Below are 225,827 nucleotides of genomic sequence, written 5' to 3' on the forward strand. Positions count from 1 at the left end.
CGATCTTCTTCACCGACGCCGACGTGGTCGACTACGACAGCGCCCGCACCCAGCAGGTGCCGGCCTTCAAGGCGTTCTTCCACGCGATGCTCGCGGCCGGGGTCTACCTGCCGCCGAGCGCTTTCGAGTCGTGGTTCGTGTCGGCGGCGCTGGACGACGCCGCGCTGGAGCAGATCGCCGCCGCGCTGCCGGGTGCGGCCGCCGCGGCGGCGTCGGCGGGTCTCGGGGGGTAGCGGTGAGTACGACGGTGGTCCACGTGCTGCGGCACGGCGAGGTGCACAACCCGGACAAGATCCTCTACGGCCGGCTGCCCGGCTTCCGGCTCTCCGAACTCGGCGTGCAGATGGCCAAGGCGGCGGCGCAGGGACTGGCCGAACGGGAGATCGTGCACGTGGTGGCGAGCCCGCTGGAGCGCGCCCAGCAGACCGCCGAGCCGATCGCCGCGCAGTTCGGGCTGCCGGTCGGTGTGGACGAGCGGCTGATCGAGAGCGCCAACTGGTTCGAGGGCAAGAAGGTCTCCCCCGGTGACGGCTCGTTCCGCGACCCGCGCAACTGGTGGGTGCTGCGTGACCCGGTCACCCCGTCCTGGGGTGAGGCGTACCGGGCCATCGCCGAGCGGATGTTCGCCGCCCTGCACGCCGCCCGGGTGGCCGCCGAGGGACGCGAGGCGGTGCTGGTCTCGCACCAGCTGCCGATCTGGACCCTGCGCCGCCACATCGAGCGCAAGCGGCTCTGGCACGACCCGCGCAAGCGGCAGTGCGGGCTGGCCAGCCTCACCTCCTTCCACTTCGAGGGCGCCAAGGTGGTCGGCATCGGCTACTCCGAGCCGGCCGCCCACCTGATCGCGATGTCGCCGACCGCCCGGACAGCCAAGGGGGCCTGATGAACCTCCGGAGGTGGACCGCCGGTCTGCTCGCCGCCGTCACCGCGGTGGCCGTGGCCGCCTGCTCGCCAGCCGGCGGCGAGGAGGCCTGCGCCAACCGGGACGGCATCATCGAGTGCGCGCCCGACCAGCGGTCCGCCGCCCCGAAGCTCGCCGGTGAACTGCTCACCGGCGGCAGCTACGACGTCGCCACCGCCCGCGGCCAGGTCGTGGTGGTCAACTTCTGGGGCTCGTGGTGCGCGCCCTGCCGGGCCGAGGCGGACGACCTGGAGGCCACCTACCAGGCCACCAAGGATTCCGGGGTGACCTTCCTCGGCATCAACGTGCAGGACCAGCGGGACAAGGCGAAGGCCTTCGAGGAGGGCCGGGTCAGCTACCCGAGCCTGTTCGACCCGCCGAGCCGGCTCGCGCTCGCCCTGGACATCCCGCCGAACACCATCCCGGCGACCGTGGTGCTGGACCGGGAGGGGCGGATCGCCGCGGTGATCCGGGCGGCGGTCAAGCAGGAGGGCCTGCAGCCCATCGTCGAGCGGATCGCCGCCGAGTCGCCGGCGCCGACCGGTCAACGCTGATGGGCGAGACGTTCCGGGAACTGGCGCAGAGCGGCCCGCTGCTGCTCGCCATCGGCGCGGCCGCGCTGGCCGGGCTGGTCAGCTTCCTCTCGCCGTGCGTGCTCCCGCTGATGCCCGGCTACCTGTCGTACGTGACCGGGCTGGCCGGGGCCGACCTGGAGGGCCGCCCGACCCGGCCCGGCCCGCCCGCCGGGGCGGACCCGGACGCCTCGGGCGCCGGGGTGGCCGTCGCCGCCCGGCCGTTGGCCAGGACCGCGGTCAAGGGTCGGGTGCTGGCCGGGACGCTGCTCTTCGTCGCCGGCTTCACCGTCGTCTTCACCGCCACCGCGATCCTCTTCGCCGGGTTCGGGCGGATCTTCTTCGACCACGAGCGGACGCTGGAGATCGTCATCGGCGCGCTGGTGGTGCTGCTCGGCCTGGGCTACCTCGGGCTGGTGCCGGGGATGCAGCGGGAGTTCCGGATCCACCGGCTGCCCGCCGCCGGGCTGCTCGGCGCGCCGGTGCTCGGCGCGGTCTTCGCGCTCAGTTGGGTGCCCTGCGTCGGCCCGACGCTGGGCGCGGTGCTCGGCATGGCCGCCATCGAGGGGCAGACCGACCGGGCAGTGGTGCTCGCCGTGGCGTACTGCCTCGGGTTGGGGATACCGTTCGTCGTCTTCGGGCTGGGCTTCCAGCGCCTGCTCGGGGTGTTCCGCGCCGTGCGGCGCAACAGCCGCTGGGTCACCCGGATCGGCGGCGCCCTGCTGATCCTGATCGGCCTCGCGCTGGTCACCGGTGGGTGGACCAACTTCGTGATCTGGTTGCAGACCACCGTCGGGGTGGGCGAGGTGAGCATCTGATGACCGTCGTGGACGACCGGCCGGCGTCCCCGGCCGAGGCTCCCCGCCGCCGGCCCAACCCGGTGCTGGCCCTGCTCCGCAACTCCTGGCGGCAGTTGACCAGCATGCGTACCGCGCTGGTGCTGCTCTTCCTGCTCGCCGTCGCCGCCATCCCCGGTTCGGTGCTGCCCCAGCGCGGGGTCAACCCGGAGGACGTCCAGGACTACTTCGTCGCGCACCCTGATCTGGCGCCCGTGCTGGACCGGATCGGCGCCTTCGAGGCGTTCGGTTCGGTCTGGTTCTCCGCGATCTACCTGCTGCTGTTCACCTCGCTGATCGGCTGCATCACGCCCCGGCTGCGTGACCACGTCCGGGCGCTGCGGGCGAAGCCGCCGGTCGCGCCGAAGCGGCTGGACCGGCTGCCGCAGCACGCGGTGCTGGCCGCGCCGGCCGGCGGCGCGGCGGCGATCGCCGAGGTGCTGCGCCGGCGGCGCTGGCGGGTGGTGGTCCGTGGTGACGAGGTCTCCGCCGAGAAGGGCTACCTCAAGGAGACCGGCAACCTGCTCTTCCACACCTCGATGGTGGTGGTGCTGATCGGGGTCGCGCTCGGCTCCTGGTACGGCTGGAGCGGCAACCGGCTGCTGGTGGCCGGAGCGGACAACGCGTTCTGCAACACCCAGCAGCAGTACGCCGAGACGAAGTTCGGCCCCCGGGTGGACAGCGCCGACCTGCCCGGGTTCTGCCTGCGGCTGGACGACTTCGAGGCGGAGTTCCTGGCGGACAACGGCCAGCCGAAGTCCTTCAACGCCAAGGTGACCGTCAACGAGGAGGGCCGGGGGGCGCGCCCGGCCGAGTTCTCGGTGAACTCGCCGCTGCGGGTGGACGGCGCGAACGTCTACCTGCTCGGCCACGGGTACGCCCCGGTGGTCCGCTACACCGACCGGTTCGGCCGCAGCCAGACCAGCACCACGCCGTTCCTCACCACCGGCGACATCGGGATCACCGGCGAGGGCGTGGCCACCTTCCCGGACGCGAACGTCGACCCGGCGACCGGGCGGCGCGACCCCGACCTCCAGATGGCCTTCACCGGGCTGTACCTGCCGACCGCCCCGCAGCAGGGTCCGTTCGTCCGGTCGGAGTTCCCGACCGAGCGCAACCCGCTGCTCAACCTCGTCGCGTACCGGGGCAACCTCGGCCTGGACGCGGGCATCCCCGGGTCGGTCTACGAGTTGGACCAGCGGCAGGTGCGGACCGGCAAGGTCAAGGAGGTCGGCACCAAGCTGCTCAAGGTCGGCGAGACCTGGACCCTGGACGACGGCACCAAGCTGGAGTTCCTGGGGACGGAGCCGTACATCGTGCTGTCCGTCCGGTACGACCCGGGCTCGACGCTGCTGCTGGTGAGCGCCGCGACGCTGCTGGCCGGCCTGATGGGCTCGCTCTTCGTCCGACGCCGGCGGGTCTTCTTCCGGGTGCTCCCGGCCGGCGCCGTCGTCCCGGCGGGTGGTTCCGCCTACCCGGCGAGCGGATCTCCGACGGGCGGTAGTAGTTTGGTCGAGGCCGGTGGCTTGCCGCGCACCGACCACCCTGGGTTCGCCGACGAGTTCGCGCAGCTGGTCGCCGCGGTCAGCGGTGACGAGCGGGCGGACGAGCGGGCTGGTGCGGATCGCGATGGAGGCGAGCCGGCCGGAGCGCGAGAAGGAGCCGAGTGATGTCCGCACTCTCCGACCAGCTGGTGTCGTTCGCGATCCTGGCGTACCTGGTCGCCATGATCAGCCATGCGGTCGAGTACGCGCTCGGCAACGCCCGTGCCCGGGTCGCCGCGCCCGCGCGGGAACTGGTCGGTGCCGGTGTCGGCGCGGCCGGTGGCAGCGTTTCGGCGGACCCGGTCGTGGCCGAGCCGACCGCCGCCGGGCGCAGTGCGCACCGGGCCCGGCTGGCCGGTCGGATCGCGGTCGGCGTCACCGCGCTCGGCGCGCTGCTGCACCTCGCGGCGCTGGTCACCCGCGGCATCGCGGCCGACCGGATGCCGTGGGGCAACATGTACGAGTTCGTGCTCACGGTCTCGTTCATCGGCGTCGCCGCCTGGCTGGTGGTGCTCTGGAAGCGGCCGTCGCTGCGCCGCCTCGGGCTCTTCCTGACCCTGGTGATGGTGCTGCTGGTGGCCACCGCCGAGCTGGTGCTCTACGTGCCGGTGGTGCCGCTGGTGCCGGCGCTCAACTCGTACTGGTTCGTCATCCACGTCTCGACCGTCGTGTTCAGCTCCGGCATCTTCCTGCTCGGCGTGGTGCCGGCGGTGGCATACCTGATGCGGTCCGGTTACGAGCGCGGCAAGCGCAGCTTCCCGTACACCCTGGCCAGGCGGCTGCCGGCGGCGGCCGCGCTGGAGCGGCTGACCTTCGTGCTGCACGCCTTCGCGTTCCCGATCTTCACCTTCGCGGTGATCGCCGGGGCGATCTGGGCCGAGGCCGCCTGGGGCCGGCCCTGGGGCTGGGACCCGAAGGAGACCTGGTCGTTCATCTCCTGGGTGATCTATGCCGGCTACCTGCACGCCCGGGCCACCCCGAGCGTGCGGCGGAACGTGGCCACCTGGCTGGCCGTGGTCGGCTTCTGCACCATGCTGATGAACCTGTTCGGCGTGAACATCTTCTTCGAGGGCCTGCACTCCTACGGCGGCCTCGACTGAGGTCCGGACGCACCCTGCCCCCGCGCGCAAGCGCCGGGCCAGCACCGGTGAGATTTCTCGCCGACGGGCCGATCCTGCCGGCGGTCCGGCCGATGCTCCCGGCCGGCCGGCCCGCGGGGGCCGTCCGGCGGCAACCGGTCAGCCGCCGAACCAGCCGGGCACGTCGAGGCGGAACCAGTTGGCCGGGGTGACCACGCGCAGGTCGTCCTCCAGCGCGGCCACCCGGTTCGCGCCCAGGGTTTCCGCCCAGCGTTGCCGGAGCTGGTCGAAGACCACCGCTGAGCGGCGCAGCCCGTCGTGCCCGCGCGGGGTCATCCGGACCAGCTTCCGCCGGGCGTCGCGGGGATCGTCGGCGCGTTCCAGGTAGCCGAGGGCGACCAGCCGGTCGACCGTCTTGCCGGCCGCCTGCTTGGAGATGCCCAGCCGCTGACCCAGCTCGGTCGCGGTGGTGCCGCCGGCGCCGACCGCCTGGAGCACGAAGCCGTGCAGCGGGCGCAGCTCGGGATGCCCCTGCCGGGCCAGCTCGGCGTGCAGTTCGTCGATGAGCGTACGGAAGCCGGCCAGCAGCAGCAGGGGCAGCAGGAAGCCGGGCCGGTCGGGGTCAGTTGCCATGTTCGACAACCAGGTTTACGATTCGGACAACCACGTTGACGATCGTACGTCACGGCCGGCGCCGGTCCGCGCGCCGGCGACCCCGCCCTGCGAAAGGTTCGCCCGTGCCCGTCTTCACCTGCCACACCCCGGACACCGCGCCGGCCGCCGCCCGCCCCACCGTCGAGGGCGTACGCCGCAAGCTCGGCCACCTGCCCGCCGCGGTCGGCCTGATGGCCGAGTCCCCGGAGCTGCTCAGGGGATTCCTGACCGTCAACGGCATCTTCGAGAGCTGCGGCCTCGACCCGGTGGAGCGGGAGGTCGTCGTGCTGACCGTCGCCACCCGCAACAGGTGCCACCTCTGTGTGGCCATGCACACCGCCACGCTGACCCGGCAGGACGCCGCACCCGAGCTGATCGGGGCGCTGCGCGCCGGCGCGCCACTGCCCGACGACCGGCTCGAGGCGCTGCGGCGCTTCACCCGCGCCGTGCTCGACCACCGGGGTGCGGTGCCCGAGGCGGAGCTGTCCGCGTTCCTGGCGGCCGGCTACCAGCCCCGGCACGCGCTGGACGTGGTGCTCGGCGTCGGCACGTACACCATCTCCACCTTCGCCAACCGGCTCACCGCCGCGCCGGTCGACCCGCCGCTGGCCCGGTACGCCTGGCAGCCCGCCGCCTGACCGTGGCCGGCGACCCGCTGGCGCCCGGTCAGCCGGGCGCCGACCGTCCGGCGGCGGCCCGGCGGGCGGCCCGCTGCGGCCCTCAGCGTTCGGCGGCGACTCGGTCGAGCCACTCGCCGAGCAGCGCGTCGAAGAGCCCGGGCTGCTCGATCTGCAGGTTGTGGCCGGCCACGTCGAGCACCGCGAACGTCGCCCGGGGGTAGTGCGGCAGCAGCGCGAACTGGTCGACGGTGGCGTGGTCCTGCCGCCCGGTGAGGACCAGTGTCGGCCGGGTGAACGAGGCGCCGCCCTCCGGGTCCTCGGTGAGGGTCCACCGCTGCCGGATCCGGGCCGTCGCCGCGGCGTCGGCGGCGTCCAGCCCGGTCATGATCTCCTCGCGGAACCGGCGCAGCGTCTCGGGCGTCTGCACGACCGAGATGTCGGCGAACTCCGTGGCGGTGCGCGCGTCGGTCGCGGCGAGCAGGGCCGGGTCGGGACGCAGCACCTGCCGTTCCGGCACCCGGCGGTCCGCGTTCTCCACGGCCGTGCCGATCGGGCAGATCAGCGCCAGGCCGAGCACCTGGTCGGGGCGGGACCGGGCGAGCGCGCGGGCCAGGTAGCCGCCGTACGACTCGCCGACCAGCAGGAACGGCTCGTCGCCGAGCAGGTCGTCGACGAGGTCCTGGACGGTGTCGAGCACGTCGTCGGAGGTGGCGATCTCCGCCGGGGCGGGTGACGCGCCCATCCCGGGCAGGTCCGGGTAGAGCCGCCGGTAGCCGGGGCGGCCGGCGAAGACCGGTTCCAGGCAGCCGAGCATCAGCCGGTGGTCGGGGGTCCAGCCGTGCAGCGCCAGCACCGGGGTGCCCGCACCCCGCTCGACGACGTTCAACGACACGGACGTGCGGCGCGGCATCCCGGCTCCCCTCGTACTCCTGCGGCGGCCCGGGGTGGTGCCACCCGGCGCCGACATTCCGGCCCCGTCCGGGCGGCCGGTGTGCTGGAGCGCACACCGCCGGCGGCCGCATCCTGCCCACCCGGCGTGGGCGGCCCGCCGACCGGTGCGGGAGACTGGCTGGCATGGCGGCTCGTGGCTTCCCGTACAACGATCTGAAGGACTTCCTCGCGGCGCTGGAGCGCGCGGGGGAGCTGCGGCGGGTGAGCGCGCCGGTCGACCCCACCCTGGAGATCAGCGAGATCGTCACCCGGACGGTCCGGGCCGGCGGCCCGGCGCTGCTCTTCGAGCGGCCGACCCGCGGCGAGATGCCGGTGGCGATCAACCTCTTCGGCACCGAGAAGCGGATGGCGATGGCGCTCGGGGTGGAGCACCTCGACGAGATCGGCGAGCGGATCGGCAACATGCTCAAGCCGGAGCTGCCGATGGGCCTCTCCGGGATGATGGACGGCCTCGGCAAGGTCATGCAGCTCAAGTCGATGCCGCCGAAGAAGGTCCGGACCGCCCCCTGCCAGCAGGTGGTCTACCGCGGCGACGACGTCGACCTGAACCGGCTGCCGGGGCTGCAGGTGTGGCCGGGCGACGGCGGGATCTTCCACAACTTCGGGCTGACCCACACCAAGCATCCGGAGACCGGCAAGCGCAACCTCGGGCTCTACCGGCTCCAGCAGCACTCGCACAACACCATCGGCATGCACTGGCAGATCCACAAGAACTCCACGGCGCACCACGCGGTGGCCGAACGGCTCGGGCAGCGGCTGCCGGTGGCGATCGCCATCGGCGCCGACCCCGCGGTCGCCTACGCGGCCAGCGCGCCGCTCCCCGCCGACATCGACGAGTACCTGTTCGCCGGGTACCTGCGGGGCGAGCGGGTGGAGATGGTGGACTGCCTGACCGTCCCGTTGCAGGTGCCGGCGCACGCGCAGATTGTCCTGGAGGGCTACATCGAGCCGGGCGAGCGGCTGCCGGAGGGCCCGTTCGGCGACCACACCGGCTTCTACACGCCGGTGGAGCCGTTCCCGGTGATGCACCTCGAGTGCATGACCATGCAGCGCAACCCGGTCTACCACTCGATCGTCACGTCCCAGCCGCCGCAGGAGGACCACGGTCTCGGCAAGGCCACCGAGCGGATCTTCGCGCCGCTGCTGCGCTTCCTGATCCCGGACATCGTCGATTACGACCTGCCCGCCGCCGGGGTCTTCCACAACTGCGCGATCGTGTCGATCCGCAAGCGCTACCCGAAGCACGCGCAGAAGGTGATGAACGCGATCTGGGGCGCGCACATGATGTCGCTGACCAAGCTGATCGTCGTCGTCGACGAGGACTGCGACGTGCACGACTACAACGAGGTCGCCTTCCGCGCCTTCGGCAACGTCGACTACGCCCGGGATCTGCTGCTCACCGAGGGCCCGGTGGACCACCTGGACCACGCGTCGTACCAGCAGTTCTGGGGCGGCAAGGCGGGCGTTGACGCGACCCGCAAGCTGCCCGAGGAGGGCTACACCCGGGGCTGGCCGGAGGAGATGCGGATGTCGCCCGAGGTGGTCTCGCTGGTCGACAAGCGCTGGAAGGAGTACGGGATCTGATGGCGGCCGTCGTGGACGCGCCGGTCGAGCGGCCGGGCCGGGTCAAGTCCTTCCTCAGGTTGGTCGCGATCGAGCACTCGGTGTTCGCGCTGCCGTTCGCGTACCTGTCGGCGCTGACCGCGATGCAGGTCAACGGCGGGCGGGTGCGCTGGCTCGACCTGCTGCTGATCACCGTGGCGATGGTCGGGGCGCGGACGTTCGCGATGGCCGCCAACCGGATCCTCGACCGGCGGATCGACGCGCGGAACCCGCGTACCGCCTCGCGCGAGCTGGTCACCGGGGCGGTGAGCGTGCGGACGGCCTGGACCGGCGCGGCCGTCGCGCTGGTGGTCTTCCTGGCCGCCGCCGCCCTGCTCAACCCGCTCTGCCTGGCGCTCGCGCCGCTGGCCGTGGTGCCGCTGGTCGGCTACCCGTACGGCAAGCGGTTCACCAACTGGCCGCACGCCATCCTCGCGATCGCCCAGGCGGTCGGGCCGGTCGGCGCCTGGCTGGCGGTCACCGGCACCCTCGACGGCTCCGGGCCGGCCTGGCTGCTCGGCGCGGCCGTCGGGCTCTGGATCGGCGGGTTCGACCTGATCTACGCCTGCCAGGACGCCGAGGTCGACCGGCGGATCGGCGTGCACAGCGTGCCGGCCCGGTACGGGCTGCGGTTCGCCCTGCACGCGTCGACCGTCGCGCACGTGGTAACCTTCGCGCTCTTCGTCTGGTTCGGCGCGCTGGTCGGGTTCGGCTGGCTCTGGTGGATCGGCCTGGCGCTGACCGCCGTCGCCTTCGGCTACCAGCACCTGGTGGTCAGCCCGACCGACCTGAGCCGGGTCAACCGGGCGTTCTTCACCGCCAACGGCTTCGTCGGTATCGCGCTGTTCGCGTTCGCCCTGCTCGACCTGGTGGTCCGGCTCGGCCTGCGACCCTGACCGGCGGCCCGCCGCCCGGGGGCCGGGCGGTCCGGGCCGGCCCGTGGTCCGGTGCGCGGCGCGGCGGGCGGCGGATCCGGGGGCGGTCGACGGCCGGCGGCGGCGACCAGGCAGGCTGGAGGGCATGCGCGAGCCATGGGTGGTCGGGGTGTCCGGGGCGTCCGGCACGCCGTACGCGGCGGCCGTCGTCCGGGCGCTGCTCGACGCCGGGCAGCCGGTGGACCTGATCGTCTCCCGGGCGGCCCGGCTGACCCTGCTGGACGAGACCGGGCGGCCGTTCCGGGACGGGCACTGGGCCGAGGACCTCGCCGCCTGGCTGGGCCGGGACCTGGCCGGCGCCGACCTGCGGCACTGGCCGGCCGGTGACCTGGCGGCCGGGCCGAGCAGCGGCTCCTACCCGGTGCGTGGGATGGCGGTGGTGCCGGCCAGTACGGCGGCCTGCGCCGGCATCGCGATCGGCCTCTCCAAGGATCTGCTGCAACGGGCGGCCGAGGTCAACCTCAAGGAGCGGCGGCCGATGGTGGTGGTGCCGCGGGAGACCCCGGTGACCCGTAGCCACCTCGAACACCTCATCGCGCTGCACGACGCCGGTGCGGTGGTGCTCCCGGCGAGCCCGGGCTTCTACGGCGCGGGTGCGGCGGCCTCCGCCGCGCAGCTGGTGGACTTCGTGGCCGGCAAGGTGCTGGACGCGCTGGGCGTGCCGCACACCCTGTTCCGGCGCTGGTCGGGCGAGTTGGGTGCGGCCCGGGACTGAACGCCGGTCAGGACGCGGACCGGACCCCGCGTCCGGTCCGCGTGCCGATTCTCAATACATTCCGGCGTTCGCCGGACCGGGCCCGGTCGAGGCGGCGGGGCCCACATTGCGTGGCTTGCCCACGTCCTCCGCCTCGTCCAGCATGCCCTCCCCTTCCAGCAGGGCGCGCACCTCGGATTCCCGAAACCGGCGATGCCCGCCTGGAGTCCGGATGCTTCCTATCCGGCCCGCCGCCGCCCATCTCGTCACAGTCTTCGGGTCAACCCGAAACAGTGCGGCGACCTCTCCCGGTGTCAGCAGGCGATCTCCAGTGTCCACAGCCCCCTCCTCGCGTCGACGAAGCCCCCGGCTGAACACACTGCCCCCGGCCGGTGCGAGCCCAGAGCCGTCATGAGGGACGTATGGCAATTACAGCACCAGCGACCTGGCCTGTCCGCCAAACGCGAAAAACGCACTGAGTGGGAAGTTAGTAAATGGTACCGGCGTTGCTCTCCCGTCACCGTCGGTCTGCGAACAGTCACCTGCTGTTATATGCAACGGATACCGAACGCCCGGCGTTACGCCCGTGCGACTAGGGTCTACATTCCGTGGACGCCATCGATCTGAGCCTCGTGGAGCTGTTGCGCGGCAACGCCCGCCTGTCCTACGCCGAGTTGGCCCGACAGGTCGGCCTCTCCGCCCCCGCCGTGCACGAACGGGTCGGCAAGCTGGAGGCCGGCGGCGTGATCCGGGCGTACCGGGCGGAGATCGAGCCCGAGGCGGTCGGGCTCGGCGTGACCGCCCTGATCGGCATCATCGAGGATTCCGGCGCGGACACCGACGACGTGCTGGAGGCGTTCCGGGCGATACCCGAGATCGAGTCCTGCTACTTCATGGCCGGGGTCGAGTCCTTCCTGCTCAAGGCGCGGGTGACCACCATCGCCGAGCTGGAGCGGCTGATCGTGCGGCTGAACCGGACGCCCGGGGTGGCCTCCACCCGTACCGGCATCGCGCTGTCGACCAAGTGGGAGAACCGCCCGCAACCGGTCACCCCGCCCCCCGCCTAATGGGAGCTGTCGGGTGAGCCGTTGGCAGACTCGACACCGGTAGCCGCGGGTGGGTGAGCACTCCCCTCGCCTGGACTTGGAAGTCCTGGGGTCAGAGCGTGCCCCCGCTCGTGGTCGGGAGAGGAACGGCTGATGGGGTGTCGTGCCCGCCGCTGCGCGTGAGCACTGGTCCATTAGGCCGCCGGGCTCTTCCGTGGGCTGCCGAGAGTGGTCGGTGTGGTGAAGCGGAGGCGGGTGTGCTGTTCGTCGGGGACGACTGGGCAGAAGATCATCACGATGTAGAGGTGCAGGACGAGCGCGGCCGGACGTTGCGGGCCGTGCGGCTGCCCGAGGGTGTGGACGGCGTGGCTCGTTTCCATGACCTGGTGGCCGGGTTCTTGCCGGAGGATGCCTCGCCGGCGCAGGTGCTGGTGTGTATCGAGACCGACCGTGGCCCGTGGGTGCGGGCGCTGGTCGCGGCCGGCTATCAGGTCTACGGGGTCAACCCGAAGCAGGCCGCCCGGCATCGGGAGCTGATGTCGATCTCGGGCGCCAAGAGCGACAAGGCCGACGCGCGCACCCTGGCGGACATGGTGCGGACCCGCCGGCACCAGCTGCGGCAGGTCGCCGCGGACTCCGACATCGCCGAGGCGGTCAAGGTCGTCGCCCGGGCCCACCAGACGCTGATCTGGGAACGCACCCGGCACACGCTGCGGCTGCGGGCCGCGCTGCGGGAGTACTTCCCCGCCGCGCTGCAGGCATACGAGGTCCTGACGCTCACCGGTTCGGACACCCTGGAACTGCTGGCCAAGGCCCCGACACCGGCTGCGGCGGCCAAGCTGACCGTGGCGCAGATCAGCGCCGCACTCAAACGGGCCCGCCGACGCGACATCCCCACCAAGGCGGCAGCGATCCGGCAGGCACTGCGCACCGCGCACCTGGGCCAGTCCGAGATCGTCACCGGCGCATACGCGGCGACCGTCCGGGCCACAGTGGCAATCCTGCAGACCCTCAACACCGAGATCCGCACCATGGAAGGCCAGGTCGAGGCCCATTTTGGCCAGCACCCGGACGCTGAGGTCTACCTCAGCCAGCCCGGCATCGGCGCCATCCTCGGCGCCCGGGTGCTCGCAGAATTCGGTGACGCTCCCGGCCGCTACACCGACGCCAGATCCCGCAAGAACTACGCCGGCACCGCACCCATCACCCGCCAATCCGGCAAAACCAAAACCGTCCACGCCCGGTTCGTGCACAACGACCGACTCGTCGACGCCCTGCACATGCAGGCCGGCGCCGCGATCCTGCACGACACCGCCGTCCGTGCCTACTACGACGAACTCCGCGCCCGCGACGTCAGCCACCCCGCCGCCCTACGCCAGATCGGCAACCGCCTCGTCGGCATCCTCCACGGCTGCCTCAAGACCAACACCCATTACGACCAAGCCACCGCTTGGTCACACCGAACCGCCCTACCCACCGCTGCTTGACACCTCAGCTCCTGGGGTGTCTGAGCCGACCGGCCGCTGCTGTCCCGCGCCTGCGCCGCGGCTCGCCCGGGTGCCCGGCGCGGTCCGCCCGGGACCCCGGCCGGCCTGTGCGGGCCCCGGACGGTCCGCTCGGCCGCTGGCGCCGTCCGGGGCGGCGGCGGTAGCGTGCGCCGATGACCAAGCCCGCGCCCGGAGCCGCCGTGGTGACCGGTGCCGCGGGCGGCCTCGGCCGGGCGCTCGCCGCCGCGCTGCACGCCGATGGCTGGCCGGTGCTCCTCACCGACCTCGACGCCGCCGCGGTCGCCGCGGCCGCAGCCCCGCTCGGCGGCTGGTCCCGCCCGCTCGACGTACGCGACGAGGGAGCCTGCGCGGCGGTGGCCGCCGAGGCGGCCAACCGGGGCGGCCTCGGGCTCTGGGTGAACAACGCCGGGATCCTGGTCACCGGGCCGTCCTGGGCGCACGACGCGGCGACCCGGCGGCGGGTCGTCGAGGTGAACACCCTCGGCGCGATGAACGGCACGCTGGCCGCGCTGGCGGTGATGCGTGCCCAGGGCCACGGTCACGTGCTCAACGTCGTCTCGCTGGCCGGGCTGATCGCCGCCCCCGGCGAGACCGTCTACGCGGCCAGCAAGCACGCCCTGCTCGCGTTCAGCCTGGGCACCCTGGCCGACCTGCGGGCGGCCGGGCATCGGGGCGTACACGTGTCGTGCCTGTGCCCGGACGGGATCTGGACGCCGATGCTGCACGACCGGCTGGACGACCCCGGCGCGGCGGTCTCCTTCACCGGCACCCTGCTCACCCCGGAGCGGGTGGCGGCGCGGGCGGTCCGGCTGGCCCGGCGACCCCGGCCGGTGGTCAGCCTGCCGCGTTGGCGCGGCGCGCAGGTGCGGCTGCTGGACACGCTGCCCCGGCTCGCCGTCGGGCTGACCCCGGTGATCGGGGCGGTCGGCCGGGCCGGCCAGCGCCGGCAGCGCCGCCGGGGCGGCGCGGAGCGGACCTGACCGGCCTTGTTAGGTTTCCGGCGTGACTCATCTCGACCGGTGCGACGAGGCCAGCCGGGCGTGGGTGACCGAGGCGATCGCCACCGTGGAGGCCGACGCCAACCGGTCCGCCGACACCCACCTGCTGCCCTTCCCGCTGCCCAGGGAGTGGGGCATCGACCTCTACCTGAAGGACGAGTCGGTGCATCCCACCGGCTCGCTGAAGCACCGGCTGGCCCGGTCGCTCTTCCTGTACGGGCTCTGCAACGGCTGGATCGGCCCGGAGACCACCATCGTGGAGGCCTCGTCCGGCTCGACGGCGGTCAGTGAGGCGTACTTCGCCCGGATGCTCGGGCTGCCGTTCATCGCGGTGATGCCGGCCTCCACCTCGCCGGAGAAGATCGCCCAGATCGAGTTCCAGGGCGGCCGCTGCCACCTCGTCGACGACCCGGCGCGGGTGGTCGTGGAGGCCCGCTGGCTGGCCGAGGACACCGGCGGGCACTTCATGGACCAGTTCACCTACGCCGAGCGGGCCACCGACTGGCGGGGCAACAACAACATCGCCGAGTCGATCTACGCGCAACTCGCCCTGGAGCGCCACCCGGTGCCGGCCTGGATCGTGGTGGGCGCGGGCACCGGCGGCACCAGCGCCACCATCGGCCGGTACGCCCGGTACCGCCGGCTGCCCACCAAGCTCTGCGTGGTCGACCCGGAGAACTCCGCGTTCTACGCCGCCTGGCAGGCGGCCGACTGGTCGATCCGCACCGGCCGGGGTTCCCGGATCGAGGGGATCGGCCGGCCGAGCGTGGAGCCGTCCTTCCTGCCCTCGGTGGTGGACCGGATGGTCCAGGTGCCGGACGCCGCGTCGCTGGCCGCCATGCGGGCCGCCTCGGCGGTGCTCGGCCGGCGGGTGGGCGGCTCGACCGGCACCAACCTCTGGGGCGCGTTCGGGCTGATCGCCGGAATGCTCGCCGACGGCCGGCGGGGCTCGGTGGTCACCCTGATCTGCGACGCCGGTGACCGGTACGCGGACACCTACTACGCCGACTCCTGGGTGGCCGCCCAGGGCCTCGACCTGGACCCCCACCTGGCCACCGTCGAGCGCTTCCTGACCACCGGCGCCTGGCCCGCCTGACCCACCCGCCCTCGGCGCCGCCCCGCCGCCGGGGGGGGGCCGCACGAACAGAGAAAGAGTGGCCATTCCGCGGAAAATGGCCACTCTTTCAGTGAACGAGCGGGTCGGTGAACGAGCGGGGTCGTGGGCGGCGCGGGCGGGTGGTCAGGGTTCGGTGGGGCGCTGGGCCAGGCCGGGGTAGCGCAGCACGTAGCCGTCGGCGTCCAGCTCCAGGTCGGCGGTGAAGGTGTCGCTGGCGAAGCGGACCCGGCCCGGGCCGAGCGCGGTGTAGACCTGCTCGGCCGGGACCACCTGCAGACTCGGCACCAGCACCCAGGCGACGGTGATCCGCCGCGCCGTGTCCGGCGGCGCGGCGGTCAGCCCGAGCCGGCGTACCGGCAGGACGTTGAAGAGCGCCGAACCGCCGAGGTCGATGTCGAGCGCGTCGGCCAGCCGGTCCGGATCGTCGGTGCCGGGCAGACCGGCCGGCGGGTGGCCGGCGGCGGTCAACGCGCCGTCCAGGTCACCCTGCTCGGCGGTGGTCACCCGCCACCGGTCGGCCGCCCGCTCCAGCCGTACGCTGCGCAGCCAGCCGGCCCCCTCGACCTCGATCTCCAGCCGGGTGCTCGCCCACCCCTCGTCGGTGGTCAGCTGGTAGCGGCAGGTGTAGGGGAGCGGGTCGACGGCCAGTTGGGTGCCCCGCGCGGTCAGCCCCCGGGTGTCGTCGAACCGGGCGTGCTCGGCGCCGGCGGTGTCCGTCCGGGTCCAGAAGAGCGACTTCGGCATGGTCGGCATGAGCCGGACGTTACGCGACCCGACCCACGTCGGCAGGGCATGCGGAAACGCCGCCGCGAGGTCGGAGCTTCACGGCGGCGTTCCCGTTCGTACGGGTCAGTGGGTACGCGCCGGCGGCCGACCGCCCTGGCCGCGCCGGTCGTCGCGCGGCCGGTCGTCCCGACCCCGGCCCTCCGGCCGGAAGCCGCCCCGGTCGCCGAAGCGCCGCTCACCCTGCGGCCGCTCACCGTGCCCCCGGCCGTCGGTCGGGCGGTCGCCGTAGCGGCGCTCGCCGTGCGGGCGGTCGGCGAACCGGCGCTCGCCCCGGTCGTCGTAGCCGCGGCCGTCGCTCGGCCGGTTCCCGAAGCGGCGCTCGCTCCGCTCGCCGTGGCCGTCGGTGGGGCGGTCGCCGTAGCGGCGCTCGCCCCGGTCGTCGAAGCCACGGGTGCCGTAACCGCGGCTGTCAGCCGGTCGGGCGCCATGGCGCCGGCCGTCGCGCTCGCCGTAGCTACGGCCGTCGGCCGGCCGGTCCGGGAAGCGCCGCTCGGCCCGCTCGCCCTGCGGCCGGTCGCCGTAGCGGCGCTCGCCGAAGCCGCGCTCCGGCCGGCCGTCGCGGTCGCCGAAGCGGCGCGGGCCGCCGGGGCGGTCGCCGTGCCGGCGCGGCTGCTCGGGCTCGTTGCGCACCGGTACGCCGCTCGGCTCGCGGGCGCCGGTCAGCTCGGCGAGCGCCGGGTCGCCGGCCCGCACCCGGGTCTGCGCCGGCTCCACGCCGGCCTTCTCCAGCATGGCGAGGGTCGTCCGGCGCTGCTTGGGCAGGACCAGGGTGGCCACCGCGCCCGACTCGCCGGCCCGCGCGGTGCGCCCGGCCCGGTGCAGGTAGTCCTTCGGGTCCTTCGGCGGGTCGACGTGCAGCACCAGCGACACCCCGTCCACGTGGATGCCCCGGGCCGCCACGTCCGTGGCGACCAGGACGTTCATCCGGCCCTCGCGGAACTCGGCCAGGGTGCGGGTGCGCATCCGCTGGGTCTTGCCGCCGTGCAGCCCGCCGGCCCGTACGCCCACCGCGGCCAACTGCTCGACCAGCCGGTCCACGCCGAGCTGGGTCCGGGCGAAGACCATGGTCCGGCCCTCCCGGGCCGCGATCGACGCCGCCACCGGGAACTTGTCGTGCGGCGGGATCAGCAGCAGGTGGTGGTCCATGGTGGAGACGGCGGCGGTCGGCGGTGCGGTGGAGTGCGTGACCGGGTCGGTCATGAACCGCTTGACCAGCGCGTCGACATCACCGTCCAGAGTGGCCGAGAAGAGCAGCCGCTGAGCGCCGGCCGGGGTCTTGGCCAGCAGCTCGGTGACCTCCGGAAGGAAGCCCATGTCGGCCATCTGGTCGGCCTCGTCGAGCACGGTGACCTCGACGTCGTCGAGGTGGCAGACGCCCCGCTCGATCAGGTCGCCGAGTCGCCCGGGGGTGGCCACGACGATCTCCACGCCGCGCCGCAGGGCATCGATCTGCCGGTCGTACGGCACGCCGCCGACGGCGGTCTTGAGGAACACCCCGACCGCCTTGCCGAGCGGCAGCAGCGCGTCGTTGACCTGCATGGCCAGTTCCCGGGTCGGCACCAGGACCAGGGCCCGCGGGTGCAGCGGCCGGGCCCGCTCTCCGGCGGCGACCCGGGCGAGCACCGGCAGGCCGAAGGCGAGGGTCTTGCCGGAGCCGGTCTGGCCCCGGCCGAGGACGTCCCGGCCGGCGAGCGCGTCCGGCACGGTGGCGCGCTGGATCTCGAACGGGGTGGTGATGCCCTGCCGGGCGAGCGCGCGGACCAGCGGCTGGGGCAGCCCCAGCGCGGCGAAGTCGGGGGCCGGCGGGGTGTCGGCCGGCTCGGCGGCGGTCACCGCGACGGCCTGCTCGGCGGGGTCTCCGGTGGAGGCGTCGAAGGCGGACGGAAACGTGCTGGGATCAGCAAAGGTGGTCAAGAAATGCCTTTCGAGCGGGGCGCATCTTCGCGATGGCCGGTCGCGGCTCACCGCCGTCGAATCGCTCGCAAGATCGCCCATGGGCGCGCAGGACGCGCGCCGGGTCAATGATCTCCACCAGTGTACGGCGGAGCAACCGGCCCGCCAGGGTGACGCGGAGCCGTAGTGGGCGGGCTCACCATCGCCCCGGCAGCGCGGATCAGTTGGTCAGGATGCCGCCCACCAGCCCGTCCATGGTGTCGTTGGCGAGCAGCACGACCAGCACGCTGATCGCCACGAGCAGACCCAGCGAGGCCGCCAGGACGATCACCACCCGGGTGGTGCTGGACCGTTCGGCGGCCGGCGAGTCGGCCCAGCCCTGGGCCAGGATGTGTCCGGTCAGCGAGCCGGAGTTCTCCAGCGGGCTGCCGGCGGGGAAGGAGACCGTGGTGAATCCCGGCCCGTCGGTGCCGGCGCCGTAGACCGTGCTGGCCAGGTCCGGCCCGCCGTCGTACCGGCCGGGCTGCCCGGTGGCCGGGGCGCTGACCGGGCTGGTGGCTGACCAGGCGCTGGTGCCGGCGCCGGCGGGCGCCGCCGGCTCCGGCCCGCCGGCCCGGTCGCCCCGGCGATCGGCGGGGGCGGTCGGCGGCGGCCAGGCCGGCAGCGCCGGCGCGGGCACCACGGGCGGCACCGGTGCCGCGGCGGGCGGCCCGGAGACCGACGGCGAGGCCGGTGAGCCGAGGGCCGGCGGAGCGGACACCGACGGCGGCGTGGCGGGCGGGCCGTAGGGCGGCGCGGAGGTGACCGGCGCGGCGGCCGGCGGTACGGGCGGGTTCGGCACCGGTACCGGTGGCGCGGAGGTGGGCCCGGTGGCGGCCGGTGCCACGGAGCCGGGTGCCGCCGGGACGCGGGCGGCACCGCGCGGGGCCGGCCCGGCGACCGGTGCGCTCGCCCGCGCGGTGAAGACCGGCGACTGCCCCGGTGCGGCGGCGGTGGCCGGTGGTGGCGGGAACGGCGGGGCCGGCATCGGACCGGGTGGCGGCGGGGGCGGCGGCACCGGCGGGCCGGGCGGTGGCGCCGGCGGGCCGGGCGGTGGCGCCGGCGGGCCGGGCGGTGGCAGGGGACCGGGCGGGGTCGGTCCCGGCTTCGGCGGCACCGGGCCGGGCGGGTAGGGCCCGGGGGTCGGCGGCGTCGGGTGCGGCACGGGCGGGGCCGGTGAAGGCGGGGTCGGCCCGGGCACCGGCGGCACGGGTGCGGGCGCCGGTTCCGGCTCGGGGGTGGGTGGCTTCGGCGGCTGGGCCGGCTCCGGCGGCTGGGCGGGTTCCGGCGGTTCCGGGTTGACCGGCGCGGCCTGGTAGACCTTCGCCGTGCCGGCGCGAGCACCGGCCGCCAGTCCCGCCTCGCCGGCCGCGATCCGGCTGGCCCCGGGGACGGCCGCGCTGGCCCGGGCCGGGGCACCGGCGCGCTGGCCCGGGACGGCGGACGCGGCCGGGGTGACCGACGCGGTGGCCCGGTAGGTGCCGGCGGCCCTCACGCCGTCGGCCGCTGCGCCGCCCTCCGGCGGTGCCACGGCACCCGCGACGCTCACCCGCGCGCTCGCCCGCACGGCACCGCCGTCGACGGCCTCCGGCTCGGCGTCAGCGGCGGTGGCTGGCGCATCCTCCTCAGCGGTCGGCTCGACGTCTTCGGCGCTGGTCGGTTCGGCGCGGTCAGCCGCGGCCGGCTCGGAGTCCGCGGCGTCGGCGGGGTCGGCCTGGTCAGCGGTAGCCGGAGCGCCGCCGCCGGCGGCCTGCTCGGCGCTGGCCGATTGCTCGTCGGCCTCACGCTGGGCGGGTACCCCGCCGTCGACGGTGGCCGGATCGGGCTCGGCGGCCTGGACGGCGGCGGACTTGTCGGTGCCGGACGGCCCGGCCGGCTTCCGCGCCGTCACCTCGGCCCGGTCGGCCGGGGCGTCGTCGACCGGCTCCGCCGGAACCTGCTGATCGGCCATGTGCCCGCCCTCCGCGCCACGCTCGCGCCCGGATCCGTGGCGAGGGGTCCGGGCGTGCCTGAGTGTCACCGTGCCACATTCCGCCCCGACCGCACAGCCGGAGCCCGTTCCGGGCCGGTACGCGCCCGAGTCGTCCGCCGGGTCGCCGGCGGAGCGTTGGCTCAGTTACCCGCGCTCGGGCTCGCCGAACCGCTCGTCGTGCTGCCGCTGGGCTCCGCCGCGCCGCTGGGCTCCGCATCACCGCTGGACGAGGCGCTGGCCGGAGCCGAGGTGGTGGTGTCGTCGGCGGGGGTGGACTCCGTCGGCGAGCCGGTGGCGCTCGGCGAGGTGCTGCCGGTGGGCGACGGGTTGGTCGTCGGTCGCGGCGGAAGCGTCGGCTCGGCGATCTTCGGGGGCTTCGACTGGGTCGGCTGCGGCTCCGGGGTGGCCGGCTTGCTCGGGGTCGGGCTCGGGGAGGTGGTCGGCGCGGGCACCGCACCGATCACCCGGGTGGCCGCGTACAGGCGGGACCAGCGGACCGTAGAGATCTTGACGACGTCGCCGGTGGTCGGGGCGTGCACCATCTTGCCGCCACCGATGTACATGCCCACGTGGTGGATGCTCGTCCAACTGCTGCCGGAGGCGAAGAAGAGCAGGTCGCCGGGGAGCAGTGCGGTACGGGCCACGGTGCGGGAGCGGGTCGCGTAGTACTGGTCGCGGGAGACCCGCGGCAGGGCCCGGTAGCCCGCCGAGCGGTACGCGGCCCACATCAGCCCGGAGCAGTCGAACCGGTCCGGCCCCTCGGCCGCCCAGAGGTAGGGGTCGCCGAGCTGCGCCTTGGCGTACGCCACCGCGGCCAGCGCCATCGGGTGCGCGGCCAGCCCGTCGACCGTCTCGTTGGCGAGGTAGCCCGCGCCGAGCCGCTGCTCGGCCGCTTCCTGCTGCCGCTCCAGCTCGATCAGCTGCGCGGCGTTGTCCTTGCGCAGCTTGAGCAGCTTGGCCTCTTCGGCGCGGAGGGCCTGCTCGGTGGTGGTGAACTCCTGCTGGGCGCCGCGGGCCCGGGAGTCGGCGGCCAGCCAGGCCTGGTAGGCGACCTGCTCGCCGGTGCGCGCCCGGGACAGCTCGCCGGCTGCGGCGGTGGTGCCGCCCTCGGCCTTCTCGCCCCGGGTGATCCGGGAAAGCCGGTTCAGGTCGTGCAGGTCGCCGGCGAATCCGCCGGGCGGCAGGGCCGCGGCGGCCTTGAACGCGTCGGCCGCGGCGGCGTCCGCGCCCTGCTGGGCCCGGGCGAGCGCGTCCCGGGCGAGGTCGAGATCCCGCTTGGCCGTGGCCAGCTGGGTGTCCGCCTCGGTGCGCTTCTGCCGCAGCAGCAGCAACTGGTCGCCGAGCTGGCCGATCCGCGCCTCGGCGGCGTAGATCTGGCTGGCGAGCGGACCGGTGCCCAGGTTGGACACCGGCGCGCCGGGAGCGCCGGGCAGGCCGGGAACGGGCGCGCCGCCGGGCAGCCGCAGCGCGCCGGTGTACGTCGGGCGGGCGCCGCTGTCCGGGACGGTGGTGGGCAGCCCCGGCTCCGCGTAGGACGGGCTGGCCAGGACCGCGGCGGCGACGGCACCGAGCAGGGCCGACCAGAGCGCCGGCCGGAGCACCGGTGAGATCACCGGGCGCCGCCGTCGTCCGTGTCGCCGCCCGCGCCCGCTGTCGACCATTCCGCTCCCCGTCCGGTGCTGTCCCCGCGCTCGGTGGGCGCGGCCGTGCGGACGCTACCAGTGTGTGTCGCGTCCCAATCTGTCTTACCGCACGGAGACAGCGATGTCGATGCGTGGCCAGGTAACGGCCGGCTGAGAGTTCGGTGAGCGGCGGCACCCGGCGCCGACCGTGCCGGCGGTGCCCGGCGCGGGCGACGTAGGCTCGGTCCCGGACCGTAGGTGGAAGGGGACGTGGCTGTCGATGGACGCCGGACTCAAGCGTGAGCTCGAAGCGAAGGTGTACGCCGGGGAGCGGCTGACCCGGGAGGACGGCATCGCCCTCTACGACTGCGACGACCTGACCTGGCTGGGGCGGCTGGCGCACCACCGGCGTACCGAGCTGAACGGCGACCGGGTGATGTTCAACGTCAACCGGCACCTGAACCTGACCAACGTCTGCTCCGCCTCCTGCGCGTACTGCTCGTTCCAGCGCAAGCCGGGCGAGAAGGACGCGTACACGATGCGCATCGACGAGGCGGTCCGCAAGGCCAAGGAGATGGAGGACGAGCAGCTCACCGAGCTGCACATCGTCAACGGCCTGCACCCGACGCTGCCCTGGCGCTACTACCCCAAGGTGCTGCGCGAGCTGAAGGCCGCGCTGCCCGACGTCAAGCTGAAGGCGTTCACGGCGACCGAGGTGCAGTGGTTCGAGAAGATCAGCGGGCTGAGCGCGGACGAGATCCTCGACGAGCTGATGGACGCCGGCCTGGAGTCGCTGACCGGCGGCGGCGCGGAGATCTTCGACTGGGAGGTCCGGCAGCACATCGTCGACCACGCCTGCCACTGGGAGGACTGGTCGCGGATCCACCGGCTGGCCCACTCCAAGGGCATGAAGACCCCGTCGACCATGCTCTACGGGCACATCGAGGAGCCCCGGCACCGGGTCGACCACGTGCTGCGGCTGCGGGAGCTCCAGGACTCCACCGGCGGCTTCGTGGTCTTCATCCCGCTGCGCTACCAGCACGACTTCGTCGATTCGGCGGACGGCAAGATCCGCAACCGGATCCAGGACCGGACCACGATGGCCTCGCCGGCCGAGTCGCTGAAGACCTTCGCGGTCTCCCGGCTGCTGTTCGACAACGTCCCGCACGTGAAGTGCTTCTGGGTGATGCACGGGCTGTCGGTCGCCCAGCTCTCGCTCAACTTCGGCGCGGACGACCTGGACGGCTCGGTGGTCGAATACAAGATCACCCACGACGCGGACTCGTACGGCACCCCGAACACCATGCACCGGGATGACCTGCTGCACCTGATCTGGGACGCCGGGTTCCGGCCGGTGGAGCGGAACACCCGCTACGAGGTGGTCCGCGAGTACGACGCCGCGCCGTCGCTGGCGCAGCGCCGCGCCGAACCGCAGCGGGTCTGGGCCTGAGCCGGCACGTACCCTCGTAGGCGATGACCGAGCAGCAGAGCGGCTTCCCCCGGCGCGACGCCGAGGGCCGCATCCGTACCCTGGGTGACCTGCTCGGGGTGAGCCTGGCCGGCCTGGTCATCGGCGTGCTGGCGCTGGTGCTCTTCGACTGGACGTTCGCCCTGGTGGGCAGCGGCGACTTCGGCCGGGCCAACGGCTGGCTGGCGGTGATCCTGCCGGCCTGGCTGTTCTGGGACGATTTCCGGGCCTGGGAGTTCGGCGGGGCCCGGGTGGTGGCGGCGCTGCTGGCCGCAGCGGTCGGGGTGGTCGCCGGGCTGGTGGTGGCCGGCCTGGTCGCCGGCCTGCCGCCGCTGGCGTCGGGCGCGCTGGCCGCGACGGCGTTCACCCTCGGCTACGCGGTGGTGTGGTTCCCGGGCGTGCGCTGGCTGGCCCGCCGGACGGGCTGAGGCTTCCGCCGGTGATCCCGGTGACGATGAATGGAGTGGGACAGTGAGTGCGGCGGTCAAGTACACGCTGGGCCGGATCGGCCTGTTCGTGCTCGTGCTGGCGGCGCTCTGGCCGGTCGACATGAACGTCTTCCTGAAGCTGATGCTGGCGCTCGCCTTCTCCGCCGCGGCCTCCTTCTTCCTGCTGCGCGGCTGGCGTGACGAGATGGCCGAGGAGATGGCCGCCGCCGCCGAGCGCCGCCGCGCCGAGAAGGAACGCCTCCGCTCGGCCCTCGCCGGCGAGGACCAGCCCGGGTCCGACGACTCCGGCGACCGCCCCGACTCGAAGTGACCGGGAGGTTCGCGCCGCCCGGACGGACCGGGACGACGCGAACCTCCTGATCGACGGGCGGAAGCCCGCCGGGGTCGAGTCAGGTCACCAGTTGGTGGACCCGGCGACCGTGGGCCAGGGGAGACGTTCCGGCTTGATCAGGTAGACCACGCCGCCGGATCCGCCGGACACCCCGCCGCTGGCGTTGATCCGCTTGGTGCGCAGCCAGATCTGCTCGAACTGCTTCCGGGAGTACACGTTGCGGACCACGTCGTTGCTGGACGACGCGGGGTCGTTGACGATCACGTCGCCGTCGGCGGTGAAGCCGACCACCACGAAGAGGTGACCCGAGGTGCCGTAGTTCGCCCCGTCCAGCTCGCTGGCGAGGAAGGACTGGCTGGTCACCACCGGGATACCGGCGGCGATGAAGCGCTCCAGCTCGTCCAGCGAGTGCAGCCGGGTGACCCGCCCCTCCAGGCCGGGGAAGCTGGCCGCGTACGCGGTGTTGAACGGCCAGTTGCCGGCGCCGTCGTAGGCGTAGTCGTAGACCATCCGGGCGGCGTGGTTGACCGTCGGATCCGGGTAGGTCGGGTCGACCCAGGCGGTGTCCTCCTCGGACGCCTTCCGGCCCCAGTACTCGATCACCATCGTGGTGGAGGTGGGGGAGCACCAGGCCTGGCCGCCGCCGTCGTACTCCGGGTAGTGGCCGGTGTGGACGTTCTGCGAGTAGCGCGGCACCGGCAGCTCGATGCCCCAGGCGATCCCGCCGGCGCTGGGTTCGACGGTGAACCGGTCCGGCACGGTGGAGCTCATCGCGCCCAGCGTGCGCACCATCGGCGCGGCGTGCTGGCCGGGCGCCCGGTAGAGGGTGACCCGCAGCTGGTACGCCCGCAGCAGCACCCCGGCCTCGGCGTCGTCGATGCTGAAGGTGTCGGTCCAGATGGTCGACCAGGGGTCGCCCTGCCGGTTGACGCTGGTGCGCTTGATGTCGGCGTCGCCCTCGGCCCACCGGCCCATCACGTACCACGGGGTCTGGCCGCCGGTGTTGTACGTGCCCTGCAGCTCGACCTGGATCCAGGTGCCGGCCGGGGTGTCCGCGTTCCACGAGGCGATCAGCTCGGTGGCGTCGAACCCGACCTGGGTCAGCGGCGAGGTCCAGGTGGCGTACTCCCAGCTCCGGGTGGTGCCGGTGTGCGGGTCGGTGTAGTCGGTGGTGCCGGCCGGCCGGGCCATAGTGAGGCCCGGGTGGGCGCCGGGCACGGCCCGGGTGCCGGCGTGGGTGCCCCGACGCCAGTCGGGATACCGCGACCACTCGTGGAAGGTGATCTGCTCGTCGTGCACCACCGGCCGGCCGGCCGGGGCCGCGACCGGCGCGGCGCCGACGGGTGCCGTCGTGCCGAGGAGGGCGAGCGCGGTGACCCCGGCGAGGGTGGCCGCGCGTAGACGTCTTCTGGGCATCGCTACTCCACAGGGAAGGAGGTGGGGCATCGTTGCCGGTCAGTGTCCCGCCTGCAAGGAAGTTTCGCCATAGGTCGAGAGATGGAAAATCCTTGCCGGTGTGAGGATCCGGTTGGCATGGACCAAACAGCGATGAATATTGATATGACCATGTGACCGGTGGTGGAGTGTCCCCCACCGAGCGGGATCTCCCGCCCTCCGAGGAGGTTGTCCATGGCCTTCCGCACCACAACCCCGCGCCGCCGGCTGGCGCTCGCCGTCGCCGTCGGGTTCGGACTGCTCACCGTCGCCGCCGCACCGGCCTCCGCCCGGCCGGAGCCGGACCGCGACACCGGATCCGCCGCCACGGCCTACCGGGTGCTCGGCCCGCGTACCGTGGCGGACCGCACCGCGGTCGCCGGCACCGGCGCCGCGATCGACTACGTCGAGCACGGCGTGCTCAACGTCTCGGCCACCCCGGCCGAGGCGGCCGCCATCACCCGGCTCGGCTTCCGGCTGGAGGCGGTCCCGACTCCGTCCGCCGACGGCCACAGCCACGCCGAGGGGGACGTCGGCACGGCGGCCTTCCCGCCGGCCGACTCGAACTACCACGACTACGCCGAGCTGACCGCGGTGGTGAACCAGGTGGTCGCCGACCACCCGGCCATCGCCCGGAAGATCAGCATCGGCAGCTCGTACGAGGGCCGGGACCTGATGGCGGTGAAGATCTCCGACAACGTCGGCACCGACGAGAGCGAGCCGGAGATCCTGTTCAACGCGCAGCAGCACGCCCGCGAGCACCTCACCGTGGAGATGGCGATCTACCTGCTGAACCTCTTCACCGACAGCTACGGTTCGGACTCCCGGGTGACCGGCATCGTCAACAGCCGGGAGATCTGGATCGTGCCGACGGTGAACCCGGACGGCAGCGAGTACGACATCGCCACCGGCTCCTACCGCTCCTGGCGGAAGAACCGGCAGCCGAACAGCGGCTCGTCCTACGTGGGCACCGACCTGAACCGCAACTGGTCCTACCAGTGGGGCTGCTGCGGCGGGTCGTCCGGCTCCACCTCGTCGGAGACCTACCGCGGCCCGTCGGCGTTCTCCGCCCCGGAGACCCGGGCGCTGCGTGACTTCGTCAACAGCCGGGTGATCGGCGGGGTGCAGCAGATCAAGGCCAACATCGACTTCCACACCTACTCCGAGCTGGTGCTCTGGCCGTTCGGCTACACGTACAGCAACACCACCACCGGGATGACCGCCGACCAGTACAACACCTTCGCCACGCTGGGCCAGCAGATGGCGAACACCAACGGCTACACCCCGCAGCAGTCCAGCGACCTCTACATCACCGACGGCGACAGCATCGACTGGATGTGGGGCGCCCACGGCATCTGGGCGTACACCTTCGAGATGTACCCGGGCTCGGCGTTCGGGGGCGGCTTCTACCCGCCGGACGAGGTGATCCCGGCCCAGACCTCGCGCAACCGGGAGGCGGTGCTGCTGCTCAGCGAGTACGCGGACTGCCCGTACCGGGTGATCGGCAAGCAGGCGCAGTACTGCGGCGGTGGCGGCGGCACCACGGTCTGGTCGGACACCTTCGAGACCGCGACCGGGTGGACCATCAACCCGAACGGCACCGACACCGCGACCACCGGGGCCTGGGAGCGGGGTGCCGCCCAGGCGACCTCCTCCAGCGGCGCCAAGCAACTCACCCCGTACGCCGGCAGCAACGACCTGGTCACCGGCCGGCTGGCCGGGACCGGGGCGGGTGCCTACGACATCGACGGCGGAGTGACCAGCGCCCGGTCGCCGGCGGTGACCCTGCCGTCCACCGGCACCCTGACCCTCTCGCTGGCCTGGTACCTGGCGCACGGGTCGAACGCCTCGTCGGCCGACTACTTCCGGGTCAGCGTGCTGCACAACGGCGGCACCACGGCCCTGTTCACCCAGTCCGGGGCGGCCACCAACCGCAACGGCTCCTGGGCGGTGGCGAACCTGAACCTCACCCCGTACGTCGGGCAGTCGGTGCGGATCCTGGTCGAGGCCGCGGACGCCTCCGGCGCGAGCCTGGTCGAGGCGGCTGTGGACAACGTCACCATCACCAGCTCCTGACCGGTGGGGCCCCGTTCCGCCCCCGGCGGGGCCCCACCGGTCAGCCCGATCCAGGACATATCGCCGCCGGACGGCCGCCGGTGACCCGCCGCAGCGCGGGTCGACGGCCGTCCGGCGGCGATCGTCCGTAGGGCACGTCGGGACGGTGCGCTACCGTCTTACCGACCATCCCGCAGCGAAGCCGGTGCGAAACCGGCGCTGTCCCGCAACTGTGATGCCCCGCGCGGCGTCACCGGCCCCGGCCGGTGCCCGACGCGCGGTGGACGAGCCAGGTCGCCTGCGGGTGGTCGCGATCCGCGCTCTCGAGGAAGGGCGCCTCGCGGACGGGCGCACGGGGTCCCTGTCGGCGAAGCACCACGCTCCTCGACCGACAGGAGGACAGATGTCCAGACGTATCCCCCGGCTGTTCGCCGCGACCCTCGCGGTCGCCGCGCTCGCCCTCGGCGCCTGCGCCGAGAAGACCTCCGACACCCCCGCCGCCGGCGGCAGCAGCGGCGCCGCGGCCGCCGCCTTCCCGGTAACGGTCGGCGACCTGACCCTGGAGAAGCGGCCCGAGAAGATCGTGTCGCTCTCCGCCGCGGCCACCGAGATGCTCTTCGCGATCGGCGCCGGCCCACAGGTCACCGCCGTCGACGACAACTCGAACTATCCGCCGGACGCGCCGAAGACCGAGCTGTCCGGCTTCTCGCCGAACGCCGAGGCGATCGCCGGCAAGAGCCCCGACCTGGTGGTGCTCTCGGACGACCGCAACAAGATCGTCGAGCAGCTCGGCACGCTGAAGATCCCGGTGTACGTCACCCCGGCGGCGACCACGCTGGACGACTCGTACCGGCAGCTCACCGACCTGGGCGCGCTCACCGGCCACCCGGGCGAGGCGGCCGACGTCACCAAGCGGATGAAGGACGACATCGCCAAGCTGGTCGCCGGCCTGCCGCAGCGCGCCGAGAAGCTGACCTACTACCACGAGCTCGGTCCGGAGCTGTACACCGTGACCAGCAGGACCTTCATCGGCTCGCTCTACGCGATGGCCGGCCTGGAGAACATCGCCGACCCGGCCGACGCGGACGGCAAGAACGGCGGTTACCCGCAGCTGTCCCAGGAGGTGATCGTCAAGGCCGACCCGGACTTCGTCTTCCTCGCCGACACCAAGTGCTGCCAGCAGAGCCCCGAGACGGTCAAGGCCCGCGCCGGCTGGGCCGGAATCACCGCGGTCAAGAACAACCAGGTCGTCGCGCTGGACGACGACATCGCCTCGCGCTGGGGCCCGCGGGTGGTGGACCTGCTCCGGACCATCGTCGACGCGGTCGCCAAGGCGTCGGCGTGACCTCCCGATGACCAGGTCCGCCGTGCTGCCGCCGGTCACCCGGCGGGCCGGGACGCCCCGCGCGTCCCGGCCCGCCGGGCTGCGGCCGCGCTGGCTCGTCGCCGGACTGGTCGCGGTGCTGGTCGCCCTGGTCGCCGGGGTGTCGCTCGGCCCGGTCAGCCTGCCCCCGGGCAGCGTCGCCGCCGAGCTGCTCAACCTCGTTCCCGGGGTACGCATCGACAGCGGGCTGACCGAGCGTGAGATCGCCATCGTCACCGAGCTGCGGCTGCCCCGGGTGGTGCTCGGCCTGCTGGTCGGCGGGCTGCTCGCCCTGGCCGGCGCCGCCTACCAGGGGGTCTTCCGCAATCCGCTGGCCGACCCGTACCTGCTCGGGGTGGCGGCCGGGGCCGGCCTGGCGGTCACCGCCGCGATCACCCTCGGGGTGGGCGCGGGCGGCGCGCTGACCGGGCTGCCCGCGACCATCCCGCTCGCCGCGTTCGTCGGCTCGATCGGCGCGGTCGCGATGACCTACCTGCTCGGCGCGGCCGGGGGCCGCGGGCGCTCGCCGGCCACCCTGATCCTGGCCGGCGTGGCCGTCTCCGCGTTCCTCTCCGCCGGGCAGACGTACCTGCTGCAACGCAACTCCGACAGCATCCAGCAGGTCTACTCCTGGCTGCTCGGCCGGCTGGCCACCGCCGGCTGGCACGACGTCCGGCTGGTGCTGCCGTACTTCCTGCTCACCGCCGTGGTGGTGCTGCTGCACCGGCGCGAGCTGGACGTGCTCTCCGTCGGCGACGACGAGGCGACCAGCCTGGGCCTGCACCCGCAGCGTTCCCGCTACCTGCTGATCGCCGCCGCCTCGCTGGGCACCGCCGCCGCGGTCTCCGCCTCCGGCCTGATCGGCTTCGTCGGGATCATCGTGCCGCACACCGTACGGCTGCTCGCCGGGTCGAGCTACCGGGTGATCCTGCCGCTCTCGCTGCTCTTCGGCGGCGCCTTCCTGGCACTGACCGACGTGGTGGCCCGCACCGCGGCGGCCCCCGCCGAGGTACCGATCGGCGTGGTCACCGCGCTGCTCGGCGGCCCGTTCTTCGTGCTCGTGCTGCGCACCACCCGGCGGGTGATCGGATGAGCACGCCCGCGGTCGAGGTGCGCGACCTGCGCGTCCGCCTGGACGGCGCGCCGATCCTGGCCGGCGTCGACCTGACCGTCGCCGCCGGCGAGTGGGTCACCGTGATCGGTCCGAACGGCGCCGGGAAGTCGACCCTGCTGCGCGCCGTCGGCGGCCTGCTGCCCGCGCCGGGCGCCATCTCCCTCTTCGGTACGCCGAGCGAGTCGCTGCGCCGCCGGGAGCGGGCCCGGGTGGTGGCCACCGTGGCGCAGTCCCCGGTCGTGCCGCCCGGCATGGCGGTGCTGGACTACGTGCTGCTCGGCCGCACCCCCTACATCCCGCCGCTGGGCCGGGAGTCCGCCGCCGACCTGGCCGCCGCGTACGGCGTGCTGGACCGGCTGGACCTCGCCGGCTTCCACGACCGCGAGCTGGCCACCCTCTCCGGCGGTGAGCGGCAGCGCGTCTTCCTGGCCCGGGCGCTGGCCCAGGGTGCCACCCTGCTGCTGCTCGACGAGCCGACCAGCGCGCTGGACATCGGTCACCAGCAGGAGGTGCTGGAACTGGTCGACCAGTTGCGCCGGGCGCACGGGCTGACCGTGCTGGCCACGATGCACGACCTCTCCGTCGCCGGCGAGTACGCCGACCGGCTGGTGCTGCTCGCCGACGGCCGGGTGGTGGCCAGCGGCGCGCCCCGCGAGGTGCTCACCGAGCGGCTGCTCGCCGAGCACTACCGGGCGAGCGTGCGGGTGGTGGACGGCGAGCACGGGCCGCTGGTGGTGCCGGTGCGGCCGGAGCCGCGGACGGTCAGGGCGGAGTAGTCCCCAGGATCGAGAAGAACGCCCCCTGCGGGTCGGTGAGCACGGCGAACCGCCCGCGCGGCAGGTCGGTCGGCTGGACGGCGAGCGCCCCGCCCAGCCGGAGCGCCTCGGCGGCGACGGTGTCGGTGTCGGTGACCGCGAAGTAGACCATCCAGTGCGTCGGAAGATCGCCCCAGGCCTCGCCGATCATCGGCATCATCCCGGCGACCGGGCTGCCGTCCAGCTGCCAGGTGGTGTAGGTGGTCTCGCCCATCGGCTGGTCGTCCGCCGTCCAGCCGAACACCGCCCGGTAGAACTCCTTCGCCCGGTCCCACTCCCGCGTGGTCAGCTCGGCCCAGGTCAGCGAGCCGGGCACGTCGAACACCTCGGCCCCCGGCTGGCCGAGCGACTGCCACACCCCGAACGACGCCCCGGCCGGGTCGGCGCAGAGCGCCGTCCGCCGGGAGCCGGTGACGTCGGACGGCCCGGTCAGGACCCGACCACCGGCGACGGTCACCCGCTGGGCGACCTCGTCGACGTCGTCGGTCGCCAGGTACGGCGTCCAGGCCGGCGGCCGTTGCGGTCCCGCCCCCAGCCCGGCGCCGGCCACCGGTCTGCCCTGCTGGTGGAAGACGAGGTGACCGTCGGCCGGCGGTTGCCGGTCCGCCCCGGCGACGGCCCAGCCGAACAGGGGTGCGTAGAAGCGCGCCGCGCCGGCGAGGTCGGTGGTGACCAGGTCGACCCAGGCGGGTGCCCCGGGTGGAATGTCCGTCATGGCTTCGGGTCGGCTTCCTCTGCTCGTGGGCGGTGCTCGTGGGCGGTTCTGCGCGGCGGGTCGGCGAGCGCCATGGCCGTCAGCCGGGGCCGGCGAGGGCGATGACGTTGAACAGCGCGCCCTGCGGGTCGCGGAGGGCGGCGTAGCGGCCGGCCGGGATGTCCTGGGGCGGGACCAGGATGGTGCCGCCCAGCTCGGCGGCTCGGGCGGCCGCCGCGTCCGCGTCGGCCACCGCGAAGTACACCGACCAGTAGGCGGGTGAGTCGGCCGGGAACCCGTCGCCGAGCGGCGGCATCATCCCCGCCACGATCTGCGCGCCGAGCCGCCAGCCGGTGTAGGTGACCGATCCCTTCGGCTGGTCCTCCGGGCGCCAGCCGAAGACCAGCTCGTAGAAGACCTTGGCGCCGTCCGGGTCGGGGGTGACCAGCTCGTTCCAGCTCATCGCGCCGGGTACGCCGAGCACCTCGGCGCCCGGCATCGCCATCGGCTGCCACACGCTGAACGCGGCACCGGACGGGTCGGTGAAGACCGCCATCCGCCCCCGGTCGAAGACCGCGAACGGCGGCACCACCACCTGCCCACCGGCCCGTTCGACCCGCCCGGCCACCAGGTCGGCGTCGTCGGTCGCGACGTACGTCGACCAGATCGGCACCTGCTCCGGGATGGCCGGGGGCCCGGCCCCGGCCACCGCCCGCCCGTCGAGCTGGAAGACGGTGTAGCCGGACGCCTCGGGTTCCGGCGCGATCCGCCCGGTCCAGCCGAACAGCTGCGGGTAGAAGCGCCGCGCGTCGGCGAGATCCGGGGTGGCCAGGTCGGCCCAGCAGGGCGTACCCGGCGGCACGGTGCTCACGTCGACCCCCCTCGGCTGCGGGCGGCCAACGCCGGCACGCCCTGCCGGCATCGTGGCACCGTTCGCACACAGTACGGGGCGGATCGGGCGAATCGTCAGCTGAACCGTCGACCCTCGTCCCGCCGGTACGCCCACCCGGCCAGCGCCGCCAGCGCCACCACCCAGACCCCGAGCATGGCCATCGACAGCGGGTTCAGCGGGTAGTCGCCGACCGCTGCCCACATCAGCTCCACCGCGCCCCGGGTCGGCAGGTACGGCGCGATCGCCTCGATGAAGGCGGGCGCCTGGTCCGGGGCGGTGAGCAGGCCGCCGCCGAAGGCGAGCGGGAAGAAGACCACCTGCGCCACCACGATCGCCGCCTTGCTGGGCAGCGAGTAGCCGATGGCGAGCCCCATCAGCGTGAACGGCACCGACGCCAGCGCGACGGTGACCAGGGCGAGCAGGAACGCCGGCGCGGTGATCCGGGCCTCGGTGAGCGTCGCGCCGATCACCACCACCGGCACCAGCGACAGGTAGGTGAGCACCAGGCCGGCCAGCACCCGGCCGGCGAAACGCGGGGCCGGCCCCGCCGGCAGGGTCCGGGTGTACGGGTTCCACGGCTGGTCGCGGTCCTCGGCGACGCCGACCCCGTACTGGAAGATGTTGGCGCTCATCACCGAGAAGGTGACCATCGAGGCGGTCGCGAAGGTGGCCGCGTCCGGGTCCTTCCCGGCGAACGGCACCACGAAGAAGAGCATCGCGGCGGCCGGGAAGAACGCGCTGCCGAACACCGCCACCGGGATCCGCATGGTCTCCAGCAGCTGGTAGCGGGCGTGGATCAGGGCGAGCTGCACTCCGGTCGCCTCCTCAGACGGTGGTGGTCGGTCGGGCGGCGGGGGCGTCGGCGGGCCGGTCCTCGGTGCCGGCCTGGTCGCCGTCGGCCGGCCGCTCGCCCTCGGTGGCGGTGATGGCGAGGAACGCCTCCTCCAGCGAGGTGGGCCGGACCTCCAGGTCGGCGAAGGGCACCCCGGCGGTGACCAGGTCCCGTACCAACTGGTCGGCGTCGGTGGTGAGCAGGTGGGTGCGCCCGTCGACCTGTTCGGTGCGGACCACGCCGGGCAGCGCGGGCAGCGCGGCGGCGACCAGGCTGACCCGGCGTACGCCGACGATGCCGCGGATCGCGGCGACCGTGTCGTCGGCGAGCACCCGGCCCTGCCCGATCACCACCACCCGGTGCGCCAGCGCCTCGACCTCCTCCAGGTAGTGGCTGGTCAGCAGGACAGTGCCGCCATCGTCGTGGAACGCCCGGATCGCGTCCCAGAGGGTGTGCCGGGCGGCCACGTCCAGGCCGGTGGTCGGTTCGTCCAGCAGCACCAGCCGGGGCCGGCCGACGAAGGCGAGCGCGACCGCGAGCCGCCGCCGCTGCCCGCCGGAGAGGCCGCCGGTCTGCCGCTTCACCAGGTCGGTGAGGCCGAACCGGTCGAGCAGTTCACCGCGCGGGACCGGGTCGGGATAGTGGGCGGCGACGAAGTCGACCACCTCGCCGACGCGCAGCGTGCCGGGCAGGCCGGTCTCCTGCGGGGTGACCCCGATCTGCCGCCGGCTCGCCGGGTCCCGGGGGTCACCGCCGAAGAGCTCCACCCGCCCGGAGGTCGGCCGGCGCAGCCCGACCAGCAGGTTCAGCAGGGTGCTCTTGCCGGCGCCGTTCGGCCCGAGCAGACCGACCAGCTCACCGGCGGGCACGTCGAGGTCGACCCGGTCCAGGGCGAGGACGTCGCCGTAGCGGCGGCTGGCCTGGACGGCCCGGGCGAGGATCATGGCGGCTCCCTGTCGGCACCGTGGACGGTCGGGTACGGCTCAGGTGTACTCCCTCCCCGCAACCGCCGACCACCGGAGGCGGCTCCGCTCCGGCCGTCCCGCCCCGGCGCTCTACCGGACCGATCTGTCGAGTTCGCCGAGCAACCGGGTCATGTCCGCCGCAGTTGCTGGCCTGACCCGCCCCGGCCGCCGGGCTCACGCCAGCTCGGCGGGGAGCGGCGCGGCGTGCAGCACCGACAACCGGGACACCGCCCGGGTGAGCACCACGTAGAGCCGGTGCAGGCCGCGCGGCTCGGCGGCCACTATCGCGGCCGGTTCGACGACGATGACGTGGTCGTACTCCAGGCCCTTCACCAGCGTCGCCGGCACCACGGTGACCCGCGCGCCGGCGGCCGGGTCGTCGGCCGTGGCGGCGTGGACCCCGGCGGCGGCCAGCGCCGCGCGTAGCTCGTCGACCGCGTCGTCCGCGGCGATCACCGCGATCGAACCCTCGTGCGCCAGCGCCGCCCGCACCTCGACCACCGTCGCGGCGGTCAGATCCTCGACGGTACGCACGGCCAGCTCGCCGTCGCGGCGCAGCGACTCCGCCGGGGGCACGTCGACGGCGAGCGCCGGCAGCAGCCGGTTGGCGAACGCGACCACGGCGGCGGGCACCCGGAAGCCGACCGTCAGCGGGACCACCGTCGCCTCCGGCTTGCCCAGGTGGGCCAGGGATTCGCGCCAGTCGGTGGCGGCCCACGGGGCGGTGCCCTGGGCGAGGTCCCCGAGCAGGGTGATCGACCCGTGCTCGCTGCGCCGGGCGATCACCCGGCACTGCATCGGGGAGAGGTCCTGCGCCTCGTCGACCACCACGTGCCCGAAGCCGGCCGGGCGCTCGATCAGCCCGGCCGCCTCGTCGATCAGCACCGCGTCGGCGGCGGTCCACTTCGCGGCCTTGGCGGTGCGCGCCGGCTTCGCCCAGGTCAGCAGCGCCTGCTCGGCCGGGGTGAGCAGGCCGTCCGCCACCGTGGCCAGCCGCGCCGGGTCGGCGAACAGGGCGTGCACCAGCCCTTCCGGGGTGAGCGCCGGCCAGACCGCGTCGAGGAAGTCGAGCACCGGCCGGCAGCGGCCCATCCGGCGCAGCCAGGCGTCGCTCGGCGACTCGGCCCGCCGCGCCTCGGCCTGCCGTTGCAGCAGGCTGACGACCCGGGCCCGGACCCGTTCCCGGCCGACCGCGTACGGCAGGTTCTCCCGGCGGGTCTCCTGGACCACCCGGTGCAGCGGGTCCAGGCCGATCCGCCAGCGGTACGAGCCGTCGGAGACGGTGATCGGCTCGGTCGGCTCGCCGATCTGCCCGTGCACCGCCCGGCGGAGCAGTTCGGCCATCCGGACGTCGTGCTTGACGACAGCGGCCGCCGGGTCGTCGACCGTCCGCACCGGCACCCGGTCGAGAAGGTCCTCCACGGTGGCCTGGGCGACCTCAACCTCGCCGAGCGCCGGCAGCACCGCCGCGATGTACGCCAGGAAGGCCCGGTTCGGCCCGACGATCAGCACGCCGGCCCGGCGCAGCCGTTCCCGGTGCAGGTAGAGCAGGTACGCGGCCCGGTGCAGGCCGACCGCGGTCTTCCCGGTGCCCGGCGCCCCCTGTACGCAGATCGAGGCGGCCAGTTCGGCCCGGACCAGTTCGTCCTGCTCGGGCTGGATGGTGGCCACGATGTCGCGCATCGGCCCGACCCGGGGCCGCTCGATCTCGGCGGTCAGGATCCGGCTGGCCGTGCCGAGTTCCTCGCCCCGGTCGAGGTGCTCGTCCTCGAAGCTGGTCAGCACGCCGTTGTTGAAGCCGAACCGGCGCCGGACCGCCAGGCCCTGCGGATCCCGGGCGCTGGCCCGGTAGAAGGCCCGGGAGACCGGGGCCCGCCAGTCCAGCACCAGCGGCTCGCCCCGCTCGTCGGTCACGTGCCGCCGACCCACGTGGTACCGGCGTCCGGCGTGGTCCAGATCCCCCTCACCACCGGGTGCCTCGCCGGCAGCCGGGGCGGAGTCGCCGGCCGGGCTGGCGGCCTCGGCGAAGTCGAGGCGGCCGAAGAAGAGCGGTGTGGTCGGGTCGTCGGCGAGTTCGGCGACCCGGCGGGCCAGCGTACGGCCCAGCGTCTCGGCCGCGTACGCGTCGCCGGCCACCTGGTCACCGGTGGCGAAGAGGGCCTCGGCGCGTTCCCGCATCCGTTTCAGGGCGGCACGGGAGGCGGCGAGGTGCTCGCGCTCCGCGGCGAGGTCGGTGTCGAGGTCGAGGTCGAGTGCGGTCACGCTGATTTCCCCTCGAGGTCATCTGCTGATCGCTCGCGTGTCCGGCAGGCGGATGGCCGGCCTCCGGCGCGGGACGTCCGTTCCGGTGCCCACCGCACCCTGGCCGTCGAAGCGACCTGACAGCCTACGCGCCCCCCAACCACCCCTCCACCGAATTTCCGCCGCGCCGCCGCTGTGCCCGGGCAGATCGGACGGCTGCGGCGTCGGGAGGCGATGGCGTGCCCGATGCTGTCCGCCGGTTGTGCAGCACGTACCGTGGGCGGGGATCATGAGGGGATGACCGAGCCGCGTGCCGAGCGTAGTCGGGTGACGATCAGCGACCCGCGGGTGATGCGGGCGCTGGCCCATCCGGCCCGACTCGCGATCACCGAGTACCTCAGTGGGTTGGAGGGTGGGGCGACCGCCACCGAGTGCGCGGAGATCGCCGGTCTCTCCCCGAGCGCCACCAGCTACCACCTGCGGGAACTGGCCAAGGCCGGGCTGGTGGAGCAGGCGCCCAGCCGGGGCGACGCGCGGGAGCGGGTCTGGCGGACGGTCAGCCCGAGCTGGACGGTCGACGCCGGGCGGGCCACCGAGCCGGAGGCGCAGGCCGCCGAGCGCGCGCTGGTCGAGGCGTGGCTGGCCCGCGACCTGGAGCGCAGCCGGGACTGGTTGCGGCGCGCGGCCGAGGAGCCGCCCGAGTGGTACGCGGCCAGCCGCCTCGCCGACAGCCAACTGCTGCTCACCGCGGCGGAGTTGACCGAGCTCAACGACGCGGTGGACCGCCTGCTGGAGCCGTACCGGAAGCGGTCCCGGGTGAACCCGCCGGCGGGGGCACGCACCGTCGCCATCCACTACAAGGCGGTGCCGCTGGACTGACCGAGGGTTGAGTCGATCAGGTGTGAAGGATTATTTTCGAAGTATGGCCTTCACATCTGCCCGCTCGCGCTGGTCCGACGTCTGGCTCGCCACCGCCGCGCGGGGCATCGCCAGCTGCGGCGACTTCCTGGTCGCCAGCGCGCTGACCCTGGCCCTGCAGTCCGCCGGGGCCGGCGGGCTCGCCGTCTCCGGGGTGCTCCTCGCGGCGACCCTGCCGCTGGTGGTGCTCGCGCCCCTGACCGGGCGGCTCGCCGACCGGGTGGACAGCCGCACGATCCTGGTGGCCGCCGGGCTGGCCCAGGCCGGCATCTGTCTCGCGCTCGCGTACGCCGGGCACCCGGTGCTGGTGGTCGTCCTGGTGGCGCTGCTGGCGGCGGGCCTCGCCGCCACCCAGCCGGTGATCTCCGCGCTGGTGCCGGTGATGGTCCGGGCCGCGGACCTGCCCCGGGCCAGCGCGCTCAACCAGTCGGCCGGCACGCTCGGCGCGCTCGCCGGTCCCGCCCTGGCCGGGCTGCTGGTGGGCCAGTTCGGCGCCCGCCCGCCGCTGCTCCTGGCCGCCGGCAGCTACCTGGCGCTGGTGGTGGCCGGGCTGTTGATCCGTACCCGCCGGGGCGGCCGACGGCGCGTGGACCCGGCGCTGCCCGGCGGCGCGGGGACCGCGACCGGCTGGCGGCTGCGCCACGACCCGCTGCTGGTCGCGATGGTGACCACCGTCGCGGGAGTGATCGGCGCGGTCGGCGCTATCAACGTGGTGGAGGTCTTCTTCATCCGCGAGACGCTGGGCAGCTCCACCACCATGTACGGCCTGGTGACCGGCTCCTGGACGCTCGGCATCCTGGCCGGCGGCTGGCTGTTCGCGCGGGTGGTCCGGCGGCTCGACCGGGACGCCACGCTGGTCCGCGCGGGGGTGGTGCTGCTCGGCGGCTGCTGCCTGATGGTGCTGGCCTCGGCGGCGGTGCCGACCGCCCTGCTGCTGGTGCCGATCTGGCTGGTCGGCGGCGTCTTCAACGGCGGCAACAACGTCTTCAACACCGTGCTGATGGCCCGCCGGGTGCCGGAGGCCGCGCGGGGGCATGCCTTCGCCTTCTTCGGCGCGTCCGCTCAGGGCGCGGCGATGGGTGGCTACCTGGTCGGCGGCCTGCTGCTGGAGGTGGCCGCGCCGCGGCCGCTGGTCGCCGCCTGCGGGGTGGCCGGGCTGCTGGTGGTCGCCGCCGTCGCGCTGCCCCTGCGCCGAGCGGTCCGCGCGGCAACTCCGGCCGTCCTCGACCCGGCGGCCGCCGGCCCGCCGTCCGGCGGTGGCCCGGCGGGTGCGGAATTGGCCACTCCGGGACCGGCCCGCTGAGCCCCGTCCCGCCAGCCGGGATACGGTCGGGCCATGGTCGAGCACGTCGCGCGCCCCCGGGTCGGGCACATCCAGTTCCTGAACTGCCTGCCGATCTACTGGGGTCTGATGCGCTCCGGCGCGCTGATCGACGTCGACCTGCACAAGGACTCGCCGGACCGGCTGAGCGCGGCACTGGTCGCCGGCGACCTGGACATCGGTCCGATCTCGCAGGTGGAGTACCTGCGGCACGCCGACGAGCTGCTGCTCCTGCCGGACCTGGCGGTCGGCAGCGACGGACCGGTGCTCTCGGTGAACGTCGTCTCCACCCGGCCGCTGGCCGAGCTGGACGGGGCCCGGGTCGCGCTCGGCTCGACCTCGCGGACCGGGGTCCTCCTGGCCCAGCTGCTGCTCGCCGAGCGGTACGGCGTCCGGCCGGAGTACTTCCGCTGCCCGCCCGACCTGACCCAGATGCTGCTGGAGGCCGACGCCGCCGTGCTGATCGGCGACGTGGCGCTGCGCGCGCTCTACGAGGCGCCCAAGCAGGGGTTGGAGGTCACCGACCTCGGGCAGGCGTGGCGGGAGTGGACCGGGCTGCCGATGGTCTTCGCGGTCTGGGCGGTCCGCCGCGACTTCGCCGCCGCGCACCCGGGGCTGGTCAAGGAGGTGCACGAGGCGTTCCTGCGCTCGCGCGACCTCTGCCTCGCCGAACTGGACCAGGTGGCCGAGGCGGGTGCCCGCTGGGAGCCGTTCGACGCGGCCACGCTGGCCTCGTACTTCCGGGCGCTGGACTTCTCACTCGGCGAGCGTCAGGTGGCCGGCCTGCGTGAGTTCGCCCGCCGGGCCGCGGCCCTCGGCGCCACCCCGGCCCTCCCGGCCGGCGGTCCCGCCTTCTTCACCGGCTGACGCCAGAGCCGACTCCGCCGGACGGGTCGGGCGGCCGCCGCAGGTCAGGTGGCGTCGCGAAGGAGGGCTGCGGTGATCTTCTGGCAGTTCTTCATGCCGTAGTCGTAGCCCATGTTGATCGGGTACCGGACCATCACGCCCATCGTCCAGGTGTCGCCGATGGCCAGGCAGTTGATGTGCATCTCCTGCTCCCTGGTCCGGTCGATCCACCCGTTCTTGATGGCGATGGTCTTCCGCTCGGCGGACGGGAAGGCCTTGCGGATGCCGAAGTCGCCGGCGCCGCGTACCAGCCGCATCTCGTTGAGCAGCCACTTGGTCCACTTCGGCCCGGCCGCCCGGCCGTCGGCGATGCAGTTGCCCAGCCGGGCGGTGTCCCGCGGGGACAGCTTGGTCCGGCTCCAGCCGCCGTCGCTGGCGACGCTGCTGTCGGTCAGCTCGCACATCGAGATCAGCCGCTTGATCGACGCGGACCCGCCCAGCGCGTTGTAGAACTGCTGGGCCCGGGTGTTGTCGCTGTCCCGGATGATCTTCGTGGCGTCGGCCAGCTTGGCGTCGCTCGGGGTCTGGTCCTTCTCGTCGGCCCGGCGCAGGTAGTCGGCGACGAGCCAGGATTTGATCATCGAGGCGGTGGTGCTGGTCTCGTCCATGTTGTCCGAGCCGATGATGTCGCCGGTGCGCCGGTCCAGCACGCTCCAGGCGTACCAGCCCTCGATGTCCAGGTCGAGGTCCTTCGCCTCGAACGGCAGCGGCTCCAACGTCTCGGTCGGGCTCGGCGTGGGCGCCGGCCGCGAGCTGCGGTCGGTGGGCGTACCGGTGGAGCGGTCGCCGGGGTCGCCCCACCGTGCGGCCGCCTTGGACTCGAACGGCGAGCCGGGGAGCAGGCGCAGGGACACCAGCACCAGGCCGATCAGGATCGCCGCGACGGCGATCAGCTTCAGCGGCGAGGTCTCCTTGCGCTCGCTCCGGCGGCCGGCCATCAGAGCTTTCCGACCGGCTGCTGCGGCACCTTGAGGGCGGCGCCGGGCTGCGGGGTCACCAGCTGGCTGGCGACGCTGGCGCAGACCTGCGCGCCGTACTTCAGCCCGCTCCTGATCGGGTAGCGCAGCATCACCGCGAGGCTCCACCGGTCCGTCACGGCCAGGCAGTTGACGTGCCAGTTGCCGTCGTAGTTCAGCGGGGTCCAGCCGTTCTTCATGCTGACCGGACCCTGGCTGGTGATCGACTCGGGCAGCCCGTCGATGATCCCCCAGCGACCGCCGCCCTGGCGGGCCTTCTGGTCCTTGGCCGCCGTGGTGCCCCGGACCTTGGCCATCTCGTCCAGCAGGAACTTGGTCCATTTCGGCCCGGCGGCGGTGCCGTCGGCGATGCAGTCGCCGAGGCGTACCGCGTCGCGGGGCGACATCCGGGTGAAGCTCCACCAGCCGACATAGCCCGGCACGTTGCCCGGCTTGGTGTCGGTCAGCTCGCAGGTGCTGGTCATCCGCTTGATGCTCGCGGCGCCGCCGATCGCCCGGTAGAGCCGGTTGGCGGCGTCGTCGTTGCTGTCCCGGATCGCGGTGGTGATGTCCTTCTTGAAGCTGGTCGGCAGGGCCTTGTCGCCGAGCCGGTTCAGGTAGTCGGCCGCGAACCAGGACTTGATCATCGACTCGGTGGAGCTGGTCGAGGCCATGTTCTTCGAGCCGGAGATCTCACCGCTCTCCCGGTCCATCAGGGCCCAGGAGAAGAACTCGCCCGTGAAGTTCACCGCGACCGGTGCCGCCGCGAGGGTCGGCGGGGGCGGTGGTGTCGGGGCGGGCGCCGCGACGCTGCCGCCGCCTCCGCCGCCGGTCTCGCCGCCGCCGGCGAGCCGGGCGTACGCGGCCGGAACCAGCAGGACGCCACCGAGGAGGACCGCCACGACGGCGAGCACCATGGTCACGCGGGAACGCATGAGTGGCTGAGCTCCAGATGTCAGGGCCGGGGGGAACCGGCTGTGTTGCCCGGACGGATCGGCGGATCGCCGAGGCCGGGGGAGACGGCCTCGATGGCTGGCGATCGTCGGCAGCCGATCGGTGTGACGGCGAAAGTCTACGTCCGGATCGGCGGCACGCCAGAACCCCACACCTGGCAACTTGCCATGAAGGCGGGAGATCGGCCCGGTATGCGGTTCTTAGGGGGATTCATCTTTGTCCCGTGAGCCAAGTCATAGCCGTGGCATCCACCGAGAGCGGTCGTCCGGTGACGAAAGGTGTCGCCACAATCCTGTTACACCCTCTGGTTTCTTGAGTCGCCAGCTGTAACACTTGACCTCATGTATGGCAACGACTTCTCCCCCGACGACGCGCCCGGCGGTGGTCTGCTCGGCGAGGTCGAGGCGGCCGAGGCGGCGCTGCGGGAGGCCGCCGAGCGCGGGCGGCGCGGCGGGCCCGCGCCGGACGAGGACCTGGCGGCGTACTTCGCCGCGGTCGTCGACGCCGACCAGAAGATCGAGCCACGCGACTGGATGCCCGAGGCATACCGGAAGACGCTGATCCGGCAGATCGCCCAGCACGCCCACTCCGAGATCATCGGCATGCAGCCGGAGGGGAACTGGATCAGCCGGGCGCCGTCACTCAAGCGCAAGGCGATCCTGCTCGCCAAGGTGCAGGACGAGGCCGGCCACGGCCTCTACCTCTACGCCGCCGCCGAGACCCTCGGGGTGAGCCGGGAGGAACTGGTGCGGCTGCTGCTCGACGGCCGGCAGAAGTACAGCTCGATCTTCAACTACCCGACCCTCACCTGGGCCGACGTGGGCGCAATCGGCTGGCTGGTGGACGGCGCGGCGATCGTCAACCAGGTGCCGCTGTGCCGCTGCTCCTACGGGCCGTACGCGCGGGCGATGATCCGGGTCTGCAAGGAGGAGTCGTTTCACCAGCGGCAGGGCTACGAGATCCTGCACACCCTGGCCCACGGCACCCCGGCGCAGAAGGCGATGGCCCAGGACGCGGTCGACCGCTGGTGGTACCCGTCGCTGGCCATGTTCGGCCCGCCGGACACCGACTCGACCCATTCGGCGCAGTCCATGGCCTGGAAGATCAAGCGCTTCTCCAACGACGAGCTGCGCCAGCGCTTCGTCGACATGTGCGTGCAGCAGGCCGAGGTCCTCGGCCTCACCATCCCCGACCCGGACCTGCGCTGGAACGACGAGCGGCGGTCGTACGACTTCACCCAGCCGGACTACGCCGAGCTGATGCGGGTGATCTCCGGTGACGGGCCGTGCAACCGGCAGCGGATGGCGCACCGGCGGGCCGCGCACAGCGAGGGCGCGTGGGTCCGGGAGGCCGCTTCGGCGTACGCCGCCAAGCGGGCACAGCAGCAGAAGGAGAAGGTGGCCGCGTGAGCGAGCGTCAGCGAGCGAATCATCAACGCAGTGCGGTGGTGCCTCACGGCGGCACGGAGCGAAGCGGAGTGCCGGCATGAGCGAGCGCGGCGAGCGAACCAGTCAGCCGGCGGGCGAGCACCCCGCGCCACTGTGGGAGGTGTTCGTCCGGGCCCGGCGCGGGCTGTCGCACACCCACGTCGGCAGCCTGCACGCGCCCGACGCCGAGCTGGCCCTGCGCAACGCCCGGGACCTCTACACCCGCCGCCAGGAGGGGGTGTCGATCTGGGTGGTCCCGGCCGCCGCGATCACCGCGTCCAGCCCGGACGAGAAGGACGCCTTCTTCGACCCGGCCGCGGACAAGGTCTACCGCCACCCCACCTTCTACGAGGTGCCGGACGGGGTGGCCCACCTGTGAACGGCCCGTTCGACTTCACCCTCGCCCTCGGCGACGACGCGCTGATCGCGGCGCAGCGGCTCGCCGAGTGGACCACCCGCGCGCCGGAGATGGAAGAGGACATCGCGCTGGCCAACATCGCCCTCGACCAGCTCGGCGCCGCCCGGCTGCTGCTCACGTACGCGGGCGAGCTGGAGGGCGCCGGCCGGGACGAGGACGCGCTGGCGTTCCTCCGCGACGACCGTGAGTTCCGCAACTGCCTGCTGGTCGAGCTGCCCAACGGCGACTTCGCGGTGACCATGGCGAAGCTGCTCTTCCTGTCGGCCTACCAGCTGCCGCTCTACACCGCGCTGGCCGGCTGCGTCGACGAGCGGCTGGCCGCGATCGGCGCCAAGGCCCGCAAGGAGTCGGCCTACCACCTGGACCACAGCTCGCTCTGGGTGAAACGGCTCGGCGACGGCACCGCGGAGTCGCACCGCCGGATGCAGGAGGCGGTGGACCAGGTCTGGCCGTACGTGCACGAGCTGTTCGCCCCCGACCCGGCCGCGCCGGTCGACCCGGCCACCCTGCGGGCCGACTTCGACGCCGCCGTCTCCGCCGTGCTCGCCGAGGCCACGCTGACCCGGCCGGAGAGCGGCTGGGCGCCGGCCGGAGGGCGCGACGGCGTGCACACCGAGCACCTGTCGTATTTGCTCGCCGAGATGCAGGTGCTGCACCGCGCCCATCCGGGGGCGAAGTGGTGAGTCCCAGGGAGGCCGTGGCGGCGGTGGTGGACCCGGAGATCCGGGTGGTCACGATCGACGAGCTGGGCATCCTGCGGGCGGTCGACGAGGACCCGGCCACCGGCCGGGTGGTCGTCACCATCACCCCCACCTACACCGGCTGCCCGGCGATGGACGTCATCCGGGCCGACATCCGCCGGGCGCTGGCCGCCGCCGGCCACCCGGACGCCGAGGTCCGCACGACCTACAGTCCGGCGTGGAGCACCGACTGGATCTCCGAGAGCGGGCGGGCCAAGCTCGCCGCCGCCGGCATCGCCCCGCCGGCCCCGGTGCGCGCGGCCGGCGTCGTGCCGCTCACTTTGGCGGTGCGCTGCCCGCGCTGCGGATCCCCGGAGACCGAACAGGTCAGCCGGTTCGGCTCCACCGCCTGCAAGGCGCTCTGGCGCTGCCGCTCCTGCTCCGAACCCTTCGACCACCTGAAGGCGCTGTGACAGTCACCATTACCCGCCCGGTCCGCCGCCGGCCCGTCTTCCACCCGCTGCCGGTCGCCGCCGTCGACCGGCTCACCGACGACGCCGTGGCGATCACGTTCGCCGTGCCGGCGGAACTCCGGGAGACCTTCGCGTTCCGGGCCGGCCAGCACCTGACCGTACGCCGCACCGGAGCGACCGGCGAGGACGTGCGCCGGTCGTACTCGATCTGCTCCACCCCGGACGACCTGGCCCGGCACGGCCGGCTGCGGATCGGGGTGCGGGAGATCCCCGGCGGCGCCTTCTCCGCGTTCGCCTGCGGCGCGCTGCGCGGCGGCGACACGGTCGAGGTGCTCCCGCCGCTCGGGCACTTCACCACGGCGTTCGACCCGGGCCGGGTCCGCCACTACGGCGCGGTCGTCGCCGGCTCCGGGATCACGCCGGTGCTCGCGCTGGTCGCGACCGCGCTCGCCGTCGAGCCGGCCAGCACCTTCACCCTGGTGTACGGCAACCGCACGGCGAACACGGTGATGTTCGCCGAGGAGCTGGCCGACCTGAAGGACCGCTACCCGACCCGGCTGCACCTGGTGCACGTGCTCTCCCGGGAGCAGGGCGAGTCGCCGCTGCTCTCCGGCCGGATCGACGCCGACCGGCTGGGCCGGCTGCTGGACACCGTGGTGCCGGGCGAGGCCATCGAGGAGTGGTTCCTCTGCGGCCCGTACGGCATGGTGGTGGACGCGAAGGCGGTGCTGACCGGGCGTGGGCTGCCGGAGGCGGCGGTGCGCACCGAGCTGTTCCACGTCGACGCGCCGCCGGAGCCACCGCGCCGAGCCGACGACGGGCCGGGCACCGGCACCGAGGTGACCATCCTGCTGGACGGCCGCTCGTCGAGCTTCACCATGGGCCGCCACGAGCGGGTGCTGGACGCGGCGCTGAAGGTGCGCGGTGAGCTGCCGTACGCCTGCAAGGGCGGGGTCTGCTCGACCTGCAAGGCGAAGGTCGTCGACGGCGAGGTGACGATGGCCCGCAACTACGCCCTGGAGCCGGACGAGGTGGCCGCCGGCTTCGTCCTGACCTGCCAGTCCACCCCCACCACCGACACCCTCACCATCGACTACGACACCTAACCCCCTCCTCCCTCCCTCTCCCGCGATCTTGCAGTTGTTGCCCTGACATTTGCCGCTATCCGGGCAGAACTAGGGCTGAAAGTGCAAGATCGCGGCGAGTGGGGGCGTGGGGTGGGTGACAGGGGGCGGGGCACCGTGGGCGAGGGGTGTGTGGGGGGACGTAGGCTCGGGGCGTGACGGTGAGCCGGGAGATCGACGACATCCTGCAGCGCGGCGCGGACGGCGGGCGGATCACGCCCGAGGAGGCCCTGCTGCTCTACACCGAGGCGCCCTTCCACGCCCTGGGCGAGGCGGCCGACGCGGTACGTCGGCGGCGCTACCCGGACAACATCGTCACGTACCTGATCGACCGCAACATCAACTACACCAACGTCTGCGTGACCGCGTGCAAGTTCTGCGCGTTCTACCGGGCGCCGAAGCACAAGGAGGGGTGGACCCACCCCACCGAGGAGATCCTGCGTCGCTGCGGCGAGGCGGTCGAGCTGGGCGCCACCCAGGTCATGCTCCAGGGCGGGCATCACCCGGACTACGGCGTGGAGTACTACGAGGAGCTCTTCTCCTCGGTCAAGCGGGCGTACCCGCAGCTCGCCATCCACTCGATCGGCCCGAGCGAGATCCTGCACATGGCCAAGGTCTCCGGCGTCAGCCTGGACGAGGCGATCGCCCGGATCAAGGCGGCCGGTCTGGACTCGATCGCCGGCGCCGGCGCGGAGATGCTGCCCGAGCGGCCGCGCAAGGCGATCGCCCCGCTCAAGGAGTCCGGCGAGCGCTGGCTGGAGGTCATGGAGCTGGCCCACCGGCAGGGCCTGGAGTCGACCGCGACCATGATGATGGGCACCGGCGAGACGAACGCCGAGCGGATCGAGCACCTGCGCATGATCCGCGACGTGCAGGACCGCACCGGCGGCTTCCGGGCGTTCATCCCGTGGACGTACCAGCCGGAGAACAACCACCTCAAGGGCCGGACCCAGGCCACCACCCTGGAGTACCTGCGGCTGGTCGCGGTGTCCCGGCTCTTCTTCGAGACCGTGCCGCACCTGCAGGCGTCCTGGCTGACCACCGGCAAGGACGTCGGCCAGCTCGCCCTGCACATGGGCGTGGACGACCTGGGCTCGATCATGCTGGAGGAGAACGTCATCTCCTCCGCCGGCGCCCGGCACCGGTCCAACCTGCACGAGCTGATCGGCATGATCCGGGCGGCGGACCGGATCCCGGCCCAGCGGGACACCCTCTACAACCGGCTCGCCGTGCACTGGACCCCGGCCGACGACCCGACCGACGAGCGGGTGGTCTCGCACTTCTCCTCGATCGCCCTGCCGGGCGGCGGGGCCGGCCGGCAGTTGCCGCTGGTCGACGCCCGCTGACGGGCGTTCCGCCGTCCTCCGTCGGTTCACGAGGGCCGTTCACATATGAGGTACGGCGGTGGGGGCGGGACGGGTGACCATCCCGCCCCCACCGTTCGTCCGTCCGGACACCCCTGGCCGCGACTCGTACGGAGACGCTGGCGCACGCCGCTCGATCTCCGATAGCGTCCGCTCGGTTCCGCAACCATCAGGATTTCTTCCCTAACCCCGGGGGATCGATGACACCGTTCCACCGTTCCGCGCTGGCCCGCGCGGGCGTCGCGGCCCTGCTCGCGGTCGGCGGCGTGACCGTCGCGGCTGCCCCGGCCCACGCCGCCGACACCGCTGAGCTCCAGCTGATCCCGCTCAGCTACGAGCTGGCCAAGGGCGTCAAGGAGGCCAAGGCCAAGCCGTTCAAGTTCCAGGTCGCCAACACCGGCACGGTGGACGCCAAGGACGTCCGCGTCCTGGTGGACACCACGGGCCTCAACCCCAGGAAGCCCAAGGTCGGCGTGGTGGTTCCCGAGGGCTGTGAGGTCGAGGGCACCACGTTCAGCTGCCTGCTGGGCGACCTGACGGCCGGCACCACCGAGGACTTCGGCATCCCGATCTTCTCCACCGGTGGGCGCGGCGCCGCCGGCACGTTGAAGGTCACCATCAGCGCGGCCAACGCCAAGGGCGACAGCGTCGACCACGACATCACCGTCGCCAAGCCCGGCTACGACCTCACCACCTGGGTGCAGGACGTCTACGCCGACGTGCAGGTGGACGGCGACGAGGCCGGCGAGACCGGGCTCAAGCCGGTCCGGCCGGGCGACACCGCGCCGCTGGACTGGGCGGTCTTCAACGACGGCAGCCGCAAGGCGACCGGGATCGCGTACGGCGTCACGCTGCCGGCCGGTGTGACCTTCGCCGAGCTGCCGGAGGGCTGCGTCGAGCAGACGCTGGGCGGCCTCGCCCAGGCGTACTGCGAGGACTCCGGCGTGGTGCTGAAGCCGGGCCAGTACTACACCGCGGACGTGCGGGTCACGGTCGGCGCGGACGTGACCGAGCCGGTGCTGCGCCCCGGCTTCCTCTTCGCGTCCGGTCTGGACGCCGCCGAGGGAGCGCCGGAGGAGGCGCCGCGGATCGCCAGCGGGACGCAGCGCAAGGCCTTCACCGAGACCGACCAGGGTGACAACATCGCCCAGTTCGACGTGTTCGTCGACCTGACGGTGCAGCCGACGCCGACGCCGACGCCGACCGACGGGCCGACGGCCTCCCCGACGCCGGGCACCGGTGGCGGCGGCGGTGGCCTGCCGGTGACCGGTGTGCAGGCCGGCCTGATCGGCGGGATCGGCGCGGCCGTCCTGCTGGCCGGTGGCGCGCTGCTGCTGATCTCCCGGCGGCGCCGGGTGGTCCTGGTGGCCCCGGGCGACGAGAAGTCGACCGACTGACGGGTGACACGCGACGGGCGGGGTGGGTGACCACCCCGCCCGTTCGCGTCTCCGGGGAGGCCGGCCGGCCGGACGGCGACCGGGGGACGGGCGACCCTGCGGCCGGCGGCGGCCGCCCGGCTGGCAGAGTGGAGGGGTGAGCCGTACCCCCCAGGGCCAGCGCGCCAGCCTGGACAAGCAGCCGCACGAGGTCGCCGCGATGTTCGACGGCGTGGCGGCTCGTTACGACCTGACCAACACGGTGATGACGGCCGGCCGGGACCGGGCCTGGCGCCGGGCCACCCGGGAGGCGCTCGGGTTGCGCCCCGGCGAGCGGGTGCTCGACGTGGGCGCGGGCACCGGCGTCTCCACCGAGGAACTGGCCAGGTCCGGGGCGTACGCGGTCGGCGCCGACCTGTCGCTGGGCATGCTGTACGCCGGCAAGCGCACCCGTCCGACGGTCCCGCTGCTGGCCGGTGACGCGCTCCGGCTGCCCTTCGCGGACGGCGTCTTCGACGCGGTCACCATCTCGTTCGCGCTGCGCAACGTCGTCGACACCGAGGCCGCGCTGCGGGAGTTCGCCCGGGTCACCCGGCCCGGCGGTCGGCTGGTGATCTGCGAACTGAGCCACCCCGCCAATTCCGTCTTCCGCACCGCCTACCTGTCGTACCTGATGCGGTGGCTGCCGGCGGCGGCGCGGGTGGTCTCCAGCAACCCCGACGCCTACGTATACCTGATCGAGTCGATCCGGGCGTGGCCGGACCAGGCCGCGCTGGCGCAGCGGATCCAGGTGGCGGGCTGGGGCTCGGTTGCCTGGCGAAACCTGACCGGCGGCCTGGCGGCACTGCACCGGGCGGTCCGCGACTAGGGGCCGCACCGCGGATTTTTCGACGCCCAGCCGGCGGGACGGTGTCCCGCGGCGACGGGCGCGGCACGTCCGTTCGATGGGACCGTCCGGCTATTTCGTGAATATCCATCTTTAGTCCATTTTGTTCCGTACGCTCTGCGGCATGAGACCCGAGCGGCCGGACGAGGTGGCGGCCACCGACGAGGACGCGGCCGAACTCATCGCGCAGCTCAAGGAGTTGGCCGGCGCGGATCCCGCCGACGTCCGCCAGGTGGTGGCCGAGGTGCTGGCCGCGCTCGACCGCGCCGCCGGCGGCGCCCTGCGCGAGCACCTGCCGGAGACGATCCGGCACGACGCCGGCCTGGACCCGGCCAGCCCCGCCCGGCGCTGACGCCGTACCGCGCGGCCCGGATCGGCAGCCGCTCCGCCCCTGGTGAGCGCCCGTCAACCGGGTTTCCGGCAAGTTAGGTACCCCTCAGCGGGCGTCGGTGTTACCCCGGTCATAGACTCGCTCCCGACTGGCTTGTGAAGGAATTCACGAGCATGCGGGAGGAGGCGCGGATGGCCGCGGTGGAGCACGACGCCGACGTCATCGTCGTGGGCGCCGGTCCCGGTGGGTCGGCGACCGCGTACCACCTGGCTCGGCACGGCGTACGGGTGCTACTGCTGGAGAAGACCGAGTTCCCCCGCGAGAAGGTCTGCGGAGACGGGCTGACGCCGCGCGCGGTGCGGCAGTTGGTCCGGATGGGCGTGGACACCTCGGAGGAGGCCGGCTGGCTGCACAACCGGGGGCTGCGGGTGATCGGCGGCGGCGTCCGGCTGGAGCTGGACTGGCCCGACCTGGCGAGCTTCCCCAACTACGGGCTGGTGCGCACCCGGCTCGACTTCGACGACCTGCTCGCCCAGCGGGCGGTGGCCGCCGGCGCCAAGCTGCGTACCAGCGTGAACGTCACCGGCCCGGTGCTCGACCCGGACGGCCGGGTGATCGGCGTCGAGGCGGAGGTGGGCCCGGACAAGGCCCCCACGACCTTCCACGCGCCGCTGGTGGTCGCGGCCGACGGCGTCTCCGGCCGGTTCCCGCTCGCCCTCGGGCTGGCCAAGCGGGAGGACCGGCCGATCGGGGTCGCCGTGCGGCGCTACTACCGCTGCCCGGCAAAGCACGACGACAACTACCTCGAGTCCTGGCTGGAGCTGCGCAGCAAGGACAGCGGCGACAACCTGCTGCCCGGGTACGGCTGGATCTTCGGCCTCGGTGACGGCCGGGTCAACGTCGGCCTCGGCGTGCTCAACTCCTCGTCCGCCTTCGGCAAGACCAACTACCGGCGGCTGCTGACCGACTGGCTGGCCAACACCCCGGCAGACTGGGGCATGACCGACGAGTCCAACGCGGAGGGTCCGATCCTCGGCGCGGCGCTGCCGATGGGCTTCAACCGGGTGCCGCACTACACCCGCGGGGTGATGCTGGTCGGCGACTCCGGCGGCATGGTCAACCCGTTCAACGGCGAGGGCATCGCGTACGCGATGGAGTCCGGCGAGCTGGCCGCGGAGATCGCGGTGCAGGCCCTGGCCCGGCCGGCGGGCGCCGAGCGGGAGCGGGCGCTGACCGCGTACCCGACCGAGCTCAAGGCGCGGTTCGGCGGCTACTACCGGCTCGGCGGCATCTTCGTGAAGCTGATCGGCCGTCCGGAGATCATGCGGATGGCCACCCGGCACGGCATGCCGCACCCGATGCTGATGCGCTTCGTCCTCAAGCTGCTGGCCAACCTGACCGACCCGCGCGGCGGGGACGCGATGGACCGGGTCATCAACGCGATGACGAAGGTGGCACCGGCCGTGTGACCGTCGGATCCACGGTCCGTGACGAACGCGGGCCCGGAACCCAGAGATCGGCCCCCGGCGCAGGTCGCCGAATGGGACGTGAATAGTGTGATTTTTGTCAAGCACCGAGGGCAGGGAAGGACGAGCAGGAGATAACGATGACGCTCTCCCCTTACGCACCGATCATCGGGCTGTTCGCCATCGCCGCGGCGTTCGCGCTGTTCTCCGTGGCGGCCGCCCGCTTCGCCGGCCCCCGGCGCTACAACAAGGCCAAGCTCGAGGCGTACGAGTGCGGCATCGAGCCCAGCCCCCAGCCGGTCGGCGGCGGGCGGTTCCCGATCAAGTTCTACCTGACGGCGATGCTCTTCATCGTCTTCGACATCGAGATCATCTTCCTCTACCCCTGGGCGGTCTCGTTCGACGCCCTGCCGATCTTCGGCTTCGTGGAGATGGTCCTGTTCATCGTCGCGGTCTTCGTCGCGTACGCCTACGTGTGGCGGCGCGGCGGCCTGGACTGGGACTGAGGGAGGAACCTCAGATGGGTATCGAGGAGAAGCTCCCCGCCGGTGTCCTGCTCACCTCGGTGGAGAAGCTGGTCAACTGGTCGCGGAAGTCGTCGGTCTGGGGCGCCACCTTCGGCCTGGCGTGCTGCGCGATCGAGATGATGGCGGCCGGCGGCCCGCACTACGACATGGGCCGCTGGGGCATGGAGGTCTTCCGGGCCTCGCCCCGGCAGGCGGACCTGATGATCGTGGCCGGCCGGGTGAGCCAGAAGATGGCCCCGGTGCTGCGCCAGATCTACGACCAGATGGCCGAGCCCCGCTGGGTCATCTCCATGGGCGTCTGCGCCAGCAGCGGCGGCATGTTCAACAACTACGCCATCGTGCAGGGCGTCGACCACATCGTCCCGGTCGACATGTACCTCCCCGGTTGCCCGCCCCGGCCCGAGATGCTCATCGACGCGGTGCTGAAGCTGCGCGAGAAGATCATGCACGAGCCGCTCGGCCCGAACGGCCGCAAGATGCTCGAGGCGCGCAAGGCCCGCGGTGACGTCCCGGTCGTTCCCTACGGCTCGATGCCCTCGTCGTACCGCAGCGACAAGGCCCGGCGGGCCGAGTGGACGCAGGCCGTCCGCGAGGGCCGCGAGGAGCAGCTGCGGATCGAGAACTGGATGAAGGCCCAGAACCACCTGCACAGCCACGGGGGTGTCCAGAAGTGACCGCACCCAACGACAGGATCGACGGCGGCGGCGTACCGGTGCCGGTCACGCCGGCCGGCGCCAGCAGCGGGGCGCCGGCGGAGTATCCGCCGGCCAGCCCGGCCGGTCGCGGCATGTTCGGCAACCAGGGCAGCGGCGACGTCTCCGGCTACGGCGGCCTGGTCCGCCCGCGCCGCACGGTGGAGGACTCTCCCCGGCCGTACGGCGGCTACTTCGACGAGGTGTGCGACGCGCTGGAGGAGGCGTACCCGGCCTTCGCCGACGCGATCGAGAAGGTCGTGGTCGACCGGGGCGAGCTGACCCTGCACGTACGCCCCGAGCGGATCGCCGAGGTCTGTCAGGTGATGCGCGACGACCTCGCGCTCCGCTTCGAGCTCTGCTCGTCGGTGTCCGGGGTGGACTACCTCGGCGCCGACGCCCGCCGGCTGCACGTCGTCTACCAGCTCACCTCGATGACCTACCGCCGCACCGTGCGGCTGGAGGCAGCGGTTTCCGCCGAGGACCCGCACCTGCCCAGCGTCACGTCGGTCTACCCGACCGCGGACTGGCAGGAGCGCGAGACGTACGACATGTTCGGCGTCGTCTTCGACGGTCATCCCAGCCTTACCCGGATCCTGATGCCGGACGACTGGGAGGGGCACCCGCAGCGCAAGGACTACCCGCTCGGCGGTGTGCCGGTGGAGTACAAGGGCGCCGAGATCCCGCCGCCGGACAAGCGGAGGTCGTACCAGTGAGCGCGAGGAGTGAGCTTGCGAGCCCCGCAGTCGTGAACGGAGGGCCGGCACTGTGAGCACGTCCAACTACGCGACCGAGCGGGAGACCGCCGAGGGCAAGGTCTTCACCGTCACCGGTGGGGACTGGGACAACGTGGTCTCCGGCACCGACCCGATCAACGACGAGCGGATCGTCGTCAACATGGGTCCGCAGCACCCGTCGACGCACGGCGTGCTCCGGCTGATCCTCGAACTCGAGGGTGAGACGGTCCGCGAGGCCCGCTCGGTGGTCGGTTACCTGCACACCGGCATCGAGAAGAACCTCGAGTACCGCAACTGGGTTCAGGGCAGCACCTTCGTGACCCGGATGGACTACCTCTCCCCGCTGTTCAACGAGACGGCGTACGCGCTGGCGGTGGAGAAGCTGCTCGGCATCACCGACCAGGTGACGGAGCGGGCGACCACCATCCGGGTGCTGATGATGGAGCTGAACCGGATCTCCTCGCACCTGGTCTGGCTGGCCACCACCGCCATGGAGCTGGGCGCGATCAACATGATGCTCTACGGCTTCCGCGAGCGTGAGTACATCCTGGAGATCTTCGAGATCGTCACCGGCCTGCGGATGAACCACGCGTACGTCCGGCCGGGCGGCGTGGCCCAGGACGTGCCGGACGAGGCGGTCGTGAAGATCCGCGAGTTCCTGAAGCTGATGCCGAAGAAGCTCAAGGAGTACGAGAACCTCCTCTCCGGCCAGCCCATCTGGCTCGAGCGGACGAAGAACGTCGCGGTGCTCGACGTGACCGGCTGCCTCGCGCTCGGCGTGACCGGCCCGGTGCTGCGCTCCGCCGGCCTGGCCTGGGACCTGCGCAAGACCATGCCGTACTGCGGCTACGAGACGTACGAGTTCGACGTGCCGACGCACACCGACGGCGACGTGTGGGGCCGCTACCTGGTCCGGCTCGCCGAGATCCGGGAGTCGCTCAAGCTCGTCGAGCAGGCGCTGGACCGGCTCAAGCCGGGCCCGGTGATGGTGGCCGACAAGAAGATCGCCTGGCCGGCGCAGCTGGCCATCGGCGTCGACGGCATGGGCAACTCGCTGGAGCACGTGGCGAAGATCATGGGCCAGTCCATGGAGTCGCTGATCCACCACTTCAAGCTCGTCACCGAGGGCTTCCGGGTGCCGCCGGGCCAGGTCTACGTGGGCATCGAGTCGCCCCGTGGCGAGCTGGGCGTGCACGCGGTCTCCGACGGTGGCACCCGGCCGTACCGGGTGCACTACCGGGAGCCGAGCTTCGTCAACCTCCAGGCCCTCCCGGCGATGGCCGAGGGCGGCCTGATCGCCGACGTGATCGCCGGCGGCGCCTCGCTGGACCCCGTGATGGGGGGTTGCGACCGGTGAGCGCGAGGAGTGAGCTTGCGGGCCCCAGCCGCGCGCGCGAGGAGCGAGCGGAGCGAGCCCCGCAGTCGCGGGCAGAGATCTGCGCAGTCGCGAACGGAAGGCGGCTCTGATGACGACGACTTTCACCGAAGAGACCCGGGCCCGGGCGCGGGAGATCATCGCCCGTTACCCGGCGGACCGGTCCCGCTCGGCGCTGCTGCCGCTGCTGCACCTGGTGCAGTCCGAGGAGGGCTACGTCTCCCCGGCCGGCGTGGAGTTCTGCGCCGAGGTGCTCGGCCTGAACAAGGCCCAGGTCGGCGCGGTGGCCACCTTCTACACCATGTACAAGCGCCGGCCGACCGGCGACTACCTGGTGAGCGTCTGCACCAACACGATGTGCAACGTGCTCGGCGGCCAGGAGGTCTACGACACGCTGGCTGAGCACCTCGGCGTCGGGCATGACGAGACCACCGCCGACGGGAAGATCACCCTGGAGCACGCCGAGTGCCTGGCGGCCTGCGACTACGGCCCGGTGATGACCGTCAACTACGACTTCTTCGACAACGTCGACCCGCAGGCGGCGGTCGGGGTGGTCGACGAGCTGCGCGCCGGCGGCCGGCCGATGCCGACCCGGGGCGCCCGGCTCTGCACGCTCAAGGAGATGGCCGTGCAGCTCGCCGGCTTCGCCGACGAGCGGGACGGCGCGGTCGCCGACGGCGGGCCGGGCGAGCCGACCCTGCGTGGCCTGCGGCTGGCGCAGGAGCACGGCATCTCGGTGCCGGGCTTCGACCCGAACACCCCGATCCGGAGCAAGGCGGAGGCCGACGCGGCCGCGGCGAAGGTGAAGGCCGAGGCGGCCAAGGCCGCCGCGACCGGCAGCACCACCCGCGACGTGAAGGCGCCGGACGACAAGAACCCGCAGGTGCGGACGGCGGAGACCCGCCAGCCGGACGCGCGGACCGCGGTCCCCGACGCCCCCGGCACCAAGGTCCCCACGGACGGTGTGCCGCCGTCGCCGCGGGACGCCCAGGCGGCGGAGGCGGCCGGCACGGCGGCCAACCCGCCCGCCGGGGACGGCAAGCCCGCCGGCGACGAGGCCGGGGCGCAGGAGCGCAACCTCAAGGAGGCTCAGAAGTGACGACGCCTCGACGGGAGACGCTGGCCAAGCTCACTCCCGTGCTCAGCAAGCGCTGGCTGTCGCCGGACGCCTGGCGGATCGGCACCTACGAGAAGCTGGACGGCTACGCGGCGCTGCGCAAGGCGCTCAAGGCCCACCCGGACGACCTGATCCAGTTGGTCAAGGACTCCGGCCTGCGCGGTCGCGGCGGCGCCGGCTTCCCCACCGGTCTCAAGTGGGGGTTCATCCCGCAGGGCGACGGCAAGCCGCACTACCTGGTGGTGAACGCCGACGAGGGCGAGCCGGGCACCTGCAAGGACCTGCCGCTCATGACGCACGACCCGCACTCGCTGGTCGAGGGCGTGATCATCGCGTCGTACGCGATCCGAGCCAACCGCGCCTACATCTACATCAGGGGTGAGGCGGTGCACGCCGCGCGCCGGCTGCGCAACGCGGTCCAGGAGGCGTACGCCAAGGGCTACCTCGGCAGGAACATCCTCGGCTCGAAGTTCGACCTGGAGCTGGTGGTGCACTCCGGCGCCGGGGCGTACATCTGCGGCGAGGAGACGGCGCTGCTGGACTCGCTGGAGGGCTTCCGCGGCCAGCCCCGGCTGCGCCCGCCCTTCCCGGCCACCCACGGCCTGTACGCCAGCCCGACGGTGGTGAACAACGTCGGCACCATCGCCAGCGTGCCGTACATCGTGCTGGGCGGCGCCGACTGGTGGAAGAGCATGGGCACGGAGAAGTCCTCCGGGCCGATGATCTACTCGCTCTCCGGCCGGATCGCCAACCCGGGCCAGTACGAGTGCTCGATGGGCATCACCCTGCGCGAGCTGCTGGAGCTGGCCGGCGGGATGCAGCCCGGGCACAACCTGCGGTTCTGGACCCCGGGCGGCTCGTCGACGCCGCTGCTCACCGCCGAGCACCTGGACGTGCCGCTGGACTTCGAGTCGGTGGCGGCGGCCGGGTCGATCCTCGGCACCACGGCCACCCAGATCTTCTCCGACCAGGACTGCCCGGTCTACGCGACCTACCGGTGGCTGGAGTTCTACCACCACGAGTCGTGCGGCAAGTGCACCCCGTGCCGCGAGGGCAACTACTGGATGGTCCGGGTCTACCGGCGGATCCTCTCCGGTCAGGGCACCTACGAGGACCTGGACACCCTGCTGGACACCTGCGACAACATCCTCGGCCGCTCGTTCTGCGGCCTGGGTGACGGCGCGACCAGCTCGGTGACCTCGTCGCTGAAGTACTTCAAGCAGGACTACCTCGACTACATCGAGGGTCGTACCGCGCCGAAGCTGTCGGACAAGCAGCTGGTGGGAGCCCACTAATGACCGACGTAGCCAAGCAGACCGAGACCGTCACGCTCACCATCGACGGGGTCGAGGTCACCGCCCCCAAGGGCGCGCTGCTGATCCGCGTCGCGGAGCAGATGGGGACCGAGATCCCCCGGTTCTGCGACCACCCGCTGCTGGCCCCGGCCGGCGCGTGCCGGCAGTGCCTGGTCGAGGTGGAGGGGCAGCGCAAGCCGGTCGCCTCCTGCACCCAGACCGTCGCCGACGGCATGGTGGTCCGCACCCAGCTCACCTCACCGGTCGCCAAGAAGGCGCAGGAGGGGGTCATGGAGCTGCTGCTGCTCAACCACCCGCTCGACTGCCCGATGTGCGACAAGGGCGGCGAGTGCCCGCTGCAGAACCAGGCGATGTCCACCGGCCGCACCGACTCCCGGTTCCACGAGCACAAGCGGGAGTACGAGAAGCCGCTGGAGATCAGCACCCAGGTTCTGCTGGACCGGGAGCGCTGCGTGCTCTGCCAGCGGTGCACCCGGTTCTCCGAGGAGATCGCCGGCGACAAGTTCATCGACCTGATGAACCGGTCGTCCGCCGAGGAGATCAACATCTACCGGGACGACGCGTACGGCGCGGAGGACGGGGACGGCGACGTGCCGTTCAACTCCTACTTCTCCGGCAACACCGTGCAGATCTGCCCGGTCGGCGCGCTGACCGGTGCCCAGTACCGGTTCCGGGCCCGCCCGTTCGACCTGGTCTCCACCCCGAGCGTGTGCGAGCACTGCTCGGCCGGCTGCGCGCAGCGCACCGACTGGCGGCGGGGCAAGGTGCTGCGCCGGCTGGCCGGCGACGACCCGGCGGTGAACGAGGAGTGGAACTGCGACAAGGGGCGGTGGGGCTTCCAGTACACCCGCGCCTTCGACCGGCTCACCACCCCGCTGGTGCGCGACCAGCGCACCGGTGAGCTGCGCGAGGCGTCCTGGAGCGAGGCGCTCACCGTCGCCGCCGAGGGGCTGCGCGCCGCCCGGGACGGCGGTCAGGGCACCGCGGTGCTCACCGGCGGACGGCTGACCGTCGAGGACGCCTACGCGTACGCGAAGTTCGCCCGGGTGGCGCTGAACACCAACGACATCGACTTCCGGGCCCGGCCGGTCTCCCGCGAGGAGGCCGACTTCCTGGCCAGCTCGGTCGCCGGGGTCACCGACGTCACCTACGCCGACGTGGAGAACGCGCCGGCCGTGGTGCTGGTCGGCCTGGAGCCGGAGGAGGAGTGCCCGATCCTCTTCCTGCGGCTGCGCAAGGCGTACCTGAAGAAGAAGCTGACGGTGTACGCGATCGCGCCGTTCGCGACGCGCGGCCTGGAGAAGCTCGGCGCCAAGCTGGCCCGGGTGGTGCCGGGCGAGGAGGCCAGCGTGCTCGCCGAGCACGCCACGGTCGCCGAGGCGCTGAGCACCGAGGGCGCCATCCTGATCGTCGGCGAGCGGCTCGCCGAGGTGCCGGGCGGCCTCTCCGCGGCGGCCGACGTGGCCCGGCGTACCGGAGCCCGGTTGGCCTGGGTGCCGCGGCGCGCGGGTGACCGCGGCGCGGTCGACGCGGGCTGCCTGCCCAACCTGCTCCCCGGTGGCCGCCTGGTCACCGAGCCGGCCGCCCGGGCCGAGCTGGGCGAGGCGTGGGACATCGCGGCGGGGGTGATCCCCAGCCAGGCCGGCCGGGACACCGACGGCATCATCGAGGCGGCCGCCAACGGCCAGCTCGGCGCGCTGGTGGTGGCCGGCGTCGACCCGGCCGACCTGGCCGACCCGCGGCTGGCCGAGCAGGCGCTGGACACGGTGCCGTTCCTGGTCAGCCTGGAACTGCGCAACAGCGCGGTGGCCCGGCGGGCCGACGTGGTCTTCCCGGTCGCCCCGGTGGACGAGAAGGCCGGCAGCTTCCTGGACTGGGAGGGCCGGCTGCGCACCTTCGAGGCGGTGCTGCAGACCGCCGCGATGAACGACGGCCGGGTGCTGGACGCGCTGGCCGCACAGCTCGACGTGCGGCTGGGCACCGGCGACGTGCTCAGCGTCCGGCGCGAGCTGGGCGGGCTGCCGCCGACCCGGCTGGAGCGGCCGGCCGCCCCGGCGGTGGAGCCGGCCGCGGTGCCGACGCCCGGCGTCGGCGAGGCGGTGCTGGCCACCTGGCACCAGCTGATCGACCTCGGCAGCCTCACCGACGGCGACGAGCACCTCGCCGGCACCGCCCGCCCGCCGGTGGTTCGGCTGGGCAAGGGCACCGCCGAGGCGCTCGGCGTCGCCGACGGCGACCCGGTGACGGTGGGCACCGACCGGGGGGCGCTGACCCTGCCGGCGGCGATCACCGAGATGCCGGACGGTGTGGTCTGGCTGCCCACCAACTCGCCCGGCTCGACCGTGCGGCGCAGCCTCGGCGCGACGTCCGGAGCGGTCGTGCGGGTCTCCGCCGCCGCAGTGGCCGCGGACGCCGCCGGCCGTCCCGGCCCGCTCCTCAACGCAGGGGGTGTACAGCAGTGAACGCGGTCTACCTGGCGCAGGACCCGACGCTGGCCGACTTCGGCCGGGACACGTGGTGGCTCGTCCTCGGCAAGATCCTCTTCGCCTTCGTCTTCGCCGTGCTCGCCACGCTGCTCGGCGTCTGGTTCGAACGGCGGGTCGTGGGCCGGATGGCGGTGCGGCCCGGTCCCAACCAGGTCGGCCCGTTCGGCCTGCTGCAGACCCTCGCCGACGGCCTGAAGATGGCCTTCAAGGAGGACATCCTGCCGAAGGCGGCCGACAAGGTCGTCTACTTCTTCGCCCCGGTCATCTCGGTGGTCTGCGCGGTCACCGCGCTGTCGGTGATCCCGTTCGGCCCGATGGTCAGCATCTTCGGCCACCGGACGCCGCTGCAGGTCACCGACGTTTCGGTGGCGGTGCTGGTGGTGCTGGCCTGCTCCTCGCTGGCGGTGTACGGCGTGGTGCTCGGCGGCTGGGCCTCCGGCTCGACGTACCCGCTGCTCGGCGGCCTGCGATCGACCGCCCAGATGATCTCCTACGAGGTGGCGCTGGGGCTGAGCATCGTGGCCGTCTTCATGACCGCCGGCACGATGTCGACCAGCGAGATCGTCGCCAAGCAGGGCGACGCCACCCGGCTGACCCTCTTCGGCACCGAGCTGCCGGCGCCCGGCTGGTACGCGATCCTGCTGCTGCCGAGCTTCGTCATCTTCTTCATCGCCGCCGTCGGTGAGACCAACCGGGCGCCGTTCGACCTGCCCGAGGCCGAGTCCGAGCTGGTGGCCGGCTTCATGACCGAGTACAGCTCGCTGAAGTTCGCGCTCTTCATGCTCAGCGAGTACGTCGCCATGGTGACCATGTCCGCGGTCACCGTGACGCTGTTCCTCGGCGGCTGGCACGCGCCGTGGCCGATCACCCTCTGGGCGGGGGCCAACTCCGGCTGGTGGCCGATGCTGTGGTTCTTCGGCAAGGTGATCGCGCTGGTCTTCGTCTTCGTCTGGCTGCGGGGCACGCTGCCGCGGCTGCGTTACGACCAGTTCATGCGGTTCGGCTGGAAGGTGCTGCTGCCGATCAACCTGGTCTGGATCCTGGTGCTCGCCGGGCTGCGCTCGATCGAGGACTGGGAAACCCAGGGCAAGCTGATCGCGGTCGGCATCCCGGCCGGTCTGCTGCTGGTCGCCACGCTGCTGTGGCCGAGCCGCAAGCCGCAGCCGAAGCCGACGCTCCAGGAACAGGTCAACAACCGGCCGCACGGCAGCTTCCCGCTGCCCCCGATGGACCTGCAGGTACCACCGAGCCCGCGCACCAGGCGCGTGGTCGCCGAGCGGGAGCCGGCCAACATCGCCGCCGGCCCGGACTCCAGGGAGGTGTGACGTGGGCGCGATCACCGGAACGTTCAAGGGCTTCGGGGTCACCTTCTCGCACATGTTCAGGAAGGTCGTCACCACCGACTACCCGTTCAAGCCGCCGGTCTCGGCGCCGCGCTACCACGGGCGGCACATCCTCAACCGGCACCCGGACGGGCTGGAGAAGTGCATCGGCTGCGAGCTGTGCGCCTGGGCCTGCCCGGCGGACGCGATCTACGTCGAGGGTGGCGACAACACCGACGAGCAGCGTTTCTCGCCGGGTGAGCGGTACGCCAGCGTCTACCAGATCAACTACGCCCGGTGCATCTTCTGTGGCCTGTGCATCGAGGCCTGCCCGACCCGTTCGCTCACCATGAGCAACGAGTACGAGCTGGCCCGGGACAGCCGGCAGGACCTGATCTTCACCAAGGAGCAGTTGCTCGCGCCGCTGCTGCCGGGGATGGAGCAGCCGCCGCACCCGATGCGGCTGGGCGACAGCGAGAAGGACTACTACGTCGGCGCGCTGGAGAACCCGGGCACCTCGGCCGGGGCCGAGCGCTCCCCGATGGGCCCCGGGCGGTACCAGGTGGAGGAGCACCCCGGCGTGCCCTTCCCCGGCGCCGAGCAGCACGCCCAGCGGGCCGCCGCGGGCAAGGGAGACGGAGCATGACCACGCAGACGGTGCTCGCCGCGGCGGGCTCGGTTTCCAGTGGCGAGGCGGTCACCTTCTGGATCCTCGCCCCGCTGGCGCTGCTCGGCGGGATCGGGATGGTCGCCGCGCGCAACGCCGTGCACTCGGCGCTCTGGCTGGTGCTGACCATGCTCTGCCTCGGCGTGTTCTACGTGCTCCAGGCCGGGCCGTTCATCGGCATGGTGCAGATCATCGTCTACACCGGCGCGATCATGATGCTGTTCCTGTTCGTGCTGATGCTGGTCGGCCGGGACGCGTCGGACTCGCTGATCGAGACGCTGCGCGGGCAGCGGACCGCGGCGCTGCTGCTGGCGCTCGGCTTCGCCGGGCTGGTCGGCACCGGCCTCTACCGGGGGCTGGACGGGGTCACCGCGGTCGGCCTAACCGAGCCGAACGCCGAGGGGAACGTGCAGGGCATCGCCCGGCTGCTGTTCACCAAGTACGTCTTCGCCTTCGAGCTCACCTCGGCCCTGCTGATCACGGCGGCGGTCGGCGCGATGGTGCTGGCCCACGTCGAGCGGCGCAAGCAGGACCGGCTCGACCAGCCGGCGACCATGCGGGCCCGCTTCCGGCCGGGCAACTACCCCGGCCCGAAGCCCGGCCCCGGCGTCTTCGCCACCTCCTCCTCGGTGGCCACCCCGGCCCGGCTGCCGGACGGCCGGCTGACCGAGCGGAGCACCCCGGAGATCCTGCCGGTGCGCGAGCTGACCGCCGAGGAGACCGCGCTGAAGGGGACGGACCGGTGAGCGCGAGGAGTGAGCTTGCGAGCCCAGCAGTCGCGAACGAAAGGTGGGCCCGGTAATGGACGAGTTCTTCTCGGTCGAGCCGAACTACTACCTGGTCCTCGCCGCGGTGCTGTTCACCATCGGCGCGGCCGGGGTGCTGATCCGGCGCAACGCGATCGTGCTGTTCATGTGCGTCGAGTTGATGCTCAACGCGGCCAACCTGACGCTGGTCACCTTCAGCCGGATCAACGGTGACCTCAACGGCCAGATCATGGCGTTCTTCGTGATGGTGGTGGCGGCCGCCGAGGTCGTGGTCGGGCTCGCGATCATCATGTCGATCTTCCGGACCCGGCGCTCCGCGAGCGTCGACGACGCCAACCTGCTGAAGTACTGAGGGGCCTGCGGTGGTGGAGATTCTTGCGAACGCCCCGGCCGAGCCGGCCGGCGCCGTCACCTATGCGGCGGCGGACGGGCTGCTGGGCAGCGTCTGGCTGCTGGTGGCCATCCCGCTGGTCAGCGCGGCGGTCCTGCTGCTGCTCGGCCGGCGGGCGGACCGCTGGGGGCACTGGCTGGGCGTGGCGGCCATCGGCGCCGCCTTCCTGCTCGGCCTGACCTACTTCTTCCAGCTGCGCGGCCTGGAGAACAAGTCGGTCGAGCTGAGCCTCTGGGACTTCATCACGGTCGGCGGCCTGCGGGTGGACTTCGGTCTGCTCTTCGACCCGCTGGCCGCGGTCTTCGTCCTGCTGATCACCGGGGTGGGCTTCCTGATCCACCTCTACGCGGTCGAGTACCTGGCCCACGACGCGGGCCGGCGGCGCTTCTTCGGGTACTTCAACCTGTTCGTCGCCGCGATGCTGCTGCTGGTGCTCGGCAACAACTACGTGATGCTCTACTTCGGCTGGGAGGGCGTCGGCCTGGCGTCGTACCTGCTGATCTCCTTCTGGTACGAGCGGCCGAGCGCGGCCACCGCCGGCAAGAAGGCGTTCCTGATGAACCGGGTCGGCGACGCCGGCCTGGCGATCGGCATCTTCATCATGTTCGCCACCCTCGGCACCACCCAGTACGACGAGGTGTTCAACGGGGTCGGCTCGCTGACCGCGACCACCGTGCTGGTGCTGGGCCTGCTGCTGCTGCTCGGCGCGACCGGTAAGTCCGGCCAGTTCCCGCTGCAGGCGTGGCTGCCGGACGCGATGGAGGGCCCGACCCCGGTGTCGGCGCTCATCCACGCCGCCACCATGGTCACCGCCGGCGTCTACCTGATCGCCCGGTCCAACCCGATCTTCTCGGCCAACTCGACGCTCCAACTGGTGGTGGTCAGCGTCGGTGCGCTGACCCTGCTGATCGGCTGCGTCATCGGCGCGGCCAAGGACGACATCAAGCGGGTGCTGGCCTGGTCGACGGTCAGCCAGATCGGCTACATGTTCCTCGGCGTCGGGCTCGGTGGCGCGGCGTACGCGCTGGCCATCGTGCACCTGCTGGCGCACGGCTTCTTCAAGGCCAACATGTTCCTCGGCGCCGGCTCGGTCATGCACGGGATGAACGACCAGGTCGACATCCGCCGCTTCGGCGGGCTGTCGAAGCACATGAAGGTCACCTGGATCACCTTCATGATGGGCTGGCTCGCCATCATCGGCATGTTTCCGTTCTCCGGCTTCTTCTCCAAGGAGCCGATCATCGTGGCCGCGTTCGAGCGGGACGACTGGACGGCCTGGCTCTTCGGCATGGCCGCGCTGCTCGGCGCCGGGCTGACCGCGTTCTACATGACCCGGCTCTTCGTGCTCACCTTCCACGGGCCGAAGCGCTGGACCGAGGACATCGAGCACCCGCACGAGTCGCCGAAGCTGATGACCATCCCGCTGATCCTGCTCGCCGCGGGCTCGGTCGGGGCCGGCTTCCTGCTGAAGAGTTCCGTGCCGGACTGGCTGGAGGCCACCGCCGGCCTCGGCGGCGCGCACGGAGAACACGCTCCGGTCCTCTCGCACACCGTGATCACCGTGCTCTCGCTGCTGGTCACCGTGCTGGGCGCCGGGCTCGCCTGGTTCCTGTTCCGGGCCGGCACGGCCACCGAGCCGCAGCCGGCCGGGGTGCTGGTCACCGCCGCCCGGCGCAACCTCTACACCGACGCCTTCAATGAGGCGGTCTTCGAGAAGCCGGGCATCTTCCTCACCCGGGCGCTGGTCTACCTCGACAACCGGGGCGTGGACGGGCTGGTCAACGGCCTCGCCGCGGCGGTCGGCGGCGGCTCCGGTCGGCTCCGGCGGCTGCAGACCGGCTTCGTCCGGTCGTACGCCACCTCGATCCTGACCGGCGCGCTGCTGGTGCTGGCGGCGTTCCTGGCCGTCGAGGCGGGGTGGCTGGCGTGATCGACCTCTTCCAGGCGGCCGTCACCGGCGGACCGCGCAGTGACGACGGAGGTAAGGCCGCATAATGTCCGACTTCCCGTTCCTCTCGGTGCTCACCGTGGCGCCGCTGGTCGGCGCCCTGGTGGTGGCCCTGCTGCCGCGCTCGCGGCCGGAGCTGGCCAAGCAGGTCGCGCTCGGCTGGTCGGTGCTGGTGCTGGCGCTGTCGGTGGTCATGTGGGTCACCTTCCAGGTCGGCGGTGAGCGGTTCCAGTTCCGCGAGTCCTACCCGTGGATCCCGAACTGGGGCGTCAACTTCACCTTCGCCGCCGACGGCATCGCGCTGGTGATGCTGATGCTCATCGCGGTGCTGGTGCCGCTGGTGATCCTGGCGTCCTGGCACGACGCGGAGTCGTCGAAGCGGTCGGTGCCGGTCTACTTCGCGCTGCTGCTCGTCCTCGAGTGCACGATGATCGGCGTCTTCGCCGCCGCCGACGTCTTCCTGTTCTACGTGTTCTTCGAGGTCATGCTGGTGCCGATGTACTTCCTGATCGGCAGCTACGGCGGCCACCAGCGGCAGTACGCGGCGGTGAAGTTCTTCCTCTACTCGCTCGTCGGCGGTCTGTTCATGCTCGCCGCGGTGATCGGCCTCTGGGTGGTCGGCGGGAAGACCTTCGACTGGCAGGCGCTGTCCCAGGTGGACATCTCCACCGGCACCGAGCGCTGGCTCTTCCTCGGCTTCTTCCTCGCGTTCGCGATCAAGGCGCCGTTCTTCCCGTTCCACACCTGGCTGCCGGACGCCGGTGGGGCGGCGCCCGCGGGCGCGGCCGCGCTGCTGGTCGGCGTGCTCGACAAGGTCGGCACGTTCGGCATCCTGCGCTACTGCCTGCCGCTCTTCCCGGACGCGGCCAAGTGGTTCGCCCCGTGGGCGCTGGCGCTGGGCCTGATCGGCATCATCTACGCCGCGCTGCTGGCGGTCGGCCAGAACGACCTGAAGCGGCTGGTGTCGTACACCTCGATCGCGCACTTCGGCTTCATCGGGGTGGGCATCTTCGCCTTCACCACCCAGGCGGGCACCGGCGCGGTGCTCTACATGGTCAACCACGGCCTCGCCACCGGCCTGCTCTTCCTGGTGGTGGGCATGTTCGTGGCCCGGCGGGGCTCGGCGCTGGTGAGCGACTTCGGCGGCGCCGGCAAGCTGGTGCCGCTGCTGGCCGGAGTGCTCTTCTTCGCCGGTCTCGCCTCGCTGGCGCTGCCCGGCACCGCGCCGTTCGTCTCCGAGTTCCTGGTGCTGATCGGCACCTTCACGGTGAACAAGCCGGTAGCCGTGATCGCCACGCTCGGCATCATCCTGGCCGCGGCGTACGTGCTCTGGATGGTGCAGCGCACCACGCAGGGCACGCTGAACCCGGCGCTGACGGAGGTCGACGGCATGCGGCGTGACCTCAACCTGCGCGAGAAGGTCGTGGTCGCACCCCTGATCGCGCTGATCGTGCTGCTCGGGTTCTACCCGAAGCCGGTCACCGACGTGATCAACCCCGCCATCCAGGCGACCATGCAGGACGTCGGCAGCACCGACCCTGCGCCCTCGGTCGGCACCGTGCAGGAGGCCGCGAAGTGAACGAGCTCAAACTTCCCTCGATCGACTACGCGGCGCTCGCGCCGAGCCTGATCATGCTGGGTGCCGCGTTGCTCGGCGTGCTGGTCGAGGCGTTCGTGCCCCGGCGGCGGCGGCACGTGGTGCAGCTGTCGCTGGCGCTGCTGGCGGTGCTCGGCGCGCTCACCATGGTGGTGCTGAACGCCGACGACCGGCTGATCACCATCGGCGGGGCGATCGCGGTGGACGGCCCGACACTCTTCCTCCAGGGCGCGATCCTGGTGCTCGCCGCGATGGCGCTGCTGCTCATCGGCGAGCGCTCGGTGGAGCGGGGCGGGGCGTTCGTCGCCCAGGCCGCGTTCCCCGCCGAGTCCGCCGACGACCGGCGGCAGGCCGAGGGCGTGAGCGGCGCCACCGAGGTCTACCCGCTGACCACCTTCGCGATCGGCGGCATGCTGATCTTCGTGGCGGCGAACGACCTGCTGACCATGTTCATCGCGCTCGAGGTCTTCTCGCTGCCGCTCTACCTGCTCTGCGCCCTGGCCCGTCGCCGGCGGCTGCTGAGCCAGGAGGCCGCGCTGAAGTACTTCATGCTCGGCGCGTACGCCTCGGCCTTCTTCCTGTTCGGGGTGGCCCTGGTCTACGGCTTCACCGCGGGTATCCCGAACGGCTCGGCCGGGGTCGACTTCGCCACCATCAACGCCGCCGTGGCCGAGTCGACGGCCAGCCGGCTGCTGCTCTTCGCCGGCATGGCGCTGCTCAGCATCGGCCTGCTGTTCAAGGCGGCGGCCGCCCCGTTCCACGTCTGGACGCCGGACGTCTACCAGGGCGCGCCGACCCCGGTCACCGGCTTCATGGCCGCCTGCACCAAGGTCGCCGCGTTCGGCGCCCTGCTGCGGGTGTTCCACGTCGCCTTCGACGGGGCCCGGTGGGACTTCACTCCGGTGCTCGGCGCGGTCGCGGTGCTGACCATGCTGGTCGGCGCGGTGCTGGCGGTCACCCAGACCGACATCAAGCGGCTGCTCGCCTACTCGTCCATCGCGAACGCCGGGTACCTGCTGGTCGGCGTCCTGGCGCCGAACCGGGAGGGGCTCTCCGGGACCATGTTCTACCTGGTCGCGTACGGCTTCTCGGTGCTCGCCGCGTTCGCCGTGGTGACCCTGGTCCGGGACGCCGACGGCGAGGCCACCCACCTGTCCCGCTGGGCCGGGCTGGGCAAGCGGTCGCCGTTCTACGCCGGGGTGTTCACCTTCATCCTGCTGGCCTTCGCCGGCATCCCGCTGACCAGCGGCTTCACCAGCAAGTTCGCGGTGTTCGGCCCGGCGCTCGACGGAGGGCAGGCGTGGCTGGTGATCGCCGGCGTGCTGACCAGCATGGTGCTGGCCTTCCCGTACCTGCGGGTCGTGGTGATGATGTGGCTCTCCGAGCCGGGCGAGTCCACCCCGACGGTCACCGTGCCGGGCGGCCTCACCTCGGCCGCGCTCATGATCGGCGTGATCGCCACCCTGGTGCTCGGGGTCGCCCCGGCGCCGTTGCTCGACCTCGCCACGGGGGCCGCCGAGTTCGTGCGGTGACCCGTCGTCCGGGCCCACCGGGGCCGGTCCGCCACGGCGGGCCGGCCCCCGCTGCGTATCCCCAGTCCGGAGCAGGTCGAGGGGGTGTGGCATGGTGGATAGCGTGGTGATTCCGGCTGGCGAGCGTTCAGGTGCCACCGGCTCCGGCGGCCGCCGGAGCCGGGTGAGCACGAGTCAGTTCGGCGCGCTCGGCCTCTATCTCGCCGATCCCCGCGTCGAGGCTTCCGTGCTGGGCCTGCTGGAGGCCGTCGAGGTCGAGCTGCGGGCCAGTGTGGCCAGCGCCGACCCGTTTGTCACCGAGGCCGCCCGGCACCTGGTCGAGGCCGGCGGCAAGCGGTTCCGGCCGCTGCTGGTGGCGCTCGGCGCCCAGTTCGGCGATCCGACCGGCGCGCAGGTCGTACCGGCCGCGGTGGTGATGGAGCTCACCCACCTGGCCACGCTCTACCACGACGACGTGATGGACGAGGCCGCCGTACGCCGGGGCGCGCCCAGCGCCAACTCGCGATGGACCAACTCGGTCGCCATCCTGGTCGGGGACTACCTCTTCGCCCGGGCCGCGGACATCGCGGCCGACCTGGGCGCCGAGGCGGTACGCCTGCAGGCGCGCACCTTCGCGCGGCTGGTACACGGCCAGATCGCCGAGACGGTCGGTCCCCGCCCCGGTGACGACCCGGTGGCGCACTACCTCGACGTGATCGCCGGGAAGACCGGCTCGCTGATCGCCACCTCGGCCCGCTTCGGCGGGATGTTCGGCGGTGCCGCGCCGGAGCACATCGAGGCGCTGGCCGGCTACGGCGAGACCATCGGCGTCGCCTTCCAGCTCTCCGACGACCTGCTCGACATCGCCTCCGAGTCGGTGCAGTCGGGCAAGACCCCCGGCACCGACCTGCGCGAGGGCGTACCGACCCTGCCGGTGCTCTACGCGCTGGCCTCCGACGACGCCGACGCCGCCTCGGTGCGGCTGCGGGAGATCCTGGCCACCGGCCCGGTGACCGACGACGACCTGCACGCGGAGGCGCTCGGCCTGCTCCGGGAGAGCCCGGCGCTCAAGCGCGCCCGGGAGACCGTCCGCAGCTACGCCGAGGACGCCCGCGACCAGCTGGCCCTGCTCCCCGACAACCCGGCCCGGCGCGCCCTCGAATCCCTCTGCGACTACATCGCCGACCGCACCAGCTGACCCCGGCCCCCTCCCGCACCGCCCGGCCCCGCCGTTGATCATGAAGTTGTTGCGGCGACACGCCGACGCGGATGGCAACACCCTCATGATCAACGCGCCGAACCGTCAGCGGGGGAGGAGGCGGGTGGCCGTCAGCATGAGGACGGCGGCCAGGAGCATGGCGGTGGCGGCGGCGGCCCACATGGTGGGGTAGCCGGCGTGGGCGGCGACCGTGCCGAGGGCGAGCGGGCCGAGGCAGCCGCCGGCGTACACCCCGGTCTGGGTGATCGAGGTGGCGGCGGCCGGCGCCTGCGGGTGCAGCCGGACCACCGCGAAGTTCATCAGCCCCGGCCAGGCCCAGCCCAGGCCGAAGCCGAGCACCACGCCGACCACCAGCGGCCCGGTGCCGGCCAGCGCGAGCAGGCCGAGCCCACCGGCGCCGACCACCAGCATGCCGGCGATGACGGCCACGTGGCCGCCGGAGCGGCGGTCGGCGAGCCAGCCGGCGCCGACCCGGGCGGCGACGCAGACCGCGCTGCCGAGGGTCAGGGTCAGGCCGGCCGGTCCGGGCGCCAGCCCGCGATCGACCGAGGAGTCGACCAGGAAGGTGCCGAGCGCGTTCGCGGCCGCCGCGGCGAGCGTCGCGGCGACCCCGACGAGCACCAGGGCCCCGGTGGCCCGACTGGCGCGCGCGCTGGCGTCCCGCCGGGCCGGGCGGGGTTCCCGCGCGGGTACGGCCATCCAGGCGGCCAGCGCGGCCGTGGCGGCCGCCACGAACGCCCAGCGCCACCCGGCGGTCAGCGCCACGGTCGGCACCGCCACGCCGGCGAGCAGCGTGGAGACCGGGATGGCCGCCTGCTTCACCCCGAACGACAGGCCCTGCCGCCGCGGTGGCACGTGCCGGGCCAGCGCGGCGTTGCTGCCCATCTGGCCGAGGGCGTTCGCGGTGCCGCTGAGCGCGAGCAGCCCGAGCAGCACCGGAAAGGAGCGGGCCAGCGCCGCCATGGCGAGCAGGCTGCCGGCCGAGATCAGGATGGCGGCCCGGGCGACCAGGGCCGGCCCGTACCGCTCGGCGAGGGCGCCGGAGGGCATCGAGGCCAGCGCGCCCACCCCGAAGTACACCGACACCGCCAGGCCCAGGCCGGCCGGGGAGAAACCGAGGTCCGCGCCCAACTGCACGGCGAGCCCGCCGACCAGGAAGACCGGCAGGACGGAGGCGATGGTGACGGCGACGGCGCCGGCGGCGGCCCGAACGGGTCGGGCCGGCGCGGGAGCCGGGTGCAGCGCGGTGTCGGCCATGATGCGGCAAACCTACGCGAGCCCAGCTCACGGCACGCATCGTGTCGGCTGAAGCACAACTCGTCCATGACGATCTGGCATCCTCCACCCGAACAGGCATTTCGCGCCCGGCCGGTATTTCATATGGTGTAAGTCCCCGGCGGCGGAGGTGGTTGTGCGCGACCCCCTGGCGGAGCCTTCGGATCTGATCCGGAGCGTGTCCCGCGCGCTACGAGTGCTCGAGTCGGTCGGCCGTGCCCCCAAGGGGCTGACCGTGAAGCAGATCGCCCGGCGGTGCGAGCTGACCGTGGCAACGACCTATCACCTGGTCCGCACCCTGGCCTACGAGGGCTACGTGATCCGTCGCGAGGACGGCACGTACATCGTGGGCCTCGAGGTCGCGGACCGCTACCGCGAGCTGGTGACCGCGTTCCGCGGGCCCCCGGCGGTCGGCGAGAGCCTGCGCCGGGTCGCCGCGGATACCGGCTACAGCCACTACCTGGGCCGGTTCGTGGGTGGGCAGGTGGCGCTCACCGCGATGGCCGAGGGGCCGCGTACGCCGTACCTGGAGGACCTGGTCCCGGGATTCGACGAGGGGGCGCACGCCACCGCGCTGGGCAAGGCGCTGCTCGCCACGCTCACCGCCGAACAGCGCTTCCGCTACCTGCGGGAGTACGGCATGCGGCCGTTCACCAGCGCCACGCTGACCAACGTGGAGGCGTTCGAGGCCGACCTGGCCGCCGGTGAGCGGCGCGGCATGCAGCTGGAGCTGGGGCAGTTCCGGCAGGGCGTGGCCTGCGCGGCGGTGCTGGTCGCCCCGGACAAGGACATGGAGCGCCGGGTGGTGCTGGCCTGCGCGCTGCCGGCCAGCGAGATGATGACCTCCGCCCGGGTGGTACGCGCCAAGCTGCTCACCGCCGCCCGGGCCATCGCCGACGGCATCGCCGCCGAGAGCTGAGCCGGGGGCGGTGGCCGGAGGCGGCGGGCCGGCACGGCGGTGCGCCGGTCGGCCCACCGGGCACCGCGAAGAGCGTGATGACGGCACGGGGCCCTCTCCCCGGTTGGGAGAGGGCCCCGCCGGCGGTCCGGCGCCGGGACCGCCCGAGTGACGTCAGCTGCCGACCGGGCCGCCGTCGAGCCGCCAGGTGACCACCACTCCCGGCTTGGCGAAGTCCCCGTCCGGCCAGGTCGAGGCCGGCTTCTGCACGGACGCCCCGGTGATCTCGCCGGGGTGCTGCACGGCCACGAAGACCGAGCGGTTGTCGCCGGTGATGAACGGGCCGCACGCCTCGGCGCCGAGCGGCACGGTCAGGAACTGCTTGAGGTGACCCCGCTCCGGGCCCTCGACGGCGGTGGCGAAGAGGCCGTCATTGCTGCCCAGCGCGTTGCCGTCGGTGGAGATCCAGAGGTTGCCGGTGGCGTCGAAGGCGACGTTGTCCGGGCAGGAGATCGGCGAGACCGTGGTCTTGTCGTACCCGGCGAAGTAGGTCGACGGATCGGCCGGGTCGCCGGCCACGATCGGCACCGACCAGCCGAAGGTCTCGGCCGAGTTGTCGCCCCGGTCCTCGACCAGCTCCAGCACGTGGCCGTGCTTGTTGGCGGTACGCGGGTTGGCCTCGTCCGCCTTCGGGTTGCTGCCGACGCCCCGGTTGGTGTTGTTGGTCAGCGCCACGTACACCTTGCCGGTGAGCTGGCTCGGCTCGACGTCCTCCGGCCGGTCCATCTTGGTCGCGCCGACCTTGTCGCCGGCCAGCCGGGTGAAGGTGAGCACCTCCGCGGCGGTCATCCCATCGACGTACGAGCGGGTGCCGCTGACCAGCTTGATCCACCGGCCGCGGCCGTTGAACGCCCCGTCCGAGGGGAGCCTGCCGGAGCCGTCGATCTCGCCGGCACTGGTTTCGTCGAGCTTGGCGACGTAGAGGGTGCCGGACTCCAGCAGGGTCAGGTTGTGCTTGCGGGCGACCCAGGAGTTGCCCGGCAGGAACTTCTTGTCCGAGACGAACTTGTACAGGTAGTCGAACCGCTCGTCGTCACCCATGTACGCGACCGCGTGCCCGCTCTTCGCGATGATCACGTTCGCGCCCTCGTGCTTGAACCGGCCCAGCGCGGTGTGCTTGCGCGGGCGGCTCTCCGGGTCGAACGGGTCGATCTCGACGATCCAGCCGAACCGGTGCGCCTCGTTCGGGTGCTTCGCCAGGTCGAACCGCTCGTCGGCGCGCTCCCACTTGCGGCTGCCCCTGGGGTAACGGGCGCCGGTGGTGATGCTGTACCGCTCCAGCTTCGGCTTCAGCTCCGCCGGCACGCCGTCGCCGCCGACGAAGTACTGGTTGAAGTTCTCCTCGCCGGAGAGCACCGTGCCCCACGGGGTGACCCCGCCGGCGCAGTTGTTCAGCGTGCCGATCACCGTCCGGCCCTTCGGGTCGGCGGCGGTACGCAGCCAGGCCGAGCCGGCGGCCGGGCCGGTCAGCTCGAACCTGGTGCTGAGCGCGGTGACCCGCCGGTTGTACGGCAGGCGGCCCTTGCCGACCGGCCGCCACTGCCCGGTGCCACCCACCCGCTCCAGCTCCACCACGGACATGCCGTGCGCGGCCATCGCGACCCGCAGCTGCTCCACGGTCAGCGCGTCCTGGCTGGTGAAGCCGGGGAACATCAGGTCCTCGTTGGTGTACTCGTGGTTGACCACGAGCAGCGCGCGCCGGCCCTGCTTGTCCAGCGGCAGCACGCCGACGAAGTCGTTGTTGTAGCCGAACTGCTTGGCCTGCTTGGCCGCGGTCTGCTCGTGCAGGTCGAACTCGGGCGCGCCCGGCAGCACCGGGTCACCCCAGCGGATCACCACCGAGTGGTCGTACCCGTTCGGCACCACCAGGGTGTCGAGCTTGTTCGGCGGGATCGGCTTGAAGGTCAGCGCGCCGCTGCCCACGCCCCGGCCGGGGCGGCCGAATCCGGCGGCCTCGGGCACCACCGGGGTGCCCGGCGCGGCCGCCGCGGGCGCGGCACCGGCCAGCGCGCCGGCCGCGGCGCCACCGAAGCCGAGGACCAGGGCGCCGACCGCGCCGGCCCGGACCACGCCACGGCGGGTCACCTCGGCGCTGACCACATCGCCGAAGTACGTGTTGTCGGAGGTGTTCGGCACCGGGTGGTCGCAGGCGTTGCCGCACCGGTACAGACAGGTCATGGCGTCACGGCCGCCGTGGCGGGTGGCGCCGAGCAGCGGGAGCAGCCGGGGACGGTCGCTCATGGGGAGGTGCCTCCTGAAAGGGGTCGATGCACGCCGGAAGAAGCTGGTGCGTACCCGGCGGACGCTAGGAGGGCGCGGTGAGCGGTCGTCGGCCGCGGCGTGAACCGGGCATGAACACCTCGCCGGGACGTCCGCGATGACCTGCGGCTGAACCGATCGGCGTGACCGCACGTAATACCGAGCGAACGCACCGCCGGACGCGCGCCGGAAGCGAGGAGACAGCCATCAGCGACCACGACGCCCAACTGCTTCGCGCGCTGCACGACGAGCACGCGGAGGCGCTGTACGCGCACGCTCTGCGGCTGGTCAACGGCGACCGGCAGCGGGCCGAGGACCTGGTGCAGGAGACCCTGCTGCGGGCCTGGCGGCATCCGGAGTCCCTCGACCCCCGGCGCGGCTCGGTCCGAGCCTGGCTCTTCACCACCGCGCGGAACCTGGCCATCGACGCCTGGCGGCGCCGGGCCACCCGGGTCGGCGAGGTCTACACCGACGAGCTGCCCGAGCCACCGGAGACCGTCGACGAAGCGGAGCGTGCGGTGGAGGCCTGGACCGTGGCCGAGGCGTTGAACCGGCTCAGCCCGACCCACCGCGAGGTGCTGGTCGAGTGCTTCTACCAGGGGCGCTCGGTGGCCGAGGCGGCCTCCCGGCTGGGCGTGCCGCCCGGCACGGTGAAGTCCCGGACGCACTACGCCCTGCGCTCACTACGGTTGGTCCTGGCCGAGATGGGGGTGACGGGATGACCCGGTGCGAGTTCGCGCACGACGACGGCGCGTACGTGCTGGGTGCGCTGGCTCCCGCCGAGCGGGCGGCCTACGAGCGGCACCTCGCCGGCTGCGCCGCCTGCCAACAGGCGGTCGCCGAGATCGCCGTACTGCCCGGCCTGCTGGGCCGGCTCGACCCGGCCGGGCTGGAACAGTTCCTGCCGCCACCGGCGGAGAGCACCCGGATGCCCGAGCTGCTCGCGGCCGCGCGGGAGCGCCGGCGCCGCGAGCGGTCGGCCATCCGCCGGCGGTACGCGCTGACCGCGCTCGCCGCGGCCGCGCTCGCCCTGGTGGTCGGCGTCGGTACGGCCACCCTGCTGCCCCGTACCGGGCCGGGGCCGGCGGGCGACCCGCAGATGGTCGCCATGCAGCCGGTGGCCGGCACGGTGCCGGTGCACGCGGAGGTCGCGCTGACCGGCACCGAGTGGGGTACCCAGGTGACCATGCGCTGCGGGTACGAGGCGCGGCCCGGCTACGGGAAGGCGTACACCTTCCGGCTGGTGGCGCACGGTCCGGACGGCGCCACCGAGCAGATCGGCTCCTGGCTCGCCGCGCCCGGCGACGACCTGCGGATCAGCGGCGCGACCCGGTTCACCGACGCGGAGCTGGTGCGGCTGGAGCTGCTCCGCGCCGACGGCACCCCCGTGCTCGCCCACGACGTGCGCTGAGCGGCGCGGACCGGCCCGCCGCCGGGCGATCACCGGCGGCGGGTGCGCTCAGCGGGTGGCGGGCGCGGCGGCCGCGGTCGCCCGGCGGGTGGCAGCCTGCGCCGCGCGGGTCCGCCGGGACTGGCGCACCGCGTCGACGGTGAAGATGATCAGCGCGGCCCAGACCAGGGCGAAGCCGGCCAGCCGGGCAGGCGGCATCGGCTCGTGGAAGATCAGTACGCCGCAGCCGAGCTGGAGGATCGGCGCCAGGTACTGGATCATGCCCAGGCTGGTCAGCGGGAGCCGGTTGGCCGCGCCGGCGAAGAGCAGCAGCGGGACGGCGGTGACCGCGCCGGCCAGCATCAGCAGCGCGGTGTGCCCGGCGGAGACGTGGCCGAAGGCGGCGTCCCCGGCCGTGGTGAGCCACCCCAGGTAGGCCAGCGCGGGCAGCGCCAGCACCGCCGACTCGACGAAGAGCCCCTCCGCGGCGGGCAGCCCGAGCCGCTTCTTGACCAGGCCGTACCCGCCGAAGCTCAGGGCCAGGGTCAGCGCCAGGTACGGCAGCCGGCCGTAGTCCACGGTCAGCACGGCCACGGCCAGCCCACCGATGCCCAGCGCCACCCACTGCGCGGGGCGCAGCCGCTCCCGGAGCACGGTGACCCCGAGCAGCACCACGACCAGCGGGTTGATGAAGTAGCCGAGCGCGGTCTCCACCACCCGGCCGGAGTTCACCCCGTAGATGTAGGTGCCCCAGTTGACAGCGATCAGCGCGGCCGCGACGCCGATCCCCGCCACTGCCCGGGGGCGGCGCAGCAGCGCCCGCAGGAACCCGATGTTGCGCAGCGCGGCCAGCAGCAGCGCCACGAAGACCACCGACCAGACGATCCGGTGCGCGAGGATCTCCAGCGGCCCGGCCGGGCGCAGCAGCTTCAGGTAGAGCGGGAAGAACCCCCACAGCAGGTACGCGCCGATGCCGTAGAGGTATCCGAGCCGGAGTGGCGTCACGCCTCCACCGTAAGGGGTGAACCGCCGCTTTGCTCCTTGCCGGTGAGCTGGCTCACCGCCTGGTCGCGCCGGTCGAGCTGCATCCACCGCTGCGGCTCCGGCAGCGGGGTGAAGCCGGCCTTCGCGTACACCCCGTGCGCGTCGTTGGTGGCCAGCAGGATCCGCCGTACGCCGAGGGCGTCCAGGTGGTCGCGGACCGCCTCGGCGAGCCAGCTGCCGAGGCCCCGGCCGCGCTCGTCCCGGTCGACGTAGACGTCGCAGAGCCAGGCGAAGGTGGCCCCGTCGGTGACCGCCCGGGCCACCGCCACCTGTCGCCCGTCACCGGGACGGTAGACGCCGAACGGCAGCGAGCCGGCGAATGCCCGGGTCACCGTCTCCCAACTCCGCCCGATCGCCCAGTACGCGTCGGTGGAGAGCCAGTGGTGCACCCGGTCCAGGTCGATCCGGTCCGGGTCGGTGCTGAGCAGGTAGCCGTCGTCACGGGTCAGGGTGAACACCCTGCGAGGCTAGACCGCCCACCCGCCCGGCACACGGGCCAATTCCCGCCCACTGGTCCACCGCCGCCCGACCCCGGAGTCCCCGCCCGCTCCGAAGAACGTGTCGACGCCCCCGCCCGGAGGGCGCACATTCTCTGAACGTGCGCCCTCGCGCGGCTACCGGGGGTCGGCGGTCAGTCGCGGTCGAGCAGGGCGCCGAGGATCCAGGTCACGATGCCGACGAAGAGCGCGCCGAGCACCGCGGCCGGCCAGAAACCGTCCACGTGGAACGGCAGCCCGGCCTGGTCGGCGATCCAGCTGGTGAGCAGGAAGAGCAGCCCGTTCACCACCAGTGCGATCAGCCCGAGGGTCAGCAGGTAGAAACCGCAACCGACGGTCTTGATGACCGGCTGGAGGACCGCGTTGACCACGCCGAAGATGATCGCCACCAGGATCAGCGTGGTGACCGTCTCGGTCGCCGAGTCGGAATCCAGCGTGATGCCCGGAATGACCAGGGTGGCCAGCCAGAAGGCCAGCGCCGTGACGGCTAGGCGGATCAGCAGACCCTTGAGAAAACCCATGGCGGGGATCGTGCCACGGACGGCGCATCGGCGGAACCCGAGAGATCGACGAATCGGGCCGGCGACGGCGGGACTGCCCGGTCGGCCGCGAGCGGGATGGTCGGGCGGCGGCGGCCCGGCTCAGCGGCGGGAGGGGCGGCCGATGAGGTGCGCCTCGATCGGGGTGGGCGACAGCAGTGCCCACCGCAACGCCCGCCGGTTCACCACCGCCACCATGTCGTCCCGGATCCGGGTCAGCCACTCGGCGGACCCGCCGAGGCCCAGCGCGCTCCCGGCCAGCGCGGCCTCCGGCGGGCTGAGCGGTTGCAGCACCGCCAGGTCGACCCGGCCCAGCGCGTCGGCGTCCGCCGGGGTCAGCTCGTCCCGGACCAGCAGCGTGGCCCGCCAGGGCGGGCCGGGCTCGGACCCGACGGGCAGCGGCGCGTCGACAACCAGCAGTTGCGGGCGCAGCGGAGCTCCGGGCGCGTTGCCGACCGGCCGGCCCGGCGGAAGCAGTGGAATCGCGCCGCCCGGCGTGCCGGCGCCCCGGACGAACGGCTCCCAGCTGAGCGGCCGGGCGGTCTGCACCGCGACCCGGGCGCCGAGCGCCAGCGCGCGCAGCACCACGAGCTGTGCGGCGCGTACCCCGCCGACGAGCATCACCCGGGTGCCCTCCGGCCGGAACAGCCGGACGGTCACCGCACCGCCGTGCCGGTTGCTGCCGATCATCAGCCCCGCCTCGCCGAACGGCAGCTCCGGCGGCTCCGGGACCGGGCCGCCGGGCAACCCGACGCCGACCGCGGCGAGCGGCAGGGTGGCGGCCAGCCCGTCGAGTTGCGCGCCGTCGAGCCGCTGGAGCTCGCCGCCGGCGCCGGCCACCAGCCGGTCGAGGGCCTGGGCGGCCACCGCGAGCTCCGCCGGGGTCGCCGCGGCCAGGCGTACGGTCAGCTCGGTGGGCGCGCCGGCCGGGCCTGCGGCGGCCCACGGCCCGGCGCAGAGCGACACCGTGGCGGCGGTGGCCGGCAACGCGAGCAGCCGGGGCACCAGCCGGCGCCCGGCCTCGACCCGCGGATCGGGCCAGCGGCGCAGCCGGAAGCTGGCCTGTAGCAGGCCGCCGGAGCGCACCACCTGCCAGGACTCCTGCGCCGGACGTCCGTCGTGGTGGGCCAGTTCGGCGAGGACGCGCAGCGCGGCCTGCTCGCCCAGCGGACGTGCGGTGACCGGGCCCAGCCGGCGCACCAGGCGGCGCACGGCACCGGCCAGGGCGCGCCGCAGCTCCGCGTCGGACCAGCCGTCGACCCGGAGCACCCGGACGGCGAGCACGGCGTGCTCACGGGCGGCCAGCCGCCCGTCGGTGAGCTGCCGGTAGGAGGTGGCGACGGCGCCGCCGCCCGCGTCGACGGTCGGTGCGGGTGCCCCGGTGAGCAGCAGTTGCACCCGCACCGGCGGCCCGTCCGGCGAGGCCGCCGTGAGCAGCGATGCCGGCGCGGGCAGCTGCCGCGGGCCGTCGCCGAGCAGGTCGGCCGGGTCGCCGAGTTCCAGGACGGCGACCAGGCCGGTCGCGTCGTCGACCAGCGCGGCCGGCCCGCCGCCCAGTTCCGTCGAGCGCACCACGGCGGCCGGGTCGACCAGGTCGAGCAGCGCCGCCGGGTCGGCCGAACCGGGCAGCCGGCGCCGCCGGGTCAGGTAGCCGAGCGCGGTGGCCAGCCACTCGAAGAGCCAGCGACCGCGGATCCGCAGCCAGGCGGCCGGCACCAGCAGCGCGGCCACCGCCACCGCGGCCACGGCCGGGGCCGGCCCCTGCCCGACGGCGGCGGCGAGCAGCGCCACCGCGACCTGCGTGGCGACGACCTGACCGGCGCGCACGCCGGTGTGTGGCCGGCGCCCGGCGGGGCTCCACTGTGCCGGCGGAGCGGCGCATCGGGCCGACCCGGCCGGGGTCACCCGCTCGGCCGTCGGACCGGGAATCGGCGGGGCCACGATCGGGTCCGGCGGCGAGCCGTCGATCGGAGTGGCCCGGCTCGTGCTGGTGGTCGTGGGCACCCCGCCTCCTACCCGATCACTCGCCGCGACATGGCTGCCGCCGATAGTAACGGCGGGAGCTGACGTCGCGGGGGCCGGGTTGTCCACAGGGGAGTCGGGCGGGGTAGCACGACAGCGATCGGGCCGCTACCGTCAGCGACGAGTTCCGCTGACCCGCGCCCGCCAAGCTCGTGTCCCGGGCGGCGCGAGCGGCGCGTCCTGAGGCGGGCGCGCCGACGGCCAGCCACGACCGATGAGACGAGGTGACGTCCGGGTGTCCCAGACCCAGGCAGAAGCGGCGGTGATGCAGTAGACCGCCGCGAAGTTCGAGCAGGTGGACCAGTCGTTGCAGACCATGCTGAGCAGCCTGATGGCCGAGCTGGAGGTGTTGCAGCAGGCCTGGCGGGGCGCCGGCGGGCGCTCCTTCGAGCAGGTCAAGCAGCAGTGGGCGCAGGACCAGGCCGCCTTGCAGCGGGCGCTGCGGGAGACCGCCTCCGCGATCCGCACCGCCGGCCAGCAGTACGACGTCGCGGACACCGAGGCCGCCGGCCGGGTGTCCACCACCAACCGCGGCGGCATCCAGCTACCGCTGTAGACCGTGAACGGGAGAGGAAGCCATCCGATGGACCACGGTGTGCTGGTCGTCAACTTCGCCGCGCTGCAACAGGCCGGCGCGGACATCCAGAAGGCGTTGAACACGCTCGACTCGCAGCTCGGGCAGCTGGAGCGGGACGCCGCCCCGCTGGTGGCCGGGTGGACCGGTGAGGCTCGGCAGGCGTACGAGCAGCGGCAGGCCCGGTGGCGCTCCGCCTCGCAGGACCTGCAGGCCATGCTGCGTGACATCAAGCTCGCGGTGGACGACTCCGCGGCGGACTACCTCGACACCGAGAAGAAGAACGTCGGCCTGTTCCAGTGATCCCGGCCCGTCGGGTGGCGACCGGCCCGGCCGGCGCCACCCGGCGACACGGCCCTGAACGTCCAGGCCTGCGCCCGCCGACGTGACCGCCGGCAGGCCGGCGCCTGAGTGCCGGGTCAGGCCGGGTCGGCCGGGCGCCACCGCCGGCGGGCACCCCGTGGCACCACCAGGGCGGCCAGCGCCGCCACGGCCACCACCGTAGCGGCGAGCGAGGCGACCAGCAGCGCCCGGTCCTGTGCCGTGGCCCGACGCGCTCGCGCGGCCAGCACCGCCGGATCGGGCCGGTCGTCCGCGAGCGCGGTGGCCGGGCGCGGCCGGGTGGCGACCCCGCCGGCGGTCTCGGTGACCGCCCGGAACGGGTTGAGCACCCCCGCGCCGTACCCGCCGCCCCGGCCGTCGCCGGGCGCCGGGTCGGTGGTGGCGAGGATCCGCTGCGCCACCTCGGCCGCGGTCAACCCGGGTCGGTACTGCCGCAGCAGCGCGGCGGTGGCCGCCACGAAGGGCGCGGCGTAGCTGGTCCCCTCGGCCCGGTGGTGGCCCCGGCCGGGTGCGGCCATCAGCACGCCACTGCCGGGCGCGACCAGGTCGACGTACGGGCCGGTCTGGGAGAAGGCGGAACGCGACCCGTCCACCCCGATCGCGCCCACCCCGAGCACCCCCTCGTACGCCGCCGGGTACGGCCGCGGGTCGCCGCTGTCGTGCAGGTTCCCGGCGGCGGCCACCACGACCACGTCCCGGTCGACCGCGTAGCCGATCGCGGCGCGCACGGCGGGGTTGTCCACGTACAACACGACGGAGAGGTTGAGCACGTCGGCGTCGTGGTCGACGGCCCAGCGGATGGCCCGGGCGAACTCCCCGGCGCTGACCGTACGCCCCGACTCCCGCCCCTCGACGACCTGCTGCTCGCTCACCCGTACCGGCAGGATCCGGGCGCCCGGGGCCAGCCCCCGGAACGCGATCCCGGGCCGCGGGGCGGCGGCGATGATGCTGGCGACGCCGGTGCCGTGGCCGGCGCAGTCGCTGGTGCCGTCACCGCCCGGGTCGAGCAGGTCGGTGCCGTCGAGCACCCGGCCGGCGAGTTGCGGATGCCGCCGGTCCACCCCGGAGTCGACCACCGCCACCGTCACCCCCGCCCCGGTGGCCAGCGGCGTCAGCCGCTCGGGGGCGTACCGCTGCTGGGGCCAGGGTGGCGCGGACACCGGCCGGGCCGGGGCCAGCGGCGTCGCGCAGTCCGGCGCGGCGGCCCGGGCGAGGGTGGTGCCGGCGGTGGCGGAAGCGGCCGGCGCGGTGGTCGCCAGGACGGCCGCGAGGGCCGCCAGGAGTGGGCGCGCGGGGGAGCGGGACATCGACCGCCTCCGTATCGTGTCGACTCCGGAACGGGATGTTAGCGCCTTCTTCCAGAACCGGCGCACCGCCGCCAGCCTGCCATTGTGATCTTGTTACTACCTTGTAGGTTGTACGCGATGCCTATGGCCTGTTCGCGGGAGGAGGGGTGGCCGTGACCGGATGGGAGCCGGCCACCGAGGCCGAGGCCGCGTTGCGGGACGCGTTGCGCGCCAACGACCAGCAGCGATACTTCCGGATCCTGGCCCGTACCGACCTGCTGCTGCCGGTGCCCGAGCCGGCGCTGGGGCAGGCGTCGGGCTGGGGCACCTGGACCACGGCCGGTCGCACCCACGTGCTGGCCTTCACCTCCGCCGCCGCCATGCGCGCCTGCCTGGGCGAACACGCCGGCGCGAGCCGGCTGACCAGCTATCCCGACCTGGCCAGCGGCTGGCCCAACCACGAGTGGTGGCTGGCCGTCAATCCCGGCCTGCCGATCGAGGGTTACCTGCCGGCCTGGTACGTCGCGCAGCTCTCCCGGGGCGACGTCCGGCTGCCCGGCCGCACCATGGGCGCGCGGGCCCGGCTGGAGCGGGCGGAGACGATCGCCCGGGCGCGGGCCGCCGGCGCGGGAAGCCTGCCGGGCGGCTCCCCGACGGCAGCCGTCCGCCCACCGGCCGCCGAGCACGTCGCCCCGCCCCGTCCCGAACCGCCCACCGTGCCGCTGCCACCTCGGGTCGCGACCCCCGCCGGCCCGGTCGGGTCGGCGCGGGACCGTCGCTCGGTCGAGGCGCTCCGCCCACCCGTCCCGCCGCCCTACCCGGCGGACCCGGCCCGGTCGGACCGCTCCGACCTCGGGCGGGTCGCTCGCCCCGCCCCGCCCGCGTCTCCGCCCCCGGGCACCGGCGATCCGGCGACTCACGCCCAGCCCGGCGTCCCGCCATCCGGGCCGGTGGCCGAGCCCCGGCCACCGGCGAACGGCCGGCCCACCGGGGACGCTCCCGCCCGGACCGCCCCACGTTCCTTCTTCGAGCCGGCGTCCGGTCGCGGCTCGGCCTACCGAGACGACCCGGTCCGGCCCGCTGACCGGGCGGTGCCACCGTCCCGCTTCGCGCGGGGCAGCCAGCCGTTCCCCCGCCGTCGCCCCGCCGGGGATCCGGTGCCGGGCGGGCCGACCGAGGCGTTCCCGACCAGCCAGCCGTACACCCCGCCGAGCCGACCCGATCCGGCCCGGGGCTCGGCGCAGTGGCCGCCACCGCCGGACGAGGTGACCCGGGCCATCCCGGTCCCGGCCGAGGGCGCGTACCCGGGCCCGCCGCCGGACGAGGAGACGACCCAGGCGCTGCCGCGTCGCCGACCCGCCCCGGCCGCCGCCGACCCGGCGGACGACCTGCCGCCGTCGGCCGCGGAGCCGGTCTCCGGGCCACCCGCACCGCGACGTGGGTTCACCCCGATCGTCATCGAGGGGACCATCGTCGAGTCCCGCGACCTCACCGAGCCGCTCGACGCCGGGCCACCGGTCTCCGCCGCACCCGTCCCCGGTCCGGTCGGGGCCGACGCCTCCGGTCCACCTGTCCCCAACTCGTCCGACGTCGCGTCGTCGGGAGGACCGGCCGGCGCCGGATCCGCGTCGTCGGGAGGACTGGCCGGCGCCGGAACAGCGCCGCCGGGAGGATCGGCCGGCGCCGGCTCCACCGCATCGGCCGCCGGATCGGCGGCAGCGCCGAGCGCCGGGGTGGCGGGTCCGCCGGCCTGGTCGGCGCGACCGGCGGACAACGGCCTTCCGGGGCCGGAACGCGTGGCCGATCCGCAGGCGGCCGGGAACATCCCGCCCCGGTCCTCGTCGCAAGCGGCGACGGCGGACCGGCGGACCGTCGGTTGGCTCCCGGACCAGGCGGGTGAGCCGCAGGTGGCGGGGACGATCCCGGCCGGGCCGGCTGTCGAGTCGGTGGCGCCGGCCGACCGGCCGAGCGCCGGTTGGGCTGCGAACGAGGCGTCCGACGCGGAGGTGGCGGGGACGGGTTCGGCGTCGGAGTCATCGTCCGGTTCCGGCGAGATCCCGGATCAGCCTGGTGCCTCCGATCGGTCGGGGTGGATTCCGGATCAGCCGGCTCCGGCCGAGCACCCCGCCTGGATCCCGGTCCAGAGCGAGGCGGGGACACCCCAGGCCGGTACCGCGCCCGAGGCGGCGCCGGCGGCCGGGTCGGCGACGGAGAACGCCTCCGATCTCGCGGACACCGGCCCGCTGTGGACCGTGCCCGATCCGGACGCCACCCCGCAGGCCACCGACATGCACACCGTCGACGCCCCGACTGCGGGACCGGACACCGATGCCCCGGCCGCGGACGCCGATCCCCGGGACGCCGGCACCGGCGGGACCGGTCCGGCGGCCGAGCCGTCCCCCGCGCCGGTCGCCGAGTTCCAGCCGGCGAACCCGGTCGAGGAGGACCTGCTCGACGCGGCCGGGACGGGCAGCACCGACACCTTCCTCTCCACGTTGCTGCTGGCCCGGGTCCTGCTGCCGGTGTCCCCGGAGTCCGCGCCGGGCAGCCGGCCGGGCGAGCCCGGCTTCGTCTGGCGTACCGAGGAGCTGGACGGGGAGACGTTCGTCGTGGTCTACACGTCTCCGGAGCGGCTCGCCGACCACACCGACGCGCCGGTCGAGACGGTACGGGTGCGGTTCGTCCAGCTGATCCGGCGCTGGCCGGACGAGGCGTGGTCGTTCGCGGTCAACCCGGGCACCCCGGTCGGCGCCAAGCTGCCCGGTGAGCAGATCGTCGGGCTGGCCAACTGGGCCGCTGAGGTGGGCCTCGGCGACGACGCCGACAGCGAGCCCGAGACGCCGACGGCGCCGGAGGCGGCCGAGCGCCCCCGGTACACCCCGCCGGCCGCCGACCCGGCCCGCCCGGTCGTCATGCAGAAGGCGGTCGCCCCCAGCCAGCTCGGTTACTACCTGGAGCGCGGCTACGACCGGGTCTCCGGGTTCGTGCACCGGGCCAGCGAGCTGGCCCACCTGACCACGCCGGCTCAGCTGTACGAGGCCCTCGGCCTGGGCTATCCCGACTCGCCGTTCGCCCGGAACGCCGAGGAGATCTACGTGCTGCGCTGGCCGGCGTACCGGCCCAGCCTCTACCGGATCCCCTACGGCGGGCAGAACGAGGCCGCCATGCGGGCCATGGAGGGCTGGGTCATCGAACGCGCGCCCTTCCGGGGCAACGGCTTCGCCCCGGGCGAGAGCAGTGACGTGGTCGCGGAGTTCAAGGTGGACAGCGCCCGGCTGCCGCACGGCGCTCAGCTGTGGCGGATCGGCGCGGACGGCACCGAGCGGATGGTCGCCGTGCTGGACACCGACGCGCTGCTCTGGCGCCAGGTGGACGCGCCGTGATCCGGGACGGCTACGTGGCCCGGTGGCGCGGGCGCGAGTACCAGGCCAGCCCGGACGGCGACGACATCCGGCTCTACCAGCCCGAACCGGGTGAGGGTTTCGAGGAGGTGCGCCCCGGCCGGTACGTCCGGGTGCTGCCGGCCACCGAGGTGGAGGACCTGGCGTACGTGCGGACCACCTGCACGTGGCAGGGGCAGCCGTTCATCGTGCTCGGCGAGCACGACGGCTGGCTGCGGGTCGAGTACACCGGCGGGCGCTGGCCGGTCGCCCGGGCGATGGGGCTGGAGGTGTTCGACTTCGGCGTCTACCAGGGCTGGGCGCCCGCCGCCGAGGTCGCCGACCTGCGCGAGCAGCGGGTCTGAGTCAAGACTTCGCCCAGCGCAGGATCTCGCCGAGCACCACCTCCGGCGCCTCCACGTGCGGGAAGTGGCCCACGTCGTCGAGCAGCCGCCACTCGTACGGCGCCACCACGTACCGGCCGGAGCCCTGGGCGGTACGGGGCAGCGAGGCCCGGTCGAGCGCGCCGTGCAGTTGCAGGGTCGGGGTGACCAGCGGCTTCTGCATCAGCCGGACGAACCGGTAGCCGTGCAGGCGCAGCACCGAGCGGAACGCCCAGCGGTAGCCCTCCAGCGCGCAGAAGGCGGCCTGCGGGATGCGCATCGCCTCCCGGCAGCGCTGCGCGTACGCCCCGAAGTCCGGCCCGGACACCCAGCGCGGCCCGCCCCAGCGGCGCAGCATCTCCTCGACCGCCACGGCACCGTCCCGGGTGAGCACGTGCTCGTAGCGGGGCAGCTGGAACTTCAGCGCCGGGGTGGACGCGGCGAACTGCCCGCGCGGGTCGGCGAAGATGGCGGCCCGCAGCCGCAGCGGGTGCGGCGCGCCGAGCACCACCAGCCGCCGGACCAGGGCGGGGTGGAAGGACGCCACGGTCCAGCCGATCAGGCCGCCGGCGCCGGTGCCGACCACGGTGGCCGAGCGTTCGCCGAGCGCGCGGATCAGCCCGGCGATGTCGGCGGCCAGCGTGTAGCCGTCGTACCCCCGGGGTGGCTTGTCGCTGGCGCCGTAGCCACGCAGGTCGACGGCGACGGCGCGGAAGCCGGCGTCGGCGACCGCCGGCAGCAGCTCGTGCCAGGCCCACCAGTGCTCGGGGAAGCCGTGCAGGAAGAGCACCATCGGCCCGGTACCGGCCTCGACCACGTGGAACCGGCTGCCGTTCGCCCCGACGAACCGGTGCGTCCACGGCCCTTCGGTGAGGACGCAGGACTCGTCGACGGACCCGTCGTGCTGCTCGGTCATGGCAGACAGCCTAGGACCCCGGTGCCGGCGGGCCGGTCCGCCGGCACCGGCGGGTGGTCGGGATCGCTCGTTCCCGGTCAGCCGACCGGATCGATCTTGACGATGCTGGCCGGGGTGCCTGGTCCGCAGTCCGCCGCCGGGTCGGCGGGGCCGATGGTCACCCGGACCCAGGTGCCGGTGGCGAAGCTGCCCTTGCCGACGCCGTGCAGCGCGTACTCGCGGCCGTCGTCGGTGACCAGGCCGTAGCAGGGCCCGGCGCCGCCCCGGGTGATCCGACCGGCCACGATGTTCCCCTTGCGCAGGTCGGTGGGCCGGCTGGGGGGTGCGGTCGGCGGACCCATGGTGGGCAGGTCGGTAGTCGTGCGGGAGGGCCGTCCCGAGGGTGCCGCCGCGGTGGGGCCGGTGGGCGGGGTCGCGGCCGCGGAGGTCGGGCCCGGGTCGGCCGGGGAGGCCGAGGGCGTGGGTTCCGTGGGCACGGCACTTCCCTCCTGCGAGCCGGCGCAGCCGACCAGGGCGAGGGCGGCGGCGAGGCTCGCGACGGTGGTACGGGTCGCACGACGCACGCTGATCGGACGCGCCGGCGCAGCGGTGGGTTCCCGACCCGGCGCTTCCGGAAACGCCGCCGAGACGCGTCCGGATCCGCCGCCGGGGCGTCTCCGGACTTCCGGTGCGCCACCTGCCGGGGCGCTGGCCGCATCCGGTGCGCCAGGCGTTGCGCGAGTCCGCCCCCGTGGAAAGGGCGATGCCCGGGCGGGTGGCCCGCCCGGGCATCGCGTGGTGGTGCGGGATCAGCGGATCAGGAGATCCGGATCTTGGTGTAGTTGCCGTTCTCCTGCAGCACGCGGATCTTGACACCGACGGCCGGGAGCTTGACGCCGTGGTTCGGCAGCTCCGCGTACCAGTACTGCTTGGTGTCGTCGAACAGCGGCTGCGCGGCCTGCCCACGGATGTACTGCGGCTGGCTGTTGAGGTGCAGCGTGAAGGAGTCCGCCTTCCGCAGGCCGAACGGCGCGTCGTAGACCTGGACGCGGGCCCGCCAGGCCTGCCCGGTGAGGTTGTAGATCGGCCGCGGGTGCGCGTCGATGTACAGGTTGCGGCCCTCGCCCGGGTGCTCGAAGGTGTCGTTGTCCGCGTACCGGGTGTTCCAGTACGAGATCAGCAGACCCTCCTGGTACGCGTAGTGGTCCACCCAGTCCGGCCGGGTGTTCGTGTAGCCGAAGAAGTACGGACCGGTCTTCAGGTACTTGTCGTACGAGATGTAGTGCCTGGCGCCGGCGATGTAGAAGTTGTCGAACGCCCGGGTGTAGGTCTCCTCGGCGATCTCGAAGCCACCGGCGAGCGTCCAGCCCTCGGCGCCGGTCTCGGCACCGTCGGAGAGGATGGTCTGGCCGTCGGCGGTCACGGTGATGGCGTCACCGTAGAAGCCACCGTCGGAGACACCACCGTCGGTCTGGTAGCGCAGCCGGAACTGCGCGGCCTGGCCGGCCACCGCGTCGAGCGGGACGTTGATGTCGACCCACTGGCCGTCGCTGCTGCCGTCCAGGGCGAAGCGCCCGGGCGAGATCTCCTTGAGCGGCTGGCCGTTGGCCGTGCCGGGCAGCGGGGTCCAGGTCTGACCCCCGTCGACCGACGCCTCGAAGAACAGGTAGTCGAAGTCGGCCTCGATGTTGTAGCGGCCCTTCATGGACAGCGCCGCCGACGACTTCCCGGTCAGGTCGAGCGCCCGGGTCATCGTGCTGTTGAGGTCGTCCTCGTTGCCCGAGAAGAACTGCTTGGTGCCCTCGAACGGCTTGCCGTTGTCGAAGGTGTACTCCCGGTCCGGGAGCACCACCACGACGGCCTGCGCCTCCTTGGAGGTGTACTCCTGCGGGCCGAGGGTCATGGTGCGCTTCTGCCCAGCGACGACCACCTCGTAGTCGAGCCAGCCGAGCTGGAGCTTGTTCCAGGCGCCCAGGTCGCCACCGCGCTCGCCGATGCCGCCGTCGTTCTTGCCGCCGAGCCGGCTCTGGGCCATCAGGGTCCAGTGCTCGTTGTTGTTGTCTCCACCGTTGATGTTGTTGTAGTCGTCCGGCAGACCGAGGTCGTGGCCGTACTCGTGGTAGAAGACGCTGCGGCCGCCGTTCTCCGGCTGGATGGTGTAGTCACCGATCCAGATGCCGGTGTTGCCGATCTGGGTGCCGCCGGCCGGGAAGTTCGGCGGGCCGGTCCGACCCTGGTCGGAGGCGAAGGCGTACCAGCGGTGGCTCCAGATCGCGTCCTCACCCTGGTGCGGGTCACCGTCGGCCTCGTCGCCGCCGGAGTGGACGATCTGGAAGTGGTCGATGTAGCCGTCCGGCTCGTTGAAGTTGCCGTCCGAGTCGTGGTCGTACCGGTCCCACTGGTCCATCGCCTGGACGTCCGCGGCGATCTGCTCGTCGGTGCGGCCGGCCGCCTTCTGGTCGGCGACCCACTGGTTGGCGGCGTCGCGGACCAGCGCCCAGGTGTTGGTGCAGACGTTCGAGGCGCACGGGAAGCCGCCGGAGCGGCCGTACCGGGCCTCGTTGTACTGGACCTTGACCCAGTCGGTCACCGTGCCCTCGACGCTGTAGCGACCCGAGGACTGGGCCTCGTAGTACTGCTTCAGCGACTCGTCACCGGGCGCGGTGCCGAAGTAGAGCTTGCGGTAGTGGTCCGCGTTGTAGTCCGGCTGCCAGACGGTGGAGTTGTCCACCGCCCGGTTGGGCGCCGGGATCTCGTTGTGCAGCGGCCCGTCGAACCGGGTCGGGCCCGGCGTGCCCGGGTCGGTGTCCTGGTCCGGGTAGCTGGGGTGCCGCTCGTTGCCGAACTCGGCCAGGATCACGAAGATCCGGTCGGTCTTCTCCCGGGAGAGCTCGACGTACTGGTCCTCGGTCTGGTCGGCGCCGGCCCGGGCGGAGCGGGCGGTGGCCCCCTCGGCCTGGGTCTTGCCGACCTTGACCACCGTGCTGCCGTTGATCCGCTGTGCCTTGGCCTTGCCGGCGAGGACCTCGCTCAGGCCCTCCTGACGCAGGGCGCGGCGCTTGTCCTCGAGCGGGTTCGGCAGGTCGTGGTCGACATGGGCGGGCTCGGCAACCGACGGAGCGGCCGTCGGCAGCTTCGGCTGCGGCGCGGCGCTGGCCGACGTGGTGAACGCCAGCCCCGACGCTGTCAGCCCAAGCCCGAGCAGACCCACTGCGACTTTGCGCACGTGGTACCTCCGGTGTGAGGGAACCGGCCCAACGGGGGTACGGGCCGGTGGAAATCGATCCCACTAGTGGGACCAATGGTGAACATAGACACTGGTGGGACCAGTGGGAAGACGCGTGCGTCGATTTGTTGCAAGATTTTGTTGGGAACGCTTCCCGCTGTCACATCCCGGACTTTCGCCCTCGGCCGTGAACAGGGTGGACGGACGGCGTCGGGTGCCAAGCGGCACCTTTCGATCAATTCGTCCGCGTACGCAAAAATGGGGCCGGTGGCGTCGCCGCCACCGGCCCCACTCGTGTCGCTGTCGTCAGTTGCTGACCCGGACCACCATGTCGTCGGTCGGGTCGGTGCCCTGCTGGACGATCTCGATGCGGGTGCCGCTACCGGCCACCTTCACCGAGTTCCACGGGTTGCCGCCGCTCCAGTACTTGTTCGGCCCGTTGTCGCTGAACACCGGGTTCGGGTCCAGCGCCGGGACGGTGACCGGCACCCCGTTGACGTGGAACGTCTGGGCCGGCTTGCCGAACTTGCTGAAGGTGGCGTCGTAACCGTTGCGCCGGTTGCTGATCGTGCCCTGGCCGACCTTGATCTGGCCCGGCCGCACGTCCACCGGGAGGTTCAGGCCGTAGCCCGGGTGCTGCGAGGTGTTGTTGTCGCCGTACGCGTAGTTGACGTACCAGACCAGCATGCCCGGGTGGTTCGCGAACCGCTCGACGAAGTTCGGCCGGGTGTTGTTGAAGCCGAAGTTGTAGCCGCCGGTGCGCAGGGTGTCGTCGTACCCGTAGTAGCTGCGGTTCTCCGCGATGTAGAACCGCGGGTACGAGTCGGTGACCGAGCCGGTCATCCGGGTGAAGCCCTTCGCGGTCCACTCCGCCGCCAGCGTCTCGGCGTCGTCGGTCCAGACGGTGGTGCCGTCGGCGACCAGCGAGACGTTGTCCAGGAACGCGCCGGCGAGGTGCACGCCGCCGTCGGTCTGGTAGCGGTAGCGGAACAGCACGCTCTGCCCGGCGTACGCGGACAGGTCGTAGCCGAGGTCGACCCAGTTGCCACCGGTCGAGCCGTCGACCCCGGTCTCACCGGCGTCGATCAGCGAGTTGCTCAGCGGGGTCCAGCTGGACCCGCCGTTGGTGGACACTTCGGCGTAGAGGTAGTCGTAGTCCTCTTCGATGTCGTACCAGGCCTTCGCGGTGATCGACGCGGAGGTCGCACCGGTCAGGTCCAGCTGACGGGTCAGCGTGGTGTTCAGGTCGTCGGCGCTGCCGCCCCACCACTCGTACGACCCGCCGAACGGCGTGTTGTAGCTCGTGGTCTGGGTCTGCGCGGGCAGGTTGACCACGACAGCCTGGGCCTTCGGGCCGTCGCTGTCACCGGCGGGCCCGAGCGTGACCTGGGTGGTGCCGCTGTTCTCCTCGACCACCGTGTAGTTCAGCCAGCCGAGGTAGAGCTTCGACCACGGGTCCATGTAGCCCGGGGTCGACCCGATGTCGTCGGTGCCGTGGCTCAGCCACGAACCCGAGGCCATCAGGCTCCAGAAGCCCACGCCGTTGTCGCCACCGGCGGTGTCGTAGAGGTCCGGCAGACCGAGGTCGTGGCCGTACTCGTGGGCGAACACGCCCAGCCCGCCGTTCTCCGGCTCCGTGGTGTAGTCGCGGATCCAGATGCCGGTGTCGCCGATCTGCACGCCGCCGGCCTTGTTCTCGCCCGGACCGGCGCTGCCCGCGAGATTCGGGAACGCGGCCCAGCGGTGCGACCAGATGGCGTCCTCGCCCTGGGCGCCGCCGCCGGCCTCCTCGCCCTCACCGGCGTGCACCGCCTGGAAGTGGTCGATGTAGCCGTCGGGCTCGTTGAAGTCGCCGTCGCCGTCGAAGTCGTACCGGTCCCAGATGTCGAACTGGGTCAGGTACTGCTTGATCTCCGCGGTGGTCTTGCCGGCGGCGATCTGGGACTCGTACCAGGCGGTGGCGCTGTCCTTGACGAAGTTCCAGTAGCCGTCCGCCTCGGAGATGGCGTTGCTGCCGTACCGGGCCTCGTTGTAGGGGACCTGCACCCAGTCGGTGACGTCGCCGCTGACCGTGTAGCGGCCACCGGACTGCTTCAGGTAGAAGTCCCGCATCGACTCACCCGGACCGTAGAACATGTCCAGGTAGTGGGCCCGGTCGAAGTTCGGCCGCCACAGGGTGCTGTTGTCGTCCGTGGCGCTGCCGTCCCAGTTCCGGTCCGGCTCGGCGATCTGGTTGGCCACCGGGCCGGCAGCTCCACCGGTCCGGGGGTCGATCTGGTCGCCGAAGTTGACCAGCATCGTGAAGATCGGGTCGGTCTTCGGCGCCTGCTGGTACTCGACGAACAGGTCGTCCTTGACCTGGATGACCTTGGAACCGTTGCGCGTCTGCAGCTTGGCCTTGCCGGAGAGCAGGTCGGCGATGGCCTGCTTCCGGACCTCCCGGTGCTGATCCGCCATCGGATCGGGGAGGTTGTCCTTGCCGTGCTTCGCCTTGTCGGAACCGGGGGTCGGGCCCGCGGCCGGAGCGCCGGAGGCCGGCGTCGACACGACTCCCGCCGCCAGCAGCGCGGCCGTGGCGGTGGCCAGGCCGGCTGTGACTCGTCTCCTCAAAGGTCCTCCTCCTTTGTGGATCTGTTACATGACGGGCGCGGCCAGGGCCGTGACTGTCATGTGATGCGTCACTCACCCTTACAGAGGAGTAGCCCGTTGTCACGGGTCAATTGGCGCCTGAGGCGACGATCGCTGGGCGAGATGTCAGGAAAAATGCGGGCCAAAGCGCGCGCCAGGATAGCCGGCGTTCACGTTACGGTTTGGCCACGATCACCCAGAGTGACGGTGGTTATAAAGTCCCATGAGGAGAGCGCCGCCAGCCGGCAAAGTGTCACAACCGGCGGTGCCGCAACGGCCGGACCGGGGGAGAACGGCCAGGCCACCGGCCCGGACGAGCGGGGGCCCGCCCGGAGCATGCGCTCCGGGCGGGCCCCCTGATGCCCCGTCGCCGGGACCGTTCGGGTCAGCTCCCCGCCGGCGTGACGTACACGATGGCGTACGAGTTGTCCTTCGCGGCCTTCTTGATGACGATCGAGACGCCGTAGTTCACGCCCAGGTCACCGGGGTTGCCGGTGCCCAGGACGATGACGCCACCGCCCAGGGTCTGGCCGTAGTACTCCGGCGCCGGCGTGCCGTCCGGGTGGGTCACCCGGGTGGTGTACTGCGCGCTGTCCCGCGAGGGCAGCACCACCGAGGCGTCGCTGTCCCGGGCGTACGCCGCACCGTCGCGGATCTCGATGCCCGGGTACCAGCCCTTGGCGTCGGTGAAGCCCTTCACCGCCGGCTGCGACCCGAACGTGGTGCAGTACTCGCTGTACGGCTCGTCCGCCGCCTCCAGGCACTCCTTGAACGGGTACGTCGGCTTCAGCGAGAACGCCGCGTTCGCCGACTGCGGACGGCTGGGCAGGTTGTCCAGCACCGACGGGTCCTTGACCGCCGCCTCGCCCGTCCGCCGGAACGGGTCGAAGTGCGAGTCGACGATCAGCAGGCCGCCCTTGGCTCCGTAGCTGGGCAGCGCGGTCATCTGCGCGGTGACGTGGTTGACGTCGCCCAGCGCGGTGTCCCGGTACCAGACCAGCATGCCCGGCGCGTTGTACGAGACCCGGTCGACCTTCCACGCGTCGCGCGAGTAGACCGTGTCGTAGGTGTACTTCAGGCCCTTGTCGAAGCCGTCGAAGTTGCGCCACTCGGCCAGGTAGTAGTGCGCCTGCACCGAGGTGCCGCTGTCGATCCGCCAGCCCGGGCCGTTGGTGTCGACGAAGGTGCCGCCGGTCGCGGTCCAGCCGTTGGTGCCGCTCTCGACGTCGTCGCTCCAGGTGGTGGCGCCACCGCCGGTCACCGAGAAGTCGTCGGCGAACCAGCCCCGCTCCAGGAAGGCCGCGTCGGTCGCCTGGCGCAGCCGCAACTGCACCGTCTGTCCGGCATACGCCGACAGGTCGACATAGTCGTGCCGCCAGCCGTGGCTGTCACCGGTGAGGCCGTACTTCTTACCGCCGTACTCGGCCATGTTTCCGTTCGGGTCGGCGTAGTCGTCGTCGGTGGTGACGAGCTTGCCGGTCGAGTCGTAGACCTTCTGCTCGGCCCAGGTGGCGCCGCCGTCGGTCGAGATCTCGACGAAGCCGTAGTCCCAGTCCTGCTCGATGACGTAGTTGTTCCACATCCAGAACTTCGCGTCGGTTGCCGCCGGCACCGCCACCTGACGGGCGATCTTGACGTCCGCCCAGTCCTGGTCCGCGCCGGAGTACCACATGTTCGCGCCGCTGTGCGGCGTGGCCAGCGTGATCACCTTGTCCGGCAGGTCGATCTTGATGCCGTCCTGGGTGCCGACCGGGGTGCGCGAGGTCTGCCCGAGCTTGACGCTGCGCGGGTCGGTGCCGGGGGCCAGGGTGAGCGGGTCCGCCCAGCCGAGCACCCACTTGTCCCACAGACCCATGTGCGTGGGCAGCGCCTGGAAGACCTCGCCGGAGTGCGAGCCCGAGGCCATCAGGTCCCAGAAGTCCACGTCCGAGTCGGCGTTGCCGCTGGTGTCGTAGAGGTCCGGCAGGCCCAGGTCGTGGCCGTACTCGTGGGCGAAGACGCCGACCCCGGCGTCCTCCGGCTGCACGATGTAGTTCGACACCTGCAGGTTGGTGCCGGGAATGGTGTAGCCGCCCGCGATCGAGGAGGAGTGCGCCCAGACCGCGTAGATTCCCTCGGCGCCGCCGCCGCGCGACTTGCCCTGGCCGGCGTGCACCAGCACCAGGTGGTCGATCACGCCGTCCGGCTCGAAGACGTTGCCGTCACCGTCGCGGTCGCCCTGGTCCTCGATGTCGTAGTCGGCCCAGGGGAAGTCCGGGTCCATCGCCGCGAGAGTGTCGATCGCGTCGGTGGCCAGTCGGCCCGCGCCTCGCGGGTTGTCCGGATGGCCGTTCATCGCCTGCTGCCGCCCGGCGACCCAGGTGCCATCCTCGTCCTGGAAGCAGCGCGACGCCGCGTACCAGCCCTCCGAGTGCGGCACGGTGATCCACGGGCTGGCCTGCCCGTCCACCGTGTACGCGCCCTTGGACATCTCCAGGTACATGTTGTGCATGGTGCGACCGCGCAGGTCGATACCCGGCTTGCCGTCCGGGCCCGTCAGGTCCTTGCGGACCCGCTCGGTGATGCCCGTCTTGGTGTAGAGCATCTTGTCGAAGTGCTCCGGCGAGAAGTCCGGCACCCAGAACGAGTTGTTGTCCTTGTGCGGCAGGGTCGCCGGGTTCGGGATGTTGTTGTGCTTCGGGCCGTTCTGCACGGTGCCCGGGACGCAGGTCCGGTCCTCGAACACGGTCCGCGGGACCATGACGTCGGTGAAGTCGTCGTTGGCCTGGTCGTTGAACTCCACCAGCAGGGTCAGCAGCTTCGCCGTCTGGGTGCTCGGCGCCTGCTTGATCTTGCGGGGGCTCTTCCCGGACTTGATCGACTTGGCCTCCAGCCGGGCCAGTTCCCGGGCCGCTACCGGGTTGCCCCGAGCGTACTTGCGGTCGAACGCCCGCGCCTCGTCGGCCGGTGAGGTGTAGATGCCTTCCTTGCCCTTGACCTCGCGGCCGGCGGTGTCCGGCTGCACCTCCGGCTCGGCATAGTTGATGTAGAACTCGTCCGCCCCGATCACCGCCTTCGGTGCGGCGGACGTCTCGGCTGCCGCGCTGCCCGTCACGGTCAGTGACGTGGCCGCGAGGGCGATGGCGGGCAGCGCGACGAGTAGGCGTCGGCGCGGCCCGACTTGCGATCTTCTGTTCATGCCGCTCCATTTCTCGGGCATGGGAGGAGGGAGTCGGCCGGCCTCACTGACAGTGATGTTCATCGAAACCGTCCGACGTGCGTGAACCTAAATCAGAACGGTTCCGAACGACAGGGGGCGGCCGTCGCCTGTGTCCGTTCAGCTTCTCCGCGCTCCACCGACCGACCGATGTGACGCTGGTAGGACGGTCCGGTTCGTACCCGTAAGAAATGACCGAGGGTGGCGGTCCGTCCGGACCGCCACCCTCGGTTGGCGTACGCCTGTGCTCAGTCCTCGTCGGACTTGCCGGCGCCCATGCCGGAGGCGATCAGCTCCATCACCGAGGAATCCTGGAGGGTGGTGACGTCGCCCAGCGACCGGTGCTCCGCGACGTCCCGGAGCAGCCGGCGCATGATCTTCCCGGAGCGGGTCTTCGGCAGCTCGGGCACCAGCATGATCTGCCGCGGCTTGGCGATCGGGCCGAGCGTCTTCGCCACGTGGTTGCGCAGGTCGGCGATGAGTTGCTCGCCCGCGTCGCCGGAGGTGTCGATGCTGCCGCGGGGGATGGCGAAGGCGACGATCGCCTGCCCGGTGGTCGGGTCGGTCGCGCCGACCACCGCCGCCTCGGCCACCGACGGGTGCGAGACCAGCGCCGACTCCACCTCGGTGGTGGAAATGTTGTGGCCGGACACCAGCATCACGTCGTCCACCCGGCCGAGCAGCCAGATGTGCCCGTCGTCGTCCTTCTTCGCCCCGTCCCCGGCGAAGTACATGCCGTCGAACCGCGACCAGTACGTCTCGATGAACCGGTCGTCGTCGCCCCAGATGGTGCGCAGCATGGACGGCCACGGCTCGCGCAGCACCAGGTAGCCGCCGCCGCCGTTGGGCACCGCCTGGCCCTGGTCGTCCACCACGTCGGCGACGATGCCCGGCAGCGGAGTCATGGCGCTGCCCGGCTTCGCGGCGGTGACGCCGGGCAGCGGGGAGATCATGATGGCCCCGGTCTCGGTCTGCCACCAGGTGTCCACGATGGGCAGCTCGCCCCGGCCGACGTGCTGCCGGTACCAGATCCACGCCTCCGGGTTGATCGGCTCGCCGACGCTGCCGAGCAGCCGCAGCGACGACAGGTCGAAGCCGGCGGGGATGTCCTCGCCCCACTTCATCATCGTGCGGATCAGCGTCGGCGCGGTGTAGAGGATGGTCACCTGGTATTTGTCGATGATCTCCCAGAACCGGCCCTTGTGCGGGGTGTCCGGGGTGCCCTCGTACATCACCTGGGTGGCGCCGTTGGAGAGCGGACCGTAGACGATGTAGGAGTGGCCGGTGACCCAGCCGATGTCGGCGGTGCACCAGTAGACGTCGGTCTCCGGCTTCAGGTCGAACACCGCGTGGGTGGTGTACGACGTCTGGGTCAGGTAGCCGCCGGTGGTGTGCAGGATGCCCTTCGGGCGGGCCGTGGTGCCGCTGGTGTAGAGGATGAACAGCGGGTGCTCGGCGTCGAACGGCTGGGCGGCGTGCTCCGGCGAGGCCGTCTCCACCGTCTCGTGCCACCAGTGGTCCTTCTCGGACCAGGCCACGTCCTCACCGGTGCGGCGCACCACCAGCACGTGCTCCACCGACGGGCACTTGGCCACCGCGTCGTCCACGGTCGGCTTCAGCGCCGACGGCTTGCCCCGCCGGAAGCCGCCGTCGGCCGTGATCACCACCTTGGCGGTGGCGTCCTGGATCCGGTTGGTCAGCGCGTCGGCCGAGAAGCCGCCGAAGACCACGCTGTGCGTGGCGCCGATCCGGGCGCAGGCCAGCATCGCGACCGCCGCCTCCGGGATCATCGGCAGGTAGATCGCCACCCGGTCGCCGGCCGTGACGCCGAGATCGGTCAGCGCGTTCGCCGCCTGGCAGGTGAGCCGGTGCAGTTCGGCGTACGTGATGGTCCGGGTGTCGCCCGGCTCGCCCTCCCAGTGGATGGCGACCTTGTCGCCCCGGCCCGCCTCGACGTGCCGGTCCAGACAGTTGTACGCCACGTTGAGCTGGCCGCCGACGAACCACTTCGCGAACGGCGGGTTCGACCAGTCCAGCACCTGGTCCCACTGCTTCGCCCAGGTCAGCCGCCCGGCCTGCCGCTCCCAGAAGGCCAGCCGGTCGGCCTCCGCCTCGGCGTACGCGTCCGCCTTGACGTTGGCGTCGGCGGCGAGTTCGGCCGGCGGCGGGAACTGGCGCGTCTCGTTCAGCAGATTGGCCAATGCCTCGCTCATGCCGTGCTCCCTCGTCGCTCGGGTGACCTGCGTCTCGTTGCAGGAGAGGTTAGTCGGCGCCCCCGGGCGGCGGCGACCGGTCATCGGCCGGATCGCGCCGAGCGGCCCGCGACGCGCGCCGGGCGGCACGCGACGCGCCCCGGCCCGGGGTACGCGCTCCGGCGTCGGTCCGCCGGACATCCGCCGATCGCGCGGAAGGGTGTGCCGCCGGGCCGCCGCGACCGGGGAACGACCCGGACCGGGGCGGCGTGCGTGGACGCCGATTCGCCGGGCGGGCGCCCGCCGGTGGTGGTCGGGATCGCGTTCGGGTCGGGTGCGGCCCGCGACGGGCGGCCGGGTCGCTAGCGTGACGGGGTGACCACCGACCCGCTCGCCCCGCTGCTGGAGCTCGCCGACATCGCCGCCGCCGTCGAGCGGGCCCGCGAGCGCTTCGACCAGGCGCTGCGGCACCGCGCGCTGCGCCGGCACGGCGGCCAGGTCGCGGCCGAGGTCAGCCTCCGCTCCGCGGTGGCCAGCGCGGCCCTCGAGGGGTACGCCCACGACCGGGAGGCCGTCCGGGCCGGCACGGTCACCGAGCCGGTGCTGCAGGGGGCGCTGCGGGTGGCCGGGGCGCTGCCCGGGCTGAGCGAGTTGTGGCCGAAGGCGCCCCGGCAGGCGCTGGCCAAGCTGCACGTGCTCGCCGCCCGGGACGTGGTGGCCGAGGCCGAGCTGGGGCGCCCGGTGACCGACCCGGTGGTTGCCACCCGGCTGGACGGCCTGGCCGCGCTGGCCGCCGGCGGCACCAAGGTCTCCCCGCTGGTGCTGGCCGCCGTCGTGCACGGCGAACTGCTGAACCTGCGCCCGTTCGCCGGACCCTCCGGGCTGGTCGCCCGGGGAGCCGCCCGGCTGGTGCTGCTCTCCAGCGGCCTCGACCCGCGCGGCCTGCTCGCCGTCGACGTCGGCCACCAGCAGCGCGAGCCCGAGTACGTCGGCTCGGCCGGCGCCTTCGCCACCGGCACCCCGGACGGGCTGCGCTCCTGGCTGCGGCACTACATGACGGCCGTCGAGGTCGGCGCGGACCAGCTCACCGCCATCGGCGACGAGATCCTCGCCGCCGCCTGAGCGGGCCGTCGCCGCCTGGGCGGCCTCCTCCGCCCCGCCGCCGTGCTGCGGGCGTCTCGGTCAGGCGGCGGGGGCGGTGCGGGTGCGGCGGTGCCGGCCGTACCAGGCGATGCCGATGGCCACCCCGACGCCGACGCCGAGCGCCGCCGCGGCGACCGGCACGGCGGGACGCTCGCGCAGCCGCCGGCCCAGCGGGATCGGGTGCCGGAACTCCAGCACCGGCCAGGAGTTCTCCGTCGCCAGCTTGCGCAGCTGCCGGTCCGGGTTGACCGCCGTCGGGTGGCCCACGCACTCCAGCAGCGGACGGTCGCTGTACGAGTCGGAGTAGGCGTACGAGTCGGCGAGGTCGTAGCCGCGCGCGGTGGCCAGCTCGCTGACCGCGTCGACCTTGCTCGGCCCGGCGGCGTAGAACTCCACCTCGCCGCTGTAGCGGCCGTCCACCACGCCCATCCGGGTGGCGATCACGTCGGTGACCCCGAGCAGCGCGCCGATCGGCCGGACCATCTCCTCGCCGGAGGCGGAGACCAGCACGACGTCCCGGCCGGCCGCCTGGTGCTCCTCGATGAGGGCGGCGGCCTCGGCGTAGACGTATGGGTTGATCAGCTCGTGCAGTGTCTCCGCGACGATCTGGCGGACCTGCTCCACCGGCCAGCCCTTGCAGAGCGTGGCGAGGTAGTCCCTGGTCCGAGCCATGGTCTGCTCGTCGGTGCCGCCCAGCCGGAACATCAGCTGCGCGTACGCCGACTTGACCACGTCACGCCGGGTGATCAGGCCGTCCCGGTAGAACGGCCGTCCGAACGCCAGGGCACTCGACTTGGCGATGACGGTCTTGTCCAGATCGAAAAAAGCGGCGCTTCGGCCCACGGCGCGAAAGTCTAGCCCGATGGTCTATGGTCGGCGGGTGCCCGGGGTTCCGATGCCCCCTCAGACCCACGGGCCGGCCCCACCACCTCCGCGCATCGTGACGGCGGTCACACTCTGCGAACAGGATTTCGCAGGGAGTGGAGGCGACACCACTCGACGTGAGCAGGTCTGCTCAGGCAGACTTGTCGGCACAACGAGAACTCATATCTCGGACAACGCCCAGACCCTCGGCGGTTGCACCCCCCGTGACCGCTGAGTGGGTTCGGCTCGACCCCCCCGGAGCCGAACCTCACGACGACCCCCGTCTCCCCCCGACGGGGGTCGTCCCTTTCCGGATCAGATTCCGCCGCAGGTCACAGCCCGTTCCGCTGCTTGATCGGGCTGCCGTCCGAGGCCGTCCCCCGGGTCGGCGGCAGCACGCGGACGGCCGGGCTCTCGCAGGCGGCCAGGACGCGGGCTGCATAAGCGTCCGGGCGTCTGTACAACGATTGAGCGTCGTTGCCCGCCCTGCGCGGGCCCGTGACCCACCGGCGAAGGTGTATTCCCGGCCGGGCCGGTCGATGGCATCCCGGTTGGTGGTACGGCGATCAATGCTCCGGCTGCTCGCCGCCTTCGCTCCAGCTCTCCTGGTCGGCGAGTCCCCACCGCCACAGTTCCAGCAGCACGGGCCGCAGCGACTGTCCTCGCTGCGTCAGCGCGTAGCTGACGTGTTCGCCAGCGGTGGTCCTGTCGACGATGTCGTAGTCCCGGAGCGTTCGCAGCCGCTCGGCGAGCGTCTTCGCACTGATCGGGCCGACTGCCGCACGGATCTGCGAGAACCGCCGTGGTCCGCCGAGCAGCGCTCGAATGATCATGGCGTTCCATTTCCCGCCGACGATGTCGAGCGTCCTCGACAGCGGGCACGCGCCGGCGACGAGGTCCGGCGACGTCCAGTGCATCTCGACTCCTCCGGTTACTTGAAAGAAACCGACGCCGGTGGGCGAGTATGCCGGCGGCCCGACCGCGGCCAAGGAGAGGAGCCGGCGACATGGACAGCATGGTGCAGGTGACGTCGATCGGGGGACCGACGGTGCTGATCGAGGTGGGCGGGGCGCGCCTGCTCACCGATCCGACGTTCGACCCGGCCGGATCGAGCTACTCGCTGGGACCGGTGAGGTTGGGAAAGCTGGCGGGTCCGGCACTCGCCGCGGAGGCGTTGGGGCGCGTCGACGCGGTGCTGCTCAGCCATGATCAGCATCCGGACAACCTGGACGGCACCGGCCGCGAGTTCCTGCGAACGGTGCCGATGGTGCTCACCACGCACGCGGCGGCCGCCCGGCTGGGTGGTGCGGCCGTCGGGCTGTCGCCGGGCGAGCGTTCTGCGGTGCGGGGAGCCGGCGGAAGCGTCACGGTGACCGGCGTCTCGGCCCAGCACGGGCCGCCCCGGCTGTCGTCCGTGCTGGGTCCCGTGACGGGCTTCCAGGTCCAGCCGGACGGCGTCCAAGAGTCGATCTACGTCTCGGGCGACACCGTGGAGGTCGACAACGTCCCGGAGGTCCCGGTCGGCCTGGCCGTCCTGCACGGCGGAGCGGCCCACCTGTCGGCATTCGGCGACGCGGGGTTGTCGTTCACCGCGGCGGACCTGGTCGTGGTGGCGAGGCGGCTCGGTGACTGCCCGGTGGTGGTGGTTCATCACGAAGGGTGGGACCACTTCGGCGAGGGGCCGGCCGCTGTCGCGGCGGCGTTCACTGAGGCCGGCATCGCAGAGCGCCTCGTGTCGCTCACGCCCGGGGCAACGGCCGGCTTTCGGCTGAGCTGAGCCGGTACCCGCTGGCCGCTCCCACCCGGCGGACTCCACGCCCGGGCTTCGAAGGCACTTCCGCCGCCGGTCCTCGGGGCCGTCCGAAGGCGTGCGAGTACCCGAGCGCTTGGCCGCCATCGAGCGCCCATCTTCGTTGCCCGGCATGGTTCGCTCGATCTGAGCGGGCATCCAATGTCTCCTCGCTGGTCACCCCGGAACGCTGCCCGGCGTCGACCTCGGCTTGGCAGACCCACTTACGCAGCGTCTCAGCCGACCCGAGCCCCAGCTCCGCGTGGCCGCGCCGGACTGGTGCTCAGCGGGTGGCGTGCTGGCCGTGATCGCTGACCTGGGCGTCGAACCAGTGGTGCAGGGCGTCGCGGAGGTCGGTGTCGCTGGTGGTGTAGGTGACACGTGCCCCGGCGGGGCTGGTCACGTAGTCGATGGTGATTCGCCCGCCGTGCCCGCGCAGCGCTTCGAGGCCGGGCATCTCGTTGCCGTGGATGCGGCCGGGGTCAGTGAAGTCGCCGCGGCGGAAGCGTTCCACCTCCTCCGTCAGGTGCTGCCGGATGAGGGTGATCTGAGTGGCGTCCTGCGGGTCATCGGCGACGACGGTTTGCACGCCGCCGGTGGCGGTCTTGGTGAACTGATGCGTGGTGCGGTCCAGGTCGAAGGGCATGACGGACGCACCCCGCTGCGCGACCTCGGCCTGTCGGCTCGAGCTCGCCGGTGTCGGCGTCGGCATTGACGGCGGTGTGTCGTCGACGCAGCCGCTGCTCAGCGCGGCGGCTGTGGTGGCGGCCACCAGAAGCAGGGCTTGACGGGCCTTTGCGCGGTCAAGACGGGTCAACAGTGGCCTCCGCAAGGGTTTGGAGTGCGCGTACCACGGCGGCGCGCTCGTTGTCGGGGATGCGATCGAGTAGGGCGGTGAGCCGGTCCCGGCGGGCGTCGGCCTGCCGAGCGGCTGCGGTCGCGCCGGCGTCGGTGAGCACGAGCAGGACGCCGCGGCCGTCGCCGTCGGCGGCCTCGCGGTGTACCCAGCCGCGGCTGACGAGGTTGGTGACGAGGCGGCTGACGGTGCTTTTCTCCAGCCGCAGCCGGCGGGCCAGCTCCACCTGACGGAGCTGCCCGCCTCGGGCGATTTCCACCATGGCGTGGGCCTCGGAGACCGGCAGAGGCTGCCCGCACGGGGTGCGGTCGGGCTGGTGGAGGCCGAAGTTGCGGACGAACCGCATCAGGGCTTCCTGGGCTGCGTCCACCTCGCCGTGCTGCATGGTTCGACCGTACAACCAAATGGTTGGACGATACAACCATTTGAGGTTTAGCGTGGCTGACCGGCGTCGACGTAGGCCGATCGCCGATGGTGAACCCGCATGGAAAAAGTCCTGGCCGGACGGTCAGGCGCTGCCGCTGAGACATGGGTATGACAAGAGCGAGCGACCGTTACGTGATCAGGGCGGGGCGAGCCCGCGACGTCGTCGAGCTCGCCCGCCTGCACGCGTCGGCCCAGCTTCAGGCGGTGACCGGCGGGCAACCGCACCCCGGCATCGCTGCCTGGGTCGAAGACCTGCTGGATGCTCATCCCTCGGTCGTACCCGACGACTTCCTGGGGTCGGAACCATGATGGGTAAATGCGGCGCGCCCGTCAGACGTGGATGAGGCGTGGAACAGGGCCAGATGGAGTTCGCCGAGTTTTACCGAACCAGTAGGGACGACTGCCTGCGTGCGGTGCTCGCGGTAGTCGGCGGGGACACCCAACTCGCCGAGGACCTGGTGGCCGAGGCTTTTGCCAGGGCCTTCACGCGCTGGAGGGAGGTCTCGCGACACCCGGCGCCGGCGGCTTGGGTGGTCCGGACCGCGCTCAACACGCGAGTGTCCTGGTGGCGCAAGCGCCGGCGCGAGGTGCCGCTGGCCGCGCACGACGACGGCCCGTGGACGTGGCCCGCCGACGGTGGCATCGACGCGAACCTGCTGGATGCGGTACGCCGCCTGTCTCGCCGGCAGCGGGAGGTGCTGGCGCTGCGGGTGTTCCTGGACCTGGACGCCCAACAGACGGCCCGGGTGCTGGGGATCTCCGCGAACACCGTGTCCGTGCACCTGTTCCGCGCTGTCGCGCAGTTGCGCGAGCAGCTTTCCGTCGACGTACCGGAGATGTCCAGATGAACGACGAGATTCTTGAATCGGTGCGGGAAGGTTTCGCGCCGGTGCACATGGACCGTCCGCTGGAGGCGATCGAGGCCCGAGGGCACGCATACCGGCGTAACCGAAGGCTGACGGGCCTGACCGGGATGGGCCTGGCGGTGGGCCTCGGTGTCGCGCTGGTCCTGCCTACGACGGACCTCGGCGGGCACCGGGACGACAATGTCGCGGAGACAGGGGTGTCCACCCCGCAGCCCGGTCAGCGTATGGAGCACGTCTCCTTCACGCTGACCAGCGCGGCCGACGGCAGAGTGACGGTCACCTTCAAGGAGGCGGCTGCGGACCCGAAGGCGCTGGAGAAGGCTCTGGCCGACGCGGGCATCCCGGCGGTGATCCGGGTAAACGAGTGGTGCGAATCGGGACTCGCACCAACGCCCCGTTCCGACCGTGGCGCCGAGCCGACCCCCCAGCCGCGGGCGACCAGCGACGCCAGGCGGATGCCCAGCGACCTCGTCCACATGCAAGGGGGCGATGGAACCGGCCCGACGACCGTAACCATTGACGGCGCGGCTTTGCCCGAGACCGTCACCCTCAACCTCAGCCTGTTCGTCGGTGACGCAACGGTCGTGCATGGGCTGGGATACGTGCTCTCCGTAACGGGTTCTCCGGTGACCTGCCAAACGTGGTCCATCTCCAAGGCGACGCGATAGTCGCAGCTGACGACGGCAGGGCGGTCAGCCGCCCTGCCGCTGAGCTCGTCAGGCGCAATCTCCGCCCGCTCGGCCAGAGCGAGCACGGCCCCGCACGGGCGGCTCTCGCCGGCGGCGAGCCTGCCCTCGAGGCGTGCGCAGCCCTCGCATCGTCGCCTCGACATCCATGCGGACCGTGATGCGCTTGTCGTTGGGCGAGCCCGACGGCCGCAGCCGGCTGACGGCGAGCCGGACCTGCCGCCACGCATAGCAGATCCACCGCGTCGGCGGGCGTTGTCCACAGGGCGTCGCGTTGTCCACAGGCGGCCGCGAGGGGCCGGCGGAGGGGAGCGGATCGGCAGCAGAGTCTCCGGTCAGCAACCCCAGCCGACCGTTGGAGGCCGCGATGCCACCCCGTACCTCCGTCTCAGCGCAGCGGCGCCTGCCGCTGGTCGTCACCTCGGACGGTGAACTCCTCGACGACCTGCTCCGGCTCGCCGCGGCGGGCGACGTCGAGGTGGAACTCGCCGCCGACCCGGCCGCCGCCCGGACCCGCTGGCTCCCCGCGCCGCTGGTGCTGGTCGGCTGCGACCAGGCGCAGCCCTGCCTGCGGGCACGGCTGCCGCAGCGGCCCCGGCTGGTCCTGGTGGGCCGGTCCGGCGAGCTCGACCCCGGTTGGCAGGTCGCCGAGCTGATCGGCGCCGAGCACGTCGCCACCCTGCCCGCCGCCGAGCCGTGGCTGGTCGATCGGTTCGCCGAGTGCGGCCCCGATCGGGCCGGCAACGGCGAGGTGCGGGTCATCGCGGTGCTGGGCGGGCGCGGCGGCGCCGGCGCGAGCATCCTCGCCGGCGGGTTGGCGGTCACCGCCGCCCGGGCCCGGCTGCGCACCCTGCTGGTGGACGCCGATCCGCTCGGCGGCGGGCTCGACCTGGTCCTCGGTTGGGAGCAGTTGGAGGGACTGCGTTGGCCGGCGCTCACCGACGCGGACGGCCGGGTCGACGCCCCGGCACTGGTGCGGTCGCTGCCCAGCCGGGGCGACCTGGTGGTGCTCTCCTGGGACCGGGGAGATCTGCTGACCATCCCCGTGTCGGCGATGGCGGCCACCGTGGACGCCGCCCGGCGTGGCCGCGACTTCGTGGTCGTCGACCTCCCCCGCCACCTGGACGACGCGGCGGTCACCGCGCTCCAGGCGGCCGACCAGGTGTTCGTCGTCGTGCCCGCCGAACTGCGGGCCACCGCGGCCGCGGCCCGCGTGGTGTCCGCCGCCGCCGCGCACTGCACCGACCTGTCGGTCATCGTCCGCGGTCCGGCGCCGGGCCGGCTCCGGGCGGCCGAGGTGGCCCGGGCGCTCGGCTTGCCGCTGGCCGGCACGCTGCGTCCTGAGCCGGGACTCTGCCGAGGCCTCGAACGGGGCGAGGCGCCGGCGGCCAGCGGCCGTGGACCGCTGGCCGCGCTCTGCCAACGGATCGTCGCCGACGTGGCCGGCGTGCCCGTGCCGGGTGCGGCGTGAGCGGGCCGGCCGACGGCGACAGCCTCGCCGCCCGGGTCCGGCAACGGATCGCGGCCACGGCCGCCCCGATCACCCCGGCGGCGATCGTCTCCGCGGTACGGGCCGAGCCGGGTGCCGCCGTCCTCGGCGACAACGCGGTGCTGCGGATGGCCGACCGGGTGCGCGACGACCTGGTCGGCGCCGGTCCGCTCGCGCCGCTGCTGGCCGATCCGGAGGTGACCGACGTGCTGGTCAACGGCACCCGGGTCTGGGTCGACCGGGGGCAGGGCCTGCACCAGGTCGCGGTACCGGTCGGCTCGGTCGACGACGTACGCCGGCTCGCCCAGCGGCTCACCGCCGGTGCCGGCCGGCGGCTGGACGACGGCTCCCCGTACGCGGACGCCCGGCTCGCCGACGGCACGCGGCTGCACGCGGTGTTGCCACCGGTGGCGACCGACGGGCCGTACCTGTCGCTGCGAACCTTCCGGCAGCGACCGTTCACCCTCGACGAACTGGTGCGCCAGGGCACCGTGCCACGGCCGGTGGCGCCGGTGCTCGCCGCCGTCGTCGAGGCCCGGCTGGCGTACCTGGTCACCGGGGGCACCGGATCGGGGAAAACCACCCTGCTGAACACGCTGCTCGGTCTGGTGCCCGCGACCGAGCGGATCGTGCTGGTCGAGGACGCCGCCGAGTTGCACCCGGTGCACCCGCACGTGGTGGGGCTCCAGGCCCGCACGGCCAACGTGGAGGGCTCGGGCGCGGTGGGGCTGACCGATCTGGTCCGGCAGGCGCTGCGGATGCGACCGGACCGGCTGGTGGTCGGCGAGTGCCGGGGCGGGGAGGTGGTGGACCTGCTCGCCGCCCTGAACACCGGCCACGACGGCGGAGCCGGGACGCTGCACGCCAACGCGCCGTCGGACGTACCGGCCCGGCTGGAGGCGCTCGGCCTGCTCGGCGGGCTGCCCCGCGCCGCGCTGCACGCCCAGGTGGCTGCCGCCCTCCAGGTGGTGCTGCAGGTCCGGCGCAACTCCGGCCGGCGGGTGCTGGAGTCGATCTGCCTGCTGCTTCCCGAGGGCCCGGAACGGCTGGTCACCGCGGTCCCGGCCTGGGTACGCGGACGCGGGCTCGGCCTGGCCGCCCGGCCGCTCGGGGCGCTGCTGCGGGAGCGCGGCGTCGCGCTGCCGCCGATCCTCTGCGAGCCCTGGCCCGGATCGGCGGGACCGGCATGAGCGCCGGCTACTGGACGCTGGTGGCGCTGCTGGGCGCGGGCGCCGTGCCACTCGCCGGGCTGCTACGGCGTTCCCGGCTCGGCCGCCGCGCCCTGGTCACCGCGGATCGCCCGACCACGGCGGGGCCGGACGATCCGTTGCTGGACTGGGTGGCGGAGCTGCGTGGCCCGACCGGCGGGATCGACGGCGGCACTCCGGTGCGCCGTGAGCTGCCGGCATTGCCTGCCCGGCACGTGGCCCGCCGTACGGCGCTGGCCCGCCCGGCCGGCGCGCTCGCGGCGCCGTCCCCACCGGCCGCCGGTCCCACGTCGGTGGCCGGGCGTCCGATCGGCTCGCCGCGGCCGCCCGGTCGCCGGGATCCCCGCCGGCCGGCCGGGCCGGTCGGGCCGCCGACCGCGACAGCCCCGGTGCAACGGCGGCCGGAAGCCTCCACCAACCCGTCCCGGCAGGCCGGTGCCGGATGGCGTCGGGTCGAAGCGGTGGTCGTCGCCGCCCCGAGACGCACCCTGCTGCTGGCGGGACTGGCTGGTGCCGGCTCGGGCGTGCTGCTCGGCGGTCCGGTGGCGGGGGTGGCCCTGGCCGGATACGGGTGGCTGGGCGCCCGCGCCCTGGTCCGGCGGCAGGCGGCGCGGCGGGCGGACCGGCTCCGTCGCGAGCGCCTGGACCAGCTCTGCGGCCTCGCCGCCGACCTGCGCGCGGGGCTGCCCGTGCTGGTGGCGGCCGACCGCCTGGGACTGACCGCCGCCGGTCAGACCGCCGACACTCCGCTCCGGGCGCGCACCGGCGCGGGTGGCGGCCCGGCTTCGGCACCGGCGGGCGAGGTGCTCCCCGTCGCGTCGGCCCTTCCACTCGCCGGCGGGCCCGCCGCTGAGTCAGGGCAGCTGGCGCGAAACCGCGTCGGCCCAGGCGCCGGAGGCCCGCTCCGGCCGGCGAGCGGCGGTAGTGAGCCGGTTCCGTCCCGGCCGGTCCCGAGTGCACCGGCCCGGCCGGTCAACGGGTCGGAGTTGGCATCGATCGTCGACGTGCCGGGCGATCCGGGCTCCTGCGTGCCGGTGGGCGAGCCGGCGGAGGTCGAGTGGCGGCGGGACGGGCCGGGCCGGCGGCGTTCCCGGTCCGGTGTGCAGCCGGGTGAGCCGGACCGCCTGCTGCGGCTGGCGCTCGCCGCCGTACGGCTCGCGGACCGGACGGGCGCGCCGCTGGCCGAACTGGTGGAGCGGATCGAGGCCGACGCCCGCTCGACCGACCGTGGCCTGGCCGCGGCGACGGCGCAGGCGGCCGGGGCGCGGGCGACCGCGTGGCTGCTGGCCGCGTTGCCGCTCGGCGGCGTCGGCCTCGGCTACGGCATCGGCGTGGACCCGGTCGCCGTGCTGCTGCACACCCCGATCGGCGGCGCCTGCGCCGTCGCCGCGATCGTGCTCCAGATCACCGGGCTGCTCTGGACCGAGCGGCTCGGCGGGATGCCGGGGCGGGCCGGGTGATGTCCCGGACGGTCCTGGCGGCGGGCTGCCTGACCGCAGCGGCCCTGCTCGCCGCGACGGCCGGGGCCGGGCGCCGGCCACGGCACCGGCTGCGCGAGCTGAACTCCGCTCCGCCCGGTCCGGGGCGGCCGGCCGCCGACCTGCCCGCCAGCGCGGACGACGGCGAAGGTGCGCGTGGGGCGGGCCGGCGGCCGGATGCGCTCCGGCTCGCGGCGGGGCTGGGCGGCGTGGCGGTCGCCGTGGTCATCGGCGGCTGGCCGGGGCTGCTCGCGGCACCGCCCACGGCGATCCTGCTCGACCGGGTGTTGCGCCGGATCGAGCCGCCCGCCGTACGGAAGCGCCGGCTGCGGGAGGCCGCCGACCTGCCCCTCGCCGCCGACCTGCTGGCCGCCGCGATGCGGGCGGGCGCGCCGGTCGACCGGTCGGTGCTGGCGGTGGCCGAGGCGCTCGACGGTCCCCTCGCGCAGCGGCTGGGCCGGGTCGGTCGCACGCTGCTGCTCGGTGGTGCTCCCGAGGAGGCGTGGTCCCAGCTCGGGCCGGTGCCGGGCGCGGAGCGGCTGACCGCGGCGGCGATGCGCTCGTCACACAGCGGAGCCGCGCTGGCCGGGGCGCTCACGCGGCTGGCCGACGACCTGCGGGCCGACCGGGCCACCGCGGCGGAGGCGTCGGTCCGCCGGGCCGGGGTGCTCGTCGTGCTGCCCCTCGGGCTCTGCTTCCTGCCGGCCTTCATTCTCGCCGGCCTGGTGCCGGTGATCGTCGCCGTCCTCGGCGACGTGCTCTGAGATCCCTAGAGAAAGGACCAGCACGTGCGCAAACTCTTCGCCCGCCTGCGCGGGGACGCCGGAATGAACACCGCCGAGTACGCCGTCGGCACGCTCGCCGCGGTCGCCTTCGCCGGCATCCTGCTGAAGGTGCTCACCTCGGGCAACGTGCAGTCGGCGCTGACCGCCGTCATCGACCGGGCGCTCAAGTGACCCGGCGCCGGCGGGCCGGCCACGACCGGGGGTCCTTCACCGCCGAACTGGCGGCCGGCCTGCCGGCGCTGGTCCTGCTCCTGCTCGCCGGACTGACCGCCGTCAACGCGGTCAGCACGAAGGCGGGCTGCCTGGACGCGGCCCGGGAGGCGGCACTCGCCGCCTCCCGGGGCGACGACGGAACGGCCGCCGGCCGCCACGCCGCTCCGCCGGGTGCCGAGGTGTCGGTGGCGCTCGACGGCGGGCGGGTACGCGCGACGGTCCGGGCCCCGGTCCGCGCCCTCGGCGCGCGGCTGCCCAGGATCACCGTGGTCGGCACGGCGGTCGCCGCCGTCGAACCGGGCACGCCGGGTCCGCGGCCGTGACCACCGCCGGCAACGCTCGCCCACGGGCCGCCCCCGGCGCCGTCGCTCGGCGGGCTGCTCGTGCCGAGGAGGTCCCCGGTATCCGCCGGCGGGGAGCTGGACGCTCAGCGACCCGCGTGTCCGCCCGTCGCCGGGTTCGGCTGCGGGGTCGGACCGCCGACCGGGCCGGCGATCGGGGCGGGGCAACGATCTGCCTGCTCGCCGTCGGGCTGGTGTTCGTGGTGGTCGGCCTGTTCGGCGCGGCGGTGGCCAGCGCCCGGGCGGCCCGGCAGCAGGCCCGGGTGGCGGCCGACTTCGCCGCGCTCGGCGGCGCGGGCCAGGCGCTCGACGGGGCAGTGGCGGCCTGCGGACGGGCGGCCGAGATCGCCGCCGCCAACGGCGGGCGCCTGGTCGGTTGCCGGCTCGACGGCCTGGACGTCCTGGTCACGGCGGAGGTGACCGTCGCGCCGCTACCGGGCCTGACCCGTGTCGCCAGGGTCAGCGCACGAGCCGGGCCGGTACGAGGGTGACCGGCGAGTCGGGCCGGTCGGCTCGTGCCGGGCGACTCGCCGGGGTCCGCGCAGCTCAGACCGGGTGGTGCCCGGGGCGGGTCAGCGACTGCCCGCGCCCCGGGCGCCGGGCGTCAGCGGGCCTGGAGGGCGTCGAGCGCGACGGCCATCGCGATGACCAGCCGGCGGTCGATCTGCGGGTGCTGGATCTCGACCACGTACCGGTCGCGCAGGCCCCACTTCTTCACCACCGTGAAGACCGGCTGGCCGTTCGCGGTGAAGTCGAAGTGGTACGGCAGCCAGGACAGCGAGTCGACGAAGCGTCGCAGCAGCGCCACCGGCAGGCTCCGCTCCTGGCCGGTGACCTGCGGCAGTCCGTTCTGCTCCACGTGCCAGGTGGAGCGGAGCAGCGACTGGGCGAAGTCCTTGCGAAACGTGCCGATCGGTGTGCCGGCGGCGTCCGTCACGTCGTACGTGGCGCCGAGGTCGAGGCGCTGGCGGGCCTTGAACCCGAGCAGCGGCTGCTGCTTCGAGTCGTCCGTGTAGATGGTCACCTGCTCCTTGAAGGCGAGCCGCTTCTGCTGGGCGAACGCCAGCAGGCCGCCCTCGGAGCCGTCCGGCGCCACGGCGTGGACCTCGTACTGGTTGACCATCATCCGCACCCGTTGGCGGATGTGGAACTGCTGCTGGGCCTGCAGGTTGTCGGGCTGCATCATGTCTCCTCACCGATAATCCGCCGGAGTCTCGCACAGCCCGGTCGCCTCCGCCGCCCGGAACCGCGACAGCCGACCGAGGAAACGGAGGTCAGCAGCCGCCGTCCACGGTGGCGCGCAACGCCCAACTGTTGAGCACCTGGTGGATGCCGCGGAGCCGCTCGTTGATCTGCTCCAGCCGCTCCGCCTGGGCCAGCGCGGCGAGCGCGGCGCCGAGCGCTATCTGCTGGTCGCGCTCCCAAGTAGTGCCCCGCCAACGGCGGGTTCATGCCACCGGTTCAGGACGGCAGGTTGGCCAGCACCACGTCGAGCACCCGGATCGCGTCCGGCTTGGACAGCGGGTTGTTGCCGTTGCCGCACTTCGGCGACTGGACGCAGGACGGGCAGCCCGCCTCGCAGCCACACTCCGCGATCGCGTCCCGGGTGGCCCGCAGCCAGGCCGCCGCCGTGCCGTACGCCCGCTCGGCGAAACCCGCCCCGCCCGGGTGGCCGTCGTAGACGAAGACGGTCGGCGCCTCGGTGTCCGGGTGCACCGCGGTGGAGAGCCCGCCGATGTCCCACCGGTCGCAGGTCGCCATCAGCGGCAGCAGCCCGATCGCGGCGTGCTCGGCGGCGTGCAGCGCCCCCGGCACCTCGGCCGGCTCCACCCCGGCCCCGACCAGCGACTCCGGCGACAGGGTGAACCAGACCGCGACGGTGCGCAGTTCCCGGGCGGGCAGGTCCAGCGGTCGGGTGTCGATCACCTCGCCGGTGGCGATCCGGCGCCGCTGGTAGGAGACCACCTGGCTGGTCACGTCCACCTCGCCGAGGAAGAGCCCCACCGGCCCGGCGTCGACGTAGGAGCGGACGCTCACCACCGACAGCGAGGTCACGTCACGGGCGTGGGTGGACCAGTCCGGCTCCTCCGGGTGCACCAGCGCGCACCCGTCGGCCAGGTCCAGCTCGTCCACCACGTACGAGACGCCCTGATGCAGGTAGACCGCGCCGGGGTGGAGCAGGAAGTGCGACGAGCCGCCGTCGACGGTGCCGAGCAGCCGCCCGGTCGCCGACTCCACCACGCAGACCGGAGCGCCGCCCTCGCCGCGCAGGTCCACCTCGGGGCGCTCCCGGTGCCGCCAGTACCAGCCGGTCGGGCGCTGCCGCAGCGCTCCCGCCTCGACCAGCGCGTCCACCGCCTCCTTCGCCCCGTCGCCGAAGAGCGCCAGGTCGGCCGGGGTCAGCGGGGCCTCGACCGCCGCGCAGGCCAGCTGCGGCCCGAGCACGTACGGGTTGGCCGGGTCGAGCACGGTGGCCTCCACCGGCGCACCGAACACCGCCTCCGGATGGTGCACCAGGTAGGTGTCCAGCGGGTCGTCCCGGGCCACCAGCACGGCGAGCGCCTCCAGCCCGGAGCGCCCCGCCCGCCCGGCCTGCTGCCACAGCGAGGCCCGGGTGCCCGGGTAACCGCAGATCAGCACCGCGTCCAGGCCGATCAGGTCGACGCCCAGCTCCAGCGCGTTGGTCGAGGCCAGCCCGAGCAGTTCGCCGTGCAGCAGCGCCCGTTCCAGTTCCCGCCGCTCCTCGCGCAGGTAGCCGGCCCGGTAGGCGGCCACCCGGTCGCCGAGCCCCGGCACCGCCTCGTCCAGCGCCCGGCGCGCGTTGGCCGCCACCACCTCGGCGCCCCGGCGGGACCGGACGAAGGCGAGCGTGCGGACCCCCTCGGCAACCGTGTCGGCGAGCAGGTCCGCGGTCTCCCGCAGCGCCGACCGGCGGACCGGCGCGAGGTCCACCGCGTCGGACGAGGTGTCGGCCGAGGGCAGCAGCGGCGGCTCCCAGAGCGCGAAGGTCACCCCGCCGCGCGGCGAGGTGTCCTCGGTGACGGCGGCCACCGGCAGGCCGGTGAGCCGCCCGGCCGCCGTCGCCGGGTCGCCCGCCGTCGCCGAGGCCAGCACGAAGACGGGCGTACGTCCGTAGCGCGCGCACTGGCGCCGCAGCCGGCGTAGCACGTGCGCGACGTGCGAGCCGAACACGCCGCGGTAGGTGTGGCACTCGTCGACCACCACGTACGCCAGCCGGCGCAGGAACCCGGACCACTGGGCGTGCCCGGGCAGGATGCCGTGGTGCAGCATGTCCGGGTTGGTCAGTACGAACCGGGAGTGCCGCCGGATCCACTCCCGCTCGGCGCGCGGCGTGTCCCCGTCGTAGCAGGCGGGGCGTACCCCCGCCAGCTCCAACTCGGCGACGGCGCGCAGCTGGTCGGCGGCGAGCGCCTTGGTCGGCGCCAGGTAGAGCACGGTGGCCCGGGGGTCGGCGAGCAGCGCCGAGAGCGCGGGCAGCTGGTACGCCATCGATTTGCCGGACGCGGTGCCGGTGGCCACCACCACGTGCTGGCCGTCGTACGCCAGGGTGGCCGCCTCGGCCTGGTGCCGCCACGGCGCGATCACGCCGCGGCGGGCGAACGCCGCGCGCAGGTCCGCCGGGACCCACTCCGGCCACGGCGCGGGCACGCCCGGCCGGGCCGGCACCCGCTCGACGTGGGTGACCGGGTCGGCCGGATGCCGACCGCGCAGCCGCCCGAGCAGCTCAACCGGCGCTGGCCCGACCCCAGCGGATACGGTGCCTGCGGTCGACGGCTTCAGGTCGGGGCGCGGCGTCAGACGGGCCGAGCTGAAGCTGTCGGTGGTCACGACCTGCACTCTCGCACTGGTGTTCGGAAATGAAAAGCCGGCGGGACGGGTAAGGGGAGGCTTCGCCGGTGAGCCGTCGGGCCGCACCGGCGGTAGTGGTTAGATGCCCAGGAGAGTTTACGGCTCTTGCGAGGAGGACCGATGGAGCTGTCGCTGGCGACCCGCACCGTGGGGGAGCACACGGTGCTCGAGGTCGGCGGTGAGGTGGACGTCTACACCGCCCCCCGGCTGCGCGAGCGGCTCCTCGAACTGATCGACGGCGGGGCCCGCCACGTGGTGGTGGACCTCGGCCGGGTGGACTTCCTCGACTCCACCGGGCTGGGCGTGCTGGTCGGCGCGCTCAAGCGGCTGCGCTCGGCCAGCGGTTCGTTCGCGCTGGTCTGCGACAAGGAGCCGCTGCTCAAGATCTTCCGGATCACCGCGCTCGACCAGGTCTTCCCGCTGCACCCCACGGTCGACGCCGCGGTGGCCGCGGGACCGACCGGCGCCGGCGCGTGATGGCCACGGTCCGGCTCTCGTTCTCGCCGGCTCCGGTGCACGTCCGCACCGCCCGCCTGGTCGGCGTCGCGGTCGCCCGGCGGGCCGGGGTACGCGAGGACCTGCTCGACGAGGTGCGCCTGGCGATCGGTGAGGCGTGCACCCGGGCGGTCGCCCTGCACCGCCAGTACGGGCTGGCCGACCCGGTGCTGGTGGAGATGTCCGACGCCGGCCAGTACGCCGTGCGGGTGATCGACCGCGCGCCGATCGAGGCCGGCATCGGGCTGGCCGCGCTGCCGCCGGACGAGCTGGCCGACGAGGCGCTCACCGACGAGGCGCTCACCACCGGCGTCGGCTTTGCGCTGCTCGCCGGTTTCGTCGAGGACCTCCAGGTACGCCCGGTCGACGAGGGCATCGGCACCGAGGTCCGGATGGTCTGGCCCGTCGGCCGCTGACCTGCTCATTCGCCGCTCCAGGCCGCGTCCCCCACCTCGGGGCGCGGCCTGTCTGGCATGGACCCGCTCCTATATCAGATTTCGGTTCATAACACAGCGACGAAGATCATCGAGGGAGGGTGCCCCCTCGGTGTGACCTCCGACACGGCAGAGGGCTACAGTACGCGGGTTGTCAGCAAGTGATCCATCCCGCAGCCAGCGGGAACGGGTGTTCATCGCTGGTCCGCCGGGGTGGGTTGGCGCGCGCTTGCGAGTCCGCATCCAGGCGCCGGTCGGTGCGTCTCCACCGGCCGGCGCGAGTGTCGGTACAGGAGGACACAGATGTCCGATACCTTGGCCGCCGCCGAAGGCGGCGGGATCTCCCTCACCGGAGCCAATGTCACGTACGTCGTCATCGCCGCGGTGATCGCGCTGGTGGCGCTCGCCTTCGCCGCCGCGCTGACGAAGGCGGTGCTGGCGGCCGGTAAGGGCACCACCAACATGCAGGAGATCTCCGGGGCCGTCCAGGAGGGCGCCTCGGCCTACCTGCTCCGGCAGTTCCGCACCCTGGCCATCTTCGTGGTCATCGCAGTGGTGCTGCTCTTCCTGCTGCCGGTGCACGACACCGACGGCAGCGAGACCGCTGTGAAGATCGGCCGCTCGCTCTTCTTCGTGGTGGGCGCGCTGTTCAGCGCGTTCATCGGCGGCGCCGGCATGTGGCTGGCCACCCGGGCCAACCTGCGGGTGGCCGCCGCCGCGCGGGAGCGACAGGGCGGCCGGGAGGCGGCCATGAAGATCGCCTTCCGGACCGGTGGCGTGGTCGGCTTCCTCACCGTCGGCCTCGGTCTCTTCGGCGCCGCGCTGGTCGTGCTGATCTTCCGGGGCGACGCGCCGACCGTGCTGGAGGGCTTCGGCTTCGGCGCCGCGCTGCTGGCCATGTTCATGCGGGTCGGCGGCGGCATCTTCACCAAGGCCGCCGACGTCGGCGCCGACCTGGTCGGCAAGGTCGAGCAGGGTATCCCCGAGGACGACCCGCGCAACGCCGCCACCATCGCCGACAACGTCGGCGACAACGTCGGCGACTGCGCCGGCATGGCCGCCGACCTGTTCGAGTCGTACGCGGTCACGCTGGTCGCCGCGCTGATCCTCGGCCGGGCCGCGTTCGGCAACGAGGGTCTGGTCTTCCCGCTGATCATCTCCACCATCGGCGTGCTCGTCGCGATCATCGGGGTCTTCATCACCCGGCTGCGCACCTCCGACCGCAACGGCCTGACCGCGATCAACCGGGCGTTCTACCTCTCCGCGGTGATCTCGGCGGTGCTGGTGGCGATCGCCGCGTTCGCGTACCTGCCGGCGACCTTCGACGGCCTCGAGGGCGGCCTCACCAACTCCGACGGCAGCCCGATCGACGGCAACCCGCGGCTGGTGGCCATCGGCGCCGTGGTGATCGGCATCGTGCTCGCCGCCGCGATCCAGGCGCTGACCGGCTACTTCACCGAGACCAACCGGCGCCCGGTGCAGGACATCGGCAAGAGCTCGCAGACCGGCCCGGCCACCGTCATCCTCGCCGGCATCAGCGTCGGCCTGGAGTCGGCGGTCTACTCGGCGCTGCTGATCGGCGCCGGCGTCTTCGGCGCCTTCCTGCTCGGCGGCAGCTCGATCACGCTCTCCCTGTTCGCGGTGGCGCTGGCCGGTACCGGCCTGCTCACCACGGTCGGCGTTATCGTCGCGATGGACACCTTCGGCCCGATCTCCGACAACGCGCAGGGCGTGGCCGAGATGTCCGGCGACATCGACGAGCAGGGCGCGCGGACGCTCACCGAGCTGGACGCGGTCGGCAACACCACCAAGGCGATCACCAAGGGAATCGCGATCGCCACCGCGGTGCTCGCCGCGACCGCGCTGTTCGGCTCGTACACCGACACCCTGCGCACCGCCTACGCGGACGCCGGCGTGGGCGACGTGGGCGGCGAGATCCTCAACTCGCTGAACGTGGCCAACCCGCGCAACCTGGTCGGCCTGATCATCGGCGCGGCCGTGGTCTTCCTCTTCTCCGGTCTGGCCATCAACGCGGTGTCCCGCTCGGCCGGCGCCGTGGTGATGGAGGTCCGCCGGCAGTTCCGCGAGCTGCCCGGCATCATGGACCGCACCCAGCGCCCGGAGTACGGCAAGGTCGTCGACATCTGCACCCGGGACGCGCAGCGCGAGCTGATGACCCCCGGCCTGCTCGCCATCCTGGCGCCGATCGCCGTCGGCTTCGGCCTCGGGCCGGGTGCCCTGGCGTCCTACCTGGCCGGCGCGATCGGGGCCGGCACGCTGATGGCGGTGTTCCTGGCCAACTCCGGTGGCGCCTGGGACAACGCCAAGAAGCTGGTCGAGGACGGCGCGTACGGCGGCAAGGGCTCCGAGTCGCACGCCGCGACCGTCATCGGCGACACCGTCGGTGACCCGTTCAAGGACACCGCCGGCCCGGCCATCAACCCGCTGATCAAGGTGATGAACCTGGTGTCGCTGCTGATCGCACCGGCCGTGGTGGCCTGGAGCGTGGGTGACGACCGGAACACCGGCCTGCGGATCGGCATCGCCGTGCTGGCCACGGCGATCATCGTGGCGGCCGTGGTGTTCAGCAAGCGCAAGGGCGTCGCGATGTCCGATTCGGACACCGACGCCGGCGCTGGCAGCCCGGATCAGCGACCGGAGCCGGTCAACGCCTGATCCGCACCTCCCACCCGGTCCCCGGTCGGCAGCCCGCCGGCCGGGGACCGGTCCGTCCGGGCCCCGCCGGAGCAGCATCGGGGGCACCGCGCCTGACCGGTGCCACCCCTCGACAGAGGCCGTACGCTGCAACGCATGCGTACGTGCCGGGCGACAGCCGCCGGAAAGCTCACGGTGGTCGTGGCCACGCTCGTACTCGCCGTCGCCGGCTGCGGCGGTGGCCCCAGCCCGCAAGCCTGGGCGGCGTCGGTCTGCTCGGCGCTGACCCCCTGGCGGGCCGAGATCAGCAAGCTGACCAGCAGCACCGACCAGCAGATGACCGCGCAGACCACGCCGGCACAGGCCAAGGAGAACCTGGTGCGGCTCTTCGGTGGCGCCGAACAGGCCAGCGAGACGGCCCGGCGCAAGGTCGAGCAGGCCGGCATCCCGGAGGCCGAGCACGGCGCCGAGGTGTCCGCCGGGTTCCGCACGTCGCTGGCGAAGATGCGGGACGCGTACGGCAAGGCCCGGGACACCATCGACGGGCTGAGCACCGGCCAGGCCGGCCCCTTCTACGACGGCGTCCGCGCCGCCGTGGACACCCTGAACAAGGAGTACGACGCGAGCGCGCTGGACACCAGCCGGCTCAACTCCGAGGAGTTGAAACGCGCCTTCGCCGAGGTGCCGGAGTGTCGCTGAGCGGTACCGGTGAGCCGCCGGACGGGCAGCCGCCCCCGGCGCTGTTCCCGGTGCCCGAGCCGGATCCGCCCGCGCGGGGCCGGCCCGGCCGGCGGGCTGCCGGTGGCGGCCGGCGGCGGGGCGGTCGATCCGGGAGCGCCGGGTCGACCGCGACGGCCGACCGGAGCGGGTCGTCCGCCGAGACCGGCTCGACCGGTCTGTCTGACCCGTCCGATGCGTCCGGCCCGCCCGCGGCCGAGGGCGGCCGGGACGACGCCCGCCGGCAACTGGTCTTCTTCGGCGCGGAGGCGGCGGACCCGTCGGTCGCCGATCTCGCCGGCCTGCTCGCCGGCCCCGGCGAGGTGGCGGTGATGGGTGGCACCGCCCGGCTGTCGGTGGTGGTGGACGCCGCCTGGCGGGTGCACGTCCTGGTCGCCGAACTGGCGCTGCGCGGCCTCGCCGCCAGCTGGGAGGCGACCGAGGACGAGCGGCACGCGGTGCGCACCTCGTACACCCGGACCTTGAAGCCGCTCGCGGCGGCCTGGCTGCGCGGCACGGAGAAACGGCCGCCCGCCGGCTTCCATCTCAACGGGCGGCGGCTGCGGCTCTGGCTGGCCGCGGCGGGGGTGGCCGAGCCGGCCGGGTTCCTGCTCCGGCTCGGCACCGCCGACGCCGGGTGCCGGGCGGCGGTCGGCGCGGCGCTGGCCGCTGCCGGGCTGGCTGGGGAACCGCTGGAACCCGACGCGGGCGGCCCGGCGTACCGGATCACCGGCCGTCGCCGGCTGGCCCGGCTGGCCGAACTGGTCGGCGACCGCCCACCGGCCGCGCCGGTCACTGCCTGGCCCGCCCGGCCCTGACCTCGCTGGATCGCGCCGTGCGGCGGCCGAGCTGTCCGGGCCGGTCACCGCGGGGCCTGCCTGGGCGCTGGCGTCCGGGTGGGTCGCCGCCGGGCCGGTCGTGACCCGCGCCGGGGCCGACCCGGGTGGCGGTGGGCTGTCCGGTCGGCGACAGTAGGGGTGGGGCGGGGCGGTTTGGGGCGGAAAACGGCCGGGTGGCGCCTCGGCCGAGGGTCCGCCATCGTCACAGTGTCCCGCTTCCGGGCCTACCCACGGTGTACGGTGGCGCCGTCCGGCAACCCCGGCCGCGTTGCGGCGGCGGCGACCGCCCCGCCGGGGTGGTTTGCCGCCCGCGAAACCCGAAACGCGGACGGCGCGTTACGTTGGACATCCGGACCGCCGGGCATCGGCGGGTCGAAGCCGGCCCGAACGGGACGCGGGCGGCCGTGAGCAGGAGTGAGGTCGGAGAGAAACGTGCCGAGCAACGCTGGAACCACCCGTCTGGTCATCGTCGAGTCACCGGCGAAGGCCAAGACGATCTCGGGCTACCTCGGCCCGGGGTACGTCGTGGAGGCCAGCTTCGGCCACGTCCGGGACCTCCCGCGCAACGCCGCCGACGTGCCGGCCAAGTACAAGGGCGAGCCGTGGGCCCGGCTCGGGGTGGACGTCGACAACGGCTTCCACGCCCTCTACGTGGTCTCCGCCGACCGCAAGCAGCAGATCAGCAAGCTGGTGAAGCTGGCCAAGGAGGTCGACGAGATCTTCCTGGCGACGGACGAGGACCGCGAGGGCGAGGCCATCGCCTGGCACCTGGTCGAGACGCTCAAGCCCAAGGTGCCGGTCAAGCGGATGGTCTTCCACGAGATCACCAAGCCGGCCATCCAGGCCGCGGTGGCCAACCCGCGCGAGATCGACCGCGACCTGGTCGACGCCCAGGAGGCGCGGCGCATCCTCGACCGCCTCTACGGCTACGAGGTCTCCCCGGTGCTGTGGAAGAAGGTCATGCCGAAGCTCTCGGCGGGCCGGGTGCAGTCGGTGGCGACCCGGATCGTGGTCGAGCGGGAGCGGCAGCGGATGGCCTTCCGCACCGCCGAGTACTGGGACATCCTGGCGACCCTGGCGGTCGGCAACGCCGGCGAGGGCCCGCGCAGCTTCAACGCCACCCTGGTCGCGCTGAACGGCGACCGGATCGCCACCGGCAAGGACTTCGAGCCCACGACGGGCCGCGTGAAGCCCGGCGCCGGGGTGGTCCACCTCGACGAGGGAGGTGCCCGGGGTCTCGCGGCCCGTCTGGAAGGGCGGCCGTTCACCGTCACCCGGGTCGAGGAGAAGCCGTACCGCCGCCGCCCGTACGCGCCGTTCATCACCTCGACGCTCCAGCAGGAAGCCGCCCGCAAGCTGCGGTTCTCGTCCCAGCAGACGATGCGCACCGCGCAGCGGCTCTACGAGAACGGCTACATCACCTACATGCGTACCGACTCGGTGAACCTGTCGGAGACCGCCATCGCGGCGGCCCGCCGGCAGATCGTCGAGCTGTACGGCGAGCGCAGCGTGCCGCCGGAGCCGCGCCGCTACACCGGCAAGGTGAAGAACGCGCAGGAGGCGCACGAGGCGATCCGCCCGGCGGGGGACAACTTCCGCACCCCCGGCGAGGTGGCCAAGGAGCTCTCCGCCGAGGAGTTCAAGCTCTACGAGCTGATCTGGCGGCGCACCATCGCCTCGCAGATGACCGACGCGGTCGGCTCCAGCGTCTCGGTGCGGATCCGCGCCGTCACCTCGGCGAGCGAGGAGGCCGACTTCGGCGCCACCGGCAAGACCATCACCGACCCCGGCTTCCTGCGGGCGTACGTCGAGTCCAGCGACGACGAGAACGCCGAGGCCGAGGACGCCGAGCGGCGGCTGCCCACCCTGGTGAAGGACCAGCCGCTGACCGCCGAGGAGCTGGCCGCGCAGGGCCACCACACCCAGCCGCCCTCCCGCTACACGGAGGCGTCGCTGGTCAAGGCGCTGGAGGAGCTGGGCATCGGCCGCCCCTCCACGTACGCGTCGATCATGCAGACCATCCAGGACCGCGGCTACGTCTTCAAGCGCGGCCAGGCGATGATCCCGTCCTTCCTGGCGTTCGCCGTGATCGGGCTGCTGGAGCGGCACTACCCGCGGCTGGTCGACTACGACTTCACCGCCAGCATGGAGAACGAGCTGGACGAGATCGCCGGCGGCGACCACGCGGCGGTCGACTTCCTCACCGCGTTCTACTTCGGCAGCGCCAACGGCGCCGGCGACCAGGACATCGCCCGCTCCGGCGGGCTGAAGAAGCTGGTCACCGAGAACCTCAGCGAGATCGACGCGCGCAGCGTCAACTCGATTCCGCTGTTCACCGACGACGAGGGCCGCGAGGTCGTCGTCCGGGTCGGGCGCTACGGGCCGTACCTGCAGCGGGCGGTGCCGGGCGAGGTGCCCGCGCCGGCCGCCGAGGGCGAGGAGGGCGGCGCCCAGGGCGACCGGGCCCCGATCCCCGAGGGGCTGGCGCCGGACGAGCTGACCCCGGAGAAGGTGCACGAGCTGTTCCTCGGCGGCGGGGGTGAGCGCAAGCTCGGCGACGACCCGGCCACCGGGGAGCCGATCCTGCTCAAGTCCGGCCGGTTCGGCCCGTACGTGGCCAGCGGCGAGCGGAAGTCCTCCCTGCTGCGCTCGCAGTCGCCGGATTCGCTCACCTTCGACGAGGCGCTCAAGCTGCTCAGCCTGCCCCGGCTCGTCGGGGTGGACCCGGAGGGCAACGAGGTCTTCGCCAACAACGGCCGCTACGGCCCGTACGTCAAGCGCGGCGAGGAGTTCCGCTCGCTGGACTCCGAGGACAAGATGTTCACCGTCACGCTGGACGAGGCGCTGGCCCTGCTGGCGGCCCCGAAGACCCGCCAGCGCCGGGCCGCCGCGCCGCCGCTGCGGGAGATGGGCGTCGACCCGCTGACCGAGAAGCCGCTGGTGATCAAGGACGGCCGGTTCGGCCCGTACGTCACCGACGGCGAGACGAACGCGTCGCTGCGGCGCGGCCAGACTCCGGAGGCGCTGAGCCTCGAGGAGGCCTCCGAGATGCTCGCCGAGAAGCGCGCCAAGGGCCCCGCTCCGCGCAAGAAGGCGGCCGCGAAGAAGGCTCCCGCCAAGAAGGCTCCCGCCAAGAAGGCCACGGCCACCAAGAAGACCGCAGCCGCCACCAAGACCACGGCAAAGAAGACCACCACCGCCAAAACCACCACGGCGAAGAAGGCGGCCCCAAAGAAGGCCACCACCCCCACCGAATAAGCGGCTCCCCTCCGAGATCTTGCAAGGAAGACGCCCCTCCAGGGGCCGATTTCCTTCAAGATCTCGGGCGGGATCAGCCGAGAATGTGGGTGAGGTGGGGGTTGGTGAAGAGGCGGTCGGGGTCCAGGCGGGTGCGGATGGACTGGAAGTCGGGCCAGCGGGGGTAGACGGGCGCCAGTGACTCCGCGTCGCGGTAGTGCAGCTTGCCCCAGTGTGGGCGTCCGCCCAGGCCGGCGGCGACCTGCTCGAACGCGCGGAAGTACGGCTCGTAGGGCATGCCCACGTACTGGTGCACGGCCAGGTACGCCGAGTCGCGGCCGTAGCCGTGCGACAGCCAGATGTCGTCGCCGGCGGTGAACCGGATCTCGACCGGGAAGAGCACCTTGAACGGCAGCCCGTCCACGATCCGGCGTAGCGCGTCCAGTGCCTCGGGCAGCGCCTCGCGCGGCACCGCATACTCCATCTCGACGAAGCGGACCCGGCGCGGGGTGCAGAAGACCCGGTCGGAGCGGCCGGTGTAGCGCCGCTCGGTGAGCGCCCGGGCGGAGACCGCGCTGATGCCGGGGGCGAGCGCCGGCACGGCGCGGCCCAGCCGGCAGGCTCCGGCGAAGACGGTGTTGGCCAGGAAGTCGTCGTCCAGCCAGCCACGCAGCCGGGACAGCGGCCGGTCGTCGGCGGGCGCCCGGTCGTTGGTCTTGAGCTGCACCCGCGCCGTGTACGGGAACCAGTAGAACTCGACGTGGTCGTGCGCCTCGATCAGCTCGGGCAGTTCGCCGAGCACCGCGGCCAGCGGCGCCGGCCGCTCGTGCGCGTGCAGCACGAAGGCGTCCACGCAGCGCAGGGTCACCTCGACCAGCACGCCCAGCGCGCCGAGCGAGACCCGGGCGGCGGCGAATACGTCCGGGTGCTCGTCGGCGGAGCAGCGCAGCACCTCGCCGGTGCCGGTGACCAGGGTGAGCGCCTCGACGAAGGTGGAGAGGCAGCCGTAGCCGGCACCGGTGCCGTGGGTGCCGGTGGAGATCGCGCCGGCGATCGTCTGCGCGTCGATGTCGCCGAGGTTGGGCAGGGCCAGCCCGTGCGCGGCGAGCAGGCCGTTGAGGGTGCGCAGCGTCATCCCGGCCGGTACGGTGACCAGCCGGCGCTCGGCGTCCACCCGGACGCCGGTGTCCAGCGCGTCCAACTCCATGCGGTGACCGTCGGTGACCGCTAGGGCGGTGAAGGAGTGGCCGCTGCCGACCGCGCGGATCCGCTGGCCGTTCGCCGCGGCGGTCCCGACGGCCTCGGCGACGTCCGTCACCGAGGTGGGGCGCAGGATGGTGGTGGCGGTGCTGCGCTGGTTGCCGGCCCAGTTGGTCCAGGCGGCGGTGAGCGGTGCGGTGGCGGCCATTCGCGCTCCTCGACATGAATATGAACTGACTTCATATCAGGAACGTTGTACCTGGTAAATACCGCAATCGAGGTCCGCTCGTTGTACCGGTAGTCACGAAGATGTGACGTGCAGATATGTTCATCCGTCGAAGGGGGGTGGCGCCGAGTGTCCACACCAGCCGCCACGACCGGGCCGCTGCGCCGCGTACCGGTGCAGGGTCGAAGTGTCGCGCGGGTCCAGCGGATGCTGGACGCCTGCGCCGAGCTCGTCGACGAGGTGGGGTACGAGGGACTGACCACGACTCTGCTCGCCGAGCGTGCCGAGGTGGCGATCGGGTCGGTCTACCAGTTCTTTCCGGACAAGCGGGCGATCGTGCAGGCGCTGACCCTGCGCACGATGGAGTCCTACCTCCAGCGGCTCGACGAGCGGTTCGCCTCCGACGACCTGACCCACTGGTGGGACGGCGTCGACGCGGGGATCGACGAGTACATCACGATGCACCGCACCGTTCCCGGTTTCCGTACCCTGCACTTCGGCGACGTGGTCGACCTGCACCTGCTCGATGAGCAGCGGGACAACAACGGGGTGATCGCGGACCAGCTGGCCCGCGTACTCACCGAACGGTTCGGGCTCACCGACGTGCCCGAGCTGCGCTTCCATCTGGAGATCGCGGTGGAGGTGGCCGACGCGCTGATCAAGCTGGCGTTCCGCCGGCGGCCGGAAGGCGACGAGCGGGTGCTGGCCGAGGCGAAGGCGCTCATCCGGGAGTACCTGCACCAGCAGGTCGACGGCCCGGTGGACGCCGCGCGGCCCAGCTGACCTCGCGCCGGCGGCCCGGGGTGCGACCGGGCGACGGTGCGAGACAGCCGAACGGCCCGGGTGCGACCGGGTTGCGGTGCGAGACAGCCGAACGGCCCGGGTGCGACCGGGTTGCGGTGCGAGACAGCCGGACGGGCCCGGGGTGCGCCGGGCGAGGCGAGACAGGCAGAACGCCCGGGGTGCGACCGGGTGACGGTGCGAACCGGCCCCGCGGACTGCGGGGCCGGTGACTCAGAGGAAGGCGTGGCCCTCGCCCCGATAGGTGGGCACGGTCGCCACCACCTCGTCCCCCTCCACCAGGTGCAGCTCGTTGACGTGCTCGCAGAGCTCACCCGCCTTGGCGTGCCGGAACCACACCCGGTCGCCCACCCGGAGGGTGGCGGCCGCGGTGCCGGCCAGCGGGGTCTGCACCTCGCCGGTGCCCTCGGTGCCGATCAGCTTCAGCCCGGCCGGCAGCCACGGCCGGGGGAGACGGCTGGGCGCGGCCGGACCGGACGCGATCCAGCCGCCGCCGAGCACGGTGGCCAGCCCCGGCGCCGGCCGGCGGACCACCGCGCAGGCGAAGAACGCCGCCGGGGTGGGCCGCCATGCCCGGTACGCGTCGAACAGCGTCGGCCCGTACAGGCCCGATCCCGCGGTGACCTCGGTGACCGCGGGATCGGCGCTGGTCGCCGCCACGCTGCCGGTGCCGCCGCCGTTGACGAACTCCAGCTCGGCGTGTTCGCGTACCGCGGCGACCGCCGCGCCCCGGCGGGCCAGCAACTCGCGGTACGAGCCGCGTTGGGCCAGCCGGATCGCGGTGCCGAGCACCGCCTGCCCGGGCGGCGCGTCGCCCAGGCCGGCGATCTGTGCCTCGTACGCCATCAGGCCGACCAGCCGGAAGCCGGCGCGGCCGGCGACGGTGGCGGCGAGCGCGCCAGCGGCCCGGGCGCTGTGCACCGGCGACCGGCGCACCCCGACGTGCACCCCGCGCACCGGCCGCCACGAGGCGTCCAGGTCGAGGCAGACCCGCAGCTCGGCTCGGTGGGCCGGGGCCCGCACGGCGTCGACCAGGTCGAGCTGTTCGGTGCCGTCCACCATCAGGGTGATCGCGGCGGCGAGTGCCGGGTCGCCGGCCAGTTCGGCGAGCGCGCCCCGGTCGGCGGTCGGGTACGCGACCAGCACGTCGTCACTCACCGCCTGGCGGACCAGCCAGATCGCCTCGGGGAGGGTGAACGCCATCACGCCGTGCCAGCCGGGCCGGGCGAGCGCCCGGCCGAGCAGGTCACGGCTGCGGACCGACTTGCTGGCGACCCGCAGCGGCTTGCCGGCCGCGCGGTCGACCAGGGCGGTCGCGTTCGCGTCGTACGCGGTCAGGTCGACCACCGCGTACGGGGGGTCGAGGTGGGCGGTCGCCCGATCGAGGCGCTCGCGCAGTTTGTCGCTTTCGGTGGCCACGTGTGCACGCTAACTGTCCGGCGGTCAATGCGAAACACCCTCGCGTACGCCCGGCTGCGCGCCGTGGTGCCGGCGGCCTAGGCTCGGCGAGCAGGAGAATGTCATCGGTGGGACGGTGTCCCACCGGGTCTAGAGTGTTCCACCGGGGATGCCCAGCGATGGGCCGGCACGTGGAGGTACGGCCATCGAAAGCCAGTTCAACGGCGAGTCGCCCGGCGTGTCGCCGTCCTCGAACAAGTCCGGCGGCGCCACCGAGAAGACCGGCGCCGACCTGTCCGGCTACGCGGGCATCCGGTCGGTGCTGCGGATCCGGCCGTTCCGCCGGCTCTGGATCGTGCTCGGCGCGGCATCCTTCGGTGACTGGTTCGGCCTGCTCGCCACGTCGGTCTTCGCCGCCGCCCAGGTCCAGGGAAGCACCGCCAAGGGCGCCGCCTTCGGTGGCGTCATCGCCATCCGGCTGCTGCCGGCGCTGGTGCTCGGCCCGATCGCCGGCGTGCTCGCCGACCGCTTCGACCGGCGCTGGACGATGGTCATCTGCGACGTGCTGCGCTTCCTGCTGTTCGCCTCGATCCCGCTGGTCGCCCTGCTCGGCGCTCCCGGCGGGGTGGTGGTCGGCTGGGCGGCGATCGCCACGTTCCTGATCGAGTCGCTCACGCTGCTGTGGATCCCGGCCAAGGAGGCCGCGGTCCCCAACCTGATCCCGCGCGCCCGGCTGGAGGCCGCCAACCAGCTCACGCTGATCACCACGTACGGCCTGACGCCGGTCCTCGCCGCGCTGATCCTCGCCGCGCTCGACGGCGCCGTGCGGGCGGCCACCGGGGGCGCGACGCCGAACTGGGCCGAGCCTGCCCAGCTGGCGCTCTGGTTCAACGCGCTCTCCCGGCTGGCCACCGCGCTGGTGGTCGCGTACGGGATCAGGGAGATCAGCCACGGGCAGGCCGCCGAGCAGGGCCGCACCGAGCAGAGCATGCTGCGCCAGTTCAAGGAGGGCTGGCGGTTCATCGGGCAGACCCCGCTCGTACGCGGCCTGGTGCTCGGCATCTTCGGCGCCTTCGCCGGCGGTGGCATCGTGATCGGCACCGCCAAGTTCTTCGCCACCTCGCTGGGCGCCGGCGACGCCGCCTTCTACCTGCTCTTCGGCGCCATCTTCATCGGCCTGGCGCTCGGCATCGGGCTCGGCCCGATGATCGTCAAGGAGATGTCCCGCCGCCGCTGGTTCGGCATGAGCATCGTGCTGGCCAGCGCGGCGGTGATGACGCTGGCCTTCGCCATCCACCTGTCGATGGCGATGGTCGGCGCGGTGCTGGTCGGCGCGGGCGCCGGGATGGCCTTCCTCTCCGGCACCACGCTGCTCGGCGGCGAGATCGCCGACGAGGTGCGCGGCCGGGTCTTCGCGGTGGTGCAGATCGGCACCCGGCTGGTGCTGATCCTGGCCATCGGCCTGAGCAGCCTGCTCGCCGGCGTCGGTGGCTCCCGGAAGCTGGAGATCGCCGACCTGGGCCTCTCCATCTCGTCCACCCGGTTGCTGCTGCTCGCGGCGGGCGCGGCCGGCATCTTCGCCGGGGTCAGCGCGTTCGGCCAGATGGACGACAAGAAGGGCGTACCGGTCCTGGCCGACCTCTGGGGCTCGATCCGGGGTCGCCCGCTGATGCCGGCCGAGCCGTTCGTCTCCGCCGGGCTCTTCGTGGTCTTCGAGGGCGGCGAGGGCGCCGGCAAGTCCACCCAGCTCGGCACGCTCGCCGAGCGGCTGCGCGGGCAGGGGCGGGACGTGGTGGTGACCCGGGAGCCCGGGGCGACCGCGGTCGGCGAGCGGATCCGCTCGCTGCTGCTCGGCGCGCCCGGCTCGGACGTGCCGTCGCCGCGCGCCGAGGCGCTGCTCTACGCCGCCGACCGGGCGCACCACGTGGCCACCGTGGTCCGGCCGGCGCTGACCCGGGGTGCGGTGGTGATCAGCGACCGGTACGTCGACTCGTCCCTGGCGTACCAGGGGGCGGGGCGGACGCTGCCGGTCGACGAGGTCTCCTGGCTCTCCTCCTGGGCCACCGGCGGGCTCAAGCCCGACCTGGTGGTGCTGCTCGACGTCGACCCGCGCACCGGCCTGTCCCGGGTGGCGCAGCGCAACGAGGAGGCCGACCACGTGGAGGCCGAGTCGGTCGCCTTCCACGAGCGGGTCCGGTACGCCTTCCTCGACCTCGCCGCCGCCGACCCGAAGCGCTACCTGGTGCTGGACGCGTCCCGGCCGGTCGAGGAGATCGCCGAGCAGGTGGCCCACCGGGTCGAGGAGCTGCTCGGCGCCCCCGGCGGCATCGTGCACCCGCGTCCGGCGCAGGGGCCGGACACCTCGGTGCAGCCGGAGTTATCCGAAACGGAGCTGGTGACGATGGAGCATCGGACCTGATGCCGGACGTCTTCGCCGATCTGGTCGGGCAGGACGAGGCGGTCGAGACGTTGCGCCGGGCCGCCGCCGCGGCGGCCGCCGTGCTGCGTGCCCCCGCCGCCGGGCCGGTGCCCGACGCCGCCGACGACGAGCTGGCCGCCCTCGCCGAGGAGGCCGACGCCGGGCCCGCCCCGGGGGCGGCGGGCGATCCCGGTGCGGGGATGACGCACGCCTGGATCTTCACCGGCCCGCCGGGGTCGGGCCGGTCGGTGGCCGCCCGCGCCTTCGCCGCCGCGCTGCAGTGCGCGTACGGCACCGGCTGCGGTGAGTGCCCCGGTTGCCACACCAGCATGGCGGGCACCCACGCCGACGTACGGCTGGTGGTGCCGGAGGGGCTCTCCATCGGCGTCGGCGAGATGCGCGCCCTGGTGCTGCGGGCGGCCAGCACCCCGTCCGGCGGACGCTGGCAGGTGGTGATCATCGAGGATGCCGACCGGCTCACCGAGGCGGCCGGCAACGCCCTGCTCAAGGCGATCGAGGAACCGCCGCCCCGGACGGTCTTCCTGCTCTGCGCCCCGTCCACCCACCCGGACGACATCTCGGTGACGATCCGGTCGCGCTGCCGGGTCGTACCGCTGCGGCAGCCGCCGGCCGACGCGGTGGCCGAGGTGCTGGTGCGGCGGGACGGCATCGCGCCCGACGTGGCGGCGTGGGCGGCGGCGGCCGCCCAGGGGCACGTGGGGCGGGCCCGGCGGCTGGCCCGCGACCCGGAGGCCCGCGGCCGGCGGGAGGCGGTGCTGGCGGTGCCGCGCCGGCTCACCGGGGTGGGCGCCGCCTTCGACGCGGCGTCCGCGCTGATCGAGGCGGCCGAGGCGGAGGCCGAGGCGTCGGTGGCCGAGGCCGACGCGGCGGAACGGGCGGCGCTGGAGACCGCGCTCGGCGCGGGCGGCACCGGGCGGGGCGCGGCGGGCGCCCTGCGGGGCGCCGTCGGGCAGCTCAAGGAGCTGGAGAAGCGGCAGAAGTCGCGGGCCACCCGGGCCCAGCGGGACGCGCTGGACCGGGCGCTGGTCGACCTGGCCGGCTTCTACCGGGACGCGCTCACCAAGGCGCTCGGCGCTCCCGTCGCACCGGTGCACACCGACACCGCCGCCGTGGCCGAGGCCGGCGCCCGCAAGTGGGACGCCGAGGGCGCGCTGCGCCGGCTGGAGGCGGTGCTGGCCTGCCGGGCGGCGATCGAGGCGAACGTGAAGCCCCGGATCGCCGTCGAGGCGATGATGCTCGCCCTCTGGAAGGGCTGACCTCCCCGAGGGCTGCCGGCCCGCGCGTGGTCCCGCGCGCCGGACCGGTCGTCCACAGGCATCGACAGGCGCGATTGCTGTGCGGTACGGTCCGGTGTGCCGTGACGGTGGCGGCACGCAGAGTGATGACTGTCCCGGGGAGGAGCCCGCCGATGCCACGGGGGGAGATCGACGAGGCCTGGATCGAGGAGGCGGTGCGGCGCTACCGCCGGATCGAGTCCCTGCAGGCCGAGTTCGACCAGGCGGTGTCGACTGTCGAGGTCACCGTCCGGTCGCCGGACGGGTTGGTCGAGGTGGTGGTGACCGCCGGTGGGCGGATCACCGACGTGCGCTTCCTCGGCCCGCTGCACAACCGCCACCCGCGCGACGTCGCAGGTTCCGTGCAGGCCGCGGTCACCGCGGCGGCCGACGCCGCCGAGTGGGCCCGGGAGAAGCTGCACAACGAGACGTTCACCGCCTACCGGCCGCTGGCGGGGGCTTGAGATGGAGACGCTGCACGCCCTCGCCAGCCGCCTCGACGAGGCGGGCGCCACCCTGGCCGCCCTTACCCGCACGGTCACCGCCGGCGACCCGCCGCAGGCCGCATTCGGCGCCGACGCGCCCGGCCGCCCCGGCGAGATCGGCCGGGCGCTGCACCGGCAGTGGGTCGCCGCCACCACCGACCGCGCCCGCGAGGCGCACGCCGCCGCCACCCGGCTGGCCGAGGCCGCCACCGCCGTGCGGGGCGCCGCCGACGGCTACTCGGCCGCTGACGACGCGGCCGGCCGCCGGCTGACCGGGGAGGCGTGATGGACGCGCTCGACCGGCTCGCCGAGCCCGCCCTCGACCTGCTGCGCCGGGTGGACACGCTGCTCGCCGCCGGGGCGCCGGAGGGGCACCCGGTCTGGCCGCTGCTGCGCCGGATGCAGGTGCTCCCCGGCGAGGCGGTTCGCGGCTTCCTCGACCTGCGTCCCGCGCCGCTGGCCACCGCCGGCCACGCGGTGCGCCGGCACGTCCGGGCGTACGACGAGGTCGGCGCCGCGCTGACCGATCCGGTCCTTTGGTCGGGGCCGGCCGCGAGCCGGTACGGGCAGGCGCGCACGGCCCTGCTGCGCCACCTCGACGAGGGGCCGGAAAGCCTGGTCGGGCGGCTGGAGTCGACGGCCGGCTACGCCGACGCCCTGGCCGACTGGGTGGAGGGCAGCCGGCTCACCCTGGCCCGGGCGCTGGCCGACGTGCTCCGTTCCGCCGAGGCGGTGACCGTGGTCGCCGCGACCGCGCTGCCCGGCGCGGTGAACCAGTCCCGGCCGACCCGCCCCGGTGGGGTGGCGGCGGCCGAGATCGGCACCCGGGTGCTCGCCGTGCTCTGCGTCGCGTACGACGGCGCGGAGACGCTGCTGCGCCAGTGGGGGCCGAGCCTGGCCGAGTCCCGCTGGCGGGCGCCGGTGGTCGAGCGGACCCGCTACGACAGCCCCACCCGGGTCGGCTGGTGACGCCCCGCTGATCCAGGTCGCCGGTGCCGGCCGGATCGGGTCGGCGGGGGTGATCAGGATGGCGCGGCGGCGCACGGCACACGGCGTCGCGCGCGGGAGCCCCGGTCGATCGGGCTCCGGCGGCGACGCCGTGGCCTTCCCCCTGCACCCCCCGCAGGTCTGTCTTCACTCAACGCTTCCTGGCAGCGTTTGTCCCCCACCCCCGGCAGGATTCAGCCGTCCGGGCGAGGACCAACGGCACGACGAGACGGGCGGGCCATCGGTCAAGTCGACGAACATGAATGGATGCACGGTGTAGTCGGTCGGCGACTCCCGCGGCGGGCCGTGGTCGGGTGGCCGTCGTAGGGTGGGAGCCATGGGCATGCTCTGCGCGGTCAGCTTCCAGCGGTACGGGCGCCTCTACTACCTCGACCCGGGCGACCTGAATCCGCAGGTGGGCGACAAGGTGCTGGTTCCCACCGACGACGGCCCCGAGGTGGCCGAGTGCGTCTGGGCCGCCCAGTGGGTCACCGAGGACACCGCCGGCTTCCCGAGGCTGGCCGGGCTGGCCCAGGAAGAGGACCTGCGCCGCGACGAGGCGCTGCGCCGCCGCAAGGCCGAGGCGAAGGTCGCCGCCAAGCGGCTGATCCGGGAGCACGGGCTGCCGATGAAGGTGGTGGCCGTCGACCACGTGCTCGGCGGTGGCGAGGGCGGCGGCGAACGGAGCACCATCTACTTCACCGCCCCGCACCGGGTGGACTTCCGGTCGCTGGTCCGCGACCTCGGCGCGACTCTGCACTGCCGGGTCGAGCTGCGCCAGCTCTCCGCCCGCGACTCGGCTCGGGTGCAGGGCGGCATCGGCTCCTGCGGCCGGGACCTGTGCTGCGCCACCTTCCTCACCGACTTCGAGCCGGTCACCATCCGGATGGCCAAGGACCAGGACCTGCCGCTCAACCCGCTGCGCATCTCGGGGGCGTGCGGCCGGCTCATGTGCTGTTTGAAATACGAACATCCGCTGTACTCGCGGTTTCAGGAGTCCGCGCCGGCGCCCGGCGAGCGGGTCAGCACACCGGAGGGCAGCGGCCGGGTGGTCGGGCACAACGTGCCGAGAGACGCGGTGCTCGTGCGGCTCGACGCCGACGGCTCGCGCACCATGTGCTCCCGCGCCGACGTCTGCGGCTCCCGCCGCGCCTACGAAGGGCGTGACCAGTCGGGCCCGGAGAACGCCGCGCGCTGATCCCCGGGGACCGGGGGTCAGGGGAGGGTGATGGGGGGTTCGGCCAGGCGGGGGGTCAGGGGGGTCTTGGGGGTCAGCCAGGAGGCGGTAGCGGTGGGGTCGGGGTTGACCTGCCAGTCGCGGGCGACGCGGTCCACCGCGATCGGGTAGATGGTGAGGGTTCCGTCGGGGTCGATGCGGAGCCGGAGGAACGCCTTCGAGTCCTCGATGCCCTGGCCGGCGAAGAGTTCGTTGACGTTCACCCCGAACGCCCCCGCCACCAGCAGGTACGCGGCCACCAACTGGCTCGCCACCAGCCCGCTCACCGGGCCGTACAGCACCGCCGCGGCGACCACCGGCAGTGGCCACGGCCACTCCTGGAAGGGCAGCGCCAACCAGCCCCAGGTGCCGGCGGCGGCCAGCCCGACGTGCGCCAGCCCGTGGCCGACGCCGAGGATCCAGTGCCGGGCGTGCCGCTTGCCGCCGGAACTCGGCGGCTTCGCGAAGAAGGCCGCGCCGAGCAGGGTCACCAGCAGCATCAGCACCAGCGGCAGGCTGAACAGCCGCTGCTCGGTGCCGCTGCGGTTCTCCACCACCCCGACCATGGCCAGCATCAGCAGCGTGTGCAGGGTGCCGAGCAGCGTCGTGAAGCCGGGATTGCGCAACGGCAGCCGGGGGAAGATGCCCCAGGCGTAGCGCCGGGAGCGGGCCGCGTCCGGGTACCGGCCGGCCAGGTCGTACGGGCGGCTCGGGCTGGCGCGCCGGGCCAGGGTGTCCCGCGGCGGCACCTCGATCCGCTCCGGCAGCTTGTGCGTCGGGTAGAGGTACGCGCCGCCGCTGCCGCAGGTGATCAGTTGGCGGTCCGGGCCGGAGTACCGGGCGTAGTGGTGCAGGTCGCCGGAGATGAGCAGCCGCACCTGCGCCCCGGTCGGCGCCACGATGGTCCGGATGAAGTAGTCGATCGAGTCGTACGCGGTGGGGTGGTCGACGGCCTTGACCCAGGTCGGCGCCGGCACGGCCACGATCACCTTGCTCTGCGGGCCCAGCTTCTCGGCCACCGTGTCGAAGTAGGTCAGCTGCGGATCGTCCAGGTACGAGCCGGACTGGTCGTCGAGGCCGAGCAGCCACCAGTCGGCGGGCAGTTCGACGGCGAAGTACGAGCGGGACTGCCCGGTCGCCCAACCGCCGAAGTGCCGGTCCCGGGACCGGACGAAGAGCCGCAGGAAGGCGGTCAGGCCGTCGTACCAGTCGTGGTTGCCGGGCACCGCGAAGAGGGTCGGCCGCTCGGGCGGCGTGCCCGGCAGCGCGGCCTGGTAGGGGCCCTTGCAGCGGTCCTCGTACGCCTCGAAGGCGGCCGACGGGTAGACCTGGTCGCCGCCCATCACCAGGGTCTGCGCCCGGGGCAGCCGGTGCCCGTCCACCTCCAGCTCCGGCTGCGCGAGCAGGTACGCCACCGAGTAGGTGGCGTTGAAGCCGTCGCCCAGGTCGGCCACGTAGTCCAGCCAGAGCCCGCCGTCCGGCCCGACCTGCCGCTCGATCCGGCTCTCCAGCGAGTTCTGCAGCTCCCGCTTGTCCAGGTACGCCCCGAAGAGCATCGCCAGCAGCGTACGGATGCCGGTGCTGATCAGCAGGAACGGCGCGAGCCACGGCACCGGCTTGCGTGGGGTGAAGCCCAGCTCCAGCGGGTCGGTCGAGCATGGCCGGCGGGCGGGCCGCCCGCCCGCCGCCTCGCTGCCGTGCGGGCCGTCCGGGTCGGGCACCGGGGGGTGATCGTCGGTCACCCGCCGCAGCGTAGTCCCGCCCGACCGGCATCGCTGTCCGGCGAACGTACGGAACGTGCCCGATGTCCGGGTCGGCCGGGCCGGGTGGGGGCATCCCGTGCGGCCCGGGCGGGTCGGGTGCCGTACACTTGACGATCGTTGCCGCCTTAGCTCAGTCGGCTAGAGCGACGCACTCGTAATGCGTAGGTCGACGGTTCGATTCCGTCAGGCGGCTCCATAGAAAGGCCCAGGTCACCGGCTTGATCGCCGACCATGACCTGGGCCTTTTGCTTGCCGTTTTGAGGACGAGCAGCCGAACATCACTCACCCGACCACAGCGCCCCCTCCAGCCGCGACGCAACTTCCCGCGCAATCTCCGGAGCCAAGTGCGCGTAGATGTTGAGGGTGACGCTGATCTGCGAGTGGCCGAGGATCTCCATGACCACTCGGGCGGGTACGCCCTGGGCGAGGAGGACACTGGCCGCCGTGTGCCGTAAGTCGTGAAGACGAAGCTGCCGAAGGCCGGCCCGCCGGATGATCTCCCGGAACGACCGGTAGTCATTGCGCGGGTGAACGGGCGTGCCGACGGTTGTGATGTAGTTACTGGCTGCGCTTGGGCGCCTGCACGAGGTCGGGGTCGACGCCGGCCGCCCGGAGCAGCTCTCGCAGGCGCTGCTTGACGTCGACCGTGGCGTCCAGGGACTTCAGTATCGACACGGTCGCACGTTCCATGAGCTGGTCGAGCTCGTACTCCTTGTCACGGTCCATGGTTTGCCTCCTTCCTAGTCGAGTCGGGGTTCAGCATGCGGAGCAGCTTCTGACGGGCGTGCCGCAAATTCGACCGCACCGTGTCGCGGCGCTGCCCGGTGATTTCGGCGATCTCGGCGTGTCCGTAGCCGTCGTAATGCAGCGCGAACGCGACGCGCTGGGCTTTCGGCAGCGCCTGCAACATGCGCACGGCCTCCTCGATGTCTTCATTGGCATCGAAGGTCGCCGCCAGGGCATCCTCTGCAACACGCTTGCCCGTGTTGACGTCTCGCTCTGTCACCTTCCAGCTCCGGCGCAGGGCGCGGAGAGCGACCGTTCGGACAAAGGCCTTCGGAGACCGGACGGTCGGCCAGCTCGTGAGCGTCACCTGCATCGCTTCCTGAGCGAAGTCCTGAGCCTCGTCGCGTGAAGCGCCGGAACGGATCAGCAGCCCGACCAGGGGGTTGAAGTCGCCCTCGTAGAAGGTGACGAACTCTGCCAGCTGCTCGCGGGTGAGCTCGATCTTGGTCTGTGACGGCATGTTGTGTCCCTCCATTCTCTCCGAAGAAGACGGAGTCGTAGGTGTTTTTCTTTGCGCATGGCGGTTCCTTTCCTCCAAGGGGTGGTTGGCTCGGACCTTCCGAGCCCGTCGCCTGCGCCCAGGTAGGCGCACATCAGGTCGTCGTACGAGACGACGGCCAATGTTCGGCTGCCTGGCTTCGTGAGTTAGGTGCTGGTCGTGGTCTCATCGTGCAACGGGTTCGGCAAAGCATCTGGGCGCATCGCCCTGAGCGTCAACTACCTCGGCGCGCCAGGTACACGCTCACCAGGACGACCGCCAACGCGGCAGCGATCGCAGTGACCTCCAGCGAGTTCGACAACGCGTACGCTGACGGCACCCCGACAAGGGCCCCGTTCATCATCACAAGGAGCTTGTCGGGATCGTGGCGGCGCTCGGGCTGCCGGTCGGCCGGCTTGTCCTGCTCGCTCGCGACGAGCTGTTTCCTGTAGCCACTCACCGTCTCGGACACTCTCATCCTCCAGCCTGCCACCCACCTGGGAGGCTCATGAAGGGAGTGCGCGGAGAGGACATCGCGTGCAAGTGCTCTGCAAGATCCGATAGAGACGCGGAACGATCGAACGCATGCTGATATTGAGTAAGCCATCTCGCCTGTTAGACGAGGGGGTCCGATGCGAGGCTCTGTGCCCGTCCTCAGCTGCTTGCCGCAGGGCTGTTGACAGGCAACGGCGACAGCAACGAGCCCAGACGAGGGTAGCGCTCTTGGGAACCGGATCAGAAGGTCGATCTCTTAACCCAGGGGCGTGCCTGCCATGTCGAGGGCTGGGGTAGTCCCGCCCCGTCCCGCCATGCGCCTGGCTCGCGTGGCCCCGCCGCGAGCCACCGAGTGATCTCCTGGACGCCGGCGGCGAAGGACCGAACCAGCGCCGGGCCGCTGCCCACCACCCATCCCCGCTGTTCGACGGTGTGCATGTTGTGATCGTCCAGGCACCAACAGGGTGCCTCGACCGCCGCGGCCACTTCGAGCAACGACGGCGTATCGAAGGCGACCAGAAGCGAGAGCTCCAGCCAGTCCTCCCCGGTGTTGGCCAGGGATAGCATCGCCGACAAACACCAGCAACTGGGCGCCGGCAGCCCCTGGATCTGAAGATCAGCAAATCGATCGGTGCGGGAGAGCAGCACGACAGTATGGTTCCCGACCACCCAGTCCCCATCGAGTCTCAAGAGCGAGAACTCGTTGGCTCGGAACGTGTCAAGGGATTGAGGCCAGCGGGAGTTAAGCGGCTTGTGGGAGGGGCTTCGTTTCCTGGTCGGGCTTGTTGATCCAGACCTGTTCGGGCAGGTCGAGGATCTTCGGTAGTAGCCGGGTGGTGCTGAACCGTTCCGGGTGCGCGGCGCGGGCTGCGGCCAGGGTGTCCTCCCGGTGGGCGCGGACCGTGTGGTGCCGGCCGTGGTGGATGTCGGCGGGGGTGTGCAGACCGATGCCGGAGTGCCGGTGGGCATGGTTGTACCAGGTCACGAAGTTGGTCATGAACGTTCGGGCGTCCGCGAGGGACGCGAACCGGTCGGGGAACACCGGCGCGTACTTCAACGTCTTGAACCAGGCCTCGCTGTACGGGTTGTCGTTGGACACCTTCGGCCGGGAGTGTGAGCGGGTAACGGCCAGGTCCTCGAGCAGGTCAGCGACGGATTTCGAGGTCATCGAGGTGCCCCGGTCGGCGTGGACCACGTGCGGGACGCCGTGGGTGTCGAACACCTGGCGGATCATGGCCTCGGCCAAGGGCCCGGACTCGCGGGCGTGCACCCGCACCCCGACGATGTACCGGGAGTAGATGTCGATCATCACGTAGGCGTCGTAGTAGACGCTCTTCGCAGGGCCGGGCAGTTTCGTGATGTCCCAGCTGTAGACCTGCCTCGGGGCGTCAGCGACCAGCTCGGGACGCCGGCGGGCCGGGTGCCGGGCCAGCCTGCGCCGCTCGCGGACCTGCCGGTGCTCGCGCAGGATCCGGTACATCGTGGCGATCGAGCCCACGTACACACCCTGGTCCAGCAACGCCGCGTAGATCTGCGCCGGCGCGGCGTCGACGAACTCGGGACTGTCCAGCAGCTGCAGGACCTGCTCCCGTTCGGCCGGGCTGAGCGCGTTCACCGGCGGACGCCGCGCCGGGCGTGACGGTGTCGGCCGACGTCGGTCACGATCGGCGCTGGACCGGGCGATCCCGGTCAGCCGCTTCGCGTCCCGCGTGGTGGTCCCCGCACCGGTCAACGCGTGGTAGGTGTCCATCAGCGCCTGCCGAGCCCGAACACGTCCGGATCGTCCGGCTCGCTCCTGGAGATCTCCTCCAAGAGCTCGCGCGCTTTTCCCATGATCGTCAGCGCCGTCTCGGTCCGCGCCAGCTTCGCCTGCGTACGCTCCAGCTCCCGCCGCAACCGGGCGATCTCGGCCTGCTCGGCGCTGGGCCGCCCGACCGTCTCCCCAGCCGGCTTGCCCTGCAACAGCCCGGCATCGCGGGCCCGGCGCCACTCACTCATCAACGACGAGTACAAGCCCTCCCGCCGCAGAAACGCCCCGCCCTCACCCGCCGCGACAGCCTGCTCATACCGGGTCAACAGGTCCAGCTTCTGCCCCGGGCTGAACGACCGGCGCGCCCGCGGCCCGTCCGACCGCGGACCCTTCTTGCGACTCATGACCCCATCCTGGGCCACCGTCATATCAACAGCAGTACTCAACGCATCTCGATCCTGAACTCGCCCTGCCAGACGGACTTGCTATGAACCGTTGGCCTCAACTCACCCTGGCAGACAGGGGCTGACAGTGAGGGATGCCGAGGGGCCTTTCCCCAGGCCAGGTGCCACTTGGCCAGGTGGACGACCTCACTGTAGGGATCCGCTTCCAGGTGCCAGCAGCGATGCGGGACCAGGTGACTTGCTCGGCCAGCCAATAGCGTCGAGGAACTCCTCCACGACGACCACGACCTGACTGAGCACCGCGATCGACTCGGTCAGCGGGCCGGGTACGTACATCCCGTGATCCGCGCCTTCCACCTCCAGCACATGGGGCGACAGCCGGCGGGCCATGTCACCGTCCCAGATCTCATCGGCAGTGCCACCCACGAGCAGGAACGGCGCGGTTGCGCGGGCCAACGCATCAGCCACCCACGGCAGGGTGAGCAAGGGCGTGAGCCACACGGCGGGCAAGGATCTTTCGGCGGCGATCGCTGCCGCGTTCGTGCCGAGCGACTTGCCGATCAGCAGTGGGCGACCGCCAACGGTGTCGATCAGCGGAACGATCTCACCGCCAACCCAGCTCTCGATCTCTGGCTGATCAGGCTTCGGAAACTCCTTGGTCCACGAGTGCCGATGTACTGTTGCGCCCCGCTGCTCCGCCACATCGCCGGCATACATCAGCAGCGGAATGCCTGGTCCGAACCAGATGCCGGGAATGACGACAGCGTCAGCCATGCGGGCGACCTTACTCGGGACAGGTTTCGCGTGCAGTCCGCGGGCGACAGGGGGCACTGCCCCAGTGGGCGACGGCGTGGCAGCATCCCCCAGGTGTAGGTGTCAGGGCTCGGCTGCGAGCGCGGCCTGGCGCGGCTTGAGCCTGACGTCGACCCAGAGGGTCAGATCCCGGCTCAAGCCGTCGCGCAGGAGCCGAATCCACGCGGGAGGCGCGACGGCGGGGTCGGCCAGGGCGAACGCGACCGGCGGCCACGTTCGGGCGCTCGTGCACGCCCTTGCACCGCACGTTGTTCGTTGCGGGATCGTCAATCGGTCCGGGTGCGGAGGCTCCGTGCCAGGGTGGGGATCATCACCGCCGCGGGGACGAGGTGGAGCCCGATCAGCGCGGTGGTGGTGGCGGTGTTCGCCCCGGAGAGCAGGGGTGGGACCAACGAGATCGCGGTCAGCGACACTGCCGTCCACACGAACCGCTCGGCGGGGCGGGCGCTCCACCGCAGGAGAGCGACGGCGATGACGATGCCCACGACCGAGAAGAAGCCGGTCACGACGGTGAACCCGGGCAACGGGACCGTCTCGCCACCATCGGGGATCTCGAAGTCGACGCCGACGGCCTGGGCGAGCGCAGCGGCGAGGGTGGTGGCCACCATCGCGGCGAGCGTGGCGACGAGGCCGGTGCCGACGACCCCGCGGAATCGGCGGGTGTGGCTGGTCCGGCCCGGTGCCGGACCTGCGACGACCCCCTTGCCACTCATGCTGTTCATGTCGTTTCTCCATCATTCGGTAACTGACGTACAGGGGGCGTTGACTGGCCGGTGAGGGTGCTTGCCCTGGGCGTGACGATGCGTACCGTCGCCGTGCGACAGCCGGGGTTGCGCAGGGCGCGGGCACCGGTGCCGCGCAGCCAGAAGGCGGCGTCGCGTCCGAGGACCGGGCCGGGCTCGCCGTCGCGCAGCTCCAGCTGCACCCGCCCACGGGTGACGACGGCGAACACGTCGTGCCACTCCGCCGCGGCCACCGCGACACGCTCGCCACCGCGCAGCGTGAGCGTCCGCACCGGGGCTACTCCGTGCCGTCCGCCGGCAGGCGCTCCGGCAGCCCGAGGCGCGGGAACTGGTCGTTGTGGAAGATGGTGATCTCGGTGATCGCGCCGCCGGTGATGCGCAGGACGTCGATCGTCAGCGGCAGGTACGCGCCCGCCCGCTCCCGCCAGTGGTAGAAGGCGACGGCGGGCTGCCGGTTGACGGCGGTGGGGACGGCGCGCAGACCCGTCATGCCCTCGAAGCCGTCCTCGATCCAGCTGTTCAGGACCGTGTCGCGGCCGACGTGAAGGCCCGGCGTGGGCGGCATCGAGCACCGGACGTCGTCCCGCAGCATCGCGGTGATCGCCGGGATGTCCGTGGCCACGCTCGCCTCGGTGAAGCGGCGTACCAGTTCGCGGGTCCCGGCGTCCTCCTCGCCGCCGGTCCAGTCCTGTCGCTCGGCGGGCAGGTGCTCCCGCATGCCGGCGCGGGCTCGCTGCAGCGCGCTGTTCACGGAGTTGACGGAGTCCCCGAGGAGTTCCGCGACGTCCTTCGCCGGCCAGCCGAGAACGTCCCGCAGGATCAGCACGGCCCGCGGGCGCGGCGCGAGGTGCTGGACGGCGACCAGGTACGCCAGCTCGATCGTCTCCCGCGCGACGGCGACGGTCTCCGGCTCGTCCGCGTTGCCCGCGGGCAGCTCGTCGAGCAGCCGGTCCGGGTAGGGCTGCAGCCACCGCACCTCGCCGCCGGTCGCGGGCTGCGGGCGGCACTTGGCGAGCAGGTCCAGGCAGGCGTTGGTGGCGATCCGGTACAGCCAGGCCCGGAACGTCGACCGCCCCGCGAAGGTCTCCCGCCGCCGCCAGGCACGGAGGAACGTCTCCTGCACGGCATCCTCGGCGTCCTCGAACGACCCGAGCATCCGGTAGCAGTGCACGTGCAGCTCGCGCCGGTGCCGCTCCGCCAGCCCCGAGAACGCCGGCTCGTCGACCTCGCCCAGCCTGCTCACGCCCAGCTCCTTCAGCCGCGTGTCCGCACTCATCACGTCATCCTTCCGTCTCGTCGTGTCCCTTCGTAGGTGTGACGGCTGCGGGCGCGACAACTCATCACCAAGGCCTGCCGGCATGGCTCAGGACTTGGCGGTGAGGCCGGCGCGGGGGCGGCTGGGGTGGTCGGCGCAGCCACGGCGACTCACGCCATTGGTTCGGTCGATGAGAGGTCGTCCACAACGGACGCAGCGCTTGAGTCGTCGCCATCCGTGGGCGGCGACCAGCACGGCCAAGGCGGTGGCGGCAGCGGCGTGTGGGTTCTGCCCCGCCGCCACCATCCGCCATTGGCCGTCTCGTCCGATCAACTGTGGGGCCAACTGGCCAAGCCGGTGACCTGACGGAAAGCGAGCCCTGGTCGATGGAGCCGTCACGCGGCAGCATGGTCCGCATGACCATCAAGCGCACGATGCCCGACCTTGCGACCGAGGACATCGCGAAGGCCACCGCCTCTACGTCGACGTACTTGGCTTCGAGGTCGTCATGGACATGGGCTGGATCGTCACCCTGAGCGATCGCGCCCACCCGGAAGCCCAGCTGAGTCTCATGACCCACGACGCCACCGCGCCGGTCGTCCCCGACGTGTCCGTGGAGGTCGATGACGTCGACGCCGCGCATCAGGCAGCCCGGAGTGCCGGCGCTGAGATCGTGCACCCGCTCACCGACGAACCCTGGGGAGTCCGACGCTTCTTCATGCGTGATCCCAACGGCAGGGTCATCAACGTCCTCACCCACATCAGCTGATTCGCACAGATCAGTGGTCATCGTCTCCAGAGCAGGAGGTGGGTGACTCCGCTGGGGCTCGGCACCGACTCGAGGTGGAAGCGGTCGAGCAACTCGGTGTGGCTGTCCCACAGCCGTTCGCCGCGGCCGAGGTCGACGGGCGCGACGGCGATGTGCATGGTGTCGACCAGATCGGCCTCGATGAACTCGCGGATCGTGGCGAGTCCACCACCGAGGCGCACGTCCCGGCCGGCGGCGGCTTCCTTGGCGCGGGCCAGCGCCTCGGCCGGGCTGACGTTGAGGAAGTGGAATGTGGTGTCGGACAGGGTGAACGAACATCCTCGCCAGCCGCCTGTCGAAGCTCGTGGACGCGGGCCTGCTCAGTCGGCACGACGACCCGAGCCACCGACAGAAGATCGACTATCGGCTCACCGAGGCGGCGATCGAACTCGTCCCGGTCATGGCGCAGCTCGGTGCCTGGGGTTCTCGATGGCTCCCCACGACACCCGAGCTGTCGATCCGCGCCCAACTTCTCGCCGACGGCGGTCCGGACATGTGGCAGAGGTTCATGGACGAACTCCGCGCCATTCACCTCGAAGGCCGTCCACAACCCGCCGACGGCGTCCTCGCCGAGCTCACCCTGGCCTACGAGCGCGCTGCGGCTGCCGCTGACCTGCCTCAGTAGCGCCGGCCCAGATGGTCCGGGACCGTCTCGTCCCGGCGACCGGCAACGGCCAGGTGGTCACCGAGCAGGCCCGCACGCAGGTTCATCCAGACAGGCGCCGTCGCTCCCGCGTTTTGCGGCACATCGCCGCCGGTTACCGGCCTCCGGGGCAGTCGAGGGTCAGCACGTCGTCGGCCGCCTTGAGCATGCAGTCGTCCGCCACCCGGCCGTCGGGCAGTCGCACCTCGACCCGGTCCGATCCTTCGTCGGGCACGAACCAGTGCTGCACGACCTCGACCCCGTACGCGTCCTCGACGGCCGCGATGGTCCGCTCCTCGATCCGTCGGGTCTGCGCCTCCCACGCCGCCGTGAGTTCGTCGTGGCGCGCGCTCAGCGCGGTCCTCCTGGTCGGCGACGCCGTGACGCTACCGTGTGGGTCGCCGAGGACCGGCACGAGCTGCGGGCTGCCGCCGTGCTGCTCCGGCGTCAACACCGGCGACGGCGTACCGCCCGAGCGCCCTGAGCGGCACTCGTCGTCCTGCTGCTGGTGCCCGCATCGTCCCGGCCGTGGTTCCATGACCTGCCGGTGAACGAGTAGCCGCCAGTTCGTCGACGAGGAGGCGTCCGGTCGTGTCGATGTTTCGAACCCCTCAGGTCATCCTGTTCAGCGAGGACGTCCCGCGCGCCGCGGAGTTCTACTCGCGTCTCGGGTTCACCGAGACCTTCCGGGTGCCGACCGAGGGCGAGCCGATCCACGTCGACCTGGTGCTCGACGGCTACAAGATCGGTATCGCCTCGGTCGCGTCCACCCGGGACGACCACGGCTTGGACCCGGTGCCGGAGGGTCAGCGGGCCGCGGTGATCCTGTGGACCGACGACACCGCCGCCGCGTACGCGGAACTGACCGCCGGCGGCGCTCCGGCCCTGGCCGCCCCGCACAGATGGCTCGACCGGCTCCTGATCGCCTGGACCGCCGATCCGGACGGCAACCCCATCCAGCTCGTCCAACACCTTCGCTAGCCGGCGCCCGGCCCGCCAGCGCCCGGCGCGCCGACGCCAGTGGGCCATCCGGCCCGGCTCCGCGCCGGGTGCGCCGATGTCCGGCGCGCGCTCGCGGCCACCGGCTTGGCTACGATCGACGACGGCACGTCCAGCACGATCGATGGGGGCCGGATGCGGGTCGATCAACTGTGGCGGTATCCGGTGAAGTCGGTGGGCGGCGAGCCCCTCACCACCGCCACCATCGGCGGGTACGGGATCGACGGCGACCGGGTGGTCGCCGTGCGCGACGAGCGGGACGAGGTCACCTGGGCCGGCGCGATCCCGGAGCTCATGCGGGTGCGGGCCGTCGCGGTGGGCGGGGACGTGGCCGAGCTGGTCCTGCCGGACGGCGAGCGGTTCCGCTCCGACGCGCCCGACGCCGACGCCCGGCTCAGCGCCGCGGTCAACGCCAAGGTCACCCTGGCCGGGCACCGACCGGACAAGCCGGACGCCGCGCTGCACGTCCTGACCACCACCACGCTGCGCAGCCTCGCCCGGGCGTTGCCGGAGAGCGCGATCGACGCCACCAGGTTCCGGCCCAACCTGGTGCTGGACGGCGTGCCGGGAACCGGTCGCCCCGAGCACGACTGGCTCGGTCGCCGGATGGCGATCGGCGCGCTGCGGCTGCGTTTCACCGAGGGCTGCGACCGGTGCGTGATGATCACCAAGGAGACCCCGAGCGTCCCGCACGACCCCGCGGTGCTGCGCTGGGTCGCCCGCGAACTCGGCAACACCCTCGGCGTGTACGCCGCCGTCGAGTCACCCGGTCAGGTTCGCGTCGGCGACGAGGCCCGCTGGCTCGACTGAAGGTGGGGACGGTCCGCACCGGGTCGCGCCCGGCAGTCGAGCACGGACGGCGGCCCGACCGGGACCAGCCGCCTGTGCGGCGGCGGGTCAGCAGTCGTAGCTGTGCTCCCGCAGCAACTGTCGCACCTTGTCGGGACCGGGGCTGTTGCCTCCCCAGCCGTCGACGTCGGAGTCGCTGACCTCCTCGATGTTGCAGTGGTCGCCGCGGGATGGGCCGACCGAGTGCCCCCGACCGCGGCGCCATCAAGGTAGAAGGCCCGGCAACCGGTGCGGTCACCAGCACCGCCGAGGGGACGGTGGCGATGCGCCTGCTCGGGTAGCCGCTGCCGCTCGAGGTCAGCGCCATCGTTCCTGCTGAGCGGCCTGGGTCGTGACCGGCCGTGGCCCTATCCTTCCCGCATGCCGACGATCGTCTCCGCGTCCCGATGACCGCCGCGCGACGCCGCCGGCGGGCCGCCGCAGCAGCCACGGGTCTGCTCCTGCTGCCCGCCCTGGTCGGCTGTTTCGACCAGCGGCGGCAGGGCGGCGAGTCGTCCGTCAGCCCCGCCGGATCCAGGTCGCCGTCGGGTGCGCCGACCGTCGCGCTCGTCGCGACCGCGACCCCGACGCCTCCGTCCACATCGGCCAGCCCCACCCGGGTGGTGATCCACCCGCCACCGGTTATCCGGGCTCTCACCGCGTCTCCGGACCGGGTGGATCCGCTCGGCTGCCCACCGCCCGACCCGCCGGAGCGGCCCGAGGTGATCGTGCGGGTGGACGCGCCGGGCCTGGATGTGGCCACCAGTGTCGTCACTCTCAGCTACTGGGTCAGCGGCTCGGAATACCGCGGCGAGGTGCGGATGAGGTACGACCGGGCCCGCAAGGCGTTCGTCCACCGGTTGCCACCGGTGACCGGGGCGGCGTTCGGGCCCGGGGCGCACGGCATCACCCTGTATGCCCAGGCCGCACATCCGGCCGTCCAACCGGGCACGGCGCCGCCGCCGACGAGGGGCTGGATCGCCCTCAAGGGTCGGTGTTTCTCGGTGCGGAACTGACGTCCGGAGCCGTCGGGGCCCGGGACGCCGCCGGTGGTGGGTCGTTGCCGAGCCGGGTGGCGGCGGCAGGGCTCAGGTCGCCTGCTCGGGCAGGTCGCGCAGCCGGCGGACGGGGGAGAAGAGCACCCAGAGCACCCCGGTCAGCGCGCCGGCGGTGGCGATCCAGAGCGCCTCGCGTACCCCGAGGGCGGTGCCGAGCGCGCCGCCGATGAGCGCGCCGATCGGCCGGATGCCGTAGTTGACGGTCCGCCGGGCCCCGGTCACCCGGGCCAGCAGCGCGTCCGGGGTGAGCGCTGTCTGCACGGAGCCGGAGACGATGTCGAGCAGCATCACCCCGACGGCGCAGAGGAACTCCGCGGCGAAGAGCATGCCGAGCACCAGCGGCGTGGGGCCGCCGGCGAGCGGGACGAGCAGCAGTGGAGCGGGAAAGAGCACGAAGCTGGCCACCAGCGTCGGCCCGATGCCGAAGCGCCGGGTCAGTCGCCCGGTGACCGCCGCCCCGCACAGCCCGCCGACCGCGCCGGCGCCGAGCACCAGGCCGAGCATGCCCGGTGCCAGGCCCAGCTCCTGGGTGGCGTAGAGCACGAAGAGCGCCACGAACATGAAGTTGAACAGGTTCACCGTGGTGGTGCCGAGCAGGATCGCGCGCATCATCGGCACCCGGGCGAGGAACCCCAGCCCGGCGCCGATTCCCAGGCCGCCGCCGCGCGCCGGCGGCGGCTCCGTCGGCCGGATCCGCGCCAGGAAGTACGCGGACACGACGTACGACAGCGCGTCGGCGAGCAGGGCGATCGGCGCGGTGAGCACCTGCACCAGCACACCGCCGATGCTCGGTCCGGCGACCAGGGACATCGCCCGGCTGCCGTTGATCAGCGTGTTCGCGTCGACGTAGTCGCGCCGCTGCACCAGCGACACGAAAAGCGGGCCGCGGGCCACCTCGAAGAGCACGGCGAGCGTGCCGACGCCGAAGGCGACGAGGTAGAGCTGCGGCAGGGCGAGCAGGTCGAGCAGGTACGCCGCCGGCACGGTGGCGAGCAGCAGCGCCCGGCCGAGGTCGGTGAGGATCATGACCCGCCGCTTGTGCGGGTACCGGTCGACCCAGGCGCCGGCGAGCAGCGAGAAGAGCAGGTTCGGGGCGAGCAGGGCGGCGGTGAGGTAGCCCATCTCGGCGGGCCCGGCGCCGGTGCCGAGCACGGCCAGCAGCGGCAGCGCCAGGGTGGAGATCTCGTCCCCGAAGTACGACACGGTCTGCGCCGACCAGTAGCGGCGGAACGCCCGCTCGCGCAGCAGCCGAGGCAGTCGACCGCGCCGGGCCGGACCGGCGGGCGGGGCGGCGGCCGGGGCGGCGGTGCCGCTCATCGGCGGTCGCCGCCGTCGTCGCCCCGGTCCGGGGCGTCGGTGGTGGCGGCCGGCGCTGGCTCCGGCTCGACGGCGGGGGCCGGCTCGGGCAGCAGGGCGAGGTGGATCAGGCTGACCTTGCGGCTGCCGGCGGGCCGCCTGGTCGGGTCGGGATCCGGTCCTCGTACTCGGCGAGCAGGTCGTCGATCCGGCGGGTCAGCTCGCCCAGCTCGTCGGGGGTGAGGTGCAGCGTGATGTCGCTGAACCCGGTCACCGCCCGCCAGGGCGCCGGCTCGTCCGGCCGCCGGGCGAGGAACTCCTCGGCGCGCCGGATGTACTGGGCCAGCTGAGTGGCCGTCAGTTCGTCGGTGGCGGCGCGCAGCACCGGGTCGTCGGAGGTGTCGTCCCAGGAGGTGACCATCGCGGTGGCCCGCCAGGGGCGCTCCCGGGCGTTGGCGCCGGGGACCCGCTCGGCGAGCCCGTACTTGGCCAGCTGGCGCAGGTGGAACGAGCAACTCGGCACGCTCTCGCCGAGCCGGGCGGCGGCCTGGGTGGCGGTCATCGGGCCGTGCTGGCGGAGCAGGCCGACGAGGCTCATCCGCAGCGGGTGCGCGTACCCCCGCAGGGCGGTCGGGTCGGTGAGCTTCACCCGGGACAGCGACATACCCTAAAGCTATCTTTATAAAGATGTCTTTAGCAAGTGCGGACGCGGCACCGCGGAGAGGCGAAGCGACGGAGAGCGGGGACGCCGGCCGCACCTGTGACGGCGCGGCCGGCGTGTCGCCCGGGTCAGGCGTAGATGGTCTTGATGTAGTCCGGGCCGTAGTGGCGTTCCAGGTCGGCGAGGTCCGCTGCCGGGTACTCCACCTCCTTGACCAGCCGGGCCCGGGACGGCAGCGCGTCCGGCTGCCAGGTCTCCGGCCGCCACAGCTCGGAGCGGAGGAACGCCTTCGCGCAGTGGTAGAAGATCTGCTCGATCTCCACCACCACGGCGAGCACCGGCCGGTGACCCTTGACCACCATGTCGTCGAACCAGGGCGCGTCCCGCACCAGCCGAGCCCGGCCGTTGATCCGCAGCGTGTCGGTCCGACCGGGGATCAGGAAGATCAGCCCGACGTGCGGGTTCTCCAGGATGTTGCGGTAGCCGTCCGCCCGCCGGTTGCCCGGCCGCTCCGGAATGGCGAGGGTCCGGTCGTCCAGCACCAGGGTGGACCCGGGCGGGTCGCCCTTCGGCGAGACGTCGCAACTGCCGTCCGCGCCGGCCGTGGCGACCAGGCAGAACGGCGAGAGTGCCAGCCACTGCCGGTCGCGCTCGTGCAGGCTGGTCCGCTCCTTGCCCTCGGCCCGCGCGGTCGGCCTGCCGAGCAGCTCGCGCAGCTCCTCCGCCGAGGTGATGTCCACCGTCACGTCGTCCTCCCCCGTCCGTTGAGCCCTCAAGGCGGCGCCCTTCCGCGGATGCGCCCTCGGCTACAGCCTAGGCAGCGCGGCTCGGCGCGAGGTTTGCCCCGCGGTGTCGGGGGTACCGCCTCACCACACCCGCCGGCGGACAGTGGAGGCCCGGAGATGGAGAGCCGACTCAAGGTGCTGGGCCACCCCGTGCACCCGATGCTGGTGATGTTCCCGGTCGCCCTGCTGGTCACCGCCGTTCTCTTCGACGTGATCGACACCGTCGGCGGCCCGGACTTCCTCGGCGAGGTGGCGTACTGGAACATCGCTGTCGGCCTGATCGGCGGCCTGCTCGCCGCGGCGGCCGGCGCGGTCGACCTGCTGGCCATCCCGAGCGGCACCCGGGCCAAGCGGGTCGCGCTCACCCACGCCGCCGCCAACGTCGCGGTGATCCTGCTCTTCGCCGCGATCTGGGTGGTCCGGCTCAACGCCGACTCCCGGGCCGCCGGCGGCGCGCTGATCGCGATCGAGGTGGTCGCCGTGGCGATCCTCGGCATCAGCGCCTGGCTCGGTGGCGAACTGGTCGACCGGCTCGGCGTCGGCGTGGACCGGGACGCCGACCTGAACGCGCCCAGCTCGTTGCGGTCCCCGGCGTCCACCCGGGTCGGCGAGGCGCGATGAGCGGGCGCGGCGGACGGATCAGCAGGCACGGCGCGGCCGGGGGCGGGGCCGTGGGCGACCGTGGGGAGGCGTCGGCGTGAGCGAGCGTGAGCGAGCGAATCATCGGTGCAGCGTGGTGGTGCCTCATGGCAGCACGGAGCGAAGCGGAGTGCTGGCATGAGTGAACAGGGCGGCGGGTTCGGCCGCGGCTGGCGGGGACGGCAGCAGGGCTGGGACCCGATGGGCGAGCTGCAGTCGCTCCGTACCGAGCTGCGGCGACTGGTCGGCGGTCGGTCCGGCCCGCCGGAGGTCGAGCTGGCCGGGACCGACGACGGCTGGGAGGTCGTCGTTCGGCTGCCCGGGGTGGCGCCGGAGGAGGTGGCCGTGGAGCTCGACGACCGGGAACTCTGCGTCCGCGCCCGCACCGAGGCCGAGGTGAACGCCGACCACGGCATCCCCGGCGGCTTCGAGACCCGGGGCTTCGAGTACCGCGTCGACCTGCCCTCCCGAGTGGACCCGGACGCCATCGACGCGGTGATGGACCACGGCCTGCTGCGGGTGCGGCTGCCCCGGGCCGCCCGGCCCGCGCCGCGCACCATCACCGTCGGCCGCACCGGCTTCCGCGCCGACAGCGGGGGTACGCCGATCGATCCGGCCGCGGACCGGGAGCTGCACCGCCCGGACACCGCCGCCGGCGGGCTCGACCGGCCGTAACGGGGCCGCGTGGTCACCCCGGCCCTGCTCGGCCCGCCCGCCGAGCCCGTGCCCGACGTCGAGCGGATCGCCGTGCTGCGGGCCAACGCGCTCGGCGACTTCCTCTTCCTACTGCCGGCGTTGGACGCGCTGCGGTCCGCGTACCCGGACGCGGAGATCGTGCTGCTCGGCGCGCCGTGGCACGCGAAGCTCTGGCGCGACCGGCCCGGCCCGGTGGACCGGGTGCTGGTGGTGCCCCCGGCCCCCGGGATCCGCGATCCGGAGCCGGGCGAGCCGGAGTCCGGGATGGACGACTTCCTGGCCGCGGCCCGCAAGGAACGCTTCGACCTGGCGTTGCAGGTGCACGGCGGCGGCGCCAACTCCAACCCGCTGGTCAGCCAGCTCGGCGCCCGGGTCACCGCCGGCCTGCGGACCGAGGGGGCGGCACCGCTGGACCGGTGGATCCGGTACGTCTACTACCAGCACGAGGTGATCCGCTACCTGGAGGTGGCGGCGCTGGTCGGCGCTCCGGCCACCACGATCGTGCCCACGCTGGCCGTCACCGACGCGGACCGGGCCGAGGCGGCCCAGGTGCTCGGCCCGCCGGAGCGGCCCCGGGTGGCGCTGCACCCGGGTGCCACCGACACCCGCCGGCGCTGGCCGGCCGAGCGGTTCGCCGAGGTCGCCCGGGAACTGGTCGGCGACGGGTACGAGGTACTGGTCACCGGCACCGCCGCCGAGCAGGACGTGGTGGACCGGGTGGTGGCGGCGGCCGGGGTGCCGCTGCGGCCGCAGGTGGGCACGCTCAGCCTGAGCGGGCTGGCCGGCTGCTACGCCGGCTGCGAGCTGGTCGTGTCGAACGACACCGGGCCGGTGCACCTGGCCGCCGCGGTGGGCACCGCGACGGTCGGCATCTTCTGGGTCGGCAACCTGATCAACGTGGCGAACCCGCTGCGCGGCCGGCACCGCCCGATCAGCTCCTGGACGGTGCACTGCCCGGTCTGCGGGGTGGACTGCACGCCCGGCATCTACCCGCACCGGCCCGGCGACGGCGAGTGCCCGCACCGGGACTCGTTCGTCACCGACGTGCCGACCGTCGAGGTGCTGGAGGCCGCCCGCGAGCTGCTGCGCCCGGAACCCGGCGCGCCCTGACCCGCCGGTGCGCCGCGGTCAGGCCGGCTGGGCGGCGTCGGTCTCGGCGAGGACGACCTCCCACGCCTCCACGTCCCGCTCGGTGACCGTGGTGGGCGACTCCAGGTGGTACGCCCCGCTGGGCAGGATGCCCGCGCCGCCGTGCCGGGCCAGCACGGCGAGCTGTGCCGCGACGTCCTCGCCCTGGTGCTTCTCCTGCACCCGCCGCCAGAAGTCGAAGCCGCCGGAGTCGACCAGCTTCGCCCGGTCGTAGAGCACGCACCCGCCGATCCACGACACCTTGTACGCCCGCCACGCCCCCGGCGGCAGGTCCAGCTTGCCGGTGACGTGCAGCAGGTTCGCCGCCGGATGGATCTGCGCCCGGTCCCACTCCGGCGTGCCGGGGCGGATCCGCTCCGGCGTGGGCGGGCCGATCCACTCCTCGTAGTGCCGGTGCGTCTCCGGCCGCACGTCGTCGAGGTAGGAGAGGCCGTGCACCGCGTTGCCGACGAAGCCGCAGCCCAGCTCGCCGATCGCGGCGACCAGCCGGTGCAGGGTGCCCGGCTCCAGCCAGACGTCGTCGTCGAGGCAGAGCACGTACCGGGCGGCGGAGGCGGACAGCAGGTAGGCCCGGTGCTCGGCCAGCCCGCGCCGGGGCAGCCGGCGGGTCAGCAGCACCGGGTGCCCCCGGTGCCGCAGCACCCGGACCATGGTGGCCGCCGCCGGATGGATGAAGGCGGGATCGTCGTCGGACTGGTCGCTGACCACCACCCCGAACCCCGGCACGCCCTCCTGGGCGGCCAGCCCGGAGAGGGTGACCGCCAGTTCGGCCGGCCGGTTGCGGGTCGGGATCAGCACGTCGAGCAGCCGGTTGGCGCGGAACCCGTCGGCCGAGCCCGGGTCGAGCGGGCGGTTCACGACCGCTTGCTCGTCAGCGACGGGTCGGTCTCGCGGTCCTGGCCGTGCGCCCGGATCCGGTCGATGATCGCCGAGGTGGACCGGTCCGGCACGTAGCCGAGGGTGCGGACCTGGCCGCCGAGCCGCCGGACCAGTGGGGCCTCCGGCACCATCTCCGGCGGGTAGTCGCCGCCCTTGACGTACACGTCGGGGCGCACCGACTCGATCAGCGAGCCTGGCGAGTCCTCCTCGAAGACCACCACGTGGTCCACGCAGGACAGCGCGGCGAGCAGCGCGATCCGGTCCTCCACCGGGTTCACCGGCCGGTCCGCGCCCTTGAGCCGGCGTACGCTGCCGTCGGAGTTGACCGCCACCACCAGCAGGTCGCCGAGCGCCCGGGCTTGTTCCAGGTAGCGCACGTGGCCGCGGTGCAGCACGTCGAAGCAGCCGTTGGTGAACACGATGGAACGGCCGGCGGCGCGGTGCTCGGCGGTGATGGTGGCCAGTTCGTCGGCGCCGACCAGTGCCGGGTGCCCGGTGTCGGCCGGCACGTCGAGCGCGCCGAGCAGGTCCTCCCGGCGGCACACGCAGGTGCCGGTGTCCGAGACGGTGATGGTGGCGGCGAGCTGGGCCAGCTGAGCGGCGGTCGACAGCGGCGCGTCGGCGGCCAGGGCGAGCGTCATCGCGGCCAGGTACGCGTCCCCCGCGCCCACCGCGTGGCTGGCCGGCACCGGGGTGCTGTGGCTGCGCCGGGGTTCGCCGTCGGCCCCGCCGACCACCGCCCCCTCGGTGTCCAGGGTCACCGCCACCACGTCCGCGCCGGTGTGCGCGCGCAGCTCGGCCAGCCGCGACTCGGCCAGCACCGCGCGGTCGACCCCCTCGCCGGCCGTGGCGTTCACGGTCACCCCGGTGCCGGTCACGCTGAGCCCGTCCCCGGTCATCGCCACCCGGCCCTCGCCGGGCGTCGGCTCCCCGGTCGGCCCCACTCCGGCGGCCAGGCCGACCGCGTCGTCCGGGCGGTCCGGCACCGGGCTGTCGGGCAGGCCGGCGCCGCCGGGAGCGGCGCCGACGGTCAGCTCGGAGGGACCCTCCGCCGGATCCCCGGCCGGGTGGTCCAGGTGCAGTTCGGTGCCCCGGCTACGGGCACCGGCGGCCCGGGCGAGCAGCCGGGTGGCCTCGGCGAAGCTCGGCGTCACCACGGTCGGCGCGAGGCCCCGCCAGTCGGCGAGGTCGTGCGCGTCCAGCGCCACGGTGGCGTACCGGTCCCGGTTGGCGACCAGCCAGGCACGTACCGGCGCCGGCAGCGCGCCCAGCGCGTAATCGCAGACCACCAGGGTCGGCGCGGCGCCGCCGGCGGCCGCGCGCAGCTCCTCGGTGGCGCAGTCCAGCGCGGTGAGCAGCCGGGCCACCCCGTCGTCGGTGAGCGGGTCGTCCGGGTCGCCGGAGTCCTCCCGCAGCAGGATCTGGTTGCCGGCCAGCATCCGCCGCTTGACCGGCGTCGGCCGGCCCGGCTGGTTGACCGTACGGTCCCAGACGCCGGCCCGGTCGAGACAGTCGTGCAGTTCGTCGCCGGCCACGTCGGCGCCGATCGGGGCGACCAGCACGGCCCGGCCCCCCAGCGCGGCGATGTTCACCGCGGTGTTCGCGGCCCCGCCGGCGGCGGAGATCCGCCGGCGCAGGGTGAGGACCGGGGCGGGCGCCTCCCGGCAGAGCCGGTCGGACTCGGCGAACCGCCACTCGTCGAGCATGGCGTCGCCGATCACCAGGACGGGGCGACCCGCCCAGCTCTCCACGACGGTGGCGAGCCGGCGCTGTTCCGCTGCTGCTCCTGCCATGCCCTTCGGGGTCCCCCCGGTCCAGCGGGTCAAACCTGCGGGGTGTCCCGGGCCGGGCGCCGCCCCGGCGCGGCTCGGCCGATCGACGGCCGTGAGCGGCGCGGGTGACCGCGAACTCACCGCCGACCGGCGTCGACGGTTTCGGGCACCAGGCTGCGGGAAGGGGTTTCGGGTACCCCGGTAAGGAGAAGCACCCAGATGGCAGCGACGACACTTCAGGGCAAGCGGATCGCCTTCCTGGCCGCCGACGGCGTGGAGGAGGTCGAGTACGTCCAGCCGCGCGAGGCGGTCGAGCGGGCCGGCGCGACGGTCGAACTGGTCTCGCTGAAGCCCGGCTCGATCCAGGCCTTCAACCATCTCGACCAGTCGAAGACGTACGACGTCGACGTGGCCGCGGCCGACGTGGACGCCGGCGGGTACGACGGGCTGGTGCTGCCCGGCGGTGTGGCGAACCCGGACTTCCTGCGTACCGATCCGGACGCGGTGCGGTTCGTGAAGGCGTTCTTCGAGGCGGGCAAGCCGGTCGCGGTGATCTGCCACGGGCCGTGGACGCTGATCGAGGCGGACGTGGTGCGCGGCCGCCGGATCACTTCCTGGCCCAGCCTCCGCACCGACCTCACCAACGCCGGCGCCACCTGGCTCGACGAGCCCGTCGTGACCGACGGCAACCTCACCAGCAGCCGCAAACCCGCCGACCTTCCTACCTTCTGCACCACCCTCCTCACCCAGTTCGCCTGACCCCCATCCGGGGAAGTGGGCGGTGTGGGGCATGTTCTGCGGGGGGTGGGAAAGGGGCGGGGATGACGACGGAGGAGCACGCCCCACCCGCGCTGAACAGTCGCCAGATCCGCCTGCTGATGCTCGGCCTGATGACCGGCATGCTGCTGGCCGCGCTCGACCAGACCATCGTCGGCACCGCGCTGCCGACCATCGTCGGTGAGCTGGGCGGGATCAACCACTACTCGTGGGTGGTGACCGCCTACCTGCTCGCGTCGACCGCGTCGACCCCGCTGTACGGGAAGATGGCCGACCTGTTCGGCCGCCGGCCGGTCTTCCTCTTCTCGATCGGCACGTTCCTGGTCGGCTCGCTGCTGGCCGGGCTGTCGCAGGACATGACCCAGCTGATCGTCACCCGCGGCATCCAGGGTCTCGGCGCCGGCGGTCTGATGACGCTGGCGTTCACCATCATCTCGGACGTGGTGCCGCCCCGGGAGCGGGGCCGCTACCAGGGCCTGTTCGGCGCGGTCTTCGGCATCTCCTCGGTGGCCGGTCCACTGGTCGGCGGCTACTTCGCCGAGACCGACTGGCGGTGGATCTTCTACATCAACGTGCCGCTGGCGATCCTGGCCATCCTGGTCTGCTCCCGGGTGATGCGGCTGGTCCCGTTCACCCGCCGCGAGCACGCCATCGACTGGCTCGGCGCGGGGCTGCTGGTCGCCGGGGTGAGCTGCCTGCTGCTCGCGCTGAGCTGGGGCGGCAACGAGTTCGCCTGGGGCTCCGGCGTGATCATCGGGCTCTTCGTGGCCGGCGCGGTGCTCGGTGTGCTCTTCGTGCTTCAGGAGGCCCGGGTCGCCGAGCCGATCCTGCCGCTGCGGCTGTTCCGCAGCCGGACCTTCGCCCTGGCCAACAGCGCCGGCTTCGTGCTCGGTCTGGTGATGTTCGGGTCGATCATCTTCATCCCGCTCTACCTGCAGATCGTCAAGGGCGCCTCGCCCACCCGCAGCGGCCTGCTGATGCTGCCGATGATGGCCGGCATCATCGTCACCTCGGTGCTCACCGGGCGGGCGATGAGCCGGATCGGCCGCTACAAGTGGTTCCCGGTGGCCGGCTCGGCCGTGCTGCTGGTCGGCATGCTGCTCTTCACCCAGCTGCAGGTGGGCACCTCGCTCTGGCTGGCCTTCGGCTACATGGTGGTGATCGGCATCGGCCTCGGTCTCTGCATGCAGTCGCTGATCCTGGCCGTGCAGAACGCCGTCTCGATGCGGGACCTGGGCGCCGGCACCTCCGCGGCGACCTTCTTCCGGTCGCTGGGCGGTGCGTTCGGGGTGGCCATCCTCGGTGCGGTGCTCTCCGCCCGGCTCACCTCCGGGCTGGCCGACCGGCTGCCCGCGGCGATCGCCCAGCTGCCACCGCCGGAGCAGGCCGCGGTCGCGGCGAGCGGCGGCGCGGACATCTCGGTGAACGACCCGGCCACCATCATGGCGCTGCCCGCCCCGGTACGCGCCGCGGTCCAGACGGCCTTCGTCGAGTCGCTGGACCGGGTCTTCCTGACCGCCGGGGTGATCGCCATCCTGGCCGTGCTGGTCACCCTGGCGCTACCGGACGACCGACTGCGCGGCGCTGGCCCGCAGGGCGCCACCGGCGGCACGGACGGCCTGGGCGGCGAGGCGCCCGCCCCCGGCGGCAAGCCGCTGACCAGGGAGTCCAAGGAGGAGGCCGCCGCCGAGATGGAGGCGAAGAGTCAGACCCTGCTCTGATCCGAACCGGGCGGGCCGGGCCCCTCAGGCTGCGCCGGTCACTTCAGGATCAGGCGGTTGGCCTGCTCGAAGACGTCGAGGTCGGCGAGGGTCTCCGGGACGCTGGCGGAGAGCGGGGCCGGGAGTTGGTCGCGGCGGAAGAACCCGGCGTCGATGGTCTCTTCGGTCACCCGGGCGAGCTGGCCGTCCCACTCCTCCACCCGGAACGCGGTGGTGAAGATCTGGTACGTGTGGCCGTACATGTTGGTGTGGGTGCGGTCCGGGCCGGTGTAGAGGGCGAACGCGCTGACTCGTAGCGCCCGCAGCCCGGTCTCCTCGCGCACCTCGCGTACCGCGCAGTCGGCGATCGACTCGCCCAGTTCCATCGCGCCGGCCGGCATCGCCCACTGGCCGTTGTCCGAGCGGCGGATCAGCAGCACCCGTCCGGCGTTGTCCCGCACCACGGCGCGGGCGCCGACGAACATCAGCGTCCGGTCGCCGGCCAGGGCGCGGAGCTGCCCGACGTACGAATCAGCCCAGGAGATGCTCACCCGGACAATTTACGGGGCCGGCCGTGGGCGGACGGGTTTTCCAGGGTTCCCAAGGTGTGACCGGCGACACTAGTTTGCTACCCATGCGTAGCACGATGATGGACGCCCCCCTCCAGGTCTCCCGGATCCTCGACCACGGCTCCACCGTGCACGGCACGGCCGAGGTGGTCACCTGGACCGGCGCCCAACCCCGCCGGATGACGTACGCCGAGGTCGGCCGGACCGCCGCCCGGCTCGCCCACGCGCTGCGCGACGAGTGCGGCGTGACCGGCGACGAGCGGGTCGGCACGTTCATGTGGAACAACAACGAGCACCTGGTCGCCTACTTCGCGGTGCCGAGCATGGGCGCGGTGCTGCACACCCTCAACATCCGGCTCTTCCCGGACCAGGTCGCCTACATCGCCAACCACGCCGAGGACCGGGTGGTGCTGGTCGACACCACGCTGATCCCGCTGCTGGCCCGGGTGATCGGCGAGCTGCGTACGGTGCGGCACGTGGTGGTCGTCGGCGGCGGCGACCCGGCCCCGCTGGTCGCCGCGGCCGGCGACCGGATCACCGTCCACCACTGGGACGAGTTGCTGGCCGGCCGGCCGGAGACGTACGACTGGCCCGAGGTCGACGAGCGGGACGCGGCGGCGCTCTGCTACACCTCCGGCACCACCGGCAACCCGAAGGGTGTGGCCTACTCGCACCGCTCGATCTACCTGCACTCGCTCCAGGTCTGCATGCCGGAGGGCTTCGGGCTCGGCCCGACCGATCGGGAACTGGCCATCGTGCCGATGTTCCACGCGATGTCCTGGGGACTGCCGTACGCGGCGTTCCTCTCCGGCGCGTCGCTGATCATGCCGGACCGGTTCCTCCAGGCCGCGCCGATCGCCGAGATGATCGCCGCCGAGCGGCCCACCCTGGCCGGTGCGGTGCCGACCATCTGGACCGACCTGCTGGCCTATCTGGACAGCCACGACGTGGACACCTCCTCGCTCAAGGAGGTCATCGTGGGCGGTTCGGCCTGCCCGCCGGCACTGATGCACGCGTTCGCCGACCGGCACGGCATCGAGGTCATCCACGCCTGGGGGATGACCGAGATGTCCCCGCTCGGCTCGGTCTCCCGGCCGCCCGCCGGGGCGACCGGCGACGAGGCCTGGCGCTACCGCTACACCCAGGGCCGCGTGCCGGCCGGCGTCGAGGCGCGGATCGTCGGCCCGCTGGGCGAGCCGCTGCCCGCCGACGGCACGTCCGTGGGTGAGCTGGAGGTCCGCGGGCCGTGGGTGACCGCCCGGTACGTCGGCGACGACACCCCGGAGGAGGAGAAGTTCCGCGACGGCTGGCTGCGTACCGGTGACGTCGGCACGCTCTCCGCCGACGGCTACATCACCCTGACCGACCGGGCCAAGGACGTGATCAAGTCCGGCGGCGAGTGGATCTCCTCGGTCGAGCTGGAGAACGCGCTGATGGCCCACCCGGCGGTGCTGGAGGCCTGCGTGGTGGGCGTACCCGACCAGCGCTGGGACGAGCGTCCGCTGGCCACCGTGGTGGTCCGCGAGGGGGCCAGCGTCACCGTCGAGGAGCTGCGCGACTTCCTCGGCCGGTCGGTGGCCCGCTGGCAGCTGCCGGAGCGCTGGGCCTTCGTCGACGCGGTGCCCAAGACCAGCGTCGGCAAGTTCGACAAGAAGGTGGTCCGGTCCCGTTACGCCGAGGGTGGGCTCGATGTCCGGGAACTGGCAACGCCGTAACGTTTTCTGGGGCACCGTCGCCTCTTGGGTAGGGACACACTCCTGAGAGACATCCCTCCCCAGGGGCGGCCCCGGCGTTCGCACCGCGCCGGGGCCGCCCGTTCCATGCGGGGCGACCCGCACCGCCATTGTTGCGAAACTTGTTCGCCTCTGTCCCGCGGAACGACGAAATCGGTTCGGATTCCCGCAGCTCAAGGGCATGTCGGCGGTGCTGTCGGGGCCCGCCGACCTCGCCGGACCGGCCGTCACTCGCTGGTGGTGATCAGCACCTTTCCCACCACCGAGTTCTCCACCGCCCGGTGGGCCGCCTGGGTCGCCGCGAGCGGATGGTGGTGCAGCGGCAGGCCGGCGTCCTCGCCGACCCGGATCCCGCCTTGGGCGGCCGCCGCGGCCACGTCCCGGACGGCCTGCGCCTTGGCCGCCTTCGGTTCGGTGTAGACCAGCACGAACTGCCAGCGCGCGTTCGGCACCATCAGCGGCCGGATCGGCAGGGTGACCTCGTCGCCGCCGTCGTCGGCGTACACGCAGACCGCGCTGCCCGCGCGCAGCAGCTGGACGTCGGTGGCGGCGTTGCGCGCGGCGGAGACCTCGACGATCGTGTGCACCCCGTCGGGAGCGATCTTGCGGACCTCCGCCACCACGTCCTGCTCCTTGTAGTTGATTACGAAGGAGGCGCCGGCCGCCGCCGCGAGCTGCGCCTTCTCGGCGCTGCTGACGGTGGCGATGACGCAGGCGTCGGCCCAGCGGGCGAGCTGGATGGCCGCGTTGCCGACCGCGCCGGCCCCGCCCTGCACCAGCACTGTGTGGTCGCTGAGCGCACCGGCGTGCAGCTTGTCCGGCATGTACTCGCCGGCGGTCAGACAGCGGTGCGCGGTGAGGAACGGGATGCCCAGGCAGGCGCCCAGGTCGAAGGAGGCGTCGCCGAGGCGTACCGCCTGCCGGACCGGCACCACCGTGTACTCGGCGGCGGTGCCCCAGGGCCGCTGCCAGGCAGCCTCCCAGAGCCAGACCCGCTCGCCGATCAGCTCCTGGTCGACCCCCTCGCCGACCGCCTCGACCACCCCGGCGCCGTCCTGCCCGGGGGTCTGCCAACCGGCCGGCAGCGGCCACTGCCGGCGGGCCTTCCAGTCCGTCGGGTTCACCCCGGAGACGGCGACCCGCACCAGCACCTCGCCCGGCCCCGGCTCCGGCACCGGACGGTCCACCAGTTGCAGCACCGAGACGTCGCCGGTGCGCTCGTACACGATCGCCTTCATCGCCGTCTCCTCACCTCCGACCGTCCGGCGGCCCGCTCGGCGCGCCGTCGGCTGCGGTACCCGACCGACCCGCGCTCATGCCCGCCGCCCCGCAAACCGTACAACCGGACAGTGCGGGGGAGGGACCGGTCAGCCGAGCCGGTCGACGGTCGCCGCGGTCAACTCATCGACCGAACCGAGCACCACGGCCGCCAGCCGGGCCGCGTCGTCGTCCAGCGGGTACGCGCCGTGCGGGATCGCCACCACGGCCATCCCGGCGGCGGCCGCCGAGCGCACCCCGTTCGAGGAGTCCTCCACCGCGACGCAGCGGGCCGGGTCGACGCCGAGCCGCCGCGCCACGGCCAGGTAGACGTCGGGCGCGGGCTTGCCCCGATCGGTCTCCTCGGTCGACAGGGTCGCCCGGAACGCGTCGGTCAGGCCGGTGGCGGCCAGCGCCGCCGCGATCAGCCGGGTCGGTGACGAACTGGCCAGGCCGAGCGGCCACCGCGCGGCCAGCCGGCGCACCACCTCCGGGGCGTCGTCGATGACCGGTACGCGGGCCGCGTACCGCCGGGTCATCTCCTCCACCACCTCGGTGGCGACCTGCTCGGGGCTGCGCCCGACGCCCAGCTCGGCGCTGAGGTAGCGGGACCACTCGCCGGTGCTCATCCCCATCAGCCGGCGCTGGGTGTCGGCCTGCCAGGTCCCGCCGTGCGCCGCCACGTACGCCCGCCGGACCTCCTCCCAGACCGGCTCGGAATCCACGATCACGCCGTCCAGGTCGAAGACCACCGCATCCACCACGAGCCCATCCTGCCCGACCGGCCGGCTCAGGTGAGGAACGGCGCCCACTCCCGCGCCCCGACCACCCGCACCCCGGGCGTCGAGTAGTACGGGTCCTGGGCGAGCAGCCGGTCCAGGGCCGGCCGGTCGGGCACGTCGAAGACGAGCACCGCGCCGGAGTCGTCGGCCAGCGGGCCGGACATCCGGACGATTCCCTCGGCGTGCAGGGCGGTCAACAACTGCCGGTGCGCCGGCCGGGCGGCGAGCCGCTCCGGCGCGTCGGTGAAGGCGAGTTCCACGATCCACATGTGGGGCACGATAGGGGCAGCCCGGCGCGGGCCGCTGTATCAAGGGATACATGACGGCGATCTCCGACATCCCGGCGTTGCGGCACGCCGACCCGGCGACCCTCCGCCAGCTCGTCCGGTCCAGCCGGCCGGTCCGCTTCCCGGCCGGTGCGGTGCTGCGCCGGGCCGGTGAGCCGTCCCCGTTCCTGCTGCTGCTGACCGGCACCGTGGTCAGCCGGCACGTCACCCCGGCCGGCGGCGAGGTGTGGCCGGCCCGGTGGACCGGCCCGACGATCGTGGACAAGCCGGCGCTGCTCGCCGACACCGTCCCGGCGACCGACCTGCTGGCCGTCGAGGCCGGCAGCGCGCGGCTGCTGCCCCGGGCGGACTTCCGGCTGCTGCTCGACCGGGAGGAGGGGGTCCGCTGCCACGTCCTGCGCCACCTGGCCCGCGACGCGCTGGCCGGCCGGGACCGGCTGGCCACGACCACCACCCAGCCCGCCCCGGTACGGGTGGCCGCGTTCCTGCTGGCGGCCGGCGACGCCGGCTGGCGCGGCTCCCAGGAGGAACTGGCGCGGGTACTCGGGCTGAGCCGGGTGACGGTCAACCGGGCGCTGCGCCGGCTCGCCCTGGCCGGGGCGGTGCGGGCGGGCCGGCGGGGCGTGGTGGTCACCGATCCGCGCCGGCTGGCCGACCTGGCCCGGTCAGGCCGGTAGTGCCGGGAGGCCGATCGGGCTGTCCGGCGGGATCACCGTGTGCCCGGCGCGGGCGATCGGGTCGAGCAACTCGCGCAGCCGGTCGGTGCGGTCAGGGCCGAGCAGCCGCCAGGGGCGGGACGCGGCGGCGTCGGTCGCGTCCTCGACGGCCTGGAATCCGGCTCGCCCGCGCTCGGTCGGCTCGCCGTCGGGGGTGAGCCAGCCGCGCTCGACCAGCCGGCCCCGGGCCGCCGCCCACTGCTCCTCCGACCAGCCCCGGCCGGTCAGGTGCTGCGGGGACAGGTCGACAGTCACCCGGAAGGCCAGCGTCTCGACCGGGTCGAGGTCGGCGGCGACCAGCGCGGCCACGTGCCCGTCGCCGCGGTGCTCGCGCAGCGTGGTGGCGGCCTGCCAGAGCCGGGCCAGCGGGTACTCGCCGGCGGGCAGGGCGGCGTTGGCCGCGCCGAGCACCCGGCCGGCGGGCTCCAGCGTGCCGGCCGCCGCCTCCAGCAGATCGGCGGCCTCGGCCAGGTGCGACTCGGGCAGCTCGTAGGTCAGTTCGGCGAGCGCCTGCACCGCGCCGGTGAGCCGGGCCCGCAGCGCCTCCGCCGGGGTGGCCAGCCGCCAGACGGCGGGCAGCGCCCGGGCCACCATGTGCGGGGCGAAGCTGAAGAAGGCGGCGACGACCGGGGCGGCGTCGGTCGGGCCGAGCGGAGCGGCCCGGCCGGCGAAGTAGCCCCGCCAGTAGCCGCGCAGCCCGACCGCCTCGTAGGCGGCGCGGGAGCGCGGGTGGAAGTAGGTGACCGCGTGCACCGGCTCGAAGTGCGTCCACATTTCTCGGGCGGTCCGCCCCGGGTCGTCCGTCACGGGCCCCTCCACGTCCGGTCCGTCGTCTCCCCGAGACGGCGTGGCCGCCCGGGGTGACGCTGAACCTACTGCCGGCCGGTGACGGCTCGGAAGCCCTGTGTGGGCAACTGCATCGATCTGCGGTGACAAGCCGGGCGTACCGGTCGGGTCACTGCGCGGCGAGCACGTCCACGACGAAGCGCAGCGGACCGGCCGGGCGGCCGCCGGAGGAGTCGTTGCCGTACGCCAGCTCGGCCGGGATGTCCAGCTGCACCCGGCTGCCCACGGTCACCCCGACCAGGCCCTGGTCCCAGCCCTTGATGACCTGGCCGACGCCGATCGCGAAGGTCGCCGGCTGGCCGGCCTCCCACGACGAGTCGAACTCCTTGCCGTCCTTGTAGAACACGCCCACGTAGTTCGTGGTGATGCTCTGGCCCGCCTGCACGGCCGGGCCGGTGCCCTTGATCAGCGGGGTCACGGTGAGCTTGGTCAGCTCGCCCTTGCCCGGGCTCACCGCCGGCTTGGTCTTCAGCGCCGGGTCGGCACCCTCCGGCAGCTGCGGGGCGGGCGGGGCGGCTGCGTCGGCCGGGGCGGAGGCCGACGGGGTGCCGGCCGCCGGCTGGGCCGGGTCGTCGTCACCACGGCCGACGATGACGAAGACCGTGATCAGCACCGCCACCACGGCGACACCGGCGAGGCCGCCGAGCCACGCCTGCCGGCGGCGCTTCGCCTCGGCCGCCTTCTGCGCCGCCAACTGGGCGGCCAGCCGCCGCTCCGACTTCGACCGGTTCTGCGTGCGCTCGCTCACTCGTCGACTCCCTGCTGCGAGGTGGTGGCCGGCATCGCTGCCGGGGGGAAAGCCGACGCACACGGTACCCGCCCGGACGCCCACCGTGCCGCATCCGGCCGGCCCGAACGGACGCCGGTGCCGAGCGGGCACGAACCGCCGCGGCCGGGCGGGTGGCAGCCCGGGTCAGTCCGGGTCGGGGACCACCATGAAGTCGATCACGAACGAGGTGATCCGGCCGTCCTCGGCCCGCCCGATCCAGGTGCCGTAGCAGCCGTCACCCCAGCCCGAGGAGACCGTCACCACGTTGGCGCCGGACACCTCGTCCAGCACCGCGGTGATCAACCCGGGCACCGGGGCCGCAGGCAGCTCGGCCGGGATGAACACGTCCTCGACCTGGTCGTAGTCCCACCCCGACAGCACCTCAAGGGCGGTCGGGTCGGCCAGCGTGGCCGTGCCGGCGTCCACGCCGAAGCCGAAGTAGCCGTCGTCGTCGAGGGTCGCGGCGTCCTGGTCGCCGACCAGCGCCAGCTCCCACCGGGCGGCCGGCTCGTCGTGCACCACCAGCTCCAGCGCGGCCACCCGCCGGTCCGCCTCGGCGCCGTCGCGCAGCACCACCGCCACCCAGGCCCGCGCCGGATAGCGGCCGGGCGGCACGGTGACGGTGAACGGCTCGGCCTCCGGGCAGACCAGCGGGTCGCAGCCGACCACCTGGCCGGTGGGGAGCACGACGTGGTCGACCGGGTGCGCCTCGATGACGTACGCGCCGTGCTCGTCGGCGTAGCGGGCGCCGGGGGTCAGCAGCCGGTGCAGGTCGGGGGCGTACGGCATGAGGGTCCTTCCGGGGGCGGTGTCGGCCGGCGGAGCGTAACCGGCCCGGCCGACACCCCGGTCAGGCGTCGTCGACGTGCCGGCCCAGCGCCGCCCGCAGGTGGTTCTTCGGCCGCGCCCCGACGATCGAACCGACCAGCTCACCCCGGTCGAACACCAGCAGGGTGGGCAGCGACATCACTCCGTACCGGCGGGTGGTCTCCGGGTTCTCGTCCGAGTTGATCGTGGTGATGTCGAGCCGGCCGGCGAACTCGACGGCCAGCTCCGCCAGACTGCGGGAGATGGCCCGGCACGGCGGGCACCAGTCGGCCCAGAAGTCGACCACCACCGGCCGGTCGGCGGCGAGTACGGCGGCGTCGAAGGTGGCGTCGGTGACCGTGGTCAGCGAGCCGCTCTGCGCAACCTCAGGCATGTTTCCTCCCGTTGGGCGATGGCGTGGGCGAGCTGGTCCCGCAGCTCCTGCCGGACCGTCCGCAGCCGGTCGATGCCGGCGTCGACCTCGGCCAGCTTGCGGCGCAGCACCGCCACCGAGTCGGGGCAGACGTGGCCGGAGCTGTTGCCGGCCCGCAGGCAGGCGACGAACGGCCGGATGTCGTCGAGCCCGAAGCCCACCGCGAGCAGCGACCGGATCTCCCGTACGACGGCCAGCTCGGCCTCGTCGTAGACCCGGTAGCCGTTCGCCGAGCGGCCTGGCCGGACCAGCCCGTGCGTCTCGTAGTAGCGCAGCGCGCGCGTGCTCGTGCCGGCGCGCTCAGCCAACTCGCCGATCAGCATCCGACCTCCCTCGCCGGTGGCGTCGCGGCCCACGCTAGACCTTGCCGCCGACGTCAAGGCAACGTCGGATGCCGGGTGGCCGGGCGGTTGCGCCGGTAGATTCCGACCATGGCGATCCTCACCGACGAAGACCTTGCCCTGCTCGCCGAGCCACAGCTGGCCCACGTCGCCACCGTCGAGGCCGACGGCTCCCCGCACGTGACCCCGGTCTGGGTGGACACCGACGGCCAGCACATCCTGTTCAACACGGCCAAGGGCCGGGTCAAGTACGAGAACATCCGGCGCAACCCGGAGGTCGCGGTCTCGGTGGCGGACAAGGCGAACGACTTCCGCACCCTGTGGGTGAAGGGCACCGCCGAGCTGGTCGAGGAGGGGGCCGACGAGCACATCGACCGGATGGCGCAGAAGTACCTCGGGCAGGACCGTTACCCGTTCCGGCGGGCCGGCGAGGAGCGGGTGATCGTCCGGATCACCCCGACGCACAAGCTCGGCCGGGGCTGACCCGGGCGGACCGGGGTCAGGCGGTCTTGCGGGCCGCCTTCTTCGGGGCGGCCTTCTTGGCCCCGGTCTTCTTCTCCGCCGCGGCGGCCTTCTTCGGCGCGGCCTTCTTCTCCGCCTTCTTGGGGGCCGCCTTCTTCTCGGCCGCCTTCCTGGCCGGCGCCTTGGCGGCCTTCTTCTCGGCCGCCTTCTTCGCCGAGCGGGCCGCCGAGATCGGGGTCGGCTCGGCGCCGCCGCCCCGGGCCGGCGCCTCGCCCCGGGCCGCCTTGGCCCGCTCCACCGACGCCTTGAGCGCGGCCATCAGGTCCACCGCCGCCGCCGGGGCCTCCTCGACCTCCTCCGGCTGGACCACCTCGCGGCCCTCCACCTTGGCGTCGATGACCTCCTGCAACGCCGCCCGGTAGTCGTCGGTGAACTCGTCCGGCTGGAAGTCCCCGGCCATCGAGTCGATCAGCGAACTGGCCATCGCCAGCTCCGGCGGCCGGACCTTGAGGTCCTCGTCCAGGAAGCCGAAGTCGGGCTTACGGATCTCGTCCGGCCAGAGCATGGTGTTGAGCAGCAGCACGCCCTCGCGGACCCGCAGCGTGGCGAGCTGTTCCCGCTGGCGCAGCGCCACCTTGACGATGGCCACCCGCTCGGAGTCGGTCAGCGCGTCGCGCAGCAGCACGTACGGCTTGGTGGCCGCGCCGTCCGGCTCCAGGAAGTACGCCTTGTTGTAGAGGATCGGGTCGACCTGCTCGGCCGGCACGAACTCCAGCACGTCGATCGCGTGCGAGGTGCTCAGCGGCAGCTCGGCGAAGTCCTCGTCGGTGAGGATCACCATCTCGCCGCCGCCGATGTCGTAGCCCTTGGCGATGTCGTCGTAGCTGACCTCTTCGCCGCAGACCTGGCAGGTGCGCTTGTAGCGGATCCGGCCGCCGTCGTCCCGGTGCACCTGGTGGAACCGGATGTCCTTCTCCTCGGTGGCCGAGTAGAGCTTCACCGCGATCGAGACCAGCCCGAACGAGACGGCACCCTTCCAGATGGCTCGCATCCCGTGCTCCTCTCCCCGGTACAGCCCAGGATCGCAAATGATCGAAGCGGGCGCGAGCGCTTCGGCCGGCAACTACAGTCATGAGGTGCCCGGCGCGCCGTTGAAGCCGATGCTCGCGATGACCGGGCAGCTCCCGGCGGGTGACGGCTGGGCGTACGAGTTCAAGTGGGACGGGGTGCGCGCCCTCGCCGACATCTCCGGCGGGCGCCAGCACCTGTACGCCCGCTCCGGCGTGGAGATCACCGTCGCGTACCCGGAGCTGGCCACCCTGCGTACCCAGGTGGACGACGCGCTGCTCGACGGCGAGGTGGTGCTGCTCGGCGAGACCGGCCAGCCCTCGTTCACCGCGCTCGCCGAGCGGATGCACGTCCGGGACCGGAACAAGGCCGCCCGGCTGGCGGCGGTCATGCCGGTGACGTACATGATCTTCGACCTGCTCCGGCTCGACGGCGAGGACCTGACCGGTTGGCCGTACGACCGCCGCCGGGAGGCGCTGGACGGCCTGATGCTGGGCGGCACCCGGTGGGCGGTGTCGCCGCTCTTCCTCGACGGCCCGGCCACCTACGAGGCCGCCGGCGAGCACGGCCTGGAGGGGGTGATGGCCAAGCGGGTCGACTCGGCCTACCGGCCGGGGGTGCGCTCGCCCGACTGGGTCAAGGTCAAGCTGGAGGTCACCGGCGACTTCGTGGTCGGCGGCTGGCGGCCGGGCGCCCGCAAGATCGGCGGGCTGCTGGTCGGGGTGCCCCGCCCGGACGGCCGGCTCACCTACCGGGGGCGGGTCGGCGGCGGCATCGGCGCCGCCCTGGAACGGGAACTGCTGCGCGAACTGGAGCCGCTGCGCACCGGCGCGTCGCCGTTCGCCGGCGACGTGCCGCGCGAGGATGCCCGGGGAGCGATCTGGGTAACACCCACGGTCGTGGTGGAGGTCAAGTACGGCCAGCGCACCCCGGACGGGCGGCTGCGGTTCCCCCGGGTGCTCCGGCTGCGACCGGACAAGCCCGCGGAGGAGGTCGACGATGCCGGCTGACCGGCTCCGGGTGGACGTCGAGGGCCGCCCATTGGAGCTGTCCAACCTGGACAAGGTGCTCTACCCGGCGGCCGGGTTCACCAAGGGCGAGGTGATCGACTACTACACCCGGATCGCCCCGGTGCTGCTGCCGCACCTGACCGACCGGGCGCTGACCCGGATCCGCTTCCCCAACGGGGTGGACGACAAGTCCTTCTTCGAGAAGAACAAGCCGGCCTCGACCCCCGACTGGGTACGGGTGGAGACGCTGCCCGCACCCGGGTCGACCAAGGGCCGGGAGACCATCGACTACGTGGTCGCCGACGACCTGCCCACCCTGGTCTGGCTGGCCAACCTGGCTGCGCTGGAGCTGCACACGCCGCAGTGGAAGATCGGCGAGCACCCGGACATGATGGTCGTCGACCTGGACCCGGGCGCGCCGGCCGCGTTGAAGCAGTGCTGCCAGGTGGCGCTGCTGATGCGCGACCGGCTGGCCGACGACGGTATCTCCTCCTACCCCAAGACGTCGGGGAAGAAGGGTATGCAGCTCTGCTGCCCGATCGCCGGCACCCAGGACTCCGACTTCGTCTCCGGTTACGCCAAGCGGATCGCCCAGGAGCTGGAGCGGGCGCACCCGAAGCTGATCGTGTCGAAGATGGCGAAGAACCTGCGGCCGGGGAAGGTCTTCATCGACTGGAGCCAGAACAACGCGGCGAAGACGACCGTCGCGCCGTACTCGCTGCGGGCCCAGGCGGTGCCGTCGGCGTCGACCCCGCTGACCTGGGACGAGGTCGCGGCCGGCGCGGCGGGCAAGCGGCCCGCCACCCGCCCCTACACGGCCGGCGAGGTGCTCCAGCGGGTGGAGAAGTCCGGCGACCTGCTCGCCCCGCTGCTCGACGGCGGCCCCGAACTCCCCGCCCCCTGATCCCGCTCTCCGTCCGTCCGTTCCTGGCGCGATCTTGGACAGTTTCCGTTAGCACGGAACGGAAACCGCTGCATGTCCGCGGTGCTCGGGGTCGTGGTCGGGTGAATCCGGTTGACGGGGTCGGCGGTCCCGGTGCCTACTGACCGCCGGACGCGCGGCGGAGGCAGCCGCGGGGCAGGGACGAGGAAGAACGACGGTGGATCGGATCGAGACGCTCAGCTGGCGCGAGTTCGGCGCGGACGACCTTCCGGCCCTGACCGGGCTGGCCGAGGCGTGTCTCGCCGCCGACGGAGGACTGCCGTTGTTCGCCCGGCCGCCGCTGCTGCGGGCCCGCCTGCTGCAGACCCGCACCCTCGCTGCCTGGCACGAGGACGGCCTGGTCGCCGCCGTCGGCGTCGGCGTCCCGGAGCGGCCGGGCGCCACCACGGACGCCTCCGGGCGGCCGGCCACCGCCACCGGGATCGTGCACCCGGACTGGCGGGGCAAGGGCCTCGGCGCCCGGCTGCTGGGCTGGGCGAACGACCAGGCCGGCGACGCCGACCTGGTGGTCACCACCGAGTCGTGGAGCCCGGGCGCGGACCGGCTCTTCACCGCCCACGGGCTGCGCGAGACCTTCGCCGAGTCGGTGCTGCGGCACGACCTGACGGCGATCCCGGCCGTCGCCCTGCCCGACGGGCTGCGCACCGAGCCGGTGACCCCGCAGATCGGGCCGGAACTCTTCGCGACCTACCACGCGTCGTTCGCGGACCGCCCCGGCTTCGCCGCGCCGACCGCCGAGGAGTGGCTCGGTGACCTGGCCGACGACGACGAGTACCGGCCGGACCTGTCGCTGCTGGCCCGCGACCCGGACGGGCAGCCGGTCGGCTTTGTCAACGTCATCGGCGTGTGGATCGACCAGGTCGGCGTGGTGCCGGCCTGGCGGAAGCGGCGGGTCGGGGCGTACCTGGTGGCCGCCGCGCTGCGGTCGCTCGCCGCCGACGGCGCCCGGGACGCCTGGCTCTGCGTCAACGACGACAACCCGGCCGGCGCGCTCTACCGCCGGCTGGGCTTCGCCGACGCCGGCCGCCGCGCCCGCTACCTGCTCCGTCGCTGACCGCTGCCACCGCTCAACCGCGCCCCGCCGGCCGGCGCGCGCTACCGCCGCTGCTGACCGGGGTCACCGCCCGCTACCGTCGCCGCTGACCGGGTCGCCGCCCGGCCGTGGCGGCGGCGCGCTCAGGCGAATGGCCAGGTGGTGTACGAGATCCGCGCGTTCAGGTTCGCCGGTACCCCGAGCCAGCCGTAGCAGTTGACCAGGACGACCGTGTCCGCGCCGGAGCGGAACCAGCTCGCCAGCACGCAGTGGCCACGGATCGGCTGGCTGTCGAAGTGCGGCGCGTGCGCGTTGACGAAGGCGGTGCCGTACGTCGTCCCGGTGCCCTGGAAGGTCATCTGGTAGCGCCCGGTGCCGAGCAGCGTGCCCCGCGCACCGCCGTAGTCGGCCAGCACCGAGTTGTACGAGTCGCCGCCGATCACCCCGCCGCTGGCGTTCTCGCCGTAGAGCGTGCCGCTGGCGAAGCGCGGGCCGGCCGAGTGGCCCAGCAGGTCGATGCGCACCCCGTAGGTGACCGTGAAGCGGGCGTCGACCGGGGTGCCCGCCGCGTTGGCGCAACGGACCTGCAAGTGGTCCGGCCAGGAGATCTGGCAGTTCACCGCGCTGGTGCCGAGGGCCGTGACGTGGGTCAGCGGGAAGTACGGGTGCCCGTACTCGCTGGGCGGGTGGGGGTTCATGTGGAACTGGTAGCGGCCGGTCGCCAGCCGCTCGTACCGGATCTCCCCGCCGGTCGAGTCGTACCGGTAGGTGGCGGGCAGCGTACGTACCCCGGTGGGCGCCGCCTGGTCGGTGACGAACCAGGCCAGCCGGCCCTGGTGGATCTGCTTGCGGTTGGTGAAGGTGGCCACGAACCGGCTGTCCACCGGCGCGCCGGTCGCCGCGAAGCAGCGCACCTGGATCAGCAGGTCGGGCGCGACCAGGCTGCGGTACCAGCCGGCGATCGTGCAGTGCACCGGCCCGCCGCCGTACGCCACCGCGTGTGCCACCCCGCCGGTGGTCGCCCCACCCTCCAGGGTCACCGTGTACGCCCCGGTGCCGGTCCGCCGCACGATCACGTCGCCCTCGGCGGAGTTGGCGCTGTAGCCGCCGGTGATCCGGTACTCGGCGGTGGTCGGCGAGTGCGCCCAGACGGTGGCGGTGACCGTCGGGTTGATCGGCAGCGGGTCCGCGGCGGCCGGTGCCACCCGGGCCGCCGAGCCGAGCAGCACCGCCGCCAGCACCACCGCCGCGCCGGTACGCCACCGCCGATGCGCCCCGCCTCGTTCCCGTGACCCCAGCATCCCGGACCTCCCACCAGAACCCGCCGGCGGGCCGGCCCGCCGGGTGCTGCCCGATTCTGGCAACCCTCGTCAATGGACGCTTCGCCCAGCACGGAGTCGATTCGTCGGCCAGCTACCGGCGGCGCCAGCCGACCTGTCGTCCGCTCCGCTCGCGACGGAGGCTGGTAGGCGGGAGCATCAGCCGGCGGGTGGAAGATCGGCGGAGGTGGGCCGGCGCAGCCGCCACCAGGCGCCGCTGACCACGGTGAGCATGACGACGCTGATCGCGACGTCGCCGACCAGGGCCGCCGTCGGCGTCGCCGGGGCGTAGGTCGGCACGGCGTACGCGAACCCGGCGGCGACGACCAGGCTGGCCGAGGCGGCGGCCAGCACGTGCCGCTGCCCCCAGCCGGCCCGGCCGGACCAGCGGGCGACCAGCCCACCGGCGACGGCGGCGACCGCGACCGCGACGGCGATCCCGGGCCAACCGGGCAAAAGGGCGAGGCCGAAATAGCCGATCATCCCCAGCAGGCCGACCAGCACCGGCCGCGGCGCCCACCCGCCGGCCGGCGCCACCGTGACCATCGGTCGGCCGGCTCGCTCCGCCGTGGTCGCGGGTGGGCCGGCTCGCTCCGGCGTGGCCGACGGAGCGTCGGTCGGCCCCGGCGGAGTGCCGGCCGGTTGCGGCGCGTGGACGGGCGTGAACGCCGGCGCGTCCTGGCCGGGCGGCTCGCTGGGGCGCGGGCGGTGGCGCCAGCGGGGCAGCAGGGCCGTGCCGATCAGCGCGAGGGCCAGCGCGGCGGCGAAGGCCAGCTGGACCGGGCTGGCCAGGAAGCCCTCGCTGCCGCGCACGTCGGAGAAGATCAGCGCGCTGCCGGCCAGGTAGAGCAGCGCGACCACGGCGAGGCCGGGTCGGCCCAGCCAGGGCCGCAGCCGCCGGCCCGCCCCGAGGTACGACTCGACCAGTGCGATCGGCGCGCAGATGCTCAACAGCACGTGGTTGCCCACGTAGTCGACCGCCTGCCGGGCACTGAAGCCGAGCCCCGGCACCCGGGTTGCCTCGGCGGCGGCCTGCGTGTCGGCGAACCCGGTGTCGTCCAGGAAATCGGGGTTGAACAGCGACTGGTCGACCAGGCCGGCCTGGACCACCCCGAACGCGGCGGCGAGCAGCACGATGGCCGGCCAGCCCGCGCCCAGGTGCCGGGCGGTCTCCCGGATCAGCAGCGCCGCCCCGCCGTACATCGGGGCGAGCACGAGCACCACCAGCAGGAACTCGTCGGCGGTGAAGCCGCCCCAGGAGCATTCGGCGGCCCAGGGCGCGAGCAGCAGCAGCGCGACGGCCGGCGGGAGCCGGCGGCGCAGGGGAAGGCGGTCGGGGCGGCGCTCGGCCGGCATCGGCACTCCTCGGCGGCGTTCCGGTGGGGTCATCCGCACCCTGCCCTGGCCAGCCGGACCGCCGATACGGCCACTGGACCGCCCGGGCGGTAACCAAAGTCGACGCACCGCGCCGAGAAGCGGTGACAACCATCCGTGGCACCGCCACGTGTTAGGGGCGTGACCGACCAACAAGAACCGCACTCCAGCGCGGACCGGTCGTACGTGGCGTTCGTCGAGGTGGCCTGGCAGCGACACATCCGGCTGGCCATGCTGCTGACCGGCGACCGGTGGCGGGCCGAGGAGCTGCTCCAGGACAGCCTGGTCAAGGTGTACGAGCGGTGGCGGCGGCTGTCCCGGCTCGACGACCCGCACGCCTACCTGCGCCGCGCCCTGGTCAACAACCACACGTCCGCCTGGCGGCGGCGTCGGCGGGAAAGCCTCGTCGGGGAGGTACCCGACCGGGCCGCCCCGTCCGGCGACATCGGCCCGGACGCCGTCGTCCTGCGCGGGGCGCTGATGTCGCTGACCGCGAAGCAGCGCGCGGTGGTGGTGCTCCGCCATTACGAGGACCTGACCGAGCGCGAGGTCGCCCGGGTGCTCGGCTGCTCGCCGGGCACGGTCAAGAGCCAGAACGCGCGGGCCCTGGACAAGCTTCGCCACCTTCTCGATGAACCCACCTACCAGGTAAGCAGGTGATCAGCCATGAACACGCTCGATGAGCGACTCGCCCACCAGCTGCACGACATGGTCGACGGCGAGCCGGACTCCGTACCCCCGGTGGGGGCGCTGCTCGATCGGGGCCGGCGGGCCCGGCGGCGCCGGACCACGACGATGGTCAGCGCGACCTGCGCGCTGCTGGCGCTGGGCATCGGCACGGCGGCGACCGTGGCGACGATGCCGGGGACGGACCGCCCGGCCGGCACCACCGCCCAGGAGGCGCCGCGACCGGCCCCGGCCTCGCCGGAGCTGAAGCTGGTCGCGGCGGTCAGCGCCAGCGAGAACATCAGCTACCGCATGCGGCTGACCTACACCGACGGCGGGCTGACGTACGAGGGCGCGTTCGACCCGAGGACCAGGACCGGGTACGTCCGTGCGCCGCAGGACGACTCGGTGATGGTGGAGTTGCTGATCAACGGCACCCGGTACGAGGGCGGGGAACGACCGCAGGGCAAGCTGCCGGCCGACAAGAGCGGCCCGGGTGAGACGTACGGCCGGTACGGCCAGTACCCCGGCAAGTACGACCGGCTGTCGCTGTACGACGACGGCAGTGGCGTGCTGGGTGCCGCGGCGCCCGACCCGGCGGGCCTTTTCCAGGCGTTGAAGGGCGCGAACGCGACGATCAGCGAGAACCCGGACGGCACGCTGCACTTCGAGTACGGCACGCAGTCCAAGGACGGGTCGACGAGCACGGCCGGCGACGTCACCATCGACGCCGACGGCCGGATCGCCAAGGTGGTGCTCAACAGCACCTGGCAGTCCACGGTGAAGGGCCGGCTGGACACCGGCACGTCCACCGCGACGCTCGAACTCTTCGACTACGGCGTCGAGGTGACGGTGAAGCGCCCGACCGACGTGGTCAAGGTCAAGGAGTAGGCCGGTACGGCGACGAGGTGCCCGCGGCCCGACGGTCGCGGGCACCTCGCGGCGCTCCGGGGGCGGGCGGACGGCCGGCGGTGGTTAGGGTGGGGCACCGGCAGGGAGGAGCGCCCGATGGCTGCCAGTACGCCCGTCACCGTCGCGCCCGACGGGCTGCGGACGACCGATGTTCCGCTGCTCAGCTGGTGTGACGAGGCGACCGGCGAGCGGGTCGACCTGACCGCGGCGCAGCTCGGCGACTGGGCGGCGCGCAGCGCGGGCCTGCTGCGGGACGGCTGCGGGCTGCGTCCCGGCGACCGGGTGGCGGTGCTGCTGCCGCCGCACTGGCGTACCGCCGCGGTGTTGCTCGGGGCGTGGGCGGCCGGGCTGGCGGTGTCGTTCCGGCCGCGGGCCACCGCCGGGCTGCCGGTGCTCGAGCCCGGCGGCGACCGGCCGTACGACGCGGTGTTCGTGACCCCGGAGCGGCTCGACGACTGGCTGGAGGACGTGCCGGACGGCACCCACCGCTACCTGGTCGGCACCGGGCCGGGCCGGCTGGCCGAGGTGCCGGTGGGCTGGCTCGACTGGTCGGCCGAGGTGCTCCGGCACACCGACGCCCCGCCCGACCACGCGGCCATCCGTGCGACGGACCCGGCCAGCCCGGACGGCACCAGCTACGACGAGTGGGGGCGGCTCGCCCTGACCCTGGCCGACCAGCTCGACCTGCGGGCCGGCGACCGGCTGCTGGTCGACGCGGCCGAGCACGAGCAGCCGGTGAAGTGGCTGCTCGCCCCGCTGAGCGTCGGCGCGTCGGTGGTGGTCTGCGCCAACCTCGACCCGGCCCGGCGGGCCGCCCGGATCGCCGCCGAGCAGGTCACCCGGGTGCTCTGAGGCCTTGGCTGGCGCCGCCGGCCTCAGCTCTCGCGGGTGCGTCCCCGGCGCCACTTGGCGGCGTACGGCAGGGCGAACAGGTACAGGCCGGTGAAGAGCAGCAGGGCGAGCGGGAGCAGCGGCACGTAGGACACCCAGACGATCGGGTCCTCCTGGGCCAGGGCGATGAACGTGACGATGACGGTCACCGTGAAGGTGATGGCCAGCCAGCGGTGGACCTGCCGGATCCACTTGTTCGCGTTCACTGCGACCTCCTCGGGCGGCTTGCTGAGCCAGGTCCCGGCGACCTGGCGGGTGGGATGTCCACGACGCTAGGTGCGGCTGGGCGAGCGGTCCTTCTCGATTCCTGACCGGTCCGGTCACCCGCTCGGCGGGGGCGGTCGTCCACCGCCAATGCACCCGCTCGCCGCTGGGCGCTGGAAGGTCGCGGAAGGTCCAATAGCGCTGCCCGGCTGCCTGCCGTTACACCGCTGTCGGACCCTGACCCGAGGTCTGTTGTCGACGCTCTTGACGTGGTCTTATACCGGGACGACGACGGCATCGACCTGGTCATGGCATACCCCGCGTCGATGTCGCACCGTCTCCATCCCCTGAAAGGTGCACCGATGCACAGGAGACCGATCTTCCGACTGGCAGTCCTCACCGCCACCGCCGCGACGTTGCTGGCTTCCGGTGGCGCCTACGGCGCGGTGTCCGCAGCGCCCGTGACCGTCCCCCCGGGTGTCGCGGAGTGTGAGCCGGGCGCCGACGCGCACAGCGTGGCCCGGGTCGCCGAGGGCGCCACCGCCCAGGAGCCGGAGCTGTACTCCAAGAACGAGGCGAACGCCTACGGCGTGATCAAGGATTCGCCGCGCCTGGCCAACGGCAGCGTCACCGTGCCGACGGTCTTCCACATGATCTCCGACCACCCGCTCACCGCGGCCGAGACGGCCCGGTGGAACACCATGATCGCGGACCAGATGGAGGTGCTCAACGACTCGTTCTCGGGCAGCACCGCGCCGGACGCCTCCGACACGCCGTTCCGGTTCGACCTGGTCGACACCACCTGGACGGTCAACGGCGACTGGTACACCGTGGTGCCGGGCAAGAACGAGCGGGACATGAAGAAGGCGCTGTACACCGGCGACGCCCGCACCCTGAACGTGTACGCGGCGAACATCGGCGGTGGCCTGCTCGGCTGGGCGTACTTCCCGAAGGGCTACAACAACGGCCGCGACTTCATCGACGGCGTGGTGATCCTCGACGAGTCGATGCCGGGCGGCACTGCCGGCAAGTACGCCCTCGGTGACACGCTGACCCACGAGGTCGGGCACTGGCTGATGCTGGAGCACACCTTCGCGCACGGCTGCTCCGCCTCCGGCGACTTCGTCGCGGACACGCCGCGCGAGGCGCACCCGCAGTTCAACTGCCCGGTGGGCGCGGACACCTGCACCGCTTCCGGGCTGGACCCGATCCACAACTTCATGGACTACACGCAGGACTCCTGCATGAACATGTTCACGCCGGGTCAGGCCGACCGGATGAGCGACGCCTGGGTCGCCTTCCGAGCCGGCGGCGGCAAGTAAGTCTCGGTTGGGGGTTGGCGGGCCGCACCGAGCGGCCCGCCAACCCCTTCCTCGTGCCCGGCTTGATCCGCTCCATGTCGACGTCGACTCCTCACCGGCGGGAGCAGGGCGCGGTGTGGTCGACCGGCAGGGTGCATCGCGCGCCGCTGGGCAGTGGCCGGTCGCAGAAGACCCAGTGGCGTACGCCCTGCTGGTCCTCGGCCGAGACGGTGACGCCGCCTGGCTCGACCCGGGCGGTGAGCCCGGCCAGCAGCCGCGCGGCGGACCGGGCGAAGATCCGGGCGCGGTGCAGGTCGGGCGCGGTGACCGGCAGGTGGATCACCCAGCGGTCGCTCATCGGTAGCGGTGGTTCGCCGACTGGGCGCTCTGCCAGGAGCGCAGGGCGTTCTTGATCCGTACGTTCTCCTCCTGCACCGCGGCCAGGGCGGTCTGCGCGACGGTGAGTTCGTCGGCCACCTGGTGCAGGAAGGCGCGGATCTCGACCGGGTCGAGGCCGCGCCGGCGGACATTGAAGCACCGCTCGCGGATCTGCCAGGGCCGCAGCGGCTGGCTGCGGTTGGCTTGTGCCGGTGGTCTGCTCTCCTCGCGTCGGCGTGTCAGCCGACGGATCAGGTTGCGCACGGGGGACTGCCCTTCGTCGGAACGGCATCGACGGTGGAGGGGCGGTCTCCGCCGGTTGCGGGCGGCGGAGACCGCCCCGCCCTGCCACCTCGGTGTGATGGTGCGGCGGCAGGGCCGGGGGAGCGCGGCGGGTGAGGTCTCGGCGGCGATGCGAGACCGGTACGAGAGGCGCCAACCGACCGCAGCGGCACCGCATCACCGAGAGCGACGCTACCGATACCTGTCACCTCTGTCAACGCTCTCTTACCTGTCGAACCTGGCTAGCGCGTCTGCTTGCTGCACCTCTTTCAGTTATTGCCGCTCTTTCACCTGGTGCTCGATACTGGGAGGGCCAACCGACTGCAAGGGGCTTCACGTGCCGATTCCGCCGACCATGGACGAGTTGATCAAGGATCTGCTGAGGCGGATCGAGGTGGGCGAGTTCCAGCCCGGGTCGCAGATTCCGTCCACTCAGGAGCTGTCCGATCACTATGACGTGTCGCTGTCGACCATCCATCGCGCGGTGGCGAAGCTGCGAGGGCAAGGCGTGCTTGTCGGCCGCCCGGGTCGCGGCGTCTTCGTCGCAGAGTCCACGCGGCGCTGACCCACGCGGCATAGGGCTTGCCGCAGTCCGCCTACATTTGCAAGGGGTCAGCTGCACGCAAGCCCCGCGACAGGACGCGACGGGCTGCCGCGCGGATAGCCGGCAGCGGATAGCCGGCGTAGTGGTTCAGAATTCCTGTACGCCCATCAAGGCGGCCCGCAACGGGCCGCACGCGCCGCCGCCTGGGCGCGCGCCGGCGGCTGCCGCTGTCGCTCTGCGGCCGTCACGCGGAGCAGCCAAACCGGCGAGCTTACGCGGACGACTGCGGACCGGGGGATACCCTGTGGGGCACGAGGACCAAGCGGCGGACCGGCATTGCGGGACCGAGTCGTAATGTTCGGGTCCAGCCGGTTACCTACCGGTCGCGCCGGCAGTAGTAGTCGTTGTACTTGGGCCAGAAACTGACCTCGACTCTGTAGTAGCCGGGCCGGCCAGCATCATCGGGAAAAACGCTCAACCATAGGCAACGATCCCGCAGCGTCTTCATGGCGAATACCAACCGTATGTCGGAGACGTCAGACCTCCACCCCGAGTCCCGGGCGACCGCCTCGTAGTGGCCTCGGATCTCCTCGTGCGACAGCCCACTGCGATACTCGACGGTCACCTCACCCGAGAGGCTGCTCTCACTGCCGCCACCATCGGCGCACGGCTGTTGCGCACTCGGCCCTTCAACCGGCGTCGCGCCTGTCGGCACCCGCTGAAACACCGCCTCACCACTGAGCTTCGCCGGCTCGTCCGGCGCGGTGATGCAGCCGGTGATGAACATGCGAGCCGAGTAGGCAGCCTCGGCCAAACGAGGCCACACCACGTAAATATCGACAGCGCAGACAACGAGCATGAGGGCGAGTCCGGCCCCAATCTTCGCCAACTGTGCTTGCCGCCGAGCCTGAGCCTCGCCGTTCACGACGCCCACCCTACGCAGCGAACGCGTTGAATTGATGCCCCGCTGTGAAGGTCTGGACCGAGGCAACCATTGACTCCTCACCGGGCCGCCAGCCGTTCCTTACCCCTCCGTCACCGTCGTACAGCAGCCTGTTTGCTGACTCACTGCTGACTTCGCCCGATGGCTTGCCGATGCCTGCGACTCGATCTGGTAGCGGGGACGATGTCTGCTGACACTGAATGACAACCGCGACCAGGCTCCCCCCGGAGGGGGTCAGGCCTGGCCACCGTAGCTGCGGTACGCGCTGCTGCGGAGACGCCTGGTACCGCTTGTAGTACCATAGTCGAGTGCCGACCATAGCCAAGCTCGTTGAAGCGATGCGGAGGAACCAGCAGAACATCGCGTACAACGATCTTTTCCGGGTGTGCGAGCACTACTTCGGGAAGCCGCGCCAGACCGGCACGTCCCACGCGGTGTTCAAGATGCCCTGGGCGGGTGACCCACGGGTCAATATTCAGGACGACAAGGGAAAGGCAAAGGCTTACCAGGTACGGCAGGTGCTCAAGGCGATCGACAAGAAGGAGGCCATGTGATGCCGGAAGACCGCCCGGATATCTCCCACTACACCTATCGCGTCACGTGGTCGGCCGAGGATCACGAGTTCGTCGCCACCTGTGCCGAGTTTCCGTCTCTCTCCTGGCTTGCGCCCTCCCAGATCGAGGCGCTGCAGGGCCTTCAGGAGATGCTGCGTGACGTTGTCGCCGACATAGCGGAGCAGGGCGAGCAGGTTCCCGAGCCGCTTTCCGAGCGCAGCTACTCCGGCAGGTTCAACCTCCGCGTCGGCGAGAGCCTGCACCGCGAGTTGGCCATCCACGCCGCCGAGGAGGGGATGAGCCTCAACCAGTACGTACTGCGGAAGCTCAGCGCCGCCTGATCAGTCGAACGAGGGCAGCTTCGGGCCGAGGACGTCGTCGGCGTCGACGATGGTGTAGGCGTACCCCTGCTCGGCGAGGAAGCGCTGCCGGTGTGCCGCGTACTCTGTGTCGATGGTGTCGCGGGAGACGACCGTGTAGAAGTGCGCCTGCCGGCCGTCGGCCTTGGGCCGGAGCACCCGCCCGAGCCGCTGCGCCTCTTCCTGCCGCGACCCGAACGTCCCCGACACCTGGATCGCCACCGCCGCCTCCGGTAGGTCGATGGAGAAGTTCCCGACCTTCGAGATCACCAGCGTGCGTAGCTCACCGGAGCGGAACGCGTCGAACAGCCGCTCCCGCTCCTTGTTGGTGGTGGAGCCCTGCACGATCGGCGCGTCCAGGTATTCGCCGAGCTGGTGCAGCTGGTCGATGTACGCGCCGATCACCAGCGTCTGCTCCCCGGGGTGCCGGTCGACCAGGGCCTTGACCACGGGCAGCTTGGTGCGGGCGGTCGCCGCCATCCGGTAGCGCTCCTCGCCCTCCCGGCCGTTGCGGACCAAAGTTGCCGTGAGGCCGCGCCGGCGGCGGGCCTGGAGGTCCGCGGTGAACCGGAAGATCGGCGCGGGCAGCAGGTGCACCTCGTCCCAACGGCACGAGCCGGCAGGAATCGTTTCCGCATCGGCGAGGTGAGAGCGCGGCCGCGTCATCAGCCTGCTCCGACAGGCCAGCGTCACCGCCGCCCAACGCCTTAGCCGAGTGAGTTGGAGTATTAAGCCCTCGCCGTCTGGGTACGGCAGTTGAGCAGGGCTCCGTCGTCGGTCTGGCACGACGTGAAGGTCACGCTCGTTCCCTCGGGGATGTTCCCCAGGTCCAGGCTGCGACTGGTGTTCGCACCGCTGGTCAGCTTGAAGCCGTTATCGTGCCGCTGGCTGCCCTCCCACCAGGTGGCCCCCACGTAGACGCCCCGCCCGTCGGCCCACGAGTCGTATGCGGACAACCTCTCGCCGTAGGCGTGGAAATCGCCGCCGCCCAGCGCCACACCGTCGTCCCAGAACATGACCCAGCAGTCCAGGCCGCCGGCGTCGCCGTTCGCATTCCGGCAACCACCGGTGTTGTAGTCGGCGTAGGCGGCGGTGGACGTCGCCCCGACCAGCACGGTGGCCAACGCCGCGACGATGCCTACCCTTGCGCGAGTTCGCATGATCTCTCCTCCGTCTCTTTGAGACAGTGACTATTTCATGATCGTCACCGTGGCGGAAGGGCGCCTGGGCGGCATGCGCCGATCGACGGACATGCCACACCTCTGCGCCGGGGTACGCTGCCGCGGCACGTCACACATTGATCGTCACGGGGTGCTCATGAGGAAAGCTGCTCGTTCCCTGTTCGCGCTCGTACCACTGATCGGAGCCGCAGGTCTGGTCGGGCCGGGGGCTCTCGCCGCCGTCGCGGCCCCTGCGCCGGCCCCCGCCGGGTCGGAGCTGTTTGTCAGCAGAACGGGCTGCGTGCCCGGCGGTGACGGCAGCGCAGAGGCACCCTTCTGCACGATCTCAGCGGCCGCAGCCGTCGTGCAGCCCGGTCAGACCGTGCTGGTGCAGCCAGGGGTCTACCAGGAGAACGTCTCCGTCACCCGGTCGGGCACCGAGGCGGCACCGATCACCTTCCGCGCGGTCAACACCCGCGACGGCATCGTCCGGGTGGGCAGCTTCAACACGGACGACGTCACCGGCACGATCTTCACCCTCCGCCAGGTGCACGACGTGGTCATCGACGGCTTCGACATCACCGGCCGGCAGGGCGCGGCCGTCGTGGTCGACGCCTCGTCCCGGGTCACCATCGACGGCACGTCCATCACCCAGGGGTCCGCCCCGGCCGTCCGGGTGACCGGCGGTTCCCAAGACGTGACCGTGAGCCGGAACTGGATGCACGGTCCCGGCAGGTCGGCGCTGGAAGTCGAGGGCGCGACGGGCGCGACGGTGGTTGCCAACCAGATCCCCAACGGCGGGATGTACCTCGGCAGCGCCCCCGACTCGACCATCACCAACAACACCATCCAGGCCGGGTGCGGAGCGGGCGTCATGCTCGTCGCCTCGCCCGGCGCAGTCGTTGCCAACAACATCGTCAAACCCTTGGCCGATCAGGATCTATGCGCCGGCGAACCGACTCTCAAGACGGCCATCGTGGTGGTGCCCGATCCGGCGCCGGCCACGGTCGCCCACCACAACCTGATTGACCCCACCACCGGCTGGGCCCTCTACAGATGGGGTGCGACCACCTACCGCACGCTGGACGATTTCCAGACGGCCACGGGGCAGGGCGCGTTCGACATCGTCGCCGACCCGCTGCTCGACCCCCGGTTCCTCGACCGCGGCTACCTCGCACTGAGGCAGAGTTCCCCGGCGATCGACTCGGCGGACGCAACCGCGCGCGGGGTGCCGGCCACCGACATGCTGGGCAACTCGCACGCCGACGATCCGACGTGGGCCAACACCGGCACAGGCAACGGCTTCCACGACCGGGGGGCGGTCGAGCGGATCGGGCCCGACAGTTCGCGTATCGAACCTCTCCACCGCACCATCGGTGCCGGCCCCCTGGACACCACGCTCCGGGCCAGCACCTCGAACCAGTGGACGACCGACGGACCCGTCGGCTCCTTCGCGTACAAGTTCAGTGACTCACCCCTCTGGTGGGTCGACGGGCCGTCGATCAACGTGAACCACCGGTTCCGTCGGGCGGGGAAAGCCTGTGTGCAGGTGTACTCGAGTTCGAACGGCTTCCGGTCCAGCGCCGGTGTCAGCTTCCCGTCCTGCACGACGCTCGGGGCGCACTACACGGCGGTGGCGCCGACCCGCCTGCTGGACACCCGGTCCGCGATCGGCGTGGACACCACCACCCCGGTGGCGCCGAACTCCGAGGTGGTGTTGCCGATCAACAGCATCGGCGGGGTACCGGCGGCGGATATCAGCGCGGTGGTGCTGAACGTCACCGTGACCCAGCCGACGGCCGCCGGCTTCCTCACTGTCTACCCCGACGACACGAGCCTGCCCGGCGCCTCGAACGTCAACTTCGTGGCCAAGGAGACGGTGCCGAACCTGGTGACCGTCCCGATGAGCAACGGGAAGATCAGGTTCCGGAACAGTGGCAGCGGCACGGTGCACGTCGTCGCTGACCTGCAGGGCTGGTACGGGGAAGCCGGCCAGGGCTTCGCCACCCAGACGCCGACGCGGGTCCTGGACACCCGCACCGAGGGTGGCGCGCTCGCGCCGAACAGCACCCGGACGCTCGATCTGGACCGGAAGGTCTCCCCGGGTGCCACGGCCGTCGTCCTCAACGTCACCGTCACCGCGCCGCAGGCCAACGGCGTACTGAAGCTCTTCCCGCACGGTTCGTCGGTGCCGAACGCGTCGAACCTGAACTTCGTCACCGGCCAGACCATCCCGAACCTGGTGATCGTTCCGGTGACGGACCTCAAGGCGAGCATCCACAACCAGAGCTCCGGCAGCACGCACGTGATCGCGGACCTGGCCGGGTACTTCGGGTCGGACGGCCAGCTCAGCTACGTCCCGAACGGGCCGCTGCGGATCGCCGACAGCCGGGATGCCACGGGCCTCCCCACCCGTGGGGGCGCCAAGCCGCTTCAGCCGCGGGAGACGGTCACGGTCAGCCCGCACGTCGCCGATCTGGCCTGCTGTGTGAGCGCCGCCGCGGTGGTGGCGAACCTGACGGTCACCAAGCCGACCGCCTCCGGTTTCCTCATCGCCCATCCGGGCAATGAGGCGCGCCCGACGGCGTCGAATGTCAACTTCGTGCCGGGCGAGACAGCGTCGAACCTCGCGATCGTTGATACCCGTGGCGGGTTGAGCCTCTACAACGGCAGCTCGGGCACCACCCACGCGATCGTCGACCAGGCGGGCATCTTCATCACCCCGCAGTACTGACCGTCCGGCAGCGGCCGCGTCCCAGGCCGGGGCGCGGCCGCTGCATGTCCGCCGGGCCCTCAACGACGCCGAGCGCAGCTACTCGGGCAAGTTCAACCTGCGCATCGGTGAAAGCCTGCACCGCGAGCTTGCCATCCAGGCCGCCGAGGACGGCATGAGCCTCAACCAGTACATCCTGCGGAAGCTCAAGGCCGCCTGACCAGCGCGGTTCAGTCCACGCTCGGGAGCTTCGGGCCGAGGACGTCGTCGGCGTCGACGATGGTGTACGCGTACCCCTGCTCGGCCAGGAAGCGCTGCCGGTGCGCCGCGTACTCCGTGTCGATGGTGTCCCGGGAGACGACCGTGTAGAAGTGCGCCTGCCGGCCGTCGGCCTTCGGCCGGAGCACCCGTCCCAGCCGCTGCGCCTCCTCCTGCCGCGACCCGAACGTCCCCGACACCTGGATCGCCACCGCCGCCTCCGGCAGGTCGATGGAGAAGTTCCCGACCTTCGAGATCACCAGCGTCCGTAGCTCACCCGAGCGGAACGCGTCGAACAGCCGCTCCCGCTCCTTGTTGGTGGTGGAGCCCTGCACGATCGGCGCGTCCAGGTATTCGCCGAGCTGGTGCAGCTGGTCGATGTACGCGCCGATGACGAGGACCTGCTCCTCCGGGTGCCGCTGCACCAACGCGCGAACCACTGGCAGCTTGGTGCGGGCGGTCGCCGCCATCCGGTAGCGCTCCTCGGCCTCCGCCGTCGCGTACGCCATCCGCTCCGCGTCGGTGAGCGTCACGCGTACCTCGATGCACTCGGCCGGGGCGATCCAGCCCTGCGACTCGATGTCCTTCCACGGCGCGGTCGTAGATGACCAGGCCGCCCCAGTCGCGGGCGTGCCGAACACGTCCGGATGGGCGAACGAACCACCGCGACCCGAGGCCGCATCAAGCGGCGGCGCTCTCCTGTCCCGGCCTGAGCGCGGCTTTCCTGCCCTTGCGGATCTTGCTGGCGCTGCCAGCCTTCTTCGGCGCTAGCTGAGACACGCGCTGCGGGGAGATGCCAAGAAGCGCGCCCGCGTCGCGGACCGTGTAGCCCTTCGCCAGTAGTGCGCGCGCGGCGGTGACAGTCGCCTCTTCGGCGGACTCTTCGGCCTTGCGCAGGGCGCTCCGGGCCTTGCGGGCGCGGGTCACCTCTTGCGGCAGGTCGGGCTGCACGTCGACGTCGAAGCTCTGCGGGTCGACGTCGAGCATGAGGGCGATGGCTTCACGTGCCATCCCTTCGACCTGGTCGAGACGACGAGCCTGAGAGAACACGCCCTTGATCTCTGGCACGCTGATCGCCCACCAGGCACCCGAGCGTACGCATCTGGCGGTGTACTTCATCAACGACGCCCCCCTTACCTCAAGCCCAGGCTGCGCAGGATACCCCGCGCCGTGAGCTCGTTGATCTCCTTGTGTCGAGGTATGACGACGTTCTGCGGGCCATATCTGTAGATCGTGTGGCTGCCACCCTCGCGGACCTTTTCGAAGGTCACGCCGGCGTCGGCAGCTGCCTTGCTGATCCTGTTGATCAGGTCGACCCGCTTCACGTGGCAAGTCTAGGTTACTAGATGCCGATAGTAAAACGCCCTAGACTTTAGGTGACAGACATGGAGGCCGTGCGATGAAGGCCCGTTCCCGTCCCGGGATCGCCCACTACATCTACCGCGTCACCTGGTCCGCCGAGGACCACGATTTCGTCGCCACCTGTGCCGAGTTCCCGTCCCTATCCTGGCTGGCGCCCTCACAGTTCGAGGCACTGCAGGGACTGCAGGAGATGCTGCGCGACGTCGTCGCCGATCTAGCAGAGCAGGGCGAGCAGCTGCCCCGACCGCTTTCAGCCGGTGGTCGCCGTTGAGTCGTTGCTGACGTCAGCTCCAAAGGCAACGAGTGGCGACCTGTCTGGCGTGGACCGGCCCGTCGATCGCCGCGCCGGTCAGTCGAACGAGGGCAGCGTCGGGCCGAGGACGTCGTCCGCGTCCACGATCGTGTACGCGTACCCCTGCTCGGCGAGGAAGCGCTGCCGGTGCGCCGCGTACTCCGTGTCGATGGTGTCCCGGGAGACCACCGTGTAGAAGTGCGCCTGCCGGCCGTCGGCCTTCGGCCGCAGCACCCGCCCCAGCCGCTGCGCCTCCTCCTGCCGCGACCCGAACGTCCCCGACACCTGGATCGCCACCGCCGCCTCCGGCAGATCGATGGAGAAGTTCCCGACCTTCGAGATCACCAGCGTCCGTAGCTCACCCGAGCGGAACGCGTCGAACAGCCGCTCCCGCTCCTTGTTGGTGGTGGAGCCCTGCACGATCGGCGCGTCCAGGTATTCGCCGAGCTGGTGCAGCTGGTCGATGTACGCGCCGATGACGAGGACCTGCTCCTCCGGGTGCCGCTGCACCAACGCGCGAACCACTGGCAGCTTGGTGCGGGCGGTCGCCGCCATCCGGTAGCGCTCCTCGGCCTCCGCCGTCGCGTACGCCATCCGTTCCGCGTCGGTGAGGGTCACGCGTACCTCGATGCACTCGGCCGGGGCGATCCAGCCCTGCGACTCGATGTCCTTCCACGGCGCGTCGTACCGCTTGGGGCCGATCAGGCTGAACACGTCGCCCTCCCGGCCGTCCTCGCGGACCAGGGTCGCGGTGAGGCCGAGCCGGCGGCGGGCCTGGAGGTCCGCGGTGAACCGGAAGATCGGCGCGGGCAGCAGGTGCACCTCGTCGTAGATGACCAGGCCCCAGTCGCGGGCGCCGAACAGGTCCAGGTGGGTGAATGCGCCGCCGCGCCGCGAGGTGAGCACCTGGTACGTGGCGATGGTGACCGGGCGGATCTCCTTGCGCTCACCCGAGTACTCGCCGATCTCCTCCTCGGTCAGCGAGGTGCGGGCCATCAGCTCCCGCTTCCACTGCCGCCCGGCCACCGTGTTGGTGACCAGGATCAGCGTGGTCGCCTTCGCCTCGGCCATCGCCGCCGCGCCGACCAGCGTCTTGCCGGCGCCGCAGGGGAGCACCACCACGCCCGACCCGCCGGCCCAGAACGCCTCGACCGCCTCCCGCTGGTACGACCGCAGCGTCCACGGCTTGCGGCCTTCCTTGCCGGCCTCGGCCAGCTCGATCGGGTGCGCCTCGCCGTCGACGTAGCCGGCCAGGTCCTCCGCCGGCCAGCCGAGCTTGAGCAGCGCCTGCTTGAGCCGGCCCCGCTCGGACGGGTGCACAGCGATGGTGTCATCGTCGATCTTGTTGCCGAGCATGCCGGCGAGCTTCTTGCTCTTGGCCACCTCGACCAGCACCAGCCGGTCCAGCGCCCGCAGCACCAGGCCGTGCGCCGGGTCGTTGGCGAGCTGGAGCCGGCCGTACCGGTCCATCGTCTCGGCCACATCGACCAGCAGCGCGTGCGGCACCGGGTAGCGGGAGAACTTGATCAGCGCGTCGACCACGCTCTCCGCGTCGTGGCCGGCGGCCCGGGCGTTCCACAGCCCGAGCGGGGTGAGCCGGTAGGTGTGCACGTGCTCCGGGGAGCGCTCCAGCTCGGCGAAGGGCGCGATGGCCATCCGGCAGGCCTGCGCGTCGGGGTGGTCGATCTCCAGCAGCAGGGTCTTGTCCGACTGCACGATCAGTGGTCCACCGCTCACGCCAGCGTCCTCTCCTCGGGCTGCTCGTCGACCCTCACGAACGGCGGTTACCCGCCGCAGGCCGACCATCCAGTGTTGCACGCACCGAGATGAGCAAAGAAAAATGCTCACCGCACGCAACCGTCGCGGTACTCGCAAACGTCTACCAAGGGGACGGCTGTCCAGGGAGGGCTCATGAAGCATGTCCGGATCACCACCCGGCTCGTCGCCCTGGCAGTCGTCACGGTGGTCGGCGCCGGTGCGTGTACGTTCGATCCGCAGGCAGGCAGGGGCGGGGGCGGGGAGCCCGTGCCGGCCGGTGCGGCGGAACAGGTAACGGGGGCGAGCGATGCGCCCGGGCCGGACCAGCCGGTCCAGCCCACCACGGCGCCGCCGATGCCGACCCGCAGCGCCGCGCCGGAACCCACCGAGAGCACCCCGCCGAAGCCCAAACCCACCCGCTCGCCGACGTACACCGGCTGCCCGCAGGGCGAGCACCAGCGCGCGGTGGAGACGTACCTCGCGCAACTCGGCGGGTTCGGCACGCTGACCGTGGACGGCCGGCAGTCCGCCGCCGACTGCGCCGCCATCAAGAAGTTCCAGAAGCGGTACGACATCCGGCCCGTGCAGGGCCGCGCCGGCCCGACGACGTACGACGTGGCGAAGCGGCTGGCCACCACCGACACCAGCCGCTGCAAGGCCGGCTCGGGCACCACCTTCTGCATCGACCTGACCCGGCAGACCACCTGGGTGATGCGCAACGGCAAGGTGATCGTCAAGCCCACGGTGACCCGCACCGGGATGCCCGGCTACCGCACGCCGGCCGGCACCTTCACCATCAACTACCGCAACATCAAGGAATGGTCCAACCCGTACGAGGTCTGGCTGCCGTACTGGCAGCATTTCACCCAGGGGACGGGCTTCCACGAGACCACCACCTACCTGCACAACAAGTCGATCGGCTCGCACGGCTGCGTCAACCTGCTGCACGCCGACGCGGTCCGGTACTGGGAACTCGGCAAGGTCGGCAGCAAGGTGGTGCTGGTCGGTCGCCGGCCCGGCACCTGAGGTCGCCCCTGAGCCGGATCGGGGTCGCACATCACGTCCGATCGGGGTTTTATCCCCTGTCACTCCGGTCACCCGAGTGACACGCTGGGACGGCAGGGGCCGGACCGGACGGGGAGGGGCCGAGGATGACCGTCGACCGTGAAGCGATCCCCCAGCACGACGACGCGCCCGCCGACGAGGTCTCCACGGCCACCGTCGTCGCGTACACGCTCGCCGCGGTGGTGCTCGTCGGGTGGTTCCTCTTCGGCTGGCTGGTGCTCCAGCAGGGCTTTGTCGACTCGGTCGGCGAGTCGGCCGGCGCCGGCTTCGCACTGCTGCTGATCATCTCCGTGGTCGGGACGGTACGGCGCAGCCGGCGCTGACCCCGACTACTCCTCCAGCACCGCCGCCGTGATCCGGTGCAGCGCGAAGGTGTGCAGCATCTCCGTCCGCTCGTCCTCGGCCCGCAGGTAGCCGGCCCCGATCGACACCGGCCGGACCAGCCGGGACGCCGTCGCCCCGTGCGCGTCGACGTACCCCACCCAGACCAGCGCCTTGTCGCGCACCGCCTGCTGCAGCACCGCCAGGGCGTCGCTGTGGCTCGGCACCGCCACCGGACCGGTCCGGTCGGCGACGCCCCGGACCATGGCCGGCGCGCGCCGGGCCGCCCGGGCCGCCGCGTCGCCGCGCCGGATCTGCTCCACCACCCCGAGCAGCCGCGGCATGGACAGCTTCGGCGTGGCCAGCGGGTCGAGCGTCCGGGCGGCCACCGACACCCGGGCCGGCGCCCGCCGGGTCTTCGGCCGGGCCAGCACGGCCGCCCCGCTGGCGTCCTCCGGCACCGGCGCGTAGCCGGCGTCGCGGAGCGCGAGCAGCATCCGGTTCACCTGGTACGGCGTGACCAGCACCGTCGGCGCCAGCCGGCGCAACGCCAGCGACTCCAGCCGCCGGTCGGCCAGCACCTCGGTGAGCAGCGCCTCGTCGTCGCTGCGCACGTACCCGCCGGCCGAACCGACCCGCAGCCCGCCGTGCTTGCGGGCCACGTCGTCGATCAGGTACGTCAACCCCTGCGGCACGGGCGTGCGGGACCGCCGCCGGAACAGCCCGTGCAGGTCGTCGGCCGAGAAGCCGGCGTCCAGGGCGCGGCGCACGCTCGCCGTGGTGACCCGGTACACGCTCGCCCCGCCGGCCGACTCCTGCTCGGCCACCACCTCCAGTTCGGCGGCGAGCGCCGGGTCGGGCGGGCCGGGCACCACCACCGACAGGTCGGCCTGCACCAGGAAGTGGTCGACCGGGGCCGGGAGCAGGGCGTCCAGCGCGCGTACCGCCGTCGACGGCTCACCCTCCTCGGCCTCCACCCGCAGCCCCAGCGGGTCGTCCCCGCCCCGCTCGTCGCCCGCCGTCACGTCGGCCAGCAGCAGCCGCCCGTACGAGGTGAGCGCACCGAGGCCGGTGACGCCCAGCGTGGCCGCCTCGGCCAGCACCTCCCGGTGCGCGGCCTCGCGGCCCCGGCTGCGCCGCGGCGCCCGCCAGTCCAGCAGCTCCTGCACCTCCTCCGGGGTCGGCGCGGTGGCCGGCTCCAGGTCGGCCAGCACCCCGAGCACCGACCGCCGGGCGAGCGGCGCGCCGGCCCGCTCCGCCTCGGCGGAGAGCACAGTGATCGGCCGGTCCCGGTCGTCGCGCTGCCCGACCAGCCCGACCTGCCGGGTCATGGTCAGCCAGGCCCGGGCCAGCTGCTCCCAGCGCTGGGCCAGCGAACTGGCCCGCCACACCTCGTAGCCGGCGGTCGGCAGCACCTGCTGGTCGGCGCCGTACCGGGCGGTGGTCGCGCCGGGCAGGTCCATCTCGCCGAGCAGCCCGGCCGCGTACGCCACCTCCAGCAGCAGCGCCGCCGTCGGCTCGTCCACCCCGCCGACCCGGGCCAGCCGGCGCAGCTCGCGTACGCCCAGCCCGCCGGAGCGGAGCACCGGCACCGGCTCGGCGGCGAGATTCTCCAGCAGCGCCTCGGTGAGGCGTACCACCTCCATGGTCTGGCCGGCGCCGGCGGAGTCGGCGGCCTTCGGCTCGCGGGGCGCGGCCGTCACCGGCGGCGGGCTGGTGCGCAGCGGACCGAGCGGGCCGGTGTCCCGCCGCAGCAGCAGGCCGATCTCCCGGGGCAGCTCGACGGTGCCGGTCCCGCCCGCGCCGCCGGAGATCCGGACCAGCAGCCGGTGGTCGACCAGCCAGCGCACCGGCGAGCCGGTCGGCGCCCCGCCGTTGGTGGGGTCGGGCGGCAGCGCGTCCTCCGCGCCGACCGGCGGGGCCTGGAGCGCGCCGGGCGGCACGCTGCCCACCGGCGGGCCGGCGGCCAGCCGGTCCAGGATCGCCCGGGCCGAGGGCGGCGCGGCCAGCAGCGTGCGCCGCAGCTTCGCCGGGTCCGCGCAGAGCGCTGCCGCCCGCGGGTCCAGCTCCGCCGCCGGTCGGCCGAGCCCCGCCGGGTACGGCGAGATCTCGTCGATGCCGCCGACGATCTGCAGACCGCTCTCCGGGCCGTACAGCAGGAAGAGCGCGCGCAGCCGGTTGACCGCGGCCCGGACGGCGGTCGGGGCGGGCGGGTGTGGCCCGGCGGTGGCCATGGCGAGCACCGCCTCGGTGGAGGTGCTGCCGTCGGCCGGGTCCCGGGTCAGCCGGGCGGCGTCCAGGATCTGCAGGGTGAACTGGTCCAGCCCGTCCAGGGCGCGGGCCACCGAGACCCGCGACTGGGCCCGGATGGCGAGCGCGGAGACGTCGGCCGGCACGGGTACGACGAGGTCCGGCCGCAGCTGGAGCAGGGCGGCGAGCGACTCGTCGGGCAGCGACCGGAGGTGGTCGGCGAGTGAGGTGGTCATCGTCGTTCCACGCTAGCCCGGCGGGGGGCCGTCGCGCCCCTCGGACGTCCGGCTCGACCGGGTTGACCGGGTACCTTCTCGGCATGCCCGCACCTACGGTCGGTTTCGACCTCGACATGACCCTGGTCGACTCGCGCCCCGGCATCGCCGCCGCCTACCGGGCGTTGACCGCCCGCACCGGCGTGCCGGTGGACGCCGAGCTGGCGGTGTCCCGGCTCGGCCCGCCGCTGCGCACCGAGATCGCCCACTGGTTCCCGCCGGAGCAGGTGGACGCGGCCGTCCGCATGTACCGCGAGCTCTACCCGGCGTACGCGATCACGCCCAGTGTCCCGCTGCCCGGCGCGCTCGCCGCCATCGAGGCGGTACGCGCCCACGGCGGCCGGGTGCTGGTGGTCACCTCCAAGCTGGGCCGGCTGGCCCGGCTGCACCTGGACCACCTGGGGATCACCGTCGACGAGGTGGCCGGCGACCTGTTCGCCGAGGAGAAGGCGACCGCGCTGCGGGCCCACGGCGCGACCCACTACGTCGGCGACCACGTGGCCGACATGGTGGCCGCCAAGGCGGCCGACGTGCCCGGGATCGGGGTCGCCACCGGCCCGTGCTCGGTCGACGAGCTGCGCGCGGCGGGGGCGGAACTGGTGCTCGATGATCTCACCGGATTCCCGGCGGCGCTCGACGGCATGATCCGGCTAGCCTTGGAGCAGTAGACGGTTCAAGCGAAGCAGGGGATCTCAGGTGCCTACGGGTCGAGTGAAGTGGTACGACGCGGCCAAGGGATACGGGTTCGTCACCAGTGACGAGGGTGGCGACGTGTTCCTGCCGAAGGGCGCGCTACCCGCGGGTGTCACCGACCTCAAGGGTGGTCAGCGGGTCGACTTCAGCGTGGTGGACAGCCGCCGGGGCGCCCAGGCGATGGGGGTCAAGCTGCTCGAGGCGCCGCCCTCGGTGGCCGAACTGCGCCGCCGGCCGGCGGAGGAGCTGCACGGCCTGGTCGAAGACATGATCAAGGTGCTGGAGGCGAAGGTCCAGCCGGACCTGCGCCGGGGCCGGTTCCCGGACCGCAAGACCGCGCAGAAGATCGCTCAGCTGGTCCACGCGGTGGCGCGCGAGCTGGAGGTCTGAGGCACCAGCCCGGCGTCGGTGGCCCGGCCGAGCAGCGCCTCGACGGCGGCGAACCCGGCGTCTCCCAGGTCGGCGGTGAACTCGTTGACGTAGAGGCCGATGTGCCGGTCCACCACGTCGGGCTCCATCTCCTGGGCGTGCGCGAGCACGTAGTCGCGGCTGGCCGCCGGGTCGGCCCAGGCTCGGCGTACCGAGTCGCGGATCCACCCGGCGGCGGCCTCCGGGTCGACGGCGCCGCGGCGGGCCAAAATCGCGCCGAGCGGGATCGGCAGGCCGGTGTCGGCCTCCCACCACTCGCCGAGGTCGACCAGCGCGGTAAGGCCGTGTCGCGGGTAGGTGAACCGGGCCTCGTGGATGACCAGGCCGGCGTCGTACCGGCCGGCGGCGACGCCCGGCATGATCTGGTGGAACGGCACCACCTCGATCCGGGCCGGCGGGCGCCCGGCCGCCCAGAGCCGGAAGAGCAGGTACGCGGTGGTCCGGTCGCCCGGCACCGCCACCGTGGCGCCGGTGAGGTCGGCCCGGTCCGGGCCGCCGGCCCCGTTGCCGTCGCCCCGGGTGAGCACCAGCGGCCCGCAGCCCCGGCCGAGCGCGCCGCCGCACGGCAGCAGGTGGTAGTCGTCGAGCAGCCAGGGCAGCGCCGCGTAACTCACCTTGACCAGGTCGAACGCCCCGCGCTCGGCGGCGGTGTTGGTGACGTCCACGTCGGCGTAGGTCACCTCGACCGGCGGGGCGCCGGGCACCTGACCGTGCACCAGGGCGTGGAAGACGAACGTGTCGTTGGGGCAGGGCGAGATCGCCAGCGAGAGCGCCACACCCCCACCGTAGCCCCGCCCCGGCCCCGCCCGCCCCGGCCCCCGCCACTGTGATCCGCTACGCCTCGAGCCGACCCGGTGTCGAGCCGTCTGCCGTGGTCCGAGCCGCACGCGCCCGTGTTGCCCGGCGGCACCGGTCGTCCCACCTGCCATGCCGCCGACCGGCAGCCTTCCGACTCCGCTCTGGCAAGTGGTTTTGAGGGAGTCTTTGTGTGGCTGCTGGGCGCGACGTGGTCAGTCAGGGGCGGCAGTTGCTGTTGCGGTCCTTCAGAGCTGCCCTCATAGATGGGGCGCCGGGGGTGCCGGTGCCCTTGGACCTCTCCCTCGGCCGCTCGGAGGGCTGGCGTTGGGCCTCCGCACAGCAGTGCGCCGCAAGGTGGGCCGCGGAACTGGTGGGGCGCCTGCCCCCTCCGACTGCCTGCCCCCTCCGACTGCCTGCCCCCTCCGGTGCCGGAGGTCTTGGTCCTATGGATGGGGCAGCTCGACAGTGTCTTCGGGAGAGGCCGTGGGCCCCAGCCTGGTCTGGTTTTCCACAGGGTTTTCCACAGGTGGCGGGAGGCTGTTGAAGTCCGTCCGGCGAGCCGGAACCATCGAGGAATGGCGAAGCGGGCGGGGGCGATCGACGTGGGAGCCGCGCTGCGTGCGCTGCGACGGCGGGCGGATCTGAGTCAGCGGGAACTGGCCCAGCGTTCCGGCGTCCCCAAGAGCACGGTGGCGCGGCTCGAGTCGGATCCGGAGGCGGATCCCCGGCTCCGGACGGTCGAGCGGTTGATCCGCGCCGCCGGCGGCGAGTTGACCGTGAGTGTTCGGGAGTGCGCTGCCGCTCGAGAGGACGGCACTCAGTCGCCGGCGCGGCCGCCGGAACCGCGCTTGCCGGTAGGTGTCCGGAATTCCGCCACCGCCCGGACTGAAGCCGCTGACGGAATCGACAGCAGGCCCGAGGAGCCGCACGACGGGCATCGGGACGAGGCGGGGCGGCGGTATCCGGCGCACCTGGACCTCCGCCAGGTGCGGACGCTGAAGGACTGGCCGGCGGCGTGGTGGGCGCACTGGTACAACCTCCCGCCGGTGCGCTGGCCGGTGCGGGTGCCCGAGGTGACGTACGACCTCGACCGCAAGCGTCGCGACGAGCGACGGCTGCGGGAGCGGGCCCGGGCCGCCGTCGGGGTCCGCCGGGTGACCGAGGCGGTGCCGGCCGGCTGCTGGCGGCTGGTGGCCGAACTACCCGGCGGTGACCTGGTCGGCGAGCTGCGGGCCCACGAACGCAGCGAGGACCTCTGTCTCGGCGACGACCTGGGGGACGAGCGGGTGCTCGTGCTGGACGGCGTGGTGATCGCGCCCCAGCTGCGGTACGTGGGCATCGGCCGGCGGCTCGTCCAGTTGCTCGGCGAGGAGATGGCCCGGGCCGGCATCCGGACGGCCCGCGCGGTCGCCGAGCTGGGTGGCGTCGACTTCCTGCTCAGGTGCGGCTACCAACTGGAGACGAGCCGGCCGTCGGCGTTGCGGTTCGACCTGCCGCGCCGCTGACCGGCGGGTGCCGGCCGAGGTCAGGCCAGGGCCGCGGCGGCGGTGGTGAGGGCGGCGAGCGCCTCGCGCATCCGCCAGGCGTCGCGGTCCCGGGGGCCGATCGGGTTCGAGACGGTACGCAGCTCGACGAAGGGCAGGCCGGCGTGGGCGGCGGCGACGCCGACGCCGTACCCCTCCATGGCCTCGGCGACCGCGTCGGGGTGCCGGCGGCGCAGCTCCTCGGTGCTCGCGGCGGTGCCGGTCACCGTGCTGACCGTCAACACCGCGCCCACCGTCGCCTCGGGCAGGGCCGACTGGAGGGTGGCCAGCAGGTCGGGATCGGCGGCGACCGCGACGCCGCCGCCGAGCAGCTCGGGCGGCATGCCGAGCTCGTCCACCGGGATGAACCCGGCGGGCGACTCGGCGCCCAGGTCGGCGGCGACGCTGCGGGTGCCCAGCACGGTGCCGCCCACCGCCACGGCGCCGGCGAAGCCACCGGCCACGCCGGCGCTCACCACGCCCCGGTACGGCCGTCCGGCGGCCTCGGCGAGCGCCAGCAACCGGGCGGTGGCCGCACCGGCGACGGCCGGGCCCACGCCCACCGGCACCACCACCGTGTCCGGATCCGGCAGGCCGGCGCGGACCGCCTCCGCCTCGGCCGGTACCGCGGTCACCACGAGCAGACCGGTCACGACACCGGCCCCCTCGGCTCGCGCCGGGTCTCGTCGTCGGTCCCGCCCGGCCCGCCCACGGCTGACGACGGGCGGTAGATGTGGAAGCCCGGCGGGGCGAGGTCGGGGTCGTCCACGAAGCCGGCCTGGGTGGGGGCCGGAGAGGTGGGCGTGGCCTCCGCCGGCCGGCCGTTGCGGTCGCCGCTCTCGGACTCGTCCTCGGTCAGCTCGTCGTCGCCGAGCGGGCGGCCGACCAGCCGTTCGGCGCGCAGCCGGCCGGCCATCACGATGGCGCGGACGGCGGCCAGCGCACCCACCCCGGCCACCACCGCGATCCCCACGCGTCCCTCGAACGGCACCAGCCCGAGCCCGCCACCGGCGACGAAGGCCAGCATCAGCACCGTCTCCGAGTGCGCGAACGAACTCGCCCGCAGCCGCTCCGGGATGCGCTCCTGGATCGAGGCGTCCACGGCCAGCTTGGCGATGCCGCTGATCAGGGCGGCCACCAGGCAGAGCAACGCCACCATCGGCAGCGAGAACTTGAGCGCGGCGAGCACCCCCACGCCGGCCACGATGACCATTCCGCTGGACTGGATGGCGGCCGGGCGGTGGATGCGCAGCCGGGTGCCGACCGCGGTGGCCAGGAAGGTGCCCACCGCGAGCGCCCCGCCGACCAGCCCCAGCGCGCCCTCGGCGCCCAGGTCGCGGCCGAACACCACGGTGGTCAGGTCGCCCGCCTTGATCGCGAAGGCGAGGAAGAGCAGCAGGAAGCCGTAGATCGCGCGCAACCCCGCCGCGCCGATCAGGGTGGCGATCACCAGCCGGCCGGCGGGCCGACCGCGGCCCAGCGGGCGGTCACCGGAGCGGCCGTACAGCGCCCGCAGCGGGCGGGGCACCCGCTCCGGCGGCTCCGAATCCGCCTTCGGCGGCAGCCGCAGGGAGATCACCATGCCGACCAGGAAGATCACCGAGGCCACCCGCAGTGGCCACTGCGGGCCGAACCAGAACGCGGCCAGCCCGATCGGGGCGACCAGCGCGCCGGCCACCGTGCCGTAGACGCTGGCCCGGGCGCCGACCTGGGACAGGCCGAGCCCCTCCGGCAGCAGCCGGGGCACCGCCGCCGAGCGGGCCACGCCGTACGCGCGGGAGAGCGCCAGCACCCCGAAGGCCGCCGGATAGAGCCCGAAGCCGTGGATGTAGTCCGAGATCAGCCAGGCCAGGAACGCCCGGCCGAGCATGGTGGCGGCCAGCGCGTACCGGCGGCCGTGCCGGAAGTGGTCGAGCAGCGGCCCGACCACCGGGGCCAGCATGGCGAACGGCACCATGGTCACCAGCAGGTAGAGCGCGACCTTGCTGCGCGCCTCGCCCAGCGGCACGTTGAAGAAGATCGTCCCGGCCAGGCCGATGGCGATCAGCGTGTCACCGGCGCAGGAGATCGCGTGCAGGTCGAAGAGGCGGACCATGCCGACCTCGCCGCCCGCGCCCCGGGCCCGGGCCCGGCCGGCCCGCCGGGTCATCCAGCGGCCACCGCTGAACGAACCGCGCAGCAGCAGGCGTACGCCCTTGATGCCGGTGCCGACGGTCCGCCCGAGGAGGGACCGCTCGGAGCGGGAGAACAGCGGCATGTGCACCATCCTCGCCCATCCGTCCGGCGTACGCCGCACCACTGCGCGAGAACGTCTGCGGGGAGTGGCTGACAGTCGCCCGCCCGGATGGGGAACAATGGTGAGGTGACCAGGCCCGCCTCCGCCCGCGCCGCCCGCCTCGACCAGGTCTGCGCCGCCGCCGTCGAGCTGGCGCGCGAAGCCATCACCGAGGTGGAGCCCACCGACGTCGGCGACCACCTCCAGGCCGTCGCCGAGGGCGACCGGCTCGTCACCCACTACTTCGAGTGCCGGCTGGCCGGTTACCGCGGCTGGCGCTGGGCGGTCACCGTCACCCGGGTGCCCCGCAGCCGGAACGTGACGATCTGCGAGACGGTGCTGCTGCCCGGCCCGGACGCGCTGCGCGCCCCCGGCTGGCTGCCCTGGCAGGAGCGGCTCAAGCCGGGCGACCTCGGTCCCGGTGACCTGCTGCCCACCCCGCCCGACGACGAGCGACTCCAGCCCGGCTACCTGCTCTCCGACGACCCGGGCGTCGAGGAGACCGCCTGGGAGCTCGGCCTCGGCCGGGCCCGGGTGCTGTCCCGGGAGGGGCGCAGCGAGGCCGCCCAGCGCTGGTACGACGGCGACCACGGCCCGTCCGCGCCCATCTCCACCGCCGCGCCGGCCGCGGCCCGCTGCGGGACCTGCGGCTTCTACCTGCCGCTGGCCGGCGCCCTGCGGCAGTGCTTCGGCGTCTGCGGCAACTTCTACGCCCCGGACGACGGCCGGGTGGTCAGCGCCGACCACGGCTGCGGCGCGCACTCGGAGACGCTGGTCGAGGCCGCCGAGACGCCGGTCGACGAGCTGCCCACCGTCTACGACGACAGCGCGGTGGAGGCGGTGGCGGTCAGCCGGGCGCCCGGTTCGGTCGAGGCCGCGGAGCCGGCGGAGCCGTACGGGCACCCCTGACGGGTCGGTCGACGCCGCCGCTCAGCGGGCGGCGGCGCGGCGGCGGCGCCGGTTCGCGTCGTGCCGCATCATCACCGCGAGACCGGGGATACCCCACAGAAAACCGGCCAGGCAGGTCCAGAGCCAGTCCTCCCGCCCGTGCTCGGTGAGCCAGTCGCGGAAGAAGACCAGCAGCACCAGCCCGACGACCGCCCAGATCGCCATCCCGGCGAGAGCGAACGGCACCATCGGCGGGTCGAGCGGCTCCGGCCGCGGCGGCTGCTGCTTCGGCACCCGGCAAGCGTACGTGACCCGCTTTTCCTGCCCGCCGGTGATCTGGGACGATGCGCGCGACAACGGTAGATCACCTGCGAGGACCTGATGGCAGTAGAGCCGCCCGAGAACGGCACACCACCCGACCCCGCTCACCCGCGCAACGGTTTCGATCGCTTCTTCGAGATCTCCGCCCGCGGCTCGACGATGAGCCGCGAGGTACGCGGTGGCCTGGCGACCTTCTTCACGATGGCGTACATCGTGGTGCTCAACCCGCTCATCCTTGGTGGTGCCGTCGACGGTGACGGCAAGTCCCTGCCCATTCCCGCGCTGGCCGCGGCGACCGCGCTGGTCGCCGGCCTGATGACCATCCTGATGGGGGTGGTCGGCCGGTTCCCGCTGGCGCTCGCCGCCGGCCTCGGCGTCAACGCGCTGGTCGCGTACGAGATCGCCCCGGAGATGACTTGGGCGGACGCGATGGGCCTGGTGGTGATCGAAGGTGTGATCATCGCCGTGCTGGTGCTGACCGGCCTGCGCACCGCGGTGTTCCGCTCGGTGCCGACCCAGATGAAGACGGCGATCGGCGTCGGCATCGGCCTCTTCCTGACCATCATCGGCCTGGTCGACGCCGGCTTCGTCCGGCGCATCCCGGACGAGGCGAACACCACCGTGCCGGTCGGCCTGGGCATCGGCGGCAAGCTGGTCAGCTGGCCGATGTTGGTCTTCGTGGTGGGTCTGCTGCTGACCCTGGTGCTGGTGGTACGCCGGGTCAAGGGCGCCATCCTGATCGGCATCCTGGCCTCCACCGTGCTGGCGGTGATCGTCGAGGCGGTGGGGAACATCGGCCCGTCGTTCGTCGACGGCAAGCCGAACCCGAAGGGCTGGTCGCTGAACGTCCCGGAGCTGCCGAAGAGCTGGGTGGACGTGCCCGACCTGTCGCTGCTCGGCAAGTTCAACGTGCTCGACTCGTGGAGCAGGGCCGGCTGGCTGGTCGTGCTGATGTTCGTCTTCACCCTGCTGATCACGGACTTCTTCGACACGATGGGCACGATGGTCGCGGTCGGCCAGGAGGGCGGCATGCTCGACGAGCGGGGCACCCCGCCGCGGGCGAAGGAGATCCTGCTGGTCGACTCGATCGCGGCGGCGGCCGGTGGTGCGGCGAGCACCTCCAGCAACACCTCGTACATCGAGAGCGCCGCCGGTGTGGCGGAGGGCGCCCGGACCGGCGTGGCCAACCTGGTCACCGGCGCGCTCTTCCTGCTGGCCATGTTCCTGGCGCCGCTGGTGGTGGTGGTGCCGTTCGAGGCGGCCTCCACGGCGCTGGTGGTGGTCGGCTTCCTGATGATGACCGCGGTGCGGACCATCGACTGGTCCGACTACGAGATCGCCATCCCGGCGTTCCTCACCATCGTGCTGATGCCGTTCACCTACTCGATCTCCAACGGCATCGGCGCCGGCCTGATCACGTACGTGGTGGTCAAGCTGGCCAAGGGCAAGGCGCGGGAGATCCACCCGCTGCTGTACGCCGTGGCCGCGCTCTTCGTGCTGTACTTCCTGCGCGGGCCGATCGAGTCCGTGGTGCTCTGAGGCTCTGCTCCGGGCCGGGTGACCAACCGGTCACCCGGCCCGGAGCAGGGTGAACTTCTCGTGAGCGTGGTCATATCAGGTGTCGTTAGCCAGGCTCATTAGTTAGGCTAACTATCGTGACGGAGCGGACGGTGACGGCGAGACGCGTGCCACCGGCGCAGCTGGCACCGCAGCTGCGTGATGCGATCACCCGGCTCAACCGACGGGTCCGCCAGGCCCGGCCGGTCGGCGACCTGACGGTCACCCAGCTCTCCGCGCTGACCAGCCTCAAGCTGGCGGGCGCGCTGACGCCTCGGGAACTGGCCGACATCGAGCGGGTGCAGCCGCCGACGATGACCAAGATCGTCGCGAAGTTGGAGGAGCGCGGCCTCGTGCAGCGCACCCCCCATCCGACCGACGGCCGGCAGGTCATCCTGGCGGCGACCGAGGGGGGACGGGCGGTGCTCGACCAGTTCGAGCGCGCCCGTAACGAGTGGCTGGCCCACCGGCTGGCCGAACTCACCGAAGCCGAACGGGACACGTTGCGGCAGGCCGCGGAGATCCTGCAACAGATCGCCCGCGGCTGACCGCGCCACCTTCGCCCGCGCCGTCCGACGTCGATGACGCGTACCACGGCGAGGAGGCGCACCAAGAGTGCAGGCGAAGCTGAGCACGATGTTCCAGTCCCTACAGGTCCGCAACTACCGGCTCTTCGCGTCCGGGCAGCTGATCAAACTGATCGGCGTCTGGATGATGTTCATCGCCCAGGACTGGCTCGTCCTCGAGCTCTCCGACAATTCCGCCACCGCGCTCGGCGTGGTGACCGCGCTGCAGTTCACCCCGGTGCTGCTGCTCACGCTGATCTCCGGGCGGCTGGCCGACCGCTACGACAAGCGGATGCTGCTCTTCGTCGCCAACGCGTTCTGGACCGTGCTGGCGCTCGCCATGAGCCTGCTGGTCATCACCGGCCTGGTCGAACTGTGGCACGTCTTCGCGTTCGCCGCCCTGCTCGGTACGGCGAACGCGGTGGAGACCCCGGTCCGGCAGGCGTTCGTCTCCGAGCTGGTCGGCACCCCGCTGCTGCCGAACGCGCTGTCGCTCAACGCGGCCACCTTCAACTCCGCCCGGATCGTCGGGCCGGCGCTCGCCGGCCTGGCCATCGCCGCGTTCGACGTCGGGCCGGTCTTCCTGGTCACCGCGCTCAGCTCGATCGCCCCGCTGGTCAACGTGGTCCGGATGCGTACCGCCGATCTGCACCGCGAGGCGCTCCCGCCGCGCGACGAGCGGGCCCAGGCGAAGGTGATCGACGGGCTGCGCTACGTCCGGCGCCGCCCCGACCTGCTGCTGCCGATGGTGATGATCTCGATCATCGCGACCTCGCTGTTCAACTTCCAGCTCACCCTCGCCGCGCTGGCCAAGACCGTCTTCAACACCGGCGCCGCGTCGTTCGGCCTGTTCAGCAGCGCGCTCGCGGTCGGCGCGCTGGTCGGGGCGCTGGCCGGCACCGGACGGCGCAGCCGGCCGTCGGTCTGGCTGGTGCTGGGCGCGGCCGTCGCCTGCTCCACCTTCGGCACCCTGGTCGGGCTCGCGCCCGCGTACTGGCTGGTGGTGGCGCTGCTGCTGCCGACCGGGTTCTTCATGGTGTTCTTCGCCCAGGCCGCCAACCAGCGGATCCAGCTCGGCACCGACGCCGCCTTCCGTGGCCGGGTGATGGCGCTCTGGGTGCTGGTGTTCCTCGGCACCAACCCGGTCGGCGCGCCGGTGATCGGCTGGCTCGCCGAGACCTACGGCGCCGGCGCGAGCATCTGGATCGGCGGGCTGATCTCGCTGGCCACCGCGCTGGTCGCGCTGACCTGGCAGCTGCGCCGCTCCGGCGCCCGGCTCCGGTTCCGGGTGCTGCCGATGCCCCGGTTCTACGTCACCTCCACGGACTGCTGATCCCGGTCGGCCGGTGGGAATGTGCCCACCGGCCGACCGATCCGTCCCGATACACGGATGACGCGGATGCCGCCAATCCGGTGGCGGGCCGGGACGATGCGGCCTAGCGTCTATGTGTGGAGCTCGGACGCGTGCTGCTGCTGGCACTGGCGTTCATAGCGGTGGCCAGCCTGCCGGCGGCGATCGCCCTGCTCTTCTGCGCCGACGAGATCATCGACCGGGTGGTCTGCGGCTTCGCCGAGTGGCGCGACCGCCGCCGCGAGCGGCGCACCATCGCCCGGCTGGACCGGGCCATCGAGGCCGACTCGCTCACCCGCGACATCGACCTCAGCGACTTCGACCGCACCGACCGGCGCCCGCTGGAGCAGCTCGCCGCCGACCTGCGCCGGCTGGGCAGCCAGCGGATCGGCGTGGGTGGTCGCTCGATGGTCTGGCACGGCGCGGTCCTCCAGGCGTACGACGACCGGCTCCGCCGGGCCTGCCGGGCGCTGAACATCCCCGAGCACCTCACCGAGCTGACCGGCGTCGACCTGGAGATCGAACGGGTCCGGGTGGAGGGGCTGCTGCACGCCGCCGGGCTGACGCTGCCCGCCGCCCGGGCCGACGACCGCCAGCGCCACCGGTGAGCGGCGGTTGAGGCTCTTCGTCGCGGTCTACCCGCCACCGGAGGCGGTCGACCACCTGACCGCGCAGGTGGCCCGGCTACGGGTCGGCGCGGCGGCCGCCGCCGGCACGAACGTCCGGCTCGCCGACCCGGCGCAGGCGCACGTCACCCTCGCCTTCCTCGGCGACGTGGAGGCCGACCGGCTGGTCGACGTGGAGAGTTCGCTCGGGCTGGCCGCCGAGTGGTCCCAGGACGCGCGCGCGGCGACGCCCCGGCTGCGGCTGGCCGGCGGCGGCCGGTTCGGGCAGGGCCGGTTCACCGTGCTCTGGGTGGACGTCCGGGGCGAGGTGGAGGCGCTGGTGGTGCTCGCCCGGCTGATCCGTTCCCGGCTGCGCAACGCCCGCCTGCCGCACGACGACAAGCCGTTCCGCCCTCACCTGACGATCGCCCGTCCCGGCGACCGGGTGCCACCGGAGGACGTGGCGGCCGACGTGGAGACGCTGCACGGCTACCAGGGCCCGGCCTGGCCGGCCACCGAGATGGTCCTCATGCGCAGCCACCCCGGCCCCAACCCCACCTACGACCGCCTGGCCGCCTGGCCCCTCTGACCCCGGCTGACCCACCCACCCGCCCGCCCCGCCCGCCCGCCCCGACCGGCAGGCCCCGGTGATCAAGGGGTTCGCGTCAGCTCCGGCCGGGATCCTGACGCAAACCCCTTGATCAACGTGGAAGTGCGGAGGTGCGGGTCACCAGGCCCAGGCTTCGGGGCCGGGGCCGCCGTTGCCGAGCGGGGGGAAGAGTTCGTCGAGGCGGTTGAGGGTGGGCTCGTCGAGGTGGACGTCCAGGGCGCCGAGCGAGCGGTCGAGCTGCTCGACGGTGCGCGGGCCGATGATCGGGGCGGTCACCCCGGGCCGGGAGAGCAGCCAGCCCAGCGCCACGTCGGCCGGGTCGTGACCGAGGTCGGCGCAGAGCTTCTCGTACGCCTCGATGGTCGGCCGGTGCGCGGCCAGCGCCTCGGCCGAGCGGCCGCTGGTGCCCCGCGCCGCGCCGCCCTCGGCCATCTTGCGCAGCAGCCCGGCGAGCAGCCCACCGTGCAGCGGCGACCACGGGATGATGCCGAGGCCGTGGTGCTGGGCGGCCGGCACCACCTCCAGCTCGACATGTCGGGTCAGCAGGTTGTAGATGCACTGCTCGGAGACGAGGCCGAGGAAGTTGCGCCTACCGGCCGCCTCCTGCGCCACCGAGATGTGCCAACCGGCGAAGTTGGACGATCCGACGTAGAGCACCTTGCCCTGCGCGACCAGCGTCTCCATCGCCTGCCAGATCTCCTCCCACGGCGTGGTCCGGGAGATGTGGTGCATCTGGTAGAGGTCGATGGTGTCGGTCTGCAGCCGGCGCAGCGAGCCTTCGCAGGCCCGGACGATGTGCCGGGCCGACAACCCCTGCTCGTTGGGCCAGTCGCCCATCTTGCCGTAGACCTTGGTGGCCAGGACGACCTTCTCCCGCCGGCCGCCGCCCTGGGCGAACCAGCGCCCGATGATCTGCTCGGTGACTCCCTCGCCGGTCTGCCAGCCGTAGACGTTGGCGGTGTCGAAGAAGTTGATCCCGTGGTCGAGCGCCCGATCCATGATCGCGAAGCTGTCCGGCTCGCTGGTCTGCGGCCCGAAGTTCATCGTGCCGAGGCAGAGGCGGCTGACGGACAGGCCGGTGCGGCCGAGGTTCGTGTAGTCCATACGCCCCACCCTCCCACGGCGGCACTTCGAGTGCCTCGCGTCGGCTCCGGCGACCGGGTGGCCGCCGGAGCCGATCGCGGGTCAGGAGGACTCGCGGGCCGCCGGGCCGCTGCCGAAGAGCACGTCGTCCCAGCTCGGCAGGCGCTTGCGCGGCTTGCCACCGGCCTCGGTGGACTCGCCGCCGGCAGCCGCCGCGGCGCCCGTACGGCGGGGCCGGAGCACCGCCAGCGACGGCACGGCCGGCACCTCCTTCGGCGTGTCCGAGTCGTCGTCGAAGGCCGAACCCTGGCCGCCGCCGAGCAGCGCCGCGGCGCCGCCGCCGACCGCCCGCTGCCGGGGCGCGTCCGGGCCGGCCAGCGCGGCCGGGGAGCGCGGGTCGAGCCCGCGACCGGAGGACGCGCCGAGCGGCCGGTCGAGCGAGGCGAGCAGGGCGTCCCGCCCAGCCCGGATCGGGTCCCGCCCGGGGCGGGCGTGCTCGGCCGGCGTCGGCAGGCCGTGCCCGCCACGGCTCGGCTCGCCGCGCGACGGGCCGGGCAGCGCGTGCCCGCCCCGCTCCGGCGCCGGCTCCTGGCCGAGGATCGGCGTCGGACGCTCGGCGCAGAGGTACTGCGCCATGTCGTCGTGCGGGCTGACCGCCTGCCGGGTCTTGTCGAGATCCCAGACGGCCTGCGCGGTGGCCTTGCCCGACGGCCAGGTGGCGACGATCCGCCAGGTGCCGTCGTCGCGCCGCCAGGCGTCCCAGGAGATCTTCTCGGTGTCGATGCCGTGCTGGGCCAGCCGACCGTTGACCACCTCGGCCAGCGGGGTGGGCTTCTCGGCGCCCTTGAGCCGGGTGCGCCGGGCGTGCTGGGCGAGCATCGCGCGCTCCTGCAGCACCGGGCCGGCGTAGCGCAGCACCCGGTCGACCGGCACGCCGGCGATCCGGGCGACGTCCTCGGCGGACTCGCCGGAGCGGATCCGCGCCTGGATGTCGCGCGGGGACAGGGACGGCGCCGGGTCGGCGGCGGCGGAAGGCGCCACAGCGAGCGGCGGCGCGCCGGGCTCGGCGTGCAGGGCGCCGGCGACGCGCTCGTCGATGGGCAGGGCGAGCAGTCGCCCGACCTCGTCGGCGAGCACCAGGGCCTGGCCGTCCTCGGAGAGGGCGACGAAGCGTACTGGGCGCATTAGCGTTGCCTCCGTCCCGCTTCGCTGGCCGCACGCCACGAGTCGGCCACCCGGGCGTCTCGCCCCACGGTACGCGGTTCCGTGCCGAGGTGGGGGATGCGACACCCGCATGTCGCGGATGAGCAGGGGCGATGATCACGGTCGGTGGCCGCCGCCCGGGGCGACGACCACCGACCGTGAAGAACCGCTAGAGCCGCTCGACCACGTAGTCGATGGACGCGGTGAGCGCCTCCACGTCGGCCGGCTCCACGGCCGGGAAGAGCGCCACCCGCAACTGGTTGCGGCCCAGCTTGCGGTAGGGCTCGGTGTCCACGATGCCGTTGGCGCGCAGCGCCTTGGCGATCGCGGCGGCGTCCACCCCGTCGGCGAAGTCGATGGTGGCGACCACGTTGGACCGCAGCGCCGGGTCGGCGACGTACGGCGTGGCCACCGCGGAACGCTCGGCCCAGCCGTAGACGATGGCGGCGCTCTCCGCGGTGCGCTTGGCCGCCCAGGCCAGCCCGCCCTGCGAGTTCATCCAGTCGGTCTGCTCGGCGGCCAGGAAGATGGTGGCCAGCGCCGGGGTGTTGTACGTCTGCTCCAGCCGCGAGTTGTCGATCGCGGTGACCAGGTCGAGGAACGCCGGGATGTAGCGGCCGGACGACTTGATCTGGGCGGCCCGCTCCAGCGCCGCCGGGGACATCAGCGCCAGCCAGAGGCCGCCGTCCGAGCCGAAGCACTTCTGCGGGGCGAAGTAGTAGGCGTCGGTCTCGCCGACGTTGACCTCCAGCCCGCCGGCGCCGGAGGTGGCGTCGACCAGCAGCAGCGAACCCTCGTCCGCCCCGGGCACCCGGGAGATCGGCACCGCGACACCGGTCGAGGTCTCGTTGTGCGGGGTGGCGTAGACGTCCACGCCGGCCTCCGCGACCAGGGTGGGTGCGCTGCCCGCGTCCGACTTGCGGATGGTCGGCTCGCCGAGGAACGGCGCGTCCTTGACCGACTTCGCGAACTTGGCGCCGAACTCGCCGAAGCTGGCGAACTGCGCCCGGTCGCGGATCAGGCCGAACGCCGCCACCTCCCAGAACGCGGTGGTGCCGCCGTTGCCGAGCACCACCTCGTAGCCCTCGGGCAGGGAGAAGAACTCGGCGATGCCGCGGCGCAGCCGGGCCACCTGGTCGCGGACCGTCTTCTGCCGGTGGGAGGTGCCCAGGTAGCTGGTCGCCACGTCGGCAAGTGCGGACACCGCCGCCGGACGGACCTTGGACGGCCCGCAGCCGAACCGCCCGTCGGCGGGCTTGATCTCGTCGGGAATCCGGATGGTCGGTGCGTCAGCCACGGTCTTCAAGATCCTTCCGCATGGGCCGGGGCCCGGTGAGCTGGCGGGGCGCGGACCGGCGGCGGCGTGTGGACACACTGCGGCCGGGATCCGAGCCTGGTCCGGCGGCACTGCCGAGCCCTCATCCTCCCATCCCGGGCCGGCCGCCGGCCGGTCGGTCCCAGCTCAGCGGCTGAGTCTTGCACCACACATCCGCAGGCTTCGGGTGCATACGTTGCTGCTCCGGCCACCACAGCTGCACCCAGAGCGGCCGGGGCGGGCGCCGGCGGGAAGGGCGCCGGAGCGGCCGGGCTGGGTGCTGGCGCGGCGGGAAGGGCGGCCAGGTCGGGCGGGAGACGCGCGAGGGCCCCGTCCGGCATCGGACGGGGCCCCGGGGGTACGCGATCGGTCGGTCAGACGCCGTGCGGGATGGCGTCCCAGCCGTCGACCTCCTGCGGCTTGCGGCTGCCGGGCCCGACGTACCGGGCGGACGGGCGGACCAGCCGCTGGAGCTTCTTCTGCTCCAGGATGTGCGCGCTCCAGCCGCCCATCCGGGCGCAGGTGAACATCGAGGTGAACATGTGCGCCGGCACCTCGGCGAAGTCGAGCACCACGGCCGACCAGAACTCGACGTTGGTGGCGAGCACCCGGTCCGGGCGGCGGGCCTGGAGCTCGGCCAGCGCGGCCTTCTCCAGCGCCTCGGCCACCTCGAAGCGCGGCGCGCCCAGCTCCTTGGCGGTGCGGCGGAGCACCCGGGCGCGCGGGTCCTCGGCGCGGTAGACCCGGTGGCCGAAGCCCATCAGCCGCTCGCCGCGGTCGAGCACGCCCCGGACGTAGCCCTCGGCGTCGCCGCTGCGCTCGACCGCCTCCAGCATGCTGAGCACCCGGGACGGCGCGCCGCCGTGCAGCGGGCCGGAGAGCGCGCCGATGCCGGAGGAGATGCAGGCCGCGGCGTCCGCGCCGGTGGAGGCGACGATCCGGGCGGTGAAGGTGGAGGCGTTCAGGCCGTGCTCGGCGGCCGAGATGAAGTACGCGTCGACGGCCTTGACGTGCCGCGGGTCGGGCTCACCCCGCCAGCGCTTCATGAACCGCTCGACGATGGTGGAGGCCTTGTCGATCTCCTTCTGCGGCACCGCCGGCAGCCCCAGGCCGCGGGCGGACTGGGCGACGAAGGAGAGCGCGGTCACCGAGACCCGGGCGAGGTCCTCGCGGGCCTGCTCGTCGGAGATGTCCAGCAGTTGGTTGAGCCCCCAGTACGGGGCCAGCATCGCCACCGCGGACTGCACGTCGACGCGGATGTCGCCGGAGTGCACCGGCACCGGGAACGGCTCGGCCGGCGGCAGGCCGGGGCCGAACCGCCCGTCCACCAGCAGCGCCCAGACGTTGCCGAAGGAGACCTGGCCGATCAGATCCTCGATGTCCACCCCGCGATAGCGCAGGGCGCCACCCTCACGGTCGGGTTCGGCGATCTCGGTCTCGAAGGCTACGACGCCCTCCAGCCCGGGTTTGAAATCGGCCATGTCGCTCTCCTGGATCTGGTCGTCGCGCCCGGTCGGGCTCTCCTCCGGCCCCAGCCGGCCGAGCTCCTCAGGCGACCCCTCAGGGATGTGTTCGTGACATCTTGCCTGCTGGGTAACCGGATCCGCGACCCGCGGCGGATGTGCCGCACGCGACATCCCCCGCCGCACGCGGCCCGGCGGGATGAGGAAGACAATGTGACGTGGGTTGGCCTGCGCCGGGTGGCGCCGACAGGCGCCACCGGGAGGGGAGAGAACGTGACGGGCGACACAGTGCCCCCGGCCGACATGCGTAACGAGTACGACCGCGACCTGGGCCTTTCCGAGGCCGAGCTGGCCGGCGACTGGCACACCCAGTTCGACCGCTGGTTCGCCGACGCGGTGGCCGCCGGGCTGCCCGAGCCGAACGCGATGGTGGTCGGCACCGCGGACGCGGCCGGCCGGCCGAGCGCCCGGACGGTGCTGCTCAAGGGGTACGACCCGGCCGGCTTCGTCTTCTTCACCAACTACGGCTCGCGCAAGGGTGTCGAGCTGACCGGCAACCCGTACGCCAGCCTGGTCTTCCCCTGGTTCGCCATGCACCGCCAGGTGGTGGTGACCGGCCCGGTTGAGCGGATCGACCGGGCCGGGACCGAGGCGTACTTCGCCAGCCGGCCGCGCGGCTCCCAACTGGGCGCCTGGGCCAGCGAACAGTCCCGGGTGATCCCGGACCGGGCCGTGCTGGACGCCGGCTACCGGGCGGCGGCGGAGCGCTTCGCCGACGTCGACCCGATCCCCGCCCCGCCGTACTGGGGCGGGCTGCGGGTGCGGCCCGACTCGGTGGAGTTCTGGCAGGGCCGGGCCAGCCGGCTGCACGACCGGCTGCGGTTCCGGCGCACCGGCACCGGCGCCTGGACCGTGGAGCGGCTGGCGCCGTGACCCAGCTCAAGGGGCCGCGGCCGGGCCGGCTGCGGCGATTCGCGATCGACCTGCGCCCGCTCGCCGTGCCCGCGTACCGGCGGATCTGGCTCGGTAACGGCATCGCGATGTTCGGCATGCAGTTCACCGCCGTCGCGGTGCCGGTGGAGATGTACGAGCTGACCCGCGACTCGCTCTGGGTCGGTTTGATCGGCATCGCAGCGTTCGTACCGCTGCTGGTCTTCGGGCTGTGGGGCGGCGCGGTGGCCGACGCGCGCGACCGGCGCAGCGTGCTGCTGGTCACCTCGGTGCTGCTCTGGGCCTCGACGCTCGGGCTGCTGGCGCAGGCGCTGCTGCGGGTCGGCAGTCCGGTGCTGCTGCTCGCGCTGATAGCCGTGCAGTCGATCGCGTTCGCGATCAGCTCGCCCACCCGCAACGCGATCCTGCCCCGGCTGGTGCCGCTGGAGCTGGTGCCGGCGGCCAGCACGCTGAACTTCACCACCTTTACCGCGACCGCCGTGTTCGGCCCGCTGGCGGCCGGCCTGATCTTCGCGGCCTGGCAGGACCCGGGGGTGGGGCTGCCGATCGCGTACGGGGTCGACGCCCTGCTCTTCACCGTCTCGCTCTGGGCCACCCTGCGGCTGCCCGCGCTGCCGCCGGAGCCGGACCCGGACGGCGACGGCGCCCCGCGCAAGGCCGGGCTGGCCAGCATCGTGGACGGGCTGCGCTACCTCTCCACCACACCGGTGCTGCTGCTCTCGTTCGCCATCGACCTGATCGCGATGGTGCTGGCGATGCCCCGGGCACTCTTCCCGGAGATCGCCGACGAGCGGTTCGGCGGCGGGGCGGCGGTGGGCTGGCTCTACAGCTCGATCGCGATCGGGGCGATGGTCGGCGGGCTCACCTCCGGCTGGATCGGCCGGTTGCGCCGGCAGGGGCTGGCGCTGGTGGTCGCGGTGGTCGGCTGGGGGCTGGCGGTGGCGGCGGCCGGGCTGGCCGGCCAGCTCTGGCTGATGGTCGTGCTGCTCGCGGTGGCCGGCGCGGCCGACCTGGTCAGCGCGGTGTTGCGGCAGTCGATGCTGCTGGTCTACGCGCCGGACCGGATGCGCGGCCGGCTCCAGGGCGTGAACACGGTGGTCATCGCCGGCGGTCCACGGCTGGGCGACCTGCGAGCCGGCGCGATGGCCGCCGGGCTGGGCGGCGGGGTCGCCTGGGTCAGCGGCGGCCTGCTCTCCGCCGCGCTCGCGGTGCTGCTCGCGGTGGCCTTCCCGGCGCTGCTGCGCTACCGGGCGGCGACCGCGTCGAGCGGGGACCGGACCTGAACGGCTAGGGTCCCCCGCATGGACACCCCCGACCAGCGCCCGCTCTCGGGCGCGCAATGGACCATCGCCGCCGCCGGGCACGAGGCGGTCGTCGTGGAGGTGGGCGGCGGGGTGCGGGCGTACCGGCACGACGGCGTCGACTACCTCGACGGGTACGCCGAGGACGAGCTCTGCCCGGGCTGCGCCGGCCAGGTGCTGGCGCCCTGGCCGAACCGGATCCGGGACGGGAAGTACACGTTCGGCGACCGGTCGTTGCAGCTGACGCTGACCGAGCCGGAGCGCGGGGTGGCCATCCACGGGCTGGTCAACTGGGTGCCCTGGCAGCTGCTGGAGCACGCCGCGGACGCGGTGATCCTCGGCTACGACCTGCCGGCGCAGCCGGGCTACCCGTGGCCGCTGCGGCTGCGCAGCCGGTGGAGCGTCGGGCCGGACGGGCTGCGGGCCGAGCACGAGGTGACCAACACCGGTGGTGAGAAGGCGCCGTTCGGCTTCGCCGTGCACCCGTACCTGCGGCTGCCCGGGGTGGCGGTGGACGACCTGGCGATGCTGCTGCCGGCCCGCAACCGGCTGCTGCTGGACTCCCGGCTGCTGCCGATCGGGGCCACCCCGGTCGCCGGCACCGAGTACGACTGGACCAGCCGGCGCCGGATCGGCGCCGCCCGGCTCGACCTGACCTTCGGTGACGTGGCCCGGGACGACGACGGCGGCTCCGCGGTGAGCCTGGCCGCGCCGGACGGCTCGGCCGGGGTGCGCGTCTGGGCCGACCGGGAGTTCGGCTGGTGGCAGGTGTTCACCGGCGACACGCTCACCGGGGAACGGCACCGCCGCTCGGTGGCGGTCGAACCGATGACCTGCCCGCCGGACGCGTTCCGCTCCGGCCGGGACGTGATCACCCTGGCGCCGGGCGAGACCTGGCGGGGCGCCTGGGGCGTCCGGCCGGGTGCCTGAACGGGGGCGGTATGGAGTTCGCCGAGGTGGTCCGCCGGCGCCGGATGGTGCGCAACTACGACCCGGACCGCCCCGTCCCGCCCGATGTGGTCGAACGCCTGCTCGACCACGCGGTCCGCGCGCCGTCCGCCGGGTTCGCCCAGGGCTGGGGCTTCCTGGTGCTGGAGACGGCGGCGGACCGGGACCGGTTCTGGGCGGCGACCACCCCGGCGGGCGGCGGCCGGGAGCGCTGGCTGGCCGGGATGCGCCGGGCGCCGCTGATCGTCGTCCCGCACGCGAACCGCGACGCCTACCTGGACCGGTACGCCGAGCCGGACAAGGGCTGGACGGACCGCTCGCCGGAGCGCTGGCCGGTGCCCTACTGGTACGTCGACGCCGGCTTCGCCGCGCTGCTGATGCTGCTGACCGCGGTGGACGAGGGGCTGGGCGCGTGCTTCTTCGGCATCCCGCCGCAGCGGCTGGACGCCTACCGGGAGGCGTTCGGGGTGCCGGCGGAGTACCAACCCGTCGGTGCGCTCACCGTCGGCTACCGGGCGCACGACCATCGGTCACCATCGCTGCGCAGGGGTCGGCGTCCAGTCGATGAAGTGGTGCGACGCGGCCGGTGGAGCTGACCGGTTGAGCCTGATTCGCCGGGTTGAGGAACGGACTAGCGGTAGCGAAACTGACATCAGGGAGCAGAACGCGGTGTGGTACGGCCGGCTAGGCTGGCACGGTCATCGGTACCGCGGGTCGCGGTGCCACGCCGCGACCCGGCACGGTGCCGCGGGTCGGCCCGGCCACGGGGAGGGGAGCGTGCCGTCGTGATCTTCAGAGCGGTTCGGGACGGGCGTCCCTACCCGGAGCACAACCTGACGCTCAAGCAGTGGGCGGAGATCCCGCCGCGGCCGCTGCGCCTGGACCAGCTGATCACCACCAAGCGCGAGCTGGCGCTGGACAAGCTGCTCGCCGAGGACTCCACCTTCTACGGCGACCTCTTCCCGCACGTGGTGCAGTGGAACGGCGGGCTCTACCTGGAGGACGGGCTGCACCGCGCGCTGCGCGCCGCGTTGCAGCAGCGCAACCAGATCCACGCCCGGGTGCTGGTGCTCTCCGAGCCGGTGGAGTGACCGGTCGCGGCTGAGCCTTCGTTAGGGTGGCTGCCATGAGCCCTACCGCCCCGCTCGACCTGCTCGACCTGGACTCGTCGCTCACCGAGGAGGAGCGGCAGATCCGCGCGGTCGTACGCCAGCTGGTGGACGACCGGGTCCGCCCGCACGTCGCCGGCTGGTACGAGGAGGGCCGGGTGCCCGCCCGCGAGCTGGCCCGCGAGTTCGGCAAGCTCGGCCTGCTCGGCATGCACCTGACCGGCTACGGCTGCGCCGGCTCGTCCGCGGTGGCGTACGGGCTGGCCTGCCTGGAGCTGGAGGCCGGCGACTCGGGCCTGCGCTCGCTGGTCTCGGTGCAGGGCTCGCTCGCCATGTACGCGATCTGGCGCTACGGCAGCGAGGAGCAGAAGCAGCGCTGGCTGCCGTCGATGGCCACCGGCGAGGCGATCGGCTGCTTCGGGCTGACCGAGCCCGACCACGGCTCCGACCCGGCGTCGATGACCACCCGGGCCCGGCGCGACGGTGACGACTGGGTGCTCACCGGCGGCAAGATGTGGATCACCAACGCGCCGATCGCCGACGTGGCGGTGATCTGGGCCCGCACCGAGGACGGGGTGCGGGGGTTCGCCGTACCGATGAACACGCCCGGTGTGACGGCGCGGGAGATCACCCGCAAGATGTCGCTGCGCGCCTCGGTCACCGGGGAGATCTCGCTGGACGACGTCCGGCTGCCGGACGCCGCGCGGCTGCCCGGGGCGGTCGGCCTGAAGGCGCCGCTGAGCTGCCTCACCGAGGCCCGGTTCGGCATCGTCTGGGGCGCGCTCGGCGCGGCCCGGGACTGCCTGGAGACCGCCCTGTCGTACGCCGGCACCCGCACCCAGTTCGGCCGGCCGCTGGCCGGCTTCCAGCTCACCCAGGCCAAGCTCGCAGACATGGCGGTCGAGCTGCACAAGGGCTACCTGCTGGCGCTGCACCTGGGCCGGCTCGCCGACGCCGGCCGGCTGCGCCCGGCCCAGGTGAGCGTTGGCAAGCTGAACAACGTGCGGGAGGCGCTGGCGATCGCCCGGCAGTGCCGCACCATCCTCGGCGCGAACGGCGTCTCCGGCGAGTACCCGGTGATGCGGCACGCCAACAACCTGGAGAGCGTGCTCACCTACGAGGGCACCTCGGAGATCCACCAGCTGGTGATCGGGCAGCAGCTCACCGGCGTCTCGGCCTTCGCCTGACCGGCGGGGGCGCCCCGGCGCCCCGGCGCCCCGGCCGACGACCGGTCGAGCGGTCGCGCACCGCCGCTGAGCTGGGCGGACGGGCGGCCTGGTCGCTCGGCGCGCGCGTGTCGTACCGGGGACGTACCGTCATCTCAAGACGACCTGTCTGACGAGGACGGTGAGGGCGATGGCCCGCGACGCTGGCATCAACGAGCCCACCAGGGAGTTTCCGGGATACCCCACCGGCGACGACCTGCGCGACCGGTCGGGCGGCCCGATCGAGCCGGCCGACGGCGTGCCGCCGTCACCCGGTGGCCCGGCCCGTGGCCTGCTCTGGGTGCTCGGCGCGGCGGCGCTCGCCGTGGTCGTGCTGCTCGGCGTGCAGGCGACCGGCATCCTGCCGGACTTCCGCAACCCGTTCGCCAAGCAGCAGACCGACCGCAGCCAGCCGCCGCTGCTCAAGTCGATCCAGGATCTCAGCCGCTATGTGGCCGCCGAGGGCAACTTCCAGGTCGTCGTCGACCTGCAGAACGATCGGCGGAACGTGCCGGACTGGCTGCTCAACCAGCGGACGCTCTTCGTCGGGGCGGGCAGCGTCGAGGCGTACGTCGACTTCACCAGGATCTCCGAGGGCGCGGTGGTCGAGTCCGCCGACGGCAAGTCGGTGGAGATCAAGCTGCCGGCGCCCCAGCTCGGCCAGACCAACCTCGACCTGGAGAAGAGTTACGTCTTCGCCGAGCAGCGCGGCCTGCTCAACCGGATCGGTGACCTGGTCGACGGCGATCCCAACCGCCAGCAGCAGGTCTACCAGCTCGCCGAGGAACGGATCACGGCCGCCGCCCGGGACAGCGGCCTGACCCAGCGGGCCGAGGAGAACACCCGCAAGATGCTGGAGGGCTTCCTCCGCTCCCTCGGCTACGAGAAGGTCACCGTCACCTACACCGCCCCCTGACCCACCCGACGCGCCCCCGCTCCGCCCCACCCCCGCCCGCGGGTCGCACGTACAGAGAAGTCGCACGTACAGAGAAAGAGTGGCCTCCGGCGCCGGAATGGCCACTCTTTCGCTGAAAGTGCAGGCGGCGTGGGGCGGGGCGGCGCGGGGGAGTCGGGGTGGGGAGTGGCGGGTGGGGGTCAGTGGCGGGTGGTGGCGAGGTAGCGGTCCTCGTTCGGCATCAGGATCCAGAGCACCAGGTAGACGACCACCTGGGTGCCGGGCAGCAGCAGCGACAGCAGGAACAGCAGCCGGACGAAGTTGGCGGACGTGCCGAACCGCTGGGCCAGGCCGGCGCAGACACCGGCGAACATGCGACCCTGGCGGGGTCGGACCAGTTTGCGACTCATCGTCGTACTCCCACTCTGCGGCGGATCCGCCGCGTCTGACATCAACGGTAGGAACGGGCGGCGGCCCCGCCCTCGGCCTGCGGGAGGATCGGCCACCCGCTCACCCGTAGGTGGTTACCCGGCCGGGTCCGGCCCGACGCACCGCCGGCCCGACGCACCGTTGGCGCGCGCCACGGCCGGGCACGGCCGCCACGGCGACTGACGGCGCGCGACGGGCTGCCGGCGTTGTGCCGGATCGTGCGCCGTCGGTGCCGGTGCGGGCGGCGGCTGACCTGGGCGGGTAGGCTGGCCGGTCGGGCGTCCACACCCTGCGATGCCCGACCGCCGCCCGCACCGGGGCGGCCACCACCGGGCCGGGCCACCACCCCGCGCGACGGGACGACGGCGAGGAAGCGCAGCCATGATCAGTGTTTTCGACCTCTTCAGCGTGGGGATCGGGCCGTCCAGCTCGCACACCGTGGGGCCGATGCGGGCCGCCCGCACCTTCGTCGCCGGGCTCAAGGCCGACGGGCTGCTCGCCGACACGACCCGGATCCAGGCGGAGCTGTTCGGCTCGCTGGGCGCCACCGGGCACGGCCACGGCAGCGACCGGGCGGTGCTGCTCGGGCTGGCCGGCGAGGCGCCGGAGACGGTCGACACCGACTCCGTCGAGCCGCGGGTCGCCCGGATCAGGGCGGACCGGCGGATCAGCCTGCTCGACGCGCACGAGATCGACTTCGACCCGGACCGGGACCTGGTGCTGCACCGCCGCCGGTCGCTGCCGTACCACCCGAACGGGATGACCTTCGCCGCCTACGACTCCGCCGGCGAGCAGGTCAGGACGCGGACGTACTACTCGGTGGGCGGCGGGTTCGTGGTGGACGAGGCGGCCGCCGGCGCGGACCGCATCAAGCCGGACACCACCGCCGTGCGGTATCCCTTCTCCACAGGTGGGGAACTGCTCGCGGTGACCCGGGAGACCGGGCTGTCGATCAGCGAGGTGATGCTCGCCAACGAGCTGTCCTGGCGCAGCGAGCGCGAGGTGCGGGCCGGCCTGCTGGAGATCTGGCGGGTGATGCGGGAGTGCGTCACCCGCGGCTGCGAGCGGGACGGCGTACTCCCCGGCGGGTTGAAGGTCCGGCGGCGCGCGGCCGAGCTGTACCGCGGCCTGATGGCCGACGCGGACCCGGTCCGGTCGGCGGCCGGCGCGGCGGGCCGGGGGGCGGCGGACCCGCTGCGGGCGATGGACTGGGTGACCCTGTTCGCCCTCGCGGTCAACGAGGAGAACGCGGCCGGCGGCCGGGTGGTCACCGCCCCCACCAACGGAGCGGCCGGCATCATCCCGGCGGTGCTGCACTACTACGACCGGTTCTCCCCCGGCGCCTCGGAGGACGGGGTGGTGCGCTTCCTGCTCGCCGCCGGCGCGATCGGCGTGCTGTTCAAGGAGAACGCCTCCATCTCCGGAGCCGAGGTGGGCTGCCAGGGCGAGGTCGGGTCGGCCTGCTCGATGGCTGCCGCCGGGCTCGCCGAGGCGCTCGGCGGCACCCCCGAGCAGGTGGAGAACGCCGCCGAGATCGGCATGGAGCACAACCTCGGGCTCACCTGCGACCCGGTCGGTGGCCTGGTGCAGATCCCCTGCATCGAGCGGAACGCGGTGGCTAGCATCAAGGCGATCACGGCCGCCCGGCTGGCGCTGCGCGGCGACGGGGTGCACGCCGTCTCGCTCGACAAGGTCATCAAGACCATGCGGGAGACCGGCGCGGACATGAAGGTGAAGTACAAGGAGACGGCACGCGGCGGCCTGGCCGTCAACGTGATCGAGTGCTGAGCGGGCATTCGTTCACCGACTGCTAACCTGTCGTCCGTTCACTGAGGCGGGAGGCGGCGGTGACCTCGGGCGTCGGCGCGTTGTGGTCGCACCGCAATTCGCTGCGCATCCTGGTCAGACGCGACCTCGCGGTGAAGTACCAGCAGTCCGTGCTCGGGTACCTGTGGTCGCTGATCGAGCCGCTCGGCATGGGCGCGATCTACTGGTTCGTCTTCGGCGTGCTCTACTCCCGGGACACCACCCGGCATCTGGGCGAGGCGGCCGACTCGTACCCGCTCTTCCTGATCACCGGGATCTTCGCCTGGATGTGGACCAGTTCCGCGCTGAGCGAGGCGACCAACGCGCTGACCGGCCAGTCTCGCCTGATCACCACGATGAACGTGCCGCGTCAGGTCTTCCCGATCGGCCGGGTCGCCGGCCGGTTCGCCGAGTACGCCGCCGGCCTGCCGATCCTGGTCGCCGTGGCGTTGGTGTACGCGGCGCGCGGCAAGGTCACCCTCGGCTGGTCGCTGCTCGCCCTGCCGCTGGCGGTGGTCGTGCAGGCGGTGCTGCTGGTCGGCCTGGCGCTGCTGCTGTCGGCGTTCAACGTGCTGATGCGCGACGTCGAGCGGTTCATGCGGTTGATCATCCGGGTGCTCTTCTACGCCACGCCGATCATCTATCCGCTGAGCCTGGTGCGCGACTCCGACCTGCCGGGCTGGCTCAAGCTCGGCTACGAGCTGAACCCGCTGGTCGGCATCTTCCAGCTGCACCACGCGATCTGGTACCCGGCCGAGTTCCCGGACGCCCGGCTGCTCGCCACCACCGTCGGCGGCAGCCTGCTGGTGCTGCTCGCGGGCTGGTGGTCGTTCCGCCGGCTGGAGCCCGCCGTGCTCAAGGAACTGTGAATGGCCGACCCGATCATCGAGGCCGAGGGCCTCGGCATCCGGTTCGTCCGCAACCGCCGCCGGCAGTTGCGGCTGCGGGAGCTGTTCATCCACCGTGGCGCCCGGGGCGCGGGGAGCGGGCAGTTCTGGCCGCTGCGCGACGTGTCGTTCGCGATCTCCGCCGGCGAGACGGTCGGCGTGATCGGCCGGAACGGCACCGGCAAGAGCACGCTGCTGCGGCTGATCGCCGGCGTGCTGATCCCGGACGAGGGCCGGATCCGGGTCCGCGGTGACGTGGCGCCGCTGCTGGAACTCTCCGCCGGGTTCTCCAACGACCTGACCGGGCGGGAGAACCTGTACCTGGTGGGCGGCCTGCACGGGTTGTCGTCGAGCTACCTCAAGCGGCACTTCGACGACATCGTCTCGTTCGCCGGTGAGCAGGTGGAGCGGGCCATCGACACCTCGGTGCGGCACTACTCGTCCGGGATGAAGGTCCGGCTCGGCTTCGCGATCATCTCCCACCTGCCGCACCCGATCCTGCTGATGGACGAGGTGACCGCGGTCGGGGACGCGGAGTTCCGGAAGAAGTGCTATGCGACGATCGACCGTCTGCTCGGGGAGGGGCGCACTCTGGTGCTGGTGTCACACAACGAAAAGGACCTGACCCGGTTCTGCCGTCGGGGGCTCTTCCTGGACGGCGGCCGGCTGAGCGTCGACGGGACGATCGCCGAGGCGCTGGACGCGTACCACAGCGCGGTCCCGCGGTGACCCTCGCGATCGTGCTCGCCGCCGGGGCGCCGGCCGCGAGCCTGCCCACCACGACGCCCGGCGCGGGCCTGCTCACCACCACGCCGACCGCGAGCCTGCCCGGCACGGCGGGCGGGTCGCTGGCCGACCGGCTGGCCGCGCAGTTGCGCCGGGCCGGGGCGGCCGAGGTGCGGTTCGCCGCCGACCTCGACGAGCTGGCCGCGCTCGCCGACGCCGCCACCGGGCCGGTGCTCGTCACCGGCGCCGACCTGGTCGCGCACACCGCCGTGCTGCGGCACCTGGCCACCAGCCCGGTCGGGCCGACCGTGGCGCTGGTGCTCACCGACCCGCCGGACGCCGGATGGGTCGCGGTGCGCGAGGAGCGCGGCCAGGTGGTCGACGCCGGGCCGGTGGAGCGGTTGACCGGTGACGCCACCGGCATCTTCGGCGGCGCGCTGCGGGTCGGCGCCGACGACCTGCCGGTGCTCGCCGCCGCGGCCCGGGCGGTCGCCGCCGGCACCGCGCCGACGGTTGCCGGGCCCGCCGTGGACCGGCTCTTCGCCGGCCTCGCCGGGCTGGGCACGCTGACCTTCGCCCACCGGGTACGCCTGCTCGTCGCGCGCCGGGTCACCGACGCCGCCGGGCTGGCCGCCGCGGAGGCGGCCGTGGCCGCCGTCGACGAGGACCGGGCCGAGCTGAGGCTCTCGGTCAAGGAGCGGGACGACTTCTTCACCACCTTCTTCGTCAGCACCTGGTCCCCGTACGTCACGAAGGCGGCGGCCCGGATCGGGCTCGGCCCGACCGCTGTCACGATGATCTCGGTGGCCTTCGCGGTGGCCGCCGCGGTGCTCTTCGGCGTCGGCGGCCGGCCGGCGCTGGTCGCCGGGGCGGTGCTGCTCTACCTCGGCTTCGTCCTCGACTGCGTGGACGGCCAGCTGGCCCGCTACACCCGGCACTTCAGCGCCTGGGGCGGCTGGCTGGACACCATGGCCGACCGGGCCAAGGAGTACCTGGTCTACGCCGGACTCGGCTACGGCGCGACCCAGGCCGGGTTCCGGTACGGCTGGGCGCTGGCGATCGCCGCGATGACCCTGCAGACCGTGCGGCACATGACCGACACCTGGTACGGCGTGCTGCACGACGAGGCGGCCCGCCGCCCCCGCCCGGCGGCCGGCGCCACCGGCGGCATCGGCGGGAAGCTCAACGCCGCCTCCACCCGGGTGCAGGCGGACACCGGGTCGGTGTCGTACTGGCTGAAGCGGACGGTGGTGTTCCCGATCGGCGAGCGGTGGGCGCTGATCGCGGTGACCGTGGCGCTGTTCGGCCCGCTGGTCAGCCTGGTCGCCGTCCTGACCTGGGGGGTGCTGGCGTTCGCGTACACCGGTGCGCTGCGGACCCTGCGCGCCCGCTGGATGTGGGTGCCGGTGCTGGACACGGTCGACGCCACCCTGCACCGCGACGACGGCCCGCTGGCCCGCCGGCTGCCGGTGCTGCGCCCGACGGGGCCGCTCACGCTGGCCGTCGTCGCCGCGCTGGGGTCGACGGCGCTGCTGGTGGCGGCGCAGTTAGCGGCCGACGGCGGCGACCCGGGCGGGCTGCGCTGGGTGCTGCCGGTCGCGTTGCTGGTGCTGCTGGTCGGCGGTCTCGGCGCCGGCGCGGCGCACAACGGGCCGCTGGACTGGCTGGTGCCGGCCGCGCTGCGGGCCGCCGAGTACCTCTTCGCCATCGCGGTCGGGGTGATCGGCGGGGTGCCGGCGTGGCTGGTCTTCGGCTACGTCTTCGTGCTCACCCTGCACCACTACGACCTCACCGCCCGGCTGGAGAAGCGGCAGGCCGCGCCGCCGCTGCACCCGGCCACGCTGGGCTGGGAGGGACGGTCGGCGCTGCTGGCCCTGGCGGCGATCGTCGGAATTGCGGGTATCGGGATGGCTACACTCGGTACGTACCTTCTCGTGGTTTTTATGGGGAGCGTGGTCCTCGCCTGGGTAGTCCTGCCCGCCCGCGCCGCGCGGGCGACGGCGGGCCTGGTCGGTGCGGGAGGGCGCTCGCCGGGCTGACGGAGGGACGGCCGGATGACTCTGATCAGCTTCGTCGTACCGGCCTTCCGGGTGCAGGGCTACCTGCGCGAATGCCTGGACTCCATCCTCGGCCAGCCGGTCACCGACATCGAGGTGATCGGGGTCGACGACTGCTCGCCGGACGACGGCGGCGAGATCCTCGCCGAGTACGCGGCCCGCGACCAGCGGATGCACGCGATCCGGCTGACCGAGAACGTCGGGCTCGGTCCGGCCCGCAACATCGGGCTGGACCGGGCCGTCGGCGAGTACGTCTGGTTCGTCGACGGTGACGACTGGCTGGCGCCGGACTGCCTGGTCGAGGTGGCCGAGCGGCTGCGCGCCGACCGGCCGGACGTGCTGCTGGTCGACCACGTCCGGACGCACTGGAACGACACCGCCACCCGCAGCGCGATGGCCGAGGTGTTCCCGGAGCCGCCCGGCGAGGGGACGTTCCGGCTGCGGGACCGGCCGGAGACCCTGCACCTGCTGCACACCGCCTGGAACCGGCTGGTCCGCCGGCGGTTCCTGGTCGAGCTGGGGCTGCGCTTCGCGCCCGGCTGGTACGAGGACGTCTCGTTCAGCTACCCGGTGCTGATGGCCGCCGAGCGGATCGCCGTGCTGGACCGGGTGTGCGTGAACTACCGGCAGCGGCGGGCCGGCGCGATCACCCGGACCCGGGGCGGCCGGCACTTCGAGGTCTTCGAGCAGTGGCACCGGGTGTTCCGGCTGATGGACTCCTGGGGGCCGGCGGTCGACGAGCTGCGTCCGGCGGTCTTCGAGCGGATGATCTGGCACTACCTGACAGTGCTCGGCAACGGCCAGCGGATCGCCCCGGAGCTGCGTCCCGGCTTCTTCCGCCAGATCACCGCCGACTACGCCCGCTGGGTTCCGCCCGACGGCCGGCCGACCCCGGCCGGGGTGGAGGGGCTCAAGTACCGGCTGGTGGCGGCCGGGCGGTGGCGGACCTTCAGCGCGTTGCGCGCCGCCAGCCAGGCCCGGGACGCGGCCCGGCGGACGGCTCGGGGTGCGAAACGGCTGGTCGCGCCGGCGGCCCGGCGTACCGCCCGGACGGCCCGGGACGCGGTGCTGCGCGAGTACTACCGGGCCGAGCTGCGCCGGCCGGTCGAGGAGACGCTGGCCGTGTACGCGGCCTACTGGTACCGCGGTTACGCCTGCAACCCGGCGGCCGTCTACGAGGCGGCCCGGCGGCTGGCGCCGCAGGTACGCGGGGTGTGGATCGTCCGCCGGGACCGGGTGCACACGCTGCCCGAGGGCGTCGAGTACGTGGTCGCCGGCAGCCCCGCGTACCACCGGGTGCTGGCCCGGGCGCGCTGGCTGGTCAACAACGTCAACTTCCCGGACTTCGTCCGGAAGCGACCGGAGCAGGTGCACCTGCAGACCCACCACGGCACGCCGGTCAAGGTGATGGGGCTCGACCAGCAGCGCTATCCGCTCGGCGCGGGCGGGATGGACTTCGCCGGGCTGCTGCGCCGAGTGGACCGCTGGGACTACAGCGTCAGCTCGAACAGCTTCTCCACCCAGATGTGGGAGCGCGCCTACCCGGCCGCGTACACCACCCTGGAGGTCGGCTACCCGCGCAACGACCGGCTGGTCACCGCCACCGCCGAGGAGGTGCGGCGGGTCCGCGCCGACCTCGGCCTCGGCCCCGGCGAGCGGGTGGTGCTCTACGCGCCGACGCACCGGGAGCACCTGCCCGGCTACCGGCCGCCGTTCGATGCGGACCGGCTCCTCGACGTGCTCGGCCCGACCGGCCGGGTGCTGATGCGCAGCCACTACTTCCAAGACCGGGACCGGCGGTCCCGGCGGCCGGTGTACCGGGACCGGATCCGCGACGTCAGCGCCCATCCCCGGGTGGAGGACCTCTACCTCGCCGCCGACGTGCTGGTCACCGACTATTCGTCGGCGATGTTCGACTACGCCGTGCTGGACCGGCCGATCGTCGTCTACGCCCCGGACTGGGACGCGTACCGGCTGGCCCGCGGCGTCTACTTCGACGTGACCGCGGAGCCGCCGGGGGCGGTCGCCCGTACCTTCGCCGACCTGCTCGACCTGTTCCGCTCCGGCGAGTACGGCTCGGACGCGGCCGGCAAGGCCCGCCAGCAGTTCCGTGCCCGGTTCTGCGCGTTGGAGGACGGCCGCGCCGCCGAGCGGGTGGTCCGGCGGGTCTTCCTGAACGAGTCGCCGGCGACCCGTCCGGCCTGCTGAACCATCGCTCAGGCCGATCGTCCGCGCTCGATACGGCGTAATAGGTCTGTCACTGGCTGAACATGGCACGTTTACCCGATGTGCGGAGCGCATGAGTTTCGTCACAGTCATTCGGGGTTCGGCCGACGAGCTGGGGGAGGAGACGGTGACCACCGTCGCGCTCAAGGATGTGACCAAGGTCTTCGCCGACGGCACCCGCGCCGTCGACAGCGTCAACCTCGACGTCAACGACGGCGAGTTCATGGTGCTGCTCGGCCCGTCCGGCTGCGGCAAGTCCACCGTGCTACGGATGGTCGCCGGGCTGGAGGACCCGAGCTCGGGCGCCATCATGCTCGACGGGGAGTTGGCCAACGACCTGCCGCCCCGGGACCGGAAGATCGCCATGGTCTTCCAGGACTTCGCGCTCTACCCGCACATGACGGTCGGCGACAACATCGCCTTCCCGTTGCGGCTGGCCGGGATCGAGCCGGTGCCGCGCGGCGAGCGGGTCACCGACGTGGCCAGCGCCCTCGGCATCGGCGACGTGCTCGCCCGCAAGCCCAGCCAGCTCTCCGGCGGGCAGCGCCAGCGGGTGGCGATGGGCCGGGCGATAGTGCGCCGGCCCGGCCTGTTCCTGATGGACGAGCCGCTGTCCAACCTGGACAGCGGGCTCCGCGCCGAGCTGCGCGCGGAGATCTCCGGGCTCACCCGCGAGCTGGGGGTCACCACCATCTACGTCACCCACGACCAGGCCGAGGCGCTGACCATGGCCGACCGGGTCGCGATCATGCGCAAGGGCGTGCTGCAGGACGTCGGCACGCCCACCCAGGTGTACGGGCGCCCGGCCACCCTCTACGTGGCCGCGTTCCTCGGCAGCCCGCGGATGAACCTGCTGGAGGCGTCGGTCTACGTCCACCTCGACCGCTACGTCACGCTCACCCTCGGCGAGCAGGCGCTCTACCTGCCCTGGGACGACATCCGCAGCCGGGCGGTGGCGCACTACCACGGCGAGCGGATCGTGGTCGGCATGCGGGCCGAGGCGCTCACCCCGGTCGCCCCGGACAGCCCGGGCGACGTGCTGCACGGCCGGATCCGCTACCTGGAGCACCACGGGCACGAGTCGCTCGCCTTCCTGGACATCGGGGCCACCGCGATCGTGGTCGACGAGATGGGCGCCCGCGGCGACGCCGCCGACGTCACCGGCCAGCGCGGGCTGCGCCGGTTCGGCCAGGTCATGCAGCGGCTCACCGGGCGGGCCGGGGAGGGGGAGGCGCCGAGCGCGGCGGCCGTGGGTACGCGGACCAGCGTGCTCAACGATCCCGGCCGGCACCACCGCCGCCCGGCCGAGCTGGCGGTCCGGCTCGCGCCGTACCCCGCGGTCGCCGCCGGGAACCCGCTGTCGATCGCGGTACGCATGGACGCGCTGCACTTCTTCGACGAGCGCGGCGACCGGATCGACGTGGGGTGGCGGTGACCCGCCCGGTGCCCTACGGTCAGCCGCACCACAGTCCACAGAGAATCGAACCGGAAGGGGTGCGCCCGTGTCGGGTGACCGTCCCAGCCCGCTGGTCATCGAGCGCATCCTGCGCGACCGGCAGGGCATCTGGCAGCAGATCGTGGCCGAGCGTGACCTGAACGCGCTGACCGGCCGGATGCTGGCCAGCTCGGCCGTGGCGCTGGCCTGCTACGGCGCGGTGCTGGGTGCCTTCCACAGCCCGCTGATGGCGCTGACCTCGGCGGTGAAGCTGCCGCTGCTCTTCCTGGTCACGCTGGTCATCTGCCTGCCCACGCTCTACCTGTTCAACCTGGTCTTCGGAGCCCGGCTCTCGGTACGGCAGTCGGTGGCCCTGGTGATGGTGGCGATCACGGTGACCTCGATGCTCGCCGTGGCGTTCGCGCCGATCAGCCTGTTCTTCCTGATCACCGCCCCCGACTACGGCTTCTTCAAGCTGCTGAACGTGGCGATCCTGACCCTGTCCGCAGTGGTCGGCCTGCGCTTCCTGACCGGTGGCATGCAGGTGCTCAACGAGCACGGCCTGCTCGCCCCGGCCACCGCCGGCCAGGCGGTGAACGCCGCCACCCCCGCCGCCCAGGCCGTGCCGGCGCAGGCGGTGCCGGCCTCGGTCGAGGCGGCACAGCCGGCCGCGGTGGTCGCCGAGCCGGTGCCGGCGGGTGCGGCGGTCGCCGCCAACGGCAGCGCGTCGGCGGGCGACGGTTCCGCCGCGCCGGCCACCGGCCAGTCCGCCCCGGCGCAGCCCGCCCCGGTCGCGCAGCCGGCGCTGGTGGCCCAGCCGGCCTTCGCCGGGCAGCCGGCGCTCGTCCCGGCCGGGTACCCGGCCGGGATGCTGCCGCCCGGCTACCCCCAGCGGCCCTGGGGCAACCCGCCGGCGCGGCGCGGCGAGCCGGGTCAGCGTCCGGCCAGCATGACCCTGCTCTACATCTGGATCCTGCTGTTCGGCTTCGTCGGCACCCAGCTCGCCTGGACGCTGCGCCCGTTCTTCGGCGACCCGGGCCAGGGCTTCGCGCTGTTCCGCAGCATCGACGGCAACTTCTACGCCGAGATCCTCCGCACCATCGCCAACCTCTGACCCGCCATCACCCCGACGCGCCCCGCCCCCGCTCCCGGGGCGGGCCGCGGCGGCGCGGGGACCGCTTCGCGGAACCGGTGGCGAGCGGTGGTCAGCTTCTGATCGACCGGACGCAGCCGCTTGCCCGGAAAGGTTACTGGCGAGTAGCGTCCGGGTATGTCCATCGACTCGCGCCAGGTGGCGGCGGCCATGCTCGACGCCGTGCCGTTCGCCCGCACGCTGAATCTCGAGTTCGTCGAGGTGGCCCCCGAGGCGGAGGGCGGGGTGCGGGCGGTCGTCCGGCTGCCCGACACGCCGGCCACCCACAACCACGTCGGCGGTCCGCACGCCGGGGCGATGTTCACGCTCGGCGAGACCGCCTCCGGCGCGGTGGTGCTCGCCGCGTTCGGGCAGGTGCTCGACCGGGCGGTGCCGCTGGCCGTCCGTGCCGAGATCGCGTACCGGAAGCTGGCCATGGGTGCGGTGCTGGCCACCGCCCGGCTCGGCCGCCCGCCCGCCGAGGTGATCGCCGAACTGGAGGCCGGCCAGCGACCGGAGTTCCCGGTCCGGGTGGAGATCGCCACCGAGGCGGGCAAGCCCACCTCGGAGCTGACCGTGGTCTGGACGCTGCGGCCGAACTGAACCCCGGCGGGGCGGAAACAGGTTTTTCCCGGCAGGCGTCTGGATAGATTCGTACCGTGCTGGGCCTGCCTGCTCACGTGACCGCCTGTCTCTTCGACCTCGACGGTGTGCTGACGCAGACCGCCCGGGTACACAACGCCGCCTGGAAGGCGACCTTCGACGAGTTCCTCCAGCGGCACGCCGCGGTCAGCGGCGAGCCGTACCGCCCATTCGACCCGGGGCCGGACTACAACCGGTACGTCGACGGCCGGCCCCGCGCCGACGGGGTGCGGGCCTTCCTCGCCTCGCGCGGCGTGGTGCTGCCCGAGGGGGCACCGGGCGACCCGCCCGAGGCGGAGACGGTCAACGGGGTCGGCAACCGGAAGAACGTCCGGCTGCTGCAGGAGCTGCGCACCCACGGGGTCGGCGTCTACCCCGGCTCGGTCGACTACCTGAAGGCGGCCGCGGCGGCGGGGCTGCGCCGCGCGGTGGTCACGGCCAGCGCCAACGGCGCGGAGGTGGTCGCCGCCGCCGGCATCGAGCCGCTGCTGGAGGCACGGGTGGACGGCCTGGTCGCGCGCGCCCAGGGGCTGCGCGGCAAGCCCCACCCGGACACCTTCCTGGCCGGCGCGAGGCTGCTCGGGGTCGCACCGGCGCAGGCCGCGGTGTTCGAGGACGCGCTGGCCGGGGTCGCCGCCGGGCGGGCCGGCGGGTTCGGCTACGTGGTCGGGGTCGACCGGGTCGGGCAGGCCGACGAGCTGCGGGCACACGGAGCGGACGTGGTGGTCGGCGATCTCGCCGAACTGCTCGACGGGGGGCGGAGCGCATGATCAGGGAACGGGCCTATCCGGTCGAGCCGTGGCACGTGCGGGAGACCCGGCTGGACATGGACGTGCTCGCCCAGTCCGAGTCGGTCTTCGCGCTCTCCAACGGCCACGTCGGGCTGCGCGGCAACCTCGACGAGGGCGAGCCGCACGGCCTGCCCGGCACCTACCTCAACTCCTTCTACGAGCTGCGCCCGCTGCCGTACGCCGAGGCCGGGTTCGGCTATCCCGAATCGGGTCAGACCATCGTCAACGTGACCAACGGCAAGCTGATCCGGCTGCTGGTCGACGACGAACCGCTGGACGTCCGCTACGGCGAGCTGATCTCCCACGAGCGGATCCTCGACATGCGCGCCGGCACCCTGCACCGGGAGCTGCACTGGCGCTCCCCGGCCGGTCGCGAGGTCAAGGTGCGCAGCACCCGGCTGGTCTCGTTCACCCAGCGGGCGGTCGCGGCGATCGACTACGAGGTGGAGGCGGTCGACGGGCCGCTGCGGCTGATCGTCCAGTCGGAGCTGGTGGCGAACGAGACGCTGCCGGCGCAGAGCAAGGACCCGCGGGTGGCGGCGGTGCTCGAGTCGCCGCTGCTCGCCGAGGAGGAGCTGACCACCGATGACGGCGGGGTGCTCATCCACCGCACCAAGGTCTCCGGGCTGCGGGTGGCCGCCGCGATGGACCACGAGGTGCAGGCCCCCACCCGCACCACCATCGAGTCCGAGGGCTACCAGGACTGGGTCCGTACCACCATCGGGTGCGTGCTGGAGCCGGGCCAGAAGCTGCGCGTGGTCAAGTACCTGACGTACGGCTGGTCCAGCCGGCGGTCCCTGCCGGCGCTGCGCGACCAGGTAAACGCGGCCCTCGCCGGCGCGAAGCTGGACGGCTGGGACGGGCTGCGCCGGGAGCAGCGGGAATACCTCGACGAGTTCTGGGACGCCGCCGACGTGGTGGTGGAGGGCGACCCGGAGGTGCAGCAGGCCGTGCGCTTCGGTCTCTTCCACGTGCTCCAGGCCGGCGCGCGGGCCGAGCGCCGGCCGATCGCCGCGAAGGGGTTGACCGGTACCGGATACGACGGGCACGCGTTCTGGGACACCGAGATGTTCGTGCTGCCGGTGCTCACCTACACCCATCCCGCCGCGGTGCGGGACGCGCTGCACTGGCGGCACAGCACGCTGCCCTACGCGCGCGAGCACGCCCGGACGCTGAACCTGGAGGGTGCGGACTTCCCCTGGCGGACCATCGAGGGGCCGGAGTCGTCGGGTTACTGGCCGGCCGGCACGGCGGCCTTTCACGTCACTGCCGGCATCGCCGACGCGCTGCGGCGCTACGTGCTGGTCACCGGGGATGTCGAGCTGGAACGGGAGATCGGGCTGGAGCTGCTGGTGGAGACCGCCCGGCTGTGGCGCTCGCTCGGCCACCACGACCGGCGCGGAAAGTTCCACATCGACGGGGTCACCGGCCCGGACGAGTACACCGCGGTGAAGAACGACAACATCTACACCAACCTGATGGCGCAGCGGAACCTGCTCACCGCCGCGGACGCGGTGATGCGGCACCGGGACGAGGCGTTCCACCTCGGGGTGACCGACGAGGAGGCGGCCGCCTGGCGGGACGCGGCGATCGACATGCACATCCCCTACGACGAGGAGCTCGGCGTCCACCAGCAGGTGGAGGGCTTCACCCGGTTGCAGGAGTGGGACTTCGCGCACACCCCGGCGGAGAAGTACCCCTTGCTGCTGCACTACCCGTACTTCGACCTGTACCGCAAGCAGGTGGTCAAGCAGGCCGACCTGGTGCTGGCCATGCACTGGCGGGGTGACGCGTTCACCCCGGAGCAGAAGCTGCGCAACTTCCTCTACTACGAGCGCCGTACCGTGCGGGACTCGTCGCTGTCGGCCTGCACCCAGGCGGTGCTGGCGGCCGAGGTGGGCCATCCCGAGCTGGCGCACAGCTACCTGCGCGAGGCCGCGCTGATGGACCTGCACGACCTGAGCGAGAACACCCGCAACGGCGTGCACATGGCGGCGCTGGCCGGGGCGTGGATCGCGCTGGTGGCCGGCTTCGGCGGGCTGCGTGACCACGACGGGACGCTGTCCTTCTCACCCCGGCTCTCCAGCCGGCTGAGCCGGTTGGAGTTCTCGTTGCAGTGGCGGGACATGCGGTTGCGGGTCGACGTGCGGCCGCACCAGGTGACGTACGCGCTGCGTCACGGCGACCCGGACGACGTGCTGGAACTGCGCCACCACGGCGAGAAGGTGCGGGTCACCTGCGACGAGCCGGCCACCGTGCCGGTGCCGCCGCTGGAGGTCTCCGGCCCGGCCCCGGAGCAGGCACCCGGCCGGTCGCCGCTGCTGCGGCTGCCCGAGCACGAGTCGTAGGCCGCGTCAGGCGCGTTCCGGATGCGACGGTTCGCAACTTCCGCCGT

216 protein-coding genes, 1 tRNA gene, 6 pseudogenes and 1 riboswitch (1 of these 224 running past the window's edge) are annotated in these 225,827 nt (G+C 73.0%); of the genes and pseudogenes, 137 read left to right on the forward strand and 86 right to left on the reverse strand.

The annotated features are described in order from the left end of the window. The 6 genes in view from hemL to ccsB are tightly spaced (at most 2 nt apart) and all read left to right on the forward strand, a layout consistent with a single transcriptional unit that may run on beyond the window. Nucleotides 1–233, forward strand: the 3' end of a protein-coding gene (hemL, locus tag FHX32_RS11045; RefSeq protein ID WP_167180753.1) for a glutamate-1-semialdehyde 2,1-aminomutase. 1,105 nt of this gene lie to the left of the window's left edge; 233 of the gene's 1,338 nt are visible here — the last part of the coding sequence; the start codon falls outside the window, past its left edge; it ends in the stop codon at nt 231–233. A 2-nt stretch (nt 234–235) separates the two neighbouring features. Next, nucleotides 236–883: a histidine phosphatase family protein gene (locus FHX32_RS11050; RefSeq protein WP_167180755.1), complete on the forward strand. Its 648-nt coding sequence runs from the start codon at nt 236–238 to the stop codon at nt 881–883. Further along, nucleotides 883–1,455 carry a TlpA disulfide reductase family protein gene (locus tag FHX32_RS11055; RefSeq protein WP_167180757.1) on the forward strand — a complete coding sequence of 191 codons (573 nt, stop codon included), beginning with the start codon at nt 883–885 and terminating at the stop codon, nt 1,453–1,455. Before FHX32_RS11050 ends, FHX32_RS11055 begins: the two co-directional genes overlap by 1 nt. After that, the gene (locus FHX32_RS11060; RefSeq protein WP_167180759.1) at nt 1,455–2,291 is read left to right on the forward strand and encodes a sulfite exporter TauE/SafE family protein; all 837 of its coding nucleotides are present in this window, start codon (nt 1,455–1,457) and stop codon (nt 2,289–2,291) included. Before FHX32_RS11055 ends, FHX32_RS11060 begins: the two co-directional genes overlap by 1 nt. Next, nucleotides 2,291–3,979 carry a cytochrome c biogenesis protein ResB gene (gene resB / locus FHX32_RS11065; RefSeq protein ID WP_167180761.1) on the forward strand — a complete coding sequence of 563 codons (1,689 nt, stop codon included), beginning with the start codon at nt 2,291–2,293 and terminating at the stop codon, nt 3,977–3,979. Before FHX32_RS11060 ends, resB begins: the two co-directional genes overlap by 1 nt. Next, entirely contained in the window at nt 3,979–4,953 is a 975-nt protein-coding gene (ccsB, locus tag FHX32_RS11070; RefSeq protein ID WP_167180763.1) for a c-type cytochrome biogenesis protein CcsB, read from the forward strand. Before resB ends, ccsB begins: the two co-directional genes overlap by 1 nt. 138 nt (nt 4,954–5,091) lie before the next feature. Here the strand turns inward: ccsB and FHX32_RS11075 are convergent, their stop codons facing one another. Further along, a complete protein-coding gene (locus FHX32_RS11075) occupies nt 5,092–5,565 on the reverse strand; it encodes a MarR family transcriptional regulator (protein WP_167180765.1) in 474 nt (157 codons plus the stop codon). Between the two features lie 104 nt (nt 5,566–5,669). Here FHX32_RS11075 and FHX32_RS11080 point away from each other — a divergent pair, with 104 nt between their 5' ends. Beyond that, nucleotides 5,670–6,224, forward strand: coding sequence for a carboxymuconolactone decarboxylase family protein (locus FHX32_RS11080; protein ID WP_167180767.1), 555 nt, complete (start codon nt 5,670–5,672; stop codon nt 6,222–6,224). 82 nt (nt 6,225–6,306) lie between these two features. Here FHX32_RS11080 and FHX32_RS11085 read toward each other — a convergent pair whose 3' ends face one another. Then, nucleotides 6,307–7,116: an alpha/beta fold hydrolase gene (locus tag FHX32_RS11085; protein WP_167180769.1), complete on the reverse strand. Its 810-nt coding sequence runs from the start codon at nt 7,114–7,116 to the stop codon at nt 6,307–6,309. Between the two features lie 164 nt (nt 7,117–7,280). On the opposite strand from FHX32_RS11085, the gene FHX32_RS11090 reads away from it, so the two are divergent. The 3 genes from FHX32_RS11090 (at nt 7,281) to FHX32_RS11100 (ending at nt 10,409) form a co-directional block, all read left to right on the forward strand. Beyond that, nucleotides 7,281–8,741, forward strand: coding sequence for a menaquinone biosynthesis decarboxylase (locus tag FHX32_RS11090; protein WP_167180771.1), 1,461 nt, complete (start codon nt 7,281–7,283; stop codon nt 8,739–8,741). Then, nucleotides 8,741–9,655: a menaquinone biosynthesis prenyltransferase MqnP gene (gene mqnP, locus FHX32_RS11095; protein WP_167180773.1), complete on the forward strand. Its 915-nt coding sequence runs from the start codon at nt 8,741–8,743 to the stop codon at nt 9,653–9,655. Before FHX32_RS11090 ends, mqnP begins: the two co-directional genes overlap by 1 nt. A gap of 124 nt (nt 9,656–9,779) precedes the next feature. Beyond that, nucleotides 9,780–10,409 (forward strand): UbiX family flavin prenyltransferase, encoded by a 630-nt coding sequence (locus FHX32_RS11100; RefSeq protein WP_167180775.1) that lies wholly within the window; start codon nt 9,780–9,782, stop codon nt 10,407–10,409. A gap of 51 nt (nt 10,410–10,460) precedes the next feature. Here FHX32_RS11100 and FHX32_RS11105 read toward each other — a convergent pair whose 3' ends face one another. Then, complete coding sequence (locus FHX32_RS11105; RefSeq protein ID WP_088996984.1) at nt 10,461–10,727, reverse strand: BldC family transcriptional regulator; 267 nt, start codon at nt 10,725–10,727, stop codon at nt 10,461–10,463. Between the two features lie 269 nt (nt 10,728–10,996). Between FHX32_RS11105 and FHX32_RS11110 the strand changes: the two genes are divergently transcribed. The 4 genes from FHX32_RS11110 (at nt 10,997) to cds1 (ending at nt 15,036) form a co-directional block, all read left to right on the forward strand. Beyond that, entirely contained in the window at nt 10,997–11,455 is a 459-nt protein-coding gene (locus FHX32_RS11110; protein ID WP_167180777.1) for an Lrp/AsnC family transcriptional regulator, read from the forward strand. A 236-nt stretch (nt 11,456–11,691) separates the two neighbouring features. Beyond that, nucleotides 11,692–12,921 carry an IS110 family RNA-guided transposase gene (locus FHX32_RS11115; protein ID WP_167179979.1) on the forward strand — a complete coding sequence of 410 codons (1,230 nt, stop codon included), beginning with the start codon at nt 11,692–11,694 and terminating at the stop codon, nt 12,919–12,921. A 173-nt stretch (nt 12,922–13,094) separates the two neighbouring features. Then, nucleotides 13,095–13,922, forward strand: a complete 828-nt coding sequence (locus FHX32_RS11120) for an SDR family oxidoreductase (RefSeq protein ID WP_167180779.1) — start codon at nt 13,095–13,097, stop codon at nt 13,920–13,922. Nucleotides 13,923–13,944: 22 nt separating this feature from the next. After that, on the forward strand, nt 13,945–15,036 hold the full coding sequence (gene cds1, locus FHX32_RS11125; RefSeq protein WP_167180781.1) for an L-cysteine desulfhydrase Cds1: 1,092 nt from the start codon (nt 13,945–13,947) through the stop codon (nt 15,034–15,036). 144 nt (nt 15,037–15,180) lie between these two features. On the opposite strand, the gene FHX32_RS11130 is transcribed toward cds1, so the two are convergent. The 4 genes from FHX32_RS11130 to FHX32_RS11145 form a co-directional block, all read right to left on the reverse strand. Then, nucleotides 15,181–15,810 (reverse strand): putative glycolipid-binding domain-containing protein, encoded by a 630-nt coding sequence (locus tag FHX32_RS11130; RefSeq protein ID WP_486480999.1) that lies wholly within the window; start codon nt 15,808–15,810, stop codon nt 15,181–15,183. Nucleotides 15,811–15,906: 96 nt separating this feature from the next. Further along, nucleotides 15,907–17,757: a DEAD/DEAH box helicase gene (locus tag FHX32_RS11135; RefSeq protein WP_486481000.1), complete on the reverse strand. Its 1,851-nt coding sequence runs from the start codon at nt 17,755–17,757 to the stop codon at nt 15,907–15,909. 199 nt (nt 17,758–17,956) lie between these two features. Beyond that, the gene (locus FHX32_RS34990; protein WP_167180783.1) at nt 17,957–19,726 is read right to left on the reverse strand and encodes a ribonuclease E domain-containing protein; all 1,770 of its coding nucleotides are present in this window, start codon (nt 19,724–19,726) and stop codon (nt 17,957–17,959) included. 161 nt (nt 19,727–19,887) lie between these two features. Next, the gene (locus FHX32_RS11145) at nt 19,888–21,408 is read right to left on the reverse strand and encodes a C40 family peptidase (protein ID WP_167180785.1); all 1,521 of its coding nucleotides are present in this window, start codon (nt 21,406–21,408) and stop codon (nt 19,888–19,890) included. Nucleotides 21,409–21,649: 241 nt separating this feature from the next. Here FHX32_RS11145 and mqnE point away from each other — a divergent pair, with 241 nt between their 5' ends. From mqnE to FHX32_RS11160, 3 genes are read left to right on the forward strand one after another with little or no spacing between them, the layout of a single operon-like run. Beyond that, nucleotides 21,650–22,819, forward strand: a complete 1,170-nt coding sequence (gene mqnE, locus FHX32_RS11150; protein WP_167180787.1) for an aminofutalosine synthase MqnE — start codon at nt 21,650–21,652, stop codon at nt 22,817–22,819. A 23-nt stretch (nt 22,820–22,842) separates the two neighbouring features. Further along, entirely contained in the window at nt 22,843–23,265 is a 423-nt protein-coding gene (locus tag FHX32_RS11155) for a hypothetical protein (RefSeq protein WP_167180789.1), read from the forward strand. A gap of 43 nt (nt 23,266–23,308) precedes the next feature. Continuing rightward, nucleotides 23,309–23,596 (forward strand): DUF4229 domain-containing protein, encoded by a 288-nt coding sequence (locus tag FHX32_RS11160; protein ID WP_167180791.1) that lies wholly within the window; start codon nt 23,309–23,311, stop codon nt 23,594–23,596. 84 nt (nt 23,597–23,680) lie between these two features. On the opposite strand, the gene FHX32_RS11165 is transcribed toward FHX32_RS11160, so the two are convergent. Continuing rightward, nucleotides 23,681–25,033, reverse strand: coding sequence for a C39 family peptidase (locus FHX32_RS11165; RefSeq protein WP_167180793.1), 1,353 nt, complete (start codon nt 25,031–25,033; stop codon nt 23,681–23,683). Between the two features lie 213 nt (nt 25,034–25,246). Here FHX32_RS11165 and FHX32_RS11170 point away from each other — a divergent pair, with 213 nt between their 5' ends. The 4 genes from FHX32_RS11170 to FHX32_RS11185 all read left to right on the forward strand — a co-directional run bounded on the left by FHX32_RS11170 (nt 25,247) and on the right by FHX32_RS11185 (nt 30,359). Then, nucleotides 25,247–27,127, forward strand: a complete 1,881-nt coding sequence (locus FHX32_RS11170; RefSeq protein ID WP_167180795.1) for a M14 family metallopeptidase — start codon at nt 25,247–25,249, stop codon at nt 27,125–27,127. A gap of 180 nt (nt 27,128–27,307) precedes the next feature. Beyond that, nucleotides 27,308–27,400, forward strand: a riboswitch (cobalamin riboswitch). Nucleotides 27,401–27,509: 109 nt separating this feature from the next. Next, a complete protein-coding gene (locus FHX32_RS11175) occupies nt 27,510–28,451 on the forward strand; it encodes an ABC transporter substrate-binding protein (RefSeq protein WP_167180797.1) in 942 nt (313 codons plus the stop codon). Between the two features lie 7 nt (nt 28,452–28,458). Beyond that, nucleotides 28,459–29,562: an iron ABC transporter permease gene (locus FHX32_RS11180; RefSeq protein WP_167180799.1), complete on the forward strand. Its 1,104-nt coding sequence runs from the start codon at nt 28,459–28,461 to the stop codon at nt 29,560–29,562. Next, nucleotides 29,559–30,359, forward strand: coding sequence for an ABC transporter ATP-binding protein (locus FHX32_RS11185; protein WP_167180801.1), 801 nt, complete (start codon nt 29,559–29,561; stop codon nt 30,357–30,359). Before FHX32_RS11180 ends, FHX32_RS11185 begins: the two co-directional genes overlap by 4 nt. Here FHX32_RS11185 and FHX32_RS11190 read toward each other — a convergent pair. The 5 genes from FHX32_RS11190 to FHX32_RS11210 form a co-directional block, all read right to left on the reverse strand. After that, nucleotides 30,346–31,113, reverse strand: coding sequence for a VOC family protein (locus tag FHX32_RS11190; RefSeq protein WP_167180802.1), 768 nt, complete (start codon nt 31,111–31,113; stop codon nt 30,346–30,348). The genes FHX32_RS11185 and FHX32_RS11190 overlap by 14 nt on opposite strands. 79 nt (nt 31,114–31,192) lie before the next feature. Continuing rightward, entirely contained in the window at nt 31,193–31,963 is a 771-nt protein-coding gene (locus FHX32_RS11195; protein ID WP_167180803.1) for a VOC family protein, read from the reverse strand. Nucleotides 31,964–32,058: 95 nt separating this feature from the next. Next, complete coding sequence (locus tag FHX32_RS11200) at nt 32,059–32,796, reverse strand: ABC transporter permease (RefSeq protein WP_167180804.1); 738 nt, start codon at nt 32,794–32,796, stop codon at nt 32,059–32,061. 13 nt (nt 32,797–32,809) lie between these two features. Beyond that, a complete protein-coding gene (locus FHX32_RS11205) occupies nt 32,810–33,760 on the reverse strand; it encodes an ABC transporter ATP-binding protein (protein ID WP_167180805.1) in 951 nt (316 codons plus the stop codon). 195 nt (nt 33,761–33,955) lie between these two features. Continuing rightward, a complete protein-coding gene (locus FHX32_RS11210; RefSeq protein WP_167180806.1) occupies nt 33,956–36,043 on the reverse strand; it encodes a helicase domain-containing protein in 2,088 nt (695 codons plus the stop codon). Between the two features lie 276 nt (nt 36,044–36,319). Between FHX32_RS11210 and FHX32_RS11215 the strand changes: the two genes are divergently transcribed. The 3 genes from FHX32_RS11215 to FHX32_RS11225 are packed head-to-tail and all read left to right on the forward strand — an operon-like array spanning nt 36,320 to nt 39,128. Beyond that, nucleotides 36,320–36,901 (forward strand): helix-turn-helix domain-containing protein, encoded by a 582-nt coding sequence (locus tag FHX32_RS11215; RefSeq protein WP_167180807.1) that lies wholly within the window; start codon nt 36,320–36,322, stop codon nt 36,899–36,901. A 43-nt stretch (nt 36,902–36,944) separates the two neighbouring features. Beyond that, complete coding sequence (locus FHX32_RS11220) at nt 36,945–38,243, forward strand: MFS transporter (protein ID WP_167180809.1); 1,299 nt, start codon at nt 36,945–36,947, stop codon at nt 38,241–38,243. Nucleotides 38,244–38,276: 33 nt separating this feature from the next. Next, entirely contained in the window at nt 38,277–39,128 is an 852-nt protein-coding gene (locus FHX32_RS11225) for a menaquinone biosynthesis protein (RefSeq protein ID WP_167180811.1), read from the forward strand. Nucleotides 39,129–39,172: 44 nt separating this feature from the next. Here FHX32_RS11225 and FHX32_RS11230 read toward each other — a convergent pair whose 3' ends face one another. Both FHX32_RS11230 and FHX32_RS11235 read right to left on the reverse strand, forming a co-directional pair. Next, a complete protein-coding gene (locus FHX32_RS11230) occupies nt 39,173–40,105 on the reverse strand; it encodes a serine hydrolase family protein (RefSeq protein ID WP_167180813.1) in 933 nt (310 codons plus the stop codon). Then, complete coding sequence (locus tag FHX32_RS11235; protein ID WP_167180815.1) at nt 40,105–41,058, reverse strand: hypothetical protein; 954 nt, start codon at nt 41,056–41,058, stop codon at nt 40,105–40,107. Before FHX32_RS11235 ends, FHX32_RS11230 begins: the two co-directional genes overlap by 1 nt. A gap of 360 nt (nt 41,059–41,418) precedes the next feature. Here FHX32_RS11235 and paaA point away from each other — a divergent pair, with 360 nt between their 5' ends. The 25 genes from paaA to FHX32_RS11360 all read left to right on the forward strand — a co-directional run bounded on the left by paaA (nt 41,419) and on the right by FHX32_RS11360 (nt 68,273). Beyond that, nucleotides 41,419–42,486 carry a 1,2-phenylacetyl-CoA epoxidase subunit PaaA gene (gene paaA / locus FHX32_RS11240; RefSeq protein WP_167180817.1) on the forward strand — a complete coding sequence of 356 codons (1,068 nt, stop codon included), beginning with the start codon at nt 41,419–41,421 and terminating at the stop codon, nt 42,484–42,486. Nucleotides 42,487–42,562: 76 nt separating this feature from the next. Continuing rightward, nucleotides 42,563–42,883, forward strand: coding sequence for a 1,2-phenylacetyl-CoA epoxidase subunit PaaB (gene paaB, locus FHX32_RS11245; RefSeq protein ID WP_167180819.1), 321 nt, complete (start codon nt 42,563–42,565; stop codon nt 42,881–42,883). Then, nucleotides 42,880–43,605, forward strand: coding sequence for a 1,2-phenylacetyl-CoA epoxidase subunit PaaC (gene paaC / locus FHX32_RS11250; RefSeq protein WP_167180821.1), 726 nt, complete (start codon nt 42,880–42,882; stop codon nt 43,603–43,605). Before paaB ends, paaC begins: the two co-directional genes overlap by 4 nt. Next, nucleotides 43,599–44,075, forward strand: coding sequence for a 1,2-phenylacetyl-CoA epoxidase subunit PaaD (gene paaD / locus FHX32_RS11255; RefSeq protein ID WP_167180823.1), 477 nt, complete (start codon nt 43,599–43,601; stop codon nt 44,073–44,075). The genes paaC and paaD overlap by 7 nt, the downstream gene beginning before the upstream one ends. Then, entirely contained in the window at nt 44,072–45,181 is a 1,110-nt protein-coding gene (paaE, locus tag FHX32_RS11260; protein WP_167180825.1) for a 1,2-phenylacetyl-CoA epoxidase subunit PaaE, read from the forward strand. The genes paaD and paaE overlap by 4 nt, the downstream gene beginning before the upstream one ends. 173 nt (nt 45,182–45,354) lie before the next feature. After that, nucleotides 45,355–46,545 carry a cyclic dehypoxanthinyl futalosine synthase gene (gene mqnC / locus FHX32_RS11265; RefSeq protein WP_167180827.1) on the forward strand — a complete coding sequence of 397 codons (1,191 nt, stop codon included), beginning with the start codon at nt 45,355–45,357 and terminating at the stop codon, nt 46,543–46,545. A 218-nt stretch (nt 46,546–46,763) separates the two neighbouring features. Then, the gene (locus tag FHX32_RS11270) at nt 46,764–47,960 is read left to right on the forward strand and encodes a cell wall anchor protein (RefSeq protein ID WP_167180829.1); all 1,197 of its coding nucleotides are present in this window, start codon (nt 46,764–46,766) and stop codon (nt 47,958–47,960) included. A gap of 136 nt (nt 47,961–48,096) precedes the next feature. After that, nucleotides 48,097–48,807 carry a demethylmenaquinone methyltransferase gene (locus FHX32_RS11275; protein ID WP_167180831.1) on the forward strand — a complete coding sequence of 237 codons (711 nt, stop codon included), beginning with the start codon at nt 48,097–48,099 and terminating at the stop codon, nt 48,805–48,807. A gap of 142 nt (nt 48,808–48,949) precedes the next feature. Then, nucleotides 48,950–49,177 (forward strand): hypothetical protein, encoded by a 228-nt coding sequence (locus FHX32_RS11280; RefSeq protein ID WP_088997019.1) that lies wholly within the window; start codon nt 48,950–48,952, stop codon nt 49,175–49,177. Nucleotides 49,178–49,347: 170 nt separating this feature from the next. Then, on the forward strand, nt 49,348–50,625 hold the full coding sequence (locus tag FHX32_RS11285; protein WP_167182569.1) for a geranylgeranyl reductase family protein: 1,278 nt from the start codon (nt 49,348–49,350) through the stop codon (nt 50,623–50,625). A 137-nt stretch (nt 50,626–50,762) separates the two neighbouring features. Continuing rightward, on the forward strand, nt 50,763–51,128 hold the full coding sequence (locus FHX32_RS11290; protein ID WP_088997021.1) for an NADH-quinone oxidoreductase subunit A: 366 nt from the start codon (nt 50,763–50,765) through the stop codon (nt 51,126–51,128). 14 nt (nt 51,129–51,142) lie between these two features. Continuing rightward, nucleotides 51,143–51,823 carry a NuoB/complex I 20 kDa subunit family protein gene (locus FHX32_RS11295; RefSeq protein ID WP_167180833.1) on the forward strand — a complete coding sequence of 227 codons (681 nt, stop codon included), beginning with the start codon at nt 51,143–51,145 and terminating at the stop codon, nt 51,821–51,823. Next, nucleotides 51,820–52,557, forward strand: coding sequence for an NADH-quinone oxidoreductase subunit C (locus FHX32_RS11300; protein ID WP_167180835.1), 738 nt, complete (start codon nt 51,820–51,822; stop codon nt 52,555–52,557). Before FHX32_RS11295 ends, FHX32_RS11300 begins: the two co-directional genes overlap by 4 nt. A 52-nt stretch (nt 52,558–52,609) precedes the next feature. After that, nucleotides 52,610–53,935, forward strand: a complete 1,326-nt coding sequence (locus FHX32_RS11305) for an NADH-quinone oxidoreductase subunit D (RefSeq protein WP_167180837.1) — start codon at nt 52,610–52,612, stop codon at nt 53,933–53,935. A gap of 109 nt (nt 53,936–54,044) precedes the next feature. Then, nucleotides 54,045–55,052 (forward strand): NADH-quinone oxidoreductase subunit NuoE, encoded by a 1,008-nt coding sequence (gene nuoE, locus FHX32_RS11310; RefSeq protein ID WP_167180839.1) that lies wholly within the window; start codon nt 54,045–54,047, stop codon nt 55,050–55,052. Further along, entirely contained in the window at nt 55,049–56,365 is a 1,317-nt protein-coding gene (gene nuoF / locus FHX32_RS11315; protein ID WP_167180841.1) for an NADH-quinone oxidoreductase subunit NuoF, read from the forward strand. Before nuoE ends, nuoF begins: the two co-directional genes overlap by 4 nt. After that, complete coding sequence (locus tag FHX32_RS11320; RefSeq protein WP_167180843.1) at nt 56,365–58,848, forward strand: NADH-quinone oxidoreductase subunit G; 2,484 nt, start codon at nt 56,365–56,367, stop codon at nt 58,846–58,848. Before nuoF ends, FHX32_RS11320 begins: the two co-directional genes overlap by 1 nt. Then, nucleotides 58,845–60,197 carry an NADH-quinone oxidoreductase subunit NuoH gene (gene nuoH, locus FHX32_RS11325; protein ID WP_167180845.1) on the forward strand — a complete coding sequence of 451 codons (1,353 nt, stop codon included), beginning with the start codon at nt 58,845–58,847 and terminating at the stop codon, nt 60,195–60,197. Before FHX32_RS11320 ends, nuoH begins: the two co-directional genes overlap by 4 nt. A gap of 1 nt (nt 60,198) precedes the next feature. Continuing rightward, complete coding sequence (gene nuoI, locus FHX32_RS11330) at nt 60,199–60,840, forward strand: NADH-quinone oxidoreductase subunit NuoI (protein WP_167180847.1); 642 nt, start codon at nt 60,199–60,201, stop codon at nt 60,838–60,840. Next, nucleotides 60,837–61,607, forward strand: coding sequence for an NADH-quinone oxidoreductase subunit J (locus FHX32_RS11335; protein WP_167180849.1), 771 nt, complete (start codon nt 60,837–60,839; stop codon nt 61,605–61,607). Before nuoI ends, FHX32_RS11335 begins: the two co-directional genes overlap by 4 nt. Nucleotides 61,608–61,662: 55 nt before the next feature. After that, nucleotides 61,663–61,980: an NADH-quinone oxidoreductase subunit NuoK gene (gene nuoK / locus FHX32_RS11340; RefSeq protein ID WP_088997031.1), complete on the forward strand. Its 318-nt coding sequence runs from the start codon at nt 61,663–61,665 to the stop codon at nt 61,978–61,980. Between the two features lie 13 nt (nt 61,981–61,993). After that, nucleotides 61,994–63,949, forward strand: coding sequence for an NADH-quinone oxidoreductase subunit L (gene nuoL / locus FHX32_RS11345; protein WP_167182572.1), 1,956 nt, complete (start codon nt 61,994–61,996; stop codon nt 63,947–63,949). A gap of 64 nt (nt 63,950–64,013) precedes the next feature. Then, nucleotides 64,014–65,546 (forward strand): NADH-quinone oxidoreductase subunit M, encoded by a 1,533-nt coding sequence (locus tag FHX32_RS11350; protein ID WP_167180851.1) that lies wholly within the window; start codon nt 64,014–64,016, stop codon nt 65,544–65,546. After that, entirely contained in the window at nt 65,543–67,096 is a 1,554-nt protein-coding gene (gene nuoN, locus FHX32_RS11355; protein WP_167180853.1) for an NADH-quinone oxidoreductase subunit NuoN, read from the forward strand. Before FHX32_RS11350 ends, nuoN begins: the two co-directional genes overlap by 4 nt. A gap of 91 nt (nt 67,097–67,187) precedes the next feature. Then, nucleotides 67,188–68,273, forward strand: a complete 1,086-nt coding sequence (locus tag FHX32_RS11360) for a polyprenyl synthetase family protein (RefSeq protein ID WP_167180855.1) — start codon at nt 67,188–67,190, stop codon at nt 68,271–68,273. A 105-nt stretch (nt 68,274–68,378) separates the two neighbouring features. On the opposite strand, the gene FHX32_RS11365 is transcribed toward FHX32_RS11360, so the two are convergent. Beyond that, nucleotides 68,379–69,551, reverse strand: a complete 1,173-nt coding sequence (locus FHX32_RS11365; RefSeq protein WP_167180856.1) for an MFS transporter — start codon at nt 69,549–69,551, stop codon at nt 68,379–68,381. A 154-nt stretch (nt 69,552–69,705) separates the two neighbouring features. Between FHX32_RS11365 and FHX32_RS11370 the strand changes: the two genes are divergently transcribed. After that, entirely contained in the window at nt 69,706–70,488 is a 783-nt protein-coding gene (locus FHX32_RS11370) for an IclR family transcriptional regulator domain-containing protein (RefSeq protein ID WP_167180858.1), read from the forward strand. A 153-nt stretch (nt 70,489–70,641) separates the two neighbouring features. Here the strand turns inward: FHX32_RS11370 and FHX32_RS11375 are convergent, their stop codons facing one another. Then, nucleotides 70,642–72,768 carry a PhoX family protein gene (locus tag FHX32_RS11375; RefSeq protein ID WP_167180860.1) on the reverse strand — a complete coding sequence of 709 codons (2,127 nt, stop codon included), beginning with the start codon at nt 72,766–72,768 and terminating at the stop codon, nt 70,642–70,644. Between the two features lie 224 nt (nt 72,769–72,992). Here FHX32_RS11375 and FHX32_RS11380 point away from each other — a divergent pair, with 224 nt between their 5' ends. After that, entirely contained in the window at nt 72,993–73,508 is a 516-nt protein-coding gene (locus FHX32_RS11380; RefSeq protein WP_088998064.1) for a sigma-70 family RNA polymerase sigma factor, read from the forward strand. Continuing rightward, nucleotides 73,505–74,197, forward strand: coding sequence for a zf-HC2 domain-containing protein (locus FHX32_RS11385; protein WP_167180862.1), 693 nt, complete (start codon nt 73,505–73,507; stop codon nt 74,195–74,197). The genes FHX32_RS11380 and FHX32_RS11385 overlap by 4 nt, the downstream gene beginning before the upstream one ends. 48 nt (nt 74,198–74,245) lie before the next feature. Here the strand turns inward: FHX32_RS11385 and rarD are convergent, their stop codons facing one another. The 4 genes from rarD to eccE form a co-directional block, all read right to left on the reverse strand. Then, nucleotides 74,246–75,181 carry an EamA family transporter RarD gene (gene rarD / locus FHX32_RS11390; RefSeq protein WP_167180864.1) on the reverse strand — a complete coding sequence of 312 codons (936 nt, stop codon included), beginning with the start codon at nt 75,179–75,181 and terminating at the stop codon, nt 74,246–74,248. Then, nucleotides 75,178–75,678, reverse strand: a complete 501-nt coding sequence (locus FHX32_RS11395) for a GNAT family N-acetyltransferase (protein ID WP_167180866.1) — start codon at nt 75,676–75,678, stop codon at nt 75,178–75,180. Before FHX32_RS11395 ends, rarD begins: the two co-directional genes overlap by 4 nt. A gap of 173 nt (nt 75,679–75,851) precedes the next feature. Further along, nucleotides 75,852–76,238 carry a phage holin family protein gene (locus FHX32_RS11400; RefSeq protein WP_167180868.1) on the reverse strand — a complete coding sequence of 129 codons (387 nt, stop codon included), beginning with the start codon at nt 76,236–76,238 and terminating at the stop codon, nt 75,852–75,854. Between the two features lie 120 nt (nt 76,239–76,358). Next, the gene (gene eccE, locus FHX32_RS11405) at nt 76,359–78,260 is read right to left on the reverse strand and encodes a type VII secretion protein EccE (RefSeq protein WP_486481001.1); all 1,902 of its coding nucleotides are present in this window, start codon (nt 78,258–78,260) and stop codon (nt 76,359–76,361) included. Between the two features lie 253 nt (nt 78,261–78,513). Here eccE and FHX32_RS11410 point away from each other — a divergent pair. After that, nucleotides 78,514–78,834: pseudogene (locus FHX32_RS11410) on the forward strand (WXG100 family type VII secretion target). Nucleotides 78,835–78,861: 27 nt separating this feature from the next. Further along, complete coding sequence (locus FHX32_RS11415) at nt 78,862–79,155, forward strand: WXG100 family type VII secretion target (RefSeq protein WP_167180870.1); 294 nt, start codon at nt 78,862–78,864, stop codon at nt 79,153–79,155. A gap of 116 nt (nt 79,156–79,271) precedes the next feature. Here FHX32_RS11415 and mycP read toward each other — a convergent pair whose 3' ends face one another. After that, nucleotides 79,272–80,501, reverse strand: coding sequence for a type VII secretion-associated serine protease mycosin (gene mycP, locus FHX32_RS11420; protein ID WP_167180872.1), 1,230 nt, complete (start codon nt 80,499–80,501; stop codon nt 79,272–79,274). A gap of 152 nt (nt 80,502–80,653) precedes the next feature. On the opposite strand from mycP, the gene FHX32_RS11425 reads away from it, so the two are divergent. Then, entirely contained in the window at nt 80,654–83,863 is a 3,210-nt protein-coding gene (locus tag FHX32_RS11425; protein ID WP_167180874.1) for an SseB family protein, read from the forward strand. Continuing rightward, nucleotides 83,860–84,225 (forward strand): hypothetical protein, encoded by a 366-nt coding sequence (locus FHX32_RS11430; protein ID WP_167180876.1) that lies wholly within the window; start codon nt 83,860–83,862, stop codon nt 84,223–84,225. The genes FHX32_RS11425 and FHX32_RS11430 overlap by 4 nt, the downstream gene beginning before the upstream one ends. Before the next feature lies 1 nt (nt 84,226). Here FHX32_RS11430 and FHX32_RS11435 read toward each other — a convergent pair whose 3' ends face one another. The 6 genes from FHX32_RS11435 to acs all read right to left on the reverse strand — a co-directional run bounded on the left by FHX32_RS11435 (nt 84,227) and on the right by acs (nt 96,401). Beyond that, the gene (locus FHX32_RS11435) at nt 84,227–85,159 is read right to left on the reverse strand and encodes an alpha/beta fold hydrolase (protein WP_167180878.1); all 933 of its coding nucleotides are present in this window, start codon (nt 85,157–85,159) and stop codon (nt 84,227–84,229) included. Between the two features lie 77 nt (nt 85,160–85,236). Next, nucleotides 85,237–85,722 (reverse strand): hypothetical protein, encoded by a 486-nt coding sequence (locus FHX32_RS11440; protein ID WP_167180880.1) that lies wholly within the window; start codon nt 85,720–85,722, stop codon nt 85,237–85,239. 233 nt (nt 85,723–85,955) lie between these two features. Further along, on the reverse strand, nt 85,956–88,349 hold the full coding sequence (locus FHX32_RS11445; protein ID WP_167182578.1) for an immune inhibitor A domain-containing protein: 2,394 nt from the start codon (nt 88,347–88,349) through the stop codon (nt 85,956–85,958). A 321-nt stretch (nt 88,350–88,670) separates the two neighbouring features. After that, nucleotides 88,671–90,974, reverse strand: coding sequence for an immune inhibitor A domain-containing protein (locus FHX32_RS11450; RefSeq protein ID WP_167180882.1), 2,304 nt, complete (start codon nt 90,972–90,974; stop codon nt 88,671–88,673). Between the two features lie 403 nt (nt 90,975–91,377). Continuing rightward, nucleotides 91,378–94,170, reverse strand: coding sequence for an immune inhibitor A domain-containing protein (locus tag FHX32_RS11455; protein WP_167180884.1), 2,793 nt, complete (start codon nt 94,168–94,170; stop codon nt 91,378–91,380). A gap of 266 nt (nt 94,171–94,436) precedes the next feature. Then, complete coding sequence (gene acs, locus FHX32_RS11460; protein WP_167180886.1) at nt 94,437–96,401, reverse strand: acetate--CoA ligase; 1,965 nt, start codon at nt 96,399–96,401, stop codon at nt 94,437–94,439. Between the two features lie 354 nt (nt 96,402–96,755). On the opposite strand from acs, the gene FHX32_RS11465 reads away from it, so the two are divergent. Continuing rightward, a complete protein-coding gene (locus tag FHX32_RS11465) occupies nt 96,756–97,502 on the forward strand; it encodes an oxidoreductase (protein WP_167180888.1) in 747 nt (248 codons plus the stop codon). A gap of 60 nt (nt 97,503–97,562) precedes the next feature. On the opposite strand, the gene FHX32_RS11470 is transcribed toward FHX32_RS11465, so the two are convergent. Further along, nucleotides 97,563–98,366, reverse strand: a complete 804-nt coding sequence (locus FHX32_RS11470) for an HAD family hydrolase (protein ID WP_167180890.1) — start codon at nt 98,364–98,366, stop codon at nt 97,563–97,565. A gap of 587 nt (nt 98,367–98,953) precedes the next feature. Beyond that, nucleotides 98,954–99,304 carry a winged helix-turn-helix transcriptional regulator gene (locus FHX32_RS11475; RefSeq protein WP_167180892.1) on the reverse strand — a complete coding sequence of 117 codons (351 nt, stop codon included), beginning with the start codon at nt 99,302–99,304 and terminating at the stop codon, nt 98,954–98,956. A gap of 131 nt (nt 99,305–99,435) precedes the next feature. Here FHX32_RS11475 and FHX32_RS11480 point away from each other — a divergent pair, with 131 nt between their 5' ends. Next, entirely contained in the window at nt 99,436–100,164 is a 729-nt protein-coding gene (locus tag FHX32_RS11480) for an MBL fold metallo-hydrolase (protein WP_208418046.1), read from the forward strand. 295 nt (nt 100,165–100,459) lie between these two features. Here the strand turns inward: FHX32_RS11480 and FHX32_RS11485 are convergent, their stop codons facing one another. Continuing rightward, nucleotides 100,460–100,993 carry a hypothetical protein gene (locus tag FHX32_RS11485; RefSeq protein ID WP_208418047.1) on the reverse strand — a complete coding sequence of 178 codons (534 nt, stop codon included), beginning with the start codon at nt 100,991–100,993 and terminating at the stop codon, nt 100,460–100,462. After that, nucleotides 100,980–101,417: a MarR family transcriptional regulator gene (locus FHX32_RS11490; RefSeq protein WP_167180896.1), complete on the reverse strand. Its 438-nt coding sequence runs from the start codon at nt 101,415–101,417 to the stop codon at nt 100,980–100,982. Before FHX32_RS11490 ends, FHX32_RS11485 begins: the two co-directional genes overlap by 14 nt. 149 nt (nt 101,418–101,566) lie before the next feature. Here FHX32_RS11490 and FHX32_RS34995 point away from each other — a divergent pair. From FHX32_RS34995 to FHX32_RS11535, 10 genes and pseudogenes are all read left to right on the forward strand, one after another. Further along, nucleotides 101,567–101,752 (forward strand): annotated as a pseudogene (locus tag FHX32_RS34995) (GNAT family N-acetyltransferase); the annotation flags it as partial. A gap of 53 nt (nt 101,753–101,805) precedes the next feature. Then, nucleotides 101,806–102,306, forward strand: a complete 501-nt coding sequence (locus tag FHX32_RS11495) for a sigma-70 family RNA polymerase sigma factor (protein ID WP_486481002.1) — start codon at nt 101,806–101,808, stop codon at nt 102,304–102,306. Then, on the forward strand, nt 102,303–102,992 hold the full coding sequence (locus FHX32_RS11500; protein WP_167180897.1) for a hypothetical protein: 690 nt from the start codon (nt 102,303–102,305) through the stop codon (nt 102,990–102,992). The genes FHX32_RS11495 and FHX32_RS11500 overlap by 4 nt, the downstream gene beginning before the upstream one ends. A gap of 385 nt (nt 102,993–103,377) precedes the next feature. Further along, complete coding sequence (ssd, locus tag FHX32_RS11505) at nt 103,378–104,481, forward strand: septum site-determining protein Ssd (protein ID WP_167180899.1); 1,104 nt, start codon at nt 103,378–103,380, stop codon at nt 104,479–104,481. Beyond that, nucleotides 104,478–105,689, forward strand: coding sequence for a TadA family conjugal transfer-associated ATPase (locus FHX32_RS11510; RefSeq protein WP_167180901.1), 1,212 nt, complete (start codon nt 104,478–104,480; stop codon nt 105,687–105,689). The genes ssd and FHX32_RS11510 overlap by 4 nt, the downstream gene beginning before the upstream one ends. 1,160 nt (nt 105,690–106,849) lie before the next feature. Next, nucleotides 106,850–107,167, forward strand: a pseudogene (locus FHX32_RS11515) (hypothetical protein); the annotation flags it as partial. Continuing rightward, nucleotides 107,167–107,949, forward strand: coding sequence for a type II secretion system F family protein (locus FHX32_RS11520; RefSeq protein ID WP_167180902.1), 783 nt, complete (start codon nt 107,167–107,169; stop codon nt 107,947–107,949). The pseudogene FHX32_RS11515 and the gene FHX32_RS11520, both read left to right, overlap by 1 nt. A 24-nt stretch (nt 107,950–107,973) precedes the next feature. Beyond that, entirely contained in the window at nt 107,974–108,141 is a 168-nt protein-coding gene (locus tag FHX32_RS11525; protein ID WP_088997060.1) for a DUF4244 domain-containing protein, read from the forward strand. Continuing rightward, nucleotides 108,138–108,506 carry a TadE family type IV pilus minor pilin gene (locus FHX32_RS11530; protein WP_167180904.1) on the forward strand — a complete coding sequence of 123 codons (369 nt, stop codon included), beginning with the start codon at nt 108,138–108,140 and terminating at the stop codon, nt 108,504–108,506. The genes FHX32_RS11525 and FHX32_RS11530 overlap by 4 nt, the downstream gene beginning before the upstream one ends. 116 nt (nt 108,507–108,622) lie before the next feature. After that, nucleotides 108,623–109,015: an Rv3654c family TadE-like protein gene (locus FHX32_RS11535; protein ID WP_486481003.1), complete on the forward strand. Its 393-nt coding sequence runs from the start codon at nt 108,623–108,625 to the stop codon at nt 109,013–109,015. Nucleotides 109,016–109,128: 113 nt separating this feature from the next. Here FHX32_RS11535 and FHX32_RS11540 read toward each other — a convergent pair whose 3' ends face one another. Continuing rightward, a complete protein-coding gene (locus tag FHX32_RS11540; RefSeq protein ID WP_167180906.1) occupies nt 109,129–109,707 on the reverse strand; it encodes an LURP-one-related family protein in 579 nt (192 codons plus the stop codon). 278 nt (nt 109,708–109,985) lie between these two features. Continuing rightward, nucleotides 109,986–112,382, reverse strand: a complete 2,397-nt coding sequence (locus tag FHX32_RS11545; protein ID WP_486481004.1) for a DEAD/DEAH box helicase — start codon at nt 112,380–112,382, stop codon at nt 109,986–109,988. Nucleotides 112,383–112,514: 132 nt separating this feature from the next. Between FHX32_RS11545 and FHX32_RS11550 the strand changes: the two genes are divergently transcribed. The 6 genes from FHX32_RS11550 to topA all read left to right on the forward strand — a co-directional run bounded on the left by FHX32_RS11550 (nt 112,515) and on the right by topA (nt 120,792). Next, a complete protein-coding gene (locus FHX32_RS11550) occupies nt 112,515–112,871 on the forward strand; it encodes an STAS domain-containing protein (protein ID WP_167180908.1) in 357 nt (118 codons plus the stop codon). Further along, entirely contained in the window at nt 112,868–113,305 is a 438-nt protein-coding gene (locus FHX32_RS11555; protein ID WP_167180910.1) for an ATP-binding protein, read from the forward strand. Before FHX32_RS11550 ends, FHX32_RS11555 begins: the two co-directional genes overlap by 4 nt. A 321-nt stretch (nt 113,306–113,626) precedes the next feature. Beyond that, nucleotides 113,627–115,999 (forward strand): sodium-translocating pyrophosphatase, encoded by a 2,373-nt coding sequence (locus FHX32_RS11560; protein WP_167180912.1) that lies wholly within the window; start codon nt 113,627–113,629, stop codon nt 115,997–115,999. 135 nt (nt 116,000–116,134) lie between these two features. Next, nucleotides 116,135–116,677, forward strand: coding sequence for a hypothetical protein (locus tag FHX32_RS11565; protein WP_167180914.1), 543 nt, complete (start codon nt 116,135–116,137; stop codon nt 116,675–116,677). Beyond that, nucleotides 116,668–117,513 carry a hypothetical protein gene (locus tag FHX32_RS11570; protein ID WP_486481005.1) on the forward strand — a complete coding sequence of 282 codons (846 nt, stop codon included), beginning with the start codon at nt 116,668–116,670 and terminating at the stop codon, nt 117,511–117,513. The genes FHX32_RS11565 and FHX32_RS11570 overlap by 10 nt, the downstream gene beginning before the upstream one ends. Nucleotides 117,514–117,966: 453 nt before the next feature. Continuing rightward, the gene (gene topA / locus FHX32_RS11575) at nt 117,967–120,792 is read left to right on the forward strand and encodes a type I DNA topoisomerase (RefSeq protein WP_167180916.1); all 2,826 of its coding nucleotides are present in this window, start codon (nt 117,967–117,969) and stop codon (nt 120,790–120,792) included. Nucleotides 120,793–120,865: 73 nt separating this feature from the next. Here topA and FHX32_RS11580 read toward each other — a convergent pair whose 3' ends face one another. Beyond that, complete coding sequence (locus tag FHX32_RS11580) at nt 120,866–122,179, reverse strand: D-arabinono-1,4-lactone oxidase (RefSeq protein ID WP_167180918.1); 1,314 nt, start codon at nt 122,177–122,179, stop codon at nt 120,866–120,868. Between the two features lie 225 nt (nt 122,180–122,404). Between FHX32_RS11580 and FHX32_RS11585 the strand changes: the two genes are divergently transcribed. After that, a complete protein-coding gene (locus FHX32_RS11585) occupies nt 122,405–122,980 on the forward strand; it encodes a TetR family transcriptional regulator (RefSeq protein ID WP_167182589.1) in 576 nt (191 codons plus the stop codon). A gap of 231 nt (nt 122,981–123,211) precedes the next feature. On the opposite strand, the gene FHX32_RS11590 is transcribed toward FHX32_RS11585, so the two are convergent. After that, nucleotides 123,212–124,417 (reverse strand): amino acid deaminase/aldolase, encoded by a 1,206-nt coding sequence (locus FHX32_RS11590; protein WP_167180920.1) that lies wholly within the window; start codon nt 124,415–124,417, stop codon nt 123,212–123,214. Between the two features lie 148 nt (nt 124,418–124,565). On the opposite strand from FHX32_RS11590, the gene tmk reads away from it, so the two are divergent. The 6 genes from tmk (at nt 124,566) to FHX32_RS11620 (ending at nt 130,780) form a co-directional block, all read left to right on the forward strand. Beyond that, a complete protein-coding gene (gene tmk, locus FHX32_RS11595) occupies nt 124,566–126,815 on the forward strand; it encodes a dTMP kinase (protein ID WP_486481006.1) in 2,250 nt (749 codons plus the stop codon). Continuing rightward, nucleotides 126,815–128,092 (forward strand): DNA polymerase III subunit delta', encoded by a 1,278-nt coding sequence (locus FHX32_RS11600; protein WP_167180922.1) that lies wholly within the window; start codon nt 126,815–126,817, stop codon nt 128,090–128,092. The genes tmk and FHX32_RS11600 overlap by 1 nt, the downstream gene beginning before the upstream one ends. A 152-nt stretch (nt 128,093–128,244) precedes the next feature. Beyond that, a complete protein-coding gene (locus FHX32_RS11605; protein WP_167180924.1) occupies nt 128,245–128,574 on the forward strand; it encodes a YbaB/EbfC family nucleoid-associated protein in 330 nt (109 codons plus the stop codon). Between the two features lies 1 nt (nt 128,575). After that, nucleotides 128,576–128,881: a hypothetical protein gene (locus FHX32_RS11610; RefSeq protein ID WP_167180926.1), complete on the forward strand. Its 306-nt coding sequence runs from the start codon at nt 128,576–128,578 to the stop codon at nt 128,879–128,881. Beyond that, nucleotides 128,881–129,564, forward strand: coding sequence for a hypothetical protein (locus FHX32_RS11615; RefSeq protein ID WP_167180928.1), 684 nt, complete (start codon nt 128,881–128,883; stop codon nt 129,562–129,564). Before FHX32_RS11610 ends, FHX32_RS11615 begins: the two co-directional genes overlap by 1 nt. A 355-nt stretch (nt 129,565–129,919) precedes the next feature. Continuing rightward, entirely contained in the window at nt 129,920–130,780 is an 861-nt protein-coding gene (locus FHX32_RS11620; RefSeq protein ID WP_167180930.1) for a regulatory iron-sulfur-containing complex subunit RicT, read from the forward strand. A gap of 17 nt (nt 130,781–130,797) precedes the next feature. On the opposite strand, the gene FHX32_RS11625 is transcribed toward FHX32_RS11620, so the two are convergent. Next, on the reverse strand, nt 130,798–132,540 hold the full coding sequence (locus FHX32_RS11625; protein ID WP_486481007.1) for a metallophosphoesterase family protein: 1,743 nt from the start codon (nt 132,538–132,540) through the stop codon (nt 130,798–130,800). A gap of 140 nt (nt 132,541–132,680) precedes the next feature. Here FHX32_RS11625 and FHX32_RS11630 point away from each other — a divergent pair. After that, nucleotides 132,681–132,757, forward strand: a tRNA-Thr gene (locus FHX32_RS11630). Nucleotides 132,758–132,839: 82 nt separating this feature from the next. Here FHX32_RS11630 and FHX32_RS11635 read toward each other — a convergent pair. From FHX32_RS11635 to FHX32_RS11675, 10 genes are all read right to left on the reverse strand, one after another. After that, entirely contained in the window at nt 132,840–133,115 is a 276-nt protein-coding gene (locus FHX32_RS11635; protein ID WP_167182597.1) for a site-specific integrase, read from the reverse strand. 4 nt (nt 133,116–133,119) lie between these two features. Beyond that, nucleotides 133,120–133,287: a hypothetical protein gene (locus FHX32_RS11640; RefSeq protein WP_167180931.1), complete on the reverse strand. Its 168-nt coding sequence runs from the start codon at nt 133,285–133,287 to the stop codon at nt 133,120–133,122. After that, nucleotides 133,277–133,807: an RNA polymerase sigma factor gene (locus FHX32_RS11645; protein WP_167180933.1), complete on the reverse strand. Its 531-nt coding sequence runs from the start codon at nt 133,805–133,807 to the stop codon at nt 133,277–133,279. The genes FHX32_RS11640 and FHX32_RS11645 overlap by 11 nt, the downstream gene beginning before the upstream one ends. Nucleotides 133,808–134,060: 253 nt before the next feature. After that, nucleotides 134,061–134,297 (reverse strand): hypothetical protein, encoded by a 237-nt coding sequence (locus FHX32_RS11650; RefSeq protein WP_167180935.1) that lies wholly within the window; start codon nt 134,295–134,297, stop codon nt 134,061–134,063. 263 nt (nt 134,298–134,560) lie between these two features. Continuing rightward, on the reverse strand, nt 134,561–134,968 hold the full coding sequence (locus tag FHX32_RS11655) for a hypothetical protein (protein WP_167180937.1): 408 nt from the start codon (nt 134,966–134,968) through the stop codon (nt 134,561–134,563). Between the two features lie 94 nt (nt 134,969–135,062). Then, nucleotides 135,063–136,474 (reverse strand): IS3 family transposase gene (locus FHX32_RS11660; RefSeq protein ID WP_486481008.1). Its coding sequence is split into 2 segments (ribosomal slippage): nt 135,063–136,121 and nt 136,124–136,474, totalling 1,410 coding nucleotides; the frame shifts between segments, so codons are not numbered across the junction. Nucleotides 136,475–136,660: 186 nt separating this feature from the next. Next, nucleotides 136,661–137,248 (reverse strand): alpha/beta hydrolase, encoded by a 588-nt coding sequence (locus FHX32_RS11665; protein WP_167180939.1) that lies wholly within the window; start codon nt 137,246–137,248, stop codon nt 136,661–136,663. A gap of 305 nt (nt 137,249–137,553) precedes the next feature. Further along, entirely contained in the window at nt 137,554–138,009 is a 456-nt protein-coding gene (locus tag FHX32_RS35000; protein WP_486481009.1) for a DUF6069 family protein, read from the reverse strand. Continuing rightward, nucleotides 138,006–138,302 carry a cupin domain-containing protein gene (locus FHX32_RS35005; protein WP_486481010.1) on the reverse strand — a complete coding sequence of 99 codons (297 nt, stop codon included), beginning with the start codon at nt 138,300–138,302 and terminating at the stop codon, nt 138,006–138,008. The genes FHX32_RS35000 and FHX32_RS35005 overlap by 4 nt, the downstream gene beginning before the upstream one ends. A 5-nt stretch (nt 138,303–138,307) precedes the next feature. Continuing rightward, nucleotides 138,308–139,306, reverse strand: a complete 999-nt coding sequence (locus tag FHX32_RS11675; protein WP_167180941.1) for an RNA polymerase subunit sigma-70 — start codon at nt 139,304–139,306, stop codon at nt 138,308–138,310. 358 nt (nt 139,307–139,664) lie between these two features. Between FHX32_RS11675 and FHX32_RS11680 the strand changes: the two genes are divergently transcribed. Next, nucleotides 139,665–140,054, forward strand: coding sequence for a VOC family protein (locus FHX32_RS11680; protein WP_486481095.1), 390 nt, complete (start codon nt 139,665–139,667; stop codon nt 140,052–140,054). A gap of 17 nt (nt 140,055–140,071) precedes the next feature. Here the strand turns inward: FHX32_RS11680 and FHX32_RS11685 are convergent, their stop codons facing one another. Next, nucleotides 140,072–140,359, reverse strand: a complete 288-nt coding sequence (locus FHX32_RS11685) for a dihydrofolate reductase family protein (protein ID WP_486481096.1) — start codon at nt 140,357–140,359, stop codon at nt 140,072–140,074. A gap of 38 nt (nt 140,360–140,397) precedes the next feature. Between FHX32_RS11685 and FHX32_RS11690 the strand changes: the two genes are divergently transcribed. After that, nucleotides 140,398–140,718, forward strand: a complete 321-nt coding sequence (locus FHX32_RS11690; RefSeq protein WP_208418048.1) for a winged helix-turn-helix transcriptional regulator — start codon at nt 140,398–140,400, stop codon at nt 140,716–140,718. A gap of 133 nt (nt 140,719–140,851) precedes the next feature. Here the strand turns inward: FHX32_RS11690 and FHX32_RS11695 are convergent, their stop codons facing one another. After that, a complete protein-coding gene (locus FHX32_RS11695; RefSeq protein WP_167180943.1) occupies nt 140,852–141,190 on the reverse strand; it encodes a hypothetical protein in 339 nt (112 codons plus the stop codon). A gap of 143 nt (nt 141,191–141,333) precedes the next feature. Between FHX32_RS11695 and FHX32_RS11700 the strand changes: the two genes are divergently transcribed. From FHX32_RS11700 to FHX32_RS11710, 3 genes are all read left to right on the forward strand, one after another. Further along, nucleotides 141,334–141,717 carry a VOC family protein gene (locus tag FHX32_RS11700; RefSeq protein ID WP_486481097.1) on the forward strand — a complete coding sequence of 128 codons (384 nt, stop codon included), beginning with the start codon at nt 141,334–141,336 and terminating at the stop codon, nt 141,715–141,717. A gap of 153 nt (nt 141,718–141,870) precedes the next feature. Continuing rightward, on the forward strand, nt 141,871–142,545 hold the full coding sequence (locus FHX32_RS11705) for an MOSC domain-containing protein (protein WP_167180947.1): 675 nt from the start codon (nt 141,871–141,873) through the stop codon (nt 142,543–142,545). A 425-nt stretch (nt 142,546–142,970) separates the two neighbouring features. Next, nucleotides 142,971–143,579, forward strand: coding sequence for a hypothetical protein (locus FHX32_RS11710; RefSeq protein WP_167180949.1), 609 nt, complete (start codon nt 142,971–142,973; stop codon nt 143,577–143,579). Between the two features lie 72 nt (nt 143,580–143,651). Here the strand turns inward: FHX32_RS11710 and FHX32_RS11715 are convergent, their stop codons facing one another. The 3 genes from FHX32_RS11715 to FHX32_RS11725 form a co-directional block, all read right to left on the reverse strand. Further along, on the reverse strand, nt 143,652–144,938 hold the full coding sequence (locus FHX32_RS11715; protein WP_167180951.1) for an MFS transporter: 1,287 nt from the start codon (nt 144,936–144,938) through the stop codon (nt 143,652–143,654). 106 nt (nt 144,939–145,044) lie between these two features. Then, on the reverse strand, nt 145,045–145,581 hold the full coding sequence (locus FHX32_RS11720; RefSeq protein ID WP_486481011.1) for a winged helix-turn-helix domain-containing protein: 537 nt from the start codon (nt 145,579–145,581) through the stop codon (nt 145,045–145,047). Nucleotides 145,582–145,706: 125 nt separating this feature from the next. After that, complete coding sequence (locus FHX32_RS11725) at nt 145,707–146,324, reverse strand: pyridoxamine 5'-phosphate oxidase family protein (RefSeq protein WP_167180953.1); 618 nt, start codon at nt 146,322–146,324, stop codon at nt 145,707–145,709. Nucleotides 146,325–146,480: 156 nt separating this feature from the next. On the opposite strand from FHX32_RS11725, the gene FHX32_RS11730 reads away from it, so the two are divergent. From FHX32_RS11730 to FHX32_RS11740, 3 genes are all read left to right on the forward strand, one after another. Continuing rightward, nucleotides 146,481–146,984: a DUF2231 domain-containing protein gene (locus tag FHX32_RS11730; RefSeq protein ID WP_167180955.1), complete on the forward strand. Its 504-nt coding sequence runs from the start codon at nt 146,481–146,483 to the stop codon at nt 146,982–146,984. Nucleotides 146,985–147,140: 156 nt separating this feature from the next. After that, nucleotides 147,141–147,677, forward strand: coding sequence for an Hsp20/alpha crystallin family protein (locus FHX32_RS11735; protein WP_167180957.1), 537 nt, complete (start codon nt 147,141–147,143; stop codon nt 147,675–147,677). 9 nt (nt 147,678–147,686) lie between these two features. Continuing rightward, entirely contained in the window at nt 147,687–148,808 is a 1,122-nt protein-coding gene (locus FHX32_RS11740) for a glycosyltransferase family 9 protein (protein WP_167180958.1), read from the forward strand. Nucleotides 148,809–148,826: 18 nt separating this feature from the next. Here FHX32_RS11740 and FHX32_RS11745 read toward each other — a convergent pair whose 3' ends face one another. Together FHX32_RS11745 and rfaE2 are read right to left on the reverse strand one after the other, a co-directional pair. Beyond that, the gene (locus FHX32_RS11745) at nt 148,827–149,705 is read right to left on the reverse strand and encodes a glycosyltransferase family A protein (protein ID WP_167180960.1); all 879 of its coding nucleotides are present in this window, start codon (nt 149,703–149,705) and stop codon (nt 148,827–148,829) included. After that, entirely contained in the window at nt 149,702–151,519 is a 1,818-nt protein-coding gene (gene rfaE2 / locus FHX32_RS11750) for a D-glycero-beta-D-manno-heptose 1-phosphate adenylyltransferase (protein ID WP_167180961.1), read from the reverse strand. The genes FHX32_RS11745 and rfaE2 overlap by 4 nt, the downstream gene beginning before the upstream one ends. A 198-nt stretch (nt 151,520–151,717) precedes the next feature. Between rfaE2 and FHX32_RS11755 the strand changes: the two genes are divergently transcribed. Further along, on the forward strand, nt 151,718–152,257 hold the full coding sequence (locus tag FHX32_RS11755; RefSeq protein ID WP_167180962.1) for a type 1 glutamine amidotransferase domain-containing protein: 540 nt from the start codon (nt 151,718–151,720) through the stop codon (nt 152,255–152,257). Between the two features lie 62 nt (nt 152,258–152,319). Beyond that, complete coding sequence (locus FHX32_RS11760; protein ID WP_167180964.1) at nt 152,320–153,996, forward strand: MDR family MFS transporter; 1,677 nt, start codon at nt 152,320–152,322, stop codon at nt 153,994–153,996. A gap of 38 nt (nt 153,997–154,034) precedes the next feature. Here the strand turns inward: FHX32_RS11760 and FHX32_RS11765 are convergent, their stop codons facing one another. After that, on the reverse strand, nt 154,035–154,526 hold the full coding sequence (locus FHX32_RS11765; protein ID WP_167180965.1) for an NUDIX hydrolase: 492 nt from the start codon (nt 154,524–154,526) through the stop codon (nt 154,035–154,037). A 98-nt stretch (nt 154,527–154,624) separates the two neighbouring features. Here FHX32_RS11765 and FHX32_RS11770 point away from each other — a divergent pair, with 98 nt between their 5' ends. Next, nucleotides 154,625–156,259, forward strand: a complete 1,635-nt coding sequence (locus tag FHX32_RS11770; protein ID WP_208418651.1) for a fatty acid--CoA ligase — start codon at nt 154,625–154,627, stop codon at nt 156,257–156,259. Between the two features lie 245 nt (nt 156,260–156,504). On the opposite strand, the gene FHX32_RS11775 is transcribed toward FHX32_RS11770, so the two are convergent. The 3 genes from FHX32_RS11775 to FHX32_RS11785 form a co-directional block, all read right to left on the reverse strand. After that, entirely contained in the window at nt 156,505–157,515 is a 1,011-nt protein-coding gene (locus FHX32_RS11775; protein WP_167180967.1) for an NADPH:quinone reductase, read from the reverse strand. A gap of 129 nt (nt 157,516–157,644) precedes the next feature. Next, nucleotides 157,645–158,298 (reverse strand): HAD family hydrolase, encoded by a 654-nt coding sequence (locus FHX32_RS11780; protein WP_167180968.1) that lies wholly within the window; start codon nt 158,296–158,298, stop codon nt 157,645–157,647. A 26-nt stretch (nt 158,299–158,324) separates the two neighbouring features. After that, nucleotides 158,325–158,585 carry a YciI family protein gene (locus FHX32_RS11785; RefSeq protein WP_167180969.1) on the reverse strand — a complete coding sequence of 87 codons (261 nt, stop codon included), beginning with the start codon at nt 158,583–158,585 and terminating at the stop codon, nt 158,325–158,327. A 50-nt stretch (nt 158,586–158,635) separates the two neighbouring features. Here FHX32_RS11785 and FHX32_RS11790 point away from each other — a divergent pair, with 50 nt between their 5' ends. Further along, complete coding sequence (locus FHX32_RS11790) at nt 158,636–159,280, forward strand: Crp/Fnr family transcriptional regulator (protein WP_167180970.1); 645 nt, start codon at nt 158,636–158,638, stop codon at nt 159,278–159,280. Here the strand turns inward: FHX32_RS11790 and FHX32_RS11795 are convergent. The 5 genes from FHX32_RS11795 to FHX32_RS11815 all read right to left on the reverse strand — a co-directional run bounded on the left by FHX32_RS11795 (nt 159,269) and on the right by FHX32_RS11815 (nt 162,497). Further along, a complete protein-coding gene (locus tag FHX32_RS11795; protein WP_167180971.1) occupies nt 159,269–160,126 on the reverse strand; it encodes an SCO6745 family protein in 858 nt (285 codons plus the stop codon). The genes FHX32_RS11790 and FHX32_RS11795 overlap by 12 nt on opposite strands. A 148-nt stretch (nt 160,127–160,274) precedes the next feature. Further along, nucleotides 160,275–160,913, reverse strand: a complete 639-nt coding sequence (locus FHX32_RS11800; protein WP_167180972.1) for an FKBP-type peptidyl-prolyl cis-trans isomerase — start codon at nt 160,911–160,913, stop codon at nt 160,275–160,277. Between the two features lie 165 nt (nt 160,914–161,078). Continuing rightward, nucleotides 161,079–161,723, reverse strand: coding sequence for a DUF4241 domain-containing protein (locus FHX32_RS11805; RefSeq protein WP_167180974.1), 645 nt, complete (start codon nt 161,721–161,723; stop codon nt 161,079–161,081). Nucleotides 161,724–161,784: 61 nt separating this feature from the next. Then, nucleotides 161,785–162,135: a thioredoxin gene (gene trxA, locus FHX32_RS11810; protein ID WP_167180976.1), complete on the reverse strand. Its 351-nt coding sequence runs from the start codon at nt 162,133–162,135 to the stop codon at nt 161,785–161,787. Beyond that, the gene (locus tag FHX32_RS11815) at nt 162,105–162,497 is read right to left on the reverse strand and encodes a MerR family transcriptional regulator (RefSeq protein ID WP_167180978.1); all 393 of its coding nucleotides are present in this window, start codon (nt 162,495–162,497) and stop codon (nt 162,105–162,107) included. The genes trxA and FHX32_RS11815 overlap by 31 nt, the downstream gene beginning before the upstream one ends. A gap of 108 nt (nt 162,498–162,605) precedes the next feature. On the opposite strand from FHX32_RS11815, the gene FHX32_RS11820 reads away from it, so the two are divergent. After that, nucleotides 162,606–162,998 (forward strand): PPOX class F420-dependent oxidoreductase, encoded by a 393-nt coding sequence (locus FHX32_RS11820; RefSeq protein WP_167180980.1) that lies wholly within the window; start codon nt 162,606–162,608, stop codon nt 162,996–162,998. A gap of 16 nt (nt 162,999–163,014) precedes the next feature. Here the strand turns inward: FHX32_RS11820 and ku are convergent, their stop codons facing one another. Continuing rightward, nucleotides 163,015–164,028 carry a non-homologous end joining protein Ku gene (gene ku, locus FHX32_RS11825; RefSeq protein WP_167180982.1) on the reverse strand — a complete coding sequence of 338 codons (1,014 nt, stop codon included), beginning with the start codon at nt 164,026–164,028 and terminating at the stop codon, nt 163,015–163,017. Between the two features lie 85 nt (nt 164,029–164,113). On the opposite strand from ku, the gene ligD (FHX32_RS11830) reads away from it, so the two are divergent. The 3 genes from ligD (FHX32_RS11830) (at nt 164,114) to FHX32_RS11840 (ending at nt 167,052) form a co-directional block, all read left to right on the forward strand. Continuing rightward, nucleotides 164,114–165,055 carry a non-homologous end-joining DNA ligase gene (gene ligD / locus FHX32_RS11830; protein WP_167182603.1) on the forward strand — a complete coding sequence of 314 codons (942 nt, stop codon included), beginning with the start codon at nt 164,114–164,116 and terminating at the stop codon, nt 165,053–165,055. Beyond that, on the forward strand, nt 165,045–165,959 hold the full coding sequence (ligD, locus tag FHX32_RS11835; protein WP_167180984.1) for a non-homologous end-joining DNA ligase: 915 nt from the start codon (nt 165,045–165,047) through the stop codon (nt 165,957–165,959). The genes ligD (FHX32_RS11830) and ligD (FHX32_RS11835) overlap by 11 nt, the downstream gene beginning before the upstream one ends. A gap of 196 nt (nt 165,960–166,155) precedes the next feature. Then, the gene (locus FHX32_RS11840) at nt 166,156–167,052 is read left to right on the forward strand and encodes a GNAT family N-acetyltransferase (RefSeq protein WP_167180986.1); all 897 of its coding nucleotides are present in this window, start codon (nt 166,156–166,158) and stop codon (nt 167,050–167,052) included. A 122-nt stretch (nt 167,053–167,174) separates the two neighbouring features. On the opposite strand, the gene FHX32_RS11845 is transcribed toward FHX32_RS11840, so the two are convergent. Together FHX32_RS11845 and FHX32_RS11850 are read right to left on the reverse strand one after the other, a co-directional pair. Then, entirely contained in the window at nt 167,175–168,332 is a 1,158-nt protein-coding gene (locus tag FHX32_RS11845) for a hypothetical protein (RefSeq protein ID WP_167180988.1), read from the reverse strand. Between the two features lie 177 nt (nt 168,333–168,509). Further along, nucleotides 168,510–169,706 (reverse strand): YML083C domain-containing protein, encoded by a 1,197-nt coding sequence (locus FHX32_RS11850; RefSeq protein ID WP_167180990.1) that lies wholly within the window; start codon nt 169,704–169,706, stop codon nt 168,510–168,512. Nucleotides 169,707–169,865: 159 nt separating this feature from the next. On the opposite strand from FHX32_RS11850, the gene FHX32_RS11855 reads away from it, so the two are divergent. The 3 genes from FHX32_RS11855 to FHX32_RS11865 all read left to right on the forward strand — a co-directional run bounded on the left by FHX32_RS11855 (nt 169,866) and on the right by FHX32_RS11865 (nt 172,154). Next, nucleotides 169,866–170,384 carry a SigE family RNA polymerase sigma factor gene (locus FHX32_RS11855; protein WP_167180992.1) on the forward strand — a complete coding sequence of 173 codons (519 nt, stop codon included), beginning with the start codon at nt 169,866–169,868 and terminating at the stop codon, nt 170,382–170,384. Nucleotides 170,385–170,390: 6 nt separating this feature from the next. Continuing rightward, nucleotides 170,391–171,281: a hypothetical protein gene (locus FHX32_RS11860; RefSeq protein ID WP_167180994.1), complete on the forward strand. Its 891-nt coding sequence runs from the start codon at nt 170,391–170,393 to the stop codon at nt 171,279–171,281. Nucleotides 171,282–171,398: 117 nt separating this feature from the next. Beyond that, on the forward strand, nt 171,399–172,154 hold the full coding sequence (locus FHX32_RS11865; RefSeq protein WP_167180996.1) for a TIGR03089 family protein: 756 nt from the start codon (nt 171,399–171,401) through the stop codon (nt 172,152–172,154). A gap of 23 nt (nt 172,155–172,177) precedes the next feature. Here FHX32_RS11865 and FHX32_RS11870 read toward each other — a convergent pair whose 3' ends face one another. Beyond that, nucleotides 172,178–172,399: a hypothetical protein gene (locus FHX32_RS11870; protein WP_167180998.1), complete on the reverse strand. Its 222-nt coding sequence runs from the start codon at nt 172,397–172,399 to the stop codon at nt 172,178–172,180. 360 nt (nt 172,400–172,759) lie between these two features. Here FHX32_RS11870 and FHX32_RS11875 point away from each other — a divergent pair, with 360 nt between their 5' ends. Beyond that, nucleotides 172,760–173,719, forward strand: coding sequence for a zinc metalloprotease (locus tag FHX32_RS11875; protein WP_167181000.1), 960 nt, complete (start codon nt 172,760–172,762; stop codon nt 173,717–173,719). Between the two features lie 91 nt (nt 173,720–173,810). Here FHX32_RS11875 and FHX32_RS11880 read toward each other — a convergent pair whose 3' ends face one another. Beyond that, nucleotides 173,811–174,056, reverse strand: a complete 246-nt coding sequence (locus FHX32_RS11880; RefSeq protein WP_167181002.1) for a hypothetical protein — start codon at nt 174,054–174,056, stop codon at nt 173,811–173,813. Next, complete coding sequence (locus tag FHX32_RS11885) at nt 174,053–174,328, reverse strand: DivIVA domain-containing protein (RefSeq protein WP_486481098.1); 276 nt, start codon at nt 174,326–174,328, stop codon at nt 174,053–174,055. Before FHX32_RS11885 ends, FHX32_RS11880 begins: the two co-directional genes overlap by 4 nt. 367 nt (nt 174,329–174,695) lie before the next feature. On the opposite strand from FHX32_RS11885, the gene FHX32_RS11890 reads away from it, so the two are divergent. Further along, nucleotides 174,696–174,923: a winged helix-turn-helix domain-containing protein gene (locus FHX32_RS11890; RefSeq protein ID WP_486481012.1), complete on the forward strand. Its 228-nt coding sequence runs from the start codon at nt 174,696–174,698 to the stop codon at nt 174,921–174,923. Nucleotides 174,924–175,278: 355 nt separating this feature from the next. Here the strand turns inward: FHX32_RS11890 and FHX32_RS11895 are convergent, their stop codons facing one another. Further along, the gene (locus FHX32_RS11895; RefSeq protein WP_167181005.1) at nt 175,279–175,827 is read right to left on the reverse strand and encodes a hypothetical protein; all 549 of its coding nucleotides are present in this window, start codon (nt 175,825–175,827) and stop codon (nt 175,279–175,281) included. Nucleotides 175,828–176,153: 326 nt separating this feature from the next. On the opposite strand from FHX32_RS11895, the gene FHX32_RS11900 reads away from it, so the two are divergent. Beyond that, a complete protein-coding gene (locus FHX32_RS11900) occupies nt 176,154–176,399 on the forward strand; it encodes a toxin HicA (RefSeq protein ID WP_486481013.1) in 246 nt (81 codons plus the stop codon). Further along, nucleotides 176,399–176,740, forward strand: coding sequence for a type II toxin-antitoxin system HicB family antitoxin (locus FHX32_RS11905; protein WP_167181007.1), 342 nt, complete (start codon nt 176,399–176,401; stop codon nt 176,738–176,740). The genes FHX32_RS11900 and FHX32_RS11905 overlap by 1 nt, the downstream gene beginning before the upstream one ends. Here the strand turns inward: FHX32_RS11905 and FHX32_RS11910 are convergent. Together FHX32_RS11910 and FHX32_RS11915 are read right to left on the reverse strand one after the other, a co-directional pair. Further along, nucleotides 176,741–177,364, reverse strand: a pseudogene (locus FHX32_RS11910) (helicase-related protein); the annotation flags it as partial. 122 nt (nt 177,365–177,486) lie between these two features. Then, nucleotides 177,487–177,918, reverse strand: a complete 432-nt coding sequence (locus FHX32_RS11915; RefSeq protein WP_167181009.1) for a hypothetical protein — start codon at nt 177,916–177,918, stop codon at nt 177,487–177,489. 364 nt (nt 177,919–178,282) lie between these two features. Between FHX32_RS11915 and FHX32_RS11920 the strand changes: the two genes are divergently transcribed. Then, on the forward strand, nt 178,283–180,652 hold the full coding sequence (locus FHX32_RS11920; protein WP_167181011.1) for a right-handed parallel beta-helix repeat-containing protein: 2,370 nt from the start codon (nt 178,283–178,285) through the stop codon (nt 180,650–180,652). 40 nt (nt 180,653–180,692) lie between these two features. After that, entirely contained in the window at nt 180,693–180,851 is a 159-nt protein-coding gene (locus FHX32_RS11925) for a toxin-antitoxin system HicB family antitoxin (RefSeq protein ID WP_486481099.1), read from the forward strand. Nucleotides 180,852–180,861: 10 nt separating this feature from the next. On the opposite strand, the pseudogene FHX32_RS11930 reads toward FHX32_RS11925, so the two are convergent. From FHX32_RS11930 to FHX32_RS11940, 3 genes and pseudogenes are all read right to left on the reverse strand, one after another. Continuing rightward, nucleotides 180,862–181,485, reverse strand: a pseudogene (locus tag FHX32_RS11930) (helicase-related protein); the annotation flags it as partial. Nucleotides 181,486–181,570: 85 nt separating this feature from the next. Continuing rightward, the gene (locus FHX32_RS11935; RefSeq protein ID WP_167181013.1) at nt 181,571–182,008 is read right to left on the reverse strand and encodes a type II toxin-antitoxin system HicB family antitoxin; all 438 of its coding nucleotides are present in this window, start codon (nt 182,006–182,008) and stop codon (nt 181,571–181,573) included. A 14-nt stretch (nt 182,009–182,022) separates the two neighbouring features. Next, entirely contained in the window at nt 182,023–182,214 is a 192-nt protein-coding gene (locus FHX32_RS11940) for a type II toxin-antitoxin system HicA family toxin (protein WP_167181015.1), read from the reverse strand. 74 nt (nt 182,215–182,288) lie between these two features. Here FHX32_RS11940 and FHX32_RS11945 point away from each other — a divergent pair, with 74 nt between their 5' ends. After that, nucleotides 182,289–182,522: a hypothetical protein gene (locus FHX32_RS11945; protein ID WP_486481014.1), complete on the forward strand. Its 234-nt coding sequence runs from the start codon at nt 182,289–182,291 to the stop codon at nt 182,520–182,522. Between the two features lie 78 nt (nt 182,523–182,600). Here the strand turns inward: FHX32_RS11945 and FHX32_RS11950 are convergent, their stop codons facing one another. After that, nucleotides 182,601–184,280 (reverse strand): DNA repair helicase XPB, encoded by a 1,680-nt coding sequence (locus FHX32_RS11950; RefSeq protein ID WP_167181017.1) that lies wholly within the window; start codon nt 184,278–184,280, stop codon nt 182,601–182,603. A 174-nt stretch (nt 184,281–184,454) separates the two neighbouring features. On the opposite strand from FHX32_RS11950, the gene FHX32_RS11955 reads away from it, so the two are divergent. Both FHX32_RS11955 and FHX32_RS11960 read left to right on the forward strand, forming a co-directional pair. Continuing rightward, nucleotides 184,455–185,327, forward strand: coding sequence for a L,D-transpeptidase family protein (locus FHX32_RS11955; RefSeq protein WP_167181019.1), 873 nt, complete (start codon nt 184,455–184,457; stop codon nt 185,325–185,327). Nucleotides 185,328–185,452: 125 nt separating this feature from the next. Continuing rightward, the gene (locus FHX32_RS11960; protein ID WP_109901917.1) at nt 185,453–185,689 is read left to right on the forward strand and encodes a hypothetical protein; all 237 of its coding nucleotides are present in this window, start codon (nt 185,453–185,455) and stop codon (nt 185,687–185,689) included. A 6-nt stretch (nt 185,690–185,695) separates the two neighbouring features. Here the strand turns inward: FHX32_RS11960 and FHX32_RS11965 are convergent, their stop codons facing one another. Further along, complete coding sequence (locus FHX32_RS11965; RefSeq protein ID WP_167181021.1) at nt 185,696–188,173, reverse strand: helicase-associated domain-containing protein; 2,478 nt, start codon at nt 188,171–188,173, stop codon at nt 185,696–185,698. Between the two features lie 83 nt (nt 188,174–188,256). On the opposite strand from FHX32_RS11965, the gene FHX32_RS11970 reads away from it, so the two are divergent. Both FHX32_RS11970 and FHX32_RS11975 read left to right on the forward strand, forming a co-directional pair. After that, on the forward strand, nt 188,257–188,880 hold the full coding sequence (locus tag FHX32_RS11970; protein WP_167181023.1) for an HAD family hydrolase: 624 nt from the start codon (nt 188,257–188,259) through the stop codon (nt 188,878–188,880). Between the two features lie 28 nt (nt 188,881–188,908). After that, the gene (locus tag FHX32_RS11975) at nt 188,909–189,295 is read left to right on the forward strand and encodes a cold-shock protein (protein WP_088997128.1); all 387 of its coding nucleotides are present in this window, start codon (nt 188,909–188,911) and stop codon (nt 189,293–189,295) included. Here FHX32_RS11975 and FHX32_RS11980 read toward each other — a convergent pair. Further along, complete coding sequence (locus FHX32_RS11980; RefSeq protein WP_167181025.1) at nt 189,256–190,110, reverse strand: 1,4-dihydroxy-6-naphtoate synthase; 855 nt, start codon at nt 190,108–190,110, stop codon at nt 189,256–189,258. The genes FHX32_RS11975 and FHX32_RS11980 overlap by 40 nt on opposite strands. 597 nt (nt 190,111–190,707) lie before the next feature. On the opposite strand from FHX32_RS11980, the pseudogene FHX32_RS35010 reads away from it, so the two are divergent. Both FHX32_RS35010 and FHX32_RS35015 read left to right on the forward strand, forming a co-directional pair. Continuing rightward, nucleotides 190,708–190,839 (forward strand): annotated as a pseudogene (locus tag FHX32_RS35010) (helix-turn-helix domain-containing protein); the annotation flags it as partial. 279 nt (nt 190,840–191,118) lie between these two features. After that, a complete protein-coding gene (locus FHX32_RS35015; protein ID WP_486481100.1) occupies nt 191,119–191,637 on the forward strand; it encodes a GNAT family N-acetyltransferase in 519 nt (172 codons plus the stop codon). 20 nt (nt 191,638–191,657) lie between these two features. On the opposite strand, the gene FHX32_RS11990 is transcribed toward FHX32_RS35015, so the two are convergent. Together FHX32_RS11990 and FHX32_RS11995 are read right to left on the reverse strand one after the other, a co-directional pair. Next, nucleotides 191,658–192,308 carry a futalosine hydrolase gene (locus tag FHX32_RS11990; protein ID WP_167181029.1) on the reverse strand — a complete coding sequence of 217 codons (651 nt, stop codon included), beginning with the start codon at nt 192,306–192,308 and terminating at the stop codon, nt 191,658–191,660. Next, a complete protein-coding gene (locus tag FHX32_RS11995; RefSeq protein WP_167181031.1) occupies nt 192,305–193,912 on the reverse strand; it encodes an MFS transporter in 1,608 nt (535 codons plus the stop codon). The genes FHX32_RS11990 and FHX32_RS11995 overlap by 4 nt, the downstream gene beginning before the upstream one ends. A gap of 87 nt (nt 193,913–193,999) precedes the next feature. Between FHX32_RS11995 and FHX32_RS12000 the strand changes: the two genes are divergently transcribed. Beyond that, nucleotides 194,000–194,839 (forward strand): DUF3027 domain-containing protein, encoded by an 840-nt coding sequence (locus tag FHX32_RS12000; protein ID WP_167181033.1) that lies wholly within the window; start codon nt 194,000–194,002, stop codon nt 194,837–194,839. Between the two features lie 21 nt (nt 194,840–194,860). Here the strand turns inward: FHX32_RS12000 and FHX32_RS12005 are convergent, their stop codons facing one another. Then, nucleotides 194,861–195,112 carry a DUF2530 domain-containing protein gene (locus tag FHX32_RS12005; RefSeq protein ID WP_167181035.1) on the reverse strand — a complete coding sequence of 84 codons (252 nt, stop codon included), beginning with the start codon at nt 195,110–195,112 and terminating at the stop codon, nt 194,861–194,863. A gap of 87 nt (nt 195,113–195,199) precedes the next feature. Here FHX32_RS12005 and FHX32_RS12010 point away from each other — a divergent pair, with 87 nt between their 5' ends. From FHX32_RS12010 to thpR, 5 genes are all read left to right on the forward strand, one after another. After that, nucleotides 195,200–196,678: an NCS2 family permease gene (locus FHX32_RS12010; RefSeq protein ID WP_167181037.1), complete on the forward strand. Its 1,479-nt coding sequence runs from the start codon at nt 195,200–195,202 to the stop codon at nt 196,676–196,678. Between the two features lie 116 nt (nt 196,679–196,794). After that, complete coding sequence (locus tag FHX32_RS12015) at nt 196,795–197,244, forward strand: MarR family winged helix-turn-helix transcriptional regulator (protein ID WP_486481015.1); 450 nt, start codon at nt 196,795–196,797, stop codon at nt 197,242–197,244. Nucleotides 197,245–197,311: 67 nt separating this feature from the next. Further along, the gene (locus tag FHX32_RS12020; RefSeq protein ID WP_167181041.1) at nt 197,312–198,595 is read left to right on the forward strand and encodes an MFS transporter; all 1,284 of its coding nucleotides are present in this window, start codon (nt 197,312–197,314) and stop codon (nt 198,593–198,595) included. 116 nt (nt 198,596–198,711) lie between these two features. Next, nucleotides 198,712–199,221, forward strand: coding sequence for a hypothetical protein (locus FHX32_RS12025; RefSeq protein ID WP_167181043.1), 510 nt, complete (start codon nt 198,712–198,714; stop codon nt 199,219–199,221). Nucleotides 199,222–199,228: 7 nt separating this feature from the next. Beyond that, on the forward strand, nt 199,229–199,807 hold the full coding sequence (gene thpR, locus FHX32_RS12030) for an RNA 2',3'-cyclic phosphodiesterase (protein ID WP_167181045.1): 579 nt from the start codon (nt 199,229–199,231) through the stop codon (nt 199,805–199,807). A gap of 138 nt (nt 199,808–199,945) precedes the next feature. Here thpR and FHX32_RS12035 read toward each other — a convergent pair whose 3' ends face one another. The 4 genes from FHX32_RS12035 to FHX32_RS12050 form a co-directional block, all read right to left on the reverse strand. After that, a complete protein-coding gene (locus tag FHX32_RS12035) occupies nt 199,946–200,932 on the reverse strand; it encodes an aldo/keto reductase (protein WP_167181046.1) in 987 nt (328 codons plus the stop codon). Between the two features lie 81 nt (nt 200,933–201,013). Continuing rightward, nucleotides 201,014–202,096: a septation protein SepH gene (sepH, locus tag FHX32_RS12040; protein WP_167181048.1), complete on the reverse strand. Its 1,083-nt coding sequence runs from the start codon at nt 202,094–202,096 to the stop codon at nt 201,014–201,016. 187 nt (nt 202,097–202,283) lie between these two features. Then, nucleotides 202,284–203,411 carry a phosphoserine transaminase gene (serC, locus tag FHX32_RS12045; protein ID WP_167181050.1) on the reverse strand — a complete coding sequence of 376 codons (1,128 nt, stop codon included), beginning with the start codon at nt 203,409–203,411 and terminating at the stop codon, nt 202,284–202,286. Between the two features lie 392 nt (nt 203,412–203,803). Further along, nucleotides 203,804–204,910 carry a citrate synthase 2 gene (locus FHX32_RS12050; protein WP_088997141.1) on the reverse strand — a complete coding sequence of 369 codons (1,107 nt, stop codon included), beginning with the start codon at nt 204,908–204,910 and terminating at the stop codon, nt 203,804–203,806. 285 nt (nt 204,911–205,195) lie between these two features. On the opposite strand from FHX32_RS12050, the gene pdxH reads away from it, so the two are divergent. The 7 genes from pdxH (at nt 205,196) to FHX32_RS12085 (ending at nt 211,322) form a co-directional block, all read left to right on the forward strand. After that, nucleotides 205,196–205,825, forward strand: a complete 630-nt coding sequence (pdxH, locus tag FHX32_RS12055; protein WP_208418666.1) for a pyridoxamine 5'-phosphate oxidase — start codon at nt 205,196–205,198, stop codon at nt 205,823–205,825. After that, nucleotides 205,822–207,126 (forward strand): MFS transporter, encoded by a 1,305-nt coding sequence (locus tag FHX32_RS12060; protein WP_167181052.1) that lies wholly within the window; start codon nt 205,822–205,824, stop codon nt 207,124–207,126. Before pdxH ends, FHX32_RS12060 begins: the two co-directional genes overlap by 4 nt. An 18-nt stretch (nt 207,127–207,144) precedes the next feature. Further along, complete coding sequence (locus tag FHX32_RS12065; protein WP_167181054.1) at nt 207,145–208,074, forward strand: aldose 1-epimerase family protein; 930 nt, start codon at nt 207,145–207,147, stop codon at nt 208,072–208,074. Nucleotides 208,075–208,085: 11 nt separating this feature from the next. Further along, nucleotides 208,086–208,688, forward strand: a complete 603-nt coding sequence (locus FHX32_RS12070) for a nitroreductase family protein (RefSeq protein ID WP_167181056.1) — start codon at nt 208,086–208,088, stop codon at nt 208,686–208,688. A 189-nt stretch (nt 208,689–208,877) separates the two neighbouring features. Further along, a complete protein-coding gene (locus FHX32_RS12075) occupies nt 208,878–209,183 on the forward strand; it encodes a type II toxin-antitoxin system VapB family antitoxin (protein ID WP_076470742.1) in 306 nt (101 codons plus the stop codon). Between the two features lie 35 nt (nt 209,184–209,218). Further along, a complete protein-coding gene (locus FHX32_RS12080; RefSeq protein ID WP_167181058.1) occupies nt 209,219–210,388 on the forward strand; it encodes an acyl-CoA dehydrogenase family protein in 1,170 nt (389 codons plus the stop codon). Nucleotides 210,389–210,557: 169 nt separating this feature from the next. Further along, nucleotides 210,558–211,322 carry a DUF4230 domain-containing protein gene (locus FHX32_RS12085; protein ID WP_167181060.1) on the forward strand — a complete coding sequence of 255 codons (765 nt, stop codon included), beginning with the start codon at nt 210,558–210,560 and terminating at the stop codon, nt 211,320–211,322. Nucleotides 211,323–211,501: 179 nt separating this feature from the next. Here FHX32_RS12085 and FHX32_RS12090 read toward each other — a convergent pair whose 3' ends face one another. Continuing rightward, complete coding sequence (locus FHX32_RS12090; RefSeq protein ID WP_109903947.1) at nt 211,502–211,711, reverse strand: PspC domain-containing protein; 210 nt, start codon at nt 211,709–211,711, stop codon at nt 211,502–211,504. 400 nt (nt 211,712–212,111) lie between these two features. On the opposite strand from FHX32_RS12090, the gene FHX32_RS12095 reads away from it, so the two are divergent. From FHX32_RS12095 to FHX32_RS12140, 10 genes are all read left to right on the forward strand, one after another. Next, on the forward strand, nt 212,112–213,518 hold the full coding sequence (locus tag FHX32_RS12095) for an L-serine ammonia-lyase (RefSeq protein ID WP_167181062.1): 1,407 nt from the start codon (nt 212,112–212,114) through the stop codon (nt 213,516–213,518). A 59-nt stretch (nt 213,519–213,577) separates the two neighbouring features. Continuing rightward, nucleotides 213,578–214,405, forward strand: a complete 828-nt coding sequence (locus FHX32_RS12100; protein WP_167181064.1) for an ABC transporter permease — start codon at nt 213,578–213,580, stop codon at nt 214,403–214,405. Further along, a complete protein-coding gene (locus FHX32_RS12105) occupies nt 214,406–215,152 on the forward strand; it encodes an ABC transporter ATP-binding protein (protein WP_167181066.1) in 747 nt (248 codons plus the stop codon). 68 nt (nt 215,153–215,220) lie between these two features. Beyond that, nucleotides 215,221–217,188 carry a CDP-alcohol phosphatidyltransferase family protein gene (locus FHX32_RS12110; RefSeq protein ID WP_167182617.1) on the forward strand — a complete coding sequence of 656 codons (1,968 nt, stop codon included), beginning with the start codon at nt 215,221–215,223 and terminating at the stop codon, nt 217,186–217,188. A 15-nt stretch (nt 217,189–217,203) separates the two neighbouring features. Next, the gene (locus FHX32_RS12115) at nt 217,204–219,414 is read left to right on the forward strand and encodes a bifunctional glycosyltransferase family 2 protein/CDP-glycerol:glycerophosphate glycerophosphotransferase (RefSeq protein ID WP_167181068.1); all 2,211 of its coding nucleotides are present in this window, start codon (nt 217,204–217,206) and stop codon (nt 219,412–219,414) included. 91 nt (nt 219,415–219,505) lie between these two features. Next, nucleotides 219,506–220,867, forward strand: coding sequence for an ABC transporter ATP-binding protein (locus tag FHX32_RS12120; protein WP_208418051.1), 1,362 nt, complete (start codon nt 219,506–219,508; stop codon nt 220,865–220,867). Nucleotides 220,868–220,934: 67 nt separating this feature from the next. Continuing rightward, on the forward strand, nt 220,935–221,981 hold the full coding sequence (locus FHX32_RS12125) for a hypothetical protein (RefSeq protein ID WP_167181070.1): 1,047 nt from the start codon (nt 220,935–220,937) through the stop codon (nt 221,979–221,981). A gap of 156 nt (nt 221,982–222,137) precedes the next feature. Next, nucleotides 222,138–222,602, forward strand: coding sequence for a DUF4442 domain-containing protein (locus FHX32_RS12130; protein ID WP_167181072.1), 465 nt, complete (start codon nt 222,138–222,140; stop codon nt 222,600–222,602). Nucleotides 222,603–222,658: 56 nt separating this feature from the next. After that, the gene (locus FHX32_RS12135) at nt 222,659–223,411 is read left to right on the forward strand and encodes an HAD-IA family hydrolase (RefSeq protein WP_167181074.1); all 753 of its coding nucleotides are present in this window, start codon (nt 222,659–222,661) and stop codon (nt 223,409–223,411) included. Beyond that, nucleotides 223,408–225,780: a glycoside hydrolase family 65 protein gene (locus FHX32_RS12140; RefSeq protein WP_167181076.1), complete on the forward strand. Its 2,373-nt coding sequence runs from the start codon at nt 223,408–223,410 to the stop codon at nt 225,778–225,780. Before FHX32_RS12135 ends, FHX32_RS12140 begins: the two co-directional genes overlap by 4 nt. The last annotated feature ends 47 nt before the right edge of the window (nt 225,781–225,827 follow it).

The sequence above is a fragment of the Micromonospora sp. CNZ280 genome (assembly GCF_011759515.1).

Coding starts and splice junctions, on each gene's coding strand:
- nuoE (WP_167180839.1), top strand. CDS start 54,045: ATGACGACGACTTTCACCGAAGAGACCCGGGCCCGGGCGCGGGAGATC.
- FHX32_RS11285 (WP_167182569.1), top strand. CDS start 49,348: ATGGCCGCGGTGGAGCACGACGCCGACGTCATCGTCGTGGGCGCCGGT.
- FHX32_RS12130 (WP_167181072.1), top strand. CDS start 222,138: ATGTCCATCGACTCGCGCCAGGTGGCGGCGGCCATGCTCGACGCCGTG.
- FHX32_RS35000 (WP_486481009.1), bottom strand. CDS start 138,009: ATGAACAGCATGAGTGGCAAGGGGGTCGTCGCAGGTCCGGCACCGGGC.
- FHX32_RS11720 (WP_486481011.1), bottom strand. CDS start 145,581: ATGTCGCTGTCCCGGGTGAAGCTCACCGACCCGACCGCCCTGCGGGGG.
- FHX32_RS11760 (WP_167180964.1), top strand. CDS start 152,320: ATGACGACGGAGGAGCACGCCCCACCCGCGCTGAACAGTCGCCAGATC.
- FHX32_RS11865 (WP_167180996.1), top strand. CDS start 171,399: ATGGCTGCCAGTACGCCCGTCACCGTCGCGCCCGACGGGCTGCGGACG.
- mqnP (WP_167180773.1), top strand. CDS start 8,741: ATGGCGGCCGTCGTGGACGCGCCGGTCGAGCGGCCGGGCCGGGTCAAG.
- FHX32_RS11120 (WP_167180779.1), top strand. CDS start 13,095: ATGACCAAGCCCGCGCCCGGAGCCGCCGTGGTGACCGGTGCCGCGGGC.
- FHX32_RS11915 (WP_167181009.1), bottom strand. CDS start 177,918: ATGCGAACTCGCGCAAGGGTAGGCATCGTCGCGGCGTTGGCCACCGTG.
- FHX32_RS11785 (WP_167180969.1), bottom strand. CDS start 158,585: ATGTGGATCGTGGAACTCGCCTTCACCGACGCGCCGGAGCGGCTCGCC.
- FHX32_RS12120 (WP_208418051.1), top strand. CDS start 219,506: ATGAGTTTCGTCACAGTCATTCGGGGTTCGGCCGACGAGCTGGGGGAG.
- FHX32_RS11815 (WP_167180978.1), bottom strand. CDS start 162,497: ATGCTGATCGGCGAGTTGGCTGAGCGCGCCGGCACGAGCACGCGCGCG.
- FHX32_RS11705 (WP_167180947.1), top strand. CDS start 141,871: ATGCGGGTCGATCAACTGTGGCGGTATCCGGTGAAGTCGGTGGGCGGC.
- FHX32_RS11550 (WP_167180908.1), top strand. CDS start 112,515: ATGGAGCTGTCGCTGGCGACCCGCACCGTGGGGGAGCACACGGTGCTC.
- FHX32_RS11615 (WP_167180928.1), top strand. CDS start 128,881: ATGGACGCGCTCGACCGGCTCGCCGAGCCCGCCCTCGACCTGCTGCGC.
- ku (WP_167180982.1), bottom strand. CDS start 164,028: ATGCGAGCCATCTGGAAGGGTGCCGTCTCGTTCGGGCTGGTCTCGATC.
- FHX32_RS11645 (WP_167180933.1), bottom strand. CDS start 133,807: ATGCCGTCACAGACCAAGATCGAGCTCACCCGCGAGCAGCTGGCAGAG.
- FHX32_RS11100 (WP_167180775.1), top strand. CDS start 9,780: ATGCGCGAGCCATGGGTGGTCGGGGTGTCCGGGGCGTCCGGCACGCCG.
- FHX32_RS11820 (WP_167180980.1), top strand. CDS start 162,606: ATGGCGATCCTCACCGACGAAGACCTTGCCCTGCTCGCCGAGCCACAG.
- FHX32_RS11875 (WP_167181000.1), top strand. CDS start 172,760: ATGCACAGGAGACCGATCTTCCGACTGGCAGTCCTCACCGCCACCGCC.
- FHX32_RS11860 (WP_167180994.1), top strand. CDS start 170,391: ATGAACACGCTCGATGAGCGACTCGCCCACCAGCTGCACGACATGGTC.
- FHX32_RS11970 (WP_167181023.1), top strand. CDS start 188,257: ATGCCCGCACCTACGGTCGGTTTCGACCTCGACATGACCCTGGTCGAC.
- FHX32_RS11130 (WP_486480999.1), bottom strand. CDS start 15,810: ATGCCGACCATGCCGAAGTCGCTCTTCTGGACCCGGACGGACACCGCC.
- FHX32_RS11775 (WP_167180967.1), bottom strand. CDS start 157,515: ATGAAGGCGATCGTGTACGAGCGCACCGGCGACGTCTCGGTGCTGCAA.
- FHX32_RS11605 (WP_167180924.1), top strand. CDS start 128,245: ATGCCACGGGGGGAGATCGACGAGGCCTGGATCGAGGAGGCGGTGCGG.
- ssd (WP_167180899.1), top strand. CDS start 103,378: ATGCCACCCCGTACCTCCGTCTCAGCGCAGCGGCGCCTGCCGCTGGTC.
- FHX32_RS11235 (WP_167180815.1), bottom strand. CDS start 41,058: ATGCGTTCCCGCGTGACCATGGTGCTCGCCGTCGTGGCGGTCCTCCTC.
- resB (WP_167180761.1), top strand. CDS start 2,291: ATGACCGTCGTGGACGACCGGCCGGCGTCCCCGGCCGAGGCTCCCCGC.
- FHX32_RS11175 (WP_167180797.1), top strand. CDS start 27,510: ATGTCCAGACGTATCCCCCGGCTGTTCGCCGCGACCCTCGCGGTCGCC.
- FHX32_RS11735 (WP_167180957.1), top strand. CDS start 147,141: ATGAGTGAACAGGGCGGCGGGTTCGGCCGCGGCTGGCGGGGACGGCAG.
- tmk (WP_486481006.1), top strand. CDS start 124,566: ATGCCCAGCGATGGGCCGGCACGTGGAGGTACGGCCATCGAAAGCCAG.
- sepH (WP_167181048.1), bottom strand. CDS start 202,096: ATGCGCCCAGTACGCTTCGTCGCCCTCTCCGAGGACGGCCAGGCCCTG.
- FHX32_RS11075 (WP_167180765.1), bottom strand. CDS start 5,565: ATGGCAACTGACCCCGACCGGCCCGGCTTCCTGCTGCCCCTGCTGCTG.
- FHX32_RS11675 (WP_167180941.1), bottom strand. CDS start 139,306: ATGAGTGCGGACACGCGGCTGAAGGAGCTGGGCGTGAGCAGGCTGGGC.
- FHX32_RS11880 (WP_167181002.1), bottom strand. CDS start 174,056: ATGAGCGACCGCTGGGTGATCCACCTGCCGGTCACCGCGCCCGACCTG.
- FHX32_RS11960 (WP_109901917.1), top strand. CDS start 185,453: ATGACCGTCGACCGTGAAGCGATCCCCCAGCACGACGACGCGCCCGCC.
- paaB (WP_167180819.1), top strand. CDS start 42,563: ATGAGCGAGCGCGGCGAGCGAACCAGTCAGCCGGCGGGCGAGCACCCC.
- FHX32_RS34990 (WP_167180783.1), bottom strand. CDS start 19,726: ATGGCCGATCAGCAGGTTCCGGCGGAGCCGGTCGACGACGCCCCGGCC.
- FHX32_RS12080 (WP_167181058.1), top strand. CDS start 209,219: ATGAGCCCTACCGCCCCGCTCGACCTGCTCGACCTGGACTCGTCGCTC.
- FHX32_RS11385 (WP_167180862.1), top strand. CDS start 73,505: ATGACCCGGTGCGAGTTCGCGCACGACGACGGCGCGTACGTGCTGGGT.
- FHX32_RS12010 (WP_167181037.1), top strand. CDS start 195,200: ATGGCAGTAGAGCCGCCCGAGAACGGCACACCACCCGACCCCGCTCAC.
- FHX32_RS11905 (WP_167181007.1), top strand. CDS start 176,399: ATGCCGGAAGACCGCCCGGATATCTCCCACTACACCTATCGCGTCACG.
- FHX32_RS11755 (WP_167180962.1), top strand. CDS start 151,718: ATGGCAGCGACGACACTTCAGGGCAAGCGGATCGCCTTCCTGGCCGCC.
- FHX32_RS12090 (WP_109903947.1), bottom strand. CDS start 211,711: ATGAGTCGCAAACTGGTCCGACCCCGCCAGGGTCGCATGTTCGCCGGT.
- FHX32_RS11730 (WP_167180955.1), top strand. CDS start 146,481: ATGGAGAGCCGACTCAAGGTGCTGGGCCACCCCGTGCACCCGATGCTG.
- mycP (WP_167180872.1), bottom strand. CDS start 80,501: ATGTCCCGCTCCCCCGCGCGCCCACTCCTGGCGGCCCTCGCGGCCGTC.
- mqnE (WP_167180787.1), top strand. CDS start 21,650: ATGGACGCCGGACTCAAGCGTGAGCTCGAAGCGAAGGTGTACGCCGGG.
- FHX32_RS11640 (WP_167180931.1), bottom strand. CDS start 133,287: ATGGACCGTGACAAGGAGTACGAGCTCGACCAGCTCATGGAACGTGCG.
- FHX32_RS11955 (WP_167181019.1), top strand. CDS start 184,455: ATGAAGCATGTCCGGATCACCACCCGGCTCGTCGCCCTGGCAGTCGTC.
- FHX32_RS11560 (WP_167180912.1), top strand. CDS start 113,627: ATGTCCGATACCTTGGCCGCCGCCGAAGGCGGCGGGATCTCCCTCACC.
- FHX32_RS11665 (WP_167180939.1), bottom strand. CDS start 137,248: ATGGCTGACGCTGTCGTCATTCCCGGCATCTGGTTCGGACCAGGCATT.
- FHX32_RS11455 (WP_167180884.1), bottom strand. CDS start 94,170: ATGAACAGAAGATCGCAAGTCGGGCCGCGCCGACGCCTACTCGTCGCG.
- FHX32_RS11335 (WP_167180849.1), top strand. CDS start 60,837: ATGACCACGCAGACGGTGCTCGCCGCGGCGGGCTCGGTTTCCAGTGGC.
- nuoK (WP_088997031.1), top strand. CDS start 61,663: ATGGACGAGTTCTTCTCGGTCGAGCCGAACTACTACCTGGTCCTCGCC.
- FHX32_RS11520 (WP_167180902.1), top strand. CDS start 107,167: ATGTCCCGGACGGTCCTGGCGGCGGGCTGCCTGACCGCAGCGGCCCTG.
- FHX32_RS12065 (WP_167181054.1), top strand. CDS start 207,145: ATGGACACCCCCGACCAGCGCCCGCTCTCGGGCGCGCAATGGACCATC.
- FHX32_RS11850 (WP_167180990.1), bottom strand. CDS start 169,706: ATGCCGGCCGAGCGCCGCCCCGACCGCCTTCCCCTGCGCCGCCGGCTC.
- rfaE2 (WP_167180961.1), bottom strand. CDS start 151,519: ATGGCAGGAGCAGCAGCGGAACAGCGCCGGCTCGCCACCGTCGTGGAG.
- FHX32_RS11805 (WP_167180974.1), bottom strand. CDS start 161,723: ATGCCGTACGCCCCCGACCTGCACCGGCTGCTGACCCCCGGCGCCCGC.
- FHX32_RS11290 (WP_088997021.1), top strand. CDS start 50,763: ATGACGCTCTCCCCTTACGCACCGATCATCGGGCTGTTCGCCATCGCC.
- FHX32_RS12000 (WP_167181033.1), top strand. CDS start 194,000: ATGGGGAACAATGGTGAGGTGACCAGGCCCGCCTCCGCCCGCGCCGCC.
- FHX32_RS11935 (WP_167181013.1), bottom strand. CDS start 182,008: ATGAAGTACACCGCCAGATGCGTACGCTCGGGTGCCTGGTGGGCGATC.
- acs (WP_167180886.1), bottom strand. CDS start 96,401: ATGAGCGAGGCATTGGCCAATCTGCTGAACGAGACGCGCCAGTTCCCG.
- FHX32_RS11225 (WP_167180811.1), top strand. CDS start 38,277: ATGGTCGAGCACGTCGCGCGCCCCCGGGTCGGGCACATCCAGTTCCTG.
- FHX32_RS11770 (WP_208418651.1), top strand. CDS start 154,625: ATGGACGCCCCCCTCCAGGTCTCCCGGATCCTCGACCACGGCTCCACC.
- FHX32_RS11055 (WP_167180757.1), top strand. CDS start 883: ATGAACCTCCGGAGGTGGACCGCCGGTCTGCTCGCCGCCGTCACCGCG.
- FHX32_RS11965 (WP_167181021.1), bottom strand. CDS start 188,173: ATGACCACCTCACTCGCCGACCACCTCCGGTCGCTGCCCGACGAGTCG.
- FHX32_RS11190 (WP_167180802.1), bottom strand. CDS start 31,113: ATGACGGACATTCCACCCGGGGCACCCGCCTGGGTCGACCTGGTCACC.
- FHX32_RS11500 (WP_167180897.1), top strand. CDS start 102,303: ATGAACGACGAGATTCTTGAATCGGTGCGGGAAGGTTTCGCGCCGGTG.
- FHX32_RS11230 (WP_167180813.1), bottom strand. CDS start 40,105: ATGGCCGGCCGCCGGAGCGAGCGCAAGGAGACCTCGCCGCTGAAGCTG.
- FHX32_RS12115 (WP_167181068.1), top strand. CDS start 217,204: ATGACTCTGATCAGCTTCGTCGTACCGGCCTTCCGGGTGCAGGGCTAC.
- FHX32_RS12085 (WP_167181060.1), top strand. CDS start 210,558: ATGGCCCGCGACGCTGGCATCAACGAGCCCACCAGGGAGTTTCCGGGA.
- FHX32_RS11375 (WP_167180860.1), bottom strand. CDS start 72,768: ATGAGCGACCGTCCCCGGCTGCTCCCGCTGCTCGGCGCCACCCGCCAC.
- FHX32_RS11365 (WP_167180856.1), bottom strand. CDS start 69,551: ATGGCCGACACCGCGCTGCACCCGGCTCCCGCGCCGGCCCGACCCGTT.
- FHX32_RS11945 (WP_486481014.1), top strand. CDS start 182,289: ATGAAGGCCCGTTCCCGTCCCGGGATCGCCCACTACATCTACCGCGTC.
- ligD (WP_167180984.1), top strand. CDS start 165,045: ATGCCGGCTGACCGGCTCCGGGTGGACGTCGAGGGCCGCCCATTGGAG.
- FHX32_RS11085 (WP_167180769.1), bottom strand. CDS start 7,116: ATGCCGCGCCGCACGTCCGTGTCGTTGAACGTCGTCGAGCGGGGTGCG.
- FHX32_RS11475 (WP_167180892.1), bottom strand. CDS start 99,304: ATGCACTGGACGTCGCCGGACCTCGTCGCCGGCGCGTGCCCGCTGTCG.
- FHX32_RS11320 (WP_167180843.1), top strand. CDS start 56,365: ATGACCGACGTAGCCAAGCAGACCGAGACCGTCACGCTCACCATCGAC.
- FHX32_RS11540 (WP_167180906.1), bottom strand. CDS start 109,707: ATGCAGCCCGACAACCTGCAGGCCCAGCAGCAGTTCCACATCCGCCAA.
- trxA (WP_167180976.1), bottom strand. CDS start 162,135: ATGCCTGAGGTTGCGCAGAGCGGCTCGCTGACCACGGTCACCGACGCC.
- FHX32_RS11585 (WP_167182589.1), top strand. CDS start 122,405: ATGCTGGACGCCTGCGCCGAGCTCGTCGACGAGGTGGGGTACGAGGGA.
- FHX32_RS11295 (WP_167180833.1), top strand. CDS start 51,143: ATGGGTATCGAGGAGAAGCTCCCCGCCGGTGTCCTGCTCACCTCGGTG.
- FHX32_RS11715 (WP_167180951.1), bottom strand. CDS start 144,938: ATGAGCGGCACCGCCGCCCCGGCCGCCGCCCCGCCCGCCGGTCCGGCC.
- FHX32_RS11180 (WP_167180799.1), top strand. CDS start 28,459: ATGACCAGGTCCGCCGTGCTGCCGCCGGTCACCCGGCGGGCCGGGACG.
- FHX32_RS11165 (WP_167180793.1), bottom strand. CDS start 25,033: ATGCCCAGAAGACGTCTACGCGCGGCCACCCTCGCCGGGGTCACCGCG.
- FHX32_RS11620 (WP_167180930.1), top strand. CDS start 129,920: ATGGGCATGCTCTGCGCGGTCAGCTTCCAGCGGTACGGGCGCCTCTAC.
- FHX32_RS11360 (WP_167180855.1), top strand. CDS start 67,188: ATGGTGGATAGCGTGGTGATTCCGGCTGGCGAGCGTTCAGGTGCCACC.
- FHX32_RS12070 (WP_167181056.1), top strand. CDS start 208,086: ATGGAGTTCGCCGAGGTGGTCCGCCGGCGCCGGATGGTGCGCAACTAC.
- FHX32_RS11060 (WP_167180759.1), top strand. CDS start 1,455: ATGGGCGAGACGTTCCGGGAACTGGCGCAGAGCGGCCCGCTGCTGCTC.
- FHX32_RS12105 (WP_167181066.1), top strand. CDS start 214,406: ATGGCCGACCCGATCATCGAGGCCGAGGGCCTCGGCATCCGGTTCGTC.
- FHX32_RS11280 (WP_088997019.1), top strand. CDS start 48,950: ATGAGACCCGAGCGGCCGGACGAGGTGGCGGCCACCGACGAGGACGCG.
- FHX32_RS11220 (WP_167180809.1), top strand. CDS start 36,945: ATGGCCTTCACATCTGCCCGCTCGCGCTGGTCCGACGTCTGGCTCGCC.
- FHX32_RS11565 (WP_167180914.1), top strand. CDS start 116,135: ATGCGTACGTGCCGGGCGACAGCCGCCGGAAAGCTCACGGTGGTCGTG.
- FHX32_RS12050 (WP_088997141.1), bottom strand. CDS start 204,910: ATGGCCGATTTCAAACCCGGGCTGGAGGGCGTCGTAGCCTTCGAGACC.
- FHX32_RS11185 (WP_167180801.1), top strand. CDS start 29,559: ATGAGCACGCCCGCGGTCGAGGTGCGCGACCTGCGCGTCCGCCTGGAC.
- FHX32_RS11205 (WP_167180805.1), bottom strand. CDS start 33,760: ATGATCCTCGCCCGGGCCGTCCAGGCCAGCCGCCGCTACGGCGACGTC.
- FHX32_RS11350 (WP_167180851.1), top strand. CDS start 64,014: ATGTCCGACTTCCCGTTCCTCTCGGTGCTCACCGTGGCGCCGCTGGTC.
- FHX32_RS12095 (WP_167181062.1), top strand. CDS start 212,112: ATGATCAGTGTTTTCGACCTCTTCAGCGTGGGGATCGGGCCGTCCAGC.
- FHX32_RS11790 (WP_167180970.1), top strand. CDS start 158,636: ATGACGGCGATCTCCGACATCCCGGCGTTGCGGCACGCCGACCCGGCG.
- FHX32_RS11710 (WP_167180949.1), top strand. CDS start 142,971: ATGACCGCCGCGCGACGCCGCCGGCGGGCCGCCGCAGCAGCCACGGGT.
- pdxH (WP_208418666.1), top strand. CDS start 205,196: ATGCGTAACGAGTACGACCGCGACCTGGGCCTTTCCGAGGCCGAGCTG.
- FHX32_RS11170 (WP_167180795.1), top strand. CDS start 25,247: ATGGCCTTCCGCACCACAACCCCGCGCCGCCGGCTGGCGCTCGCCGTC.
- FHX32_RS11600 (WP_167180922.1), top strand. CDS start 126,815: ATGCCGGACGTCTTCGCCGATCTGGTCGGGCAGGACGAGGCGGTCGAG.
- FHX32_RS11400 (WP_167180868.1), bottom strand. CDS start 76,238: ATGGGTTTTCTCAAGGGTCTGCTGATCCGCCTAGCCGTCACGGCGCTG.
- FHX32_RS11995 (WP_167181031.1), bottom strand. CDS start 193,912: ATGCCGCTGTTCTCCCGCTCCGAGCGGTCCCTCCTCGGGCGGACCGTC.
- FHX32_RS11610 (WP_167180926.1), top strand. CDS start 128,576: ATGGAGACGCTGCACGCCCTCGCCAGCCGCCTCGACGAGGCGGGCGCC.
- FHX32_RS11090 (WP_167180771.1), top strand. CDS start 7,281: ATGGCGGCTCGTGGCTTCCCGTACAACGATCTGAAGGACTTCCTCGCG.
- FHX32_RS11415 (WP_167180870.1), top strand. CDS start 78,862: ATGGACCACGGTGTGCTGGTCGTCAACTTCGCCGCGCTGCAACAGGCC.
- FHX32_RS11215 (WP_167180807.1), top strand. CDS start 36,320: ATGACCGAGCCGCGTGCCGAGCGTAGTCGGGTGACGATCAGCGACCCG.
- FHX32_RS11700 (WP_486481097.1), top strand. CDS start 141,334: ATGTTTCGAACCCCTCAGGTCATCCTGTTCAGCGAGGACGTCCCGCGC.
- FHX32_RS11490 (WP_167180896.1), bottom strand. CDS start 101,417: ATGCAGCACGGCGAGGTGGACGCAGCCCAGGAAGCCCTGATGCGGTTC.
- FHX32_RS12140 (WP_167181076.1), top strand. CDS start 223,408: ATGATCAGGGAACGGGCCTATCCGGTCGAGCCGTGGCACGTGCGGGAG.
- FHX32_RS11155 (WP_167180789.1), top strand. CDS start 22,843: ATGACCGAGCAGCAGAGCGGCTTCCCCCGGCGCGACGCCGAGGGCCGC.
- FHX32_RS12035 (WP_167181046.1), bottom strand. CDS start 200,932: ATGGACTACACGAACCTCGGCCGCACCGGCCTGTCCGTCAGCCGCCTC.
- FHX32_RS11580 (WP_167180918.1), bottom strand. CDS start 122,179: ATGGCCGCCACCGCACCGCTCACCGCCGCCTGGACCAACTGGGCCGGC.
- paaA (WP_167180817.1), top strand. CDS start 41,419: ATGTATGGCAACGACTTCTCCCCCGACGACGCGCCCGGCGGTGGTCTG.
- FHX32_RS11435 (WP_167180878.1), bottom strand. CDS start 85,159: ATGACCGAGCAGCACGACGGGTCCGTCGACGAGTCCTGCGTCCTCACC.
- FHX32_RS11145 (WP_167180785.1), bottom strand. CDS start 21,408: ATGGTCGACAGCGGGCGCGGGCGGCGACACGGACGACGGCGGCGCCCG.
- FHX32_RS11270 (WP_167180829.1), top strand. CDS start 46,764: ATGACACCGTTCCACCGTTCCGCGCTGGCCCGCGCGGGCGTCGCGGCC.
- ccsB (WP_167180763.1), top strand. CDS start 3,979: ATGTCCGCACTCTCCGACCAGCTGGTGTCGTTCGCGATCCTGGCGTAC.
- FHX32_RS11845 (WP_167180988.1), bottom strand. CDS start 168,332: ATGCTGGGGTCACGGGAACGAGGCGGGGCGCATCGGCGGTGGCGTACC.